The following is a 230686-nucleotide window of genomic DNA, read 5'->3' as shown; positions in this document are numbered from 1 at the left end:
AATCTGTATTATCTACACGTAAACTTACATCTGTCTCTAATTGTGAACGAAGACGCTCTTCAATTTTACGAGAAGTAATGAATTTACCTTCACGACCTGCAAATGGGCTGTTATTTACAAGGAATGTCATTTGTAATGTTGGCTCATCAATACGTAATAATGGTAAAGCCTCTTCATGCTCAACCGGACATACCGTTTCACCTACGTTAATGTCTTCCATACCTGAAACAGCTACTAAATCTCCAGCTTTTGCTTCTTCAATTTCTTGACGTTTTAATCCAATGTAACCAAATAATTTAGTTACACGGAATTGTTTTACACTTCCGTCAACTTTCATTAATGCAACTTGTTGTCCTACTTTCATTGTACCGCGGAATATGCGTCCAACCCCAATACGACCAACATAGTCATTGTAATCAAGAAGTGCTACTTGGAATTGAAGTGGCTCTTCGCTGTTATCAATTGGTGCTGGAATATGTTCAATGATTGTGTCAAACAATGATTTCATATTCTCTTCTTGATTTGCTGGATTTGAATCTAAGCTTGCTGTTCCGTTCATTGCTGATGCAAATACAACTGGGAACTCTAATTGATCTTCGTTTGCACCAAGTTCGATGAATAAGTCAACTACTTCATCAACTACTTCATCAGGGCGAGCGAAGTCACGGTCAATTTTGTTTACAACAACGATTGGAGTTAAGTTTTGCTCAAGAGCTTTCTTTAAAACAAATCGTGTTTGTGGCATACAACCTTCATATGCATCAACTACAAGTAGAACACCATCAACCATTTTCATGATACGTTCTACTTCTCCACCGAAGTCAGCGTGACCAGGTGTATCTAAAATGTTAATTCTTTTATCTTCATAGTGAATCGCAGTATTCTTCGCTAAAATTGTAATACCACGTTCTCTTTCTAGATCATTTGAGTCCATTGCGCGTTCTTCAATATGTTCATTCGCACGGAACGTCCCCGCTTGACGTAATAACTGGTCAACAAGTGTTGTTTTACCATGGTCAACGTGGGCAATAATTGCTATATTTCGTAAATCTTGTCGTTTTTTCAACATGTCCAACTCCTAATGTCTTTTTAATCCTTCTCTATTATAAGAGCGAAGGGGATACAATGGCAATCAAAATAAAATCAAGAATGAAAATATAGTTGTATTCTTACTTTTGTGAAAGTAAAATAAGATTGGAGGGTGAAGAAATGGAACACATTCAATATCGCTTTTTATTAACAGCAATTATCGGTGTTATCTTCTTAATTGGTATCGGAATTATGATTGCTGAAAATAGTCCCATCGGCATTATTATTTGCATTATCGGCACATTTGTTACAGTTGGATACGGTTTTGTAACAAAAAGAAAAATGCGTAAATCGCAATAACATTAAAAAGTAAGAAGCTTCTTTATGCCTCTTACTTTTTTTCATTATTGCGATACAAATGGTAATAATTCTTCGTATACTCCTGGTTTTGCAACTAACACACTGCTTTTCTCTACAATAGAAAGAGGCGTTCCCAAGAACGTTGTCACTTTACCGCCAACTTCCTCTACAATAATCTGTCCCCCGCCAAAGTCCCATGGCGATAAGCGCGGTGTTACATATGCGTCTAATCTTCCCGTGGCAACATATACCATTTCTAACGCTGCACAACCATATGACCTCGTACCTCTCGCCTTCTTAACGAGCATCATCATTTTTTCCATATTAAGCAATGGATTATCAGTAAGCCATATCGCATTCAAAGCTATAACTCCATGCTCTACCGTTCCTTTTTCCAACATGGGAATAGCTAAATCATTGCAAAAAGCCCCTTCTCCCTTTACCGCATGATATAGTTCGTCATGAACTGGATCATAAATAAGACCAATCTTTCCGATACCGTTCTCATAAATCCCGATTGAGATTGCGAAATTTCTTTTTTGATGAACAAAGTTCATCGTGCCATCAATTGGATCAATTAACCAAACAACCCCATTAGAAGAGGTAATCTCATCTCCATAGCCTTCTTCTCCTAAAATATTATGAGCCGGGAATGTTTCTTTAATTTTCCCAATTAAAAACTGCTCCGTTTCTCGGTCCATATTTGTTACTAGATCAGCTGCATTTGACTTTGTTTCTATAATAAGTGTTTTTTTCAGTGACGCCATTAATTGTTCTCCGGCTTCTCGAATCCACTGTTTCGCGTGTGTATCGATGTCTTTCCATACTTCTTGCATGTTTAAACACTCCGATCTATACTGTTCACAGAAAAAACGAACCCTTTATAAGGTTCGCACCAACTAATTATTTATACATATACTATTATTACGCTTCTAAACGGATCATTTCAAGTCTTAACACTTCTAATTTTTGTACGCACTCTTCTTTTTTCTGTTTGTCGTTATCCATCATCGCATCATATAAAGTTGCTAATTCATAATCTAGCTCCAAACGTAGCACCGGAATTCTCTTTTCAGCATCTGTTCTCTTTAACGCATTAATCACCTGTCTCATTTTTTTGCCTCCTCCCAATATTCGTCTGCCCTCGGACTAGAATTGATTCAATTTTCTGATTTTTTGTTTTATACTATACTATGTTGGATAAATCATCTATGCAACAAAATTATATTTTTTTATTTAAATTTTTTTGTGATGTTTTTTTTATGAATAGTACAAGCTATGCTAAAATTAAAACAAAATAGGAGTTGGAGGAACAATCATGACACTACAAACATTCACATCAACTGATTTTGAAGTCTTTACTGTTGATGGTCTTGAAGAACGAATGAGCGCAATTAAAACGAATATTCATCCTAAGCTAGAAGCTTTAGGGGAACAATTTGCAGAATATTTATCACAACAAACTGATGAAAACTTTTTCTACCATGTAGCAAAACATGCACGCCGCAAAGTCAATCCACCAAACGATACTTGGGTTGCTTTTTCAACAAATAAACGTGGATATAAAATGTTACCACACTTTCAAATTGGTTTATGGGGTACTCACGCCTTCATATACTTTGGTTTAATCTATGAGTGTCCACAAAAAGTGGAGACGGCTCACGCCTTCTTAGAACATTTAAATGATTTAAAAACAAATATTCCAAATGACTTCGTTTGGTCCATTGACCATACTAAACCAGGTGTAAAACTACATAAAACGCTTGAAACGGAAGACTTACAAAAGATGATTGAACGTTTAGCTACTGTGAAAAAAGCAGAGTTATTAGTCGGTATTCATATATCACCAGAGGAGTTTTCAGCAATGACCAATGAACAATTCCTTGCTAAGATTGAATCTACGATGCAACCACTCCTTCCTTTATATGCACTTTGTAATCGATAGTAGAAAACGGACAATTTATATTGTCCGTTTTTAGTTGTTATCACATTATAGCACTTCATATTTTATTTTTCAAAATATTTTCACATTTTAACGATCTTTTTTTCTGCTACTTCCTTTGCTTTTTGAATCGTACGATATATAGAATATCCACTTACTTCTTGAAATTCTTTATCAATTTTTTTCTCCGCTGCCTTCGATGGCACAATCTCTTTAAAACGACGATATAATTCCATCAAATCTTCTCTCAAAACTCCTTTTTCGTATACCTTTTCAATCGCTTCATAAAACTTTACAACTGCTACCATTTCTTCATTTGACCAATTGTAATCAAGTGGATATTGATATTCCATTTTTACACCTCATTCAGTATTCTTTCTTTTTCCATTATGCTACCTTTAAGACAACCTTTTATTCTTCACTATAGCCACTCTGCATTATACACCATTTATCCATTTCAATGGAATTGTCTTCCTCTTTGCAGTATTTAAAATATAACTATTAAACATACTCACCTTGAAAATGCGATTTTTCTATACATCTATAATTATTGGTGATATAATGCTTTTGTTTTATAGAGAATAAAGTGAGACTACCATCCCCAAAAAGGCTTTTGCGAATGGCAGAAAAACAAGTCAAGTTCTAAAAGTTTGCCATCTTAATTTGCTTTTAGAATGAGATGAAATCATATAAAACAAACTCTAATAAATATTACGAAGAAGAAGGGGTGTATAGATTGTCCCAATACGAAACACCATTGTTTACCGCTTTAGTTGAGCACAGTAAGCGAAATCCAGTTCAATTCCATATTCCTGGTCATAAAAAAGGGCAGGGCATGGATCCTACATTTCGCGAGTTTATTGGGCATAATGCATTAGCAATTGATTTAATTAATATTGCGCCGCTCGATGATTTACATCATCCAAAGGGTATGATTAAAGACGCACAGGATTTAGCAGCCGCTGCTTTCGGTGCAGATCATACGTTCTTTTCTATTCAAGGTACAAGTGGTGCAATTATGACAATGGTGATGAGCGTTTGCGGCCCTGGGGATAAAATCCTTGTGCCACGGAATGTGCATAAATCAGTAATGTCCGCTATTATTTTCTCAGGTGCAAAACCAATTTTCATGCATCCTGAGATTGATCCGAAGCTCGGTATTTCACATGGGATCACAATTCAATCTGTCAAAAAGGCTCTTGAAGAGCACTCAGATGCGAAAGGCTTACTTGTTATAAATCCAACATATTTTGGGTTTGCTGCAGACTTAGAGCAAATTGTAGAATTAGCTCATTCTTACGATATTCCTGTACTTGTTGATGAAGCTCACGGTGTTCATATCCATTTTCATGATGAACTGCCGATATCAGCTATGCAAGCGGGTGCAGATATGGCAGCAACAAGTGTTCACAAATTAGGAGGGTCTTTAACCCAAAGCTCTATCCTTAATGTAAAAGAGGGTCTTGTTAACGTAAAACATGTTCAATCCATTATTAGCATGCTTACGACTACATCAACTTCTTACATTTTGTTAGCATCTCTTGATGTTGCTAGAAAACGTCTTGCTACAGAAGGAACAGCTCTCATAGAACAAACAATACAATTAGCTGAGCATGTTCGTAATGCTATTAATGCTATTGAACATCTTTATTGTCCTGGAAAAGAAATGCTAGGAACAGATGCTACTTTTAACTATGATCCTACAAAAATAATTGTATCTGTAAAAAATTTAGGTATTACAGGCCATCAGGCTGAAGTATGGCTTAGAGAACATTACAACATTGAAGTAGAACTCTCTGATTTATATAACATACTTTGTCTTATCACATTTGGAGATACAGAAAGTGAAACAGATACACTTATTACAGCATTACAGGATTTAGCAGCAACATATAGAAATAGAGCAGACAAAGGTGTTCAAGTACAAGTAGAAATACCTGAAATACCTGTGCTAGCACTTTCTCCTAGAGATGCTTTTTATTCAGAAACAGAAGTCATTCCATTTGAAAACGCAGCAGGTCGTATTATAGCTGATTTTGTTATGGTTTATCCGCCAGGGATTCCAATCTTTACTCCGGGGGAAATTATTACACAAGATAACTTAGAGTATATTCTTAAAAATTTAGAAGCTGGGTTACCTGTACAAGGTCCTGAAGATATGACATTACAAACATTACGTGTTATTAAAGAGTACAAGCCTATCAGTTGATAGGCTTTTCTTTCACCTTTTTTCTCTTTTTTCATACGATACTAAAGAATTTGACATTCCCACCCTAATGGGGCAAGCTGACTAACATCAGTGGGATTCTTGCTACCTAAGGCGAAGTCCATTTCTGGTATCGCTGACGTGCAAGATTGCGGTGTGCCATCACCACTCTCACAACAGATCGTATAGGTTCGTGAGCTACGGTACTATACCATAACCGTACAGATTCGTGTTCAGGTGTTTTAGCGTCTTGTTCTTGACGACACATATCATTTTACCGATAGCTTGAATTCGGCTATCGAACTCCCTATGCTATCTTTTTTCAAAGAACACATTGGCGTTTTAAAGACTTGTACTTGTCTGTAGTTAAAGTCTACCAAAATATAAAGTGAAACTTTAATCAGTGGGATTTTGTTCATCCCCACTGATTATTAGCCTTCACCAATCGGGCGTTTACGGGCAGCAGGGCTCCAGCCGAATTTTGAGGTGGAATTCTTACTGCCCGCAAATAGCGGGATAAATGTTTTTCTATGAAAAAGCGATACTTTCATCCTATGTCTAAAGTCCAATATAGGATTTCCCGTATCGCGAAATCTGTAACGTATAGGTGGGGATACCATTATGATTGTGATAGGCCGTTCTATTGTACACCCTTATATCACAAATGAATATGAGCCATTTGCAGCTGAAAAACAACAGATTTTATCCATAATGGCGGGAAATCAAGAAGTTTATTCCTTCCGAACAGCCGATGAACTCAGCTTTGATCTTAATTTACGAGTTAATATTATTACTTCCGCGCTAGAACTTTTTCAAAGTGGATTTCAGTTTCGTACGTTTCAACAATCTTTTTGCAACCCTCAGTTTTGGGAAAGAACATCACTTGGCGGATTTCAACTACTCCCAAACATAGCCCCTTCCATTGCCATCCAAGATATTTTTAAAAACGGAAAACTATATGGAACTGAATGTGCCACCGCAATGATTATCATTTTTTACAAAGCATTACTATCATTATATGAGGAAAAAACTTTCAACCGTCTATTCGCAAACCTCTTACTTTATACATGGGACTACGATCGCGACTTAAAGCTCATAACAAAAACGAGTGGCGATATCGTTCCAGGTGACCTCGTTTACTTTAAAAACCCACAAGTTAATCCAGCTACGATTGAGTGGCAAGGAGAGAATACAATCTATCTAGGAAACTTCTTTTTTTACGGACATGGCGTAGGCGTAAAAACGAAAGAGGAAATTATTTATTCATTAAATGAACGAAGGATTCCTTATGCTTTTATTTCAGCTTATTTAACCGATTTTATTACTCGTATTGATAGCCGTATGATGAGCCAATATGCCCCTCCTAACACGCCACAAACATCAATAGGATTTATTCCTATTAGAGATGATGCAATTGTTGCAACAGTCGGACATACAACTACAATCTATTAAAAAAACGCCTACATGTGTAGGCGTTTTTTCTTAATTATTAAGCTTTTGTATGTTCTTTATGGTCACATTCGCAATGAGATCCACATTTCCCATAAAGTACTGTTGATTTTTCATCTTCAAAATGTGCGATTGTTCCTTCACAAACTTGGCATACGATTGTTCCCATCTTCATTTCCCCCTGATTTTTAAGAATAATCTACTTATATATGATTAAGCTTTCGCATTGTCTCTACTAGCACAGTCACAATTGGAACCACATTTCCCATAAAGTACTGTCGTTTTCTCATCCTCAAAATGTCCGATTGTTCCTTCGCAAACTTGACATACGATTGTTCCCATTTTTCATTTCCCCCTAAGTTTATGGTCCTAAAAACTTTTAGCTGTCAATTTCCTATCAATTATTGGGCTTTTGTATGTTCTGTGTGATCACATCCGCAAGATCCACATTTCCCGTAAAGTACCGTTACTTTCTCATCCTCGAAGTGTGCAATTGTACCTTCACAATCTTGACATACGATTGTTCCCATTTTTCATTTCCCCCTAAGTTTATAATCCCAAAAACTTTTGTAACCGCTTAACTTTCTGTCTTTATTTTAATATGTTATACTTTTTACGTCAATAGGTTTTTAGTATAACACATTAAATATTTTAAAATTAAATTAGTATGCGATATTAACACAAAAAAACAGCCATATCTCATACGTACGACTGTTTCTTGTTAATTATTCTTCATACTCCGCATGCAAAGAAGTAGACGGAACAAGAAATTTAAAAAACTGAGCTAACTCCTCCGCCTCCTCTTCCGATCCTAACTTAAAAGTTTCCTGTATATATGGAACATTTTCTACATCATCTCTCCCAAGCAAAGTAGATCTCCCTGTTTGCATACAAACAATAAGTGGCTTTCCAAAAAACATATTTGTATAAATAACTCCAAAATCATAACGTGTATCATGCGTCATAAATCCTAAAAATCGTACCTTCACACTTTCATGCTCATCATACAATTTTTCAAACATGAGTTTCCACCTTTCTAAATAACACTTCCTACTCATTAATATATTAAACAAAAAAAGTAATACTCCTTTTAATTGTCAAAAAATTCAGTAGGATGTAGAATGATATTATTCTACTAAGTTAAGGGGGAATTTGTATGCAACACGCCTTTATCACACTTGTACCTAAATCCAATCAACAATCTGTTTCAATAGAAGATGTTAAACACCTTTTTCATAACTATAAAACCGTTACTTCCAAGACTGGTGATCAAATTAATTATGCTTATACAAATACAGCTTTTCCTTATGAAATATTAGATACATCAGCAACAACATTAAAACTCCAATCGAGTCACGATCGATATGATTCTATTTATGTTGGGATTGGAATAGAAAAGGAACAATCTTTTATTCAGGTTTCTTTGCCTACTACAGCAACATTTGGTGATAAAGGAAAAGCAAATGAATTTAGCCGTTTTCTAGCGAAGAAATTAGAAGGAGAGTTACAACTATTTAATGGAAGAACAATGTATTTCTATAAACGTTAATTTAAAAAATAGAGAATATGATTAAAAAAAGTATGCAATTTGAACACGTAAGGAATAATGCCTGCTTTCTTACGTGTAATACAAAACATGCAATCACATATGCCAAATAAAGAAATACGAAAAAGAGAATTACTTTATAATGAAACTTATCACCATTTGATAATGTTAATACAATGGAAAAACCACTCCATAATAGAAAATGATAAAATATAACATGTAATATTCTCATGGAACCTTCTCCTTTGACATGCTCTATTTTATTAATATATGGGATTAAGTTTGAATCAATTACATATTATATAACGGCATATATGCTAACCGTTCATTTAAAGTATTATATATTCATTCGACAAGTACATATAAAGACCTTGCAAGTCATTTTATGAAAATAAAAATAACCCATCTCTTTAAATAAGAGATGGGTTATTTACATTACTTAAATTATTTTACAATGTGAATTGGCATTCCAAGAGCAACTTCAGCTGCTTCCATTGTGATTTCACCTAATGTTGGGTGAGCATGGATTGTTTGAGCGATATCTTCAGCTGTCATTCCAGCTTCGATAGCTAAACCAATCTCAGAAATAATATCAGAAGCACCTGCACCTGCAACTTGTGCACCTACAAGAAGACCATCTTCTTTACGTGTTACAAGTTGTAAGAAACCGTCAGTGCTGTTTAATGATAACGCACGACCGTTTGCAGCGAATGGGAACTTAGATACAGCTACTGTCATTCCTGCTTCTTCAGCTTGTTTCTTAGTGTAACCAACAGATGCTAATTCTGGATCAGTGAAGCATACTGCAGGAATTCCGATGTAATCAATTGCTGATGCATGGCCACTAATTACTTCAACAGCTACTTTACCTTCGTAAGAAGCTTTGTGAGCTAATGGTGGTCCAGGAACGATATCACCGATTGCATAGATGTTTGAAATATTTGTACGGCATTGCTCATCAATTTCGATAATGCCACGGTCAGTCATTTTAATTCCAACTTGCTCAAGACCGATTTCTTGAGTGTTTGGACGACGACCTACAGTTACTAATACGTAATCTGCTTCTACAGTTTGGATTTCACCGTTAACTTCAAAGCTAACTTTTACGCCAGTTTCTGTTTCTTCAACGCCTTTAGCCATAGCTTTTGTATGGATATTTACGTTACCTTTTTTCTGTAGAGCACGTTTAACAACAGAGCTCATAGCTTTTTCGAAACCAGCTAAGATTTCGTCGCCAGCTTCTACTACAGTAACTTCTGTACCGAAGTTAGCATATGCAGTACCTAATTCCATACCGATGTAACCGCCGCCGATTACAACAAGTTTTTTAGGAATTTCAGGTAAGCTTAAAGCGCCTGTAGAGTTGATAACACGTTTAGAGTATTTGAATCCTGGAATTTCGATTGGTGTAGAACCAGTTGCAAGAACAGCATTTTTAAACGTATAAGTTTGTGCTGCATCTTCAGTCATTACGCGTAATGTGTTAGCATCTACGAAGTAAGCTTCACCGCGAATGATTTCAACTTTGTTACCTTTAAGAAGGCCTTCAACACCGCCAGTTAATTTCTTAACTACGCCGTTTTTCCATTCTTGAACTTTTGTAAAGTCAACTTTTACGTTCTCTGCAGTGATACCCATGTCATCAGAATGCATTGCATTCTCATAACGATGACCTGCATTGATTAACGCTTTTGAAGGAATACATCCAACGTTTAAGCATACGCCACCAAGGTTAGATTTTTCAATAATCGCTACCTTTTGACCTAATTGTGCTGCACGAATTGCCGCAACGTATCCACCAGGACCTGCACCAACAACGACTGTATCTAATTCAATTGGGAAATCTCCTACTACCATTGTTATTACGCCTCCATTACTAATAATTGTGGGTCATTCAATAGACGTTTAATTTGGTTTAATGCTTTTTGAGCAGTTGCGCCGTCAATTAAACGATGGTCAAAGCTTAGAGATAATGCTAATACTGGAGCTGCAACGATTTCACCGTTTTTCACAACTGGTTTCTCAGCGATACGGCCGATACCAAGGATTGCTACTTCTGGGTGATTGATAACTGGAGTGAACCATTGTCCACCTGCAGAACCAATGTTTGTAATTGTGCAAGAAGCACCTTTCATTTCAGTTGGAGCTAAACGACCATCACGTGCTTTACCAGCAAGTTCATTGATCTCGTTAGAAATAGTAAAGATAGATTTACGATCTGTATCTTTAACAACTGGTACTAATAGACCTTTGTCTGTATCAGCTGCGATACCGATGTTGAAGTAATGTTTATGAACGATTTCTTGAGAAGCATCGTCTAAAGCAGTATTCAACATTGGGAATTCACGTAATGCAGATGTTAAAGCTTTTACAACGTACGGAAGGTAAGTTAATTTAATACCTTTGTCAGCTGCAACAGCTTTGAACTTCTTACGGTGAGCAACAAGTTCTGTTACATCTACTTCATCCATTAATGTTACGTGAGGAGCTGTATGCTTAGAGTTAACCATTGCTTTCGCAATCGCTTTACGGATACCACTCATTTTCTCACGAGTTTCTGGATATTCACCAGCTGGGATTGGTTGTGCTTTTGGTGCTTCTTCTTTCGCTGCTGCTGCTGGAGTAGCTTCTACTGCTGCTGGAGCCTCAGTTGCTGCTACAGTTTGTCCACCATTTGCAAATGCATCGATGTCAGTTTTCACAACACGGCCGTTCTTACCAGAACCAGCTACTTTATGAATATCTACACCTTTTTCACGAGCATATTTACGAACAGATGGCATAGCGATTACACGCTCATTTACTACTTCTGCAGTTGCTGCTGGAGTAGTTTCCGCTGCTGGAGCTTCTACTGCTGCTTCTTCAGCTTTTGGAGCTTCATCATGATCGTCACCTTTAAATTTAAGGTTTTCGTATCCAGGAGCATCAAATTTAATTAATGTATCTCCTACAATTGCAACTGTTCCTTCTTCTACAAGTACTTCAAGTACTTTACCTTTAACAGGAGAAGGGATTTCTACTACTGCTTTATCATTTTGTACTTCAAGAAGTACATCGTCTTCATTTACTTCATCGCCTGGTTTAATAAACCATTTTACGATTTCACCTTCGTGGATACCTTCACCGATATCTGGTAGTTTAAATTCAAATGCCACGGAATTCAGCCCCCTGATTCATTTCATTATTATGGAATATGTACAAAAGAAACCAGCATGTGCTGATTTCTTTTGCACATGAAAAACTAAAAATTAGAAGTTCATTACTTTGTTAACAGCTTCAACAATATCTTTATGGTTTGGTAACCATACGCTCTCAGCTTGAGAGAATGGGAATACTGTATCAGCAGCTGCAACACGTACAACTGGAGCTTCTAAGTTTAAGATTGCACGGTCGTTAATTTCCGCTACAACGTTAGCTGCAATACCAGCTTGTTTTTGAGCTTCTTGAACTACAACTACGCGGCCTGTTTTTTCAACAGAAGCGATGATTGTTTCGATATCTAATGGTTGAACTGTACGTAAGTCAACAACCTCTAAAGAGATACCTTCTTTTTCAAGTTCTTCAGCAGCTTTTAATGCAGCATGAACCATAGCACCATAAGCGATAACAGATACATCTGTACCTTCACGTTTGATGTCAGCTTTGCCTAAATCAATTGTGTAATCACCTTCTGGTACATCTTGACGGAATGAACGGTACAATTTCATATGCTCTAAGTAGATAACTGGATCGTTGTCACGAATCGCAGAGATTAAAAGACCTTTTGCATCGTATGGAGTAGATGGAATAACAACTTTTAGACCAGGTTGTTGTGCCACTAATCCTTCTAAGCTATCAGCATGTAGTTCAGGAGTATGAACACCACCACCAAATGGAGAACGAATTGTTACTGGAGCAGTCCAACGTCCACCAGAACGGTAACGCATACGAGCTAATTGACCAGAAACTGAATCCATTACTTCATAAATGAAACCGAAGAATTGGATTTCTGGAACTGGACGGAAGCCTTCAAGTGCAAGTCCAACTGCAAGTCCACCAATACCAGACTCTGCAAGTGGAGTATCCATTACACGATCTTCACCGAATTCAGCTTGTAAACCTTCAGTAGCACGGAATACTCCGCCGTTTACACCAACGTCTTCACCAAACACAAGTACGTTAGGATCATTTTTCATTTCAACGCGTAAAGCATCAGTGATTGCTTGAATCATTGTCATTTGAGCCATGGCTTACTTCGACTCCTTTTCTTTGTAAATTTCATATTGTTCAGCTAAGTTGTAAGGCATTTTTTCGTACATGATTTCCATTAAATCAGTAACTTTTTGTTTTGGAGCTTGGTCAGCCTTAGCAATTGCTTGTTTGATATCTTCTTTTGCTTCTTCGATAACTTTCTCTTCAACTTCTTGAGACCATAGGCCTTTGTTTTCTAAGAATGCACGGAAGCGTACGATTGGATCTTTTTGTTCCCATTCGTTTTCGATATCTTTTGTACGGTAACGAGTTGGGTCATCACCAGCCATTGTATGTGGACCATAACGGAATGTTAAAGTCTCGATTAAAGTAGGACCTTCGCCATTTACTGCGCGCTCACGAGCGAAAGCAGTTGCTGCGTATACAGCTAATGGATCCATACCGTCTACTTGAATTCCGTAAATACCTGCTGCTACTGCTTTTTGTGCTACAGTTTTAGCTGCAGATTGCTTTTCTACTGGAGTAGAGATTGCATAACGGTTGTTTTGTACAACGAAGATTGCTGGAGCTTTGAATGCACCCGCAAAGTTCATACCTTCGTAGAAGTCACCTTGTGAAGCACCACCGTCACCAGTGTAAGTAATTGCAACAGATTTTTTACCACGTAATTTCATACCTAACGCAACACCAGCAGTTTGGATGATTTGCGCACCGATAATGATTTGTGGAGCAAGTGCATTTACATTCTCAGGCATTTGGTTACCCATGAAATGTCCACGAGAGAATAAGAATGCTTGGTATAATGGTAGACCGTGCCACACTAATTGTGGAACGTCACGATATCCTGGTAAGATGAAATCTTCTGCTTCAAGTGCGAAATGACTTGCTAATTGAGAAGCCTCTTGTCCAGCAGTTGGTGCGTAGAAACCTAAACGTCCTTGACGGTTTAAAGAAATAGAACGTTGATCTAGTACGCGAGTATACACCATACGGCGCATTAATTCTTTTAATTGATCATCAGATAATTCAGGCATAGCTGCTTCATTCACAACTTCGCCTTTTTCATTTAAAATTTGTAATGTTTCAAATTGAGCTGCGATAGCTTTCATTTGCTCATCAACATTAAATAGGGTCTTTTTTGTTTTAGTACCCATTCCGTTCACCTCTTCCTCTCTTGAACCATATTCTGAAACGCTTTCACTATCTATTAGCTAGACTGAAAGCGCAACAATGTAAACCAACAAATTTGTTTGTCGGTTGAGAATAATTTTGTGTACCTAACAATCTGTACTAATGTTTTTTCAAAAACATATTAATACAATCTTGATCACGTTTTTTAGTTTACAACTATTCTAATTACGATGTCAATTACTTTGAATACGTTTTTTTATAAATAATATGCCGGTTTCCTCTACACAAACGTGTTTTTATTTTTCACATCTGTATTAGTAAGCAATAACCTGCTGTTATATTATTCCCTTTTTAACTTATTTTTTCTCTTAGAATAATATGTAAACGATTTAATTCTCCTTAGTTTTTCTCTCTTCTCAAGAAAATTATACAAACACTTCTTCCTTTTATAGGTAAATACCTATACAATTCTGATCATTCCTCCATACATTATAGTAACCGCAGTATTAGCGGGAAATGATAAAGGAGGTCATCTCATGTACGGATACTCATATTGCTATCCAACAACTTGTTCATATCCTTCCTACGGTTATGGCGGTTCTTGTGGCGGATCTGGAAGCGGCTTCGCCTTAATCGTTGTGTTGTTTATCCTTTTAATTATCGTTGGTGCTGCTTGCATTCGCTAATTAATGTAAAATGAAACAACTATGGAAAGAAACAGACGGCTTTGCCGTCTTTTCTTTTTATTACATAACTTATCTGTAGAAGATTTGTTTCCCAGTAGCTCTTCCTTACTTGCCGATGACTTTTTTTATCTCCTTTGGTAGACTAAAGAAGAAAGGAGAGATTACATATGCTTACAATGAATGAGGTAATTCGTGAAGGAAATCCTATTTTGCGCGACGTCGCAGAAGAGGTCTCCCTACCTGCTAGCGAGGAAGATACAAATACTCTTAAAGAAATGATTGAATTTGTAATAAATAGCCAGGACCCTGAAATGGCTGAAAAATATAATTTACGCCCCGGAATCGGATTAGCGGCTCCGCAAATCGGTATTTCAAAGAAAATGATTGCGGTTCATGTAACTGATACGAACGATACGTTATATAGCTACGCATTATTTAACCCAAAAATCATTAGTCATTCTGTTGAACGTACATATTTACAAAATGGTGAAGGCTGTCTATCTGTAGACCGTGAAGTACCTGGTTATGTCCCTCGTTACACGAGAATTACAGTAAAGGCAACAACGATTAACGGTGAAGACGTAAAACTGCGATTAAAAGGTTTACCAGCAATTGTATTCCAACATGAAATCGACCATTTAAACGGTGTTATGTTCTATGACCATATTAATAAAGACAATCCATTTGTGGCTCCCGATGATTCAAAACCTCTCGAGCGATAATAGTAAAAAGGCGGAAGTTAACCTTCCGCCTTTTTACTATATGAAATGGGTTCCACACTTACTTATAACAAGCCAGCCCACTTTAATCCGTGATAAATACCGTCTTCATTAACATCTTTTGTCACATAATTAGCAAGTTTTTTCAAATCCTCATGACCATTCCCCATCACAATGCCCGTTCCTACTGCTTCAATCATTTCTAAATCATTTAATCCGTCCCCAAATGCATATACTTGTTCACGATTAAATCCTATTTTCTCAATAAACTTCTCAATCCCTTTTGCCTTAGAACCACCATTAGGGATAATATCCATTGAATATGCATGCCAGCGTATAAAATGAAAATCTGGATAATGATGAATAAACTTTTCTTCTTCGTTTACTTCACAAAAAAGAAGCGTTTGATAAATATCGCGTTTCTCATAAAAATCAGGTTCATATGCCGGATGCTCGAATTGTAAGCTTCCAAAACCTTCTTTTACATAATCATGATATTCCACTGACGCTCTCATTTCTTGATGGTCAAGATATACAAGTGGATATCCTTCTTGTTTTGCAAACTGAGTAAACTTATGTAGAGCATCAGGATGTAATGGATTATTAAATAATACCTCATCCTCAAATACAACATACTGCCCGTTAAAACTAACATAATTATGTATATTGAGTTCCTCACGAATATCTTCAAACATAAATGGCGCACGCCCTGTCGCAATCGCTACATGCACACCTTTTTCTTGTAAATCTCTTACTGCATCTCTTGTAGATTGCGGAATTTTCTTATCATGATCTAATAATGTTCCATCAATATCAAAAAAGACAATTTTATCATTCATTTGTCAAAATCCTTTCTGGCACTCTATATTCCTATTTTGATTATCACTTTTCAAATTTCAAAAAAAGTATAACATATTAAACATCTGTGAAGAAAGCGTTCACTTTCTGACCTTATTTATGAAATGTGCATATACTATTAGTGAAAAAATGTGGATACTTGTTCGGATGAATTTTCTTTTCTATTCTTCCTCATACTATATCTATAACTAACGGCTACTAATCGTTACTACAAGATAACTTACACTATACTAAAAAGAACAAGATTCACTATTCACTTCTAATCTTCTTTCTTGTATGAGAGACGGAGTTATCATTAGTAATATGCATGTTTAAAATAAGGAAAGGAAGGAGTAATCATGCTGAAGAAGCTGAAGAAAAAGCTCAAGCGTTATTTAAACGATTTAGTCCGTAAGAAGACAATCGCTTAAATTGTGCCCATTTCGGGCTTTTTCTTCATTCTCATTCGAAAAAACATGAAAATCGTGACTGTTTGCTTTATAATAAGTAACAGATAATGCAAAACATAGACAAGGAGAGGTTTTCCCAATGATTTTTAAAGTATTTTATCAAGAAAAATTAACTGAGGTCCCAGTACGTGAAAATACAAAAGTTTTATATTTAGAGGCTACGTCTCAAAAGGATGTCCGTAAAAAATTAAATAAGTTCGCATATAATATCGAGTTCGTTCAGTCTGTTACTGGTGCTCATCTTGAATATGAAAAACAAAACGCTGATTTAATATTAGCGGAGATCGTATAGTCATATGAAATTCCTAAAAAATGATCAAGCTGCCGTTTTTGCCCTCGGTGGTCTTGGTGAAATCGGTAAAAATACATATGCTGTTCAATTTCAAGATGAAATTATTATAATTGATGCTGGAATTAAATTTCCAGAAGACGAACTCCTCGGGATCGATTATGTAATACCAGATTACACTTATTTTGTGCGAAACGAAGATAAAATTAAAGGGTTATTCATTACACATGGTCACGAAGATCATATTGGTGGAATTCCTTATCTATTACGTCAAGTAAACATTCCAATTTACGGCGGAAAATTAGCAATTGCCCTAATAAAAAACAAATTAGAAGAGCACGGATTACTTCGTAAAGCAAAACTTTATGAAATTCAAGAAGATGATGTTATTAAATTTAAAAAGACATCTGTTTCCTTCTTCCGTACAACTCACAGTATTCCGGATTCATACGGAGTTGTTGTGAAAACACCTCAAGGACAAGTCGTTCATACAGGTGATTTCAAATTTGATTTCACACCAGTAGGTGAGCCAGCAGATTTAACAAAAATGGCCGAGATCGGAAAAGACGGTGTACTTTGTCTCTTATCTGATAGTACAAACAGTGAAGTGCCAAACTTTACGATGTCTGAGCGCCGCGTTGGTGATAGTATTCAAGATATATTCCGCAAAGTAGACGGTCGTATTATATTCGCAACCTTTGCATCGAATATCCATCGCTTACAACAAGTTGTTGAGGCTGCTGTTGAAAACAATCGTAAAGTAGCTGTATTCGGTCGAAGTATGGAAGCGGCTATTGAAATCGGACAAAACCTTGGTTATATCCGGTGTCCAAAGGATACATTCATAGACACAGCTCAGCTAAACCGCCTACCAGCTAATAAAGTTGTTATGTTATGTACAGGTAGTCAAGGGGAGCCGATGGCAGCACTTTCACGTATTGCCAATGGTACACATCGTCAAATTCAAATTATCCCTGGCGATACAGTTGTTTTCTCTTCTTCACCAATCCCAGGCAATACAATTAGTGTAAGTCGTACAATTAACATGTTGTACCGCGCTGGTGCTGATGTAATCCATGGTAAACTCTCTAATATTCATACGAGTGGACACGGTGGACAAGAAGAACAAAAGTTAATGCTACGTCTTATTAAGCCGAAATATTTCATGCCAATTCATGGTGAATATCGTATGCAACGTATGCATATGAAATTAGCGAATGATTGTGGTATTCCAGAAGAAAATTGTTTCATTATGGATAATGGAGATGTTCTTGCTTTACGTTCTGATGAAGCAAGCGTAGCTGGGAAAATCCCATCTGGCTCTGTCTATATCGATGGAAATGGTATTGGAGATATCGGTAATATCGTATTACGTGATCGTCGCATTCTTTCTGAAGAAGGACTTGTTATTGTAGTTGTAAGCATTGATATGAAAGAATTTAAAGTTGCAGCAGGACCTGATATCATCTCGCGTGGTTTCGTTTATATGCGTGAAAGCAGCGATTTAATCAACGATGCTCAAACATTAATTACAACACATTTAGAAAAAGTAATGGAGCGAAAAACAACACAATGGTCTGAAATTAAAAATGAGATTACAGACACATTAGCACCATTCCTATACGAAAAAACGAAACGTCGTCCAATGATTTTACCAATCATTATGGAAATATAAGAAAAAGGACAATGCCTCCTCGGCATTGTCCTTTTCTCTTATCTTAAAAAATGCTTAAAACGATCTACTTCATCGTCATGACCAATTACAATTAATATATCTCCCGCCTGAACGTTTTCTGTAGCTCGAGGAGATACGATAACTTCTTTCCCACGTTTAATTGCTACAATGTTTAAACCAAACTTCGCACGAATATCTAATTCAATTAAAGAGTGCCCATCAATTTTTTTATTTGCGATAATCTCTACAATACTATGCTCATCTGAAAGCTCTAGGTAATCTAACACATTACTTGATGCGATATTATTAGCAATCCTTTTTCCCATATCTCGTTCTGGATGCACAATATGATCTGCCCCTATTTTACTTAACACTTTTTCATGATAGTCATTTTGAGCTTTTACAGTAATATTTTTCACACCTAATTCTTTCAAAATTAACGTTGTTAAAATACTTGAATTCAAATTATCTCCAATAGCAACGACTACATGATCAAAATTACGAATACCAAGACTTTTTAATACCATCTCATCTGTTGAATCTGCAATTACAGCATGCGAAGCTATATTTGCAAACTCATTAATTTTATCCTCATCTGAGTCAATTGCCATTACTTCCATACCTAATTGAGCTAATTCACGGCAAATACTTCCACCAAAACGGCCAAGCCCAATAACAGCAAATTCTTTCTCTTTTTCGCCCACAGGAATTCCTCCAATAACATCAAATACTATGTACTTTTATTGTAACATACTTTAAATTCGCTACAAAAACCTGTATATACTTCTTATTTTTGTTTTTGCATATAAAAATACTGTTGTAAATAAAACGCGATACCGAAAATTAACATACCAAATACAAATATATTTCCAAATGAACTAAATGTTTCAAAAACGAACAATAGCGTTTCTTGTCCGAAAAAAGCAAATAAAAGTTGTGTAAATGCGAATAACAGTGCCAATATGTAATGATGTTGATGGAATAAATAATGTGTTGCGCCTAAAAAAGCTACAAGCGAAACAATGAAGATCCACCAAGTTTCTAAAAACAATTGCCAATTAGTAAATTGATATCCATTTACTAATATCGCAATAATTCCTATAACTGCCATCGTCGGCACACTCCATAATAATGCACGCCCTCTAAAGAAGTGCGCACCTTTTGCATCTCCTTTTTCATTCGCGATGTATGTTAGCACGACAGTACTTATATACAAAACAGAGAGGATTGTTAAAACAATGATAAGCCAAAAATGTAATTGATAATATTCATGTTCTATATTCGTCACAATTGCAGCTAACATACATGGAATAAACATCCCTGTCCAACCATCTATTTTTCTTTCGTTCCAAAACACCGTATTACCAATCCGAATTCCTAATAGCATAAAAATAATGATACCTAGTACAAATAACGTAGTCTTATTCCCTACTAAACTCGTTGAGAAAGCAATTAATCCAATAAATAAAAAAAGAACAAATCCATTCATAATTTCTAGTACAGGTGACAAATATCTTTTCACCCATTTGTATGTTTCTTCATATTCACTATTATTTGCTAAACGATAGGCGTAAAAACTTATCCCAAAATAAACCGCCGCAATAATAACATATGCATATAAGACGAAACATAAAATCGCACTGCTAATTTGCACGTAATTCCCCACCCTTTTTTCTATGTATCACATTGATTTTACACACTTTTCATACTAAAAGTAAACATATATAGGGTAGTTAAATAATTATCTTCCCTATTAGCAATAATTAATAATGAGCAGTGGCTAAAAACCCCCTGCTCATTATTAAGACGTCAAATTTAACTTTACTCATTTGTATGAAGATGTCTAACACTAACAAATACGAAAGATGTTTTCGTCTCTGAACTAAGAAGTCCCCACTCTAAACTATTGCACAATTAGCGAGTAAGTTCACTTTCTATTTCCCTTCCACTTCACATATTGATTTAAAAATACAATTACTTTCTCAATAACCTCTTCGTCTGGCTTTAATTTCGCATGATGTAAACCATATTCTGAATTTACTCCAAGCCAAAACATAAATCCAGGTATCTCTCGAAGCATATAACCAAAGTCTTCACCTGTCATTGCCTCCGTACACGTAATTACGTCCATATTCGTTTGTTCACGTGTAAATTGCATAAACTCTCTCGTTAGCTCCTCATGGTTATACACTTGATGATACATCGCTCCGTAGTCAATAACAGCTTCACATTGAAAAGAAGCTTCTATTCCCGCAACAATTGCCTCAATTCGGCTTTTAACACGTTTCATTGATTCCACTGATAGCGTTCGAATTGTTCCTTCTAAACGAGACTTTTCTGCGATAATGTTTTGAACTGTACCACCTGTAATTTTCCCAATTGTAATTACCGCACTGTCAAGAGGGTTCACATTACGACTAATAACTGTTTGAAGTTGTGTAACGAGATGACTCGCTGCAACAATCATATCATTTGCTGTATGCGGATATGCAGCATGTCCGCCTTTTCCTTTTAAATCAACGTATAGCTCTGATGTATTCGCAAATAATAAACCTTCTTTTGTAGCAATTGTTCCCACAGAGTATTCAGGCGCAATATGAAGTCCAAGAATCATATTAGGCTTCCATTCTTTTAACTCATCGCTTTCTAACATAGGAAGTGCACCACCTGGACCTTCTTCAGCTGGTTGGAATATAAACACAAGATCATCATCTATTCTTTCGCTTACAGCCGCTGTTAGAAGTCCTAAACCGATTGTTGCATGCAAATCATGTCCACATGCATGCATCATTCCTTCATGAACAGAAGAGAATTCATATCCAGTTTCCTCTGTAATTGGTAGACCGTCTATATCTGCACGATAACCTATTATTTTTTCTGGATTTTTTCCATTTACTTTAACAATTACACCTGTTTTCCATGTTTTCACTTCCAAATATTCATTAGGAAGCGTTCCTATATAATCTAAAATATACTGTTGTGTTTTCCACTCTTTAAATCCGATCTCCGGAATTTTATGTAAATCTCTACGAACTTGGACAAATTTGCTTACTGTCATTTTTGCACCTCTATCTATAAAAAGCGTAAGAGCACATTCATGCTCTTACGCTTTTTATTTTTTATTTCTCTGGGTTTAATTGACGAAGCTCTTGTTTAATTTCTGTTTTTGCTTTTGTCTTCTCATCAATTTCTTTAATTACACGTGCCGGAGTTCCCGCAACAACTGTATATGGAGGCACATCTTCTGTTACAACAGCTCCTGCTGCTACAACTGCACCTTTACCTACTGTAACGCCTTCTAGAACAACTACATTTGCACCAATTACAACATCATCTTCAACGATAACTGGTTTTGCAGAAGGTGGCTCAATAACACCAGCAAGTACAGCACCTGCACCTACGTGACAGTTCTTACCAACTGTTGCACGTCCACCAAGCACTGCGTTCATGTCGATCATAGTACCTTCACCAATTACAGCACCGATGTTAATTGTTGCATTCATCATGATAACAGCGTTGTCACCAATTTCTACATGGTCACGAATAATCGCGCCTGGCTCAATACGAGCTTTAATACCTTTTAAATCAAGCATTGGAATTGCAGAATTACGACGGTCATTCTCAACTACATAGTCAACAATGTGCTTGTTATTTTCATCAAGAATTGTCTTAATTTCAGACCATTCTCCGAATAATACACCAGATTTTTTATTTACAAATGCTTGTACTGTTTCAGGGAATGTTACCTCTTTTAAATCCCCTTTTATGTATACCTTTACAGGAGTTTTCTTTTCACTGTTTTGAATAAACGAAATAATTTCGTTAGCGTCCATCATTTTCATTCTTGTTGCCTCCTAAATCCATTTATAATGTTACTCTACCAAACGATAGAGCGAGTAGCAAGACAATAATCTTATTTTTCCATTTGAATTTCTTCTATAATTTCTAAAAATGCTTGTACTTGCTTCAACTGCCTTGCCGAGTCACTCGTCAATAACCATGTTTCTCTCGTTAATTGAACAGGTGTTTTATACATATTTTCCTGCACTTCTTTTAAAACAGTCGAAGGTAAAAGAGCATAACCTATTCCATTTAAAACAAGCTGTTTGCACGTTTCAATTTGGTCAACTACAATCGTTCGCTTAGGTGGATTTGAAAATAATCCATACCACCAATTTTGTATTTGTCCATAGTAGGTCGAATCACTTTTAAATTGAATAAATGGTCTATTTGTCTCTTTTAACATCGAAATATCTTTTATTTCTTTATCGACTAAATATAATTCATCTTCAAATAATTGTTGTTTCTGCCCTTTGTATTCTTGTGATCCTCTCAGTATAGCAACATGAACGTCTCCTTCATAAAATTGCTTTTGCACTTCACTACTCCAGCCAGTAAACAGAGATATCTTCACAGAAGGATACTTATGCACAAATTTTTTCAAAACAGGCGGAAGCCAATATTGCCCAATGACTGATGCAACAGCTATTTTTAACGTACCGTATGTTTCGGTTCTAAAAAGAGCCAGTTCACTTTTAATACCCTCTTCCCGTTGTAACATTTCTTTTGCATAATTTGCAACTTTTTCCCCTTCAGGTGTAATTGTTAATCCTTTTTGTGAACGAATAAAAAATTTCATTCCCCATTGTTTCTCCATAGATTGTAATCGTTGACTAAGCGCAGGTTGGGAAACAAATAAACGTTCCGCCGCTTTTCTCATATTTGATTCCTGAGCTAACACAACCATCATTTGAAAATCATCAATTTGCAACTTTCTCCCTCTTTCCTTAGCTTCCATACACCTAATTTTAATAAGCATTTCATCCTTAATTTAATTGCATACTTTTATACATTAGAACGGTTTGTTAGTTCAAACTTTTCTTATGCTTTATGTCTTTTTAAATATAATACATACACAACTGATATGCACGAAAAAAAGTGACTTCGCCTTTTCTGTGAAGTCACTTTCCCTACCTTATCGATTATGCTGTCTCACTTTTTTATTCAACAATTTTAAAATAGCCCGACGTGTTAAAATACCCTCGAAGTAACCTTCTTCATTGACAGCGCAAATAAAAGGATGATCAATTGTCATTTCTAAAGCTTTTGCAAAAGAATCTTCTAACATAAGAACTGGAATCTCTTCCTTCATCACTTGTTCCACTTTCATATTCTCAAGTCTTTCAAACTCAATGCGCTCTAATCCTAAAATACCATCTAAAATCATAGCAGTACTAATTAACCCATGTAGTTTATACATAGGGTCTAAAACAGGAATCGCCGAATATCCAGATTTCACAAGAACGAGTAAAGCATGTTCTAGACCATTCCCTATTTGTACATGTGCTACTTTATCTGATGAAATCATTAAATCCTTCACAAGAATTTGTTGAAACTCGTCTTTCGGAATACTAATCATGTTACATCCCCCATTTTCCCTTTTTCCTGCTAATATTCTCCGATCCTATTCACATTTTATGATAGCGTTTTCATATTATTATTTTGTCCTGACATTCTTCTAATAAAAATAAAAATACATAACTATTTTAGCATATAACATAAAAAAAGACTACCATTCCGGTAGTGCTTAATACCCTTTATTTTTTAATCGGTAAAACAATCTTGTGATTTTTTTATATTGCGTCACATCTGTCTGTTTTAAACCATTCTCAATGTCTGTAAGCTCCACCGCTAAAATTTCGCTCGCGTAATTTTGCTGAAACAGAATATCCAACAATAAATTTTCTTCTTCTCTTGTTAAAACAAATTCCTTTTCCATATGCTCCTCTCCTTGCACTCGCATCATCACTCTCATTATATAAATTTTTCAGTCTATTTAACAGATGTAATATTCAGTTTTTGTTAGAAATACTTAACGACTGCGAATATATAGACATCATTTCACATTATTTTGTATATCTATTTGCGTAACTAAATGCCGCATAAGCATCTGGTTTAATTTTTGCTGTTAATCCCATTGCTTGAATTTTCATCGTCATATCTAAAATAAATTCTTTTGTTAAACCATCATTCCCGATATCTAAATGAATTTCCATTATGAATCCTGCTCCATCTTGAGCGTATGGGTGCAATAAATCCCATATCGCTTGTATATGATTGGGAGTAAATAGATAGGCGATTTCTTGACTAAACTGTGTTTCTAAATATATTTTCTCTCGCAACGTTGCTGGCTTATTTTTCACTGATTTATGATGCAAACATCCCCATGCTCCTTTTCCAACACGATGAATATGTATCGCCGTAATAAACCTCGTATCCTTTTGATGCGCTTGTGAGTCTGTCCCAATAGATAATCGATATAAATTTCGCGGATCCTTTTCAATGAAACTACAAATACGGTTAAATACCATATCAAAATTCAAATGTCTCTCTGAAACATTATAAAATGTATACTCACCGTCCACATAGTCACGTCCTTTCAATTAGACAGACTTTTCGTATTCTCATTGTATGGGACAAAAACAAAAATTATAACTTACTACCCTTTATTCGTTTCAATATTTCGAATTACATAATTACAAAACCTACATGTATAAATTACATTTTGATTAGACTGGGCGGTTAATACGTGATTAATTTCAGCATGACTGTGACAATTAGGACAAATAACAATCGGTAAGCGTTCCATCCTTTGCACCTCCTATTAATATTTACTATCATTGTAGGAAAAATAAAAAATTCCTATACATATACATTTGTAAAAACTCTTTTATTTAATCGCGACTTAAATTACAACTTCTACTACCTATATAGCCCATTAATTAATATAACTAAAAAAGGTACCGCCATTTGGCAGTACCTTTTTTATATGTATCAAGAAATGATATCGTAAATCTCAATTGCAACCATATCGATGTTATCGAATTGATACACTTGAGGTTTTTCACCTTGTTGATACACTTCTAACTCATACATTTCACTTTTATCGAAAAATTTCACGCTACATTTGCGCTCACCGTTCACTTCAAAATAGCGTTGTGCTACTTCACCGCTTTCAGCTTGTTCTTGTAGACTAACAAGTCGAGTTAAAATTCCTTGGAGTAGAGACATGAAATCTCTCCTTTCTCTGATCTTCCTACCAATAGGTTTTACAGCTATACTCATTCTATCCGTCATAACAGAAAAAACGTTCCACAATCTAGGATAAAGGTTCTTGGCAAGAAACTCAACTAAAATTTGTCGAAATAAGAAGTAAAAAGATGAAAGAGCATCTTTTTACTTCTTTATTGCGCTTTTTATACTGGCAGAATATAATAAACAACAGAAAAAGGGAGGAATTACAATGAAAAAAATTGAGGTTTATACACAACCTGATTGTCCGCCTTGTACCATTGTAAAAGAATTTTTAAAACATAATAACGTTGTATATGAAGAATTTGACATAAAAAAAGACGCTGCTGCACGCAATCGTCTTTTATATGACTATGAATCCTATTCAACTCCAACAGTTGTAATTGACGAAGAAGTTGTGGCAGGTTTTCAAATTGAAAAATTACAACAGCTACTCGGTATAGAATAGGAATAGGCGACACCTATTCCTATTCTCATAATTGTTGTAACCTTTTTATTTCAGTCAACAGTTCCTGACTTTCATGATACCCTGCTAATTTCCATTTTCCATTATCCTTTTGCAATGTCACAATTTGATATTGTCCACTCTTTGTCCGCTCATAGACATATAAATTTTTATGTTCTTCATCATAAGACATTTTTGTTTCTGAATTAAAAGAAAACGGAGCTTCTTTTGCTGGAAGTAAATATTCACCACTTTGTTTTTCATTTCTACTGTTTTCATCTGTAAAAACTTGAAGGAAATTATTTGTAAAATATGGTGATAACGTCTCTATCATCTTATTCATAGGTATTTGCTTCCCGCGGATTGAAAATTGCGTCTCATAACCTTTTTGTATCGTTGTAAACACTTCTTTCCGATCCACTTTCACTTCTTCTTTTCCTAAAACAGTTGTGACACTATAGCCAACTAGAAAGGCAACACATATAAATAGAACAAACCATATTCCATATTTCTTCATTTTTTCACCTTCCTTTTAAAAGAGCTTGTCTTTGTAGTATTCATTGTAACAATGATTATGCAAAGAAAGGGATGATTTCGTTCGTAAAATCTTTACAACGATAGACAGCATTTTCATCATCATTTTCACTATTACCAATTTATGATAAAAACAAACAAAAAAATACACGAATCTCTTCGTGCATTAAAATAAAACATCTTCTTCATATAAATATTCGTACGATAAATCTATAAATAAAAAGTTTTCATCATCAATAGGGAATGAAAATGTTCGTACCATTTCACCAGTTTCGATATCAGCATATAAATCTGAAAGTCTTGCCTTATTCTCAAAACGCATTTTCATTATATTTTCTAGAAAATACGGGCGCCAGCTCCAGTTCTTCATATAATACTCTGGCATAATGATCCATCCACCATCTTTTTTCATAACATTACCCGATTGTTGAAAACCATCTTCATTACAAATAAATATCCGAAAACTATATTGTGATATGCTTTGGCTAAATTGTAATAACCAATCATTTATATCTTCATTCTTTTTTTGTTTTGACAGAACATCACCAATTCGATCACGTAACATCTCTGTTAAATTATAAATTTTTTGCAACTTCTTCTTCTCATGCAGAATAAATTGATGACATTCATTACCAAGTCGCTCTTTTAAAACATTCGTTTCAATAAAATCAGGTAAACATTCTTTCAAATAATTACCTTGATAATATCTACCACCGTTTTTCCAAGCATATTGTAGTTGATAAAAAGCATCAATTTCTTCATATAACAATGTCGCACCAATTCTTCTAGCAAGTAAAGATAAGGAATATAAAATATCTTGATAAGATTGTAAAAGTGCAGTTTGCCTTAAATTTGTTAAATCTACTTTTAAAATATCCGGTGCTAACACGCTAATACGCTCTAAATTACTTGTACCCGTTCCGACTTTATTAATCGAAATTTGAATACCATATGTACGATAATACATGAGTAAATGATTAAATTGTTCTATATCTTCTTTACATTCATGTTCTGTTATTTCCAGAACAATGCGTTGTAAGTTCAAACCTTGTTCTTCATACATCAGCAAAAGTTGAAGTAAACTTTCATCTTCATCATTCATTAATACATTAGCATTCCGATGTATAAATAATAATAATTTTTGATCTGTTTCTAAATACCTATTTAACGCTTTTTCTACGATGATGTTATCCGCTTCAAGTTGGAACTCACTCGGAATAGAATCATCATGGAAGAAAGATGCTAAACTTTGTATGCCCTCTTCTGTTTGAATACGTCCTACAACTTCATATCCAATTACTGTATGCTCATCAGCACTAAAAATAGCTTGATAATAAGGAAGGACTTTATCCAAGTTACTCATTACATCTAATGCATCTATCAACGTGCTTCCCTCCCTTTACTTTTCAAAAATTATAACACGATATTTACGGAAAAATAATAAAAAATCCCTTCAGTTTTCCTGAAGGGATTAGAGGGGTAAAATGCTAAGGGGAATTAGCAATTCTACTATGAAGAAAAAAGAGGTCTTAAATATAACGTATATATCCCCTCTTGTAAACACATTTCTTTTAAGTGTCACAATTTCGTCATATTTTACCACAAAGAAATGAATAAATCATTCGTTTTTTCATCCCTTTTAAAATGGATATTGATGCAAATGCTGGCCACCATCCATTGTCATACAAGTTCCATTTATGTATGCAGCTTCATCTGAACATAAATAATAAGCTAGACCCGCAATTTCTTCTGGTGTACCCATTCTACCAAGTGGAACACTTTGCAATGTACGCTTAGCCATTTCTTCTGAAATCCATAATTTATCGGCACCACCTGTACGTTCAATTGGTCCTGGTGCGATAGCGTTAACTCGTATTCCATATTTACGTCCCCACTCAACAGCAAGAGTTTTTGTCATCGCTAATACACCAGCTTTAGCTGCTGCCGAATGGATAACCCCTGGGCCTGCATCCCATGCATATGTTGCCACCATGTTAATAATATTTCCTTTTATACCTTTTCCAATCCAATATTTCCCAATAGCCTGACTACAATAAAATGTACCATTTAATACAATATTAATTACCGAATTCCAGCCATTCACAGATAAGTCCTCTGCTGGACAAATAAAGTTTCCAGCTGCATTATTTATTAAAATATCAATTCGTCCAAACTTCTCATCAATATGTTCAATCATTTTTTGAATATCATCAGTATTTCGTACATCCATTTGTACAGATAATACTTGCCCTGGAAACTGTTCAATTTCTAACTTTGCTTCTTCTAGCTTTTCTTTTGTACGCCCTGTAATAACAACACGTGCCCCTTCTTTCGCAAAACGAATCGCCATCCCTTTTCCCATTCCACTTGATCCACCTGTTATAATAACTACCTTCTCTTTCACATACATCCCCTCCAAAAAATGAATACACATTCATTTTATCACTTTATTTGATAGAAATCTTTATATTTTTAAATTTTTCTGATATTTTAACGTAAAGAGGTTTCTTTTCGTTCATTTTTTTCGTAATCTATACTACTTCTTTAGTATTTAAAATATATTTTAAAAAAACTGAAGGGAGGTTCGAGTAACCTGTATATGAAGAAAATTACAAGAAGAAATTTTTTGAAATCTGGAATACGCACTTGTCTATATTCATTTATAACCGCAAGTATCGGCTATTATTATGCTAAATATATAGAGCCCTATTTGCTTTCTTTTACGCAACACACACTTAAATCACCGCTCATACCAAAAGGTTTTCATGGTATGAAGATCCTTCAATTTAGCGATTTACATCTAGGATACTATTTCTCTCTCCAACATTTATCTCAAATCGTTTCCAAGATTAATGCTGAAAAGCCAGATATTGTCCTTTTTACTGGTGATCTCATTGATGATTACCAAACATATACCGAGGCTTCTTTTGTTGCATCCATTTTAAAGAATATACAGGCACCCTTCGGTAAATTTTCTATTTATGGTAACCACGACCATGGCGGATATGGAACTGAATACTATGATCACATCATGCGCGAATCTGGATTTGAACTTTTGCAAAATAGCGAAAAGCGAATTCGTTTACTGGATAATAGTGAAATTTCTATTTTCGGACTCGATGATATGCTACTGGGTAAACCAAAAATAGCGGAAACTTTACAACATGCAAAACAAAATATTTATACAATTGTTCTCGTTCACGAACCAGATATCGCGCCACAAATCGCTACATATCCAATCAATCTTCAACTTTCTGGTCATAGCCATGGCGGACAAGTACAAATTCCTTTTTTAGGTGCTATTATTACCCCGTCGCTTGCAAAAGAATATATTGAAGGTTTCTATAACATTCAAGGTTTGACTCTCTATGTCAATCGAGGTATTGGAAGAACACGTGTCCCATTCCGCTTTATGTCAAAACCTGAAATTACACTCTTCATCCTACAACATTCGTAACAATTCGCCTATTTCCTTACATATCCTTCCTTGTACGCGCTCATCCACGCTTGGTCCACCATATGATAAAAATGAGTCCAGTAAAGGAGGTTTGTTCATGTATCCATATTATCAACCGATCCCAGTTCGTTCAGCACCTTTTGGCCCAGCAGGCGACTCACGCTTCTTTCCATTTTTCGGTGTTCCATTTCTAGCTGGAATTGCTGGAGGATTGCTAGGCGGAGCATTAGCTTTCGGGCCTAGACCGTTTTACCCGCCTTATCCACCGCCTTTCCCACCACCAGCACCTTTTCCTTGTTACGGAGGGCCTTGTCAACAACCATACTATTATTAATTTAAACCAACCATTCTTCTAATGTTTTTCTCTCAACGAACCAACTCATCACACGCCTATAATAAAAACTATTCTCTCTACTCATCCTTCCATTTTGAGAATATATGAGTAGAGAAAAAAAGTAAAAACCTCTTAAATTCAATAAGAGGTTTTTACTTTTTTCACACTATTCAGCGTCTGTATTTTGATACGCCATCTTAAATAAATTCACTTGGCTATCAATTTCTTCTATACTACTATTAATTATATAATAATAGTCACCATCTTTATTTTGTTCACGTGTTTTCACATTATCAGCTAAAACCAGCTGTAAAATTGCCTTTATTCTCGCTTTCATTTCAATATCTAAAATTGGGAAGGATATTTCTACTCGTTTTTCCATATTTCGCGTCATCAAATCAGCTGAAGATAAATATATTTTTTCATCTCCATTATGATGGAAATAATAAATACGACTATGTTCTAAATATCTTCCAACAACACTAACTACACGAATATTTTCACTTACATTCGGAATCCCAGGTCTTAAACAACATGTCCCTCTAACGATGAGCTCTACCCTTACCCCAGCTTGTGATGCTTCATACATTTTTTTTATTAACGGTTTATCTGTTAACGAATTCATTTTAGCGATAATATATCCATTTCCATATTGTCTATGATAACGGATTTCCTCATCTATTAACTCCATAAACTGCTCTCTTATATCAAACGGGGCAACGGATAAATGATGAAAATGCGGTTTTTTTGTATAACCACTCAAATAATTAAAGAAATTTGTTGCATCTACACCAAAGTCTTTTCGCGATGTAATATATCCAAAATCGGTATACAACTTCGCTGTTGCATCATTATAATTTCCGGTTCCAAGATGTACAAACCTTTCAATTTTTCCGTTTCTTCTTCTTACAACTAACGTAATTTTACTATGCGTTTTCAAGTGACTCACTCCGTAAATAACGTGACATCCGGCCTGTTCCAATTCTTTAGCCCAATGAACATTATTCTCTTCATCAAACCTTGCCTTTAACTCAACCAATACCGTCACTTGTTTTCCTTTTTCAGCTGCTACCTTCAGCGCCTGAATTATTGGAGAATCTCCACTTACACGATATAATGTTTGTTTGATCGCAAGTACATTCGAGTCATCTGCCGCATCACGGACAAAATCAACGACTGGCTGAAACGACTCAAAGGGATGGTGTAATAAAATATCATGTTCTATCGCTTTTTCAAATACATCTTCCTCATCACCTAAATCTTGAGGAGGTTGAGGAATAAGAGCCGGATATACTAGATGTTCATATAAAGGCGCTAATTTTTTATATAAGGAGAATAAACATGTTAAATCTAACGGTCCATCCATCATGTACACATCTTCATCTTTTACTTCTAACACATCATACAATAACGCTAACACTCTTTCATCAATGTGTTCTTTACCAACTTCTAAACGAACGGCAGCTCCCCACTTACGCTTTTTCAATTCTTTTTCAATTACTTTTAATAAATCGCGTGCACCTTCTTCATGGATCGTTAAATCCGCATTACGTGTAATACGGAAACGAGTAACAGGTGATACGTTATATCCTGTGAATAGTTTATGAGTAAAACCACTAATTACATCTTCTAATAAAATAAATTTATGTTTTTGCCCTTCACTCGGTAAAAATATGAAACGCTCCAGTAATGAAGGCACTTGTACAATTCCTAACTTCGTACGATTTTCTTCCTCAGCCTGTTGCTCATCATATAAAATAGTAGCTAAATTCAAACTTTTATTTAATAACATTGGAAATGGACGATACGCATCAATAGATACAGGGGTTAAAACCGGAAATATTTGTTCATCAAAATACTCCTCGATAAATTCCCTTTGCTCTTTCGTCAAATCATGGAATGTTAAACGCTCAATCCCCTCTAGTTCAAGCGCTGGCAATACATAATTTTTAAACGTTTCATACTGCACAGTCATTAACTCATGCGATTTTATCGCAATCTTATTTAACTGTTTCTTTGGTGTTAAACCTGCTTTATTTTCTGGCTGATTAAATCCCGCACTTACTTGATCTTTCAAACCTGCTACGCGCACCATAAAAAATTCATCTAAATTCGAACTAAAAATACTAATAAACTTTAGTCTTTCTAATAGTGGATTATTTTCATCTTGCGCTTCTTGTAGTACACGTTCATTAAATGCTAGCCAGCTTAATTCACGATTATTATAATACGCTGTATCATTTAAATTTACTAAATTCCCCTTTAGTAATTCCATTCGCTTCACACTTCCCTTTGAAACTTTTTTAATATAATTTAATTACTTTTATTTTATCAAATTACAATATTCCAAAGTGTTAATTTTTTGTAAAGACATCCGTACAACCTAACATTTCAATTCGAATACTAAGTTAATATTCGTTTTTAATACTCTTTCAAGTTGTTTTTTTTGTTTTTCCGCTTGAACTTTTTCCGCCAATGCCGATTCTTCACATAAAATCCTGAATGTTAAACCTTCTTTACTTTCCGTTATATATATTGTTTCAACAAGCGATCTTTGTCGTATATTTAAAGCAGCCGAAAATTGTAATACAGCCCCTAATAATCGAATTTTCTTTTGTTCACTTTTATCAAACCATCCTTCAAACAGTGCCAAATGTTGTTTAAATAACATTTTTGATTTATAAGAAGCTATAAGCGCTAATCTAACTCGATCTTTATGCATCATACCATCAATTGTTTTGTTCGCTAGTAAGTAAAATGTATGTAAGCGGCTCGCTTCTTCATCTATATATTTTCCAATATTAAATACTTTCGCTGCTTGATGGAATATTCCCCAGTCTTTCGCTGACATAGAAATGAGTCCAGCTCCTTCAAGTTGTTTGCAGATTAATGTTCCTTGTTTAATAAGTTGAATGACAAATTCCATGTCTAATTCGTATTCATATGACAATAAATATAAACTCTCTTCTACTACGTTCGGATAATATGAGATCCCCAAATCTTTCGTTAATTCTTCATAGAAAACACCTTCTCTTAATCCTTTTTTACTCAATACAAAAGCCGATGCCTCTATAACGTTAACAAGCATATGAAATACTTCGACCGCTGGGATAATTGTGTCTGCTCGATCTTTTGCTAACCCTTCTAATTTTTGAAGGTCTATGAATGATAATTGTTTTAATTCATCTTTTACATTTTTAATATCGTCTTCTTTCATTTTGTATAAGTGTAATCCAGCTATAGGATAACAAATTAAATTTTGGTGGATTTTCGCCATGTTCCTCGCACTACCCCCAATTGCGATAAGAGGCAATTTTTTATCAATTAACCATGGTAGCGTTCGGAATTGATACCATAAATACCTTCTAATCTCATCTAACTCCTCTGTAGTAGGAATATCATCTTGAATAAATTGTTGCTTTAAAGAAAGTGCTCCAAAAGGAAAGCTATAGTATTCTAAAATTTCTCTATTTCGAAAGTATGTAACTTCTGTACTCCCCCCACCAATATCAACTGTAATTCCTTCTGAAAATGAAGTGGAATTCATAACTGCTAAATAACCGTAACGTGCTTCTTCATATTCTGATAAAACTCTAAGAGTAAAATCTGTTTGCCCTTCAACAAGTTTTTTAATTTCCTCTTGATTCTCAGCCTGTCTAATTGTTGCCGTTGCAACACAAAGTACATGATGCAGCTTATGGAATCGTGTACTTTCTTGAAATTGAAATAATGTTTGTAATAATACTTCTATTCCTTCTTCACTTAATACACCATTTACTAAATAATTTCTTAACCTAGCGACCACTTTCGTATTTTCAATCTCTTTATAAAAACCCCCGCTTTGTTTTTCATAAATAACTAAGCGCATTGTATTAGAACCAATGTCTATAATGGCATATTGTAGTTTTAATATTTCTTTCAAACTTCTCACTCTTTCATTATCAAATTTCTGAAACATATTCTATCACTATTATACAAAATAGTTGTTTTTTATAACAATATTGCTTTAATATTGAAAATATATACAATTACTTTTTGCATATAATAAAAACCCATTTTATTTATGCTATAATAAGGAAAAATTGAAAGGAGATTCAATATGAAACCTTCACAACCCCAATCTCAATTACATAATCAACATTCTATTAATAGACTAGCTCAATCTATTTTCGTTGTGAATCGTCATGCTAAAGCTGCAACTAACCCTAAGTACTTATATTGGTTAAAAAAGACTGCTTTAGAACGCTTAATTACTGAAAAAAAGGCTATCAAAGAAGGATTACATTTTTCTAGAAATCCACGTTTTAGTCAACAACAATCCGATGTTCTTATACGTTTAGGTGATTATTTTTTCCATATCCCTCCTACGAAAGATGATTTTCGCACCCTACCGCATCTTGGTCACCTTGAATCCTCCTATCGAAATCCGAAAACAACCTTATCTTTAACAATAGCAAAAAAAACACTTCAAGATTATATTGGTCCTGAAGCATTAAAACAAGAAAAAAAATTAAGCGAAGCAGTTCCATGGTATAGCCGTACCTATACAAAAAAATAAAACAGTTTGGCCCATATTAGGCCAAACTGTTTTATTTTTTATCTTCCTTAATTTTAATATTCGCTTGTTTATAGAATGCAACTTTTTCTGTATTATATGATTTCGTATATTCATTAAACTTATCTTTCTCTGTCTCAATATCTTTATATGCTTGGTTTACTAACTTTACTTTCTCGCTAATATCTTTTAATTTTGTACCTTTATCTTGTAGCATTGTATATAATTCTTTTTCTTGCTTTAAAGACTTATTATAGCTATCGTACATCTTTTGGAATGAATCATGTCGTTTCTCATAAGTACTCTTTACTTTATCCGCCTGGTCTTTTAATTTATTATCTTCAATTTTCTTCACATGCTTATCAGCTGACTTCACTTCTTCTTGCGCTTTATTTAACGCCTCTTTTTCTTTAATAAGAACTTTTTCTCGCTCAGCTGTATTTTTCACCGCTTGATCAAGCTTATCCTTAACAGCCTGATTATTATCTTTTCCTTCTTGGACAATTTGATTATATAATACTTGCCCCTCTTTCTCTAATGACTCTAATTTTTTCGCATCTTCAAACATTGTTTTTTCTTGCTTGGCAGCATTTTCAAAAGCAACATATAGCTCCTCTTCTGGTTTTGGGCCGAAACAACCAGCTAGTAAAGTCATTGATAATGCAGTTACAATTGCTAATTTATTATATTTCAACATCTTTTCCTCCTATTAATAAGCGACCATCGTGCCAAAAATCCCATGAAAAACATGTAACTTCTTTATCTATTTCACGCTCGCATCTTTTTTACGAAGATCATCAATAATTATTTATACTGCTTGTACAATTTTCGCACTTGAAATTATGTAATGTCTTAAAACATAAAGGTATTTACCTTAATCTTACCTACTGCAAGAAACACTATAATATTTCACCTGATAAAAGATGATCGTTGACCTCTCACGTCTATCATTCCCTTTCTCACTTTCTATCAAATAACCTCTTTGTCCATTTTACATATTGCAAAGGGGACCTCGCAACTCTTACAAAGATTCTTTTAATTTCTTAAAAAGGAAAAGTGTAGAGCATGTTTTCCTCTACACTTTTAAACTGAAAACATTGTGCAAAATGCATTGACACATCCACACACAATTATATGCTGATTTCATATATTTTTAAAGACTTTTGTTACAAAAAAAAGTCTTCTTGTAACAAAAGACAAAAAAATGTTACAAAAAAATCTTTATATCATACTTCTTCAAATCAAAGTTTCATTCATGACTTTGCAAGTTTCTATAATTATACAATTGATTTTGTGCCTTTCTAAACAAATCTTCAAAAGTTTTCCCTTCTATAGGATAACTTGCAGCCCCAAATAATAGTGTGACACTTAATAAATCATTCGCTATTTCATTTTGAATATTTTTGATTAATCGACTTGTTATTGTTGACTTTTCATAGCCATTATCAACAGCTACGATAACATATTTATTTTCATCCCACCTCGTAACTACATCGCCTTTTCGAACTGTCTTTACAATTGTACGTTCTACTCTTTGGACTAGCTCATCTAACTTTTTTTCTTGCACTGTGTCTTTTAATACATCCCATTCTTTTACGGAAAGAATATACACTGTAATATTACGAGAATCTCTTTCTGATAAAGCAGCTACTTTTCCAAAAAAATCAACGACAAAATCGTTATTCGTCATTCCTCCTACTTCAATATTTACACGCGTATTCGTTCTTTTATCGTACCAATGTCCAAAATAATAGCTTAGTATCATTTGCAATATATAAATAATAAAGACGGTTAAAAATGATCGCGAATCTAGCTTAGCAATTACATCCTGAAGTGCAATCCATTCTGTAACCGCAACTGTGTTCCCAAGTAATAATCCACTAATTTTCCCTTTATGTTTCATACTCTCCCCTTTTATACCAATATATGTTTCTATAACAATAATGTTTTTCTATAAAATAAAAAATGTACATATTTAATGTACATTTCTACTTAATCTTGTATACCTTTTCTATTTTATTTCATATATATACTATATATCGTTTTTAGGAAGGAGTGACCTATATGCCTCAAAAAGAAAATCTATTAGATATTATGCGCTTACTAGCTGGCTTTTTGTTATCATTAAAATTACTATTTAACTCTTTCGGAGTAAACTTCATTACAAACGATCAAATTGACGCTATAGTAAATGTTATTTCATTTCTATTCATTCTATATTTTGGATACAAAAATAACTATATTGGAAAAAAGGGAGTGGAACAAAAGAAATTACTCAAGAAGCACAATCTTCATTAAAGAAGGAACCTTTCGCACAGGTTCCTTCTTATCATTTTCTGACAACCACTTCATTTGTTTGTAGCGGTCCATATGATACACCTTTATATTGAAATGTATATGTAGCCTGAAATAATGAATTGGGAGGAGCTTTATCTTTATTTGCTTTTATTTGACAAATTAATTCTACCTTTTCACTCGGTGATAAATTATCGATTCGCCACCTTACAAGCTGAAATAAAAACTCACTTATTCCCTTATCTGCTTTTAAAGAGTTTGGGATATACGCGAAATAATCACGAATCATATGACTTACAACTACTCGCGAAATCATCTCAACGCCTTTATTTTCAACTTCAAGTCGAATAATTAGTATGTCATTAACATCATAGATCATCTCATACGAAAATTTTTCTTTATACATACTACGGATTTGCAATGTGACTGCTACATTGGATGCTTCCGTGTCCTTTTTAGAACCATCAATCCACAAAACCGGCTGTAACGGTATAGAATACCTTCCTTGATCCGAAATTCGTTTCCATATTTTCATAATATATTCACCTCATTCCAGATATATCATCTATACAACTGTATTCTGCCTCTCGACGCAATAAACTACACTTTGAAAAAATATTGAGCTTGTTACAAACCATATTAAATTTTTCTTCTCCTTTTATCCTATTCGACAATATAAAGAAAAAACCATTTTTAATAGGTTGACACAGGTTATACTTTATTAAATATTTTTTTACAATTTCCTTCCTTGACTACATAACAAAATAAATTCTTACTCTCTCTTTTGGTCAATATAATAAAGTGAAACTTTAATCAGTGGGGGTTTTGTCCATCCCCCACTGATTATTAGCCTTCACCAATCGGGCTTTAACGGGCAGTTAAAGCGGGATAAAATAATTTGGCGGTAGAAAACATTTGCCTTTTAGTCAAATTTGACTATAATATAATTTATGATTTCCATCCTTTATATCATGTCAGTGCAATTTTTTATAAAATGAAGAGGAACGATACAAACTGTACATAAAGTTTTTTTATGCATTGCACTAAAAAACTTAAGTTAGTTTAATTTTTATTAAAGGAGGGCTACTTTTGGAAGCACAACTATCAAAAAACGATTCAAGTAAAACAAAATTTGTTGTTGCTGGTTTACTACTTGGTATTCTAATGGCAGCAATGGATAACACAATCGTCGCAACTGCGATGGCAACGATTGTCGGAGACTTAGGAGGGTTCGACAAATTCGTTTGGGTCACATCCGCCTACATGGTAGCAACAATGGCCGGAATGCCTATTTTCGGTAAGCTGTCTGATATGTACGGACGGAAACGCTTTTTTATTGGTGGACTAATTCTTTTCTTATTCGGTTCTGCACTTTGCGGGACAGCATCAAGTATTGAACAACTAAGTATTTATAGAGCCATTCAAGGAATTGGTGGCGGCGCTCTTATGCCTATCGCATTTACAATTATGTATGATATATTCCCGCCTGAAAAACGAGGAAAAATGACCGGACTATTTGGTGCTGTTTTCGGAACATCTAGTGTTTTCGGACCTTTATTAGGTGCTTACATTACAGATTATATAAGTTGGCACTGGGTCTTCTATATTAATATTCCATTAGGACTTATTTCCTTCTTCTTCATTACTAAATACTATAGCGAGTCTCTAGAATATCGAAAACAAAAAATTGACTGGGCTGGTGCTATTACGCTTGTCATTAGTATCGTTTGCTTAATGTTTGCTTTAGAACTTGGTGGTAAAGAATATGCATGGGACTCTAATGTGATTATTGGTTTATTTTCAACTGTTGTTATTCTGCTTATTATTTTCTTCTTCGTAGAAAGAAACGCAACCGAGCCTATTATTTCTTTCCATTTATTTAAAAAACCTTTATTTGCAGCTAGCCAAGGTGTTGCCTTTTTCTATGGCGCAGCTTTTATCATCTGTACAGTTTATATTCCAATCTTCGTTCAAGGTGTTCTCGGTGGTTCAGCCTCAAATGCTGGATTAATTTTGACACCTATGATGGTAGGATCTGTAATCGGAAGTCAAACTGGTGGACAATTAGCTTCACGAACAAGTTATCGTAACATCATGACAGTATCTGGAGTTTTCTTCGTTCTTGGTATTTATTTACTAAGTACTTTAACTATGGAAACACCTCGTACACTCGTAACAATGTTTATGGTGCTTGCTGGACTTGGAGTTGGATTCTCCTTCTCAGTTTTAAGTATGGCATCTATCCACAAACTAGAAATGAGAGATCGCGGTTCTGCTACATCCACGAACTCATTCTTCCGTTCACTTGGAATGACCCTTGGCGTCACGATTTTCGGTACGATTCAAAATCATGTTTTCACTGATAAATTAAAAGCAGTCTTCCCTCCTGAACTAGAAAAAATGGCTCCTAAAGGTGGAGACACAAGCTTTTTATTATCACCAAATGCTACTGAAAAGCTACCTCCTGAAGTACTGAGCGGAATTAAAGAGGCTCTTGCAACATCTATTGCTAATACATTTTTCTGGGCACTTATCCCAGCTACGCTAAGTATAATTTGTATTTTACTTATGGGAAATGAACGTCTTTTAACAGGACCAAAAACAAAGCAAAAACAAAAACAAGTAAGCTAATATAGAAAAACAAAACGGTATATCCCTTTATGAAAGAGGATATACCGTTTATAATATATATAAAGTTTCTATATACAGGAGTTGAGACAGCATGAGCATGAAGTTAGTCATTCTCGGCTTGTTACTCGAAGGAGATAAACATCCCTATGAAGTGCAGCACATAATGAAAGAAAGACAAATGGATTGTTATATTAAATATGCCAAGGGATCGCTATACTACGCCTTCGAGCAATTAGAAAAACAAGGTGCGATTAGCGTTACCAATATTGTTAGAGATACGAATAGACCAGATAAAACAATCTTCCATATAACAGGGGAAGGAAAAGCCCTTTTCCACACCTTATTATTAAAACAATTTGAAGCGAAAAACCAAATATATAAACCTATTTATTCAGCGCTCTCTTTCGCTCACTTTAGCGACGAACAAGCTCTAGCTCCTATTTTGAAAAAAAAGAGAGATGATACAATGCTATATTTACATACAATGCAAACGATATACGATCATAATAAACAACTAGTTCCTCGTGCTCAACTATATATTCTACAAAGCGTCATTGAGCATATTAATGTTGAATTACGTTGGCTAAACACGCTCTTACAAGATGCAACTGCAGGTCGTCTTTCAGAAATAGGTGTAGATAATGATTAAGTTTTTCTAAAAGAGGTGCCTCCTCTTCTAGAAAAACTTAACACTATAATTATTCCTCGCAACTCAAAACACCCTCATTTTAATAATAAATAAACATTAAAAAAACTTAATTTTCCGAATAATATGAAATAAAAAACTTTAGAATTTTCTTATTTTAAAACAGTAGACAAAATTCGAAAAATTGTGTTAGAATTTGTTTCAATATCATATCGCTTGTTAAATTCCTTTCAAAAGGAAAATAGGTACACGGAAATTTCGTTTCGTGTTTAAAAGGGAAGCTTGGTGAAACTCCAACACGGTCCCGCCACTGTAAATGCTGAGATTTCTTTTTGGTACCACTGTGAAAACGGGAAGGTGAAAGAAATTATATAAAGCATAAGTCAGGAGACCTGCCTGTTTTAACAACACTGATAGACTCACGGATGATGATGAGGTGTTAAAAACAAAAAGGAAGGCTTATTTTTCTATGCCTTTATGCTTTTTGTTATAGGTATTTCCGAGTAAACGGAAATGCTTACTTTCAATTAGGGAGGAATTTAAAATGGCAATTCAAACAAGTAACTTAGGTTATCCACGTATCGGACTACAACGAGAGTGGAAAAAAACATTGGAAGCTTTTTGGTCCAATAAAATTGATGAAGAACAATTTTTAACGACAATGAAAGAAATTCGCCTTCAACACGTCAAAGTACAGCAAGAAAAAGGAATTGAATTAATTCCAGTTGGCGATTTTACATATTATGACCACGTTCTGGATACGGCCTACATGTTAGGATTCATCCCGTCACGTTTTTCAGAGTTTACCTCTTACCTTGATGTATATTTTGCAATGGCACGCGGCTCTAAAGATCACGTTGCTTCTGAAATGACAAAATGGTTTAACACAAACTATCATTACATTGTTCCTGAATATGAAGAAGGATTACAAATCTCTTTAAAAGACAATCGCCCTCTTCGTTTATATGAAGAAGCGAAAAAAGAGTTAGGCGTTGATGGAAAACCAGTTATTTTAGGACCTTATACATTCCTAAAACTAGCAAAAGGTTATAACGAAGAGCAATTTCCCACTATTTTAAAAGAGCTAGTTGCACCTTATGTACAATTATTCTCTGAATTGCACGCAGCTGGAGCACAAATTATTCAAGTTGACGAACCAATCTTTGCATCCTTAACAAAAGATGAAATTAATCAAGCGAAAGAACTTTACGAAGCTATTCATAAAGAAGTTCCGAATGCTAATCTTCTTCTACAAACATATTTTGATAGTGTAGAAGAGAACTATGAAGAAATCATTACATTCCCTGTTTCTGGTATTGGATTAGACTTTGTTCATGGCAAAGAAGGTAATGTAAATGCTATTTCAAAATACGGATTCCCAGCTGATAAAATTTTAGCTATCGGTTGTATAGATGGCCGTAACATTTGGAGAGCTGATCTTGATGATGTACTTTCTTTATTTACAACATTACAAAATCAAATCACAGCAAAAGGTTTAATTGTTCAACCTTCTTGTAGCTTATTGCATACTCCAATTGATAAAACGGAAGAAACGCACTTAACAAGTGAATTATTTGATGCACTTGCATTTGCTAATCAAAAATTAGAAGAACTAGTCCTTATCCATTCTGCTCTTACTAAAGGTGTAGAAAGCATAAGGAGCGATTTGACAACATATCGTAATGCACATCATGCAATCCGCTCATCAGCTGCACGTAATCGTGAAGATGTAAAAGTGGCACGTACATCACTTAAAGAAGATGATTTCTCACGTCCTCTTCCATTTGAAAAACGATATGAACTACAGCAAGTAGCTTTACAATTACCGTTGTTACCAACAACAACTATCGGTAGCTTCCCGCAAACATCTGAAGTTCGTCAAACACGTAAACAGTGGCGTAACGGCGATATTACAAATGAACAATATAATCAATTCATTGAACAAGAAACTGCAAAGTGGATTCGTTACCAAGAAGATATTGGTCTTGATGTACTAGTACATGGTGAATTCGAAAGAACTGACATGGTGGAATATTTTGGCGAAAGACTTGCTGGTTTCTCCTTTACTAAAAACGGATGGGTACAATCATACGGTTCCCGCTGCGTAAAACCACCTGTTATTTATGGTGATGTTGCCTTTATAAGTGGAATGACTATTAAAGAAACTGTATATGCACAAAGCTTAACAGAGAAAGTAGTAAAAGGTATGCTCACTGGACCTGTCACTATTTTAAATTGGTCATTCGTTCGAAATGATATTTCAAGAAAAGAAGTTTCATATCAAATTGCATTAGCACTTCGTCATGAAATTGAATTACTTGAATCTTCCGGAATTAGAGTAATCCAAGTCGATGAGCCTGCACTTCGTGAAGGTATGCCGTTAAAAGAAAAAGATTGGGATGCATACATTACATGGGCAGTTCAATCATTCCTTTTAGCAACATCTTCTGTAGAAAATGAAACACAAATTCATACTCATATGTGTTACAGTAACTTCGAAGATATTGTAGATGCAATTCGCGCGTTAGATGCAGATGTTATTTCTATCGAAACATCAAGAAGTCATGGAGAATTTATTAATACATTAAAGCATACAACATATGAAAAAGGAATTGGTCTAGGTGTATATGATATTCATAGCCCACGTGTCCCAAGTAAAGATGAAATGTTCACAATCGTAGAACAATCTTTACAAGTATGTGATCCTAAATATTTCTGGATTAATCCAGACTGTGGTTTAAAAACACGAAGAACTGAGGAAGTTATACCTGCTTTAGAGCACATGGTTCAGGCAGCAAAAGACGCTCGTTCTCTCCTAAAAACAAACGCATAATAAAAAACGTGTTATCCTTCAAAAAGGATAACACGTTTTTTTATTCTACACTCTCAAAATAGAAGTCGTATTGTATTTTATACAATTCATCGTCTGTTGGCTCTTCAAGAGGAGTTGCCTGCAAGACTATCATATATTCCCCGTTCGGAATAGGAATATGCAATTTATTAGAAAGAATACTTGTTATATATACTTCTTCATTCTTCACTGTGAAAGGAACTGATATCGTTCTAACCACTTCTTCTTTCTCAATATGATTTCCGCAAGTAACTTCTACTTCACAAGTATAGTCAGAGATTGCTTCAAAAATAATAGCTCCATCCACCTCAGCATAGCCTCTTTCAAAATCTTCAGGAGTCCAATCTACATAAGGCTGCTGACCATCATAATTCATTATCATTAATTGCGAATATGAAATTGTTAATTCCATAACTACCCCTCTCCTCCACTATGAAATGTATGCCGATTACTATTTCACTTCAAATTTCACACGCGTACCATCTGGATATTTGTCTAGCTTATTCCCTACCCAAGAACCTGCACCGCGGTTATCTGCTGGACTTATATATTCAATATGGGCTCCTTTTCCGCCTTCCTTACACATCGCCATCGGCCATTCATCACGATCATAACCTTTCTTCGTCGGATATGGCGCTAACGATAATTTCCTTCTATCCGCTGCACCATTACGATCAATTGTGCACATTTCTGAATGCCCTTCTTTTATAGCATCCGTTATATGTTTTCCGGTCTCTGGATATCGTTCTTTCGGGAACTCTAGAATTTGATCATACGTAGTTGTTTTTTTAGTACTTGTCTCCTCTGGCACAAGTACTTCATATACCGCTACCAAAAGAGAAAGAATTGCAATAATTGAAATGATAATACCTTTAAATTGCTTCATGTGTACCTCCGTGTGCCTACCAATTTCTTTTCCTCAGTTATTATAACAAACTTCTTCTATGTATGTTTTCAGACATTATTTTAGCTCTTCCTCTCCATTCCGCCAAAAACATTCATTTTTCTTCATCTTTTCACTAATGCTGTAGAAAACTAATAACCTTCCGACATTCTTTTTCAAAGGAAGTCCTCATAAAAGGTTGAAATGATATATACGATACTTTTTGGGGAGGAACTATCATGGAAGCTATTTATAAAACGAAAGATGTTACAAATAAAACAGGTATCCCAAAACATATAGTCCGAAAATATAGCCAACTCTTAGAGGAACACGGTTATATCATTTCAAAAACAGCTGATGCTCGTATTTATAAATTGGATGATTTAAAACTATTGAAATCTATACATGAAAGAGCTGCTACATTACAAGAGGACATTTCAGAAACAATACCTATTATTTTAAAAGAAAAAGAAGCCCCACCTGTACCTGTTATTCAAGATAAACAAGAAGTGCAACCAAAAGAAGATGGGCGTAACTTTGAGGAGTTCATGCTAAAACTTGAAATGCTTGCTCAATTAAATGAAGCAATTATTCATCAAAACTCTACTCTCATTACACAAAATCGTTTAAAAGACGAGAAATTAGATGAACTAATGCAACAAGTTTATGTAAAAGAAGGCTCACAAGAAAAAATGTTACAAGATCTAGTTGTTCACGCCGCTCAAACAGATGCACTCCAAAAAGAAAAGATGGACTTATTAATGAATCATATGTATAAGCGAGAATCCAAACAAGAAGAAAAAATGAATAAACTTGTCAACCAAATTTACAATAAAGACAGCAACCGTGATACACAACTTATGCAAGTTATTCGTGAAATTCAAGAAACAAAAAGATTAGTCGCCGCCTCAAAAGAGCAAAGCTTCTTTCAATCATTTAAAAGTTTATTCGTTCGAACAAAACAAGAAAAAATAAATGAATGAAATTTTGTATCTTTTTCTAATGCACGATAAAATAAAAAGTTACCTTCTATCGGTAACTTTTATTCCTTATATCGTACAGCTGGCAATATAATAATAGCTTCAGTTCCTTTTCCGCTTTCACTTTTATATTCCAATGTGCCATTATGCGCTTGTAAAATACTAAATGTTACCATAAGGCCTAATCCTGTTCCTTTTTCTTTTAAAGAATAATACGGTTGTCCAAGCCTTACTAACTGTTCTTTTGTCATTCCAACACCACTATCTTTAACTCTTATTATTATCAATTCATCTTTTTGAATAGCTGTTACTTTTAAATACCCTTTGTTTCCTTGAATTGCTTCAATACCGTTTTTAACAACATTCATAATAGCTTGCTTCAATTTCGTCTTATCGCCGATAGTATAAAGGCTCTCAGAAATCTCAACTTGCAAATAAACGCCCTGCATAGCTGCAAATGATGACATAAGAGTTGTCATTTCAATTAATTGTGCTGATAAACAAATATGTTCTTTTTTTTCAATTTGAGGCCTTGCTAAATTTAAATAATCTGAAATAATCTGTTCAGCACGATCCAGTTCAGCTAATACGAGACGCATATAATCTTTGTTTTTTACGTCTTCCGTACTCTCTAGCAATTGAATAAACCCTCGTACAACAGTGAGAGGGTTTCGAACTTCATGTGCAACACTTGCAGCTAACTCACTTACAATATTAAGTTTTTCTGATTTTTGCATTTCTGTACGCAATAATGCATTTTCGTTTAAATACTCAGTCAAATAAACTTGAAATACCATTGTCATAACCATAATAAGTGATGCAAATATATACCCACTATATAGATTAGATATGTACGGTGTAAAGCCTGTTTCTAAAAGGACATTCAACATCCCGACTACTAATGAAACAAGAACATAAAATGATGCAATCATAAAAGCTAATATTAGCTTCTTATCTCTTGAAAAAAGAGACCATTTCTTTGACAAAAATAATGGAATTATCGAAAGAAATATAACTTCTACCATAGGCAACCAACTAAGCCCCTTAAAAATCCATTCATATGCAACATAAATAATGGCAGGGATGAGCCCAACAATCCCACCATATAAAAAACCACTAACAATTGGGACTGGATGAAAATTGTATCCGCAAACGGTACCAAAACAAATAGAGTATGTCATGGAGAGAACGAGTGTAACGCTAGATAAAAACATAATAAAGTAGCGATTAGGCTTCGGAAGCATTCCTTGATAACGATTTAAACGAATCGCTTCATATAAAAATAGTGGTAAAATAATGATGGCAATTTGGATCATTAAATCACGAATCAGCTCCATAGCCTCTCATCCCCTATATGTATTTTGATATGATTATATCATTTTATAAGTCTATTTGTTTCAAAATTTTGATTTTTCTTAACATATTTGTTAATTATTTGTTAACAACTAATAATAAATGTTACAAATTTCCGAAATGATTGTAAACCCTGTACCAAATTTCCTTCGTGCAGTATACAATGAATACGGATTACAAAGAAAATAAAAAACACTTCACTAGACGGACAACTATCGCAAAATACAGCATATAATCCATACTATCTATGTTTACAAATAAGTGATCATTACTTTAGTAGGAGGAAGATAAATATGGCGGGTACTACGCTTGTTTTAAAAGAAGAAAATTTGGTTGTGCTAGAAAACGTTGAAAAATCAGTATACGAAGAATTGCAACATAAAGCAGGGGACGAAGACTGTACATGTGCTGTAAATGAATCCGTTGTCCATCTTGGCAAAGTATCTTCCGTACTTTGGAACGAAGATGAAATAGATTGGGAATACGGTTATTAAAAAGTCGCTTGCAGCGGCTTTTTTTGTGTTTATGCTTAAGTGAAACTTTAATTAACTCACACAGCTTATACTCTTATAGACATTTGAATCCTCACATAATTTCTTACTTCCACTGAATTTTAAGATACGATTCTTATCTTTCACAAATAGCGGGGGAAATTTTATAAACAAAGCGTAATAGTTGAAAATATGATAAAATGAACTTAATTTTCAAACGGAAGAAAGGGAGATACAATGGAACAATTCATTAATCCTAGAGTGAAGGACATCCAAATTTCTGGAATCCGTCAGTTCTCTAATATGATTCAAAACTATGATAATCTTATCTCTTTAACAATTGGGCAACCCGATTTCCCTACACCTTCTCTAGTAAAAGAAGCAGCTAAACGGGCCATTACAGAAAATTATACAAGCTATACACATAACGCTGGTTTACTAGAATTACGCGAAGCAGCTTGTAACTTTGTAAAGGATCGCTATGATTTACATTATTCACCTGAAAACGAAACCATTGTTACAATCGGTGCTAGTGAAGCGATTGATGTTACATTCCGAACTATTTTAGAACCAGGAACGGAAGTAATTTTGCCTGCTCCTATTTATCCTGGTTACGAGCCGATTATTCGACTATGCGGTGCAACTCCTATTTTTATAGATGTTCGTGAAACTGGATTTCGTTTAACAGCTGAAGCTCTGCGAAATGCAATTACAGAACGAACACGATGCGTCGTTTTACCGTATCCTTCTAATCCAACTGGTGTTACCTTATCAAAAGAAGAATTAGAAGATATTGTATCTATCTTAAAAGATAAAAATATTTTCGTTCTTTCCGATGAAATTTATAGCGAACTTGTATATGAAGACAAACACACATCTATCGCTCATTTCCCAGAAATGCGTGATAAGACTATTGTCATTAACGGCTTATCAAAATCACATTCTATGACTGGTTGGCGTATCGGACTTTTATTTGCCCCAAGTTATTTAGCAAAACACATTTTAAAAGTGCATCAATACAATGTTACATGCGCTACTTCAATTGCTCAATATGCTGCAATCGAAGCTTTAACAGCTGCTAAAGATGCCCCGAAGATGATGCGCTATCAATACAAAAAACGCCGTGATTACGTATATAATAGACTCATTCAAATGGGTTTAACTGTTGAGAAGCCAACAGGTGCATTTTATTTATTCCCATATGTTGGACATTTAACATCTTCATCATTTGATTTTGCACTTGATCTTGTAAAAGAAGCTGGGCTAGCCGTTGTTCCTGGAACCGCATTTTCCGAATACGGTGAAGGCTACCTTCGCCTTTCCTATGCTTACAGTATCGAAACTTTAAAAGAAGGCTGTGACCGTTTAGAAGCCTTTCTAAAGAAAAAAGCTAAGAGTTAAACTCTTAGCTTTTTGTTGCATAATGATCACAAGTTTGACGCTTCAATAATTTATGTGGAATAATAATGCATTTTGAAGTAGATTCAGAATGCTCCACCTTATCAACTAAAGCTTTTGCCGCTTCATACCCTAATTGATAAATATTCACATCAACTGTCGAAAGTGGTGGACTAGCAATTTCTGATAATAAAGCATTGTTAAAGCTTACAATCGAAACATCTTTCGGTACAACAAATCCTTTTTTAGAAAGCGCACTTAACACGCCAAGTCCAATTAAATCATCCGTTGCCATAATTGCCGTCGGTGGTTGCTTTAGTCCCATTAATTCCTCAACAGCCTGTTGACCACTCTCTCTTGAAAAATCAAAGTGTAAAATATACTCTTTCGGCAATAGAATATCTGCTAGTTTCAAAGCATCACTCATCCCCGCCAAACGATCTCTCGTTACAAGTAAATCTGATCCACCGCCGATGAATGCGATTTGTTTATGGCCTAATGAAATCAAATATTCCGCTACTTCTCTTGCAGCTGTATAATTGTCATTATCTACATATGTAATTTCATCTTTTCGATCATATGGTTTTCCAATTAAAACAAACGGGAAGTTTTGGTCATGCAAGTATTGAATAATCCGATCGTTCTCTCTTGAATATAAAAGAATAATACCACCGATTTGACGCCCTTGTACCATTTTTACAACACCATTAAAAATTTCATCTTCCGTTTCACCAGTCGACATATAAAGCGCATACCCTTCCACATGTGCAAATGAACTAATTCCTCTTATAACTTCTGGGAAAAACGGATTTTGAAAAGCTTTACTTGCAGAACTCGGCATAACAAGACCAAGTGTCTTCGTCGTTTGGTTCGCAAGGTTTCTTGCATTTAAATTTGGATGATACCCTAATTCACTCATTACTTTTCGAACACGGCGCTTCGTCTTTTCACTTATACTTGGATTATCAGCAATTACACGAGAAACAGTTGATGGTGCTACGTTCGCCTTCTTCGCCACATCTTTAATTGTAACTGTCATAAAAATCCCCTCCTTTCACTTCTCTGCCATTTTCATATATTTTATCTTGCACCCGTTGCAAGTCATAGGAGAAGTCATAAACTGTCATTTATTTATTCTATCTTGCAAAACTTATCATATTCTCCCTCTCCATGTATTGTAAGGGATATAGCTCTTTTTTCCTATACTATAATATACTATTTATTTCACTTCTTTTCATATGCGATGTCAAATCTCTTTTCATCTCTCTATAATTTTTTTATAGAGAGATGAAAAGAAAAATGGGACATAATGTCCCATTTCTCATCCTTTCGTACCTCCAGCTGTTAAACCAGAAATGAAGTATTTTTGTAATGATAGGAATAAAATTGAAATTGGTATTGCAATTAATACGGAACCAGCCGCAAACGTTGTAAATTCATTACCAAATTTCTTCGCTACCATTTCATAGAGTCCAACTGCTAAAGTGTAATTTTCCGGCGTGCGTAAAATAATACTTGCTAAAATGAAATCTGTAAATGGACCGATGAAAGTGAATAATGCTACAACCGCTACGATTGGCTTTGCAAGCGGCATAATGATTTGCCAAAAAATACGGAAGTGTCCTGCTCCATCCATGCGGGCTGACTCATCCAACTCTTTCGGAATCGTATCAAAATACCCTTTCATAAGCCAAGTATTCATTGGAATTGCTCCACCTACATAAATTAAAATTAATGCAAGATGTGTATCAATTAATCCTGTTAACTGCGCTAATACATATAGTGCGATTAACGCTGCAAAGTTCGGAATCATTTGTAGAATTAAAAATGTTAATAAACCATTTTTTCTTCCGACAAAACGATATCTCGAAAATGCATAAGCAGTAAAGCTAATTGCTAACACCGAAAAAATCATCGTCATAACACTAACTTTTAACGTATTTTTATACCAAAGTAAGTAATTACTTGAATCAAGATCAAGTAGCTTACGATAATGATCTAACGTAGCATTTTTTGGAATAATGCTAGAACCAGACAAACTATCTCCTGGATTAAACGATGAACCAATAATCCATAGTAATGGATAGAAAATAATCGCACACATTATGAAGATAACCAAATAACTTAATGAAAGACGTAACATCTTTTGTCGTTTAATATTCATTTACATCATATCCTCTTCTTGGAATGATTTTGTTCTCTTAAATTGCCATAACGCAACTGTAATAACGATTAACGATAAAATCATTGTAAGAGCTGCTGCTTTTCCGTACTGCGCTGAAGTCATCGTTAACTTATAAATCCATGAAATTAAAATATCCGTTCCACCTGCATCTTGCCCCGCTACAGCAGGACCTCCGCCGTTAAATAGATAAATGATACTAAAGTTATTAAAGTTAAACGTATATTGTGTAATTAAAATTGGTGCTGTTGCGTATAAAACAAGTGGCAATGTAATTTTGCGGAACTGTTGCCAAGCAGTTGCTCCATCTACTGTAGCCGCTTCATATAATTCTCCTGGAATCGATTGCAATATACCTGTTGTCATTGCAAATACGAATGGGAAACCGAGCCACGTTTGGATCATAATTAAAGCAATCTTCGCCCAAAACGGATCTGTCATCCAAGCAATCTTTTCAATCCCGAATAAAGCTAATACTTGATTATTAATCGCTCCAAATGTTTCATTAAACATACCCGAGAAGACAAGAATAGATACGAATGCTGGAACAGCCCACGGTAAAATGAAGATTGTTCGAATAATTGCCTTACCTTTAATACCAGGCTGATTTACGATAATCGCTAAGAAAATACCAAGTGCAACTTGTAATGTTGTTGCAACAAATGTCCAAATGACAGTCCAAGAAAATACACTTAAAAATGTCTCTCTCCACATTGGTAATGTAAAAATATCAATAAAGTTTTTAAAGCCCACCCAATCTACTAATTTAGCTGGAGGAGAGTGATATAAGTCATAGTTCGTAAATCCAATTAAGATTACAAAAATGATTGGAAATACAACTACAAAGATTAGTAATAGAAATCCTGGTGAAACCATTAAATATGGAAAACCTTGATCTAATAAGTTACGGTATTGCTCTTTTACTGAGTTTAATGGTGTTCCTATATCACGTTTCTTCCCATTTTGGTATGCATCATATAAGTTAAATCCATATATTCCGAGTCCAAACACTATGACGATAAGTGCCAAAATCCCTTCTACTAATAGAAAGACAGAATGGTCACGTGGAACTTCTGTACCGAGCGTTACAATTCCCCATAATCCCATATTTAACAAATCAGCAAATGCTACAATAAATGAACCTGTTAATACTAGAAAAATAAGACCTTTTACAAATTGTTTATTATATATTTGGCCCATGCCTGGAATAATAGATAACATGGTCGCCATTTTCCTATGTTTCGAACCGTTCATATCTTTCATTGGTTCCATAGATGTTTGCATGTTCCTTCCCCCTTTTTTCTTCCTACTTGGAAGGGAGAGAATTCGTGCCTCTCATATTAGAGACACGAACTTCACCTTATTTTTTATTACTGTGGTTTGCTTCAATATTTCCTTTAATTTGTTTCACTGCACTATCAAGCGCGGATTTTGGTGCCTCTTTTTCTGTAACAACTAACTGAAGAGCGTCTCCAGCTGGTTTCCATACTTCTTGCATTTCTGGAATATTCGGCATTGGAATTCCATTTTCTGATTGAGTTGCAACTGCTTTTGCAGCTTCGTTATCTTTAATAATTGGATCTTCCATTACTGATTTTACTGGAGGAATTTCTTTTGTCTTCTCAAATCGAATTTTTGCATTTTCTTCATTTGTTACCCACTCAGTGAATTTTGTAGCTAAATCATTTTGTTTAGAGAAGCTTGTTACATGCCATCCTTTTACCCCAACAAATGTTTTCATCGGTTGACCATTTGGTAATTTAGGCATTGGAGCAACACCATAATCAATTCCGTTCTTTTCCATCGCTTGGAACGCCCACGGTCCGTTCATAATAGATGCTGCTTTTCCTTCATTGAATAATCCATCAGCAGCAGGGCCACCTGACTCACCGATAATACCTTTCGGGAATAACTTTTCTTTGTACCATTTTTGAAGATATTCAGCCCCTTGTACTGCTCCGCTATTATTTAATCCAACATCACTTGCATTTGGCTTTCCGTCTTTCTCACCAAATACATATCCGCCCATACCTGCCATAAACGCGTTAGCAAAGTAGAAGTTATCTCCTAATGTTAAAAATCCGTACTTGCCATCCTTCGTAAAGTCTTTTGAGAAGTTAAATAGCTCGTCCATCGTTTCTGGAGCTTTTTGCATTAATTTTTTATTGTAAATAAAAATTGGTGTTTCAATTGCTTTTGGTAAACCATATAATTTCCCGTTGTATGTTTGTGCCTTTATTGATAAGTCAGTAAATTTACTCTTCACAGCATCATCTGCTTTTACTTCAGAAAGTAAGCCTTCTGTTACTGCATTTCCGATTTGATCGTGTGGCAATGTTACAACATCTGGTCCCGTCCCCGCTGGTCCATCAAGACGTAACTTTTTCACTTGATCTGTCATTTGCATTTCAACAACTTTTACTTTTACTTTATATTTTTCTTCAAAGCTTTTCACTGCTGGTTCTAAACCAACACCTTTTTTATCATCTTCCCAAACGAGAAGATCATAGTCTTTCTTCGCTTTACTTTCCTCTTTTTTTCCTGAATCTTTCGGTCCACATGCAGATAACATGCCAATTGACAATGCTGAAATCGTTAATAGTGATAATGCTTTCTTCATCCCAAAAACCTCCCTAAATTGTCTATGTACCTCTTCAATTGAAAACGTTTGCATTTAATAGTTTAATAGAAGCGCAAACAATATCTAAATCTATGAAAACGTTTGCGCTATTTGTCTATCATTATACATCCTTTTATTCATTTTGCAAATATTAATTTTCGAAATAATCTTATCACACTCTTTATTCATTGACTTTACATAAAATGAATACTACTCTTATAAGCAATATTAAAGTTATGTGGAAGGCAATCGTTTGCAACATAATCTTTATTATTTCGTTTAAGGGAACTATATGTATAGAGATATTAAAGGGGGATTTTCTATATGCTTAAAGAAGCGATCTATCATAGGCCAAAAGATAATTATGCATACGCTTACGACGAAAAAACAATTCACATCCGAATACACACAAAAAGAGATGATGTTCACAGCGCCGCTCTCATCTACGGGGATCCGTACGAATGGCAGGACGGAAAATGGATTACAGCGAGTACACCGATGAAAAAAACCGGATCTACTGAGTTATTTGATTATTGGTCGGTTTCAATCAAACCGAAATTTAAACGCTTACGTTATGGATTCGAATTAAAAAACGACGTAGAAATTTTTATTTATACAGAACGAGGATTTTTTTCTAATATCCCAAATGACGATGTCGGTAACTTTTTCTGCTTTCCATTTGTTCATGCAAAAGACGTTTTCAGGGCACCATCCTGGATTAAAGACACAGTATGGTATCAAATTTTCCCGGAACGATTCGCTAACGGAGATAACACATTAAATCCAGCAAACACCCTCCCTTGGGGAAGTACCGAACCAACTCCAACTAATTTTTTCGGCGGAGATTTTGCTGGTATTATTCAAAACCTTGATTACCTTGTGAAGCTTGGAATTTCCGGAATATATTTCACTCCTATTTTCAAAGCTCATTCGAATCATAAATATGACACAATTGATTACATGGAAATCGATCCACAATTTGGGACGAAAGAAACTTTCAAAGAACTCGTTCAGGCGTGTCATAAACATGGTATAAAAGTAATGCTCGACGCTGTTTTTAATCATAGCGGATACTTCTTTGATAAATTTCAAAACGTGCTGAAACAAGGTGAAAATTCCGCCTATAAAGATTGGTTCCACATTCATGAATTCCCAATTATAACCGAGCCACTTCCTAATTATGATACTTTCGCATTTACACCATATATGCCTAAATTAAATACAGCACACCCAGATGTAAAAGAATATTTACTTGAAGTAGGGCGTTATTGGGTAAGAGAATTCAATATAGACGGTTGGCGCCTTGATGTAGCAAATGAAGTCGATCACAGTTTTTGGAGAGAATTCCGAAGTGAAATAAAAGCATTAAATCCTGAAGTATATATTTTAGGTGAAATTTGGCACGATGCACTCCCATGGCTACAAGGTGACCAATTTGATGCTGTAATGAGCTATCCTGTTACAAACGCTCTACTTTCTTACTTTGCTAACGAATCCATTCATGCAAGTGAATTTATGAAACAAATTACCGATTCTCTACATTCCTACTCTATGAATGTAAATGAAGCGGCATTTCATTTATTAGACAGTCATGACACACCTAGAATTTTAGCAACATGTAACGGGGATAAAAATAAGTTAAAGTTACTCTATGTATTTCACCTTTCTTTCATCGGTTCTCCTTGTATTTATTACGGCGATGAAATCGGGATGGATGGTGGAATGGACCCTGACTGCCGCAAATGTATGATATGGGATGAAAAAGAACAAGATACTCTTTTATTTACACATACACAAACATTAATTTCATTACGGAAACAACATAAAGCATTTGGAGGAAATGGTACTTTTCAATTCATTGAGGCAAATGATGAACATAATTATATTTCTTATACAAAAACATATGAAGATGAAACTATCTTTTTCGTTTTAAATCCTACTAACAGTGAAGTTACAACTTCACTCCCTCTTCATATTACCAGGAAGAAAATAATTAACATTTATACAAACGAAGAATTTTCAGCGGAAGCAAGTGTATTACAAGTTACACTTCCACCGTATGGATTCTCTATTTTAAAATGGTAATAGTAAAAGCCTTATGCCAGGGTGGCATAAGGCTTTTCTTATTTCAATTTAAATACCATTGCTTCATATGGTCGTAATGTAATGTTTTCTATCAATACATTTTCTACATCATAATTGTGTATTAATAACTCTGCTTCACTATAAACAATATCCTCTGGCAATTCAAATACACATTCATCCGCAGTGAAGTTTGCAATCACCAGCAGCTTTTCTTCTCCATATGTTCTTACATAAGCAAAAATAGAAGGGTTATTTTCTAATATTAATTCATATGTTCCATACACAACTATTTCATTGTTTTTACGTAATTCAATCAATTTTTTATAGTAATAAAAAATTGATTCTTCATCTTGAATCGCTTGTTTCACGTTAATCTCTTTGTAGTTAGGATTTACCGCGATCCAAGGCTCACCCGTTGTGAATCCAGCATGTTCTCTATCATCCCACTGCATCGGAGTTCTAGCATTATCTCGGCCCTTTATATATATAGACTGCATCACTTTATCTATATCTTCGCCGCGCTCTATAACTTTTTCTTTATACATATTTAGTGTTTCAATATCTCGATATTCATCAATTGATTCAAATCGAACATTTGTCATTCCGATTTCTTCTCCTTGATAAATATATGGTGTCCCTTTCATCATATGAAGTACTGTCGCTAACATTTTTGCTGATTCAGTATGATAAGCTCCATCATTACCAAAACGAGATACAACGCGAGGCTGGTCATGGTTATTCCAATAAAGGCTATTCCATCCTGTTTGTTCTAATGCTTTTTGCCACTTTGTTAAATTTTGTTTCAAAGTAAGGAGTGAGCATGGTTTTACATCCCATTTCCCGCCTTCTCCGGAATCTAAATCCATATGTTCAAATTGGAATACCATTTGCAGTTCTTTTCTAGCTTCCCCTGTATACAATTTAGCCTCTTCTGTCGTTACACCAGGCATTTCCCCAACCGTCATAATGTCATACTGAGACAATACGTCTTCATTCATTTCATGCAAATACTTATGAATATTCGGACCGTTCATAAAATGTTTATGCCCTGAAACATATCCTTCTTCATCCGTTTCAACAGATGGTAAGCCATCTTCTTTAGAAATAAAATTAATAACATCCATACGGAACCCATCAATTCCTTTTTCTAACCAAAACTTCATCATGTCATAAACATCTTGTCTTACCTTTTCATTATCCCAGTTTAAATCTGGCTGTTTTTTAGAAAACAGATGCAAATAATATTCATCTGTCATTTCATCATATTGCCATGCAGAGCCACTAAATGCTGCTCCCCAGTTATTCGGCTCTTTCCCTTCATTTCCAGGACGCCATATATAATAGTCTCTATATTTATTTTCTTTTGATTTACGTGATTCAATAAACCAATTATGTTCATCTGAAGTATGATTAACAACTAAGTCCATCATAAGTCTCATATTACGTTTATGCATTTCATGTAATAGTTCATCCCAATCTTCCATTGTTCCGAACTCGTTCATAATTTTACAATAATCACTTATATCGTAACCATTATCATCGTTTGGAGATTCATAGACTGGTGATAACCAAATTACATCAATACCTAATTCTTTTAAGTAATCTAGCTTCGTAAGAATACCACGAAGATCCCCTATACCATCACCGTTACTATCCATAAAACTACGAGGATAAATTTGATATACTACACTTTCTTTCCACCATTGTTTTCCCATTATGCTACCCCATTTCATCTATACTATTGATTCGTTTTTCTTTTTTAAGGCGCAAACGTTTTCATTACTGAATGATAACAGATTCTATCCAAATTTAAAATAGCGCTTACAATATTTATTTTCTTTTTCTAATAAAACATGTGGAACTTATTATATATTCATAGGGATAATGAAAACGTTTTATTTTTTTACAGTGTTTTTATTTCTTTTTTGAATCTATTCGTTTATAATAAATTCAAAGAAAACGTTTGCATAAACTTTCTAGGGGGAAATATCATGGCAGAACTTAAATTAGAAAATATTTATAAAATATATGATAATAACGTAACAGCCGTAACAGATTTTAACTTACACATTCAAGATAAAGAATTTATCGTATTCGTTGGTCCTTCTGGATGCGGAAAATCTACAACACTACGAATGGTAGCTGGACTTGAAGATATTTCAAAAGGAGAATTTTCAATTGATGGTAAGCTAATGAACGATGTTCCTCCAAAAGATCGAGATATCGCAATGGTCTTCCAAAACTACGCTCTTTATCCACATATGAGTGTGTATGATAATATGGCATTTGGATTAAAACTTCGAAAAATACCGAAAGATGAAATCGACCGTCGAGTGAAACATGCAGCTCAAATTTTAGGGCTTGAACAATATTTAGATAGAAAACCGAAAGCTTTATCAGGTGGACAACGTCAACGTGTTGCATTAGGTAGAGCAATTGTTCGAGACGCAAAAGTCTTCTTAATGGATGAACCATTATCAAACTTAGACGCTAAACTACGTGTTGCAATGCGATCAGAAATTTCTAAATTACACCACCGCCTTGGCACAACGACAATTTATGTAACACATGATCAAACTGAGGCAATGACAATGGCTTCACGCCTTGTTGTTATGAAAGACGGCAAAATCCAACAAATTGGAACTCCAAAAGAAGTATATGAAACACCTGAAAATATTTTCGTTGGTGGTTTTATCGGTTCACCCGCAATGAATTTCTTCCGTGGAAAATTAACTGAAACCGATTTCGTTATAGACAGTTCACTAAAGTTTAAAGTATCTGAAGGAAAAATGAAGTTATTACGCGAACAAGGCTATGTAAATAAAGAAATTGTTTTAGGTATTCGTCCAGAAGATATTCATGATGAACTATTATTTTTAGAAGCTTCACAAGCTACTACTTTCACAACGAAAATTGAAGTTGCAGAGTTGTTAGGGGCTGAATCCATTTTATATATGAAACTTGGAAATCAAGATTTTGCAGCACGTGTTGATGCAAGACATACTTTTTCACCTGGTGACCAAATTAAACTTGCTTTTGATATGAATAAAGCACATTTCTTTGATAGCCAAACCGAACAACGTATTCGTTAAAAAATAAAGTTCTATAATAGAACATACAAAAAAACCGTCCACATATATACTGGGGGCGGTTTTCCATTATTATACTAGGGCTTCTATTGTATGAAATGATTGTCCTCTCGTGCTAATAATACCAAAAACCGGCAAATCACTAAGCACCACTTCTTCTTGCTGTTTCATAAAAGATGACGTTAATTGTTTTATCTCTATCCAAACGTCATTAATACAAAGTACATTGGAATCGTTCTCTTGTTGGCGAGAAAAAATAGAATCTATTTTATATAGACCAGCATTTTGAAAAAGCATATCAATACGACTATATGCCTCCATAGCAAAACTAATAACACGTTGCCAATCTCCTTGTTTCCCCATATCGTAGGATACAAAAAGTGCTTCTCCGCCTAAATCCGTAATTTCCTCGGCTGTTGCTTGTCCACTTTCTTGATCAATGTCCGTCACAATTACTTTTGCGCCTTGCTTAGCCAACAAAAGAGCTGTACTACGTCCAATACCGATGCCACCACCAGTTACAATGGCAACCTTTCCTGCAAGCTTCATTTTCATTACCCCTTCTATAAGTCTTACCGTCATTCAGTATACTCCTTTATTAGATTAGTCTGCAAGCAGGAAAAGTTCACGCTACAGCTTGTAAGCGATTACTTTTTTGTTTCTTTTTTTTTCTTACTATTATATTGATCGAAGGTTAAACCAATAAAAATAAGAATTCCCCAAAATATTAAGCTACCTCCAGTCATTCCAAATCCCCCTTTGTTATATAACGATATTATTTATACCCATTATATCATTCTCTCAATTTTCATTCTATTCAAAACGAAAATAGGATGTTTGAATTAGCTACAGCTTCTTTAAACATCCTTCAGTAATATGGAAGGTACTATATTGGAGATATCCACCCTATATCAATTCCATTTATCGAATTTTATGAAAAAATAAGAGAATGATGAAATTTTTCACGAAATTAAAAATAAGACTTTTTATATACAAACGATAAAAAGTCTTATTTCATTAGTAGCACGTATACTCTAAATATTAATTATACAAGACTCATCACTTTTGTCTTTGCAATTAAATCATGGAAGCCACCATTATCTTTGCGGAATAACATCATATATACATTGCATATTAATGGAACTCCAAGTAATAATATGCTTGGTAATAATAATACCAAAAATCGTATTATTAATGTTTGTAACGTTAGTTTTTCACTTGTTAACGAGATTATTTTTGTTCTTGTTACCTTTTTACCAAGTGTAGAACCGTTCCAAAGAAAAGGTAACAGAATAAAATTTATAGCCATTAATACGAAAACAAGTGTAAGGTCATATCTATAGTCACCTAAACTTATATTAAAACGATTGAAAATAGCACTATAGTTTCCGGTAATAATAGCTACTACTGCACCGTACGTAACCGAGATTAAAAACATGTCAATAAGGGAAGCACCTATGCGATTCATTACAAGCGCTGGACGATGCATCTTTAACTTCATTTTGTGTCGACTCCTTCATATCCTTCTTTACCCGTCTCATCGTACCACTTCTAAAAAACATTGTAAACTGGCGTTTCGCTTACTTTTCTTGTACAATGTGTTACAACAGCATTGTAAAGGAGGTTCCCATATTGAAAAGATGGATAATCCTATTTGCCGCACTCTTATTAACAGGTTGCACAGGCAATACAAACCATTTAACCTATACAATTAACGATGAATATGAACTCATACATACTTCTGGAGATGCATTTGAACTTTTCCCATCGCAGGATGCTGTATATGCTACACAATACATCCCTGCAAAAATTACAGAAATTGCTTGGGACGATAAATACATTATCACAAAGCAAATTGAGGAAAAATCAGATCCAAATAATCCTGACGCAGCAATTACAAATAAAAAAAGTGAACATTATTGGATTATCGATGTAAAGCATAATAAACGATTTGGTCCTTATAATGAAAAACAATTTAACGAGCAAAAAGATGCTTTTAAAATTACAGTGCCTTTTCAAAGTGTAGATTCATATGTGAAAGAGCTAAAAAAACAGTCAGCATAACTTTTTATGCTGACTGTTTTTGCTTAAATTATTATAAAGACACTTTATTTAGAGAGTGAAATATTAAAAGTTTGCGGTTCTTTAACAGCTTCATTTGTGTCTCCTGCTGCTAAATCATCTGTCGTAAACTTAATATCCTTTACTTTTTCTTTTCCATCATCAAGTATTAAACCGATAATTCCTTCTCGTGTCTCACCAGGCCTATAATCTTCCCTTGAAACACTCTTTGTACCAACGAGCGTATCTTCATCATATAAAAAGTTTTGAGTCGCTACATTAAAATGTTGTTTGTCATTTATAGCAACATCATTCATAGAGAAGAATTGCATGTTCTTATCTCCACTATTCTCTACCTTATATGTAATTTCAACATACCGAATCGTATCGCTAATCTCTGTTCCACTTAACGATGCATATAATTCAGCATCTTCTTGACTCACTTTATCTCCCAATCTACGCTTTACTTCTTCAGGAGTTAATGCAGTATACACTTTCAATGTATTTTTTGCCTCTTTGCTCATTTGTGATAATGAGATAACTTTAACATCTTGTACGTGAATTTTCATTGGGGCTACTTCAAATGTCTGATTCACAGAATGAATCTGTTCTAATTCAAATGTCCCCCACCCTTTTTCTTTCACTTTTTGTCCTACTTTTTTAAGCTCACGCCCACCATACTCTTTTGTTTCTGGAATAGATTCTTTCTTTTTAGGTTCTGCCTTCTTTTCTTCTTGCTGGAAGCAACCACTTAACATAAGAAGAAAACTGCATAAAACAAAAATACTTTTCCATGCTTTCATCATTTAATTTCTCCTAACACTATCATTCATTAATATAAAGTGAAACTTTAATCAGTGGGGGTTTTGTCCATCCCCCACTGATTATTAGTTGAACCAATCGGGCTTTTACGGGCAGTTGATCTCCCACCTAACTTCTTTGCTCCTGCCGAATTTTGAGGTGGGAGTCCTACTGCCCGTTAATGCGGGGTAAATTAGTCCCTTGATTTGTAAACTATAGAAACAATAAGAAGTCCACAAAACGAACTTGTCAGTCCAGATACTATTATACCTCCTATTTGGAAAATATGAAAATAGGGGTCTAATAACGCGTGAACGATAAATATAATGGCCGCCACAACGATAGATGAAGCCCAATATTTCTTTTTTTCCGAAGTTAAACTAGTATCTTGATCAGTTTCCCTCCTATATTTCCATAGTACATATATTAGTAATAGTAGACCAAAACATGTACTCCCATGTTGTAAAAATTTATAAATTGGAATACTATATACTTCTTGCTGTAACAGCGGCATTTCCATAACAAAATAGCCTGTCTTATGAGTAAAAGCATCCCAAACGACATGCGTCACCATACCGAATAAAGCAGAATAGCAAAATACAAAAAAATTCTTCCAAGTATATAGCCCCCACTTCGCATCTACTACATATTTATAGTAACTAGCAAAAGGCTTAGGTAAATGTGTTATAAATGGTCCTTTTAAAATAAAATGATATGCATATGCTAATAAAAAAACGAGTGGTAAATTCAAATAGAAGAAACCAGCCCATGTATGGCCAATAATACCGTATGGCCTAAAATATAAAAAATATTCAAAATCAGGTGCCATACTACCCAATATAAGAGCCGTCACCGAAATATAACTAGAATGTTTCTTAGCAAAAGGGAGAACAGCTGCTGGATGTGCAAATGTAAACGGCATATTAATACTCCTCTTCATATTTCTAATAGAATACCATCTATCATAACGAGAGAATTAATCTTGATGCAATATTTATTTTCACATTGGAATATGATAGTTTACGTGTTATAATCCACATAAAATATTCAGAAAATAAGGAAGTGTTCACGTGTCATTAACACTTGTCTTTTTTCTTGTTTTGTTTATATTGTTTTTAAGTACATACATCGGATTCTTTATATGGAAGCACTACAAAATTATAAAATATATATGGATTTATGAGCGTTCTTATCATTTTTATAGGAAAGAGAATGGCTTTCAGCTGGGAAGGTCTCGGTTTTGGCGCACTTCAATATACAATACTATTAGCAAGTTGTCTTACATTAGTATTTGCTGCTTTTTTAGAATCAAAATCCGTTATGAATTGAGGTTTATATATTGATTGACGTACCTTTTTTAAAAAATGTCACATTAAAAAAAGAAAATATCCCTAGCTTTTCCGCATATCCTTACTGTCTACCCGCTATTCGAACTTTGCAATCACTGGCTTTCCACCCAAATGTAACATTCATTATTGGAGAGAATGGGACAGGTAAATCAACATTACTCGAAGCAATTGCAGTGGCTTTAGGTTTTAATGCAGAAGGTGGAACGAAGAATTTTCGCTTTAGCACTAACGATTCCCATTCATCTTTACATGAATATCTTCGAATTTCAAAAAGTTTCAATACACCAAACGACGGTTTCTTTCTTCGCGCTGAATCATTTTATAACGTTGCTTCTTATATCGATGAAATAGATGCTATAAAATCTTACGGTGGCGTTTCACTTCACGAACAATCACACGGCGAATCATTCTTCTCATTATTTATGAATCGTTTTTCAGGACAAGGTTTATACATTCTAGATGAGCCTGAGGCAGCTTTATCCCCGATGAGACAACTTTCAATGCTCATTCGCATGCACGAACTAGCTGAACAAGGTTCACAATTTGTTATCGCGACGCACTCTCCTATTTTAATGGCTTATCCTGAATCTACTATATACTCTTTAACTCAAGAAGGGATTCACGAATCTACATTAGAAGAAACAGAGCATTACCAAACGACGAAACTTTTCTTTGAAAATCGCGATCGATTATTTCATCACTTATTTGAGTCATAAAAAAGAGGCAGCAATCGCTGCCTCTTTTTTTATAATGCTTCTATAAATAAAGCTACTCCAATACCGCCTCCAACGCATAGAGAGGCAATACCTTTCTCTAATCCACGTCTTTTTAATTCGTGAATTAAACTTACCGTAATACGAGCTCCTGTACAACCAATTGGATGTCCAAGTCCTACACCACTACCGTTTACATTCACTTTCTCACGGTCTAACCCTAACTCTTTCTCTACAGCTAAATATTGTGCAGCGAAAGCTTCATTAATTTCAAGTAAGTCTGCATCTTCTAATGACCACTCTACTTTTTCTAATCCTTTGCGAATTGCTGGTGCTGGTCCAATACCCATAATTTTCGGATCTACACCTGCTACTGAATATCCAACAATTCGAGCTAACGGTTGTAAGCCTTTTTCTTTTGCTTTTTCTTCGCTCATTAATACTAGAACTGCACTTCCGTCATTAAGACCAGATGAATTCCCTGCAGTTACTGACCCGTCTTTACGGAAAGCTGGTTTTAATCCTGCTAATTTTTCAGCTGTAATATCTGCACGTGGATGTTCATCCTTCGCAAATACAACTTCTTTTCTACGTTCTTTTATTGTAATAGGAACAATTTGATCGTCAAAGTATCCAGACTCCATCGCTTGCAGCGCTAATGTATGACTACGAAGCGCAACTTCATCTTGTTCCTCTCTTGTAATTTCATATTGTTCAACTAAATTTTCCGCTGTTTCACCCATCATAATATGGTGAATCGGATCTTCTAAAACTTCCCACACCGTATCACGAATTTCTCCGTGCTGTAGACGTTGTCCCCAGCGGTGTTGTTTCAATGCATAAGGGCTCGAACTCATCGCTTCTACTCCACCTGCAACAACAATATCACTTACACCTAATTGGATTTGCATTGCAGCAGACATAATTGCTTGCATACCTGAAGAACATTGACGTTGAATTGTATAACCAGTAACTGTGTCAGGAAATCCTGCCGCTAATGCAGCTGTTCTTGCCGTATTTGCTTCATCAGTTCTTTGAATACAATGACCTAAAATTACTTCATCAACTTCATGTGGCTCTACTCCGCCTCTTTTTACAGCTTCCTGAAGTACAGGAACAGCTAATTCTACTGGTGTTATATTTTTTAGTGCTCCTCCGAAAGTTCCAATTGGTGAACGAACTGCAGCTGTAATGACAACATTATGCATTTTGTACTTGCCCCTCTCTTATGTACCCTAGTAAGTTTTTAGGTGAAATTCCATAAGTTGTATGTCTAAAATTATCATACTATAAACATACCAAAAAATCAAAATATTTAATATAATAAAAATAGAAGGAATTAACCTTCTATTCTGTCAATGCGTATAAGAATTTTTGTAATATCTTCTCTGTCGTTTCATTCAATTTTGGTAACTTATCTACTGGAAAATATTGAAGCTCTAACCCTTCATGATCGAGCTTTAATTCTCCGCCTACATGATGTGCCTGATACAGATGAATCACATTAAAAATTTCATCTCCATTTGGATAACGGAAATAAACTTCCTTTCCTGAAAGAACACCAAGAAATTGCATTATTTTTGCACTTAGTCCCGTCTCCTCGAATAATTCTCTACGAGCAGTTTCTTCTGTCGTTTCTCCCAGTTCCATTGCCCCGCCAGGCACACCCCAATCATATGTATCTGAACGATATTGAAGCAATACTTCTTGATTATCATTTAATATAATAATTGCTGATCCTACTAAAATAAGTGGTCTCGTACCAACTACTTTGCGTAACTCTTCAATATACCCCAATATGTAAACTCTCCTTTCCTCACCCTTCCTTATCATAACAAAATTCTCTTCCTTTTGTTGCTGTAATTTTCAATAAAAAAGGAAGCTTCCGCTTCCTTTTTTTACCGTTATCCCGCTATTTGCGGGCAGTAAGATCCCTACCTCAAAATTCAGCGAAAGCAAAGAAGTTAGGCGGGGGTCGGGCTGCCCGTAAAAGCCCGATTGGTGAAGGCTAATAATCAGTGGGGGATGGACAAAAACCCCACTGATTAAAGTTTCACTTTATTTCTTAAAGCTTTCGTATTTTACAGCTTCAAAAGCTTCTTCAATTTCTTCATTGCTATAATGGACATACGTAAAACGCCCTAATTCTACTAATCTAGCTATTTCTTGTAACGCTTTATGCTGATCATATGTTTCTTCAATTGTAATATGTACATAAAACTTCATTAATGGATGTTCATATAAAGGTTCTCCCACCTCTACATATACATCTTCAACCCCTTGCACAACTCTTACATAGCTCGCAAATTGATACAGAGCTTCTCTGTCTGAAACGATTTTTAATGTATACATATATTCTCCCCCTTTTCTTTACTATATCAAAAAGCAGACCATACTACGTTATAGAACTATGAAATTTTTTCGACTTGTATTATATATATTCGTGCGATAAACAAGGCGTTTATCCATACATAGAATCTTTCCCCACATATATTATAGAAAGAATTTTTTCATTTGAGGTGTTCCTTATGGATTCATACGTTAATATATGTGTTTGCATTACTCCAGGCGCCGATATTTCTGACGACCGTATTGCAAAAGATTTAGCAGTTGCAGAATCAATTTGGCATCCCATTACATTTCAAATTAAAGAAGTAATTGTACTAAACGAACTTTTCCGTTTTTCTAATCGGGAAATTAGTTATAAAAACTCCATTCAAAGTCAGGAAAAATTATCATCCTTTTTTCAAACTTGTGTTAACGAAGCTCCTGAATGTGACCTTTATATTTGTTATATTGGCAGTGATTATTTCAAGGAAACTGCCGTAATTGCCTGCGCTTACTCCTTAGCGAAACAACAGCAACTTACTGGTTATATCGTTTTAACAAATTCAGCCGCTCCAATGAAAAACATATATACCCTCGCTCACGAAGTTGGGCACATTTTATTTACAAGACGAATTCATGGAAAACTTACGCACGCAGATCCCCATTCTCCAACTGGTTCTGAACACCACCCTTCTCCCTCAAACCTTATGTACCCTATAGTCCCTCGTCCTGATCAGGTTCACATCAATTCATTATTAACAAATGAACAAAAAGCGCTCTCTTTACAAAGTCTCTTATTACAAAGAAAAAAACAGTAACGATCTTGTTACTGTTTAAAACAATATATTCCAATCAACAAACCAAATATCGGCTGCTAGAAATAAAGTGAAACTATAATCAGTGGGGGTTTTGTTCATCCCCCACTGATTATTAGCCTTCACCAATCGGGCGTTTACGGGCAGTTGATCTCCCCCCTAACTTCTTTGCTCCATCCGAATTTTGAGATGGGAGTTTTACTGCCCGTTAATGCGGGATAAAAACATACAACTAAAAGTAAATGTAATCCCTCTAAAAATCCCAATATAATATTTCTTTGGAAATACTTTTTTGCATATCCAAAGCAGCCCTTTTCCTATTAACCCGAAGAACAACATATATGCTGATGTGTCATCTAATACAGTATCAAAATAGTCATCATATATTCTTTTTGTGAAAGCAATATAGTTAACCTTAAAAAAACTACTACTCGATATACATATAAATAACTCTTTCTCTCTTTTTATTCGTATACTTCCCTTTTTTCTAATTTTATATGAATTTTTAAAAGCATATAAATAACAATGAAAAGAATTATTTGTTGCACATACATTCCACTAATGCTCGATAAATCTATCATTACAAATATATATTCTAATGCAATTGGAACTAGTAAATACGACAAAGTAAACCAACCACCAAATTTAATATTTGCAATAGCTGCAAAAAGAACTACTATTCCAACAAGAATGAAGCTTTCTGTAGCAGTAAATTTAATAAATGTTGTACCATAAAAATTATTTAATAATGCAATACTGAAAATTGATAAAAACCATATCGCACCACTTATATACATAATTAAAAATTCAATTCTTTTATGTTTAAAGACTGCTGTTCTCATCCCCCATATTAATACACCAATCCCTACAAAAATCATAATTGGATATCCAATTAATTCAATTAAAGAATAAGACAAGCGATGATCGGCTTCACTAAAGAATACACTCTTCATCATCGTGAATGCTAATAAATTTATAATAAAGTAAAGCAATAATTTATAATTCCCTTTTTTATCAACTTCCATCTCTTTCGCAAGTTGATTTGCATACTCTTTTGGAGCATGACCAAATATATCACTTACACTCTTCCCTCTCTTTTCTCCTTCTATTAAATGAACTTCCGCATCTTCTATAAAAGAAATAATATCAGCTTCTCTAATGCCCTTCGTACGTAAATACCCTTGGGTATCATCTAAAAATTTTTGTGCTTCATTCGATAACACTTTTATCCCTCCCTTAATTAACCGTTTCTCTTCTATTCGTCTTCATCATAATTTCAAGGAAAATTAAAATAAACAAACTTCCGTATAAACATATAATTTGAAATAACATTGGCATAAGATCTTCCGATGTAAATGTTTTAAACACTAACATAATCGAAAGTGGAATAATTAAATATAAGTTTTTAAACCATCCTTCAAAATATATATTTATAGCTACCGTGAGGATAAAGATCCCTCCAGCTAATATATAACTTTGGACTAGAGTCAACGTAAACATCGTTGTAGGATATATCACATCTAAAATCGTAACAGCTCCTAATAAAAACATTGGCGCGATCATGACTAAAGACCACATGGAAAACCACGTTTTTGTAGAACTTGTTACAAAGGTCATTTTACGAAGCAGAAAATTAGGACCCACAACAGCTAAAATCAATGTAAAACTATAGCCAATACACTGAATAAGCGAAATCTGTAAAATCCCATTATTAACTATTAAAATAGAAGCAATAATCCAAAACGAAACGATATTCATTACCGTAAACCCAATTTGCTTCCACGTTTCCTGTCTATCTCTCTCCATCACTTTTACAAGTTCATTTGCATATTCTTTCGGCGAGCTTCCGAAAATTTCTTCTACACTTTTGCCCTCACTCTCACCTTCTATTAAATGCAACTCTGCATCTTCTAAAAAGTTTTCAATATCGCTTTCTTTCACACTCTTTGCAGTTAAAAATAATCTCATATCTAATAAAAAATTTCGCGCTTCATTTGATAACATTATTTTTTTCTCCCCTTCCCTTCAAGTAGACGCTCTACACTACTTTGCATCGCTTCCCAGCGATCCATAAATTCATCCAGTGCTTCCTCGCCTTTTTCTGTTAATGTATAATATTTTCGCTTTGGACCAGATGGAGATTCCTTCATTACACTTGTTATTAATCCTTCCTTTTGCATTCGTATTAATAACGGATAAATACTTCCCTCACTCGCCATTGTGAAACCATACTTCGCTAATCTTTCACTCATTTCATAACCGTATATTTCACCTTCAGAAATAATAGCAAGTAAGCATCCTTCTAAAATCCCTTTCAGCATTTGACTTGTCGACATATTTCAAATCCTCCCACTATCTTGTTTTACAAGATAGATAAGCGTAAGTATCTTGCTTTACAAAATAGTATAGCAAACGCTACTTTGCAAAACAAGATAGCTAGCAATATTTTTCCAAATGTTTGCAGGAATTTTATTATCACCTCTCTAAATAGAGCAATAAGAGAACTTTTATTATGAAGGAGTGTTTTTCATCATGGTTACAAATCGAGTTGTCTTTTTAACAGGTGCTGCGAGCGGTATTGGTTATGAAATGGGAAGTGCTTTTGCCAAAGAGGGTGCTAAAGTTGTGATTAGTGATCGTCTTGAAGAACGTGCGAAAGAAGCTGCTGAACAATTGCAAAAAGAAGGCTATCAAGCCATTGGTTTAAAATGTGACGTTACATCTGAAGAAGAAATTACAGCAGCAATTTCTCAAACAGTTACTCACTTCGGCTCATTAGATGTATTAATTAACAACGCAGGAATGCAACATGTTTCACCGATTGAAGATTTTCCAACTGATAAATTCGAGCTTCTTATTAAAATTATGCAAATCGCTCCATTTATCGCCATCAAACATGCCTTTCCGATTATGAAAAAGCAAAAATATGGTCGTATCATTAATGTTGCTTCGATTAACGGACTTGTTGGATTCGCTGGAAAAGCTGCCTATAATAGTGCGAAACATGGTGTAATTGGATTAACAAAAGTTGCTGCTTTAGAGGGAGCAACTCATGGAATTACTGTAAATGCTCTTTGTCCCGGATATGTCGATACCCCTCTTGTACGAAATCAACTACAAGACTTAGCAACTACGCGAAATGTACCACTTGAAAATGTTTTAGAAGATGTCATTTATCCTCTTGTACCACAGAAACGTTTGCTACAAGTACAAGAAATTGCTGATTATGCTATGTTTTTAGCGAGTGAAAAAGCAAAAGGTATAACTGGTCAAGCCGTCGTTATCGATGGTGGTTATACTGCTCAATAAAGTGGAACTTTAATCAGTGGGGGTTTTGTTCATCCCCCACTGATTATTAGCCTTCACCAATCGGGCTTTTACGGGCAATTAATCTCCGACCTAACTTCTTTGCTCCAACCAAATTTTGAGGTGGGAGTTTTACCGCCCAGCAAATAGCGGGATAAAAAATAAAGTTTGCTCTTCGCGAGCAAACTTTATTTTACTTTCTATCGCGAGGATCTTCCTACTTTAGTAATTGTTTAGGGAGTTTCTCAATTGCAACAATCACTCCGTCTAATTTATTTTCAATCCGATGGAGTAAATATAATGTTACAACAATTGGAAAGCCCACATTACCTATCATCCCGATCCACTCTTCCATCTTTCTCTCCTCCCTTCATTACATAAATAAGAGGAAACGAAGACTTAAGGCATAAAAAAACAAGCTATTTTTTATTAGCTTGTTTTTTAACTACTCAGCCATACATTTCATTTTTCAGCATATAGATTGCTACCATGAAGATACAAATGGTCCTACACCTTGCTACCTTCCTTTGTTTTAAAACGTTGCGCGTGGTAGGAACAGGCACTTACCGCTCCTATACATAGCCAGTCCCTCTCGACCATTTAAAAACATGCTTTTCTACCGTTTTTTTATATAGCGACTGAGCAGTTAGCTTATTTTTTCAAATAATGATGTAATTTCTTGCTTATAATCTCCACGTAAAATACCTTTCTCAGTAATAATCCCCGTAATTAATTCATGCGGTGTTACATCAAATGCAGGGTTAAATACAGGCGTTCCAAGTGGCGCCACTTGTTTCCCAAAAATTTTCGTAACTTCTGTTTCATCTCTTTCTTCAATGACAATTTCAGCACCTGTTTGTTTCGTAGTATCAAATGTAGATAACGGTGCTGCAACGTAAAATGGGATACCGAAATACTTTGCTAATATAGCTAAATTTAATGTTCCTATTTTATTAGCAGTATCACCGTTTTCAACGATTCGATCTGCCCCTACGATAATCGCATTAATTTCTTTCGTTCGAATTGCATGTGCTGCAGTATTATCCGTAATAAGCGTTACATCAATGTCTGCTTGTTTCAATTCCCATGTCGTTAAACGACCACCTTGTAAAACCGGCCTCGTTTCACACGCATACGCATGTAAACGCACACCCTTCTCTTTCCCAATATAAAATGGGGCTAATGCTGTTCCATATCTAGCAGTCGCAATACTTCCAGCGTTACAAATTGTTAAAATTTTATCACCGTCTTTAAAACATGTTAAAGCATGTTCTCCAATACTTCGGCACACCATTTCATCCTCTTGCTGAATATGAAGCGCTTCTTCTTCTAATATTTTTTGGGCTTCTTTTATTGTAGTAATCTCTCGAATAGATTCTCTCATACGATCGATTGCCCAAAATAAATTGACTGCTGTCGGGCGTGATGTTCCTAAATAGTTACAATCTCTATTAAACTTCTTCTGAAACTCATAGATATTTATAGCATCGTATTTCTTTGCCGCAAGCGCCAAACCAAACGCAGCTACAATTCCAATTGCAGGCGCTCCTCGTACTTCTAACATAATGATACTTTTCCATACATCTTCAATATTCGTTAATGTTTTGTATTCAGTGACATGCGGCAACTTTGTTTGATTTAATACTGCAATTACATCGCCTTTCCAACTTACAGATCTCGGAATAGTAATAATTGTACTCATGCTTTTACGCCTCCAACTGTCTGTTGAAATAATGTTCGAAACAGTTGAATATCAGCACACTTGGCTTCATATTTTATTAGTTCTCTACCTAAGGATAACGCTTGTTTTTTAGCTTGAATTCTTTTTTCTTTATTTGCTATCCCATCTAAATCCGCTACATGAGCTAAGCCAATTGTTCTACGAATCAGTTCACATCCGGCAAACCCGACGGCATCAGTAAAGATATTTTGCAAAATAATTGGTAACCATTGTTTTTCTTTCGTATATGCTTCTACACCTTCTCCAATCCATAACTTCGTAAAGTTTTCTACAAAATAACTCCATGTCTTTTCTATATGGAAAAATAGTACACTTCTCTTTTCTTCTTCTCTAGATAAAGCATTTAATAATAGATTTGCAATAAATTGACCGATATCAAATCCAAATGGACCGTACGTTGCAAATTCCGGATCAATCACTTTCGTTTCAGAGGGTGATGAAAAAATACTACCAGTATGTAAATCACCATGAATAAGCGCTTCTTTTCTCGTTAAAAACTTATATTTATATTGCGCTACTTTTAGTTTTAAAGTTTTGTCACTCCAAAGTTCATCAATCACTGACTGTAAATCTGACTCATAATCATTCGTATCGTAATGTCCAAACGGATCTGTAAAAACTAAATCTTCTGTAATTTTACTAAGGTCTGGATTTACAAATGTACCTTCTAGTACCCTTTTCTCTTCTGACTGTAAACCGAAATCTGAAGTATAAAACAAAACATGTGCTAGAAAACGACCGATATGCTGGGATAAAAGTGGATATCCTTCTCCATCTATTAATCCTTTTCTTGTAATTGTTAGTCTTGATAAGTCTTCTATTACTGTAACTGCTAACTCTTCATCATGACTGTACACTACCGGAACATAATCTGGCACATACTTCGCAAAAATTTGTAATGCTTTACTTTCAATCGTCGCTCTTTTTATAGACAGTGGCCAGCTCTCACCGACTACTTTCGCATATGGCAGTGCTTGTTTTATTATAATAGACTTCTCTCCATCATCTAATTTGAACACGTAATTTAAATTTCCATCTCCAATTTCATGACAAACTACATTTGCTTTCTTTTCAAAATAACCGTGTTCTTTCGCATATTGTATAGCTGTTGTTTCAGTTAATGAATAATATCCCATCGTCTTCTCCTCCTTTTCATTCAGAGGTTTTTCTAAAATAGAAAAACCCCTTTCCACAAAGAAAGAGGTTTGAAGTTTATCTTCTCCCCTCTTATCTGCCAGAAAGTTTACTTTCTGCTGGAATTAGCACCGTGCCTTTTGGCGTCATAAACGCCCCATTTCACAATGGTATTACGGTCGGTTGCTGGGCTTCATCGGGCCAAATCCCTCCACCTGCTCTTGATAAGAGTTGCATATTTTTTTGAATTTTTAACTTTATGATGAAGACTATACCAAGAATAAAAATCACTTGTCAACATTTTATTTATATAATTCTGGACGGCGATCTGCAAAAACTGGGATTCCTTTACGTACCTCTTTAATCTTCTCGAATTTAAGCTCTCCAAATAAAATAGATTCCTCTTCATTTGCCTCTACCACAACCTCACCCCACGGATCGACAATTAAAGAATGACCTGCAAACTCATTATTCGGATCCTTTCCCGCCCTATTACATGCTACAACATAACACTGATTTTCAACTGCTCTTGCTTGTAATAGCAAGCGCCAATGTGCTAAACGAACTAATGGCCACTCTGCTACAACGAATAAAACTTTTGCACCTTTAGCTGTATGAACACGCATCCACTCCGGAAAACGAATATCATAACAAATTGTTCCAGCGCACTCTACATCATCTAGCGTAAATTCACCTGTCTCATTACCAGCAACTAAATATTTATGTTCATCCATAAGCTGAAATAAATGTACTTTACTATATTCATTGACTAGCTGACCTTTATTAGTTACAACATACATTGTATTTGTGACACCTTGCTCTGTTTGCTTTGCTATGGAACCACCAACAATATGTACACCGTATTGCTTCGACCATTCTTTTAGCATTTCTTTCGTTTCTAATCCATCCATATCTGCAATTTCAGAAAGCCTTGTTAAATCATATCCCGTTGTCCATAGTTCTGGTAAGACGACAACGTCTGGTTTCTCCTTCATCGCTTCGCTTATTTTATTTTTAGCGCTCTCAATATTTTTTTCTACATCTCCAAAAGCAATATCCATTTGAATACATGCGACTTTCATTTTGTCATCCCCATTCTTATTTTTTTCTTTACAAAATACTGGAAAGATTATATCATTTGTCACTAGAATTGTAACAACTTTCAAAAGAGGTGGAAAGTATGAAATTATTTCAACCTTCTGAGATAGTAACATCATTGCCAACACAATTTTTCGCTTCACTTGTTGCAAAAGTTAACAAAGTCGTTGCAGCTGGTCACGATGTTATTAATCTAGGACAAGGTAATCCAGATCAACCAACACCGCAGCATATCGTAAAAGCTTTACAAGATGCTGCCGAAAAGACCATTCATCATAAATATCCGCCATTTCGCGGACATGAAAGCTTAAAAGAAGCCGTGGCAACATTCTATAAACGTGAATACGGCGTAGAATTAAATCCAAAAACTGAAGTTGCTATTTTGTTTGGCGGAAAAGCTGGATTAGTAGAATTACCACTTTGTTTTACAAACCCTGGCGATACCATTCTCGTTCCAGATCCAGGTTATCCAGATTATTTATCCGGAGTTACTTTAGCAAAAGCGCACTTTGAAACAATGCCGCTTATTGCAGAAAATAATTTTTTACCAGATTATACAAAAATTGATGACTCTATTGCCAAGAAAGCAAAGTTAATGTTTTTAAACTATCCTAATAATCCTACCGGTGCTACAGCATCAAAAGATTTCTTTGATGCAACAATTCATTTTGCTAATAAACATAATATATTAGTTGTTCATGATTTTGCTTACGGTGCTATCGGATTTGATGGTCAAAAGCCTGTTAGTTTCTTGCAAGCAGACGGTGCCAAAGATACAGGAATTGAAATTTACACTTTATCGAAAACTTTCAATATGGCTGGATGGCGTATTGCTTTTGCAGTGGGGAATGAAAGTGTCATCGAAACAATTAACCTATTGCAAGATCATATGTATGTTAGTATTTTTGGTGCAGTTCAAGATGCTGCCCGCGAAGCACTATTAGGCTCGCAGTCTTGTGTGGTAGAACTTGTTAATAGTTATGAATCTCGAAGAAATGCTCTTATTAAAGCTTGTCACTCGATTGGTTGGAATGTAAATATTCCAACCGGATCATTCTTTGCATGGCTTCCTGTACCAGAAGGCTATACATCTGAGCAATTTTCTGATATTTTGCTAGAAAAAGCACATGTCGCTGTTGCCCCTGGTATTGGATTTGGTGAGCACGGCGAAGGGTATGTTCGTGTTGGTCTCTTACATACAGAAGATCGATTACGAGAAGCAATTAATCGAATTGATAAACTAAATTTTTTCAAAAAGTCATTGACAACATAAAAAAAATCTGACAAAATTCAGTTATCTTAAAAATTTAAACATTTCTAAATACTTCTTATCAAGAGCAGGTGGAGGGACGAGCCCGACGAAACCCGGCAACCGATCTACAATTGTAGACACGGTGCTAATTCTCGCAGCGTTACGCTGACAGATAAGGAGCTGGTTGTAAAAAAACCTCTCCTTAGCTGAGAGGTTTTTTTATTTAACTAGGAGGGTATAACAATGAGCGGAATTATAGCGACATATTTAATCCACGATGATTCTCACAACTTAGAAAAGAAAGCGGAACAAATTGCAATTGGTTTAACAATTGGTTCATGGACTCATTTACCACACTTATTACAAGAACAATTAAAACAACATAAAGGCAATGTCATTCATATTGAAAAGTTAGACGAACAAGAACATATTAACTCTTATCTTGGCAAGAAAGTATCACGTGGAATCATTAAAATTCATTATCCATCGCTGAACTTCAGCCCAGACTTACCAGCCATTTTGACAACAACATTTGGAAAACTTTCGTTAGATGGGGAAATTAAACTAATTGATTTAACATTCTCAGACGAATTAAAGAAACAGTTCCCTGGACCGAAATTTGGAATTGAAGGCATCCGAAACCTTTTACAAGTTCAAGATCGCCCTCTTCTAATGAGTATTTTCAAAGGGATGATAGGACGGAATATTGGATATTTAAAAACTCAACTACGCGATCAGGCAATTGGAGGCGTAGATATTGTAAAAGATGATGAAATTTTATTCGAAAACTCATTAACACCACTTACAAAAAGAATTGAATCTGGGAAAGAAGTTTTACAATCTGTATACGAAACTTACGGACATAAAACTTTATACGCAGTAAATTTAACAGGGCGAACTTATGATTTAAAAGAGAACGCGAAACGGGCGGTGGTAGCTGGAGCAGACATTCTTTTATTTAATGTATTTTCTTATGGATTAGATGTACTGCAATCACTTGTAGAAGACGATGAAATTCCAATTCCTATTATGGCACACCCAGCTGTAAGTGGCGCTTATTCGTCATCAAAACTATACGGGTTCTCTTCTCCATTACTACTTGGAAAATTACTACGTTACGCTGGTGCTGATTTCTCTTTATTCCCATCACCATACGGCAACGTTGCATTAGAAAAAGAGGAAGCTCTTCTCATTACAGAAGCATTAACTGAGGAAGACCACTATTTCAAGAAAAGTTTTTCTGTGCCATCTGCCGGAATTCATCCTGGTTTCGTTCCCTTTATTTTACGAGATTTTGGTAAGGATGTTGTTATTAATGCCGGCGGCGGGATTCATGGGCATCCAAATGGAGCTCAAGGTGGTGGCAAGGCTTTCCGTGCTGCAATTGAAGCTACTTTACAAGGTAAATCACTCCATGAAGTGGATGAAATAAATTTACATAGCGCACTACAAATATGGGGAAATCCTTCTCATGAGGTGAAATTATGAGTATTCAAGTATTTTGTGATTTCGATGGTACGATTACAAATAACGATAATATCATGTCCATTATGGAAAAGTTCGCACCACCAGAAGCAGAGGAAATAAAGCAAAAAATTTTATCGCAAGAACTTTCTATTCAAGAAGGTGTTTCTCAATTATTTCGATTAATACCCATTAATCTACACGATGATATTATTCAGTTTTTACAAGAAACTGCTGAAATCCGTACAGGTTTTCCTGAATTCATACAATTTATTAATGAAAATAACATTTCCTTTTACGTTATATCAGGTGGAATGGATTTCTTCGTCTATCCACTCTTACAAGAAATAATCCCTAAAGAACAAATTTATTGTAATGCAACTGACTTCTCAGGAGAATTTGTTGAAGTTAAATGGCCGCACCCTTGTGACGAGCAATGTCAGCATAGTTGCGGTCTCTGTAAATCATCATTAATTCGTAAACTAAGCTCTAAAGATGATTTTCATATTGTGATAGGAGATTCCATTACTGATTTACAAGCAGCAAAACAAGCAGATAAAGTATTCGCCCGTGACTTCCTTATTACAAAATGTGAAGAAAATCATATTGCTTATACATCCTTTAACACATTTCACGATATTCAAGTCGAATTACAACATTTGTTGGAGGTGAAATCATGAAACAACTTTTTCGTCAATGGTATGACTTAAGTGAAATAAAAAAAGAATTAACAACTCGGAATTGGTTTCCAGCAACAAGTGGAAATATTTCTATAAAAGTCAGTCATGATCCACTTACTTTTCTTATTACAGCAAGTGGAAAAGATAAAACAAAAACCACTCCAGATGATTTTCTATTAGTAAATCATCAAGGAGTTCCCGTTTTAGAAACTGAGTTACGCCCTTCAGCAGAAACAATATTGCATACACATATTTATAACAGTACGAATGCTGGGTGCGTACTTCATGTTCATACAACTGATAATAATGTCATCACAAATTTGTATAGCGATAAAGTCACCCTTCAAAATCAAGAGATTATTAAAGCTCTTGATATTTGGGAAGAAGGTGCAACGATTAACATTCCTATTATCGAAAATGATGCTCATATCCCAACGCTTGGAGAGAAATTCCGAAAGCATATACAAGGAGATTCAGGAGCAGTATTAATTCGAAACCATGGCATTACCGTATGGGGCCGTGATAGCTTTGATGCAAAAAAAAGATTAGAAGCTTATGAGTTTTTATTCCAATTTCATATAAAATTATTATCAATTCAAGGAGGCGTTTCTAATGGCGCAAATTCGTATTCATGAGGAAAATACTCGTATTGAAAATGAAGTAGAGGTATCAAACTTTCTACAAGGAGAAGATGTTTTATATGAGAAATGGAATATTTCTAAACTTCCTACTCATTTAAAAGAAAATTACTCCTTAACAGATGAAAACAAAGCTGAAATATTAACGTTGTTTTCAAAAGAAATTGCTGATGTTTCAGAGCGCAGAGGTTATAAAGCATATGATGTGATTTCACTTTCAAATAGCACACCTAACCTTGACGATTTATTAATTAATTTCCAAAAAGAACACCATCATACTGACGATGAAGTTCGCTTTATTGTCAGCGGTCATGGCATCTTCGCTATTGAAGGAAAAGATGGTCGATTCTTTGACGTTGAACTTGAGCCTGGTGATCTTATATCTGTGCCTGAAAATGCAAGACACTATTTCACCTTACAAGATGATCGCCAAGTTGTAGCTATTCGTATTTTTGTTACAACAGAAGGTTGGGTTCCAATTTATTAAGGTAGCTAGTTGAATAAAAGAACTTGGAACCCCTTTTCCAACCTTTTATTCACTCTACATATATACATCCTCCTATGGAACAGGCTTATTTCATAACATTGAAGTAAGCCTGATTTTTTATTTACTAAAATGATTTGTCCCTTTCGTTTGTTCAAATCAAATATATCGAATCACAATTCCACTTTATCAAGTACATTCCGGAATATTTTTTGAACATTTATTGAACTTTTTTTGAATTTTTTCTGAAAATTCTGTTTTACGTATGATATACTACAACTAATAAGAAGGAAAATAATATTGCAAACAGAGGGGGATAATCATGAGTTTACTTATCGCACTTATACTAGGAGTTACATGCGGAGCTATTCCTGTCATTTTAGGAGCTATTATGGAAGAATTAGAAGTTGGTGTTTTAGGTTTTGCTGCATCATGTGTAAGCGCTTTATTTTTCAGTTTATATGGTGCTATTCCTGTTTCTATTCTGTGCGCATTTTATATACTACGCCATGCTCGCGCAAAACAGCTCGGCCCTAATCACATTGCCCAAGTTATTCCATTCCCAATTGAAAGATGCCGTCGCGCTTCCAGCCTATAAAGTGAAACTTTAATCAGTGGGGGTTTTGTTCATCCCCACTGATTATTAGCCTTCACCAATCGGACGTTTACGGGCAGTTGATCTCCCACCTAACTTCTCTGCTCCAGCTGAATTTTGAGGTGGGAGTTTTACTGCCCACAAATAGCGGGATAGATTATCCAACTTAAATATTATGCCTGCCTAAATAAATAAAAAGTCCTCAAATGAGGACTTTTTATTTATTTTCTTCTAGAAATTGAAACAATTCTTGCAAATGAAGTGCATCTTCACCGTAGCTAACGGATACATGACATGTCCCTTCAATCTCAGCATGCATATAAAGGACAATTCCATCCCGATCATATTTCAATGCCAAATAAAACTCCATTTCCTCTAACATCTTTTTCGAGCTTCGGATAACATAATGCCCTTTCTCATCTCTTCCATATTCAAAATCTGGTCCAAAATCGTATTTTTGTTTAAAAGCTTCTTTTTGCTTATCATTAATCTGTACACAAGTTGCTCGCTGCACAGCATCAATCATCTCGTCAAACTTTTGGAGATCCATTCCATTTACCCCCTTATATACTTTTTGTATAATACTTGTGTTCCGCTATTCTCTTTTCCATCTGCGATTAGCTCTTCATACAATTCCTTCGCTAAGGTTAAACCCGGTACTAGTAATTGTAATTTTTCAGCTTCATCTAAAGCAATCTTCATATCTTTCATAAAATGCTTTACATAAAAGCCAGGTTCAAAATCTCCTTTTAACATTCGAGGAGCTAAATTACTTAATGACCAGCTACCTGCTGCTCCTGTCGAAATACTCTCTAATACTTTATCTGCATTAAGTCCAGCCTTTTTCGCATAAGCAACAGCTTCACATACTCCAATCATGTTAGAAGCAATCGCAATTTGATTGCACATCTTTGTATGTTGTCCACTCCCAGCAGGGCCTTGCAACTGAATATTTGTTCCTAGTTTTTCAAATAGAGGTAAGCAAATATCATATATTCTGTTCTCTCCACCGACCATAATTGCTAGTCTTGCTTCTTTAGCCCCAATGTCCCCGCCAGATACTGGTGCATCTAATGTATATATATTCTTGCTTTTCGCAACTTCATTAATACGTTTTGCCAATGTTGGTGTAGATGTTGTAAAGTCAATTGCTATCGTACCTTCATTTGCATGTTCTAAAATTCCATCTACCCCAAAGTACACTTCTTCTACATCATGAGGATAACCAACCATCGTCATAACAACATCAACTTGCTTTACTAACGCTTTCGGTGTATCACACCAAGTCGCACCCTCTTGCACTAAAGAAGCTGCCTTCGCTTTCGTTCTATTATATACATATACTTTATGACCGCCTTGCATTAAATGATGTACCATACTTTTTCCCATTACACCAATACCGATGAAACCTATTGATAAATTTTTACTCTCCATCTTCTCATCCCCTTTGTTCTAATAAATCATTTACCATCTTCCGAAATTCCTTATTAAAATCATCATCCAAACTATTCTTCACATTTGAGAATAAAATAACAAACGTTCCTTTTTCTTTATTGAAATTATTAAACGTATTCCAACCAGATAATACACCATGGTTATGGAAAAAATCAGGATATATGTAAAAGCTAAATGCATATTTCCTCTCTGCTGAAGGTGTAAACATCGCTTGTATACTTTGTTCAGAAAGAAGCTTCCCATTTATAATCGCTTCATCTAATTTTTTCATATCCCCTACTGTCGTATACATCTCACCCGATCCATATAACCAGTCCATTCCTAATTTTTGTGCTGGTACAAGATCTTGGTCTTTCTTCACATAACCCTTCGTGAAGTTTTTATCTCCAGGTACCATATTTCCCATACCCGATTCATGCATCTCTGCTTTTGTAAATATATTCTCCTTTATGTAATCTCCTAAAGGCTTTTTCGATATACTTTCTATAATAAAAGCAAGCACCATATAATTATAATCTGTATACCTCCAACCTGTTCCTGGAGGAAATTCTACATTTTGACGTCCAATCCAATTAATTAACTGTAAACGGGAGGCTGCATTCACATTTCCTTTGGCATGTTCAGGCAAACCAGAGGTATGTGTTAATAAATGATATAACGTGATATTTTTATCTGCTGGAAATGAAGGAATGTATTTATTTACATTATCTTGGATATTTAACTTCCCTTGTTCTTGTAACTGTAGAATGGATGTAGCAACAACTGTTTTCGTAATAGAACCGATACGATATTTTGTTTGAGGCGTATTTTCTATTTTATTTTGAACATCAGCATATCCATATCCTTTATTCAATATAACATGCTCTTTATCTGTCACCAAAACTGTCCCATTAAATTGCTTTCCTACTAAATACTGATCTAACTTTTGAGATATACTAGCATAATCAATTTTTTGTACTTCTTCTATATTATCCTGTACCTCTGACTCAATAGCAGGAGTTACCTTTGTTGTTAATACTGCTTGTTCCTTTGGATCGGGACTATAGAGAAAATAGTATACTCCGCCGCAAACTACAGCAGACAGTGAAGCCGTAACCATTATTTTTTTTATCATATTGTTCCTCCGTAATTACTTCATGTGAACTACCCACCACTTAGTCTCTCTTGCGAGCTTACTTGAAGTGGGAGCTTCTCGGTTAAAATGGTCCCCCATATTCTATTATCAAGTAATAAAAAAAAATCGCAACAATTTGTTGCGAAAAATCACATTTTTTCTTTTCTATATATACATACTTGATTTTTCCCATTTTTTTTCGCTTCATATAACGCAATATCCGCTCTTTGCATTAATTCTTCTTTAGTAATCCCATTCTCATGTAACGCAACTCCAAAACTCGCTGTTAACTTTGAAATTCCAGAGAATTGCTTTGTTTCAATAAAAAATCGTAATGACTCCGCAACTTGAAACGCTTCTTTTTCTACCGTATTTGTCACTAATATTATAAATTCCTCTCCTCCCCACCTTGCGAATATATGTTGATTTTCAACTTTAGATTTCATAAGATCTGCTAGTTGTACTAATGCTAAATCGCCAAAATCATGACCATATGTGTCATTTACTGATTTGAAATTATCTATATCAAACAAAATAAGTGCTATTTTTTCATCGTTACGTACTGCATTGTCCCACTCTAGCTCTAGTATTTGTTGGAACTTCAAACGATTATAAATCTCTGTCAATGAATCTATCATAGCAAGTCTTTCTTGCTCTTGATAGATTTCGTCTAATTCTGTAATCTCTGTACACTTTACAATAAATCTCGATAAATCTTCTGGCAACGGTGTCGCACGTAATAAAAATGTTGATACGATCCCTTCATAATTGGACATCTTAATTCTTCTATCATATGATAATGTATCATCTAACCATGTTATATCATGAGTCGTTGAATAATATCCGTTTTCTCTAATAAAATGTTCAGCAAATACTAGATGTTGCTCACGATAAGCAAACAAATTTTCATATCCGAAAAACTCTAAAAAATTCGTATTACAATCAACAATCTCATCATCTTCTACTATAAATAATAGATCATTTTGAAAATCAAACATCGTCTGAAGTAGTTCTTGTTGCAAACTTACTTGCCGTACTAAAGAAAGTTGATACAGACTCTTATTCACTTCCTCTAACACTACTTGTGGAGTTACTGGCGCTATCACAATATTACGTATCCCTAACGTAAGCACCTCTGTAAACTCGTTTGTTATCTGTTGATCCCAAATGACAATGAATGTACTATGGGGATTATACATATTCTTTATATATTTTATTTGAGAAAAATCTGTTACATACATAATTACAATATGTGATTTAGTCTTATGAAACAATAGTTCTCCTTCTTCAAAACTATTTGCTATAAACATACATTTTGGATGGACGTTTTCTATCGTTTGTTGATGTGTACATCCATCTTCTATATAAAGGACATTCAACTGAAGATCTTGTAATACATTTTGGAAAACAGTATTCTCTAATAAAAAATGTAGTATGTTCATCACTAGTCTTCACTCACTTCATATATCTTGTTCTACTGAATTCCTCACAATCATTTTATAAAAAATAGTTCTCAAAAAATCCGATTATTGAGGAATACATATTAACAAGCTAATTGAGAATGTTATCTTCGCTTATCTACTCTAGAAATTCCTTTTTTAGTGTATGATTATAGGAATTGTATCGTTTGTATGAATGCCCCATCTCGTTACTTAAAACTTGACAATTAAAATAAAATTATTATATTCTTAAATTCAATAACTTACAAAATGTAAGTAGAGTATATTACATTTATTTTATATTAAGTTGATATGTAATTTGGAGGATATATAATGACAAACAATGACTTTTTTAACGTTTTATATGAACGCACATCTACACGTGCATTCAACCCTGAAAAAGAAATTTCATCTACAGAGTTACATGAAATTTTAAAAGCAGCTGCGCAAGCACCTTCTGCTTGGAACTTGCAACACTGGAAATTCCTTGTTTTCCAAGGCGAAGATGTGCAAAAACGATTACACCCAATTGCTTATAACCAACAACAAATTCTTGATGCTTCTGCTGTAGTCGCTATTTTAGGTGATTTAGAAGCTTACAAAAATGTTGAACCTGTTTACGGTCCAATTGTAGAACAAGGATTTATGAAAGAAGAAGCAAAAGAGCGCTTAGCTAAAAACATCGAATCTGCATATACTCGTGAGCAATACCCACGAGATGCTGCCTTTTCAAATGCTGCTTTAGCAGCAATGCAACTTATGCTTGCTGCTAAAGCAACTGGCTGGGATACTTGCGCAATTGGTGGTTTCAACCCACAAGCACTAATGGAAGAATTTAATGTTTCATCTCGTTACGTACCAATTATGCTTATTACAATTGGTGAATCAACTTTAAAAGGTCACCCTGCACCGCGCATGAGCGTAGAACAAGTAAGTGAATGGGCAAAATAATAAAAAACGAAGGTAATTTCATTACCTTCGTTTTTTATATTCTGTCACACATCCGTAATATTAAAATGTATTATTCGACATCTACACATAGATAGATCGTAATTTTCACGCTATCCCCATAAACAAATATGACGTTTCGTGTCGAAATTTGTTAAAGTATCGAAATATAACCGTGTGTTTTTGTTACAATTGTGATACAATGATAACAAATAGATAACAAGAGAGGGATTTTCATTGAGTTCATACGGAAGCTTTATCGCACTTTTAAGTTACATAGTAACTGTACTACTGCTATATTTTATTGGCGATGCTGCAAACATATCAGTGTTACAATTCCCTAAAGAAGAAGCGTTACAATTAGAAGCAGAAAAACATACTGCACGATCCATTGCACCACTACTCTTAGCTCTTCCTGTATATATCATCGTTTTATATAAAAGTAAAAAAGTGTAAAGGCTACCTATTTCATTCATTTCGGTGGTCTTTACATTTTTTTGTGACATTCCCCCTATTTTAAACATCATTCCATACTAAATACCCATCTAGTCATTTAAAATGAGAAAATCCCCTAGAAAAATTTCCATTATCTGTCCAGTCACCGACTGCCGAACTTACATAGATTATAAGTGTGAAGGGGGTGATGAGGATTATGTTTGGATCATTTGGATGCTGTGATAACTTTAGAGAATGTCATCATCGTGAAAGAGAGTGTGACCATCGCGACCATCGCGAGAAAGAGAGAGAAGAAGTTAGACCACACCGACCTGCTGTATGTAACGTACTTGCTACTATTTCAGTTGGAACAGAAATTTCTCTTTTAAGCATTAGAGGCCATCAATCATTCCGCAATGTAATTTTTGAAGGATTCTGTAACGGTGTTGCTCTTTTCTCTGCTTTAGCTCGTAATAATAACGACAAAGATAATAATAATAATAATAAAGACGATAAGAACAATCAAAATACTTTTACTGGCATTTTACGTGTATGCCCAACTGATATTATTGCAGTCGCTATCTAATTCTGTTCTTTATCCTCAATAGCCGCAAAATAAGATTTACTTTTCTCATAGAAAAAACCTGAGACCGATTTCAAATCGACTCAGGTTTTTTTACTATTATATGCTTTTAACTAATTCAACAACTTCTTCAGCAGTTGACATTGTTAATGCTTTTTCTGCTAATGTTTCCATTTCTGCTTTTGACAACTTGCTTAGTTGTGTTCTTGCAGGAAGAATAGATGTTGCACTCATACTGAACTCATCTAAACCTAAGCCTAATAATAATGGGATAGCAAGTGAATCTCCCGCCATCTCACCACACATACCAGCCCATTTGCCTTCTTTATGAGCAGCATCGATAACCATTTTTACAAGACGTAAAATAGATGGGTTATATGGTTGGTATAAGTAAGCTACACGTTCGTTCATACGGTCTGCAGCCATTGTGTATTGGATTAAGTCATTTGTTCCGATAGAGAAGAAATCAACTTCTTTTGCGAACTGATCTGCTAATACCGCTGAAGCTGGAATTTCAACCATCATACCAACTTCAATAGAATCAGAAACAGTTGTACCCGCTTGAACAAGTCTTTCTTTCTCTTCTAATAAGATTGCTTTCGCTTGACGGAACTCATCAAGAGTTGCAATCATTGGGAACATAATTTTTAAATTACCGTATACGCTAGCACGAAGTAATGCACGAAGTTGTGTACGGAACACATCTTGCTCATCAAGACATAAGCGAATTGCACGGTATCCTAAGAATGGGTTCATTTCTTTTGGTAAATGTAAGTATGGAAGTTCTTTATCTCCACCGATGTCAAGTGTACGAACAACGACTGGTTGATCTTCTTTTACACCTTCAAGAACTGCTTTATACGCTTCGAACTGCTCTTCTTCTGTTGGAAGATTGTCACGGCCCATGTATAAGAATTCTGTACGGTATAAACCAACGCCTTCTCCGCCATTATCGATAATACCTTGTACATCATTTGGTGTTCCGATATTAGCAACAAGCTCAACGTGATGTCCATCACTTGTTACAGTTGCTTGGTCTTTTAATTTTGCCCATACAACTTTTTGCTCTTCAAATTTCGCTTTCTTTTCTTCAAAAGAACGAAGAGTTTCTTCAGATGGGTTTACAATTACTTCTCCATCTAAACCGTCAATGATTACGATATCGCCGTTTTGGATTTTCTCCATAACAACTTTCGTACCAACAACAGCTGGAATTTCCATAGAACGAGCCATAATTGCAGAGTGAGATGTACGTCCACCGATATCAGTTGTGAAACCTTTTGCATACTTACGGTTTAACTGAGCTGTATCAGATGGTGTTAAATCTTCAGCAATGATGATTACTTCTTCAGAAATTGTACCAGGGTTTGAGAAGTTAATTCCTAGTAAATGTGCAAGAACACGTTTTGTTACGTCGCGAATATCCGCAGCACGTTCTTTCATGTATTCGTTATCCATGTTTTCAAACATAGAAATAAACATTGATGCAACTTCATCCATTGCAAATTCAGCATTTACTTTTTCGCCATTTACTTTATCTTTTACTGGATTTACTAATTCTGGATCATTTAATACTAATAAATGTGCTTCAAAGATAGCAGCTTTATCAGCACCTAGCTCAGCAAAAGCATGGTCCTTAATAGCTTCTAGTTCAGATTTTGCTTTCTCAAGCGCAGCGTCTAAGCGTGCAATTTCAGCAGCTTCGTCTGTAATTGATTTCTTTTCAATGTTAAATTCAGGATTCTCAAGTCTGAAAGCCTTTGCAATAGCAATCCCACTTGATGCAGCGATCCCTTGAATGTTAAGAGTCATTATTCTCCTAATCCTTCGTTTTTCATAGTTTCTTCGATAGCTGCTAGTGCTTGAGCTGCATCATCACCATTTGCAGTGACCTTAATTTCCGCGCCTTGTTGAATTCCTAAAGACATAACACCCATGATTGATTTCAAGTTAACGTTTTTTCCGTTATACTCTAAGTTAATGTCAGAACCAAATTTGCTTGCAGTGTTTACAAGTAGAGTTGCTGGACGAGCATGAATTCCTGAGTCGCTAGTTACTTTAAAGATTTTTTCCATGATAATTTATCTCCTTCAAATACAGTATTTTTTTAGTTGTATAGACGTGAGTACTACATCATCTATTGTATATAATAGGCGATGTTCGGTCAACCACATCGCCTATTATAATTATAAACATTTTGCGTCAAATTCCTACTGAATGTCAATAATAGCGTTTTCGCCCTTCTTAACATTTCCATCTTTTTTCAATTCGACTTGTTGTCCTTGTTGTAAATTCGTAAAGACGATTGGTGTAATAATAGATGGTGCATTTTCTTTTACAAATGCAAGATCTACTTTTAATAATGGTTGTCCTTGCTTCACTTTATCACCTTGTGCTACAAGCGCTTCAAAGCCTTCACCATTTAATTTTACAGTATCAATACCGAAGTGGATTAAAATTTCTTTTCCGCCTTCAGACTGAATACCAATCGCATGTTTTGTAGGGAACACATTTACAATCTCACCATTAACCGGAGAAACTACTGTTCCTTCTGTTGGCTCAATCGCAAATCCATCTCCCATCATTTTCCCTGAGAATACTTGGTCAGGTACTTCTGTAATCGGTAAGATTTTCCCTTCAATTGGTGAAACGATTGTTTCATTTTCATCAACCTGTTGAGGAGCTTCTTCCACTTTTACAGGCGCTTCTTTTTCAACATGAGGTGTACGACCTGACATAATATCATGAATTTGTGATTTTAATGTGTCAGATTTCGGTCCGAAAATAGCTTGAATGTTATTTCCAACTTCAAGTACACCGGCTGCTCCAAGCTCTTTTAAGCGGTCTTTATTTACATTTTTTTGTTCGTTAACTTGAACGCGTAAACGAGTAATACAAGCATCTAACGAAGCAATGTTTTCTTTACCACCAAGTGCTACTAATACTTCACGTGGAAGTTCTCCTGCTTCTGTTTTCCCTGCGCCTTCATTAGCATTCGCTACTTCACGACCAGGTGTTTTTAAGTTCCATTTACGGATTGCGAAACGGAATCCGAAGTAGTAAATAACTGCTAGTACAAGACCAACAATAATTACCCACCACCATGCCGTACGACCTGGTAGTACACCGAATAATATGAAGTCAATTAAACCACCAGAGAATGTCATACCAATTTTAACACCTAAAATTTGCATTGTCATAAATGATAGACCAGCGAATACTGCATGAATTCCGAATAATACTGGTGCTACGAATAAGAATGAAAATTCAAGCGGTTCTGTAATACCTGTTAAGAAAGATGTTAATGCAGCAGATCCTAAAATACCAGCTGCTAATTTTTTATTTTCCGGACGTGCTTCATGGTACATTGCTAAAGCTGCTGCTGGAAGACCGAACATCATGAACGGATACTTACCAGTTGTAAATGTACCTGCTGTTAATTCTACGCCGTCTTTTAACTGTGCCATAAAGATTTTTTGGTCACCACGGATTAATTCGCCAGCTGCATTTGTATACTGACCGAATTCGAACCAGAACGGTGAATAGAAAATATGATGTAATCCAAATGGAATTAATGAACGTTCGATTAAACCGAATATAAATGCTGCTATCGTTCTATTTGCATCAATCATTTGATGTGAGAACGTATTTAAGCCACCCTGAATGTATGGCCAAATGAAGCACATGATAATACCTACCACTAAAGAGAATGTTGCAGTTGCGATTGGTACGAAACGCTTACCTGCAAAGAAACCTAAGTATGATGGTAATTCAATGTTGAAGTATTTATTATAACAATATGCCGCTACTATCCCGACGATAATACCACCAAACACTCCTGTTTGCAGCGTTGGAATTCCTAATACGTTTGCATATGCTGGATCTGAAAATCCAATTTTTACTGGATCTGTTCCAGTGCTTGTTACTTTCACTAGTTTATCTACTTCTAAGAACACACTCATCGTTTTGTTCATAATTAAGTATCCGACGAACGCTGCTAAACCAGCTACTCCGTCTCCACCAGCTAAACCGATCGCTACCCCAACTGCGAATAATAGCGCAAGGTTAGCGAAAATAATATCGCCAGATTGTTCCATAATTTTTGCAACCATTACGAACCAATCTGCTTTTAAAGCAGGGATAACATTTGTTAGTTGTGGATTTTGAAATGCATTACCAAATCCAAGTAAAATACCTGCTGCCGGTAAAATCGCTACTGGAAGCATAAGCGCTTTTCCGACTTTTTGAAGAACACCAAAGATCTTCTTAAACATGGAAACCCTTCCTCTCTTATCTATATTGATACTTTTCGACAAACGCCAAAAAGGCATGAGGAAAAAAAGATAGAACGATAGCTATACAAAGGGTAGTATGTCCCTTTCTTTAGCTTACATTCCCAACTTTTCTCCACTCATGCCTGATCGAATCAGTAACACGTGTCAAAAATAGGATTACGTATAAGTTCACTATAATTAAAGCAAACGTTTTCGTTATTTACCTTAATGTGTTTGTCGAATTTTGTATAACTTTGCAATAGTTATTATACATAACTATTGTAAGCGATTCAATCATTTTTTTTAACGTTTTCATTTTAGACAAAAATATATGTCTTTTTACACATGTTCTGCTTTCACTAATCGTTGTAAATGCATCGTTAAATAAATACTCTCCGCTTCATAAACAGGAAGTTGTAATTCGTTCTGCATTACTTTGACTAGCTTCCACGCCAAATTGTAACAAACTGGATATTCTAATTTTAATAAATCAGCAAAACTTTGTGCTTCTTCTACTTTTTCTCCTTTTTTCACCCGTTCAATAGCATATTGTAAATGGCGAATAAGGCGTAAATAATGAATGCTTTCTTGGTCTAATGTAATTTGTAGGTTTGTCTCAATTAAAGACACAAGTTGTGCAATAAGACGAGAATTTTGATTAACAGAAGATAAATCAGAGTTTGTAAGCGAGCTATAAATATGGAGTGCGATAAAGCCAATTTCTCCTTCTGGCAATGTAATTTGCAAACGAGAATTTAAAAGTTTCACAACTCCTTCAGCAATTTCATATTCCTCTGGATATAGCATTTTCGTTTCAACTAAAAAAGGATTATCTATTGTAAGTCCTTGTTTCAGCCTTTTAATTGCAAAAGAAATATGATCTGTTAAAGCGATATGAATATGTTCATTTAATGGAGACTCCGCTTTTTCTTGAATGTATAACATAATATCATTCATCAATTCAATTAGCTTTTCACTCACATGCGGCACTAAAAGTTTGTATTGTTCTCGATCACGTTCATTTTTTAAAACAAACATTTTCTCAATTTGTTCTTGCTCCAACACATCTTCAGCCTTTTTTCCAAATCCAATTCCTTTACCGATCACTACTACTTCCTCGTGTTCAGGATGGCTAGCAATGATGACATTATTATTTAAAACTTTTTTAATTTCTAGATAATTACTCATATAACACCACCCTCGTACTTAAATAGCCTACTTTTATGTTACAGAACATTCTTCTTTGTCGTCAATGTAAAACATCTACCATTTGATAAAAATTCATTTTTTAGACATGTTTGTATATGATGCGTATAATGTAAGAGCAACTGTACATAGAAAGGAGATAGCAACATGATTAAAATGTTTGTAAGTGATATTGACGGTACAATGATGCAGCATGGAGGTCTGATTGATGAACAGGATGTTGCGGCACTTCGCAGTCTTGCTGAGCAAAATGTTATTCTTTGCTTCGCTTCTGGACGACTTGATAATGAAATCGCAGACTTAATGAAAGCTGTAAATACAAATTTCCATCGTATTAGTGTAAATGGTGTGTTTGTATACACTAATGAAAATAAGCAACTATTATCCGCAAATTTTGATTCCAGTATTCTTCCTGATTTACTAGCTATGACAAATCAAGACCCTTATTTCCGTTATGTAAGTGATGAGCATAATTACTATATTGAAGAGAAGACACCTTTTATTCATGAACTCGAAAAACAAGTAGCAATGACTTCTGTTGAAGAACCAAATTTATTACAGAAAATCGATGATACAATTTTTCCAAATAAAATTTCTATCGGTGGAACAAAAGAAAACTTACAACTCCTTCAAAAAAAGATCGATGAAAAATTCCATGGAAAAGTTAGTACTTTCATTTCAGCTGAACAATGTTTAGATGTAATGCCACCAAATATTAGTAAAGGTTCTGCTATTTCTGTTTTATTAAAAGAGTTTCAAATACAACCAGAGGAGGTTGCATGCATAGGGGATTCTTACAATGATATTCCAATGTTTTCCTTAACTCCTCATAGTTTTGCTATGTCTCAAGCTGATGATGCGGTAAAAGAGCACGCTCACTATGTAGTAGATGCTGTCAAAGATGCCGTTAACCAAGTACTTGTTTATAATGAAGAAGCAAATAAAAATACGACTCGATCCTTATAAGGATGAGTCGTATTTTTATTTCTTTACATGTTGAAAACATCAAAGTTCACTGTACTTCACAAACTGAAATATATTACTTGTTACGTGCGATGTTCGTAATAAACTTGTAACGATCCCCACGATAAATACATTTCACATACTCTAACGGTAACTCACCTTCTGAATATGACCATTGACGCATTACAAGTACAGGCGCCTTTTTAGGAATATGCAGATGTTCAGCTTCATTATCCGTTGCAATTGAAGCTTCAATTGATTGAGTAGCGCGAACAAGCTTAAAGCCCAGTTTTTTCTCTAAATGTTCATATAAAGATTGTTGTAATATTTCTTCGTTAATATCTTTCACAAGAGTTGGCGACAAATATGTCGTCTCAAATGCAATCGGTTCGTCATCAGCTAAGCGCGTACGCCTCACTTCATAAACCGATTCTCCCTCTTGTATTCTCAGCCGGTCTGCTATTTTAGCAGTAGCTGGAACTAGGCGGAAACTTAATAACTGGCTGCTCGGTTTCATACCACGAGAAATCATATCTTCTGTGAATCCCGTCATTCCTTGCAACTTTTGCTCCACTTTTGGAAGTTGGACGAACGTTCCAATCCCACGTTTCCGGTATAAATAGCCTTGTTCCACTAAGTTATTAATCGCCTGTCTGATTGTCATACGACTCACTTCGAACTTATCACAAAGTTCATTCTCAGATGGAATTTTATCTCCCGGCTTCCATTCGCCGTCCTCAATTAGCTGTTTCACCCACTCTTGAATCTGATAATAGATCGGAAATGGTGAATACTTGTCGATGTTCATCAGCAATCGCCTCACTGCATAAAGATAGAGCTTCTGGATCTGCGATTACGGTTACATTCGGATGACGTTGTAAAACTGTAGCAGGACACGCCTCACTATATTCTCCTTGCAATAATTCCTTAACAGCTTCTGCCTTTTTAGATCCCATAGCAACAAGTAGAATTTGTTTCGCTTTCATAATGCTTCCAATTCCCATTGTAATCGCATGAGTCGGTACATCTTCTTCTCTTTCAAAGAAGCGAAGGTTTGCTTGGCGTGTAGATTCTGTTAATTCTACAATGTTAGTTGGAGAATTAAATGGTGTTCCTGGCTCATTAAATCCGATGTGACCGTTTTCACCGATTCCAAGAATCTGTAAGTCAACTGGGTTAGCTACTAGAATGCCTTCATAACGCTTGCACTCTTCCTCTAAATCACTTGCCATCCCATTCGGTACATAAGTTTGTTTAAATGGAAGATGATCAAACAACTGTTCTTGCATGAAATAGTGATAGCTGTTTTTATCTTCGTGTGGTAAATTTACGTACTCATCTAAGTTTACAGTGGTTGCATGACTTGTATCAAGTTTATTTTTTCGCATTTCTGCATAAATACCTAATGGAGAGCTTCCTGTAGCCATTCCTAAAGTTGGATTTTCTTTTGATTTTACAACCTCTTTAATTAACTTATAACCTGCTTCTGCTAATTCTTCTGGAGTTTTTACAACAAGAATATTCATCTAATTACTTCCCTTCCTTCATATGAATTCCTAAACGAACCGTATCATATACATGTAATTCTTCAGTCATAACAACAAAGTCTGCATCTTTACCTACCGCTAACGCGCCTTTATTATTTAATCCAAATTCTTCTGCTTGGTTAACTGATGTCATTAACACTGCCTCCTCGATTGAACATCCTGTAAATTCAATTACATTTCGGAAAGCTTGATCCATTTTCAAAATACTACCAGCTAACGTTCCATCTTCTAATCGGGCACTGCCATCTTTTACATGTACTGGCTGTCCGCCAAGCTCATATAATCCTTCTTCAAGACCTTTTGCACGCATTGCATCTGTAATGACACTTACTTTTTTCGGTCCTTTTAATTTATATGCTAATTTCACCATATCAGGGTGAATGTGAATACCATCTGTAATTACTTCAACCATTACATCTGGATTTAATAACACATGACCAACAACTCCTGGTTCACGATGATGTAATCCACGCATTTGATTGTATAAATGTGTTGCATGTGTAATTTTTCTATTTTTCAGTTGTGCATCAATTGCATCTGTATGCCCCATTGTGCCAACAACACCTGTTTCAGCAAGATACTGTTCAAACTCTAACGCACCTTCTTCTTCCGGTGCATATGTTACTAATTTAATTAGATTACCGCTTGCTTCCTGCCATTGTTTAAATTGCTCGATACTCGCAGGAACAATATGTTCAAGTGGTTGTGCACCCGCACGTTTTTTTGAAACATATGGTCCTTCTAAGTGAATATATTCGAAATGTGCTCCCTTATCTTTCGCTTCCTTCGCAGCACTTAGCGCCGCTTCAATCGCTTCTGGAGCTTGTGTCATTGTTGTTGGGAAGTAAGTTGTAACTCCTTCTTTTAACATTTCTTTACCAAGAGTTACTAATCCATCGCTATTTGCATCCATCGCATCAATATCGTATCCACCATGAATATGAACATCAATCATACCTGGAATCACAATCTTTCCTGCCGCATCTAACACAGTTTCATTTTCTTGTGATACATATTGAGCCATCAAACCAATTTCTTTAATTGTTTCTGTGTAACGAATAAATCCGTTTTCCACTACTTCTTTACCTGTATAAATTTTGGCATTGATGACAACTTGCGTTTTCATTTTCATCGATCCTTTCCCATGAAATACCTACTTGTTATTATTACCTTATTCGCCTAATTCCATCTTAATATACACACGAGTAGTTGTCTATACATTCTAATGAAATTTCCTCTTCATTCAGCAGAAAAAAGGAAATTTATTTCTTTTTCATTATAATATATGTTATTCATTTTTTCCAAAATGGAAAATACCCTCTTATATAATTAATTACTTAAGTAGTGGCATAAGACCACTCGACCCCATAGTAATATGTTCACCGTCTGTTTCTATTTCTACTGTACGCTTGTTTGTTCCGTATATCATTATACCACGCTGTTTTAATCGTCTTACAACACTTTGATGAGGATGTCCATATGGATTTCTACTCCCGTACGAAAGAATAGCGAATTGTGGGTCTACTTTTTTTAAGAATGTTTCACTCGTTGAAGTATACGAGCCATGATGCCCTACTTTTAATACATCTGCATGTACATCAAATTGCTTTAATATTTCATTTTCTGTCCGTATATCAGCATCACCCATTAATAAAAAGTCCGCTTTACCATATCGAATCTTTAATACAATTGAAGACTCGTTATTCTCGTCTTTCGATTTCCCATTGTTCAATACTTGTATAGAAACATGTGGATCTAGCGGTATGTATTGTCCTTCCTTCACTGAAATGAAAGGAATGCCCCTTTTTTTAATGTTATTTCGATACGTATGATAAGTAAATGAACTATATGTTTTCCCGCTATCTAATACGAGGGAAACTGGCATTTGCTCTACAATTGGAATAAGTCCTCCTATATGGTCCATATCAGGATGAGTACTTACAATCACATCTAAATGATTAATTCTTTTTTCAATTAGTTTTTGAATAATGACCTCTCCCGCTTCATAAGGACCCCCATCTATTAACATCGTTTGACCATTTGGCAATGTAATAAGTGTCGCATCACCTTGTCCAACTTTTAAAAAACTCACTTTCATTTTACCAAAATGTTGCCGCAGCATATGTATAGAAGACGCAGTATGAATAGACATCATATATCTTTTAGCCGATGCGCTGTTTAACGAAAAGCATAATAAAACAGAAACCAACAATAGAATATTCCGTACACCTCTCATAACTCGTCTCCTTTTTTCATTTAGTATGGCACGCTCTGTAATTGATATACAAAAAAAGCTTAGCAAAATGCTAAGCTTTTATTTTGATAATTCCTGTAAAGAACCGAAGAATAAATCTGCTTCATTCATTTGTTCATTTTCTTCCGAAAGAGGTGGTAAATCATCTAACGTTTTCAATCCAAACGTATCTAAAAACTCTTTCGTCGTTCCGTATAAAATAGGACGCCCCGGTCCTTCTGCTCTTCCCATTTCTTTTATAAGTAAGTGTGAAACTAACGTTTGTAATGCCTTATCTGTTTTCACTCCTCGAATCTCTTCCATTTCTGTCCTTGTAATCGGTTGACGGTACGCAACGATTGCCAACGTTTCAAGAGCTGCTTGAGACAGTGAAGCCGTTGTTGGGGTATCTATTAATTTTTGATAGTATGCAGCATGTTCTTTCTTTGTTGCAAAACGATACACTTTTGCATATTGTACAATTTGCAGACCGCGATTCGATCCTTCACATTCTTTTTGCATTTCCTCTATACTGTTTATTACTTCTTCCACTTCAACTTCCAGAACTTTAGCTATCTGTTCCGGATAAATCCCTTCGTCACCTGCAACAAATAAAAGCCCTTCAATAATCGCTTTTTGTTCTTTTCTATCCATTTTACGAACTCCTTCCTCCTATTTTCCATAAAAATACACATAAAAAAACCGAATCACAGTAAATGCGTTCGGTTCAATATTTCTTCTCTCGTTCCAAACGATACATTAAAACCTAACATGAGATAAAATATTTCTACCCCATCTTCACATACCAACTCTATACGGATTTACTAGAGCTTGATACGAAAATTTCATCAAAATTATGCTCTTGTTCAATAATAATTTGTTGATTTTTCATCAGCTCAAGAACCGCTAAAAATGTTACAACCATTATTTCTCGTTCTTCATCAGCAAATAAATCATAAAAGCTATGACGCCCGCCCTTTGTTTCTAACTGTTGTAGAATATCAGTCATTCGCTGTGCAATTGGTATTTCTTGACGAGTAATTCGCGTTGTCACAGGTTTCTTTGCTTTTTTACGACGCATTAGCTTTTGAAATGCCGCTAACATATCATATAACGTAACATCAAGAGGCAAGCTTGTCTCCTCTTCTTGTTGAAATGATGTAAAATCAATTGGCGGACGTGTATATAGCTGTGCTCTTTCTTGTTCTCTTTCTTTTAACTCAGTAGCAACTTGCTTATATTTCTTATATTCAATTAACCTCTCCATCAATTCTTGACGAGGGTCATCTATAAAGTCTTCACCGTTATCAGGTACATCTTCTTCTTGTTTCGGTAACAACATTTTACTTTTAATTTGTAATAACGTTGCAGCCATTACTAAATACTCACTGGCAACATCTAATTGCAGTTCTTTCATCGTATGGACATAAGATAGATATTGCTCTGTAATTTCCGCTACAGGAATATTATATATATCAATTTCGTAACGATGTATTAAGTGTAACAATAGATCTAAAGGCCCTTCAAAAGCCTCTACTTTAAAATTATACTGCACAAAGCATCCCACCACATTTTTTCTATAACAACATAAGTATAGAGCATACTCATGTTCTATCCAACCTTTTTAAGAAATTTAATTAAAAATAGACCTATGCCCATGTCAGAATGCCCACCGCTTCATATGATAACAATGTAGTAAGAACAATGTAGGAGGTCAAAAAACTATGGGTCACGTTGATTGCGGTTTTAGCGGTGGATTCGCATTACTAGTTGTACTGTTCATTTTACTAATCATTGTAGGAGCAGCTTGCTTCTGCTAACATGAAGCAATAAAGCGACTAGGGATATTTCCCTAGTCGCTTATTGTTAATATTTCTATGATACACTGTACATATAACCGTTAGACAGGAGCGAAAAAAATGTATCCTACCGAGTACATACAATTTTTAATTCATTTTCACGGAGATTATGATTATTTTGAATGTCATGAAATATTAGAAGAGTATTGGAAATTAAAACCTAGAGGAGAACGCGACAATTACTTAGTCGGTCTCATTCAAATTGCTGTTTCCTTATACCATCACAGACGATCCAACTGGAATGGTGCAGAGAAGATGTTAAAAAGCGCAATAGCACTTTTAGAAAAGAACAGTACATCTTTACATCAATTAGGAATAGATCATAAACAACTTATGTTCTTATTAAATGAAAGATTACACTCTATCCACAAAAAGGAAATTTTTGCGCCGTTATTTTTACCCTTATTAGACGTATCGTTAGAAAAACAATGCATACAGTTATGTAAGAAACAAAACCTCTCTTGGAAAGATGCGAACGTCATTCCTGATGAATACATCATAAATAAGCACACATTGCGTGATCGAACAGAAGTCCTTTCTGAACGACACGAACAACTACAAAAAAGAAAGCAGAGATAATAAACTACTTATCCCTGCTTTCATGAATGTATATTTTGTTCAAGCTCTTTACACTTTTTGCAAAAACTTGCTGTTTGCTCATTTCCGCAAATTGTAAACTCAAGAAATTTACTCTTAAGCTCTTGAACCATCTTCGTCCCAATCCCCATATGACGGTGAGACGGATTCACGCTCAAATGCTGAATTTCCAATACCTGATCTTCTTTTTTTATAATCCCCATTATCCCAACAAAATCTTCATTTTGTTTCCACAAATACAATTGCCAATCCTCTTTCGCTTCATATTCTTTCATTGTCAATTGTAATGTTTTTACATCTTTTTCAGTTGGCATAAATGAAAGAAGCCCCATTGCAATTTTTTCATAACTTTTTTTAAAACGAATTAACATAACCCTTATCCCTTCTTACAAAAGTTACAAACTATTTATCCCCTCAATCACTCTTTTCATATCACATTCATTCTACAATATTTTTACCAGAGTGAGAAGGGGCTGAAACAACTTGATAATCATACAAAGCGTTAAGAAGAAAGTCAAATATATGTTTCCACGCTATTTCTTTCTATTACACCGCTCAAAAAAGAGACAATACTATATAGGAACTAAAAGGAAAATCCCTTTCTCATCACATTTCACTTATTAACCACTCTTGAACAAAGTAGTTCTACTAAAAGCAATATGTTAAGAGAAATACATTTATTGAAGCATATAATTCGTACTCCATCCTATGTATTTTGTTAAAAGTGTGTTCTCATGAACAATATAATTTAACGTTAGTAGCCTTCCTATTTGTGTCATATACTTTAAAATATATACCAATCCCTGTTTATAGGAAATAAAAAAAGAGAGCAAAATCGCTCTCCTTTTCTCGTAACTTATTCTTCCCAAACTTTAACTTCTTTCATTACATCGCCTTGACGCATGTTTAATACTGTTTCAATACCGCTTGTTGCTTTACCGAATACAGTATGTACGCCATCTAAATGCGGTTGTGGCTCATGAACAACAAAGAATTGGCTACCACCTGTATTACGGCCAGCATGTGCCATAGAAAGTGAGCCAACAAGATGTCTATGAGGATTTCCATCAGTTTCACATGGGATAGAGTAACCTGGGCCACCTGCTCCTGTGCCTGTTGGGTCTCCACCTTGGCTTACGAAGCCAGGAATAACGCGGTGGAATGTCACACCATCATAAAATCCTTGCTCTGCTAATTTTTTAAAGTTTTCTACTGTTTTTGGTGCCTCTTCTGGGAAAAATTCTAAATCGATTTTTTCGCCATTTTCCATTAATATGTATCCTAAAGTTTTCATATGTATATGTCTCCTTTCAACTATCTCAGCACTATATTACCATATTCATGACGAGAAACAAAAAGAATCCGACAATCTGCATACTTCTTTTTTGAAATGTGGAAGAAGCTAGGTGACAAATAAGAAAAATATACTATAATAACTGTGTTGCCCGAAAATTTAAGAAAGAGAAAGGGAGCGATTTTTCGTGAAAACGAAATTACTAGCTCTGCTATTAGCTGTAGCCGTATTTATTATGCCAACAGCTTCATTTGCAGACATCATTGAGGGAGAATCAATTGTTACACTAGGAGAAAACTTATCTGAACAACAGAAACAAGATCTTTTGAAAGAAATGAAAGCACCAAAAGATGCACAAATTATTACTGTATCTAATGCGGAAGAACATAAATTTCTAGAGGGCATCGTTCCAAAAGCGCAAATTGGTACGAGAGCTATTTCCTCTTCTATGATTACATACACAAAACCAGGGTCAGGTCTCATTGTACGCTCAAAAAACATTAATTCGATAACAGATGCAATGTACACAAATGCACTTATTACAGCAGGTGTGAAAGATGCAGAGATTCAAATTACTGCACCATTTAAAGTTTCAGGAACTGCTGCTTTAACAGGTTTAATGAAGGCCTATGAAACAACATCAAACAAAGCCATTCCTGAAGAAGTAAAAAAAGTAGCCAATGAAGAAATGGTACAAACAGCAAAACTTGGTGATAAAATCGGCGAAGAAAAAGCAGTTCAACTTGTTGCAAAAATTAAAGAAGAAATTGCAAAAGAACAGCCAAAAACAACTGAAGATTTACGTACATTAATTAAAAAAATTGCTGATCAACTCGGTATTACATTAACAGATGAACAGCTGGATAGCCTAGTAGCGTTATTTGATAAAATGAAAAATCTTAATATCGATTGGAACCAAGTTGGTAGCCAATTAGAGAAAGCAAAAGACCACGTGTCTGCCTTCTTAGGATCTGAAGAAGGGCAAAGTTTCCTAGATAAAGTAAAAGATTTCTTCTCTAGTATCATTGATTTCGTTAAATCTTTATTCAAGTAAAAAAAGAAGCTCGCCAGTGACGAGCTTCTTTTTTATACAAGTAACGGTAATTTCATAATAGCTTCTTCAACCGAACGGACAACATGATTTGCTTTCTCCTTCACATACGGATGAGCATGATGGAGGGTGAAGGAGTGCGGGGTTACTTCAAACATAGAAATATCATTGAAAGAATCTCCAATACACGCAACTTCATTTGCTTCAATTTGTAAATGTTCCATTAATCGCTTCAGAGCGCTTCCTTTACTTACACCTCTTGGCATAATGTCAACATATCGCTTACCCGATATAAAGACTTCCGCTTCACTATGAAATGTATCTCTCAACTCTTGATCTAATGCTACAATTTTTTCTTCTTCGCCAAAAACAAATAATTTCGCAGGATGTACAGTCTTCCCAAATTCCTCTTCTAACTCTTCGATTTCAGCAATATGCACTCCCATATACTCTTCAAAAGTATGGTGATGTTCATTCTTCCTTTTTGTATATCGCTGCTCATTTGCACAAACAATATCTGCTAGTCCCTTTTTATGTATATATCGATATATTTCCTGGGCAACCCCATCTTCAAAACTCGATTCATGAAATACTTTTCCATCCGGTAGTATCATTGTCGCTCCATTTAAACTAGTTGTGTAATACGGGAACGAAAACCTTTTTACCGCCTCATCAATTCGGTGAGTAAAACGGCCAGAGGCAAAACAAATATTTGTCCCGTTTTCAGCTAGCCAACAAAGCGCTCGTTCATCTTCTTTTTGCATATCATTCATATTGTAAACGAGTGTATCATCTAAATCACTTACAAATAGTTTAATCATGTCCTCTTCCCCTTCCATACACAATATCTACTCTAATTGTACAAAAAAAATGTTTGATTTTTGTTAAAAAAACAATAAATTTTCAATAAAAAATAAGCGGAGCATAATCCCGCTTATTTTTGTCTTCGCACATTTTGAGGTCTTACAATACTTGGACGAACCTTTAAACTAGACATAGTTGGACGAAGTAAAATTTTCGTTAACGCGCCCCAATCAAACGGTAAAAACGGCCATAAATACGGTGTTTGCAAACTTCTTATAGATGTTAAAAACAGAATCAACATCGTCATTCCAATGACAAATCCTATTTCATGAAATATGCCTGTTAAAATAATGACAAACAATTTTCCGACCTTATTTCCAAGTCCAAGTTCATAACTCGGCGTTGCAAATGACCCAATCATAGAAACCGCTACGTATAAAATAACTTCTGGTACAAACAAACCTACATCAATTGCAATTTGACCAATTAATATGGCAGAAATTAATCCTGCTGCCGACGACAATGATGTCGGTGTATGAATGGCGGCCATTCTTAAAAATTCGAGTCCGACTTCCGCCATCAAAATTTGTAATAAAATCGGTAAATGCGTCATCTTATTTGGTCCAATGAAAGCAAGGCTTTCCGGTAAAAGAGTCGGATTAAAAACAAAAACTAGCCAAAATGGCAGTAAGAATAGCGAAAATATAACACCTAAAAAACGTACCCAACGTAAAAATGTACCTACAGCTGGATTTTGTCTAAACTCTTCTGCATGCTGTAAATGGTGGAAATATGTTGTTGGAGTGATCATAGCACTTGGTGATGTGTCAACGAGTACTAACACATGTCCTTCTAATAGATGATTTGCTGCTACATCTGGTCTTTCTGTGTATCGGATAAGCGGGAATGGATTATAACCTTGTTTAACTACAAATTCTTCTACTGTTTTATCCGCCATCGTAATCCCGTCTACATCAATATTATTTAATTCTTGTTTTATAATCTTTACTAAATCTGGATTTGCAACATCTTGAACGTATGTAATACAAATATCCGTTTGCGATCTATCTCCGACTCGAATCATTTCATTTCGAAGACGTGGATCGCGTATCCTTCTACGAATTAATGCTGTATTTACAACGATATTTTCAACAAAACCATCCCTTGCACCGCGTACTACCTTTTCTGTATCTGGTTCTGTCGGTGTCCGGCCCGGGTAACTACGAACATCTATTGCGAACGCTTCCGTTTCGCCTTCCACAAATATAACAATGAGTCCTGATAATACTTGGAGCATTACCTCATCCATCGTTTTCACTTTACTTACTTGTTGATGAATTAAACGATTCTCTAAAAGCTTTACTGTATCTTCTTCTACATCCCTTATTTCATTTGTATCCACCGCTTCTTCTAAAATAGGGATAATATAATTCGTATCACAAAGTCCATTTACAAATAACACACCAATTTCTTTATTTAAAATTTGAAATTTACGAATACCAACATCGTATGTAACACCAAGTCCGACTGTTTGCTTTAAGTAATTTTCATTATCACTTAAAAAAGATGAAATCGGGATACTCACTTTTTTAGGCTTCGTCATAAAACCCACTCCTTTCCAAAATTAATTGAATTGCTTTTCTAGTAATAGGTGATCCTCTCTCCCATTCATCATTTCCGCACATCTTGCCAATATCACCGACCCCCACAATGACAGGAACATTCAGCCCATCTAAACAATAAATCGTATCCCCACTAATCCTGCCAATTTCACCATCTGGGAGTCCAAATTTATCAACGCCGTATTCTGTTAAATTCCCATTCCGATCTACACTTACATCTACACGCGCCCATTCCCAATGATGTGTATTAGATGCTACTGCTAAAATACCGAGTACATCAACTTGTTTATGTGTTGCGACATACTTTAACGCCTTTTCACCAGATCCTTCTCCTATAAATCCGCTGTCATCAAACATGACAAATACAGGGTCATATGGCGTTTGCATAATAAGCTCAACAACTTTCTTCCCTGTCAATTTGGTCGGATTACTTTGCGATGCTGAAATACACCTCCCCCCAAATTCCTTTGTTAACAGCTCAATTGTCCGCTTTGCATATTCATCTCCATCTGTGACCAAAACAACCCTTCGTCTCATTTGATTTATCCTTTCGGTTTACATATAAGTGCAACAAAAAATGAAAATAATATCGCTGCTGAAATCCCCGCAGACGTTAAGCTAAACATACCGATTCCAATTCCTAAATATCCATGTTTTTCTGCCGCATGCATTGCCCCGTGCAATAGTGAGTGTCCAAAACTTGTAATAGGGACTGTTGCCCCAGCACCTGCAAATTTTATAAGCTTATCGTACAATCCGAATCCGTCTAAAATAGCTCCGGCGACTACAAAAGTTGCCATTAAATGTGCCGGTGTTAACTTTGCGAAATCTAGCAACACTTGTCCAATTACACAAATAGCTCCTCCTACAAGAAATGCATATATAAAATCCACAATTCACTCTCCTTTAACGCTTTCAAACACAACACCATGCGCAATCGTTGGAATCGTTTCCTTCTGTTGTATCATCATGGGGCTTAATAGAGCTCCAGTTGCAACGACAAAAATTCTTTGTAAATTCCCTTTTTGCATTTCACGCAATAAATGGCCGTATGTTACAACAGCTGAACAAGCACAACCACTGCCCCCTGCAAACACTTCTTCTTGATTTGAATTGTAAATCATTAATCCACAATCATTGTATACATTCCCCAAATCATACCCTTCCTCAAGTAAAAGTTGTTTCGCAATTGGTGTCCCAACAGCCGATAAATCACCAGTAACAATAAGATCATAATCAGCTGCACTTCTTCTCAAATCTTCAAAATGTTGTTGAATTGTATGAGCAGCAGCTGGTGCCATCGCTGATCCCATATCTAAAGGATTAGCAATTCCTAAATCTTGCACTTTACCAATTGTTGCTGCTGTTATTTTAATTGCACTCTCCTCATTGCTAATTAATATTGACCCTGCTCCGGTAACAGTTGAGTTTGCTGTCCCTGGCTTTTGTCCTCCGTATTCTGTTGGGGAACGAAATTGTCTTTCAGCCGTCGCATTATGACTACTTACTGTAGCTAAAATACGATTCGCAAACCCACCATCTATAAAAGCTGATCCAATCGCCAAAGTTTCCATTGACGTCGCACAAGCGCTGAACATCCCTAAAAAAGGAATACCATACTCACGAGCAACATAATTTGCTGTCACTGTTTGGTTTAATAAATCTCCCGCTAAAAAGAAATCAATTTGCGATTTTTTTATATTCCCTTTTTGCATCGCTTGTTGAATTGAGTCTGACATTAACCTTCGTTCAGCAAGTTCCCAGTTTTCCTCTCCGCAATGTAAGTCAGAATATGAAATATCAAAATCCTTTCCAAGAGGGCCTTCAGCTTCTTTCGGACCGACAGCAGTACCAGTTGCATTCACGAAGATATCATTTTGAAATACCCACGTTTGTTTTCCTGTCAATCTCATACCCACCCCTCCTTTAAGACATTAAAATTTGAAATGTATATCTTATTAACCCGATAATGTATGCACCGACGACTCCAAATACAATGACACTTCCTGCAAGCTTAAACATGTTAGTAGCGATTCCTAGAACAATCCCTTCACTCCTATGCTCTAGTGCGGCACTCGCCATAGAATTCGCAAATCCAGTAACTGGTACTGCTGATCCCGCTCCAGAAAACTGCCCGATTTTATCATATACACCACACCCTGTTAAAATCGCTGATAGTAAAACAAGAGTTGCAACTGTAGGGTTTCCTGCCTCTTTCTCACTAAAGTGAAAGTAATGTATATAAAATTTCATCAATACTTCTCCCGCCGTACAAATGAGTCCACCAACAAGAAATGCCTTCACACAATTTATGAAATAGTTCGGTTTTGGATGGTACTCCTTCACTTTATTTATGTAATCGTCCTTCAATTTTCGCCCGGCCATATATATTGCCTCCTACTTTACGAAATAAATCCAGTGAAACAACGAGCCTATTACTTTCCCAAGTACAAGAGCAACGAGTAAAACAATAATTTTCTCCTCTACCCTTACTCGTTTCGCTAAAATAGGTAAAACGTTTAACACTTCCGTTAACGCCGCAGCGAGCATTCCAATGAATGTGCCACAAAATATCCCTAATATAACAAGCCAATATTGTGACGTTTGAAATGTAATATTTTTCAAACTACACCAAGCCCCTGTTAAAGTACCTGCAATGACCGCCCACTCAAAGTATTGAATATGCTTTCCACTTCTCGTTAATTGAGCTAAACGAGGGATTATACCAAGTACAGCTAAAAACGCGACATATCCGCTACCTACTGCAATCCCTCCAGCTAAGCCAATTAATACAACAAATGCACACTCAATCATCAGCAATCTGTTTCATATTATCCTTGTTTTCATGAACAATTACATATTGATCAAGCGACTGCTGATATTGAAACATCTCAACTTCTAACGGGCTCGGCTCTTCATTAATTCTCTTCTGAAATACATGATTAAAAAATAAGACCATACCTAATCCAAGACCTAATGAATAAGGAATTTGAAATAAAAGTGGTTGCGCCTTAAATTCTCCAGTAATCATGTAATATAACCGTTGGTGTACTTGTTGCATACTTACATCTTCATGGAAATAAATGATTGCAAGGGCCGCTCCAATGAAAAGTAACAACCATACAAGTCCGAAGAAAACCGGATGCACTTTCTTTTTTTCGTATATAATTTCAACAAGAGTTTGTCCAGAACCAAGTAAATTAATTTGTATGTGAGCCGCTTTTTGTTGAATAATCTCAATCACTTTCATAACATCAATTACAACATGTGTTTTATCATGCGCTGTTATTTTGTAGACTATTTCATTTTGTAACAACTCAACTACAAAAGAATCTCCGGCAAGTTGAGCAACATCACTCAGCTTTACTTCATACGTAGGAGACACTTTTAAGCGATTGCGCATTTTAATATAAATCGTTTGTTCCAATTTTCATTCACCCCTTCACTCTTCCTCGTAGTTGTAGTATGGTTATTGGAATTTTTTCTAATACAATTTTTTCATAAAAAAAACATCTGTACCATTTCGGTACAGATGTTTTTAGCTTATGCCTTTTTCTTAAATAAATTTGCAATACTTAATGCAAGTCCTTCCCAAATGACTACCATACCTATAACCATCATCATAATCGCTGATCCACTCATCATGAAACACCTCGGTCCTTCCATTCTTTTTCAAGCTGGGTAGAGTCTGAATGTATTTGTGCATTCCATTTCTTCAGACTAATGACTAGTGCAACTATAAGAAACGCTGCCGCTATCGACCAACCATACGTTACAACAAAAAAAATCGAATAGATAGCTATTCATCTATTCGATCTTTCATCTGTTTTAATATTTTCTTTTCAAGTCTTGAAACTTGTACTTGCGAAATGCCTATGCGCTCCGCTACTTCTGATTGGGTTTGGTCTTTATAATAGCGCAAATACACAATTAGCCTTTCTCGTTCATCCAATTCTCTAATCGCTTCTTTTAAAGCAATTTTATCAAACCATTTCGTTTCCGATTGATCTGCAATTTGATCTAAAATAGTAATTGGATCTCCATCGTTTTCATACACAGTTTCATGTATCGACGAAGGAGCACGACTCGCTTCTTGCGCCAGAACAACTTCTTCCGGCGTTAGTTCAAGAGCCTGTGCTACCTCATTAATCGTTGGAGCCCTTCCAAATTCTTTCGAAAGCTCGTCTCTCATCTTTCGGACTTTGTTTCCTGTTTCTTTTAAAGATCTACTTACTTTCACTGATCCATCGTCACGTAAAAATCGTTGTATTTCACCGATAATCATTGGAACTGCATATGTTGAAAATTTCACGTCGAAAGATAAATCAAATTTATCTACCGATTTTAAGAGCCCAATACATCCAATTTGAAATAAATCGTCTGGTTCGTATCCTCGATTAAGAAATCGCTGTACAACCGACCATACGAGACGCATATTACTTTGAACGATTGTATCTCTCGCTTGTTGATCTCCATCTTGACTTTTTTGAATTAACGCTTTTAGCTCGTGGTCCTTTAACTGAGGTTTCTTCTTCTCATTTCTGACCTCTATGTCCATTGGCTATTCTCCTTAATTGCATAGAGCGTTACTATTTGATAAGTATTTTGTCAAATGGATTGTTGTCCCGAAAGATTCGTTTGAAATAACTTCTACTTCATCCATAAAATTTTCCATGATAGTAAATCCCATTCCGGAACGCTCTAATTCAGGTTTAGTTGTAAAAAGGGGTTGTCTTGCTTCATCTAAGTTAAAGATACCAATCCCTTCATCTCGAATCGTGAGTTTCACCATCGCTTCTTCCAAAATCACTGAAATATAAACAACACCTTCTGCATTTCCTTCATACCCATGAATAATTGCATTTGTAACCGCTTCTGACACAACTGTTTTAATCTCTGTTAGTTCTTCCATCGTCGGGTCTAATTGCGCAATAAAAGCAGCTACCGTAACACGAGCGAATGATTCATTCTGACTTAACGCTGAAAATTGAAGGTTCATTTCATTTCTCATCTACGCCACCCCCAACGTCGCGAGCGCATGCGCTTCACTTTCTTCTAAACGAACAATTTTGAATAGACCTGACATTTCAAATAAACGTTTAACGGGCGGTGAAATTGCACAGACAACCATCTCTCCACCTAATCCCTTTACATGTTTATATCGGCCTAATATAACGCCTAAACCAGAACTATCCATAAATGTTAAGTTCTCTAGGCTCAAAATAATATGATGAACACCATGTGTCTCAATCATATCTGTGACTTTCGTTCGCAACTCTTCAGCAGTATGATGATCTAACTCGCCCTCTAGCCTCACACATAAGACGTCACGTTTTACTTCTAAATGCATGGAAAGACTCACACGATTTCCTCCTTATGCTCAAACTTTACTCATTAACATAAGATTTTCGTGATATAAAATCAGAATCCTTCCTACTGACAAAAGAAGAACTATTTCGTCATAAAGTGAAACCTTTCAGCAATTATTTCAGTAAATACGAACAGAAAAACATCAAAATTTCCGCCGCTATTTTGATGTTGAAAACATCCCAAAACTTCTTTTAAATAACTCCCACCAACTCGCTGCCTCAACATCTTCTTTCGCTACAATTGTTTGTTTTAATAAAACATCTTTATCTCTTTTAATAACAAGTGTACCAAGTGCATCACCTTTTTTAATCGGTGCCTTCACTTTCTTTTCAGCAATCACTTCTTGTTTAACTTTGTCCATATTTTCGCCCTTCTTCATAAGAAGAGACACATTGTCTGACGCAACTAAATCTACTTTTTCTTCCTTACCTTTTCCTACTTGTACAGTCTTAATTTTCTCACCACGTGTATATAATTTCTTTGTCATGTATTGTCCAAATGCATAATCAAGAAGCTTCGTTACTTGATTGTTCCGCTCTTTTGATGTAGGTGCTCCCATTACAACTGAAATAACACGCATACCATTTTTCTCAGCCGATGCCGTTAAACAATATTTCGCTTCTGTCGTGAAGCCCGTTTTCACACCATCTACTCCAGGATAAAAACGTACTAACTTATTCGTATTAACGAGCCAAAACTTCTTATCCGTATCTTCACGTAAATAGTCTTCATATTTACCTGTGTATTTGCGAATAAGTGGATACTTCATCAATTCTCTCGCCATTATAGCCATATCATTTGCTGTGGAATAATGATCTTTCGCTGGAAGACCTGTCGGATTTTGAAAATGTGTATTTTTCAATCCTAGATCTTTCGCTTTTTTGTTCATCATATTTACGAAACCTTCTTCTGAACCAGCGATATGCTCAGCTACTGCAACAGATGCATCATTTCCAGATGCAATTGCAATGCCCTTTAACATTTCATTTACAGTCATCTCTTCCCCAGGTTCTAGAAAAATTTGTGATCCGCCCATTGAAGCTGCGTGTTCACTCGCTCTCACTTTATCTGTCAGTTTTAATTTTCCTTTTTCAACTTGTTCCATAATTAATAGCATTGTCATAATCTTTGTCATACTAGCAGGTGGTAACTTTTCATTCGGATTTTTATCAAACAAAACTTTACCTGTATCTTGCTCAATTACGATCGCTGACGACGCTTGTTCCGCTAACTTCGGCGTGGTTTCTTCTGTTTTTTCCTGCTTCGTTTTCTCAGATTGTGCGAAACTAACTGAAGTACCAGAAAGCAATAACATGAAACAAACAAGTATTCCAAAAACTCGCTTCATGACTAACCCTCCATTCTATATCAAACTTATTTTTTCCAATTTATACATTTTTAATACCATATTTTTCTATTATTTTCAGTTGACAAATAAATTCATTGCCTATATTGTATTAAGTGTATTACACACAGTAGTACACTTAATACTCATTAGGAAGGAGACATTGCTCTTGCATATTCAACTTGATCCAAGAAGCAACACTCCGATATGGGAACAAATTGTTCAAAATATAAAAGAGCTCGTACTAAAAAATATGTTAGCTCCAAGTGATAAGCTTCCTTCTGTACGTGAGCTTGCTTCTTTGCTCGTTATAAATCCAAATACAGTAAGTAAAGCTTATCAAGAATTAGAGCGACAAGGGATTATTGAAACATTACGAGGAAAAGGAACATTTGTAGCCCAATCGATTACCCCAACATTAGACGAAAGGAAAATCGCTATGGTTGAAAAGCAATTTCATCAATTATTACTAGAAGCCTCTTATCTTGGGATTACGAAAGATAAAATTCACGATTGGATAGATTCATACTATAAAGAGATTGGAGGAAATACAGATGTTGAAAGTGACAAACTTGAAGAAAACAATTGATAACCAAACGATTTTAGACGATGTTTCTTTCACATTACAAAAAGGTAGTATCGTCGGATTACTCGGAAGAAACGGTGCGGGGAAAACAACTTTATTACGAACGATGGTCGGCATTTTAGACCCCGATGAAGGAACTGTTACATATGAGGATACAGATGTTCATAAGCATCCTGAAATTAAACAAAAGGTCGTATATGTTCCAGACTCTACTAACATACTGAACGGATATACAGTAAAAGAAATCGTAAAGTTTTATAAAGCGGTTTATACAGCATTTGATGAACAATATTTTTATGAAATATTAGAACGTTTTAATTTACCAAACAAACGTATTCGTAGTTACTCAAAAGGAATGAAAGCACTGCTTGCGATCATTTTAGCTTTCGCTGCAAAAGCAGAATATGTCATTTTAGATGAACCGACAAACGGACTTGATCCTATCGTTAAAAGACAGATTCTACAATTTCTCGTTGAAGAAGTAGCAGAAAAAGAAATTACAATTTTCATCTCCACTCACCATTTAGATGAAGTTGAAAAAATTGCCGATACAATCATTATTTTAAAAGGACATACAGTAGATTCTATTACATCACTAGATGATGCAAAATCACGATTTGCCAAAATACAAGTTGCTTATGAACGTTCATTACCTCAAAAACTAGAAAACTTAAGCAATATTAAAATATTAAACCAAACAGGAAAAGTATATACGATTTTAATCGAAGGAAATGTGGCTACAACATTGGAGAAGTTTTATAAAGAGCAACCAATACTCATTGAAGAATTAACAATGTCACTTGAAGATGTCTTCGTTACGACACTTGAGGAGGATGGGTATGTTTCATAAGGCATTGTGGATGTGGAATTGGAAGCGCGGGAAGTATGCTGTACTACTGTTCTTCTTTAGCACACTTTATATTTTATCTGTCGGATACTATAAAGCAGCCGAGCAACAACTTACTGAATATCACAATTTACAAGAAAAGGGAACGTACTATTATTTCTATTATTTTGGATTTGGGGAAAGTAATAGCTTTTGGTTAACTGTTCTTATCATTGCTTTAGCTTGTTTATTGATGGGATGGGAACGTAGTAGCCAGTCTAATACTTTACTTATGACGATGCCATTTAAAAGAAAAGATGTTTTTTTATCTAAATGGGCTTTTGGTTCATTTTGTATTGTAGGCTCATTACTTATAAATTGGATCCTTATGTATGTTATTTATAGAACGACAATTCATTTTGATTATCAATCATTTGGACCATTTCATCGATACTTTCTTTATGTAATTGTCTCTTATGTTGCAGTATATACAGCTGCATTATGTATCGGTACTTTTACTGGAAGCGTTGTTTCGCAAGTCGTTTTTTGTATTCCGTGGCTTCTAATGGGGCTTACATTTATTCCATTAGTGTACACTTTTACAATAAACCATTTACATGCTACAGATACTAGAAATAACAACTTGTATGAACAACTTCATGAAATCAATCAAAAAACAAATATAGTTGCACCAATATATAATTATACAATTCGTTACCACTATGATCCAAAATCACGTAAGAAAGAAAACGATCCAACCACTTTAAGAGATCCGGCAAATCATACGTATTATTCAGCTAAGTCAGTGCTAGTTCCTATTTTCTATACGATGTTCTATTTACTACTTGGCACATATTTATATACACGATCGCCAAATGAAAACACTCAAAAAATATTTATTTTCCAAAAACATTTACGAATATGGATATGGGGGGCAACCATTTATTTTGCATTACTAGGTGGCTATAAAATAAATCAATTTAATTTCTTACTTAACTACTATATCAGTTTGCTTCTCGCTGGAATCATTACTTATGTTGTACTATCACGTCTAACAAATTATAAAGTTTTTTAAAGGAGGGGGCCTATGTTTCAAAAAGCACTATGGCTAAGAACATATCAACAAAGTAAATATGTTGTGTGGTTGTTTTGGTTCGTTAGCTTCTATACTTTATCATATAAATACTATATGGCTTCTATTCAACAGCTATACTTTCTAAATGACAATAAAAAGTGGAACTATGTATATCACTACCACTTTGATTTAACACTTATAGACCCTGTCATACTGTTAGGTGGTGTACTTATCGTTCTAGCTTGTACATTAATTGGTTGGGAAAGACAAAATAACTCTAGTGACTTGCTATGGTCTATGCCATTTAAACGTTCACACATCTATATAACAAAGTGGTTGTTTGGGATCTGCAACATTGCAGCAATCATCGTATTAAACTGGGGACTATTCGCCATTATGAAAAAAACAACTTTTCATAATAAATATCAAATATTTTCACCATTTCATACTTATTTTCTATACATGTTAATTGTGTTAATCGCTATTTATACGCTTGCATTATGTATAGGAACGATTGCTGGAAATATTCTCTCGCAGGGACTTCTTACTGCAGCTATATTCATGTTTCCATTGTTATTTCCATCCCTTATCTCAGCGGTCATCGCTGTTCACTCGAATACTGACTTTCATGAGGACAATGGCAATATGCATCGTGTTATGGAAAACATACGCATTTCGGGTCCAGCAGAAAATTTTCATATTAGATTTGATTATAATCCACAAAATGCTTATACCGATAATGATGGAGTGCGTCATAATGAACCAAACTTTACAGAAATCCCTTCAGTAAAAACATTGATTGGACCTATTGTAAATATAATTATTTTATTACCACTCGGTATATATTTATATGTTCGTTCAGTCAATGAGCGGAATGGTAGTTTCTTACTATATCCAAAGCTTCAAAAAATATTTATGGTCTGCGCTATTTTCTGTATTGGAATTAGCGGCGGTTTAATAATTGGTGGGACCCATTCGTTGCTTAATTTTTACGTTGGTTTATTCGGAACAAGCATAATTAGCTATTTTCTTCTATCTAAAATATTGAGATTGAAGGTCTCTTGGAATTTCAAATAAAATAACCTCCTCGCCTAGAGGAGGTTATTTCACATTCTCTCTCCTATCCCCATACCTCCTCTCTTCTTTCATCCCAAATCCATCACCGTTTTTCACAATTTGCTCTGTCGGCGCGACTACACTTTCAGCAATTTTCCATTCGCCGCGCTCTTTCATAAATACTTGTAGAAAATAGTTCATGCCATTTAATTGATACGCATTTTCTTTTTTTACATTATAGTGTACCGCAATGTAGTGCACTTGAATATTTTCTTTCCCTGCTTTTGATACGTATTGCGATAATCTTGGAATGTACATTGATGCTTTCTTAAATGGTAAGTGCTTCGCTTTAACAAGCGATGAACTTGTTACATTACGCAGAGTGTCCTGATTACGAACATTATCGCTATGGTGAAATAATACTGCGTTTTGCATAGAACGAACCCATAATTTCGAATACAAGACAGTATTATCGTTTTCAATGTACTTCACTTCTTTTTGCACCACTTGGATAGGGGTATCGGCGTACATGAATGTATGAAAGCAGAAGAAACTTCCAAGTAAAATGGTAAGTGCAGCAATATATTTCATAATCTTTCCTCCGATCTGTTTAATTAAAGTATCGGAGTTTCAAAATATTTTTATTCAAAAGAAAAAGGATAGGAAAGCCCTCGCTTCCTATCCTCATTTATTATAATACGCGGCCAAATAGTTCTAAAACCATTTCTATCTCTTGGTCGCTCCAACCTTTAAATTTCTCTTTATAATATTCTTTACGCACAGCTTCAAGCTTTTCAGTTACTTCTCGTCCGTTTTCAGTAATTTCTAAGTATACGATACGACGGTCCGAATTTGAACGTTTTCTTTCAACAAACCCTTTTCGCACGAGACGATCTGTTACAGCTGTAATATGACTGGAGGTTACGTTTACTTCACTCGCAATTTGCGAAGCCATCTGTGGACTTTTTAAAAATAACGCACGTAATACAGAGAATTCATTATATGGCATATGCTCTGAAAAACGTGTATTAATATCATTTTGTAATAAACGTATCATCTTTCGAAATGATGCAGATAAATCTAAAATCAGTGTTTCTCTATTTTCGTTCACTAGCCTCGTCCCTTTTTTATCATATTTACACATATTATAATCTATAAATACCTATATTGTATATGCTTTCTTCCCTCAACATTCTCATTTATGTAACTTTTTTCATAAGATTTTCTTTTTTGTTCACACATATACATATAAAAAAGGATGGTGAGCATAAATGCAAAGTGGAATGAATCCGTATTTACATAATATCCGTACGACAAATACTGGTAAAGAAGCTACTATTACTGTACAAGGAGAAGGCATTATAAAAGCAAAACCAAATGTTGTCATATTAACACTGGGCATTCGAACGGATAGTAAAAATGTAAAACAAGCGCAAGAAGAAAATGCAGTGCAATCGAAACAATTGCTTGATGCACTCAAACAGCTAGGTATTGCCGATAAAGATATAGAAACCATTTCTTATACGATTACGCCTCAATACGAATATGTAAATGATAAAGCATTACTACAAGGCTACCGTGTGGAGCATTTGTATGAAATTACCGTTTTAAATGTGCAAAAAGCAGGGGAAGTATATGATATAGCCGTATCGAATGGTGCAAACGTAGCAAAAGGATTACGTTTTCGAATATCTCATCCAAATAAATATTATGAGCAAGCTCTCATTCAAGCTCTGCAACAAGCAGTAGACAAAGCTCGTACAATTGCGAGTACCTACAATTTAAATATTAATCCTGTTCCCCTCTCATTCGTTGAAGAATCTGTCCAATTGCCACGGGAGATCGCATCATATGCTACTTTGCATGCGCAAGCAGCTCCGCCCATTCAATCAGGAGAACTAGAAATCATTTCATCTATCCGGGCAATTTTTACGTATTTATAAATAAATTCATTTATAAGTAACCGTTATCATTTTCGTTGTTGTAAAAACATGATGTTCTGATATAATAAAGGACGGTGAGCTCTTACATAAGAGATATCACGGGTGGGAGAGGGATATGAAAAAGAAGGTTTAACATGAAAGGAATACTTGAAAGAACATTTAAATTAGACTTACACCAAACATCACCAAAACAAGAAGTTTTAGCTGGAGTCACGTCATTTTTCACAATTGTTTATATTATGATTGTAAATGCGTCAATCTTATCAGATGCCGGCATTCCTCTTGAGGCAGGAATTTTGGCAACTGTTTTTAGTTCATTTGTCGGATGTCTACTCATGGCATTTTGGGCAAATGCACCTGCTATTCTTGTCCCTGGTATGGGTGTAAATGCATTCTTCACGTACACTGCTGTGCATACGCTCGGTTTAACTTGGCAAGAAGCATTGGCAGCTGTTTTTATCGCCGGTATTATTTTTGCAATTGCTGCTTTTACACCGATTGCTCGCGTGCTTTCGGTATCTATTCCAAAGTCATTAAAGGAAGCGATCACTGTCGGTATCGGGTTGTTTTTAGCTTTCATCGGCTTGCAAAAAGGTGGTTTAGTCGTTTCGCATCCTAATACTGCTGTTGCAATGGGAAAATTAAGTAGTCCTGTCGTTCTTGCCACACTACTTACTCTTATTGTCGCACTTGTACTATTTGCGCGTAACGTACGTGGAAGCTTTTTATGGACGATTGCAATTGGAACTGGTATTGCATGGCTGTTTGGTCTTGTTGATACGAGTCAAATGGGAAATAGTTCGTTTTCATTCGCTAATTATGGCGATGTGTTTGGAGCTATGTCATTTGGGAAACTTTCTTCCTTGCCATTTTGGATTGCAACATTCTCCTTAAGCATGGTGCTTATTTTTGAGAACATGGGACTTTTACATGGTTTATTAGAAGATGATCGTAAATTCCCACGTGCTTACCAAGCAAATGCAATTTCAGCAATGACATGTGGTCTATTTGGCACAAGCCCTACCGTTTCAACAGTAGAGAGTGCCGCAGGTATTACTGCAGGCGGAAAGACAGGTCTGACGTCTATCGTTACAGGGTTGTTATTCTTCGCATCACTGTTTGCGCTTCCGTTTGTCAAAATAATTCCTGACAGTGCCATTGCACCAATCTTAATTATTATTGGCGGGCTGATGATTACAAGCATTCAACAAATTCCTCTGAACGACTTTTCAGAAGGATTTCCAGCGTTTTTAATTATCGTTATGATCCCGCTCACATATAGTATCGCTGATGGCATTGCGTTCGGATTTATTGCTTATCCTATCTTGAAAATTGCACTTGGAAAGCGTAAAGAAGTCGCACCGCCCATGTATATTATTACATGCTTATTCTTAGCCATGTTCGTATTACACGCTATTGGCTAAGAAAAAAACACCGAGGAAATCCTCGGTGTTTTTTTACTTAAACCAACCTTTTTTATAAAACCAAGCCATCATTCCGCCGCCAATTAATGCCATTAAAATTAAGCAAATAAAATAACTATACTTCCCGCCAAGCTCTGGCATATGTGCGAAGTTCATGCCGTATACCCCTGCAATAAATGTTAACGGCATGAAAATAGTTGAGAAAACAGTTAATGTTTTCATAATATTGTTCATATGGTGGGAATTCAACGAAAAGTAACTATCTCGAATATCTGCTGTTAATTCACGGCTCGCTTCAATCATCTCTGTCAGTTTAAGCAAATGATCATGTATATCTTTAAAATAAATTTCATGATCACTTATACCGTAAAAACGTGTTGAATTTAATATACGATACAATAAATCACGCATCGGAATAATCGTACGCCTTAGCTTAGATAAATCTGCACGAATATCAAATACTTCTTCTAGCACACTTCCTGCTGTCTCACCCGTTAAATTATCATCAATTGCATTTAAATGGTCTTCAATGTAATAAACAGGTGCGAAATAATCATCTACAATTTGGTCAATAATTGTATGTGCTACATGCAAAGGGCTCTTCTTAATACGTTTCTTTTCACCGAGCGTTTTCCATACTCTTTCAATCGCATTGTTATGAGAGAAATGGAAAGAGACTATATATCGATCACTAATAAATAAATCGATTTCATGCGGTTCTAATCCGTCTTCTCCGAATGCATGAAGAACTAAAAAGTTATATCCATCATAAAAATCTACCTTTGGTCTCTGTACATACTCTACACAATCTTCAATTGCAAGGGGATGGAACTTGAAGTGATCTTGTAAAATATATGTATACTCCTCTTTCGTTGGCTTATATAAATCAAGCCAATACCATATGATGTTCTCTTTTTTTGTTTCTTCTAGCGAAACATCATATAAAACTTCATTTTTTTTCGTTATTGCACAAATTCTAATCATAATTTCACCCATTACTATTATAAACAAAAAATAGTAAAAAAAGCCAAGGAGAAATCTCCTCAGCTTTTTTTTATCCCGCTATTTGCGGGCAGTAAGACCCCTACCTCAAAATTCAGCGAAAGCAAAGAAGTTAGGTCTGGGTCGGGCTGCCCGTAAATGCCCGATTGGTGAAGGCTAATAATCAGTGGGGATAAAGCCCCCACTGATTAAAGTTTCACTTTATTACTTCGTTACAATACCGTGTACTAAAGTTGGTGCATCTACGTGATCTTTAGCGATTTTCATGTTCTCATAAATTTTCGCTTTTACGTCTTCAACATTTTCGCGGTTTGCGTAAATTGTAACAAGAGAGTCACCTTTTTTCACGCTATCGCCCACTTTTTTGCGAAGCATTAGACCAACTGCTAAATCAATTTCAGACTCTTTCGTTGCACGCCCTGCTCCTAAAAGCATTGCTGCTGTTCCGATTTCATCTGCAACGATTTCCGATACGTAACCGTCTTCTTTCGCTTCCACTTCAATTTTAAATTGTGCTTGTGGCAATTTAGAAGGATCATCAACAACAGATGCATCGCCGCCTTGCGCGGATAAGAACGTTTTAAATGATTCTAGCGCTTTACCATTGTTCATTACTTCAATTAACTTTTCACGTGCATCTTCTAAAGATGAAGCTTGTCCAGCAAGGTACACCATCTGACTTCCAAGTGTTAAACATAACTCTTCTAAATCTTTCGGTCCCTTACCTTGTAATGTATCAATTGCTTCTTGTACTTCTAATGCATTACCGATTGCTTCACCAAGCGGCTGACTCATATCAGAAATAACCGCCATCGTATTACGACCAACGTTATTACCAATGCGTACCATTGCTTCTGCTAAACGCTTTGCATCTTCATCCGTTTTCATAAACGCGCCTGCTCCAGTTTTTACATCAAGAACAATTGCATCTGCACCAGCAGCAATCTTTTTACTCATAATTGAGCTAGCGATAAGAGGAATTGAATTTACTGTTGCAGTTACATCACGAAGCGCATATAACTTTTTATCAGCAGGTGTTAAGTTTCCACTTTGACCAATAACAGCGATTTTATTTTCATTTACAAGACGCATGAATTCATCATTTTCAATTTCCACATGGAATCCTGGTACTGCTTCTAATTTATCAATTGTACCACCCGTATGTCCTAGACCTCGTCCAGACATTTTCGCAACTGGTACACCTAAAGCAGCTACTAATGGACCTAATACCAGTGTCGTTGTATCACCAACTCCACCCGTTGAATGCTTATCTACTTTTACCCCTTCAATGGCTGATAAGTCAATTGTATCACCGCTATTTACCATTGCCATCGTTAAATCTGCACGTTCTTGATCATTCATGTCTTGGAAGAAAATCGCCATTGCAAGTGAACTCATTTGATAATCTGGAATACTACCATTTGTGTATCCTTCAACGATAAAGTTAATTTCTTCTGTCGTTAATGCATGTCCATCACGTTTTTTTGCAATTAGGTCCACCATTCTCATTGTGAAGTCACCCCTTCATTTGTTTTACAATTGCTTTTACTAATGCTAAGAAATTAGCTTTAACACGTTCTGTCGTTTCAATTACTTCATCGTGGTGAAGTGGTTGATCTAAAATACCAGCTGCCATATTTGAAATACAAGAAATACCTAGTACTTTCATACCTGCATGACGAGCTACAATTACTTCCGGTACTGTTGACATACCAACTGCATCTCCGCCAAGTGTACGAAGCATACGAATTTCAGCAGGTGTTTCATATACAGGACCTGTCATTCCAACATATACACCTTCTTGTACTTTAATATTTAAATCTGCTGCAACTTGTTTCGCCATTTCGCGAAGTTCTGGCGTATATGATGTAGACATATCAGGGAAACGTACACCCATTTCAGAATCATTTGGTCCGATTAATGGGTTCGTACCCATGAAGTTAATATGGTCTGAAATTAACATAAGATCGCCTGGTTCAAATGATGTATTTACACCACCAGCTGCGTTCGTTACAACAACTGTTTCTACACCTAGTTCTTTCATAACACGAACTGGGAATGTTACTTTTTGCATATCGTATCCTTCGTAGAAATGGAAACGTCCTTGCATTGCTACTACTGTTACACCTTGAAGTGTACCGAATACAAGTTGACCTGCATGTCCTTCTACAGTTGAAACTGGGAATTCAGGGATTTCACTGTATGGTACTGTTACTGCGTTCTCGATTTCATCTGCTAATACACCTAGTCCAGACCCAAGGATTAGTCCTACTTGTGGTGTCTCTTGAAATTTCTCTTTTAAGTATGAAGCTGATTTTGTAATTAGTTCACGATTCATCTGTTTATCCCCCTATTTCTTTAGCTCGTTTAAGAAGCTTGTTCCATGTTCTGGCATTTTAACATTAAAGTTTTCTGCTACAGTTGCACCAATATCAGCAAATGTTTGACGAAGTGATAACTCTTGTCCGCCTTCTTTCATGCTTGGGCTATATGCTAATAACGGTACATATTCACGTGTATGATCAGTACCAGGATGTACTGGATCATTACCATGGTCTGCTGTAATTAATAATAGATCATCTTCTTTTAGTTTTTCGAATACTTCTGGAAGACGTGCGTCATATTCTTGCAATGCTTCTCCGTACCCTTGTGGGTCACGACGATGACCAAATAAGGCATCAAAGTCAACTAAGTTTAAGAAGCTAATACCTGTAAAATCCATATTTAATGTATCTACAAGCTTGTCCATTCCATCCATATTTGATTTCGTACGAAGTGATTCAGTTACACCTTCTCCATCATAAATGTCAGCAATTTTACCAATAGCAATTACATCATAATCGCTATCTTTAAGTTCATTCATTACTGTGCGACCAAATGGTTTTAACGCATAGTCATGACGATTTGGTGTACGTGTGAAGTTTCCTGGCTCTCCAACGAACGGACGAGCAATAACACGCCCTACCATGTACTTCTCATCTAATGTTAATTCACGTGCGATTTTACAAATTTTATATAGCTCTTCAAGTGGTACTACTTCTTCATGAGCTGCGATCTGTAATACACTATCAGCAGAAGTGTAAACAATTAAAGAACCTGTTTCCATTTGTTCTTGACCAAGCTCAACAAGTACCTCTGTTCCAGAGGCTGGTTTATTACCGATAATTTTACGACCTGTCTTTTCTTCTAATTCATCAAGTAATTCTTTCGGGAATCCTTCAGGAAACACTTGGAATGGTGTATCAATGTAAAGGCCCATGATTTCCCAGTGACCTGTCATTGTATCTTTACCTGTAGATTTCTCTTGCATTTTTGTATAATATCCAAGCGGTTTCTCTACTTTAGAGATTCCTTTCATTTCACGAATATTACCAAGGCCTAATTTCACCATGTTTGGCATGTGTAATCCATTCATGTGTTCAGCGATATGACCAATTGTATCAGAACCTAAATCACCAAACTGCTCAGCATCTGGTGCTTCACCGATTCCCACAGAGTCCATTACGACTAGGAAAATACGTTTATATTTATTCATAACTGCAACCTCCTATATGTTCAGTTCTACTTCTTGTAGTATGTTCAAAACGCTATAAAGTGAAACTGTTATCAATGGGAATTATCTTTCGTCCTCATTATCAAACAGTACTGCTTTAAATCATTCTCTAACTTTTTCGTTTTACTTTCAAACGAATCAAAAAAATTTCTAGTTTTTTCTAAGTCAGATGTCAGACATCTGATATTGATATCATAACATGTTTACGCTTTCTTTTTAATACCTTTTCGTAGAATTCCTCATTTTCTTTACCATTCTATTGTAATCCATTCTGCAAAGAAGTGCTAATCATTTCATAACATATTTCCTAATATAAAAATAAAAAGCAGCTCTAAAGAGCTGCTTTTTATTTTACTTCTACTGTTTCTTCTTTATGTTCATGCAGTTCGCCTTTTCTTACATGCACTTTCACTTTGTAAGCACCGTTCTCTTTGAAAGTATGTTTACTTTCATACTCTCCTTTATTCCCTTCTTTCGCCGGAATAAATTCGTGTTTTTCAACACCATCTTTCCAAATCTCAAGTTGCACTTCAGCACCAGTTAACGCTTCTTCTTTTTGCTTTAAATGGACTTTCATTGTTGATTCAGCATTTGCTTTTATGTCACCGGCCATAAGATGAATCATTGTGTCACTTTTATGATCACCGTGTCCTGCACTATGATCACCACTTTCTTTTTTCGCATCTTCTACTTTCGCATTCCCTACAGCAAATTTGTGTTCTTCCATAACGTGCATATCACGTGCATTTGTATGAGGAATAATATGATATACTCCATCAGTTTCAAATGTTTTCTCTACTGCATAAACACCTTTTCCTTTATGCTTACCATCTAACATCTCGTGTTTCTCATCGCCATCTTTCCAAATCTCAAACTTTACGTCATCAGCATCCGTTACTTTTTCTTTTCCTTGTGTAACAAGTGCTTGTACTTCTGTTTTTTCACCAGGTTTAATTTCTTTCGGATTCGTTTGAACTGCTACTTTTATAGCTTCAAGTTTCTTTTCTTTTTTCGGTTCTTCTTTGTTTGTATTACAGCCAGCCAGTGCTAGCATCGCGATAAATAATGTAATAATAAGTTTTTTCATCTTCATTTCCTCCTTCATACTTTCTTTAGTATAGAGGAAATACATTGTAATATTCTAGTCTTCTGCTGAAAACAATGTACGAAATGTTTGTGAAGTTTCTGTGAAATGGTTCACTCTTCTTAATCTATGAAAAAAGAGCATAGTGACTATGCTCTCGGGTGAAACTGTTTATATACATCTTTTAATCTAGTTTTTGAAACGTGCGTATAAATTTGTGTCGTCGAAATATCTGCATGTCCAAGCATTTCCTGTACAGCACGTAAGTCTGCCCCATTTTCTAATAGATGCGTAGCAAAAGAGTGACGCAACGTATGCGGTGTAAGCTCTTTTGCAATATTCGCTTCTTTCGCTAGCCGTTTTAAAATTTTCCAAAATCCCTGTCTCGATAATCGATTACCATGATGGTTTAAAAAGAGCGCATCTACTGCTTTTTTACCCATCAATTCTCTTCTTCCTTTTTCAATATACTTTTGAATCGCTTCTGTCGCTAAGCTTCCTAGTGGAATAATTCTTTCTTTGTTCCCTTTCCCGATACAGCGAACAAATCCCATCGTTAAGTGCACATCTTCTAAATTTAATGCAATTAATTCTGAAACACGAAGTCCTGTTGCATACAACAACTCTAACATTGCCTTATCACGAATCCCAAAAGCACTTGCCGTTTTCGGTGTTTGAAGCAATGCTTCCACTTCGTCGATTGATAATACTTTTGGTAATTTTCGTTCCCCTTGTGGCGTTTCAATATGTACCGATGGGTCATGCTCCACTGCTCGTTCACGAAGTAAAAATTGATGAAACGAACGAATCGATGCAATATGACGCGCCAATGTTTTTGAAGATTTCCCGTTTTCTTTTAAATGCTGCAAAAAGTTAACAATATGCAAACGTGTCACTTCATGAAACGTCTTCGTTTGTTCTACATTTTGCAAATACTTCACATAGCTTTTTAAATCGCGTTCATAAGATACAACTGTATTTTTCGCTAAACCTTTTTCAACAATCATATAATGAATAAAATCTTTTAATTGATCTTCCAATCTACACTACTCCCCATTTTCATAGAAAAACATCATTCTATTTACGAAAGCATCCTTTTCCGGCTCCTCATTCCCTGATACTTTTTCTACAGTCTCTTCTTTTGGCTTTTCATAACGATGGTAACTTTCATATTCTTCATTTATCCATAGTATAGCGAAATAAAACAAAATCGTACAACTTGTAAATAATAAAAATACTTTCATCCCATCAAAAGTTAATTTTAAAGCTCGGCGCATTGTAAATTCCTCCAAAATATAAGTTATTACAACATATGCCAAGCTTTCACCAATTTATACCTTATTCAAATAAAAAACCTCTTCCTAGTTAAATAGGAAAAGGTTATTTTTCATCCGTTTCATTTTCTTGACAATTTTTACAAATCCCATGGAATGTTAAACGATGATCTTTCACCTTAAAGCTCCAGTCTCGTTCCACTTTATTCTCCACTTCACCAAGTAAATCTTCTTGTATTTCTTGTACAGCACCGCATTGTGTACAGATTAAATGATGATGGAAACGCTGTGCACCTTCTTGGCGTAAGTCATAACGCGAAACACCGTCTCCAAAGTTAATTTTATCGACAACTTTCAACTCAGACAATAACTCTAAAGTTCGATAAACGGTTGCTAATCCGATCTCTGGCGACTTTTCTTTTACAAGGAGGTATACATCTTCTGCGCTTAAATGATCTTCTTCATTTTCTAGCAGCACACGAACTGTTGCTTCACGTTGTGGTGTCAATTTATAGCTCGCTGCATGTAATTGCTTCTTAATTCGTTCAATTCTTTCTTCCATTCGGTACTACTCCCTCCTCGCCACTCTTACACCATTATATCAGAAGAAGGGCTCCTGTCAAAAGAAAAACAATAAAAACAAATTGATAATTATTCTCAAAAAGTATTTATTGTTTGTTAATAGCCTCCACAACTTCTTTCATTAAAACTGGTGATGCATACACTTCGACACTGGAAGCAATAGCTAATACCGCTCCAATCACGAGAAAAAAGCATGTATAGCGAATTAATAACGGTAATAGTGGCTCAGTTATTTTCCGAATAAATTGATGCCTAATCATGCGTAAGGAAAAGCTTGCAGCAATTGTTGTCATTACGAGAAATACAGGAATTATAATTAAATTTTGTGGCAATACAGATACAAATGCTAATAATAGTCCATTCCATCCGTGCTGACTTACTAAAAAACCTACTGTAAATCCAACAACTACCCCTTTTAAAAATAGTAAGATAAAAATGAGCGGCAACCCAATAATTGAAATCCCCAAAATCCAAATAAAGCCGATATATTTTAATTGCGAAAAGTAACTTTCTCGAAACATTTCGCCTGCGACAGCAAATTCTCCTTTAGAAACTTGTCCAAAAAAACGCTGTAAATAAAATGATAAATCTTGCTTTTGGTTTATTTGTAAACTATTCACAAGAATCGCTCCAAATATTACTCCCATCAGTAATAAAACCGCATTAAATATATATAGTGAAGAATTTTCCTGTATGTGAGACATCACACGGTCTTGCCACGTTTTTCGCCACATTTTCCTTCCCTCCGTTCACACTCTTACTAAAAATGTATGAAAGAAAGAAAAAAAGTATGACGAATTAGCATTGAAATTCCGCTCTACTTTGCTAAACTAAAAAGTAGAGAATAGGAGGGATTTCTCTTGAAACCATTATTATTAGATTTTCCAACATTATTTCAAACTGAGCGCTTGCAAGTACGTAAGCCGTTTCCAGGTGATGGAACAGAGGTATATGAAGCAATCCAAGCTTCGCTAGAAGACTTATTACCATGGATGCCAATTACAGCTGAAACAGAAGAACGTGCTGAAGAAATTGTTCGCGAAGCTCACGGACAGTTTTTACTTCGTGAAACACTTGATTTCCACTTATACGATAAAGTATCTGGTACATTCATCGGAGCTATTACGCTCAAGCCTGAAAACTGGGATATTCCAAAGTTTTCACTTCACTTTTGGCTACATAGCGCTTATACAAAGCATGGCTATATGACAGAAGCCATTAAAGGTGCGATTCAATTTGCATTTGATAAACTAGGTGCTAGAAGAATTGAAATTCGTACTGATGCAACAAATATAAACGCATGTAACTTAGCAGAACGTCTAGAATTTATTTTAGAAGGTACAATGGAAAATGATTTCCTAGCACCCGATGGCAGCTTACGCGATGCACGTGTATATGCAAAAATCAACTAAAAACACTCGCCTTAGGCGAGTGTTTATTTTTGTAATTGTAAATATTGTACTGCAAACATCGTCTTAGCATCATGTATACGAAGGTCTTTCATAAGATCAATCGCTTCTTCTAATGACACTTCCATTAATTCCACAAATTCATCTTCATCTAAAGCTGCTTTATTTTCTTTTTGTTTTAATCCTGTCGCTTTATATACATATAAAATCTCATCTGCAAAACCAGGTGATGTATAGAAAGATGTAATAAGCTCCATATTTTCACATACATATCCTGTTTCTTCTTCTAATTCACGAACTGCTGTTACCTCTGGCTTTTCCCCAGGTTCTAACTTCCCAGCAGGAATTTCCACAATTGCCTTTTCGAGAGCTTTACGATACTGCTCAACGAGTACAATTTTCCCCTCATCAGTAATAGCAATAATAGCAACTGCCCCAGGGTGATTTACGATTTCACGTTTACTCATTTCTCCATTTGGTAATACTACATCATCAACACGAACTTTTATAACCCTACCATCAAAAATCGGTTCAGTTTTTACTGTTCTTTCTGCAAGATTACTCATACTACTTCATCTCCCTGTTCTATTTCCTAATCGTTCTTCATACATTTTACCACATTGAAAGGAGCGTGATAGAAATGAAAGTTTACATTTTACCAAATCGCGTCACTTTAGTCGGCAAAGCATGGCAAATTCGTCATAAGCTAAAACAATATGGAAAAGAGTATACAACTGTACAAGAGTGGATTACAGCAAATAAAAAGTAAACGTTTGTCAACCTCCTTCCCCTTTCGTACAATAAAGGTAAGGAGGTTGACCTATGAAAAAACGTCAATTAGGAAACTCAGATTTATATGTTACGGAAATTGGATTTGGCTGTATGTCTCTCGGTGCATCTGAGGCTGAAGCTATGCGTATTATCGATGAGGCAATCGATTTAGGAATTAATTTTTTTGATACAGCGGACTTATACGATTATGGATTAAATGAAGAATTTGTTGGAAAAGCTCTGAAAGGAAAACGCGACCAAATTGTTCTTACAACAAAGGTTGGAAATCGATGGACAGAAGAAAAAAACGGTTGGTCTTGGGATCCTTCTAAAGCTTATATAAAGACCGAAGTAAAAGAGAGTTTACGTAGACTTCAAACAGATTATATTGATTTATATCAACTGCATGGCGGGACGATTGAAGATCCTATAGATGAAACAGTTGAAGCCTTTGAAGAATTAAAAAAAGAAGGGATTATTCGTCATTATGGTATCTCTTCTATACGTCCAAATGTCATTCGTGAGTATGCAAAACGATCAAATATCGTTAGCATATTAATGGAATACAGCCTTTTAAATCGTCGCCCTGAAGAATGGTTCCCGTTTCTTAATGAACAGCAAATTAGCGTTATTGCTCGCGGACCACTTGCAAAAGGGATTTTAACTAACAATAATGCAAGAAAGATAGAAAGAGTAAAAGAAAAAGATTACCTCTCTTATTCTTACGATGAGTTATATTCGACACTCGCGAGTGTAAAAGAAATAATCGGGGAAAGCTCTTTAACAGGAACAGCTATTCAATATTGCTTACATAACGAAACTGTTGCAGCTGTTATACCTGGTGCAAGCTCTATTCAACAATTGCAAGAAAATATACAAGCTAGCCAACAGTTATCTTTAACAAAAGAAGAATATGTACAACTTCAAAAGATTGTTAAGTATGATTCATATGCTTTGCATCGCTAAAATATTGATACCGATAAAAGCAAAAGACTGCCCCCCAACACTAGGCGGCAGTCTTTTTTTATAACGTATCATATTTATCAGGATTCGTTCCTACATGTAAATTACGATTTAACGTATTAATTTGATCCATCTCTTCTTCAGTTAATGAGAAATCAAAAATAGTAAGGTTCTCTTTAATACGAGATGGCGTAACAGATTTAGGAATAGTCACAATCCCACTTTGAATATCCCACCTTAATATAACTTGTGCAGGTGACTTTTCATATTTTTTAGAAATAGCCTGAATAATTGGATGCTGGAATACTTCGCCGCCTCTCATTAAAGGACTCCATGCTTCCATTTGAATTTGCTCACCTTGACAGAAATCACGCAATTCAAATTGCGCTAACATCGGATGAAGTTCCACTTGGTTGACCATCGGCTTCACTTTACAATTTGGTAATAACAGTTCTAAATGATGTTTATGAAAATTAGAAACACCAATCGCGCGCACTTTACCTTCTTCATATAGCTTTTCTAAAGCACGGTACGTATCAACATACTTCCCTCTTATCGGCCAATGGATTAAATATAAATCTACATACTCCATTTCTAATTTCTTTAAACTTTTTTCAAACGCCTCGAGCGTCTCCTCGTACCCTTGATCGTCGTTCCAAACTTTTGTTGTAATAAACAAGTCTTCTCGCGGGATTCCAGATTCACGAACCGCTTCTCCGACACCGCTTTCATTTTCATATACAGTTGCTGTATCAATCGAACGGTATCCAACTTCTAACGCTGTTTTTACTGCTTGTTTAACTTCGTCGCCTTCTTTCGCTTTATAAACGCCTAGACCAATCATCGGCATTTTCACACCATTATGAAGTGTAGTTGTTGGAATATGCACAGTCTTTCTCCCTTTCATTGTTACATTTTTATAAACCACAACTTTATTTCAACAAGATTCATCCAAAAAGTCAAAACATACGTACAGTTTACATAATACTTTTATACACATTTAAAAAAATAAAGTGAACTCAGTCATTCACTTTATTTCCTTTCCATTCTTTCGCTTTTTCATCAACATTACGTATAAATTCATTTTTTCCTTCTGTATACAACGTGCCATCATATGTATATTTTTCAGCTAGTTCTTTCTTTAAAGTCGCATACGCTTCTGCTTCTTCACAATGAGCCATCATATAATCACGAAATGCTAAATGCCTTACTATCTCAGGATTTCCTTTTTCAAATACGTGTAAGTGATACGAGCGTTTTTCCTCAGTCCCATGAATAAAATAACGACGTCTTGAAATACCATTTTCCCCTTTTACGATGTAACCAAGCTCTTTAAAACGTTCATTCCAATGATCTACTCTGTCGATACTCTCTACTTCCATAATCATATCTATAATTGGTTTAGCTGCCAGTCCTGGCACTGACGTACTTCCAATATGATGGACTTTCACCATTTCTGGCATCGCCGATTTTAATCTTTCGGCTTCCATTTGGAATTTCTCACTCCAATGATTTTCATACGGAACGACTACAATTTCCCTCATTCTAACTCCCCTTTTCTTACAAACTCGTCAAAAAAATGATCAGCGGCATTTCACTGACCATCTTTTTATTATTTAAAGTCTTTCCAAGTAAGGCTACTTTCACTTAACAGTTCTTCAAATGATTTATTCTTTTCACGTTCTTTTTGTTCCTTACGCTTTCTTTCTTGTTCTGCTGCCTCTTTTTTCTCTTCTCTCACTTGCAACTCTTTTTTCTTATTCTTTAATTGTTGCATTAACGAATCGTTCAATTGATCACCTAGTGTAAGTGATTCTTTCTCTGGTTGATTCATTTGAGAGTGTCTTTGTGTTTGTCTTTGCTTCTTTTTCTTCATACTATTCACCTTTTACTTTTTTCTCCATTATAGAGGATACACGGCGAAATCGACAATAAAAAAGGTTCCCTACTCTATTATTTATCTTTTGTAAATATGTTAATTTTTCGAAAAAACTAAATTTTTATATGGATATAATCCTAGTAATCTATTAAAATTATGTCGTATGATGTCAGATTATAAAAAAAGGAGAAATTAATTATGTGGAAAAAAATTATTCCTGCTGTTGCTGTTTTAAGTACTATTACTTTTTCAAGCGTATTCGCCGCTCCTCCATCTCAGACTCCTGCCGAACAAAACCGATACATAGACGTACAAATGCTTGGTATTAATGATTTACATGGTCAACTAGATACTGTAAAAAAAATTAACAATAAAGAAGCTGGTGGTGCTGATTACTTAGCTACTTATTTAAAAGAACGCAAAAAACAAAACCCTAATACACTTCTCGTACATGCTGGAGATATCGTCGGAGCTAGCCCACCAGTTTCTGCTTTATTACAAGACGAACCAACAATTGAATTTTTAAATGACTTAAAGTTTGATGTTGGTACAATCGGAAACCATGAATTTGATGAGGGTATCGATGAAATGAAACGCCTCATTTACGGTGGATATCATGAAAAAACAGGGAATTTCAAAGGAGCAAACTTCCCTTATGTCGCTGCAAACTTCTATAATAAATCAACTGGCCGCTTATTTTTACCACCATTTACTGTAAAAATGGTAGATGGAGTTCCTGTAGGATTCATCGGAGTTGTTACAACGGATACACCGAATGTCGTTATGCCAACTATGCTAAAGAATGTACAAATTACTGATGAAGTAGAAGCTATTAATAAATCTACTCAGCAATTAAAGCGTCTCGGTGTTAAATCTATCGTAGTCCTTGCACATGTTGGAGGTACAACTGATGACACTGGTGTAACAAACGGTGACCTTACTCGCATTGCAAATGAAACAGATCCCGAAGTTGATGTTATTTTTGGTGGACATAGTCATACGTACGTAAATGGTACTGTAAATAATAAACTTATCGTGCAAGCGAACTCTTACGGGATGGCTTTCTCTGATGTAGATGTAACGATTGATAGAAAAACAAAAGATATTGTGAAGAAAAAAGCTGAAGTTATTACAACGTACCATGAAGGTGTAGAGCCTGATAAACAAGTAAAACAAAAGTTAGATCAATATAAAGAAAAAATCGCACCTCTTGTAAATGAAGTAGTCGGAAAATCTACAGCACCTATCGACCGTAAACAAAACGATGCTGGTGAATCTACACTTGGAAATTTAGTTGCGGATGCCCAGCGCCAAACTATGCAAACACAAATCGCTCTTATGAATCCTGGTGGAATTCGTAATGATCTAGACGCTGGAGATATTACATGGGGCGAATTATACGGCATTCAGCCTTTCGGAAACCAATTAATTAAAGTAGATCTAACAGGTCAAGATATTCGTGATATATTAAATCAACAATGGCAAAAAGGAGCAACGAGAATGCTTCAAATTTCAGGTATTCAATACACTTGGGATGCAAACAAACCAAATAACGAAAAGGTTACGAATATCCGTTTAACAAATGGTGAAGAATTAGTTCCCTCTAAAACGTATAGCGTAGTTGCAAATGCTTTCCTAGCTTCTGGCGGTGATGGATTCGTATCCTTTAAAAATGGAAAAAATACTGAAACTGGTCCAAACGATTTTGAAGCATTAGTCGATTATGTAAAACAAGTGAAAGAACCAATTCAGCCGATTATTGATGGACGTATTCAAAAAAACAATTAAATACTATTCAAACTAGTGCGTGACACTCGAAAGAAGAAGCTCCTTTTATATGCAAGGAGCTTCTTCTTTTAGAGTCATACGTATTGTCATTCTTCTAGTGCAGTAAAGGATACGCACATAGCCCCTTGTTTCTTCGTAGTATATAGAAAACTATAACTGGAAGATTTGTATGTATTTCTATCAAACAATGACGATACATTGTATCGACGAAACGACAAATCAACAAGTGAAAGAAACATTTCGGAGCGCAGCAGCTGATGAACAAAATCATGCCGTTTGGTTCCTATATTACTTTTCGAAACAAAACAAAAAATGAAATAAAAGAAAGGATACACGCTCTTATATGGAACATAGTATCCTTTCTTTTATTTCTCTGGATACGTTTCATGATTAACATCATACCGTTGCAAAAATTCCTGTAGTGCTTCTTCTACAATTTTAGACTTTTGAATCCCTTTTGATTCCGATATAACATCTAGTCTTGCTAATACTTCTATATTAATCGAAAAGGTTCGTTTCTTTTTCTCTGTGCTCTTACTTATAATTTGAACACTTACTTCTTCTCTTTTTCTTAGCAATTCATAAATGCTTTGTAACTGTTCATAAATTAGTAATTGATAGTCTGTTTTTGCATATTGAAGGGCAGTAGCTTCTTGGATTTGCAAATGACGTGGCTCTTCACCATCACCTATAAAGATACGTTTTTTCTGCTCTCCATCATATTCATATCCAATCACCCTTAATTTCTTTGATAATGTATATGGGCTCATTTCAAGCCGTTTCGCTATAATAGCGATTGATTCGCGTCTATTTAAAGAATCAATAATTTCTCCAATCGTCACATTCTCCCTCCTCTCTTAATCGCCTAAACTTGAAATCAAACCAGTATGTTATGATACAATGATTTTCTAGTAGTATATGCAAAAGAAAGAGCCTGTGCGATTCATACCATTTAAGAAAAGGAGGTTTACATATGCTTTTTCGTAGCCATACCCCTCAGTTTTACAACGAAAAGAAGCAACTAATCCCTAACAGTATCGCTACGATAGAAAGCGTTATGATTAATGACCGGAAACAATCTCTCCTTATACGCGGCCAAAACGTGGACCAGCCTATTTTATTATGCTGTCACGGCGGCCCTGGTATGGCACAAATCGGCTTTATTCGCCATTTTCAAAAAGAGTTAGAAAAGCACTTTATCGTTATTAATTGGGATCAGCGAGGGGCAGGTAAATCCTTTTTATGGCGGGACATCCAAACAAATCTTACGATTGATCAATTTTTTTCAGATGCAAAAAAGGTTATTCAATATCTTCTCAAACGCTTTAATAAGCAAAAACTATTTCTCGCTGGTCATTCTTGGGGAAGTATTATCGGACTACAAATCGCTAATCAATGTCCCGAATATATAGAAGCATACATCGGCATCGGTCAAATCGTACATATGAAGCAAAATGAAGAATTACTATATCAACATTTAATTAGCTCTGCCAAAAAACATGACCATAAAAAGGCATTAGCTTCTCTTTTAAAATTAGGGAAACCACCCTTTTTAGATACGAGACGCCTCATTATTCAAAGAAAGTGGCTTGGTACATTTGGAGGAGCAATCCAAAATGGATCTTCCTTTTCTTTCATACGAAAAGGCTTCTTTTCTCCTGAATATACGCTATTAGATTGGTTCAAATTTCTCGCAGGAAATTTAAAATCCGGAGTTTTATGGGAAGAGATGCTGACAATCGATTTCTTTTCATCTATTTCAAGTTTATCTATTCCTGTTTATTTTTGTTCTGGTCGCTATGATTATCAAACTCCTTATGCACTCGTTCAACAATATTGCGATATCATTCAAGCTCCTATTAAAAAGATGATTTGGTTTCCAAACTCGGCACATTCTCCAGATTTAGAAGAGCCTGAGTTATTCGCTAAATCTTTACAATCAATTAAACAAGAACTATCTTTTCAACATTAATAACAAAAGGCGCTTTTACATTTCATAGAAAACATTTTATAATGATATGTCGCAAGTATATGTCACTACAAACACTTGCTTGCCTTAACAGAATAAAAATTAGGGAGATTACATTTATTATGAACGCTGTACTCATCGCAGTAGCAGTCATGCTACTGCTTAGTTTGTTACGTGTCCAAGTCATTGTCGCCATTATCGTTGGAGCTTTAACAGGCGGACTTATCGGCGGACTCGGTATTTCAGAAACAATCAGTACTTTTACAGCCGGTCTTGGGAACAGTGCTCCTATCGCATTAAGCTACGCAATGCTCGGTGGATTTGCTATTTCCCTTTCAAAAACAGGACTTCCTGATGCAATGATCCAATCAGCTTTAAAATGGATCGGCAACGAACAAGACACGAAAAAACAAGTCTATTCTAAAATACTTATATTATTTATCATTTTAACAATGGCTTGTTTCTCACAAAATATTATCCCTGTTCATATCGCCTTCATCCCAATCTTAATTCCAGCACTTTTAAAAGTATTAAATGAGCTGAGGGTGGATCGTAGGCTTGTAACATGTCTTATTACATTTGGGTTAATTACCCCTTACATGTGGGTTCCAGCAGGGTTCGGAAAAATTTATCATGACGTATTGCAAACAAATGCTGCGCAAAGCGGTCTTACATTTGATGTCGCACTTATTCCAAAAGCGATGACTATTCCAGCAATCGGTATGATTATCGGATTATGTGTAGCGGTTTTCATTACATACCGAAAACCACGTACATATGAAACAGAACAAATTCATTCTGCACAGAATGAAATCGTTCCCTATACGAAAAGAAGCATTACTTTGGGTTTATTATCAATACTCGCTACATTAACTGTGCAATTAGCAACAGAATCAATGATTTTTGGTGCTTTAGCAGGTATTATCGTCTTATCAGTTAGCGGTAGCCTCCCTCTTAAAGAAGCCGATGCTATTTTAACGAGTGGAATGCGTATGATGTCCTTTATCGGATTTGTTATGATTTCTGCCGCTGGATTTGGCGCTGTTCTTCGAAAAACTGGCCATGTTGAATCTCTTGTGCAAACGAGTGCACATATAATCGGAAATAATAAACCGCTTGCTGCATTTCTTATGCTCATTATTGGACTTCTCGTTACGATGGGAATTGGCTCTTCCTTTTCAACCATCCCAATCTTAACAACAATTTTCGTACCATTATGCGTCCAGCTCGGATTTAGTCCCATGGCTACAATCGCAATTATCGGTACAGCTGGTGCACTTGGTGATGCAGGTTCTCCAGCATCTGATAGTACACTTGGACCAACGTCCGGTTTAAATGCTGATGGTCAGCACCATCATATATGGGATACATGTGTCCCAACATTTCTACACTATAATATACCGTTACTTATATTCGGCTTTATTGCCGCAATTACACTATAAAAGGTGCGTTTTAAAAACGCACCTTTTACTTTGTTGTTTCTCTCTCAATGCACCTAAATTCTGTTTCCACTTCTTCTTGTCGCACTTGTTTCTTCTTTATTTTTCCTATTAACTGTTGAAAAGCTATTTCCCCATTTTCTTCGATATAACTTCCAATCGTCGTTAATGATGGACTTATCCATTCACCCTCTACACTCCCGTTAAATCCAATGATTTGTAACTTACCTGGTATATGAATATTAAGAGTTTTCGCCGCCCTGATTAGCTCAATAGCGACCTTATCACTTGAAGCTACAACCCCATCTATGTATGGATGCTTTTGTAACAATTCAAGAAACTGTTGATTCGTATACCCTTGTACAATTTCCTCTCGATAAGAAAGTCCTTCTTTCCAAGCAGTATCTAGAAATCCTGCCACATGCTCTTCCATTTCTTCACTCTCTACTCCCTCACCGATATAAGCAAGAAACTGGCAGCCTTTCTCTTTTAATAAAGAAACAGCTTTCTGTCCACTTTCATAATAGCTCATAAGAGATTGTCGTTCTTCAAGCACAGCGAAAGGAAGTGAGATTTCTCCTATACTTCGAAAAACAGATTTCGTCATTATAACGCCTGCAATGTTATTTTGCTCCAACATATCTATGTATCTATTCTTATTTTCTATATTACAAACTATTACTTGATACCCTTCTTTGTATGCTATTTCCTCAACGAAACGGAGCAAAGTGATGTATGATGGATTATGCAAATTATCTACAAGTAATGCAATCACCGTTGAAGGCTGTTTAAATAAAGGCTTTGCTGTAGCATTCGGTCTATAATGTAATTCTTCAATTGCTTTTTTTACTTGTTTCACCGTATCTTCATGGACATATCCTTTTTCGTTAATGACTCTTGAAACGGTTGCGACTGAAACACCGGCCAATTTTGCAACATCACGTATAGTTGCCACATCGTCACCCCTTAATATGGTAATAGATTACAATTTCAAACTAAACCAAAATATAACATTCGTCAAGGTTATTGTTTTATATTTCTGAAAATTGTTACACAATTTCCACTCTACTCAGAAAATATACTCCAGCTGAATTTCATGTGAAATCGCGATATTACCATAACCAATAAATGGAATTTCTTTCTTTATTTTTCGTGCTTCCTTTACCGCATCAATATACAAGTTCGTCATCATGAAGTTACGTTTTTGATAAAAACGAAGTGCGTTCATATTATCATTCGTCGTAATAAGCCACACTTTTTTACATTCGTTCTCTTTTGCCACTCGCAATACACAATCCACCAGTTTTGTACCAATCCCCTTCCCTTCCTCAAAACTATTTAACGATACAATTTCACACATGTTTTCTATCACCTTATATGTTACAATTCCCACTATTCTGTTATTTCTAAGTGCAATAAAACCAGGTAATTCTTCTAATTGATGTACTCTGCCTCGCGAGACCATCATTGAGCTTCCCCAGTTTTCACACATAAAATCCTGAATTACTTCTTTCATTTCTGGTGTGATTTTTTGTATATGAACCATACACGATTTCTCCCCTTTTCACATCATTGTGATACAATGTTAGTGTATCACATGTAGAGGTATTTGGAGGATGAGGTAAAGTATGAAACGTTTTTTTACAGCATTGTTTACTATACTAGGTGCACTAACTGCGATTGGGATTTTCTTTACAAATAAAGTTATGTACTTGAAGAAAAAAACAGAGGAAGAAGTTTTAGAACGCGAAACGAAAAAGCATTTTCATTTGGACGATTTTAAGGCTATTCAAAAAGAAGAGGTTCACATCCCTTCTCAATTCGGATACGAACTTCACGGATATTACATGCCAGCTGGTCATTCCAATAAATTTATGATTTTTTGCCACGGTGTGACTGTAAATAAAATGAATTCCGTTAAATATGCAAACTTATTTTTAAATAGAGGATATAACGTATTTATTTATGATCATCGCCGTCATGGTAAAACCGGTGGTAAAACAACAAGTTATGGCTATTATGAAAAACATGATTTAAAGTCAGTAGTTGACTGGCTAAAGGATCGTTTCGGAACGAATATTACACTCGGAATTCATGGTGAATCTATGGGCGCTGCAACTCTTCTTCAATATGCAGGATTTGTAGAAGATGGTGCTGATTTTTATATTGCTGATTGTCCTTTCTCTGATTTTTATGGACAGTTACAACATCGTTTGAAAGTTGAGTTTCATTTGCCAAAATGGCCTTTATTACCTTTAGCAAATGCCTTTTTAAAAGTTCGTGATGGCTATACAATTCGTGAAGTTTCACCAATTGATTGTATAAAAAATATTAACAATCCGGTTCTCTTTATTCATAGTAAAGATGATGACTATATTTTATCTGATATGACGAAATCACTTTATGAAGCGAAAGAAAATAATAAACAGCTTTATATTGCAGAACATGGTGCACACGCTTGCTCTTATAATGAAAATAAAGAAGAGTACGAAGATGCCATCGATCAATTTTTAAACACATATGTAAAAGAAACAAAAAACAGGCTTGCATAAGCCTGTTTTTTTACTGCGCTAAAACGTCTGTAACTTGTTCCATATTTTCAGAAATCCACTTTACTGCCTCGTCTAGCGTTGGGAATTCCGTCGTTTGAAAAGTTACCTCATCTTGAAGTAACCAAACATCTTTCGGTTCTTGTCCTACACCTGCGATTGACCAATGAAGTAAACTATATGGATGATTATCATTCAAAAATGATGCCCATGTGCGCTCATTTGCAATATTTTGTAGTGTGTGTAATTTTTTATCCATCTTTCGTCACCTTACTCTAGTCAGTTATAAAAACTATTATAACACTCTCTTCTCTCTCAAACAAAGTGCTCTTTTTATATTGTCAAGTACTCTCCCTAATTATATGATGAGAGTAAGCGTTTGGAAAGGAGGGATAACGTTGGCAAAAGTACAAATTAAAGTGAATGATAATGGCTCTTTTCGCGTTACAGGGGACGTGGAATTAGTTGACTCACAAGGGAATGTATTCCCAGCAAAACCAGCATTTTCTTTATGTCGTTGTGGTTTATCAAAAAACATGCCTTATTGCGATGCTTCGCATAAAGGCAAATTCGAGTCTGTTGTTAGAGCACCAGAGGCAGAATAAATATTTAAAGAACATGCACATTTATTTGTGTATGTTTTTTCTTTTGATCAAAGCCTATACAGCCCTTCCCCTTTCCACATTTCTATTACTTTCGTCCCCATTCAAATCGGCATATATTTTCAAACAATTCTTCACATTCGAACATTTTTTACTATGCTTTTTTCTTTTTTGTGCTATAATGTGAGCAAACAACATCCTTCGGGGTCGGGTGAAATTCCCAACCGGCGGTGATGAAGCGATAGCTTCTAAGTCCGTGACCCGTTTTCAACGCGAAAACGGTGGATCTAGTGAAACTCTAGGGCCGACAGTATAGTCTGGATGGGAGAAGGATATGTTTTCTAGTAATTTTATATAGCGAATACACTTTTATTTCAGTATGCATATTTTTAAAGTTTCATTTTGAATCTTTATATATGTTTTATTTTGTATAGTTATGTTTCTATACTGAAATAAAAAGATACGACTAGCGTTGAAAGAATTTGATATTTTGCTAGGTTTTTTCCTTATGCCAAAATATCAGTCATCGTTAGGTTTCTTTCCTATACTTTCGTATTCGAACTATATTTCTAGAAATCACGTCTCCCAAACCCCAAGGATATAAAATCCTTGGGGTTTTTTGATTTTTTCAGGAGAGGTGAAAAGAATGACAGATCAAGAATATATGAGGATTGCCTTGCAGTTAGCACAAGGAACATCGGGACAAACAAGCCCAAACCCTATGGTTGGTGCCGTTGTTGTTAAAGATGGAAAAATTGTTGGAATGGGTGCCCACATGCGTGCTGGTGAAGAACATGCTGAAGTTCATGCTCTTCACATGGCTGGTGAAAGAGCAAAAGGTGCTACTGTTTATGTAACACTTGAACCGTGTAGCCATTTTGGAAAAACACCGCCTTGCTGTGAATTACTCATTGAAAAGGAAGTTCAGCGTGTTGTAATTGCCACCCTTGATTGCAATCCACTCGTTTCTGGCAATGGAAAAAGGAGATTAGAAGAAGCTGCAATCGAGGTAACTACTGGTGTTCTTGAAGCAGAAGCAACTTTATTAAATCGATACTTTTTTCACTATATGAAAACGAAACGTCCCTTTGTAACAATAAAAACAGCAATGAGCTTAGATGGAAAAACAGCAACTGTAGCGGGGGAAAGTAAGTGGATTACAAGTGAAGAAGCACGCGCTGACGTTCACCAATATCGTCATATACATGATGCTATTCTAGTCGGTGTGAATACAGTTCTAACTGATAATCCACACTTAACAACACGAATTCCAAACGGAGGTAAACATCCTATACGCGTTATTTTAGATACCCACTTACGAACGCCGCCATCTTCTCATGTCATAACAGATGGCTTAACTCCGACATGGATTATTGTCGGTAAGGATGTAAACAAAGAGAAAATAGCGTCTTATGAATCTAACAATATAGCTGTATTCCAAATGAAAACACAGCAAATTGAAATACAAGATGTCCTATCCCTACTCGGAGAGAAACAAATTCTTTCTCTGTTCGTTGAAGGTGGTCAAACAGTACATGCAAACTTCTTAAAAACAAATAGTTTTAATGAAATTGTGACCTATATAAGCCCAAAATTAATTGGTGGAAAAGATGCACCCACTTTATTTGGCGGAGCTGGTTTTTCGAAGTTACAAGATGCACTTTCCTTAACAATTCAAGAGATGAAACAAATCGGTAATGACATAAAAATTGTTGCAACCTTAAAAAGCGAGGTGACGGAATGTTTACAGGAATTGTAGAAGAGTTAGGAACGATATCAAGCATGACTCAAAGTGGTGAAGCAATGAAGCTAACTATTAGCGCAAATCAAATTTTATCGGATGTTAAGCTAGGTGATAGTATCGCGGTTAACGGCATCTGCTTAACAGTAACTACTTTTACGACTACTTCATTCACTGTTGATGCAATGCCTGAAACAATGAATGCAACATCACTTCGTATGCTAAAGCCAAGTGCCAAAGTGAATTTAGAACGGGCAATGGCTGCGAACGGACGATTCGGTGGACATTTCGTCACCGGACATATCGATGGCATCGGTACGATTTTAACTAAAAAACAACATTACAATGCCATCTATTACAAAATAGCAATTTCTGATGAATTACTACGCTATTGTTTGCATAAAGGATCCGTTGCTATTGATGGCACTAGTTTAACAATATTTGATATAGACGAATCTTCAATTACAATTTCACTCATCCCCCACACAGTAAGCGAGTCTATAATCGGAGAAAAAAAAGCCGGGGACATCGTAAACATTGAGTGTGACATGATTGGAAAATATATTGAACGCTTTATTTCAAAGCCCGCAAAAGGAACAGATTCAATGACCGAAAGCTTTTTACAAGAAAACGGATTTCTATAAGGGGGAAGCACAATGTTTCATCGTATTGAAGAAGCTCTAGAAGATTTAAAACAAGGAAAAGTCGTTATCGTATGTGATGATAAAAACCGAGAAAATGAAGGCGATTTTATTGCTTTAGCAGAGTACATTACACCAGAAACGATTAATTTTATGATTACACACGGTCGTGGTCTCGTTTGCGTACCGATTACGGAAGGGTACGCAGAACGTCTACAGTTAGAACCAATGGTTTCTCATAATACGGATTCGCATCATACTGCTTTTACAGTAAGCATCGATCACGTTTCTACAACAACAGGCATTAGTGCTCATGAGCGTGCTACAACAATACAGGAATTATTAAATCCCGCATCTAAAGGAACTGATTTTAACCGCCCTGGACATATCTTTCCATTAATTGCGAAAGAAGGTGGCGTCCTTCGCCGCGCAGGTCATACAGAAGCTGCTGTTGATTTAGCAAAACTTTGCGGAGCTGAGCCAGCCGGCGTCATTTGCGAGATTATAAATGAAGATGGGACGATGGCACGTGTACCTGATTTAATACAGTGTGCAAAACAATTTGATATAAAAATGATTACAATTGAAGATTTAATTGCTTATCGCCGCCATCACGAAACACTTGTGACGAGAGAAGTGGAAATTACATTACCTACAGATTTCGGTACTTTTCATGCAATTGGCTATTCTAACTCATTAGATATGAAAGAACATATCGCGCTCGTAAAAGGTGATGTTTCAACAGGCGAACCTGTACTTGTACGCGTTCATTCAGAATGCTTGACAGGAGATGTATTTGGTTCGTGCCGCTGTGATTGCGGACCACAACTACATGCTGCACTTGCTCAAATTGAGCGTGAAGGAAAAGGTGTTCTTCTCTATATGAGACAAGAAGGACGCGGCATTGGCCTTCTTAATAAGCTTCGCGCTTATAAGTTACAAGAAGAAGGGTTAGATACTGTAGAAGCAAATGAAAAACTTGGGTTCCCAGCTGATCTTCGTGATTACGGTATTGGCGCTCAAATTTTAAAAGATTTAGGCTTACAAAGTTTACGATTATTAACGAATAATCCACGAAAAATTGCTGGCTTACAAGGTTACGATTTAGAAGTAACCGAGCGTGTACCGTTGCAAATGCCAACAAAAGAAGAAAATAAAACGTATTTACAAACGAAAGTAAGCAAATTAGGACATTTACTAAACTTATAATTAAGGGAGAGATACATTATGGTATTCGAAGGTCATTTAGTTGGTACAGGATTAAAAGTTGGGGTTGTTGTTGGACGTTTTAATGAGTTTATTACAAGTAAGTTACTTGGCGGAGCTTTAGATGGATTAAAGCGTCACGGTGTAGAAGAGAATGATATTGATGTTGCATGGGTTCCTGGTGCATTTGAAATTCCTTTAATCGCTAAAAAGATGGCAAATAGCGGAAAATATGATGCTGTTATTACATTAGGTACAGTAATTCGCGGTGCTACAACGCATTACGATTACGTTTGTAATGAAGTAGCAAAAGGTGTTGCGTCTTTATCACTACAAACGGACATTCCAGTTATTTTCGGTGTATTAACAACAGAAACAATTGAACAAGCGATTGAACGTGCAGGTACAAAAGCTGGTAACAAAGGATATGAATCAGCAGTTGCTGCGATCGAAATGGCTCATTTATCAAAACAATGGGCTTAAAAAAAGAGGTTAACATTATCAAGACTTAATTTATAAATAACGTTATAAAATCACTCCTCTAACATGTTATATATGTCTAATATGTTAGAGGAGTTTTTAATTAAATTAATCAAATAAAATTGATTTAATTTTATTTGATTAAACAAGAATAACCCCGTTCTAAATTTAGTACGGGGTTATAAATAAAGTTATTTAATTTTTGATCTAAGATACTTCACTACACTAAAAAATAGCAGCCAATTTTAGCTAGGCAGCGGCCCAGCTAAATTCATCTATTTCTTCTTGAACGTTTATACATATTCATAGTAACCAACCAGCTAATGACGATGATCCCGGCAAAAAGAAGTAGCATATTACTGTACAAATGAGTGGATGGATCAGCATTTATAAGTAGCAATTTTCGATTTAACAAACGTATCGATAATAATCCACCTACAATTGCAATACCCATTCCTTCTGATAGAAAGCTTGTAAAATTAAGCAAACTCATTCCAGCACCAGCTTCCTTTTGTTCCAAACTACTTGAAACAATGGTGGAGATAACAGTTTTCGTAAAAGAAAGCCCCCCAAAAACAAAAATTAATATAATTGTCATGAGCCATGGTGTTGTTTCTATAAAAAGGGCAGCTACTAAAAAGCTGATAGAAAGAAATGCAACTCCAGTTGTTAACACAAATAAAGAGCCTTTCTTATCAACAAGAACTCCACCAATATAACCGAAAACAATAACACTCATTGCACCAGGGAAAATAATCCCACTTCCAATTGCAGCAGTACTTAATTGATACACATCTTTCATCATATAAGGGACCATAGAAAGAAATCCTGCTACAGTTCCGAATATAAGTCCTCCACAAATGATTCCAATCATAAATGGGACATTTCTTCCTAGCGCAGGATCAACAAAAGGATTAGATACTTTCCTAATATGTTTAACAAATATCAGGAAACATATAATGCTAACGATTAGAAAGGAAATTCTATAGGATGTCGTAAACATCATAAAAAATACAATACCTACGGACATGAATATTATTCCTACAGTATCAAAAGAGCCTTTTATTAGGTCTTCCTGTTTCATTAATTTTGCAAGGAATGGAACAGTGATAATCGTCACAAGTGGTAAAAGCAGTAAATAAGACCAATGGATATATTCAGCAATCACTCCACCAATAAATGGCCCTACACCTTCTCCCATTGCTACAATTGACCCAATAAGTCCAAATGCTTTACCCCTATCTTCTTTTGGAATATAACGCGCCACAACAACCATCACAAGTGCTGGAAATGCAGCTGCACCCGCCCCCTGAATAAACCGAGCCAAGATAATTACAGGAAAGAACGAATGTCCAACAAATCCGATCACTGATCCGATGCAGTTCACTATAATCCCAAATAGGAGTAGCTTTTTGATGCCTAGCTGATCCGATAGCTTTCCATATATAGCTGTTCCTATGGAAAAAGTTAATATGAACGCTGTGTTTACCCAGTTTACACTTGCTGGTTCCTTATTAAAATCGCTAGCAATATCAGGTAATGAAACATTCAAAACCATTTCATTTAAAACGCTGAAAAAAGAAAGAACACAAAGCCATAATAAAACTTGATTATGGCGTAAATTTGACTGTGAATGAGATGTATTCACATTTAACCCTCCAATAAATAATGAGGGTAGACGTAGTTTATAGGGTCATTGATACGCTTTCCCTCTTCAAATGTACCCAATTATATTTATTGCACTTCATAAATAACTCCTCCTAAAATATGATTCGTATATTTTATCACATATAGCTTATGATACGAAACTATCTCATAATAGGGCATAATTATGGAATAGAATAACTCGCATTTTTTCAAACAACTTTTTTATTTTTTAAACGACTTTTTTTGTTACTTTACGAATAATACTAAAGAAAGACCGTGAATATTTTGAGCATTTGCTCTAGTATATTGACGGTCTTTCTTTATTTTTTTCCGGAAGTTTTAAGTGTGTATGATAAAATTACATTTTAATATTTCCTTTTTTTATTTTTCCACCTTTTTTCGTACATCTTCTATTAATTCATCCATCGTTTTTCCTTCTGTTTTTATACGAAGAGTTTGTGCTGTTCTCCACACATTTTCTCTCTTTTTCGCTTCTTCTATAATAGAAATTTCCTTCCTTACTTCTTTTAAATCTTTTCCTTCTGTTTCAAGTCCAAAATGTTCAGCTTTCGTTCGAAAATGCTGTTCAATTCTTTGTTGCATTTCTTTTTGTTCAGGATTTTCAGCCGCCTTAACTGGATCAGCACTTATCGCTTTTATTAAAATCAGACAGGTCATAATCGTTAATATGTATTTGTACATGTAAAATCCTCCAACCCGATATAAATTACATTTTTACTATGTACAATTAGGGCTTGGAAAATTCGTCCACAAAATTATTTTTCTCGTCCAAAAGTGACTACTATCAAGCGTTAATGGACTTTTATTACATTTTATTTACAAAAAAAGCAAACCCTTTAAAGAGTTTGCTTTTCATCTATCTTATAGCGCACATTCTTCAATCTCAAATCCTAAATCTTCAATCATACCCCAGTCCGCAGTCGGCTCTTGTCCAGCTGTTGTTAAATAGTCCCCGACAAAGATAGAGTTTGCTGCAAATAAACCAAGTGGCTGTACAGAACGTAAATTAAGTTCTCGACCACCTGAAATACGAATTTCTTTTGTTGGATTTACAAAACGCATCATCGCCAGCACTTTTAAACATTCTACAGGTGTTAATTCTTTTTGTCCTTCAAGCGGAGTACCCTTTACAGCAACAAGGAAATTACATGGAATAGAATCCGCATCTAAACGTTGTAATTCAAATGCAATTTCAGCGCGCTGTTCAATCGTTTCTCCCATTCCGAAAATTGCTCCAGAGCATGGAGAAATACCGGCTTGCTTCGCTTTTTGGACTGTATCAACACGATCGTCATACGTATGCGTTGAACAAATGCTATCATAATTGTTGGCATGCGTATTTAAATTGTGATTATAACGATGCACACCAGCTTCTGCTAACTGACCTGCTTGATCTTCATTTAAAAATCCTAAACAACAGCAAATTTTTAAATCTGTCGTTTCACGAATTTCCTTAACTGCTCCAATAACGTGATTTACTTCTTTATTCGTCGGACGACGACCAGATGCAACAATACAATATGTACCTGCTTTACGACGAATTGCTTCGTGCGCTCCTTCAACAATTTTCTCTTGTGTTAACCATGCATACTTATCAATCGGTGCTTCTGAAATAATAGACTGTGAACAATACCCGCAATCTTCAGGACATAATCCAGATTTCGTATTTATAATCATGTTCAACTTTACTTTTTTACCAAAATGATGATGGCGAATGATGTAAGCTGCATTCATAATTTCTAAAACCTCTGTATCATCAGCTTCTAATATTGCAATTGCATCTTCTTTCGTAATCATTTTCTCTTCTACTACGTCGTATGCAAGTTTTTTCCAATCCCTTTTTGTTTGTACTTGTTTCATTTCATCTCTTCCCCTCTTTTGTTATATACGTAAATAAAGCATGATATGTTGCCATTATCCCTTCTTTTCCCGTGAAGTCTCTTTCGTATATACGAAGCATCGTACGAAAGAGTGAAGGGCTTTGACTGTAAGACTCTTCATTACTATTGGTTGCCCCTACTTTTCGAATAGAATGTAGAAACTCCCTAACTTCTGTAAAGCTTTCTATGTAACACGTTTCAGAAACATGTACATTTCCTAATGGATTTTTGCATATATTCACTAACTGTTCTTTCGAAACAAATCGTTGTCCTATTGAAGTACAATTGTGTATCCCCTTTTCTTTCTTAGCACGCTGAAAAGACGTATGCAATTCTTGAAAAGTCGTATTACCAAACGTGGAAAATAATAATATTCCTTCTTCAGACAAATAGTTAAATAAATTTTTCACTGTCTCTTTTAAATCATTAAGCCATTGAAATGTAGCATTTGAAATGATGACATCATATGGATTTTCTAATTTTAATTGTTCAATATCTTCACATCGAAACATCACATTTCCCAAACTTTTTCTAGTTTTCGCGACTGCAATCATCTCATCAGCAAAATCCACAGCTGTAATATAAGCTTTCGGAAATAAATTTGATAATTGCTCTGTTACATATCCTGTCCCGCATCCAAGTTCTAAAATACGTATCGATGATGTTTCACTATATCGTTCCTTCAATGTAGAAAGTAACGAATGCGCCATCTTTTTTTGTACATTTGCATATTGATCGTAGGATACAGCCGCCCCGTTAAACCGTTTTTGCAGTAACGTTTTGTTGATCATGTCGTATCCCCTCTACAAATTGAATAATTTCATTTGCGCAATATTCGAAATTCGTTACACATAATGCATGCCCAGCACCGCTTACTACTTTTAGATTGGCATTCGTATTATTCGCCATACTATGAGCTGCAGACAATGGACATATTACATCCCGCTCTCCATGAAGGAGTAACAGCGGGGCTTTCATATCTATTACTTCATTTCTCATATCTGTTTCTATTAAATAATCTAAGCCTAATTGTAAAGACTGAATCGAGTCTCCTTTAAACTTCTGCGCAATCTCTTCAAAACTCGTATTCTCCATCAATTCACTTTTTGTAAACATATTTTCATAGAAACGCTTCAAAGTATCTTCTTTTTTTCTCGTTAAATTCTTTTTCATACGTTCTACATGCAAGGAATTCCATCCACTTGTATAGTCACTTGTATTGGTAAATTTAGCGGTACCACCAATTAGTACCATACCTTGGGCCTTAATCTTTTTATAAGCTTGTACTGCCGCTAACGCTCCTAGTGACCATCCAACTAAAATTACATTTTCATCCTGCGCTACATCTATTATTCGCCCCGCAAATTCACTTTGTTCTTTCACGTTACGCCAATCTATACATTGAACAGAATATCCTTTAAAATACGGCAGAACCAAAGTCCAAACACCTTCTTCCATTCCCCATCCTGGAATAAAAATAAGCTTTAGCTCTTTCATACTAAAAACCCCTCTTCTTTACCAATGCGTATAATATGCTGAATAGCCCATTTTAAATCGGCTATTGTATGTTGTGACGTAACTGCAAAACGGACTCGAGAACTACCAACTGGAACAGTCGGCGGACGAATTGTAATGGCTGCGATACCTACCTCTTGTAACCTTTCACTAAACCGTAAAGTATTTTCATTTGACCCAACTACAATCGGTACAATGTGAGTTGAGCTATTCCCAATATCAAAACCAGCTTCTTGTAAATGCGTCCTGAAATATGTACCATTCTCTATAAGTCGCTCTCTTCTTTCGTTATCTTCTTTCACAATTTCAATTGCTTTTCGGATCGCCCCTAATGTTCCTGGTGGTAAAGCTGTAGTAAAAATCAAGCTTCTCATCATATTTTGTAAATACTCTATATAAATGGAATCACCCGTTAAATACGCACCATAACACCCTAAAGCCTTACTAAACGTCCCCATATGTATATCAATTTTTTGAGCAATATCTTTTTCTACATGAGATAATCCGGCTCCACCGATTCCATATATTCCACTTGCATGTGCTTCATCAACTATAATGATTGCCCCGTATTTCTCTTTCAGCTGAACTAAGCCTCTCAAATATGCAATATCTCCATCCATACTAAAAATCGTATCTGTTACGATTAATTTTCTCTTTTCTGGTGACGCTATTTGCAACATCTTTTCTAAATGATCCAAATCATTATGACGATATCTTTTATGCTCTGCTCCGCTTAATATAATTCCATCAACAATACTTGCGTGATTTAATTTACCACTAAAAACCATATCGTGACGACAGGCTAAAGCAGATATAGCACCTACATTTGCTGTATACCCGCTATTTACGATTAATGCTTTTTCAGTACCTTTCCAATCACATATACTTCTCTCAACCTCTTCATACAGTGGATAATTTCCTACAACGAGACGAGAGGCAGTCGCTCCAGTTCCATATTTTTTTGTGCAGACAATAGCAGCTTCTTTCAACCTTTCATCTCCAGCTAACCCTAAATAATTATTTGATGCTAAATTTAGCATCCTTTTCTCATTTCGAATAAGCCATGTCTCTTCCGCTTTCTCTGTTACATGTAAATTACGATACTGCCCTTGCTCTTTTAATTGTTCTATTTTAGAGTGAAGGTGTGTGTGCCACTTTTGATTCATTTTGGGTGGACTCCTCTAATTTTGAGATCATAATATGTTCTTTTGCCGATTCCAATAATTCTTCCCTTGTAAACTCACCTTCAAGGAATGGTAATAAACCTAAAACAGGTACTCCACTTAACTCCTCAATCATTTCTTTGTTTTCTTGCACTCTTTCTTTTTCACATTCTTTACAACCAGACAAAATTACACCTGCTACTGTTAAACCGTGTGCCTTTGCATAAGAAATTGTTAAGACAGTATGATTAACTGTCCCTAGTGTCGGACGCGCTACTACAATAAGAGGGAGCTGTAATTCTTTTGCAAAATCAATCACTAAAGCGTCTTCTGTATATGGGACGGCAAGCCCACCAGCTCCTTCTACCAATAGGCTATTAAACTCTTTTAGTAGTTCATTATAGTGAGCAGTAATTTCTTTTAACATTACCGTCCTTCCAGCTCTTTTCATAGCAAGTCTCGGAGCAAGTGGTTCTTCAATGGAATAAGGACAAATTTTATCTTCTTTTGTCGGTACACCCGATAATGCTTTTAATCTTGCTGCATCACCCTCAGGATTTGATGCAACATGTCCACTTTGCAACGGTTTATATACACCAACATTATGTCCACGCTCTCGAAATATACCTGCCAATGCTCCTGTCACTACCGTTTTGCCAACTTCTGTATCCGTTGCTGTTATAAAGAAACCACTCATTACTCTGCCTCCGTAAGATCCGAGATTGCTTTATATAAAATGCGTAACATCTCATCAATCTCAGCCACCGTAGATGCAAGAGGAGGCATAAATACAATCGTATTACCGAGTGGTCGCAAAATCATGCCCAGCTCTCTTGAACGTTTACATACTTGAACGCCGACTCTTTCTGTCCATTCAAACGATTCTTTCATTTCCTTATTCTTCACAAGTTCAATACCAACCATTAGCCCACACTGACGAATATCTCCTACGTGCTTATATTCATTAAGAGCTTCTAATTGTGCCGCTACATATTCTGCTTTATGCGCAACATCTTCTATTAAATTAGTTTTTTCATATAGTTCTAAATTTGCAATTGCTACGGCACACCCTAACGGATTCCCTGTATAACTATGACCATGGAAAAACGTTTTTTGTTCTTCATAGCCTCCTAAAAAGGCATTATAAATTTCATCTGTCGTTACCGTAATTGCCACCGGTAAATAACCACCTGTTAAACCTTTTCCGGCTGTTAAAATGTCTGGCGTTACATCCTCGTGTTCACATGCAAACATTTTCCCGGTACGCCCAAATCCAGTCGCTACCTCATCTGTAATAAATAATACATTGTATTTTGTACATAAATCGCGAAGCCCTTTTAAGTATCCTTTTGGCATTGTAATCATCCCACCAGCACCTTGCATTAATGGCTCCACAATAATAGCTGCTACTTCTTCATGTTTTTCTTGTAGCATTTCTTCCATTTCTTCTAAATGTTTCTTTACAATTTGTTCCTTATTATCTCCATAAGGAGAACGATATGTATATGGATACGGCATTTTAATTGCCTCAAATAATAGTGAACTATACACTTGGTGAAACAAGTCTATTGCTCCTACTGAAACAGCACCTATCGTATCACCGTGATATGCTTCTTTTAATGTAACAAATCTTTGTTTTTTCGGTTTTCCTTTATGCTGCCAATATTGAAAGGCCATCTTAATTGCAATTTCAACGGCGCTAGAACCAGAGTCTGAATAGAATACTTTCTTCAAACCTTCTGGTACAACTTCAATTATTTTTTCTGCTAATAAAATAGATGGAACGTTAGCAAGTCCTAGCATAGTAGAATGAGCAATTTTATTTAATTGCTCGCGAATTGCCTCATCAAGTTCTGGTACTTGATGCCCATGAACATTTAACCAAATAGATGAAACACCGTCCCAATATTCATTTCCATTTACATCGTATAGCTTTCTTCCCTCTCCACGTTCAATAATGACAGGATCTTCTTCTAAATAATCTTTCATTTGTGTAAATGGGTGCCATACGTAATCTTTATTCTTCTTCGATAATTCTTCATATGTATAAAACGATTTTTCACTCGTGTTACTATTAACAGCCACAATTGTCACCCCTAATGTTAACTTATTTATAAATATAGTTAACATTAAAAACAAATGACTGTCAATTATTTTTAAATCAAATAGTTCTCAAAAAAGAACAACCTATCATACGATAAGTTGTTCTACTTTCCATGTTGTATCTTTCCAATTTCTAAAATAATCTCTTCATCTTTTTTTCCTTCTGTATCAATTCCAAGTTGCTTAGCATGCTCAATTAACAAATCATGGCGCTGCTCAAATCTAGCGGTATCTACTTCTTTTGTAACCTCTTCTTTTGTTTTCCCCTCAGTAGAAACTCCTAGTTTAGTAGCTGCTTTTTCCATCGATTTCTTCTCTTCAGTTTCTTTCACTTTCTTCACTTCTGACTGCTGTATTTGCTTTTGTTTCGACTGCTCTGATTCAGCTGCAAAAGCTGTGTAAATTCCAGCACTTCCGCCAACGACTAGTAAGGTGGTAAAAAGAATTATTTTTTTCTTCACTCTTTCCTCCCCTTTCAAATTCATTATAACGCACATTTTTACAGTATGAAAAACATTTCTCCTTTATTTCCCTAAAAAAATATCGAATGTTTTTATTGACATGTATGATGAATATATGATAAAAATTTAACTAACATCATATGAATCGGCGTTGATAGGATTTAGTAGTATTTCGTTTTCTGATTTCAGAGAGCTGGTGGTCGGTGCGAACCAGTACAGAGCGATTTATGAATTACCCCCTGGAGCTTCTTTTACGAAACGTGAGGAGTAGTAAAAGACGGTTTAGACCGTTATGTCTAAAGAGTGGTGAAATGAAACTGTTTCACAATTTAGGGTGGTACCGCGAATTTTTCGTCCCTGCATATATTGCAGGGGCGTTTTTATTTTATGAGCGCATATCATATGACCCTTTATTTTGTGATACATTCCTTTCACAAGCTAGGGTGGTACCGCGATTTCTTCGTCCCTGCATAATTATATGCAGGGGCGTTTTTTTATCCAATCATTTCCGTATCATATTGAGATGTTGACAATTACCGGTAATTTGTCACAAAATTCTAAATTTTAGAAGGAAATATACAATATTGGCGAATTTTATATAAAAAAGAGCTATTTTAGATTACTTAGGAGGGAAAAACAATGGTTTCAAAAATTGAATCTGTTCTTTTAACATTATTTATCTTTTTCTGTATTGGCTTTAGTGTTATCCAATTAGAAGTTTCACCACACATCCCAATTTTATTTGGTATCGTTCTTTTATTAGCATTTGGATTTATGAAAAAAATCTCTTGGTCTACTATGGAAAAAGGGATGATCAGTAGTATTTCAGCTGGTATTCCATCTATTTTTATTTTCTTACTTGTAGGCGTATTAATTAGTGTTTGGATCGCTGCTGGAACAATTCCAACTTTAATGGTATACGGCTTCCAGATTGTATCTCCTAAAATTTTCGTTCCAACTGTTTTTGTAGTTTGTGCAATTGTTGGAACAAGTATCGGTAGTGCCTTTACAACTGCCGCAACTGTAGGACTTGCCTTTATGGGTATGGGTAGTGCTCTCGGATACGATCCAGCTCTAATCGCTGGTGCAATTATTTCTGGCGCATTCTTTGGAGATAAAATGTCTCCTTTATCTGATACAACAAACTTAGCTCCTGCTGTAACGGGTGTAGATTTATTTGAGCATATTCGCAACATGCTTTGGACAACAGTTCCTGCTTTCATTATTGCTTTTATCGCATTTTTCATTTTAGGAAGCGGTATTAGTGGAGACGTTGACTTCACAAACTTTATTAGCACGTTAGAAAAAAACACAACGATTTCTATCGTTACACTTATTCCAATTTTATTACTGTTCCTATTCGCATTTAAAAAGGTTCCAGCAGTTCCAACATTGCTTGCAGGAATTGTGGTAGGAATTATTATTCTCTTTATTTTTAAACCTAGCACTTCTTTAGCTGATTTAATGAAAATTATGCAAGACGGCTACGTTTCTAAAACTGGTATTAAAGACATTGATAGCTTACTATCTCGCGGTGGTCTACAAAGTATGATGATGTCGATTGCTCTTATTTTCCTAGCTCTTTGTATGGGAGGATTATTACAAGGAATGGGTATTATAGCGCAGCTGATGAATATTATCTCTAGCTTCGTAAAAAATAGCACACGCTTAATTATTTCTACTGCTTCAACTGCAATTGGTGTAAACTTCTTACTTGGTGAGCAGTACTTATCCATCGTTTTAACAGGACAAGCATTCGCTAATAAATACGATGAAGTCGGTTTAGAACGTCGTAATTTATCACGCGTATTAGAAGATGCAGGTACAGTCATTAACCCGCTCGTACCATGGGGTGTAAGTGGCGTATTCTTAACAAACGTCCTTGGCGTTCCAACATTCGATTACCTTCCATACGCAATCTTCTGTTTAGCTTGCCCAGTCTTAACGATTATCGTCGGCTTTACTGGATTTGGCCTTTCATGGAAGAAAGAAAAAGCAGTACCAGTTTCATAATATAATAAAAAGGATTACCTTAATCGGTAATCCTTTTTATATTTCTCCGCTATCTATTCGCTTTCTTTCTTCTAAATAACATAAGTAATCCCGCTCCAACAAACGCCAGACCTGCTCCAATTGTAGAAGCAACACTTGTACCTGTTTTCGGTAAATCACGTTCTTCTTTACCTTCACTTACTTTCGTTGTTTCTTTTTCATTTTGATTATCTGTTGTAGTTTGTCCAGATCCCGCGTTGTTTCCATCTTGTTTTGGTTCATTAACAGTATTACCTTCATCCGTTGGTGGTGTCGTTGGATTTCCTCCGTTATTGCCTTCACCTGTTGGCGGTGCCGTTGGATTCTCTCCATTATTGCCTTCACCTGTTGGTGGTGTCGTTGGATTTTCTCCGTTATTGCCTTCACCTGTTGGCGGTGTTGTTGGATTCTCTCCACCAGTTTCCTTATCATCATTCTTCTTCGTTATATCAATTGCATATTTAGCAAATTCATTTTCAGATGGTCCAACATATGATATTTTTCCATCTTTCTTTATATGCTTTTGTGCATTTGGTGAAGAGTCAAATGTTGTATTTAATTTATCTGCAACAATTGGTTTAAATGTCCAATTTTGATCAGCTGCTGGATCAATAACTGGTGTTTCTTGCATATACTTCACAATGATTTGACGTGTTTCATCTTGCGATTGGTATACAACCTCCCCTTTACTTACACCAGGGAATGTTTGGCTACTTCCACGATAGTTATTTGTAGCAACGATGAATTCTTGAGTGTCGGCTACAGGCTTACCTTCATACGTCATATTTACAATACGATTCGTATTTGCATTTACAACTTTTCCATCTTTATCATATTTCGCCGGTTGCGTCACATCAATTTCGTATTTTAAACCATCCAAAATATCAAAGTTATATGTAGGATATCCGATATTTACTAATGGCTGTTCTTCTGTTTTCTTTGAATCAATTTGATTAAATTGACCAGCAGACATTTCAAGCCATTCTTTCACTTGTGCCCCGTTTACTTTTACAGCATATAATGTATTTGGATATACATATAAATCCGCTACATTTTTAATTGCTAACGTCCCTGCTGGAATATCCGTATAATATGTAGCACCGTTTCGGCCACCTGCTTTAAATGGTGCTCCTGCAGATAATACTGGAATTCCTTTATATTTACTATATTGTCCGTTTTCAGCGAATAGCTTTTCTACATACCATTTTTGTGCATTTGTCACAAGTTGTACAGAAGGATCATCTTGTACTAATGAAAAATAACTATTAATTGGCGCTGTCGTTTTTCCTACAGCTGTATTCACATAATCAATTGTCGCTTGATGATCATCCTTAATTTCATTAACTAATCTTTGATCAGATTGTACTAATGGGTTCCCTTTACTATCAGCAATCGGACGAAGTTGCGGCTTCGATTGCTCTTTTTGTACTTCCCATTTTCCGTTTACCTTTTTCAATTGCATATCAATAATACCTAAGTTACTTCCAAAAACACCAGGCATTACAACAGGAACACCATTAAATACATCCTTCACTTCAGTATGTGAATGTCCCATTAATACTGCATCTACACCAGGAACCTCTGTTAAATAATATGAAGCGTTTTCCATGCCAACATTGTATCCACTCTTATCAACACCGGAATGCGCTAGGGCAACGATAACGTCTGCACCTTCTTCTTTCATTTTCGGTATCATTTTCTTCGCTGTTTGAACAATATCTTTCGCTTTTACTTTTCCTTCTAAATTTGCTTTATCCCAGTTCATAACTTGGGGTGGAACAAATCCCATTACACCAATTTTCACCTTTTGCTTTTGACCAGATTCATCCTCTACTTCTTTTTCAAAAATATGATATGGTTTAAAGTAATTTTGGTCATTCTCTTCATTATTATCTTTATCGTCTTTATAGACGTTTGAGTTAATAACTGGGAATTCTGTTTTACTAATCACTTTGTTTAAATAATCTAAACCGTAGTTAAATTCATGGTTCCCAAGAGAGATGACGTCATACTTCATTAAATTCATTACACGATATAATGGATGTACATAACTAGAATCAACAGGATTCTTCTGATCATTTATTTTATTCGCTACATAATCTCCAAGCGGCGTACCTTGTAATGCATCTCCATCATCAAATAGGACAGAGTTTTTCGCTTCTTCACGTGCTTTATTAACGAGTGTTGCAGTTTGCACGAGACCTACTTTATTATCTGTTTTCGTTTGATAATAATCGTAATTCATTAAGTTAACGTGAATATCTGATGTTTCTAAAATTCGTAAGTTAACTGTACTCTCCCCAGATTGCTCCTCCGCATGAACTGTTGTTGGCAACACTTGCGGTGCTATAACACCAATTGCAAGTGTTGCTCCAGCTAGCATTTTTTTTGACTTTTTCACAAAAAATCCCCCTTATACAATTACCAGAAATAATGAAATGAATCCCTATCTGTCTCTAACCACATACTTTTTTCTTCTATTAGAGACACGATTTTCATTTCATCCTGCGCTAACGAGTAGTCCCCTTAAACGCTCGATTGATGAAGACTAACAATTAACGGGAGATAAAGCTCCCACTAAGCAGCATTTCACCTTATCTGACATTATCATATATAAAACTCTTTCGTATCGTCAATATTTTTTGACATACTTCTACAAATTTTCTGTAAAGTTATTGTGAATTTTTCATAAATATATAATATGCCCTTACATTGCTTATACTGCTGAATATGATACAATTACCAATTACAAGGAGGATGAATTTATGAAAAAAGTCATCTTAACAATTGTTTGTCTCCTCCTTCTAATCATTTCTTGTTCTAATTTTGAAAAGAACGATGAGATAGAACAAAAAGGAACTGAAGGAAAAGCAGAAAAAACATCTGCTCCGAGTTGGATTGATAAGCAAACGAACGACTCCTTTTATCACCTCGTATTAGGTGATTCATTTGCAAAAGGATATGGATCTACACAAGGGGGATTTGCCGAATTAGCTTCTAGACAATTAGAAGGACAAATTCATAAACCAATTACGGTAGAAAACCTCGGTGTAAATGGTCTCACTACAGATCGTCTTGTTAAGAAAGTCCAGTCAGAAGAAGTTCAACAAAAAATTAGGGAAGCAAATATCATTACTATTAGTATTGGAGGAAATAATTTATTCCGCTTAAATCGTGATGTAGGTGTTATAGATGGTATTAAAATGTTAAATAAAGAAAAAGCCCGTTTTGAAACGGATGTAAAAAATATTGTAAAGACCGTTCGAGATCAAAATCCGAATGCTTTACTCATTCTCTCTGAACTCTATAACCCTTTACAACTAGATGACTCCATCGCAAGTTATGCAGATATGTTTTTAGACGGTTGGAATGATTCTATTTATTCTATTTCAAAAGCACATCAACCGTCGATCGTTTTACCAATTCGCAAATTAATTTCGAATGATAAAAAAGAGTTACTATTTGACCAAGTACACCCAAATGATAACGGTTATGCGATTATTGCCAATACATTTACAAAGCAAGTGTTATCCTACAAATATTAAGGCTACCATGAAACAATTCTATTTTTATACCTTGTCTTTTTTGTTACAATGATAGTGGAAGGGGGCCGTTATATGGAATCACGCGAGTGGGAACGTATTGTTGATCATCTTCTTTCGCTAGTGCCTCTTTTTTATCGCAAATTTATGCTTCCTGGAGAGTTTTCTTCTCAAAGACATATGCCGCCATCACATACGCAAGTGTTACTGCTTTTGCATGAAAATGGTACATTAGCAGTTTCAGAAATTGGTAAGCGGCTAGCGATTTCACGGCCTAACATGACCCCTCTATTAAACAAACTTATTCAAGAAGAACTAATAGAGCGTCATTATAGCGAAAAAGATCGACGGGTCATTTTAATTTCCCTAACAACTGAAGGGAAATTGCTAGTAAATCAGTATCAGCAATTCATTTTAGACAAACTAAAAGAAAATTTTCAAACATTATCTGAGGAAGAGCGTGAAAAGCTCATTCATTCTCTTAAAACCATTCAAAATTTAATTTTGAAAACAAACGCATAAAGCTGCTTCTAAATAGAAGCAGCTTTATGATTCGTAATAATTACCATAGTATACATTTGAATATGGCCATGTCATTAAATACGGCTTTTGTTCTTGAACAGGTTGCTGCTGAGGCTGTTGCATTTGCTGTATTTGTTGCTGTGGATACACTCCGAATTGCTGCCTCATATCATTTACAGCATAATAATTTGTATACGGATATACTTGAGGTACGTAATAATAATACATTCATTCTCTCCCCCTTTTTCTTAAACATATTCAAAGGAGAAAATGAATGTGACATTCTTTATATTTGCACGAGTGGTTCTCTCACTTGTTTCTTTCTTTTCTTCAAACGTAACTTACGATTCTTTTCATATAAATAATGCACAACGAAGTATGAAATTACCCCAAACACAATTCCTATTATCGTCATGCCAATTAATACATACACTTCACTCTGTAATAAGCTCTTTAACATCGTAAAAATATGACTCGAAAATAAATCTGATATCGTAAATGGCTTATGATGTATTTTCTTTACATGAAATGGATAAATCATTTTCCCTAATGCATAAGCAAACGGAAATAAGAATACCGGTAGAAACGATATTTTTCCAATAATATTACCAATGACTGCGGCTGGAAAAGATCCCTTTGCTAACCTGACAATTGGATAAAATATTAAATATACGAGCGATGCCGTATAAATCACCAACATTTCTAAACCAAATCCAATAGCAAAACCTAACGACACTTTCTTTGCTCCTTCTGGCGATCGAAGCAACTTAAAATATTGAAACTTTAATATTCTCCACATTCGCTGAAAAAACGAATATGTTTTCTTAGTTGTTTTCAAATTCATCATCTCTTTAACTATATTTTTTTATCTAGTATGTCCTTACATGATATGAAAAATAAAATTAGTTTTCTCTTTTTATTATAAATGATATAGAGATAATTAACTAAATATACATCAGACATTTCAACATAAAAAAACCTCCCTTTTAGGAAGGCTCTTCTATATTTTTAAATAAACTCACTAATAAAGCTTTTTGCGCGTGCAACCTGTTACCAGCTTGCTCAAAAACGATAGACTGTGGCCCATCTATAATCTCTCCAGTTACTTCTTCTTCACGATGAGCAGGCAAACAGTGCAGGAAACGATATGTTTGCTTTGCATGTATAACAAGCTCTTTATTTACTTGGAAAGGCTGGAATAAAGTATATTTCTCTGCTTCTCCTTCTTGGCCCATACTCATCCAAACGTCAGTATAAATAAAATCCGCTCCACTTACCGCTAATTCAGGATTATGCAAAATCTCAATTTCAGCCCCTGTTTCATCTGCAATCGCTAACGCTTTTTTAACAATTTCTTCATTCGGTTCATACCCTATGGGAGTCGCAACAGTCATATTCATTCCGACTTTTGCACTTGCTAGCAATAGTGAATGACATACATTATTTCCATCACCTACGTAAGCTAATTTAATTCCTTTAAACGTATGAACTTCTTCATATATCGTCATTAAATCTGCCAATGCTTGGCAAGGGTGATGATCATCAGTTAAACCGTTAATAACTGGGATACTGGACTCTTTTGCAAGCTCTTCTACATCTGCATGCGAGAATGTACGTATCATAATTCCATCAATATAATGAGATAGTACTTTCGCAGTATCTGAAACCGTTTCTCCTCTGCCAATTTGCATCTCTTTTCCACTTAAAAACATTCCATGTCCTCCGAGCTGTACCATCCCTGCTTCAAAAGAAACGCGAGTACGAGTTGAATGTTTATCAAAAATGAGACCTAATATTTTCCCTTGTAATAAAGGCTCCTGCTTGTTCTTTTTTAAATATATAGCGAACTCAATTAAAGAAATGATTTCTTCTTGCGTCAATTCTTCTAACGTTAAAAGATCTTTCGTATTTAATTTCGGTACTTGTACAGTTGACATGAAATTTCCCCCTTATATTATTGATACATTTTTTGTACAAACCACTTCTTTTATCATATATACTGCCTGTTCTAGCTCTTCATTCGTTACAATAAGTGGTGGTAATAGTCTTATAACATTAGGCCCTGCTTGTAATACTAGAAGTCCTGCTTTTTCTAGTTGTTCTATGACATTTGCAACCTCATGCTTACATTCGATTCCAATCATAAGTCCCTTACCACGAATATTTTGAACACATTCAACGTGTCGTAATTCTTCTTGCAATTTCTTTAATACGTAATCGCCCTTTTCCTGTACCTCTTTAAAAAACGATTGTTCCTTAATGAATTGCAATACTTCTTTCGCTGCAGTCATAGCAATATAATTCCCACCGAAAGTTGAACCGTGTGACCCGGCAGTAAAAGAAGAACCTAGTTCTTTTCGGCCAATCATCGCTCCAACTGGAATACCATTCCCAAGCGCCTTTGCGATGGTAACGATATCAGGAACTATTCCCATTTGCTCATAAGCGAATAGTGTTCCTGTTCTGCCTATTCCAGTTTGTACTTCATCTATAATAAAAAGAGCATTGTACTGATTACATAGTTTTTCAATTTCCTTCAAAAAGGATGGATCAGCTAATATTACTCCTCCTTCTCCTTGAATAACTTCTACCATTACCGCTGCAACTTCTTCATTCATTACTTCCTCTAATGCTCGTATGTCGTTAAATGGTATATGTAAAAAAGACGGAAGTAATGGACCGAATCCTTCTTTTACTTTATCTTGCCCTGTTGCACTCATCGTTCCAAATGTTCTCCCGTGGAAAGATTGCTCACATGTTACTACGAGAGATTTTCCAGTATGCTTACGTGCTAGTTTTAAAGCCGCTTCATTTGCCTCCGCCCCGCTATTACAAAAAAACACATGATCTAATGCTGTATCTTCTGTTAATAATGATGCGACCTCTTCTTGTAAGGAGTTCGTAAATAAGTTAGATATATGCCATATATTTCTAAGTTGCTTTTCTACTGCCTTTACAACCGTAGGATGACAATGTCCTAAGTTACATACTCCAATACCAGAAGTGAAATCTAAATATTGCTCACCACTTTTATCAATAACTTTCGCCCCATTGCCCTTTAGAAATTCAATTTCTCTTCTTCCATATGTTTGAAAAAGATGGCTTGTCATACGATACTCACTCCTTTTGTTACCGTAGTTCCAACACACTCTCCTGTAACCTCAGTAAAATCCTTTGTACCATTTACGATACTAGCCTTTTTCACTCCCATTTTTAACGATGTAAGTGCCGCCTGTACTTTCGGAATCATTCCACCTGTAATGACGCCTTGTTCTATAAAAGTAAGAATTTCATATTCATCCGTTTTCTTTACCAATCTTCCTTCGTGTAATACTCCATCTACGTCCGTTATAAAAATGAGTTCTTTTGCGGATAGTGCATATGCTATTCCAGCTGCAGCGGTATCTGCATTTATGTTATAAACCTCATTACCATTTATCCCAATTGGGGCAATGACAGGAATATAATTCATATCTATCAACCCTTTCAATAGGGCTGTTTCTACATAACTTACTTCTCCTACATATCCTATCGCTTCGCCAACAGGTTGAACTTGAAGTAAATTACCGTCACATCCTGAAAGCCCCACCGCAAGTAAATCATGTTTTTGTAAATTCATTACGAATTTTTTATTCGTACTTCCGCATAGCACCATTTGAACAACATCCATAACCTCTTTCGGCGTTACTCTTAATCCATCTTTCTTTTCTATCTCGATATTAGAGTCTTCTAACTTGGCATCAATTTCTGGGCCACCGCCATGGACAATAACAACCTTATACTTATTTTGCAATTTCTTTATACAATCAAAAAAGACACTATTTAATCGATTCAACATGCTACCGCCACATTTAACTACAATATAATCACTCATCTTCTCTCTCCTTATGTACGATAACAAGCATTTATTTTCACATATTCATAACTTAAGTCGCAGCCCCAAGCTGATCCCGTTTCATCTCCTAAATGTAAACACACATTAATTTTTATTTCATGTTCTTGTAATTTCTTTGTCATTTCCTCTTCAGAAAACATTTGAGGCTCACTATTTTTTAATACGACGATAGATTGAAGAGTGATATCAATTGTATTTGGGTTAATAGTTACTTCACTCTGTCCAATACTACTAATAATTCGTCCCCAATTTGGGTCCTCACCGTATATCGCTGTTTTCACAAGACTGGAACCGACTATTTGTTTTGCAATTTTCTTTGCTTCTTCATTTGTTCTAGCCCCTAACACGTTTACTTCTATTAACTTCGTAGCACCTTCACCATCTTGTGCAATTTTTTTCGCTAAATCTTCACATACCTTTTGTAAAGCAACTACGAAAGTTTCCCAGTCTTCATGTTCCATATTCATCGTTTCCGTTTCTGATAATCCACTTGCCATAGCGATGACCATATCATTTGTAGAAGTATCTCCGTCCACCGTAATTTGATTAAACGTATGATTCGTAATTTGTGATAATGCTGTTTGCAATACTTCATGCTCTATATTGGCGTCTGTTGTAATAAAACTAAGCATCGTTGCCATATTCGGTTTGATCATCCCTGAGCCTTTTGCGACCCCAGCAATGATCACTGCTTCCCCATCAATTATCATCTCATAGCAAGTTTCTTTCGTTATAAGATCTGTCGTTAAAATTGCTTCACAAAAAGAATAAGCTTCACTTACTTCCTTTGTTGGCACAAGAGATTCAATTCCCTTTCGAATGATATCCATCGGTAAAGGTACTCCAATTACACCTGTTGAAGCGACTGCGACGTACTTTTCTTTTACTCCAAAGTGTTCCGCTCCTAATGTTCGCATCTCATAAGCATCTTGCAATCCTTTCATCCCCGTACAAGCATTTGCATTGCCGCTATTTACAACAATTGCTTGTAATTTCCCTTCTGCTGCTATGCTATCCTTCGTTACTTGCAACGGCGCTGCTTGTATTTGATTTGTTGTATACACAGCGGCACATGATGCTGGCACCTCACAAACGATTGCACCCATATCCTTTTTCACCTTTTTCAGACCATTTGCAGTACCGATTGCCAAAAAGCCTTTTGGTGTAACAATTGAACCATTTGCTAATTTTGTAATAGACGATGCTTTAATCATAATTTCCCCCTTATGGATAAAGCGGCATATGCTGTAAACCCGTTGTCTCTTCTAGTCCCGCTAATAAATTTGCATTTTGAACTGCTTGCCCTGCCGCACCTTTCATCATATTGTCTATAACAGAAACGACCGTAACTCTTTCTGTTCTTTCATCGTAAGCTATCCCAATATCACAATAATTTGAGCCCCTTACTTCTTTCGGACTTGGAAATTCTCCTTGCGAGCGAACTCGAACGAAAGCTGAGTATTCATACGTTTCTTCATACAACTTTTGAAGTTGCTCTATTTTCATTTCCTCTTTCACTTTCGCATAAAGTGTAATCATAATCCCTCGTGATATCGGTATTAAATGTGTACTAAACGTGATTGGCTTCGTTTCACGATTCCACTCTGCAAGCATTTGCTCAATCTCAGGAACGTGCTGATGCTGATTAACTTTATAAATGTGTAAGTTATCGTATAGCTCAGGAAAGTGAGTCATTGTTGTTGGCGTTTTGCCCGCTCCAGATACTCCTGATTTCGCATCAATAATAATCGAAGCTTCTTCAATCATGCCGCTACGTACTAACGGCGCTACCGCTAATAATGCAGCTGTAGCAAAACATCCTGGGTTTGCAATTAAATTTGCATTTTGGATCTCAGGCCTTTTCCATTCACTTAATCCATATACCGCTTTCCTAAGAAGTTCTTCCTGTGCAGCTGGCCTTTTATACCACAATTCATATGACGAGGGATCTATCATACGAAAGTCTCCAGATAGGTCAATTACTTTTAAACCTACTGCCAATAATTTTGGTGTTAACTCTGCCGATACTCCCGCCGGGGTTGCTAAAAATACAATTTCAGCTTCCTTCTCTATTTTCTCCGCATCAATTTCTTGTAACGTATGGACAAGAACATTTCGAAAATGCGGGTATACATTTGTTATAAATTCACCAACTTGTGAAAAAGAATGGAGAGATGCTATCGAAAAATATGGATGTTGCTCTAATAACCGAATTAACTCAATACCTCCATATCCAGTTGCTCCAATAATTGCGACTTTCATAAGCTCCTCCTCATATCTATTCTTTAAATTAAGTTTGATTATAATGTTGCATAATTATAAAGTCAATTAAATATTTATAATTTTAAAAAACTTCAAAATATTAACTTTGCTACAAAAACAATATATACAAGTGGATTTTTATGCAAAAATAGTGCATAGTAGTATTTTCATTTCACTTCAAGTACAATAAAACAATACATGTATACATACAGGCGGGGAAAAACATGAATAAAAAATTAATTGAGAAAATGATTATAAAAAGTTTTCGGCAATATCAATGTAATCCTGTTTCAAAAGAGGATCAGGAAATGCTAATTAAACATATTCAAATGATAATTCATTCAAATACTGAAATTGATGTATACGAGGCTGTTGAGGATATCGTTTACGATTATGTGACTGGAAAATAAAAAATAGGAGATTTCCATATGGAAATCTCCTATTTTTTACTTAATGATTTGCCTGCAACGCGTTCAAATAAACCTGGGAATAATGCGTAGAGCTTTGGCCCCATTCCCATCCACTTCGGCAAGTTTACTTCACGTTTTTTCGTTTGCATCGCCTTTACGATTTGTTCTGCTACATATGTTGGTTTTAACATGTAACGTCCCATATTTTTCACATATGTACCTGATTGATCGGCTATTTCAAAAAAGTTCGTTTCTATCGGTCCTGGGTTAATTGCTGTTACATATACATTTGTGTTAGATAACTCCATACGTAAACTATTCGTAAATCCTAATACAGCGTGTTTTGTTGCTGCATAAGCACTCGACTTCGGAGTTGCAATTTTTCCAGCCAATGAAGCAATATTAATAATTTGTCCTTCGTTCCTTTTTACCATATTAGGTAATACCGCTTTCGTACAAGCTACTAATCCAAATACATTTACTTGAAACATATCCTTTACTTCATCCATTGAAGCATCTTCAAACGTTTTAAAAATACCAAACCCAGCATTATTTACCAATATATCAATACGTCCTACTTCTTGTAATACCTTTGAAAAAACAGATTGTACTTTCGTTTCTTCACTTACATCTAATACATAGTAATAGCAAGGCGTATTATAAGTTACTTTAATTTTGTCTGCTAATGCTTGTAGCTTCTCTTCTGTTCGAGCCATTAATACCGGCGTCGCCCCTTGCTCTGCAACCTGCATTGCAACTTGCTCTCCAATACCACTAGAAGCACCTGTAATGACGATTACTTTTTCTTGTAAACGTCCCGTCATTGCTGTCACCTACTTTGCATAATAAATCAATTGTTGTGAAGATTCATCAATCATCACTTGTTGATTATATGCTAAAAAGTCTAATTGTCCAACAGTTTCTGAGATAGTAAGTGGCAATTGCTCTTTATATAATACCGGAAATAGTTTTACACACACTTCAAATGCTGTCATTGGCTTTTCCTTTAATAGTTCAAGCACTTTAAAAGCACGTGTCTCTTGCTTTTGTAATCTTGTTTCAATAAGTTGTTTCACATTCAGAACATCTTCCCCATGCCCTGATAAAATCCGTGAAATATTCATTTCACTTAAACGTTTTAACGTTTGATTGTACTGCAATAAAGGATGCGCTCTTTCTGTTTGCCCTTCATATGGTGGTTCTAATATTGGATTTGAAGAAATATGACTAATGAGAGCATCCCCACCAATTAATATTCCATCAGATTCTCTATATAATGAAATATGAGTGGAAGCATGACCCGGGGTTTCAATCACTGTAAATCCAGGTAACGAATCTATACGATCTCCCTCTCTCACGGTATGTGTTAACGATCTATTACAAGAATATTTAAGCGTCTTCGTCGTCAATAACGCCTCACCATTCAGAAATACTGCTGGAACGCCGAACTGCAAGGCTGTCTCTTTAAAAAATTCATGATACCTCTTTAAAAATTCAGCATTCTGTGTAATCCACGGTTCATTCCAAGGATGTCCGATAATCTTTACTTTTTCAGAAAATGTATTTAAAAGTCCGCAATGATCCGCATGGTGATGCGTAATCACTACCGTTTCAATATCTTCTATCTTATACCCTAATGCACCTAATTGACTTTCTAGTGCTTTCTTTGCTTCTTCTGTATTTGTCCCTGTATCAATTAACGTTAATGTTTCTCCCTCAACTAAAAACACATTCACTGTCTCAACTGCAAATGGAACAGGAATCTCCATTCGATGAATCGCCGTCATGCTTAGCCCCCCTGTCTTTTTCCGGTTCAAAAATGAATACCTCTTCAGTTTACAACTTCCCTATAAATTTGTCATTATTTTCAGATAAAAAGAGGTCTTTTCCATAAAAAAACGAATGTATGTACATTTATAAGTATTTCTAACCAAATTTAAAGGAGGCACATCATGTCTATGCAAAACATTTCCTTTCTCGGTGCAGGCTCTATTGCCGAAGCGATTATTGGTGGCTTATTAAACGCAAATGTCGTTAAGGGAGAACACGTCACTGTAAGTAATCGTTCTAACGAGACAAGATTACAGGAGTTACATAAAAAATACGGTGTCAAAGGTACACATAATAAAAAGGAATTACTTGCTGATGCAAATATTCTTTTTCTAGCTATGAAGCCAAAAGATGTCGCAGAAGCGGTTATTCCTCTTAAAGAATACATAAATAATGACTTGCTTATTATTTCGTTATTAGCAGGTGTTTCTACTCATTCAATTAGAAACCTACTTCAAAAAGACGTTCCGATTATTCGTGCAATGCCAAATACATCTGCAGCCATTTTAAAATCCGCTACCGCTATCTCACCTTCAGAACACACAACGGAGGAACATATTCGCACTGCAACATCTTTATTTGAAACGATTGGTCTCGTCTCTGTTGTAGAAGAAGAAGATATGCATGCTATCACTGCATTATCTGGAAGTGGACCAGCTTATATTTATTACGTGGTAGAGGCACTGGAAGAGGCAGCAAAAAAAATTGGTTTAAAAGAAGATGTTGCAAAATCTCTTATTCTTCAGACGATGATTGGTTCTGCTGAAATGCTAAAAGCAAGCGAAAAACACCCTTCTATTTTGCGAAAAGAAATTACTTCTCCTGGCGGAACAACTGAAGCAGGTATTGAAGTATTAAAGGAGCATAATTTTCAACAAGCATTAATCTCATGTATTACACAAGCAACGAAACGATCACACGATCTTGGAAAAACATTAGAAGAAATAGCAAAAGAAAAATAAAAAACGGAGCTCAACTTTATTTGAGCTCCGTTTTTACTTTAATCATATGCTATGCTTTTAGTTATTACTCTTACCAAAAATCTCTTCTTGCAAACGACGACCTGTCGGTGTTGCTGCAAGGCCACCTTCTGCTGTTTCACGAAGTGCTACTGGCATCGTTTGTCCAATTCTAAACATCGCCTCAATGACTTCATCACATGGAATTGTACTAGTTACACCAGCTAATGATAAATCAGCTGAAATCATGGCATTCGCAGCTCCTGCTGCATTACGTTTTACACAAGGTACTTCTACAAGCCCTGCAACAGGATCACATACTAAACCAAGCATATTCTTTAATGAAATCGCCATCGCTGTAGCTGCTTGATCTTGTGTTCCACCAGCCATCTCAACTGCTGCTGCAGCTGCCATTCCACTTGCTGAACCTACTTCAGCTTGGCAACCTCCTGCCGCGCCAGAAATACAAGCATTATTCGCAACAACCATACCGAAAGCTCCTGCTGTAAATAAAAATTCAATCATTTCTTCGCGTGTCGGCTGTAATTTTTCTTGCAGTGCAAACAGTACACCTGGCACTGTTCCAGCAGATCCTGCTGTTGGTGTTGCACAAATAATTCCCATCGCCGCATTTACTTCATTTGTCGCAACAGCTTTACTCACTGCGTCCAAAATCGTATCTCCAGATAAGCCTTTTCCACTCTGCATATACGCTTGGACTTTCACAGCATCCCCGCCAGTTAAACCAGTCGGTGATTTTACACCACGAATACCGCGTTCTACTGCTTGTTCCATCACGACTAAGTTCTTTTCCATTCCAGCAATTACTTCTTCACGTGAGATATTTCTTGTTTGCATTTCACATTGAATCATAATTTCTGCGATTTTTACATTTTGCTCTTTAGCTTGCGCCACTAGTTCCGCTGCGTTCCGAAACATGGTGTGTCCCCCCTGCAATTAATCCATAATAGTTACTTGACAAATATTTTGTTGCCCATTTATTTCCGCAATTACTTCATCTGCTAATAATTCATCTGTTTCAATGACCATAAGCGCTCTTCTTCCTTTTTCTTTACGAGAAACACTCATTGTACTTATGTTAATCTCATGCTTAGCAAGGATTGAAGCTACAGCTGCGATAGCACCAAAGCGATCGTTATTTACAATAAGTAGTGCTGGACTCGTGCCTGTTAATTGAAGATCGAATCCGTTTAATTCTACAACTTCAATTTTACCGCCACCAATTGAGCAAGCAACAACTTCAATTTCCTCTTCACCTTTATACAGACGAATTTTCGCTGTATTTGGATGCGGAGCATTTGCATCTTCTTCAATGAATTCCACTTCAATCCCGCGTTCTTTTGCAATATCTAACGCACTTGGAATACGTAAATCATCTGTTTCAAATCCTAGTATTCCACCGATTAGCGCTACATCCGTACCGTGACCACGGTATGTTTTTGCAAATGAACCATATAATGAAATGCTAACTCTCTCTGGTTCATGACGAAACAGCTGACGAGCAACTTGCCCCATTCTTGCCGCGCCTGCTGTATGTGAACTTGATGGACCAATCATAACCGGACCAATAATATCAAACACTGAGCGATACTTCATCATAACTCCCCCTAAACCTCTATGAAAAAATTATTTACTATTCTATTAAGCTACCGAATCGGTTGCTGTTCCAGTCGTACCACGAATTTGTTCCGCTGTAAGAATTGGATAGTTTTTGAATAACAGTGAAGCAATATATCCTGAAATAATACCAGTTATAATAATAAATAAGAAACTTAGCATTACCTGCATTTAAAAATAATATAAGATAGTCCACAATAAAGTCTGGTAGCAATCCAAAGTTTAACACAGAACCCCTTACAAGCATAGCATAAACAAGTGAAACTCCCATTGCTTTCATACCTTTTGATATTTTAAAGCTAAAAAGTGAAAAAAGACTTAGTACAAATAATAGTAATATCCTTCCTATTATAATTTCCATGTTGCTCTCTCACGATTTAGTCAACTTCACTTGTTATGACAAATGGCTAAAACGCATGTAGCCTACAATAAATTATAATCTGCCCTCATTATAGCTTGTTTTTAATAAAACGCTTACTTTTAATGAATTTTAAAAGTTCTGAATAAAAATCCGTTTTTGCTACTTGTACCACTCGTATGTCGTCTGACTTATATAACAGTTTTTCTAAATAATCGGTATTATGTATTTTTACCCTATATCTTCACATCATTAAAACTTTCTGTGTCATCCTATATAAAAATAAAATGATAACAGTTTTATTTTTATTTTTTTAAAAATAAAAAAATGGCAACCTATCGTCACCATTTTTTCACAACATTATTATCTTTCTACTGGAAATGATTTTAAATCCGTAGCTATTTCTGTATTAGAAAATAGCTCTCTTGCCTCTTTCAATAATTCCTTATATGTATCTCCTTGATAACGAGAACTAATATGAGTCAATATTAAGCGTTTTGCATTTGCCTGAACTGCAATACTCGCAGCTTGCTTAGATGTGGAATGAAAATAATCATACGCTTGTTGTTCATCTTCTGCCGCAAAAGTTGCTTCATGAACAAGTACGTCAGCATCTTGCGCAAGCTCTCTACTCGCTTCGCAATATCGTGTATCGCCTAAAATTGTAATAACTCTTCCTTTTTGAGGCGGGCCAATAAAATCTTTTCCATCTAACACTGTGCCATTCTCTAATTCAACTACTTCACCATCTTTTAAGCGTTTAAAAACTGGACCAGGTTTCACACCCATTCCCAGTAACTTATCCACTAAAAGAGCTCCCTGTATATCTTTCTCTACAATTCGATATCCGAAACATTCAATTCCATGTGATAACCTTTTTGTTTCTACACAAAATTCATTATCCTCAAACACAATACCTTCTTCCGTAATCTCAACGATTTCAAGTGGATATTTAACATGTGTCGTACTTACTGATAATGCCACTTCAATAAATTGTTTAATTCCTTTTGGTCCATACACTGTTAAAGGTGTAGTCCCTCCTTGAAACGAACGGCTTCCTAATAAACCAGGCAACCCAAAAATATGATCACCATGTAAATGCGTAATAAATATTTTTTCAATGCGGCGTGGACGTACTGATGTATGTAATATTTGATGTTGCGTCGCCTCGCCACAATCAAATAACCAAGTCTGTCCTCGTTCTTCTAGCAATTGCAGAGCAATTGCTGAAACATTCCTTCCTTTCGAAGGAACACCTGCACCAGTTCCTAAAAATACAAATTCCACTTTCTTTCCTCCAGCTCTTTATATAATCTATCTTTCATCTTACGGAATGTTATTTCAAATGGCAAATCGAATTTACATAACCAATCATCTAGACAACTATATAACACGAACATTATAATCAAAAAACTTAGTGTTCGTTCGTGTTTTGTGTTAAAATGATTATACTACATTTTAAGGGAGCGTTTTATTATGAAAGAAGCATTTCGTTTACAAACTGATTTTTCATCTTCATTTGATCGCTGGGTAAGTTCTTTCGTTTCTGATCACCCAGCACAATTAGAATGGACGACTTTAAAAGAATTAATCCATGAATATACAACAACACATACAAATGATTCGTTACCAACATATATTTCTTCAGCTTTAACATATTACGCACAACGTGTTTCAACAGCAAGTAATTCAGAGATTGTTATTTTTGAAAATGCTACAATCTCGTAATCTAAAATAAAAAAAGCACTGATTACAGTGCTTTTTTTATTTTTACTTATTTAACAACCAGTCATCTTCTGTCCAAAAATCTGTATACATACTCCGATCAAATTCATCTAAAATTATCTTTTCACTTGATTTATTAAATAATCCTTTTACTTGTAGCACAATTGAAACAACTATATTGTATCTTTTTTGTAAATATCTTTTCTTTATTTAATATCTATAAGTAAAACAGTTGTTATTGCTTGAAAAACTTTGTGTAATGATATGTTTTACAAGGTATTTGTTAAAAAGTTATAGCTAATATTAAAGAAATATTAATATTAGTAAATCTATATATATTATTTTATTTAGTGTGCTATATTTTTTAAGGGCTTACAAGTCAAAGAATAGGAGGAGTATAAATGAAAAAAATAACGGTTCTAACTTTAACAGCAGGAATAGCCTTATCAAGCTTTGCAGCATCAGCAGCAGCAAAGTCTAATCATGAAGATAGACCCTGGTCAAATGTATATCGTGTTTACAGTCCTAATGATGAAACACCATCTCAACCTAAATATAATAAAACGGCTTATTATATGAGGGTAGACAACATGTCGGGATTAGATGGATATTTCAATGCCTGGGCTGCATTAAAAGATGGTACTGATGTTTCGGATGGTCATTCATACAAAATGCGTGATGGTCAAGAAGAATTCTTATACAATTTAGCAGTTGAGAAATATAATTCTGGTATCAAGGTTAAAATTGATACTCGAAGATGGGCTGAGGGTACAGCAAGCGGTGTTTGGAGCCCGGATAGTATTCGTAAATAATTATATAAAAAAATGAACTTATAAATATAATACTTTATATTCTTGTAAGCCTTTCTTCGTAACATTACATATTTTAAATGTTACGAGGAGTATATTTGAATTTTTAAGAGGTGAAACATGGGTACTTATTTTAATGAAAGAATGACTAATAGGAATTTTTATTTTTCGCTTATGTTAGGAATGGCCTTATCTTGTGTATATATATTATATTATGTAATTCCACTAGCCGATAAAAGGGACGTTATCTTCACTCCGTATACAACTTGGATGGGAATTAATAGTATTGTAACACCTTCCTTTTTATTTTTCTTTATACTTCCAGTGATTGCAAGTTTGCCTAGTTCATCAATCTTTCAGGAAGATAAAAAAAATGGTTCTTTTTTGTTTGTAATTATGAGAAGTAATTATAAAATGTATTTTCTTAAGCTGTTTAGTAAGACCTTTCTTATCGGTGGCATTGTCGTTATTATTCCATTGATTTTAAACATTTTTTTATCATTTATGTTTCTTCCAAATATAACTCCTGACGAAATTTTAAATTCCAATATAGGGATGTATGAGCGAGCAACCTTTTTTATTAGTATATATTTTACTAATCCTTTCATTCATATGTTGTTATATATATTTATCGCGTTTATTTACGGTGGAGCATTTGCTTTGTTTTCTCTTAGTATATCCTTTTATGCAAAGCATACTTTTATAACTTTATTAAGTGCTTTTTTATTACAACTCTTTTTAATGATAATTAATTTATTTTATGCTACGCCTCTTGCTCCCATATATTTCTTATCTGAATCTCATATATATCATGGAGCAAATATTATTGTCTCTATTTTAGTGTTGGTAGGGATTTTTATTTTATCGATAGTTTTGTTTTTAAGGGAGTAAAACGACATGTTATTTTATAACCTTTTGAAAATGTATTTATTAGAGTTGTTTCAAAAACGATGGTTATTTGTGATTAATATTTTATTTCTTATAGTTGGTGTGTCTATTCACCTCATTAGATCATTTTACTTTTTATCTAATGATTCTTTGTTTTCATTTCTTAGTACTTCAAGAGATATGAAAATAGTGTTATTTAGTTATCTTCCATTATTGTTACTTTTTTCTATTCATTTAATTATACGGATAAGAATGTTTATATGTATTTTAGACATAAAACTCGTCAATCATATTGTTTTCATTTAATCATAAAAATTGTAAGTCTAACAATCATCTATTCAAGTATCTATCTGTTAATTGTAGGAATTAATTTTTTTATTGTAAAAGAAAAAATAGTGATTTGGTTGCTCACATCTTCAAGTTGGTTAGTAATTACATATTTTATAGTATCGTTATGGCTAGTAACTGTAGCAATATGTATTTTTGCACAAATACTAGTTTTTTTCATTAAAAATAAAGCTATTTGTATTTTTACTATTTACTTCCTTATTACGATAGATCAGTTTTTAGAAAAAAATATAATTTCTCTTTATTTTGGTCAAAAGGTTTGATTTTTCAAGAAAAAGATTGGTTTCTAATAGATATAATCTTGATGAAATTGGCTTTTATGTTAGGGATTATTAGTATTTCATTTGCTATATTGAATATTTGTTTACACCGGATGGACTTATATAACGGAAGTGATTAATTACGATGAATAATAGTGTTTTTTATAAATTATTAAAAAGGGATTTAATATTAAGCATTCATATTATGAAATTAAGATTGATAATAGTATTTATTGTTTATAGTGCATTGGTGGGGGGAGCGGCATTTTTATTAAAGCAATCAGCCCAGTATAGAGAGCTACCTTCAAATGCTATAACGGTTTTTGATGTTTTATATGAATTACTAAAAGGGATATCTTTTAAAGAAGTTGAAATGGGGCGATTCCAGCTTCCAGTAACATGGCTTATATTACAATTATCTTATTGTTTTATATTAGGTACTTATGTAAGAGCTGATTTTATACAACAGACACCGTATCTTTTAGCAAGGAAAGTGTCTAGGTATCAAGTATTGTTTAGCAAATTTATTAGTACAGGTATACTAACTATTTGTATAACTTTATTATTTTATATTGCCGTGTTCTTCTGGGGAGGTATTTTTTGTTCTTATCAATTTAACTGGGGGATATATACAGAAAATATTAATCCTAAAATTTATAATCATTTAAAAGAAACCATTTTTGTTATAAAAGCTTTACTTTACAACTAATAACATCTTCCTTATTAGTTTGGGTTTATTTAATTGTGTCTACTAAATTTAAAAGTGTTATTTCATATATAGTGATTACAGTGATTATTACCATGACTATATTTATACCGGTTATATGTAATCCGTTCGATAGTATGTTAATTCGTAAAAATTTATTTTACGTTAATAATGAACATTTTCTATATTCTATTTCCTATTTTCTTTTGTGCGCTTTTTTTCTATGGATAAGTGGTTATTGGGTAGGGAAAACATTTGAATTTGTTAATAGAAAGGATGATTCTGATGATATACATTGAAGCTAAGCATGTTTCTAAAGTGCTAAAAGGCAATATTATTTTAAATGATGTTAATTTAGAATTAGAAAAGGGAAAGATTTACGGTTTTAAAGGGAGAAATGGTTCCGGTAAAACAATGCTTTTTAGAGCTCTATTAGGATTGATGAAAATAGATAGTGGTGAAATATTAATAGATAGAAAAATAATTGGTATTGATCATCCGTTTCCTGAAAATACAGGCATTATCATTGAATATCCAGGATTCATTCCAGACTATACAGGATTTAAAAACTTAAAACTATTAGCTTCTATTCAAAATAAAATAACTGATACAACAATTAGTGAAACAATGGAGCTCGTAGGATTAAATCCGGAAGATAAAAGAAAAGTGAAAAAATATTCACTTGGCATGAAACAAAGATTGGGTATAGCGCAAGCAATTATGGAAGATCCTAAGTTATTAATTTTGGATGAGCCTACAAACGCTTTAGATGAAAATGGAATTAGGGATATAACTAAAATCTTATTAGATTTAAAGTCTACAGGTACAACTATATTAGTCGCGAGTCATGATAGCGAAACATTAAATTTAATTGCAGACAGAATATTCCTAGTTGAAAATGGTAAAGTATCACTATCTTCAGCGATGTAGAGGGAGAAAGATATGAATAAAAAACGATATGTTTTTATGGTCATTTGTACATTTTTTATATTAGGCGCATGTTGGAGATATCAGGTAGTAAATAATTTAAATGGATCTTATATTGTAAAATCAGAGAATATTAATCTAGGTCAATCATTTAATACAGATATATTTAAATTTAGCATTAATTCTTTCAAGAAGAAACAAGTAATTGTTGATAACGGAAATAAAGAAGTTCATTATGTTTTTGATATTGAGGCAACAAATAACACGCAAACGGAACAAACAATTTTTACAGATTTGCATATATTAGCACCTTTAAAAGGTGTTAACAAGACGAATGGAATGTTTAATGAAAGTACAAGGAAAACAATAGTTTCATGGGAGAGTTTACAAAATCATAAAGGCCTTGTAACAATGAAAATGAGAGAAAGCTGGGGTGTTGCACTTAGTACACCGGTGAAGTTAGTATATCTAGGCGAAAAAAATGGTAAGAAAATAAAATACATATTAGATTTACCTAATAATTAAAAGCCTAATTTGCTTGTTGATTTCTGGAATGAGATGAAATCAACTTTTCCATTAGATGGTTTGTAATATATAACCTTGCTCTTACTATTAAACAAAGAAAATATTCCTACTGTGGTGCAAATATGAAAAATATACGTTATCAATCTACAAATGCCAATAGAGCCCCGAAAGAGGTTCTATTGGCATTTTAGATTTTAACAAATCCTTTAAGGCAAAAAAGTATAAAAACACTTTTTTGCCTCTCTCATCCATGCTCATTTGTATAATAATCGTTCCATCTACGTTTAAATAAATTTCTCCATGAGAACATAAATCTTCTCGCTCATTAAACAACCACTTCTGATTCTCAGATATTTATTATAAAATTTGGCGGTTTCATTATACATGCACCTCTTACAAAACATTTATTTCCCCATATTATCTATAAACAACATAACGCACTCCATTCCATATATCCATTATAAATCTATTTAATTTTTCAAAAAAACAGATTAAAAAGATATTGACACTACAAATTTACAGTGCTAATATTCAACATGTAATTGAATATGGTCTCTGTTAGGTGAGGCTCCTGTATAGAGAAACGCTGCTGCCCAAAAATGTCGAGAGACGCCAATGGGTCAACAGGAAAGGTCGGAATGAAGGCCTTTCTTAACGTAGCTGGTTTCAGTACCTATGCTATACAGTGCTAAAACTCAACGAGGGAGAGGTGCGTATGTTTTGTCATACACAAAAACTGTTTTTATCTATGTTTACTAACAGTCTTTGTTGTTGACTCTTTTTGACTACGAATTCAGACCTTTACTCGTTTTGAGTAAAGGTCTTTTTTATATCTTTATGCACCTTACTATGAAACAAACATAGCATATTCAGAAACTACTAATTGTACGGAGGTGAGGAACAGTGGCAAGTGATGATTCGGCCCAGATACCCATATGTTTTACGTTAATATTTCACCATGTAGGCAGGAAAGAAACTGTTCCTCCCAATTTTAAATAGTCGAGTAACAGATTGTTTCCTCCTTCATGAAAGAGGAGGAACTACCAATGTTAAATTTACAAAGACAAGAAACAAAGCATGCTTACGATCAAGATAGCATGAAAGCAAATAACGAATTATTAGTGGAAGTTGCAACACAGGATGTAAACTCTGCGTTAAAACTCTTAGAAACAACACAAGATGGACTCTCTAAACAAGAAGCGTCTCGTAGACTTTCTTTATATGGTCCGAACGAAATCGCTCATAATAAAACATTGCCGTGGTACATTCAATTTCTGCTGGCATTTAAAAATCCATTTATTTTTGTTTTATTAGCTCTTGGAGCACTCTCTTTTTTCACAGATGATATACAAGGAACAATTGTCGTATCTGTAATGGTACTGCTAAGTGCAACGATTCGCTTTCTACAAGAATTCCGCTCTCAGAAAGCGGCGGATAAGTTAAAGGCTATGGTTCGAACAACTGCGAGTGTCTTTAGAATAGATGGATTTTTACACGAAACAAAAAACGTAACAAATTTAAATCGAAATTACACAACAGAAATTCCAATTGAAGAACTTGTACCTGGCGATATTATTTCACTTTCAGCTGGTGATATCGTGCCAGCTGATGTGCGTATTTTATCCGCAAAAGATTTATTTGTTAATCAGTCTTCTTTAACCGGGGAAGCACTTCCTGTAGAAAAATACGAAAACTGCTACCATACGGAAAATAAACATATATTACCGAAAAACATGAAAAAAAATTACAATCCGCTCGATATGGAAAACCTTTGCTTTATGGGTACAAATATTGTTAGCGGTAGCGCTAAAGCTGTTGTTATTTCAACTAGTACGGATACGTATTTCGGCTCTTTAGCAAAAAAGGTTATCGGAAAACGCGCAGAAACAAGCTTTGATAAAGGCGTAAACAAAGTAAGTTGGCTCTTAATCACATTCATGCTTATTATGGCACCCATTGTCCTTCTCATTAATGGATTCACAAAAGGAGATTGGCAAGAAGCTTTTTTCTTTGCTATTGCTGTTGCAGTTGGTCTTACACCTGAAATGCTGCCAATGATTGTAACTGCTAATTTAGCTAAAGGTGCCGTTAACATGTCTAAACAAAAAGTAATTGTAAAACAGCTCAACTCTATTCAAAACTTAGGTGCTATGAACATTCTTTGCACAGATAAAACTGGAACTTTAACAGAAGATAAAGTTGTCCTAGTTCGTCATTTAGATCCTAACGGAAATGAATGCGATCGTGTATTACACTTTGCCTATTTAAATAGCTTCTATCAAACGGGATTGAAAAACTTAATAGATAAAGCTGTTATTGAACATACAGAGGAAAACCATAAATTTGATCCATCAGCTTTTCAAAAGCTAGATGAAATTCCATTCGATTTTGCTCGTCGTCGTATGTCTGTCATCGTGAAAGATATTTCAGGTGAACATACAATGGTTTGTAAAGGTGCCGTAGAAGAAATTTTATCAATTTGTAATTACACTGAAGTTGATGGGCAAATTATCCCTCTCACTGAAGAAATAAGAGCAAATGTAAAACATCTTAGCGAAACTTTAAATAGTGAAGGAATGCGTGTCATCGCTGTAGCATACAAGAAAGATAACAAACCTTATCATAAAGCTTATGCAGTACAAGATGAATCCGCTATGATCCTTACTGGATATATCGGCTTTTTAGATCCACCAAAACCATCTGCTGCTTCTGCAATTCAAGCATTGCAAAAACACGGCGTACAAGTGAAAATCTTAACTGGTGATAACGAAATTGTTACAAGAAAGGTTTGTAAAGACGTTGGATTAAATATAGGAGAGCCTGTCCTCGGTTACGAAATCGATTCTTTACCAGATAAAGCATTAGCAAAACTGGCAGAAAAAACAACAGTGTTCGCAAAACTAAATCCAATGCAAAAATCTCGTATTATTCACGTATTACAAGGTAATGGTCATACTGTAGGTTACATGGGCGATGGCATTAACGATGCCGTGGCATTACGTGAAGCTGACGTTGGAATATCTGTTGATACCGCTACCGATATCGCAAAAGAATCTTCCGATATTATTTTACTCGAAAAAAGTTTAACTATATTAGAAGCAGGTATTTTAGAGGGACGTACTACGTTCGGCAATATTTTAAAATATATCAAAATGACGGCGAGCTCTAACTTCGGAAATGTATTTAGTGTATTAATAGCAAGTGCTTTCATTCCATTTTTACCGATGCTTGCAATTCATCTCTTAATTCAAAACTTACTTTATGATATTTCACAGCTTTCAATTCCATGGGATAAAATGGATAAGGAATTTCTAGAGAAGCCTAGAAAATGGGATACTGCAAACTTGCGTAACTTCATTATTTGCATCGGTCCAATTAGCTCTATATTCGATATTATCACATTCGTTGTCATGTGGAATGTGTTCGGTGCAAATACACCTGGAGAACAATCGCTATTCCAATCTGGTTGGTTTGTCGTTGGGTTGCTAACTCAAACATTAATTGTCCACATGATTAGAACACAGAAAATTCCGTTCATTCAAAGCGCAGCATCAATACCAGTTCTTGTATTAACCGCTTGTATTATGGCAATCGGAATTTACATTCCATTCTCACCACTTGGTGCAGCAATTGGTTTACAAGCATTACCACTAAGCTACTTCCCGTGGCTCATAGGAATATTATTAGGTTATGCTTTCTTAACACAATTCCTGAAAAAGCTTTATATTAAAAAATTCCATAGCTGGTTGTAAAAATGAGAATGAGTGGGTATCTCTCACTCATTCTCAAAAAATATAACATGTACTTATATGTATGGAGGTGACCATGATGATATGGTATGACATCGTATTAAGGTTATTTATAGCAATTATTGTAGGAGCTTGCATCGGAATGGAAAGACAATGGAGACATCGAATGGCTGGTTTGCGGACAAATGCTCTCGTGTCACTTGGCGCCTGTATATTTGTTTTATTATCCGTCATGCTTGATCATGATGCTAGTCCATCACGCATCGCCGCTCAAGTTGTTAGTGGTATTGGCTTTTTAGGAGGCGGTGTTATTATTCGTGACGGTTTTAGTATTAGAGGGTTAAATACAGCGGCAACTTTATGGTGTGCAGCTGCTGTTGGTACTCTTACAGGTGCTGGCTTCCTCGTTGCAGCTATGCTAGGTGCAGCCGGCGTCTTACTAGCAAATATACTACTACGCCCAATCGCTCTATTTATGAATAATAAATCAAAAGAAGATTTACCCGAGCAAACAAACTACTTACTTTCTCTTACTTGTTCAGAAGAAAATGAAGCACATATTCGTTTTCTTCTCATGCACATGGTAAGTTCTGAAGGTATCGGTTTAAAAGAATTGTACAGTGAAGACGTTGATTCTAACCAAAAAGTATGTATACAAGCTACATTACATTGCAATACAAATGCAGCTGTCTTAATTGAAAAAATAGTAAGTAGAATGCTTTTAGAATCTGGTGTTACTGCCGCGGGGTGGAAGACAACACTAGACTTAGAAGCAAGTTAAATCATAAAGGTGTCATGAATAAAACAGAAGGTTTAATATTCATGACACCTTCTGTTTTATTTTCAAGTTATTAGCAACTGCTAGGAATAACTAAAAGTAATCCATACTCATTCAATCTTTTTGTTTCAACTTAGTATGGGGCTAAAAAAGAAGGGTTTAAATCTCTAAAACCTTCTACATAAACTTATTTTCTAATTTTTGCTGAAACGACTTTTCTTGCTTACGCAATAATTGACTACCTCTCTGTAAAAGAGGTGTTCCATACTTTTCATTAATTTGATCAATAACAGCAAGTAACGGCTCTTCTTTCGCATCTTCTTCGAATGAAAACAAATCTAACTGTTTCACTGATTCTGTCTTCCACTCTAATTCAGTAGCTGTAACACCTAACAGACGAACAGAATCACCATCCCAGTGTTGCTTCCATAAACGTGATGCTGCTTGGAAAATAACCCGTTCTTCCCATATTGCATTTTTCAATTGTTTACTCCGTGTTACCGTGCGACGATCATGGTATTTAATCATAATTTGAATGTTATAACTAACGAGAGTTCGTTTTTGTAGCCTTTTGCTTACTGATTTCGATAATCTTTCTAACATATCAAGTAATTCTTTTTCTTCGTCCATATCCTTTGAGAAAGTCATCGAATTTCCAACGCTTTTATGTTCTCCCATTTGATTCGGATCAACTTCCCTGTCATCCATACCTTTTGCACGTTTTTGTAAATCAACACCGTGCTTTCCAATTTTAGCGCGAATGATATGCTCGTCTCCTTTTGCTAACTGTTCAATTGTATGTATATGAATGTCTTTTAGTTTTTCAGCTGTTTTCTCTCCGATTCCATGCATCTCTGCAACTGATCGTGGCCAAATAATTTCTGGGATATCACGTTTTCGAAGTACTGTAATTCCAAGAGGTTTTTTCATATCTGAAGCAGTCTTTGCTAGGAAAAGGTTTGGGGCAATCCCAATGCTACATGGAAGCTGTAACTCTGTTAGTAACGCTTGTTGAATCATCTTCGCTATTTCAAGAGGCGAACCGAGCGCATAGCAATCTGTAATATCTAAATACCCTTCATCTATAGAAAACGGTTGTATTTTTTCTGTAAAACGGGAAAGAATTTGAAACATTTGAAATGAAGCTTCTCGATATAATGTAAAATTAGGGTGCCTCACAACTAATTGCGGGCATAATCGCTTCGCTTCCCATAGAGGCATCGTCGTACGTATTCCATATTCTCTCGCCTCATAACTACATGTTATGATAATCCCTTTTCTCTCTTTTTCATTCCCCGCAATCGCTAATGGCTTTCCTTGTAATGTTGGGTCATGAGCAATTTCAACAGATGCGAAAAAACAATTCATATCTACATGTAAAATAACACGTCCATTTTTCGGATACATTTCTCGCATTATACTCACCCCTTCCAAAGAACATTTGTTCTTTCATTATATCAAATTCATGTACAATATAATAATTACTTATTCTTTTTATCCTTATTCTTTTTTCTTATCCTTATTTTTGCTATACTTTATATAAAAAATGGATATTATTGTAAAAGGAGTGATCTATTGTGAAATCAAATAGTAAACTCAACTATACATTTCTCATTATTATATTAGTCCTCTTAATTAATTATTTATTACTTCCTATTTTTGATATAAACGTAGCAGGGCTCCTTCCACGTTTACTAAGTATCGTAACAACCTATATACTGCCATGGATTTTCCTATATTGGCTTATCCGCCTTGTGAAAGCAATTGAATCAAAATAAAAAAAGACGTGTAAACCATAATTGGTTCACACGTCTTTTTTTATTACTTACTTCGCTACTTCTTCGATAATAGCTACAACTAATTCTGCTGTTTTCGCTAATTCTTCAACAGGAATTTTTTCATTTGTTGTATGAATTTCTTCATAACCAACTGCTAAGTTAACTGTTGGGATACCATGTCCTGCGATTACGTTCGCATCACTTCCACCACCACTTTGGTGAAGAGAAGGCGTACGACCAATGTTTTCAGCTGCACGTTTCGCAACTTCTACAACGTGATCGCCAGCAGCAAACTTAAATCCTGGATACATAACGTTTACTTCAACGTCTGCATGACCACCCATTTCTTTTGCAGTTGTTTCAAATGCTTCTTTCATTTTTGCAACTTGTGCTTCCATTTTCTCATTTATTAAAGAACGAGCTTCTGCAAAGATTTGAACATGATCGCAAACGATATTTGTTTGTGTACCACCTTCAAAACGTCCAATATTTGCAGTTGTTTCAGAATCGATACGACCAAGTGGCATCTTTGCGATTGCTTTTGCTGCGATAGTAATTGCAGATACACCTTTTTCTGGTGCTACGCCAGCATGAGCTGTTTTCCCGCGAATAATCGCATTCACTTTCGCTTGTGTTGGCGCTGCAACTACAATTTCACCAACTTTTCCATCACTATCTAATGCATAACCATATTTTGCTGTAATGCGCTCGCGGTCTAACGCTTTTGCGCCAATAAGACCAGATTCTTCTCCAACTGTAATAATAAATTCAATTTTACCATGAGGAATGTTTTTCTCTTTTAAGACACGAATCGCTTCAAACATAGATGCTAATCCAGCTTTGTCATCGGCTCCTAAAATTGTAGTACCATCTGATACGATATATCCATCTTTAATAGAAGGCTTAATTCCATTACCAGGAACTACTGTATCCATATGAGAAGTGAAATAAATTGTATCAACACCGTCTTTTGTTGCTGGTAAAGTACAAATTAAGTTACCTGCACCATGACCAGTCACACCCATCGTGTCATCCTCAAATACTTCTACACCTAAAGCAGTAAATTTCTCTGTTAACACTTTGCAAATTTCTGCTTCAAATTTCGTTTCAGAATCTACTTGTACTAACTCCATAAATTCATTTACTAAACGTTCTTGATTAATCATAAGACTGCGCCTCCTGCACTACCATTATGTATGTAACAACATTAATTATAACAGAATTTCGCAAAAGTTTCGAAATACAAGACAAAAAACAGATGGTTAACACATCTAGATACCCATCTGCCTTCTATTACTCGTTTAACAATACCCAGCGCATATGATCTTCCCAGATGCCATTTACCATTAGCATTTTTCGAGATACACCTTCATATTGAAATCCTATCTTCGTCACTACTTGTATAGATGCTAAATTTCGTGGCATAATTGGTGCTTCTATACGATGTAAATGAAATTCTTCAAAGGTAACTTGAATTGCTTTTCTAAGCGCTTCTGTTGTGTAACCTTTATTCAATTCTTCCTTATCTAATTTATAACCGAGTACACAAGATTGATAAATTCCGCGAACAATTAGATTAAATGAAATACATCCAATAATTTTTGTATCATCACCCTTTTTAAAAATCCAAAGCCTGATAATCTTGCCTTCCGCGAACTCTTTTCTATCCTTTTGTAACTTTTTCTTTTGATAATCTAACGTGAAAAACCCCTCCGGTCTATACTCTTCCCACGCTTTTAAAAATTCACGATTTTTGTCGTAATATTGAAGAACTTTTTCCGCATACGACTCATCAATTTCTCTTAAATGTAAACGATTTGTCTCGTATATTTTCATCATTGTATCTCCATTCTTCAGCTTGCATAACAAAAAATTAATAATCTATCTTTTAACATATTCTCTACGTATGCTCAAATTTCCTGTAATATTTTGCACCCCCTTCCCGAATTTTGTCCTTTCTCTCCCCTTGTCCACAATTTCATTTCTCGTTACAATGAAATTGTACTGATTTGCAAGGAGGTTTAACGATGCATAAAAAAGCTCAAAAAATTATGGTTTATATAATGCTAATTTCTATGCTTGTAACAACATTACTTACTGGCGCAAGTATGTTTTGGTAAAAAGGACGATTCACTCGTCCTTTTTTTACTGCTTACACATACAAAATAGACCATCTCGAAATCGAGATAGTCTATCTTGTAATGAATATTTTATTTTATATATATTACAATTGCTACAATGCTAAAGGAAAAGGCCATTACAAGTGCTATTACAAAACTTGTATATTGTTTCTGCTGAAATGCCCCAATAACAAAAGTAAGATTGAGTAATGCCATAAATACAATCGCTACAACGTAAGAACATATATTAAAAGTTGCCAATATGAATGTAATAACAAATAGAAAACCAACACAAAACTGCATGTAAGAAATTTTTGGATTTAAATACATATGAGCAACCCCTTTACTCAATTATCTTTATATATTCTCATTAACGCATGGTTATGTACACATGTCAAGACAACTTATAATAAAAGAAAAAGCCAACCGTTTCGTTGACCTTTCCAAATACTATGGCCCCTTTTTCCTTCGCCAATTGCTGAAATGTTTTTTTCGATTTCACAATCGATACTTTCGTTCCAATTGGAATACGATCAAACAAATATTCCACATCATGTTTCTTCATTCTTATACATCCTTGCGAAATATATTTTCCAATTGAACTAGGCTGGTTTGTCCCGTGTATCCCATACTTACTTCCATCCGTTCCTCTTGCATTAAATCCCATCCACCTCGATCCAAGTGGATTTTTTGGAGAGCCCCCAGGAATATCCTTCGCAATATAATAGGGATCCTTCGCCTTCAATACAATGTCAAAGGTTCCTTCTGGGGTTAATTCATTTGTTTTCCCTGTCGCTACTGGAAAAACCTTTTGGATCTTCCCATCATCGATGTAAGCTAGTTTATTCGTTGCTTTATTTACAATTATAAAAGGATCTCCAGCACGTGGGTTATCACCAAGAGGCCAGATCGGTGATAGAGAAAGACATAATACTAAAGAAAGAAGATACGGCATATATAGTTCCTACCTTCTAAATAAGTTCTTTTATATTATCCTTTCCCTTAAAACGACTTTTAATGAGTAAATATTGCTCCATCTCATAAACAAGTTGAACAAGTTTTGCACGTATTTCAAATTCTTCTCGCGAGACTGGTAAAGGCATTTCTCTAAATACTTCTCGCATTTCTTGAAGTTGTCTTAACGAAATGACCCCTGTACTTTCAGGTCGAATAGAATTCCCTATATTTTCAATTACGTCTGCAATCATATCAGCTTGTTCATACGTCCAAGATAGTGATGCAGCTAATGGTATCATGCGCTCCAAAATTTCAAATTGTTGCATACGCATATCAAAATACCGATAATAATAGTCATCTTCACGCATAAATTCATTCTCAAGTTTTTTAAATGATAAATCTTTCGCTTCTTTCAGCATCATTTCTGTTTCAATTAATTCGGCCCCACTCCAACTACTATCTCGATTCCGTAAATAAACGACCATTTCAAACAAAATCGTTCTGAAATACTCTTCTATTTTTCCTTGATACTCTTTCAGTTTATTCTCACTGCTTGGCATGTACATGTTTACTAATAAAGCGACACTAATTCCAATCGTTAATATAGCAATTTCATTACCAACTATAGACCATGTAATTTGCTTTAATGAATACAGATGCATAACGATAACCGAACTCGTGACAATCCCTTCTTGAATTTTGCACATAACTGCAGTTGGAATAAAGGTAAGCAGTAATACGCTAATCGCAAGTGGTGTATAACCAATCGTTTCAAAAATACAAAACGCAAATACCATCGATAATACACAAGCTAAAAAACGGTGCAACGATACTTGAACGGATTTTCGTTTCGTATTTTGCACACATAAAATGACTAAAATACCAGCTGAACTATAAAATTCTAATCCTAATAACTGAGCAATAAAAACTGCCGCTCCCGTTCCAAGCGCTGTTTTCACTGTTCTATATCCAATTTTAAACATATCATTACTCCTATATGTATAAATGTATTTAAAAATAGTATAAAAAAAGGATGACGCAATGTCATCCTTTTCTACCTATTATTCACGTACCCTTCACATATTACAATATCTTTTGCAAAAATTCTTTTGCACGGTCACTTTTTGGTGCTGTAAAAAACTCTTCCGGATTACTATCTTCTACGAGCTTTCCACCATCTAAAAAGAGAACACGGTCTGCTACTTCTTTTGCAAATCCCATTTCATGTGTAACGATTGCCATCGTCATTCCTGTCGTAACTAATGATTTCATAACTTCTAACACTTCTTTCACCATTTCTGGATCTAGCGCAGAGGTCGGTTCATCAAATAACATAACTTCCGGTTCCATCGCTAACGCTCTTGCAATTGCTACACGTTGCTTTTGTCCTCCTGAAAGACGATTTGGATATGCATCTTTCTTATCTAATAACCCCACTTTTTCTAGAAGTTTCTCAGCTTTTTTTTCAGCTTCTTGCTTCGTTACTTCTTTTACATTGATAGGAGCATACGTAATATTTTCTAATACAGTCATATGAGGGAATAAGTGAAAATGTTGAAATACCATTCCGACATTTTCACGAACGTGCATAATATTTGTTTTCGGATTCGTTACTTCTTCCGTTCCAATCCAAATGTGACCATCTGTCGGCGCTTCTAATACATTCATACAGCGTAAAAACGTTGACTTTCCAGATCCAGACGGTCCAATAATTGCAACAACCTCTCCTTTCTCAATCGTTGTTGTAATTCCTTTTAATACTTCATTTTTCCCAAATGATTTATGAAGGTTGTCAATTTTAATCACTTTTCTTCATTCTCCCTTCAATGGCTTTCCCGACTAATGTAAGAATAATTACTAATATATAATAAATAAGTCCAACAAAAAGTAATGGCTCAAGATATTTAAATGTTTCACCACCTACAATATAAGCACGGCGCATTAAATCAGTCGCTCCTATTACGGTTACTACAGCCGACTCTTTCGTAAGTGTCGCAAACTCATTCACAAGTGCTGGTAATATATTTTTTAAAGCTTGAGGAAAAATAATATTTCTCATCATTTTACTGTACGGAATACCTAAAGCCATTGCTGCTTCTGTTTGTCCTTTATCGACTGCTTGAATGCCGGCACGAATTACTTCTGACATATATGCACCTGAATTTAAGCTAAATGCAAGTACAGCTGCTAAAAAGGCTGGTATCTCATAACCCATCATTTGCGGAACACCGAAATAAATAATCATTAATTGTAATACTAGCGGTGTGCCACGAAATATTGACGTATAAATATCTGCTGCAATATTTAATACTCGTATTCTAGCAATTTTGCAAAGTGCTAATAACGTTCCTAAAATAAATCCTACCACAGCTGATGCAGCTACAATTTTCAATGTAACTTCTAATCCCTTTAATATATATGGTATTGAAGGCGTAATTGCCGAAAAATCTAGATTCATCCTTTTCATTCCCCTCACAGAAAAGTGAAAGGCAGCTTATTTTCCGCTGCCAAACCATTTCTTCACTAATTTATCCATTTCTCCATTTTCTTGCATTTTCTTAATTACTTTATTAAATTCTTCTGTTTTATCACTATTTTTCGGAAGAGCAATTGCTGCACCTACTTCTTCTGGTGCTTCTTGAATTTCAATTCCTTGTAGTTCTTTCATTTTTTCTAAATATTTTTTTGCAACTGTGTCTTCTATAATTGCAGCGTCAAAACGACCAGCTTTAATTTCTTGTACGATTTCTGGTATACGGTCACGTCCCTCAGCTTTGAAATCAACTTGTTTCTGAAATTCTTTTGCCTTTTCTTCTTGAATTGACCCTGTTTGTACCCCTACTTTTTTCCCTTTTAAATCTTCTAACGATTTAATATTAGAGCCCTTTTTTGAAACGATCATATTTTTAGCAACAAAATAAATATCTGTGAAATCAGCATTATTTTTACGCTCTGCAGTTGGCGTCATACCTGCCATAACGAAATCAACTTTTCCTGAGCTAAGAGATGCTAATAATCCGCCAAAATCCATATCTTTCACTTTTACTTCATACCCAAGTTCTTTTCCGATATATTTTGCAATATCAACATCAAAGCCGATAATTTCATCACTTTTTGAAGCTTCCACGTATTCATACGGTTTATAGTCTGCTGAAGTCCCCATAACGAGTACTTTTTTATTTTCGCCATTCGCCTTTTCTTCCCCATTACTACAAGCACTGAACATACTTACAATTAAAATAAGTGCAAATGATATTGATAATAACTTCTTCATCTTTCTTCCCCTAATAATGTATATTTAAAAGTTTAATAGAATATTTATTCGATGTTTGTATTGTATCAGTACTTTCATTTTTATGCAATATTTAAAATAAAAATAAATACAAAAACAGCATTAAAGCTGTTGTTAATGCATAAAAACATGCATAAAATAACAACTTCTGCATGTTTAATTATTTTAAAAACTAAATAAAAAAGGCGGTACACCCACTTGATCGTGGACATACCGCCTTTTTCTCTTCCTTATAGTTCTTCGCAATTATCTTCGAAATAAGATTGTAGTTTTGCAATTACTTGCATTGGTTCATGACCTTCAATTTCATGACGTTCTACCATCGTTACAATTTTTCCATCTTTCAATAACGCAAATGATGGAGATGAAGGTGGATATCCTTCAAAATATTCACGAGCTCTTGCTGTTGCTTCTTTATCTTGACCCGCAAATACCGTTACAAGGTGGTTAGGGCGTTTATCATAATGTACGGAATGTGCAGCAGCAGGACGAGCAATGCCACCTGCACAACCACATACAGAGTTTACCATTACAAGTGTTGTACCATTTCTTTTAAATGCTTCTTCGACTGCTTCTGGTGTCGTCAATTCTGTATATCCCGCAGAGACAATCTCTTCACGCGCTTGACGGACAACATCATTCATAAAAAAGTTAAAGTTAATCAATCTTTTCCCTCCTCTAATTCTACCTATTTGTATCTTACCAGTTAATGTTTAGAGAATACAAGTAAGTTTACTTGTATTTCAGCATAGAAAAGGTGTTAGAGCCCTGCTCTAACACCTTTTCTTTAATGACCACGATGTTTTTGCTTTGCTTTTTGTACTTTTATAAAACGTTTTCTCTGCTTTTCAGCTTCCCGTTTCTCCTTAGATTGCACTTTCTGTTCTTGTTTATGCAGTTCATAAGATAAACTAATTGCTTCTTGTGCCTTAGTAAAACGTTTTACATTTACTTCTTTTGCCGCTTGTCGTATGATACGCTTTATATTTTTGGGACGCTGTTTTTCTTTAACTTCCACACCGCATTTTGCAAAGTACTGGAAATATGCTAACATCGGACCATTCACAAATATAAGTACTTCCTCGTCTGAAGGTTCCATCCCAAAAATATACCTCGCTCCATACAATTTCTCTTTTTCTTTATGCGTAATAATTCCTACAAAAAATTGACCATCGTGATATACTGTCAAATCCATTGACAGCCCCTCCTTTTAAAAAATTAGAAATACAGGACATCCCGGAGGGGAAGGTTACTGACATGAAATCATGTGTCTGGACTACCGACCAGAACTGTGTTTTTGTATTTCTTCCAATATTATTATATATTTTTTTCCATAATTTTCATATATTCAACGATCATTTTTTTATGCGATCCTACAATATAATCAGGTAGCTCTGTTACCGGGAAGAATTTAAGCTGAACCGCTTCTTCTTTATTCATAACAAAATTCCCTTCGTATTCATCGGTATAATAGGCTGTCGTTACGGATTGAAACTCATCACCGTTTGTTAATTTTGAAAAATAGTTCGCTCCAGAAAATACATTGATTAATCGGAGGTTCTTTACTTCTATTCCTGTCTCTTCATATACTTCACGGTAAGCTGTTTCTTCTGGTGATTCACCAAGCTCCATTAGCCCGCCAGGCAACCCCCATTTTCCGTACGGCTCTGTTCTTTGCTGTAATAATACATATCCACTTTCATTTATAACGAGTACAACAGCACCAACTAAAATTAAAGGGCGATGGCCAACTACTTTTCGTAATTCCTCTACATATCCCATGGAAACACCTCCCATTTTTTCGTTGTCCACACTATTGTATCATATGTATGAAACGACAAAATGCGTATATTTTTCATTTTTTTAACAAAACATTTATTTTATGCGCTTCATCTACTGTAGCTAACATAATGGATTCGATTTCTGCACTCTTCTCTAAACACTCTTTCGCCCACTCTTCTGTTTTTCCTACTAAAGCTAGAACATCTTGCTGAATCCTCCCATCCTTTACTAATACAAAAGAAACTGGAGATCTTCTTCCCGCCACTTTCAGATCAAGCCGCGAAACTGCTTCATATTCTGGATACTGAAATATAGAAACAACACCATTCGCTTCCCACAATGCTAATTTAATCGTTTGAATATCGCTCACATTTCGCATACGAATTTCCGAAAATAAATATTCCACCGTAATTCTCGCTTTTTTCAAATTGCTAAAATCAATGGAACCATTGTGTATAAGAATAATAGGTGCTGGCTCTAAAAAGCGTCTCCATCTATCCCATTTCAACATTAAGACTGAGCTTATAATGTGAAGTACAACGAGTATGAACGTTGTAATCATCGAGCCGAGTAACCCCACTTTTTCATCAGATAATGCGTTAGAAATATTCCCACCAAGCAATAATACTAATACGACATCTAAAAAACGAAGTTGTGCGATGGACCTTTGTCCCATCGCTTTCGCAACTAATATTAAAAATATGTATGCTATGATAGCTCGAATAACCCATTCACTATTAGATAGATGCCGTGCTCCTTCAAAAATATGCATATGCATCACTTTGCACTCCTTACCCGTCTCAAACTGCTATTCTGTCTTAGTTTGCAACGTTTAAGGGCATATATGTAAAAAAGCTAGTTCGTTTTTACACGAACTAGCTTTTTTACTTAACTGAAAACATATATTTTTTATACGTTTTCCGTACCGATAATATGAGTCCCATCATAATCATATTCGAGAATAAGGAACTTCCCCCATATGATAAGAAAGGTAATGCGATACCTTTTACAGGCATTAATCCAACGATCATACCAATATTTTGGAATATTTGAACCGTTAGTATTCCTATAGATCCAGCACATAATAATGTACCAAATAAATTATCAGCAGAATAACCGATAATAATTGTTCGATATAGTAGTAACAGGAACAAGAACACAACTAACGCCGCTACTATAAATCCACCTTCTTCGGCAATTGTAGCGAAAATAAAGTCAGTGTGTTTTTCTGGAATATAGACGTTCCCTTCACCAAATCCTTTCCCTTCCATACCTCCACTACCTACAGCTAAAATCGATTGCTGTGTTTGATAGCCTTGATCTGTATGTTCAAATGGATCTAACCAACCTAAAATTCGTGATTGTTGGTGAGGTTTTAGTAAAGTAACTAAATTATTAAAGAAGAAATCCTCATACCTTACGTAAATAAATATTAACGCAGATACTATGGTCACCGGAATAATTGTACATAACGCTATCAATTTCTTCTGAATACCTGACATAAATAAAATACATGCAATTGCAGCAGCATATAAGAACACCATACCTGTATCCGGTTGGCTATATACAACAGCCGTAGGAGGAATAGCTACTAACATTACCTTTCCTATTAATATTAGGTCTGTTTTAAATGTTCGAACCATATACTGTGCATTATGCTTTACTGCTAAATTTGCTACTAACATAACCAGTGCAATTTTGAAAAACTCCGACGGTTGAATAGATCCAATTACCGGAAACCTAAACCATCTTTTCGCCCCAAGTATTTCAGGTGTAAAGTTTGAAACTGGTAATATCTTCAACAAAATAATCGAAGCAAATGTAGCAATATACAATGGCCAAGATAGTTTTTGTAGCTGATCTGAATCAACACTTGCAACAAGAAGTAACATTACAATCCCAATTATGTAGTTAACACCTTGTTTCAGAGCAAAATTCTCAGCACCATATTGTCCAGTTTGCTGACTGCTATATATAGCCGTTATACTTGTAACACATAATGCACACAAAATTAAAATTAATTTTACATCTAAACTTTTTAAAAACTCGGTACTTCTTTTCATGACATCCTCCTGAAACATTGTTACAGCAAAATAAAAAACCAGGAGTCAACATTCTTCATGTTTTGACGACTGATTACACATTATCTATAAAACACTTATATAGAATAACTCTCTTTTTCATACAATACAATATATTATACTACAGTTTCGTCAGTAAGATTTGCCAAAAAAATTATTCTTTTCTTATTTTATATCTATATACCATATATCAGCAATGTATTTTCGTGAATTTCTAATACATACTCGTTCATTGTAAGATTGCCGGGAAAAGTGTTGTACATATAGTAGGATGCAAATGAAGAAATAAGATGATAAAAAGCTCGCATAAGCGAGCTTTTTATTAATATACAGATGTATTATTTTCTGACGTATTTTCTAGAATTTCTTTTACACGTCCTAAGAACTTACCACAAATTAGGCCATCTAGTACACGGTGGTCAAGTGATAAACATAAGTTAACCATGTCGCGAGCACCGAACATACCGTTATCCATAATTACTGGGCGTTTTACAATTGATTCAACTTGTAAAATAGCCGCTTGTGGGTAATTAATAATACCCATAGATTGAACAGAACCGAATGATCCTGTGTTATTAATTGTAAATGTTCCGCCTTGCATTTCGTCCGCTTTTAACGATTTCGTACGTACTTTTCCTGCAAGCTCTGTAATTTCACGAGCGATACCTTTAATCGTCTTCTCATCCGCGTGTTTAATTACTGGTACAAATAGTTCGTCCTCTGTTGCAACAGCGATAGAAAGGTTAATATCTTTCTTCTGAACGATCTTATCGCCAGCCCACATTGAATTGATTTGAGGATACTCTTTTAACGCTTGCGCTACTGCTTTTACGAAGAAAGCAAAGAACGTTAAATTAAAGCCTTCGCGCTTTTTGAAATCACCTTTAATTGAATTACGGTATGACACAAGGTTTGTCACATCTACTTCAATCATCATCCAAGCATGTGGCGCTTCGTGTTTACTACGTAACATGTTCGCTGCAATTGCTTTACGCACACCTGTTACTGGAATTTCGATATCGCCAGGCATTGTTGGTACAGAAACTGGTTTTGCAGCTTCTACTTTTTGTGCTACTGGCGCTGCTTTTGGTGCTTCTGGACGCGCTTCTACTACTGCTGCTACCGCTTCCTCTTTCTTCGCACCTGCTTGCGGAATATTTCCAGATTCCACTAGCTTTAAAATATCTTTACGAGTGATACGGCCATTTGCTCCCGTACCTTCTACTAAATCTAAATCAACATTATGCTCACCTGCAAGTTTTAAAACAGCTGGTGAAAAACGTGGTTTTCCATCAGTTGGTTGTTTTGCTTTCGGTGCTTTTTCAGGCGTAGCTACTTCTGCCTTTGGTTCTTCTTTTGTTTTTTCCTCAACAGCTGTCGCTGCTACTTCATCTGCGCCTTCTACTTGAATAACACAAACTACTTCACCTACAGCTAACGTCTCACCTTCACCAGCGATTAATTCTTTCACAATACCAGTGAAAGAAGATGGCACTTCAGCATTTACTTTATCAGTCATTACTTCTGCAAGCGGATCATACTTGTTTACGTGATCGCCAACATTAACGAGCCATTTACTAATTGTACCCTCTGTAACGCTCTCCCCGAGCTGAGGCATTGTGATATTTTCTACAGCCATGTATAGTCCCCCCGATTAAAATTCCGCAAGTTCACGCATTGCTTTTTCAACTTTATCTGGATTTACCATAAAGAATTTTTCCATTGTTGGTGCATATGGCATTGCTGGAACATCTGGACCTGCAAGACGTGCGATTGGCGCATCTAAATCAAACAGACAGTTTTCAGCAATAATTGCTGCCACTTCACTTATAATACTTCCTTCTTTATTGTCTTCTGTTACAAGAAGAACTTTACCTGTTTTAGAAGCCGCTTCAATAATTGCTTCTTTATCTAACGGATATACCGTTCTTAAATCAAGAATGTGTGCAGAGATTCCATCTTGTGCTAACTTTTCAGCTGCTTGAAGAGCAAAGTGAACACATAATCCGTAAGTGATAACAGTAATATCATCACCTTCGCGTTTTACATCTGCTTTTCCGATTGGTAATACATAGTCATCTTCTGGCACTTCACCTTTAATTAAGCGATATGCACGCTTATGCTCAAAGAATAATACTGGATCTTCATCACGAATTGCAGCTTTTAATAAGCCTTTTGCATCATATGGTGTAGAAGGGATAACAATTTTTAAACCTGGTTGGTTTGCAAACATCGCTTCTACAGATTGTGAATGATACAATGCACCGTGAACACCCCCGCCGAATGGCGCACGAATTGTAACTGGACAAGTCCAATCGTTGTTAGAACGATAACGAATTTTTGCTGCCTCAGAAACAATTTGGTTTACTGCTGGCATGATGAAATCAGCAAACTGCATTTCAGCGATTGGACGCATACCATACATTGCCGCACCAATTGCTACCCCAGCAATTGCAGATTCTGCAAGCGGTGCATCAAGCGCACGATCTTCACCAAATTGATCATACAAACCGTGTGTCGCTTTAAACACGCCACCTTTTTTACCAACATCTTCTCCTAAAACGAATACTTTCTCATCGCGTTCCATTTCTTCGCGCATTGCTAATGTAATAGCATCAATATAAGACATTACAGCCATGAAACGTTCCCCCCTATTCTGCGTATACGTGCTTCAATGCATCTTCAGGTGCTGCATACGGAGCATTTTCTGCATATTCTGTTGCTTCATTTACGATATGCATAATTTCGTCTAGCATTTGTTTTTCAAATTCCTCAGTTAACACACCAACTTCTTTTAAATAAGCTGCAAATGTTATAATTGAATCTTTTTTCTTCGCTTCTTCTACCTCTTCTTTATCACGATAAACACGATCATCGTCGTCACTAGAATGTGCTGTTAAACGATATGATACTGCTTCAATTAAAGTCGGACCTTCACCACGACGACCGCGGTCTGCTGCTTCTTTTACAGCTTTATATACTGCAAGCGGATCGTTTCCGTCTATTGTATATCCAGGCATGCCGTAACCAATTGCACGATCTGATACGTTTTTACATGCTAATTGTTTTTCAACTGGAATAGATATTGCATATTTGTTATTTTCACACATGAAAATAACAGGTAGTTTGTGTACACCAGCAAAGTTTGCTCCTTCATGGAAGTCACCTTGGTTTGAAGAGCCTTCTCCGAATGTAACGAACGTTACTAAATCTTTCTTCTCCATTTTTCCAGCTAGTGCAATACCAACTGCATGTGGTACTTGCGTTGTTACTGGTGATGATCCTGTAACAATACGATTTTTCTTTTGACCGAAGTGACCAGGCATTTGACGACCACCAGAGTTTGGATCTCCAGCTTTTGCGAAAGCAGACAACATAAGCTCTTTAGCTGTCATACCAAACGCTAGTACAACACCCATATCACGGTAGTATGGTAATGCATAATCTTTCTCTCTATCAAGAGCGAACGCCGCTCCAACTTGTGCAGCCTCTTGTCCTTGACAAGAAATTACGAATGGAATTTTACCTGCACGGTTTAATAACCACATACGTTCGTCAATTTTACGTGCAAGTAACATCGTACGGAACATTTCTAATACTTGCTCATCACTTAAGCCAAGCTCTTCATGGCGCTTTTCTTTTACTTCTGCCATTTTTCATAACCTCCTAAATCCACATTTTTATGCGTGTAACGCTCTTCCATCTACAGCAAGTGCAGCTTCACCAATCGCCTCAGATAATGATGGATGCGGATGAATTGTATGTGCTACTTCCCAAGGTGTTGCATCAAGTACTCTTGCAAGACCAGCTTCAGAAATCATATCTGTTACATGTGGTCCGATCATATGAACACCGAGAATGTCATTTGTTTCTTCATCAACTACAAGTTTTACAAAACCGTCTGATTCTCCGTATACAAGTGCCTTTCCGATTGCACGGAATGAGAACTTACCTACTTTTAACTTATAGCCTTTTTCTTTTGCTTCTTGTTCTGTTAAGCCGACAGAAGCAACTTCTGGACTACTATATACGCATTTTGATACCATAGAATAATCAATTGGTGCAACTTCTTTACCAGCGATATGTTCTACTGCAACAATTCCTTCATGAGAAGCAACGTGAGCAAGTTGCAAGCCACCGATTACATCTCCAATTGCGTAAATATGAGATTCCTTCGTTTGATAAAACTCATTTGTTTGAATGTATCCTTTTTCCACAACAATATCTGTGTTCTCTAAGCCCATATTTTGCGTATTCGCTTGTCTTCCTACAGATACAAGCATTTTTTCTGCTTTAAATGCTTTGTTCTCACCGTTATGTTCAGCTTGAATTGTTACTCCATTATCTTTTACCAATGTTTCTGGTAATACTTTTGCACCAGTTACCACTTTAATACCTTTTTTCTTGAATAGACGTTGCATTTCTTTTGAAACGTCATTATCTTCTAGTGGTAATATGTTTTTCGCATATTCTAATACAGTAACTTCTACACCGAAGTCAGCAAGCATAGATGCCCACTCAATACCAATTACACCGCCACCAACGATAATGATTGAGCTAGGAAGCGTTTCCATTTTTAGGGCATGATCCGAAGACATTACATACTCTCCGTCTAACTCTAATCCTGGTAATGAATTTGGACGAGAACCTGTTGCAACAAGTACATTTTTTGGAATTAACATTTCATTCTCTTCTCCACTTGCAAGTTCAACTGAAATTGTACCTGGCATTGGAGAGAAAATAGATGGGCCAAGAATACGGCCAATACCTTCAAACACATCAATTTTACCTTGTTTCATTAAATGCTGAACGCCTTTATGAAGCTGCGTTACAATCTTCTCTTTACGCTCTTGTACTTTAGCAAAGTTTAGTTCTACATTACTTGCAATAACTCCGAACTCTTCTCCTTTTTTAGCAGTTGCGTATACTTCCGCACTACGTAAAAGAGCTTTACTAGGAATACATCCTTTGTGTAAACAAGTACCACCAAGATTTTCTTTTTCAACAAGTGCAGTTTTTAACCCTAGTTGTGATGCACGAATAGCAGCAACATATCCACCAGTACCGCCGCCAACGATGACTAAATCATATTCTCTTGCCATTATCTCAACCCCTAGCTACTGTTTGTTTTTCTCGTACAATATATTCTTTTGGAGCTTCTTCTTCACGTAATACACGAAGTGCTCCTTCTGCTAACGCTTGTAATTCATCTTCTCCTGGATGTACGATAACATCTGCAATCCAGTGAACACGTTCTTTTATTTCATCGACAAGAATTTTACTGTACGCAAGTCCACCAGTTAATACGATTGCATCGATTTTCCCGTGAAGTACAGCACTAGCTCCGCCAATCTCTTTTGCAACTTGATACGCCATTGCTTTATAAATAAGAGTTGCTTCAGGATCACCTTTTTCAACCATTTGTTCTACTTTAATTGCATCGTTTGTACCGATAAGACTTACAAGTCCACCTTGTCCGACAAGTTTTTTAACCATTTCGTCTCGGTAATACTCACCAGAAAAACACATTTCAACTAATTGTCCTACTGGTACTGTACCAGCACGCTCTGGACTAAATGGTCCTTCTCCGTTTAAGCCATTATTCACATCGATAACTTTTCCTTTTTTATGAGCACCAACTGTAATACCGCCGCCCATATGTGTAACTAATAAATTTAAATCCTCATATTTGTGATTTAATTCATCTGCTACTTTACGAGCAACCGCTTTTTGGTTTAATGCATGGAAAATACTTTTACGTTCCATACCAGCAATACCGCTAATACGAGCAATTGGCTCCATTTCATCTACAACGACAGGATCCACAATGAATGCAGGAATGTTTAATCCAGAAGCAATTTCATATGCTAAAATGCCTCCAAGGTTTGAAGCGTGATGACCGCTAAACCCATTTTTTAAATCTTCTAACATCGCATCGTTTACTGTATACGTACCGCCTTCGATTGGACGAAGTAATCCACCACGCCCACAAACAGCGTTTAATTTTGAAATGTTAATACCATGAGAATGTAGAACTTCTAAAATCGTTTCTTTACGAAACTCATATTGGTCGATAATTCGCTTATATTTTCCAATCTGTTCTACGTCATGACGAATAGTTTCTTCTAGAACGGGTCTTTCATTATCAAAAACACCAATCTTTGTGGATGTACTACCTGGGTTAATAACAAGAATTCGATTTACAGACAATGTTGCTACCTCCACTAATAAATTTAAAAGGAAGTGGAAACCTCATAAGAGGTAACCACACCTTTTGTAAAAGTTATATATGAATGATTAGCGACGGCTAATAATGTCGTGACCGTTGCGTAAGTATGTGCTACGAGAGTTTTTCAAGCTTGCAATGCGCTCTTCAGCTAGACGATCTGCTGCTACATAAGTTGCTATGCCATCGCGTTTTGAAATTTCGATTACTTTTGCAATTGTGTCATAAATAGACTCAACACGTTTTAATGCACGTTCTCTATTGTATCCATATAATTCGTCTGCTACGTTAATTACGCCACCTGCATTAATAACATAGTCTGGTGCGTATACAATACCCATTTCATGAATAAGGTCGCCATGACGATCTTCTTTTAATTGGTTATTTGCAGAACCTGCGATTACTTTTGCTTTAAGTTGTGGAATAGTTTCATCATTAACTGTTGCGCCTAATGCACATGGTGCGTAAATATCACATTCAACACCGTAAATTTCATTTGGCTCAACTGCTGTTGCACCGAATTCTTCTACTGCACGTTGTACAGCTTCTTTATTAATATCTGTAACGATTAATTTTGCTCCTTCAGCGTGTAAATGTTTGCATAGGTGATATGCTACATTACCAACACCTTGAATAGAAATTACTCTTCCTTCTAGGTTATCTGTACCAAATGCTTCTTTTGCAGCTGCTTTCATACCACGGTAAACACCGTATGCAGTTACTGGAGATGGGTTACCAGAAGAACCGAATGATGGTGAAATCCCTGTTACAAAATCAGTTTCCTCATGGATAATATCCATATCATCTACTGTTGTACCAACATCTTCAGCTGTAATGTAACGTCCGTTTAGTCCTTGAATGTAGCGTCCTAATGCACGGAACATCGCTTCGCTTTTATCTTTACGTGGATCACCGATAATTACTGTTTTTGCACCACCTAAGTTTAAACCAGCTGCTGCATTTTTGTATGTCATCCCTTTTGCAAGACGCAATGCATCTTCAATCGCCGCTTCTTCAGAATCATATGTCCACATTCTTGTTCCACCAAGAGCTGGTCCAAGTGTTGTATCATGGATTGCAATGATTGCTTTTAAACCAGATTCTTTATCTTGACAAAATACCACTTGCTCATAATCATATTTTTCTAAGTATTCGAAGATTTCTAATGTCATTGTCGTTTCCCCCTAATTGTTTTACCCTATTTGGTTTATTTTGAAGCAGTCGCAACTGCCAATGCTAATGAATATACTTTTGTTTCTGCTGAATCAGCACGTGATGTTAAAACAATCGGTGCTTTAGCGCCAGCAATCATCGCTCCTACCTTTGCATTTGCAAAATAGACGAGTGATTTATATAGCACATTTCCAGCTTCAATCGTTGGGACGAGTAAAATGTCTGCCTTACCTGCTACATCACTTACTATGCCTTTATGTTCTGCTGCAATTTGTGATACTGCATTATCTAAAGCAAGTGGTCCATCAACGACACAATTTTTAATTTGTCCGCGGCGATTCATTTGAGTTAACATCGCTGCATCAATTGTCGCTTGCATCGCAGGATTAACAACCTCTACCGCTGCAATTGGCGCTACCTTTGGCAAATCAATTCCTATTGCCTGGGCAACTTCTACAGTATTTTGTATAATAGCAGCTTTTTGTGTTACATCAGGTGCAATGTTCATCGCTGCGTCTGTAACAAAAATAAGACGATCGTAATTTGGAACTTCAAACGCTGCAACATGTGAAAGCACGCTGCCCTTACGAAGTCCCCACTCTTTATTTAATACAGCTTTCAAAATATTTGCTGTTGGGATGTTCCCCTTCATTAGCACATCTGCTTCGCCATTGCTTACAGATTTAACAGAAAGTTCTGCAGCCTCAGCACTTGACGCTGCTGCAATCACTTCAATATGTTCTGAAGTTTGTAACCCATGCTCTTGTAGCATCCCTATTATTTTCTCTTGATTTCCATATAGACGAAATTGAGCTAGCTGTAACTTGATTGCTTTCGCTACAGCTTCAATTACTTCATGATCTTCAGCTACTGCTACAGCCACATTTTTTTTAGGCTGTCCTGCTGCTTGATCAATTAAGTGTTCTAACTTCATATTTTGTAATCAACCCTTTCCGTCGTCCCTCGTCTATTCATTAAGCAAATACCGTGCCAACTTTCAAAAGTGGTCTTACCAATAATGAAAACGCATTCAAAATGCAGTAAAATCAATACTTTGGAAAACAACGAAATATTCTGTCTCGTTTTGTCGCTTTTTGTATACCATGCAATAAATTGCACGGTACGCAATTTATTGCATGCTATTTTTTGCACAGTCATACTTTTCTAGCTTATAATATAAGTTTCGAACTGAAATTCCTAACGCTTTTGCAGTCTTCGTTTTGTTCCCATCAAATTTCTCTAAATATTCACGGATAATATTCCCCTCAAATTCTGTCACTAGGTGTTCAAGAGCCTTCTCTTCTAATTCAGGTAATAAATTATTTTGTTTCGTCTCTACTTGTTCTTCTTTATGTAAAGGCGGTAAATGATGTACATCAATATATATTTCGTTATAATTCATAAAGATAATAGCTCGTCCTAAAATATTTTCAAGTTCCCTAACATTCCCTGGCCATTCATATGATTGTAAATACGAAACGGCTGAATCGGTGAGTCCTTCTACATTACGACCATAATCTTGATTAATTTTTTGAATTAACCTTTCTGCAATCGCTGGTATATCTCCTTTACGCTGACGAAGGGAAGGAATTTGAATCGGGATTTTATTTAAACGATAATATAAGTCCTCTCTGAACTCTCCTTCTAGAATGCCCTTTTCTAAATTCACATGTGTTGCTGCAATTACCCGAACATTAATAGGTATCGCTTTCGTTCCCCCTACTTTCACAATTTCTTTTTCTTGTAGCACACGAAGGAGCTTCGCTTGCGTATTTGCAGATAACTCTCCGATTTCATCTAAAAAAACACTTCCATTATTCGCTTCTTCAAAGAATCCTCGTTTCCCGCCTCTTTTCGCTCCAGAAAACGCACCTTCCTCATAACCGAATAATTCACTTTCTAATAAGGTCTCAGAAATAGCAGCACAGTTTACTCGTACAAACTTATTGTATTTTCGATTACTACTGTTATGAATAGCGTGTGCAAATAACTCTTTCCCCGTACCAGATTCCCCTCTAAGCAATACTGTTGCCGGTGTATTCGCTCCAAGTTTTGCTTGTTCAATAGCTGCCGTCGTTTCATCTGAATCACCAACAATATCATCAAATGAATATTTTGCTTCTAACGTTCGAATAATTTGTCTTGCCCTATTCAATTCATTTGTTAACTTTTGAATTTCTGATACATCGCGAATTACCCCGACGCTCCCTTTCAATATTCCATCGACAATAACCGGTGCTACGTTTACAATTACATCTCGCTTTTTTTGCCCGATCTTCATATGTATTCCTCGTACCGCTCGGCGCGTCCGAAGTACTTTCATATGCATACTTTCACCTTCCACAATATCAGTTGTAGCCGGCTTCCCAATAATTTCTTCTTCAGTCAAACCCGTTAACTTCGTATAAGCAGGGTTTATAACTAGTCCTCTTCCTTTCTCATCAACAACCGAAATTGCTTCCTCAGATGAGTTAATAATCGCCTCAAGTAGCGTTTGAATTTCTTTTAAGTCTGTAACTTCTTCCGCTAAATCTACAACTTCTGTAATGTCTTTAAAAATCGCAAATGCCCCTTGAACCTCTCCACCTTCTTTTAATATCGGAATACGCGTTGTAATGATCTTATTTTCATTCTCTAGCGTCAGTTCATGATTCACTTCTATTTGTTTCGTACGTATAATCCGAAGCAACTTACTCGTTGGAATAACTTCTAAAATATATTTCCCTATCGCTTCCTCTTTTTTATATCCAGTAATACGCTCTGCGCTTTTATTAAACAAACGCACTTGTCCCTCTTGGTCTATAACAATCATACCGTCATGCGTAGAATTTAAAATTAAATTCCCTTGTTGCGTTTGTTCCTCTAGCTGTCCGATCAAACCTTCCTTCTCATGCGCTAATCTCGTAACAATTTTCGCAATATCCCCTGGTATAAGAAGAGTATCTTTATGCTTGCTTCCCAATAACACTTTATGTAAATCATAATCACCTGTCATATCAAACATTACATCAATATGCATAGAAAGAAACGGAGTTACACTATCACCAATCGGAACCCCATATTCCTTTGCGATTTGTAATCCTTTCGCAATTGGATTAATATCAATAACCCCTATAATTTGAAATATATTCGAATTTTGCAACAGACTCAGCAGTGTACTCCCACCTTCACCTGCTCCAACAATTAACACATTTTGTTTCATACATTACACTTCCTCTCGAAGTATCTCTGCAAAATTTTTCACATTCTTATCTTACTCGTTCAGCAACCTCTTGACAAACCCCCATTCCATATAACATCATTAAAATACACAAAATAATCTGAAAAGGAGCATTATGTATGCAGCGTTACCTCGCTCTATTATTAGCACTCATCCCCATTTCATTAGCCGTGCTTGGTATTAAACTAATGAGAGATACTGTATTTGGGATTTTGTTCTCCCCAATCCCTATATTATGGTTACAATTTTTAATCGGCGCTCTTTGCTTCGCACTCGGGTTTTATATTTTCGGCGGCTTCGTCTTACACAGAGATCGTAAGAGAAATAAAGTACAAGCACGCTTCAGAAGATAAGACAAAGTTTTCACATATCATAAATAAAAAATGAGACCATTATATTAGGTCTCATTTTTTTATCGGTAATAAAGTTCTTGCCGTTTCAGGATAATCAGTAATAACCGCTGATATATTCATATCAAAATATTTACGCATAAGCGTTTCTTCATTTATCGTGTAGGGACGAACCTCCACACCACTTTCCATCGTTAATTCAGCGATAGCATCTTGAAGATAACGATAATTCGGATGTACTGCAGTAGCACCCATCTTTTTTGCATATGCCCACGGGCTATGCAAACCTTCACGATACAAAATAGCTGTTTGAATATCAGGAGCCATCAAATGACATTTTTTCATACTGTAGTGATTAAACGAAGAAAATATAACACGATCCTCTAGACTAAACTTACGTACAAGTGTTATAGTCTCTTCTTCTAAACCTCTGTATGGGATTTTATTATTTTTCAGTTCAATATTGAGTAGCAATTTCGTTTTTGCGAGCCATTCTAACACCTCTTCTAGAAGAGGTATTTTGCAAAAACCTACTTTGTCACCGAATTTATAACTCGCATCCAACTTACATAAATCCTCATATAAATAATTTCGAACCGCACCTTTTCCATTTGTTGTCCGATCCACCGTTTCATCATGAATAACGACAACTTTTCCATCTTTCGTGAATTGAACATCGAGTTCAATTCCATCTGCCCCGAAAGCCTCCGCCGCTTCAAATGAAATCATTGTATTTTCCGGATACGTTCCCGCTGCACCACGATGTGCAAATATAAGAGTCATCCTCACTCCCCCAATCTTATGCTATACTATACGAAAAAGGAGGTACTTCTATGAGACCATTACAAATTTCTCCAGACACTGCAGTCCGCCTATCAAAAGCGTTAGGTGTTCCACTTGAACAACTTATGCATATGCCACAGCATATTTTAATACAAAAGTTAGTTGAATTAGAAAAACAAAATAAAGACGAAGAATAATATAGTCCTGTTTTGCAGGGCTTTTTATTATCATCTATTATATCATGGATGACTTCCCCGCTAAAATCCTTTAACAGATGTACTACGATGCGATTTAGCCTTTACTTCATCATTTAATAATGAATTATATATCTTCTTTTTTGTTACAAGTCATAAAGAAAGCAGAATATTTATTCACAAGTCACCATTGCCCCCTTAAAGCAAGGTAATAAAAAAACTAGAAGCCCTTCATATTATTTTTTATTGAATGTGCGGAGTATCCCCTGATTCGTATAGTTCTTTCGCTTTTTCCTCCCCGAATGTAGTTAAAATATAATGTTGCTCTTCTACCGCATCCATCGCTCTAGTGGCTTTACAAACATTACCCTCTTGAGCATCCGAGAAAAAATTGTGATCTTCTACAATTTTACTAAAATCTTTTTTCGCCCATCTATCAGCAATTGCTACAAGCTCAGTTCTCTTCGCAAAACTACTCTTATTTATGATTTTTTTTAATTTTTCAGCGTTATTTTGAATCATTGGGATGGATCCCGATTTTCGTTCTGCCACTACTTTTTGATGAGTCATGTGATACATCGCTGTAATGACTTCGCTTTCAGTAGAATTTTCAGTAACATACACATCAACAAAGACTCCATCTACCTCTCTACCTACTATCGTTGGGTCTTCTTTTTTATCTATTTGAGCACTCACTTCTTTATCTACTGGATTATCGGCAAGCTCTAACATTCCAAATGTAACTGCAACAGCAAGAACTCCCATAGCTGCTACTATTCCTAGCCAAGTTAATATTTTGTTTTTCATTTTCCTTCTCCCTCTGTATACCTATTTAATTACCTTAAAAAACTCACTTATATGTAATATTACTAAAAACAGGTTTTATTTTCCATAATATCAAACAACCCTTTTTATCTACCCAAATAATTTTGATAAAATCGATATCACTTCTCCCTCTTTTTCTCAACAAAATAAAAAGACCAACGAATTCTAAAATTCATTGGTCTTTAAATAAAAGTTTATTGGTTTTAAAATTGATATCGAGTATAAATTTCAAGAATTATTAAGCTCTACTAAAACTTAAATCCCTTACTACTTTTCCTCTCAGCTAGCCTTATGTTCAAGTCTTAGCTTATCCGCAACCATTGCGATGAACTCGGAATTCGTAGGTTTTGCTTTTGACATAGATACTGTATAACTAAAAGCTTTAAACGTTGATATGTAGACGTTTCTAACATTTTCTTTTCGTCCAATAAATACGCTAAATTTCACGCCCTTTATTGGTTTAGTTTTTCCTAATTCATTGGTGACATTACGTTACTAATGTGTATAAGAATATGATACATAACCACAGGAACAAACGTCAATAAAATTAAATGACATTCGTGTACTATTATTCATTTCATCAACTATCTGGTACGACTTTATCTCAAAATATAAATCAATGTATAGATGATTGACGATTCTTAATCATTTCTAATGGAACTTGAACACTCCCATAAGATACGCCACAAGTGAAAATATGTCCTATCATACTCATTATAGCTTCATGCTTTTCTTTTTCGGTTCTAAACTTATTATTCAGTATCGTATCTATCATTTCTTCACATTGTTTAGATTTCACCATTGCTTCAGCTTGAATCTGCTCAAAAATTTCTTTTTCATTTCTCTCATAATTGTTTAACATTCTTAGAATTTCTGAAACCTTTGCATCCATGTTACTAACTCCTGTCAGTTATTTTAGAATTTAACTAATCTCAGTTTATAACGCCATTCCAAACATCGACATCTTTATCATCTAAAATTGCCTTGATTTTACCTTTCTCAAAAACTACCAGATATTCATAAGGTAAGGCTAAAACTTGAATAATTGAAGGTCTAATTTTTAATAGCTGATATGCGTAAAATGCTTCTAATTCATCTTCTGTTTCTTCGACAGAACCGATATACCAACCAGAATCACCTTTTTCACAATCACTAGCCCTTTGTAAATAAACCTCATCTAGTTGCAACACGTTCTTTGCAGTCACTATTTTATCGCTAAACTTTATCATTTCACCCTCAATATTTAACTGACGTAAACAATGTACTTGTTCTAATTGCACCTATAAAGCAATTGTTAAATCTTCTGTAGTATCCTTAAAAGGATTTTTTGTATAATCTGGGACAATAATACGATACCCATCTTCACATTTGGATAGAATAAAAAGAGACCAGCCAACTTGTATAGAAAATCCATCAACTAATTTGTTATCTTCTACTTTAGTTAGCAAATATAATAATTTTTCTATTTGAGGGCTTAAATGTTCTTCTGCTGTAGCTATTATATTTTTACCACCTATATTTTTAACTATTGTTTTCAATTGACTGCAACCTCTTTTTTATTGATTTTCTCAAAGCTTTTCTAGCCGTTACTTCACGTTCTAACATTTCAAATATTTCTTTCTCGTTTCCCTCATAATTGTCTAACATTCTTAGAATTTCTGAAACCTTTGCGTCCATGTTACTAACTCCTATCAATGATTTTAGGACTTTTTTTACATGTCCGTTTCTGAATCCCATACCTCTACAAATTCAAAACCTTTTAAATCACTTTCTAAAATTGCATTTCTCAATTCATCTGATACGAAAACAGAAGGAATATGTAATATTTCATTTAAGTAAACTTTAAATATTATTTGGTTCTTAACCATATTAGGTAAGAATGCGTATTTTTTGAAATCTATTACTAAGCCAGAACGTAGTTTCTTTAGTATAGCTTTTTCATAGTCAATAGCATCTATTGCATTTAAAACGTTAATTATATAATACACTTCTCCCGTCACATTATGAATTAGGGGAAGAAATTCTACATTATTACCAAGCATAGACTCTAAGAATTGTTTAGCTTTCTCACTAACCATTGGTGTACCAACTTCTCCCCAAAAATGAGGAAAATCACTTTGATTTCCTTCTTCTACATATTTAATACGTATTTCTCCCCATGAATGAGATGCTTTTACTGCCGAGTCAATTTTTCCTTCAAAGTACTTTTTAGAATCTTCTTCTAAACTCAATAGTTGAAAGGATTGATAACCATCAAATGAACTCTTTAATTCCCAAATTTTCATTTTTACTCTCCTTTGCTATTTTTCTAGTATAAATAAGGTTACTCTTTCTTCGGTTTATTTAATTTTAATTCACCATTTACAATGGCAAAACATACTATGTAACAGCAAATGAAGCCTATGTATATGTGAGGTAGTAGGTAGCAAAAAAGCAGAACCTGATGAAAGCTGAGGTTCTGCTTTTTTATAATGTCTGTCAGCTTTTGAAAGTCAATTTAACTACATATTTGCTTCTGAATCCCATATCTCTACAAATTCAAAGCCTTTTAAATCACTCTCTAAAACTGCATTTCTAAATTCGTCAGACACTAAAACAGTAGAGGAGTGTAATCTTTGATTTAAATAGGTTTTAAATATTATCTGCCCTTCAACTATATTAGGCAAAAATGCGTATTTTTCGAAACCTATTATTAATCCTGTACTTAGTTTTTCAAAAACTGCTTTATTGTAGTCAATTGCATCAATTGTATTTAAAACGTTTATTAGGTAATAAACTTCACCTGTAACATCATGGGTTAGCGGAAGGAACTCAACATTATTACAAATTAGAGGTTCTAATACCTCTTTTGCTTTTCTACTAACCATTGGCGTGCCAAGTTCCCCCCAGAACATAGGACAATCACTATGGTTATCTCCTTCTACACATTCAACAAGAATTTCTCCCCATGAATCAGATAGCTTTATTGCCAAATCAATTTTTTCATCGAAATATTTTTTACGGTCTTCTTTCAAATTTAATAGTTGAAAAGATTTATAGTTATCAAATAAACTTTTTAATTGCCAAATTTTCATACCTTTTACTCCTTTATAATTCAATTAGTAAAACAATTAAGATTATTTAGGTTGATTTAGTTTTAAACTACCGTCCAATAACCTTTCTCTTATATTCTGCAAAGCTGCAACTGCATCTTCTTGATTACCCCCAAAGCGTTTAACTTCGCTTAATACTCTGTATACTTCTCTTATATACTCTGGACTATGATTACCTATATGTAATGCTTCAGTAGTTACATAATCGTTCACTTTATATGGTAAAAATACCCCATTAGCAGCAGAATCATGATGTATTCCAAACTCTTCTAATAGTTCTTGTACCTGTGCCGCCCTTTTATCATTCCAAGGTCCTATGTGATGTGCCGCATTAGGATATGGCGGTGGTTCAATTCCTGCTTCTTTAAGTTCTGCACGTAATTTTTGAGATGCTGTATACGAATCGGGATAATCATTTTTTACATCTACTCTATCAAGAACTTTATCTGCATAATCCTTTATTACTTTTTGAACATCTTTGACCCTACTTCTTCCACCAGTTTTGGAAAACATAAATGTATCACGGGCTTCTTGTAACATTTCAGAAGCTTTTCTCTGTGCACTTCCAAAGCCACTAGCACCTGCGAATGCAAAGCGTTCTGTCAACGGTAATTTATTCGCAACAGAAGAGATTCCTGTAGAAAACTTTGCTAGATTTACACCTTCACCGAGTGTAGTTACTTTCCCTACATTGCTTATCCCTTTATCCCCAATCCATCCTAACCCAAATTCCATAAAAATACTTGTTCCCCACTTTGTACCACTTTCTAAATCACCATGCCAAACATCATTCATAAATGAATCCGAAAAAGTATTACACATAGTATATGCCGTCTCTAGAGGGTGACCTATAGCATACTTGATATTTTCTTTTGTTACTGTATCGTCTAGTGAATTGAATCCTTCTACAATCTCTCCGATAACTTGCCCAGAACCAACGTATATACCGTCCCAAACTTTTCTAAGCATAGATTTTTCAGGGGAGGTATCATCATACATTGCCCCTTCTTCGATATTATCATCTGATAAATTGTCATTTAGAAGATTGCTAGCTTGGCGTGCCCTATCTTCTCCAATCACTTGAATAGCAGTTGTCCATTCCATATTCAACCCTTGTGTACTAAATGTACCACTTGCAGGACTAAAACCTTTTCCACTTTGTACCTCTGCTAAACCTTGTGCGATACTAGCAGCTAGTTGAAGTGCTGTATCATAATTATTACTAGAAGTATAATTAAATTCATATAGATGTTCTAATTTTTCTTGCAGTTTTTTCCTCATGACAGTAAAAAGATTCGCCATAGCGTCTATACCTGGGATTGGCATAGCTTGACTGATGACTTCCATACTTGCTTTCATTCGGTCAATTTCTCGAATTTGTTCTAATATTTCTTGTTCGATTACATCTGTGGAAGCGACTTGTGATTGAAATTGACTTGGAAAAGCATCATTCTGAAGAATTAACTCTTCACACAGATAAATAATTCCTTGTGCTAAAGGACGAAAGGTTTGTACAAAAAATGATTTTGCACTGCTATACGTTTGCCCTTGTAACACAGTATCAATTGCAAAGGTGTCAATCGACTGAATGACTTGTTCCATACCTTGAATGGTAGCGGTACATACAGCGTTCATGCTTTGTGTTTGGTTTTGTACTTCTCCCAAATACATATTTAAACTCATGCATTGACCTCCCTTTTTAATTGTTGCTGTTGATAGGAAAGGACACTTTTCATTTGAACCATAATACCCCTTATTTTCCTAGTATTTCATAAGAAAATTATACCACGCTTAATTATTGCACCGTTCTAAATACTTGGTTTTTTTAATGAAAATTTGATATGCCTCCTTTAAAAAGGAGGTGAATTAACTAGTTTTCTTCGATATAAATAAAAGGAACATATACGGCGGTCCTTTCAAAATATACCCTTCCTTAACTTCTCCTTGGCAGACTCAAGGATTCGCCTCACTTTCTTAGGGTGATTTATACCGTATAAACACCCTTAATCTCTATATGATAAATGTGGGCTTTCTAAATACGTTGTTATTAAATTTGCTTCAGTATTATCACAATACTGTTCTATAATATTGCGAAGATAATTAGCAATTGTTGTTTCACTAATGGTCTTTCCATAATCAGTTCTACGTGTTGGATAATTAATTTGTTCACTAGCTGTATTAGATGTAAATGTGTATTTACCACGTTCCCTTAAATATTTAATATACGTCCGAATATGAAGAAGTTTTACCTTATCAACATCTGTAATCTTTAATTCTCTTTCTAAATATGAAGCAAATAACTTCAATGTTTGGTCATATGACCGAATTGTCTTCCTACTTAGATGCTTTGCATCGCAATGAAGTAAAAAGTTTTCAACATTCATCTGAAAGTTATTCATACAACAAAAAAACCTCCTAGCTATTGGAATCAAAATTTCAATCCAATAAATAGAAGGTTTTTAAATTAACCGCCAATTACCTATGTACTTTATTGCCTACATACGTAATTCGTTGGTTATTAAATTTTGTTATGAAATACGCTTAACACCTTGATACTACAGCGTTTACGAAGCCTTATGTTCAAGTCTCAGCTTATCCGCAACCATTGCGATGAACTCGGAATTCGTAGGTTTTGCTTTTGACATAGATACTGTATAACCAAATAAGGACGAAATAGAATCAATATTCCCACGGCTCCAAGCTACTTCAATTGCGTGACGGATTGCGCGCTCCACACGGCTTGCTGTTGTATTATATTTCTTTGCAATATCTGGATATAATACTTTCGTAATAGATCCTAGTAATTCGATATCATTGTACACCATAGAGATTGCTTCTCGTAAGTACATGTACCCTTTAATATGAGCGGGTACACCAATTTCATGAATGATACTTGTAATACTCGCATCTAAGTTTTTCGGTTTTCCATCGATCGTTGTTGCTGATCGGAAAGATGGTAATGGACGTTTAATAGTAGCACTTTCCTTACCACTAACTTGACGAATATGACTTGTTAAATTCTCCATATCAAATGGTTTTAATATGAAATATGATGCCCCTAAATCAACCGCTTTTTTCGTCACATCTTCTTGTCCGAATGCTGTCAACATAATAACGCTAGGTTGTCTTAACCTTTCAATATGTCGCATTTTCTCTAGCACAGCCAGACCATCTAAATGTGGCATAATAATGTCTAAAACGAGTATATCAGGCTGCTTTTCTTTCAATAAGTTTAAACATTCTTGACCATTGTAAGCAATTCCGATAACTTCCATATCATCTTGGGCAGCAACATAACTCTCTAGCATCGATACCAATTCTTTATTATCATCCACAAGACATACTTTAATTTTCTCCACAGTTTTTCCTCCCTTACCGAATCGATTCTTCCGACATGTGTAAGCTTCTAGGCTACATGAATTGTTCGACAATTGTGTGAAAATTCCCTTTAAAGTTTCTTACTTTCCGATAAAATCACAAAAAAATATGTTTATCGTTCATTTTTTTACTTTCGCAACACATTCCATCATAGAATTACAGCGAAACGTTCAACCCTTTGCTTATATCTTACAACAAAAAACAGCTCTTGCGGAGCTTTTACAAAATTTCAACGAATTTTTCAAAAGAAAAGCGAGCTAATATGTATTAGCTCGCTTTTTTCTCTTGATCATAAATATTAATTCCAGCCTCATGTAACATCCATTCAATATGAACACCGTATCCTGACGTTGGATCATTTACAAATACATGTGTAACCGCACCAATTACTTTCCCATTTTGTACAATCGGACTTCCACTCATTCCTTGTACAATACCACCCGTTTTTGCTAGTAAACGTTTATCTGTCACTTTTATAACCATACCTTTTGTAGCCGGGAACTTTTGTGGTACCGTACTAACAACTTCAATATCAAACGCTTCCACCTTATCTTGATCAATAACTGTTAATATTTTCGCTGGCCCTTCTTTTACTTGATGGGATAATGCGATAGGCATTGCTTTATCCATTATGCCGTTTGTCATATCTGTGTTTAATTTCCCAAAAATACCATACGGGCTATTTATTGTAATATTACCAATCACTTCACGATCCGGTGAAAATCTTGCTAATTTTTCTCCCGGGTTCCCGTGACTTCCTCTTTCAATAGACGTTACTGTCGAACGCATAATTTGTCCATCTTCTACTTGAATTGGCTTTTTTGTATCATTATCGGAAATTACATGACCAAGCGCTCCATATTTCATAGAATCTGGATGTACAAATGTCATCGTTCCGATACCAGCTGCTGAATCACGAATATACAGTCCAATTCGGTAAGAGGATTCACCATTGTCTTTTTGTGGTGTTAGCTTAGCACGAATATATTTTCCATCTCTTAATAAAACAAGATTAAGCGGTTCACCTGTTTCTCCACTATTATGAATAAATGGTGCTACATCACTCATTCTTTCAATTGTTTTACCATTGATTTCAGTAATCATATCTCCAATCTGTACACCAGCTGTTTCACCAGGAGATACTTTACCCTTTTCAGTTTGAATTAAATGATGGCCTACAACAAGTACACCTTTTGTGTTCAATTTTACACCAATCGATTGTCCACCTGGAATAACTTTAAAATCTTTTAATACTTTCACATTTACTTTTTTCACTGGAAAACCAGCAAGTTGAAACACCATATCAGCTTCACCATTTTGGTGAGAATTTACCATAAGTTCTTGTTCATTTGAACTTACAGTAAATACATTACGATTTGTAGATGCAGCCTTAAAAACTGGTAATGATGCTATTTCTGATTGTTGTCCTTCAAAAACAACAAGTTGCTTCGGCGATGAAATAAACGTTCGAAGCGGTTTAAAACATCCAATAAAAACTAGAGAAACAAGGAGACAAAGACCTATTATTTTTCGAAATCTTTCTAATTTCAATTTGTTCACTCTCCTCGCTCCTACCCCACATTCAGCCTCTTGGCTTCACTTTTTAATCTCTCCTTGCAGCGCTTTATTTATAACCGGAAGAATTAAGAAATCGTCATTTGAGAAAAAAAAGCTATCCATTACTGGATAGCCTCTGCTGTCTGTTTGAAATGATGCGCTTGCGTAAGTAACTCTTTCGCATGCTCTGTCGTTAAATCTGTAATTTCAACACCAGAAATCATTCGAGCAATTTCTGTTACTTTTTCATTCGTACTTAACACAGTAACCGATGTAATCGTACGATCATTCGCCACTTGTTTTCTAATAAATAAATGAGAGTCCGCCATTGAAGCTACTTGAGGTAAGTGCGTAATACAAAGTACTTGCGAGTTTACTGATACACGATAAATTTTTTCCGCAATAGCCTGTGCAACCCGACCACTCACACCCGTATCCACTTCATCAAAAATAACAGATGCAACACCTTGATGCTTAGAAAAAATGCTTTTTAAAGCTAAAATAATACGAGATAACTCTCCGCCAGAAGCGACCTTTGAAAGTGGCTTTAACGGTTCACCCGGATTCGTTGAAATATAAAATTCCACATGATCGTAGCCATCCGCCGTAAGTTTTACCGGTGTTCCTTCCACGAGAGGTTCTTCTACATTTCCTACCCTCTTCATAATTCTCACTTCAAATTTCGTTTTTTCCATATATAGTTCTTTTAATTCTTGATGAATAGCGCTTGTAAGATGATCTGCAAGCTCATGACGCATAGTACTTAACAACGTTGCTTCTTTTACAATAACACCTTCTAATTTCGTTAACTGCTTTCTCGTCGTTTCAATATGTACGTCTTTATTTTCAATCGTAAAAATTTCTTGTTCAATTTTATCAGCATACACTAAAATCTCTTCTACAGTATTTCCATACTTTCTCTTTAACATACGGATTTCATTCAAACGTGTTTCAATTTCATCTAGACGTTTCGGATCATATTCCATCATATCTAATTTTTCTCTAAGCTGGTATGCAACTTCTTCTAATAAGTAATAACTATTCGCAATAGAATCATGATTTTCTTGATACGCTTCATCTAAGTGCGTAATACTCTCCATTTGTCCCATTGCATTTCTTACGTGATCCAATCCCTGTCCATCTCCACTTAACGAACGATACGCATCTCCTAATGCTTTATAAATCTTTTCAAAATTGGAGATTTTTAATCGTTCCTCAGTCAATTCATATTCTTCATCCATTTTTAAATCCGCCTTACGAATTTCTTCATGTTGGAATTGAATTAAATCTAGACGATGGGCCATTTGTTGTTCATTTTCACTTAAAGATTTCAGCTGTTTTTTTAACTTCTCATAGTCTGTATATACATTTTGATATATGCCCAATTGTTTAACAATGCGATTTCCATCAAAATGATCAAGCATAAACATATGACGCTCTTCATTCATTAAATCTTGTGTTTCATGCTGTCCATGAATATCAACTAGCGTTTTTCCAATCTCTTTTAATATGCTGAGTGTAACAAGTTTCCCATTTACACGACAGACACTTTTTCCGTTCGCAGCGATGTCACGCTTCAAAATAATCATGCCATCTTCTATTTCTATATCTAACTCTTCTGCTTTTGCGATACATGGATGCTTGTCATCTTCTACATAGAATAATCCTTCTATCTCAGCCTTTTCTGTTCCATATCGAACAAATTCTGCTGAACCACGGCCACCAACAAGCAAACTAATTGCATCAATAATAATGGATTTTCCAGCTCCTGTTTCACCACTTAAAACGGTTAAACCTTTTTGAAAAGAAATATTTAATGCCTCAATAATAGCAAAGTTTCTGATCGATAATTCCGATAACAATGCCCCATTCACCTCGTTATAAACTAATCCCCAATTAAGGGCTTTTCTCAGTATTCTTCATTCAAATAGTTATACTATATGTTTGTATGTATAAATTACTCTTCTAACCCGCTCCATTGTACCAAACATTCGTTTTACGGGTCAATCCACCTATTTTCTAACTTCATTCAAAAAAAATAATGTATTGTATTTGAAAATCCGTATTTTACGCCAATAAAAATATCTTGTTTACTTTCCACTTTACAGAGGAAAGTAAACAAGATTTTTCTGTTACAGCATATTTAAGAAACGATCAGAGACAACACCTGTATCTTCAGGTGTACGGCAAATAATTAAGCAAGTATCATCACCACAAATGGTTCCGACTATCTCATCCCACTCTAAATGATCAATAAGTGCCCCAAGTGAATGAGCGTTACCAGGCAATGTTTTTAACACAAGCATATGTCCTGCCGTGTCTAATTTTACAAATGAATCCACTAGATTTCGTTTTAATTTTTGCAACGGATTAAATCGTTGATCTGCTGGCAAGCTATATTTATAGCGACCATCATGTAATGGCACCTTCACTAAGTGCAGTTCTTTAATATCGCGCGATACTGTTGCTTGCGTTACATTAAACCCCACATTACGTAAAATATCAACTAGTTCATCTTGTGTTTCAATTTCTTTGTTCGCAATAATTTCCCTGATTTTAATATGGCGCTGACCTTTATTCATACATTTGCACCTCACACTATCTCTTACCATAGTTTAAACATTGGTATACTTCATTTATTTATGTTAACGTATAATCCGTTACTTGTACACAATTGTTTTTACAATAATTATACGATTACAACAAAAAGAGGAACAACATATGTTATTCCCCTTTCCCTTTTTGTTTTAGAACATTATGCGCTTCTGTAACAACTTGTTCAATAGAAACCGGAGAATGATTTTCGCCATTCTCACGCTCACCGTGCCACTTTAGATGAATTAAAAATTCAATATTTCCATCCCCACCTGTAATTGGTGAGAATGTTAAACCTTCGACATTATAGCCTTCCTTAAGAGCAAAATCGACAATCATTTCCACGACAGCTTCATGTACTTTTCTATCACGAACAATGCCTTTTTTCCCGACTTGTTCTCGTCCAGCTTCAAACTGAGGTTTAATCAATGCAGCTACATCACCATTTGGCGTAAGCATTGTTTTTAAAACCGGCAATATAAGCCTTAATGATATAAATGAAACATCAATACTTGCAAACTGCGGTAAACCACGCTCTAAATCTGCCGGTGTCACGTAACGGAAGTTCGTTCGTTCCATCACAACAACACGCTCATCTTGACGCAATTTCCACGCAAGTTGATTATATCCTACATCTAATGCATAAGATAACTTCGCCCCATTTTGAAGCGCACAGTCTGTAAAACCACCAGTTGATGAACCAATATCTATCATAACTTTATCTTGTAAATCAAGTTGAAATGCTTCTAATGCCTTTTCAAGCTTATAACCACCACGGCTTACATACGGCATGACTTGCCCTTTCACCGTAATCTCCGTATCTTGTGAGATTTTCTCCCCTGGCTTATCGAGTCTCATTTCATTCGCATATACAAGACCTGCCATAACAGCACGTTTAGCCTTCTCACGCGTTTCTATAAGTCCTCGCTCTACTAATAGTACATCTACTCTTTCTTTTTTTACGCTCATTTGTTACGCCCTTTTTTGTTTTGATGGAATCATTGTATGAATACGGTCTACAACAGCATCTGTTGTTAAACCAATTTCTTCTAACAGTTTTGTTACACTACCATGCTCTATGAAGCGATCAGGAATACCCATTCGTTCAATTAAAGCACTATGGTATCCGTTCTCAGAAGCAAATTCAACTACTCCCGTTCCAAAGCCACCGATTAAACAAGCCTCTTCAATCGTTAAAATCGGTATATTTTTCCCTAAAAGCTCATGTAAATATGCTTCGTCCATCGGCTTAATAAAGCGAGCATTCACTACTTTCACTGATACTCCAGCTTGTTCAAGACGCTCAGCTGCTTCCATTGCCATCGGGATTGTCGTACCAAACGTTAAAATTGCTGCTTGTGTGCCTTCTTTTAACGTTTCCCATGTACCGATTGGAATCGCCTTTAATTCTTCATCCATTTGAACGCCAAGTCCATTTCCGCGTGCATAACGTAAAGCAATCGGTCCATCTTCGTATTGCATCGCTGTATATACTAAATGTTGACCTTCATTTTCATCTTTCGGCATCATAAGCACCATATTCGGCAAGTGACGTAAAAACGCGATGTCAAATACACCTTGATGCGTTTCACCGTCTGCTCCTACTAATCCAGAGCGATCTATTCCAATGAAAACATTTAAATTTTGACGACAAATATCATGAACAACTTGGTCATATGCTCTTTGTAAAAATGTTGAATAAATTGCTAAGAACGGCTTCATCCCTTGTGTTGCCATACCAGCTGCCATTGTTGTAGCATGCTGCTCTGCAATACCTACATCAATCATGCGATCCGGAAATTCTTTTTGGAATTTCTCAAGTTTCGATCCAACAGGCATTGCAGGCGTAATTGCAACGATACGTTCATCCGTTCTCGCTAGCTTAAGCACTGTTTCACTAACAACAGCACTCCATGCTGGTGCAACTTCCTTCGGTTTAACGAAGTCACCTGACTCAATTTTATAAGGTCCTGTTCCATGCCAAGTTCCAATAACGTCACTTTCAGCTGGTTTATAACCTTTTCCTTTTTTCGTAATAACATGAACAAGTACTGGGCCTTTTGTTTTCTTTGCATATTGCAACGTTTCGAATAACTTTTCATAATCATGCCCATCGACCGGACCTAAATATGTAAAGCCTAATTCTTCAAAAAAGACGCCTGATACTAGTAAATATTTTAGACTATCTTTTATTTTCTCTGCTGTCGCAGCAACTTTCCCGCCGACTGCTGGGATTTTCTTCAATATATACTCTAGTTCATCTTTTACCCAATGGTACTTCCCTGCGGTACGTAAACGACCAAGTACATTATGAAGTGCACCGACGTTTGGTGCAATTGACATTTCATTGTCATTCAAAATAACAATCATGTCCGTTTTTTCATGCCCAATGTGGTTCAATGCCTCTAAAGCCATTCCGCCTGTTAATGCACCATCGCCAATGATTGGTATAACGTATTCTTCCGTTTTCTTTAAATCACGTGCTAGAGCCATTCCCATTGCAGCAGATAACGACGTTGAACTATGACCAGTTTCCCAAACATCATGCTCACTCTCGCAGCGTTTCGGAAAACCACATAGACCTTGGTATTGCCTTAATGTGCCGAATTCTTTCGCACGCCCTGTTAAAATTTTATGTACATAGGATTGATGTCCTACGTCCCATAAAAACTTATCTTTCGGACTATCAAATAATTTATGCAGAGCAATTGTGAGTTCTACTACACCTAAATTAGGTGCAATATGTCCACCTGTTTGAGAGAGCTCTTCAATTAAAAACTTACGAATATCCTCACTCAACCCCTCTAGTTCACTGATAGACATATCTTTCAAAAAACTAGGGTTTTGAATTTGCGTTAGATCCACATGGATCACTCACTTTCATTTCATAATCTGTCAACATGTCAAATATTATAAGAAACATTTACACAACACAAGAAATTATCTTTTCTATTCTTTTTATCTTGTCCTGCTTTCAGAAAACACTTCCATTTTTTCACTTATCATATTATACATCATATTTCTTTACGTGATGAAAAAAATAGCCGCTAACACGAAGTGATAACGGCAATGTAATCTACATATATTTTTGCCAATAACAAGAAAAGAAAAACCTTTTCCTACATTTATATCATAAAATGATGAATGACTCAACAAATGGAAACGCTGTTATATTAGTTATTACGTTTTGCGATTAAATCACAAATAGATAGTAAATATTCATCTTGTAATTGTAAGGAGCTAATAGAATCTTTTGCTTTTGCAATTTTCTCCTCTAAAATAGATTTTGCTCTATCTACAGTAAATAACGTCGTATATGTGCTCTTCTCGTTGGAAGCATCACTACCAATCGGTTTTCCAATCTCTTCTTCTGTTCCTTCTACATCCAAAATATCATCTCTAATTTGGAAAGCTAGACCGATATATTTCGCAAATGCAAGTAACTTCTCTTCTTGCTCTTCTGTAGCATCAGAAAGTATCGCGCCTGCAAGTACAGCAAACTCAAGCAGTTTACCTGTCTTATGATTATGAATGTACTCTAATTCATTAATTGTAAGTCGTTTTCCTTCAGCTTCCATATCTGCCACTTGTCCAGCAACCATTCCTTCAGGTCCTGCTGCTTTCGCAAGCTCAAGTACAAGTCTTACTTTTTTTTCAGCAGAGATTTCTTTTTGCTCATATGCCATAATAACTTGAAAAGCATATGTCAACAAACCATCTCCCGCTAAAACTGCCATTGCTTCACCAAATACTTTATGATTTGTAGGCTTTCCTCGTCTTAGATCATCATCATCCATACAAGGTAAATCATCATGAATTAACGAATATGTATGAATCATTTCAAGGGCACAAGCTGCACCCACTCCAAGATTTCTTTCTTTCCCAAACGCTTGTAACGTTGCAAATAAAAGTAACGGGCGGAGACGTTTCCCACCCGCTTCCAAAGAATATGCCATCGCTTCACGAAGCACATTTGGACATTGTAATTCATTTGCATAGCTTACAAGATTTTCTTCTACGAAAGTTTTACTCTCTTTCAAAAAAGCATCAAAAGCTATATGTGTCACTATGCTTCATCTCCTAAAGCAGTAAACGGTTTAAGCTCTCCATCTTCCCCAAGGATAACTGCCATTTGTTCTTGTACATCTTTCAATTTCTCATCACAAAGCTTAGATAATTCCATGCCTTCCTTAAAATAAGAAATTGCTTCCTCTAAAGGTACATCACCTTGTTCAAGCTTAGAAACGAGATGCTCAAGCTGCGAAATTGCTTCTTCAAAGCTTAACTTATTTTCCATTATTCAATTCACGCTCCTCTATGCTTGATACGCTACAATCTAGTATTCCATCTTGTAATTGAACCGAAACAGCATCTCCAAGGCTAACATCTTTCACGCTTTTTAATACTTGTTTCTCTTCATCGTATACAAGCCCATACCCTCTCATCATTACTTTAAGCGGGCTTAATACCTCAAGCTTTTGAGCCGCTCTCACAAATACGAACTCCTTCGTTTGAAGTAATGTTTGCATTTCACGTTGCAACTGCTTTTGCAACGTTTCAATTGCCGTTTTCGTTTGTATAATTTTTTGAGATGGGTGGTGCTTTTCTAAATAAAATGAAAGTTGCTTTAATTGATTTACTTTTTTATCTATATAACGCTCTTTCGCTAAAACAAGTTGTTCAAGAGCCCTGTCTAACTGCTCTTCTTTTTGCTCGTACACTTGCCTTGGATAACGGAACGCATAAGATTTTTGTAACACTTGCAGTTTTTCTTCTTTTTTATGTACTCTCTCTCTCATTGCTCTTTGCAATCTCAGAGTTCTTTGTAATACCTTTTCTTGTAACTCTATAGTATTAGGTACCGCCAGCTCAGCTGCTGCAGTCGGTGTTGGTGCACGTAAATCCGCGACAAAATCTGCGATTGTAAAATCTGTTTCATGGCCTACAGCCGAAATAATCGGAATCTCACTTGTGAAAATTTCTCTTGCAACTACTTCCTCATTAAAGGCCCATAATTCTTCAATAGAGCCTCCACCACGTCCAACAATTAAAACATCAATATCTCCCATTTCATTCGCTGTACGAATCGCTTGTACAATCGAGGGAGCTGCTGACTCCCCTTGTACAAGTACAGGAAACACAATAACATTTCCAATTGGATAACGACGTTTAATTGTTGTTATAATATCGCGAATTGCTGCTCCTGTTGGCGACGTGATTACACCTATTGTTTTAGCATACGGAGGAATTATTTTTTTATAAACTTGAGAAAACAAGCCCTCTTCCTCTAAACGAACTTTTAATTGCTCATAAGCTAAATGCAAGTTTCCAATTCCGTCAGGCTGCATGTCTTGAATATAAATTTGATAAGAACCACTCGCCTCGTAAACAGAAATCTTTCCTTTTACAAGTACTTTCATTCCATTTTCCGGTCTGAATTTAATGTTACGATTATGACCCGCAAACATAACCGCTGCAATTCTTGCATTTTCATCTTTCAATGTAAAATACATATGACCACGACTATGATATTTAAAGTTGGAAATTTCTCCTTTTAACCAAACAGACTGTAAATGCGGATCATACTCTATTTTTGTTTTAATATAGCGTGTTAATGCTGTAACGGTTAAATATTGTTTCTCCATTTCTCTCTCCTCATAGCCGATTCAAATTATTGACAAACAACACCTGCACGCTTTGCAGACTCCACAGTGTTGTGAAGAAGCATTGTAATAGTCATTGGGCCGACTCCTTTTGGCACAGGCGTAATGTAACCTGCAACGTCTAATACATTGTCAAAATCAACATCACCACAAAGTTTGCCTGTTTCTAAACGGTTAACACCAACATCAATTACAACCGCACCCTCTTTAATATAGTCAGCTGTTACCATTTTCGGTCGTCCAACGGCTACGATTAAAATATCAGCTAACTTCGATAATTCTTTTATATTTTGCGTCTTAGAATGACAATATGTGACAGTTGCATTTTCATTTAAAAACAGTTGCCCCACTGGTTTACCAACAATATTACTTCTTCCAATTACAACAACATGCTTTCCAGAAATATCAAGATTCGTTTCTTTTACTAATTCTAAAATGCCATGCGGTGTACATGGAAGGAATGTGTCTTGTCCCGTCATCATACGTCCTACGCTGATTGGGTGAAATCCATCTACATCCTTTTCCGGTGAAATTCTTTCAATGATAGCTTTTTCTTCAATATGTTTTGGTAAAGGTAATTGTACCAATATGCCATTAATGCGGTCGTCTCCATTTAAGCGATCGATTTCAGCAAGCAAACGCTCCTCAGTAATCGTTTCAGGAAGTTCAATTAGCTCTGAATAGATTCCTACTTGCTCACAGCCTTTTTCTTTTCCTTTTACATAAGAACGAGATGCTGGATCTTCTCCAACTAAAATAACTGCTAATCCTGGTACAATCCCTTGCTCTTTTAACTTCACAACTTTTTCTTTTAATTGTGCTCGTTTTTTCTCCGCAACTTCATTTCCTTTGATGATTACTGCTACCATTTTAAGTTTCCCCCTTAAAGAAATTACAGTGTATCTTTTATATTAGATAAAACGCCGTTAATAAAACGACGAGATTCCTCATCCCCAAATGTTTTTGCGATTTCAATTGCTTCGTTAATTGTTACATTGTGCGGAATTTCTTCCATGTATTTCATCTCACACACAGCTACACGTAAAATACTGCGATCAACAATACTAATACGCTCAAGCTTCCACTTTTTTAAATTTTGACGAATTGCTGCGTCAATCTCTTCTTTGTTGTCTACAAATCCTACAACAAGTGATTCTAGAAACTCATTTGTTTCTTCGCCTTCATCTAGCGTATTTTCCACCGCTACTTTCGGTTCTAATTCACCTGTAATATCCATTTGGTATAATGCTTGCATTGCTCTTTCTCTAGCCGTCCTACGTTTCATTGTAACTCTCCTTTATACTTCAAGTCTTTCCTTATGTTTTGTTATATTATTATAATTTATAAGCCGTCAATTCACTTACTCTTGCAGTTTTCATTGATTTTCCAACCTTATAATACAATGATAATAACACAATTTATCGTTTCACACACGGGGTACAAGGCTGAAAAATAATAAAAAGATTAACTTCAAGTTCCATATCTTATCACAATGTACGTTTTTTGGAAAAATGAAACGTACCGTTTTATTTTTCTTTTTTTTTGAAATAGTATAATAATTAGAGGGTTTTAATTTGTGAAGAAATGAAACGATAAAAAAGATGCCTATTTTACTAGGCACCTTTTTCCACTCTTACACTGGTTCGATTTCTGTTTTTTGTGTTTCGAATGTTACGCCAACGATGTGAACGTTCACTTCTTTTGGCTCAAGTCCTGTCATTGTAAAGAGTGCTTGGCGAATATTGTCTTGAATTTTTTGTGCAACAACCGGAATTGCTACACCAAAATACATCACAACATAAAGGTCAACAATAATATCTTCGTTTGCTAATTCAACCTTTACACCTTTACCATGATTTTTCTTACCTAACTTCTCAACAACATCTGTAGCAAAATTACCACGCATTGCCGCTACACCTTCTACTTCAGCAGCTGCAATACCTGCAATTACTTCGATTACTTCTGGTGCAATTTCTACTTTTCCAAGAGTTGTATCTTGACCCATATCTAACATATGTTCAGCCATGAAAAAAACCTCCTTTAATGTATCACTGCGTCACAAGTTCATGCTCTTCCAAAAATTTCGTGTTAAACTCACCTTTTACAAAATCAGGATGCTCTAGCAATTGCAAATGGAACGGGATTGTTGTATGTACGCCTTCAATGACAAACTCACTGAGCGCTCGCTTCATTTTTGCAATTGCCTCTTCACGTGTTTTTCCGTGAACAATTAATTTAGCAACCATCGAATCATAGAAAGGTGGTATTGAATATCCCGGATATACAGCTGAATCGACGCGAATACCAAATCCGCCTGGTGGTAAGTACATTTCTACTTTACCTGGAGATGGCATAAATTTTTTGGCAGGGTTTTCCGCATTAATTCGACATTCCATTGCCCAACCATTAAATTGTACTTCTTCTTGCTGTAACGATAACTTTTCTCCAGAAGCAACAAGAATTTGTTCTTTAATTAAATCCATCCCTGTTACCATTTCAGTAACTGGATGTTCAACTTGGATTCTCGTATTCATCTCCATGAAATAAAAGCTTTTCGTTTTATATTCATAAATAAACTCAACCGTACCAGCACCTGTATAATCAACCGCTACCGCCGCTTTAACTGCTGCGTCACCCATTTGCTTGCGAATATTCTCATCAAGTGCAGGTGATGGACTTTCTTCTAATAGTTTTTGCAGACGGCGCTGAATTGTACAATCACGCTCTCCTAAATGAATGGCATTTCCATGTGTATCTGCCATTATTTGAATCTCAACATGGCGGAAATCTTCAACGTACTTCTCCAAGTATACACCAGGGTTCCCAAAAGCGGTACTGGCTTCTTGCTGTGTAATTTGAATTCCTTTTACAAGCTCTTCTTCATGGCGCGCAACACGAATACCTTTTCCGCCGCCACCTGCAGTCGCTTTAATGATAACTGGATATCCAAGTTGATTAGCAAGCTCGATCGCTTCTTCGGTATTTTTAATAATCCCTTGTGAACCTGGTACAATCGGAACCCCTGCTTCTTTCATTGTATCACGTGCAACGTCTTTTGTGCCCATCTTTGAAATCGCTTCTGGGCTTGGACCGATAAAAATCAAGTTACACTCACGGCATAATTCTGCAAAATCTGCATTCTCTGCTAAAAATCCATATCCCGGATGAATTGCATCACAACCTGTTAATTTCGCAACACTAATAATGTTCGTCAAATTTAAATAGCTTTCTTTTGAAATCGTTGGTCCAACACAATACGCTTCATCTGCAATTTGCACATGAAGTGACTCTTTGTCTGCTTCTGAATAAATTGCAACTGTTTCAATATCCATTTCTTTACAAGCACGAATAATTCGTACAGCAATTTCCCCACGATTGGCTATTAATACTTTTTTTATCATCACAAAGACTCCCTTATTACGCTTTTACAAGAAATAGCGGTTGTCCATACTCAACAAGCTGTCCGTTATTAACAAGAATTTCAACAATTTCGCCCTCTACATCTGCGTCAATTTCGTTAAATAATTTCATAGCTTCAACAATACATACGATAGAATCTTTCGATACTCTGTCCCCAACACTTACATATTGAGGTGTATCAGGCGAAGAAGAGGAATAAAATGTCCCTACCATCGGTGATGTGATTTTATGTAGGTTTTCATCTTGAACAACTTTCTTCTCTTCTTGTTTTTGCACTTCTACTTGCGCTGCCGCTACTGTTGTTTCTACTTCAACAGATGCTGCTGGTTGTACTACCTGTTTCGTTACCGGTGCTTGCGCAGCAACAACTTCATTACCACGTTTTTTCATTTTGATTGCTGTACCGTCTTTTTTGTATTCAAATTCATCAATATTAGAGCTATCAATTAATTTAATTAATTCACGAACTTCTTGAATTTTAAACATGTAAAATCCACTCCCATACTCTTGTTTGTCCCGTTTTTACAGATTGGCATCAAACTGATTTACTGTAAAAATACGATGTATTCTATTAGAAAATTTATTCCTATGACATTTACTAATAGAAATATTTACTATTCCCATCTTACGCTAAATTTTTTAAACATTCCAATTTATATTTCTTTATTATAAATCGAAACTCCTGTAAAAATATTATTCCACCAAAAAATTATTACCTAGTAATAATACCAAGTTTCACACAAAATTGGCAAGACCACTTCCTAAAAAACATTCTTTACTTTTTCAAAACTGTAAAGTGTAAAAGCGTAATTCCCTCAGCATTCTTCATTTTATCTACGGTAAAAAAACATATTTTTACCAAATATTATTTTTTGTTTACGCGCCGTTCATTATTCCTTCATAAAAGAATAGTATGTTCAAAGTGTAGCAAATTTATTGTAGTGAGGTGCGGACATATGATATGGCTCATCCTGTTCTTGCCTGCCGTAGTGATTTGGACATTGGTCCTCTTCATTCACGTCAAATCTGGAAAAACTAATCACCATCATCACGAACCATTAATCTTTTACTCACAGCGTATTTCCCCGTTTCCAATTGAAAATACTAAATACAACTGCAAAGATGAAATAGAAAAAAGCTATCGAAAACGATAGCTTTTTTCTATTATTCTTTTATCTAATTTGAAGCAGCAACACCTATTATAATTTCAATTTATTTTACTGATGGATCAAATTTCACACCTACATCTTTTGGACCACCTTCACTTCTTACAAGCTGAATAATTTTATTCGCTTCTTTTTGTGAATGCTTTGCCGATTTAACTGTTACTTTAATGTCCGTTCCATCAGCTCTTACAAGAGCATCCTTATATCCGCCTTGAGATTTAATCACTGTCTCAAGTAATTGTTGCTTCGTTTCCATCGTAGTGATGGCATCAAGATTATCTTTCGCTTTACTCTTTTCTTCTGCTGAAGATTTTGATGACTTCATTACATTTTGTAACTTTTCTTTCTCTACACTACGCTGATCTTCCATTTGCATACGTAGCGCTGTAAAATTCTCATCGCTTGATTGAACTGTTACGCTAGCCTCTTTTTTACTTGTTTCTTTTTTGTCATTCTCTTTTTTGTCTGTTTCTTTATTTGTAGTTTCCTTGCTTGTATTTTCTTTTGTTGTCTCTTTATTTGTAGTTTCTTTCGTTGTTTCTTTTGTAACTGCTTTATCAACACCTTGCTTTTCTTGTCCCATCTTTTCACCCGTTGCCGGTGCTGCTGTATTCATTTTATCAGGAGTTGTTACGTAATAAACAGATAGTACAACCACTAAACTTAACATCGTTAATAGCCAAACCGTTTGTTTTTTTAACACTTTATTTCCTCCCTATCAATTTTTCGGTGATACTGAAACGCGATGAGCTGGTACATCTAATAATCGCGTCACAGCTTCTTTTACCATTGCTTTTATTTGTATATTATCCACTCCCTTTGCTACGACCAGAACACCTCGTACTTTCGGTTTCTCTGTTCGCAAAACAATTGGAGTTTCTTTATCACCTTCACGTATAATGACTGTCTTTTCATCAAGAGACTCGTCTTCTACTTCCCTTTTCCCGCCTGCTTTATCAGTTTCACCTGTCGTTTGTGAACGTTTTACTGTATTTTTCTCGAGTATTTTTTCTTCAGATGAATCTAAGTTCACTTTAATAGTTACATCTTTTACTCCGGCTATCTCTTCTAAAGAAGCTTTCAATTCTTGTTCATACGCTTTTTCGTATTTTTCTACATTTGACATATTATCATTGTTTTTTTGACCGAAAGTTGGTACATCTTTATCTTGGCTTTGACTTGTCTTTTCGTTAAACACAGGCACTTCTTCTTTTTTAGGTGATAAGTAATTACTAGAAAACATAAGCGCAATCCCAAGTATGAGTAGGACAAGCAAAAACTTAGGTGTTACCTTTTTCCCCTTCTCATTACTTTCTTTTCCATCCCCATTTAATAGGTTTCGAAAAAATGAGAACCTCGAATTTTTATCTTTATTGTCCATTTACGCTACCTGTCCTCCCTTCCATCTGAACTTGGATTTGTTTATCCTCTAGTTGCCACCTGCTTGAAAAGAAATCTTTCATTTCTACATTCGTTTCTTCTATTTTTTTTGGAGGTTCTTTCATATTAATTTCAATGGGCTTTACTGTTTCGATTGCATCATTTTTACTACGTTCTTTTTCTTTCAACGTCACAACAACAGATTGAATATCTTTCGCTGACTTTACTTCTTCTGCATGTTCCACTGCAACTATTTGTATTTCAGAGACTGTCATACCATACTTTTTCTCAAACTCTTTTCCTACGTCTTTTTTCATTTTGGTAGCCATCTCTTCTAAACTATATGCACGTGTTAGAGCTTGTATTTCTTTTTTCTTCGAATCTATCGAATTTTTTACAGATCCGTCTGCTACGTACTTCTCTTCATTGAAATTTGCGATAACTTCATTTACATCTGTTTGTAACAACTTAAATAGAGGCGTTAAAATTAATACGACTAACAATAGACTTACAACGAATTTAACGTACTTTTGCAAATTTGAATTTGGAAGAATAAGATGAAGCATTGTCGCTAAGAGTAAAAAAACGATAATATTTCTAATCCACTCTGTAACAAATTGCATACTCTTCACCTCCTACCGCATCATGAGAGTAATGTTCCCGGCAGCAATAATAATTGTGATACTTAAAAAGAACATAAATGATACGATAGCTAAGCAAGCAAATACGTAAATGATACTTCGTCCAATGATATCTAAACATTGAATAATTGCTCCTCCGCCTACTGGTTGCAATACTGCTGCTGCGAATTTATAAATAAACGCGATACAAAAAATTTGAATCGCTGGGAAAGCGACAATTAAGCATAAAATAACGAGCCCGATAATTCCGACTGTGTTTTTTAATAATCCAGATGCACTAATAACAGTATCCGCCGCCTCAGTAAACATCCTTCCTACTACAGGAATGAAGTTTCCTGTTACAAATTTAGCCGTTTTCACAGCTATACCATCAGCAACGGCTGACGCTGTTCCCTGTACAGATAATACGCCTAAAAAAACCGTCAAAAAGATACCAATAATCCCCACACTAACGTTTTGCAAAAGCTTGGACAATTTCGTAACTTTATATTGATCACTCATCGTGCTTACAATACTTAATATAGTTGCAAGTAATAAAAGTGGTAGAACGATATAGTTCATAAGAAGCCCACTCGTATTCATTAAGAAAATGATGATTGGATGAAAAAATGATACAGAAACAACACCGCCGCCTGTTGCTACGAGTGCAAGTAAAATTGGTAATAACGCTAGTATAAAATCTACCATTGTTTGTATCGTCTCTCTTGCATATGTCATAACGACATAAAAACTATTTAAAGCGAAAATAATAAGTACCATGTATACGACTGCATCAGCGATTTTACTCACGCTACTCTTTGAAAAAGCAGATTGCAACGATTGCAACAATGCACTGAAAATCGTGAGCATAATGAGCGTTCCAAGTAACTTTCCATTTGCAACAAGCTCATGAAATAAATATTTTAGTAGACCTATCATCCACTCTTTTATGGAGAACTCTTTTTCTCCCTTTACAAACTCCATAAAGCTTCCTTTTTGACTCTCTGGTAAATAGCCTCCATACTTTGTAACAAGCCCGTCCCAAAATTGCTTCACATCTTCAATTCCGAGCTTATCCAATTGTTGATCAACGACGTTTGTTTCTATAGGAGAAGCTTGTACAACAATCGGTAAAGAAAAGAAAAGGAAGCAAGCAAATAATAGCTTAGCTCCAAACTTCCTCAACATTCACTCCCCCTTATCCCGTAGGTAAAAAACCGAGAATTGTTTCAATTACAACCGTCAAAATAGGAATTGCCATGACGAGAATTAAGATTTTCCCAGCTAATTCAATTTTCGAAGCGATTGCACCTTGACCAGCATCCTTTGTAATTTGCGCACCAAACTCAGCGATATAAGCAATCCCTATAATTTTCAATAACGTTTCTACATATACGTTGCTAACCTTCGCTTCACTCGCCACTCTCTCAATCATTTGTAAAATAGAATGAATTTGATCGATTAAGAGAAGAAACATCATGCTACCAATGAACACAATAAATAACGATGTAATACTAGACTTATGCTGATTTAAAACAGCAGCTAAAAATGTAGCAACGAGGCCTAATCCGACAATTTGTATAATTTCGATTCGAACCGCCTCCTTTACTGGAAGAGAAAGACACTTTTAATCTTGTCGAATAGAGTATTAATTAAAAATGCAACATGAAACAAAATAACGACAAAACCGACAAGGATAACCCAATTTGCAATATCCTCTCGCTTTAATTCTTTTAGTACAGTATGAATGAAAGCTAAAACAATGCCGATTCCGGCGATTTGAAATATTAATCCAACATCAATGGACATCGCCTTTCTCCCCCCTATAGCAGTAAAATTACGATAAGTAGCCCTGCTAGTACCCCTAAACTCTTTATCATTTTTTCATATTGTAGTTGTAATGCTTTCGCTTCTCCTTCTTCTCTCTCCAAATGTGTAATACATAAGCGAATATGTTTTTGCTGTGATTCACGATCATGTTGTCCAAGTGTTTCACCAAATTGTTGTAAGATTTCATACTCGGTTTGTTTAAACGCCGTTAACGTCCAGTTCTCCTTCAAACTATCAATCCAAGCTTCTCTAACTGTTTGCTCCCCGTCCTCTAGCCGTTTCGAAAAGCTTTGAAATATCCAATTTAACGGCTTCGGCATTTGTTTGACTAAACGCTCTGCAGCCTCAGATAACGGCGTGTGTCCATACATAATTTCAGCTTCTAATGATTGCAATGCTGCCTTCAATAACCTAAGTTGCCGCGGTCTCTCACTGTACCTTTTAGCGTATGAAAATCCGAAAAAAGTGCTAACAGCAACTATTAATACCGCACCAAATATTTTCACCATACGCCTTGAGCCTTTCTATGAGGTAATACTGATTTTCCATATTTATCTTTCACTTGCATAACCGTTCCTGGCCCTCTCGCTTTTGATAATTCCACAAACCTATCAAATACACCAAGTTCCAGCACCGCCTGTAACGATGGACGTTTCACAACATCATCATAAGAAAATCCATGTGCACTTATAAAAAGCTGAACACCTGCATGTACCGCCTCCATAATCGCTTCACTATCTTCTTTACGTCCAATTTCATCTACGATTAATATGTCTGGGCTCATAGAACGAATCATCATCATCATTCCTTCAGCTTTTGGACAAGCGTCTAATACATCTACTCGCACGCCAAAGTCATATTGCGGGATTCCTTTCACACAGCCCGCAATTTCTGATCGTTCATCAACAATCCCCACTTTACATGAAGGAATTTTCGAAGCACTTACACCTTGACTCATACAGCGTGCTACATCTCTTAAAAGTGTTGTTTTCCCCGTTTGCGGTGGGCCGATTACCATCGTGTTTAACCATCGCGATTCATAAAGATATGGCAGAAGCGGCTCAGCAATCCCTATTTTTTGACGGGCAATACGAATATTAAAAGAAGAGACATCCCGAATCATTTTCACTGTACTTTTTTCTGTAATGACTTTTCCAGCTAGGCCAATTCTATGTCCTCCTCGTAGTGTCACATATCCACGTTTCAATTCCTCTTCCATCGTATAAATTGAGAATTGACTTAATTTATTCAATAAATGGATTGCATCTTCCGCTGTAGCGATATAGTCATAGAAAAACACTTCTCCATGTGCAATACACTCTAGTGGCCTTCCAATTCGAACGCGAATTTCCTCTAGAGTATCGTATTGCTTACAACCTTCAACTAACTGTTTCATCGTTTTCGGTAAAACTTCTAATACTTCTTTCATAAGCTTCTCCCCACTATACTCGACTTACTATTTCAACAACGCGATAAAAATGCAGCCAATTCCAAGTGCTAGAAAAAAGAGTTTCAAGAAAGAAATCTCACTTGCTACACTCGCTATGCCAATTGTCATTGTTAAAATTAATACGGTCGGTCCAACAAACGCCAACATACCATTTATAAACAATGCTTTCTTTGCATCATTCACGTAAAGCATAAGCAAAGCGGCGAATATTTCCGCGCTTCCTGAAAACAACCGAAGTAACCCCATAACAAGCACGGATGTTTCCATTGCCGCTAGCCACTGTTTCATTCTCCCACCTTCTCCCATAACAGTTACTACTTCCTTATTCTGAAAAAGAATATATTTGTACAACCATATGCAGAGGTTGTCTATTTCAGAAGTAAAAACATAATTTTTCTCTATCGACTTGATTTAAAACTGAATATTCCAATTAATTTATGGTATATTTAATAGAAAAGGAGCATAGATGATGAAGCAAGTTACTTTATTACCGCTCGATTTACGATATGCAAATGTGATTTTTGAGCTATCAAGCAATCCACATGTAAAAAATGCATTAGGGATAAAAGTAGAATCAGTGGAAGATACAAAGGCGTTCATTCTTTTTGCAATTGGAGAGGAACGAAAAAAACACTCCTTATCAAGAGTGATTGTAAGTGAGGAAAATGAAATAATTGGCCTCACGACACTTAAACATATTAATTACGAAAAAAAGCACTCACATATTGGAAGTTGGCTCGGCTATCAATATTGGGGAAGAGGATATAACGAATCTGCTAAAAAAGAGATCTTTAAAATCGCTTTTTTAGACTTGCAACTTACATACGTATTTGCCGGTGCTAAAACGACTAACATTCGCTCTTTAAAAGCACAAGAGAAACTACCTTACATTTCATTACATGTGGAAAAACAATTTCTAGACGTACATGCTGCTTTAGAAAAAGAAGTAAAATCACCTTGCGTACTGCATGTTGTATCATGCGAAAAATTTTCAAATTGGTTGAAAGTACAAAATGAGGGGGGAAAATATGAAGGGATTGAAAATTAGTTTAACAATTGTAGTAGAATTAGCTATTATTTATCTTTTTTCAAAAATGGTTGGCTGGTCATTTATGGAGAGCTTTTTCCTTGGCAGTCTAGCAATATTTGCAATTACGTGGTTAATTATTATGAGTAACTTTAGAAATAACAATATGGATCATGTAACGAATAAAACTTTTACCGGTATTGAAACTGGTGAAATACGCCCGTTTCAAATTGTTTTGACTCCATATATTATGGGTACCCTTTCACTCGTCACAGTTAGTTTTGTTATAACCGCAATTTACTATCTTCCCTACTTCCTATAAAAAAAGCACTCGTGATAATCACGAGTGCTTTTCTACTATGCACGAGAAACGTATTTACCTTCACCAGTGTTGATGATAAGCATTTCGCCTTCGTTAATGAAGATTGGTACTTGTACAACAAGACCAGTTTCTAATTTAGCTGGTTTTGTTACGTTAGAAGCTGTGTCACCTTTAATACCAGGCTCTGTTTCTGACACTGCTAATTCAACTGTGTTCGGAAGTTCAACACCAAGTACTTCATCTTGGTATGTCATAATAGATACTCCCATGTTTTCTTTTAAGAATTTTAATTCGCGCTCGATTTGGTTTTCGCCAAGTTCGATTTGCTCATAAGTTTCGTTATCCATAAATACGTGAGACTCACCGCTCGCGTATAAGTATTGCATACGACGGTTTTCGATGTGTGCTTTTTCTACTTTTTCACCTGCACGGAATGTTTTCTCTTGAACAGATCCTGTGCGAAGGTTACGTAGTTTAGAGCGAACGAATGCAGCACCTTTACCTGGCTTTACGTGTTGGAAATCCATTACTTGCCAAAGGGCATTGTCCACTGAAATTGTTA

The 230686-nt window shown here is 35.5% G+C and carries 260 protein-coding genes, 3 pseudogenes, 5 riboswitches and 1 other annotated feature (2 of these 269 cut by a window edge); of the genes and pseudogenes, 79 read left to right on the top strand and 184 right to left on the bottom strand.

Annotated features, from left to right (window positions below):
• Window positions 1-1069 carry the 5' portion of a translational GTPase TypA gene (gene typA / locus JFT89_RS28480; protein WP_002066916.1) on the bottom strand. It extends 776 nt beyond the left edge of the window, so the window shows 1069 of its 1845 coding nt (coding positions 1-1069); its start codon is at window positions 1067-1069; the stop codon falls past the left edge of the window.
• A gap of 140 nt (window positions 1070-1209) precedes the next feature.
• Between typA and JFT89_RS28475 the strand changes: the two genes are divergently transcribed.
• On the top strand, window positions 1210-1389 hold the full coding sequence (locus JFT89_RS28475; RefSeq protein WP_000400127.1) for a DUF5325 family protein: 180 nt from the start codon (window positions 1210-1212) through the stop codon (window positions 1387-1389).
• 44 nt (window positions 1390-1433) lie between these two features.
• Here JFT89_RS28475 and JFT89_RS28470 read toward each other — a convergent pair whose 3' ends face one another.
• Both JFT89_RS28470 and JFT89_RS28465 read right to left on the bottom strand, forming a co-directional pair.
• Entirely contained in the window at window positions 1434-2225 is a 792-nt protein-coding gene (locus JFT89_RS28470; protein WP_002033721.1) for an inositol monophosphatase family protein, read from the bottom strand.
• An 88-nt stretch (window positions 2226-2313) separates the two neighbouring features.
• Entirely contained in the window at window positions 2314-2502 is a 189-nt protein-coding gene (locus JFT89_RS28465; protein WP_002121995.1) for a hypothetical protein, read from the bottom strand.
• 205 nt (window positions 2503-2707) lie between these two features.
• Between JFT89_RS28465 and JFT89_RS28460 the strand changes: the two genes are divergently transcribed.
• Entirely contained in the window at window positions 2708-3334 is a 627-nt protein-coding gene (locus tag JFT89_RS28460) for a YktB family protein (RefSeq protein WP_002014864.1), read from the top strand.
• A gap of 80 nt (window positions 3335-3414) precedes the next feature.
• Here the strand turns inward: JFT89_RS28460 and JFT89_RS28455 are convergent, their stop codons facing one another.
• Window positions 3415-3684: a UPF0223 family protein gene (locus tag JFT89_RS28455; protein WP_002066915.1), complete on the bottom strand. Its 270-nt coding sequence runs from the start codon at window positions 3682-3684 to the stop codon at window positions 3415-3417.
• Between the two features lie 383 nt (window positions 3685-4067).
• On the opposite strand from JFT89_RS28455, the gene speA reads away from it, so the two are divergent.
• On the top strand, window positions 4068-5540 hold the full coding sequence (speA, locus tag JFT89_RS28450; protein WP_016096192.1) for an arginine decarboxylase: 1473 nt from the start codon (window positions 4068-4070) through the stop codon (window positions 5538-5540).
• Between the two features lie 618 nt (window positions 5541-6158).
• Window positions 6159-6989, top strand: coding sequence for a protein-glutamine gamma-glutamyltransferase (locus JFT89_RS28445; protein ID WP_002066931.1), 831 nt, complete (start codon window positions 6159-6161; stop codon window positions 6987-6989).
• A 37-nt stretch (window positions 6990-7026) separates the two neighbouring features.
• Here the strand turns inward: JFT89_RS28445 and JFT89_RS28440 are convergent, their stop codons facing one another.
• From JFT89_RS28440 to JFT89_RS28425, 4 genes are all read right to left on the bottom strand, one after another.
• Window positions 7027-7155 (bottom strand): GapA-binding peptide SR1P, encoded by a 129-nt coding sequence (locus tag JFT89_RS28440; RefSeq protein WP_000536785.1) that lies wholly within the window; start codon window positions 7153-7155, stop codon window positions 7027-7029.
• A gap of 44 nt (window positions 7156-7199) precedes the next feature.
• Complete coding sequence (locus tag JFT89_RS28435; protein ID WP_002033839.1) at window positions 7200-7328, bottom strand: GapA-binding peptide SR1P; 129 nt, start codon at window positions 7326-7328, stop codon at window positions 7200-7202.
• 59 nt (window positions 7329-7387) lie between these two features.
• Complete coding sequence (locus JFT89_RS28430) at window positions 7388-7516, bottom strand: GapA-binding peptide SR1P (RefSeq protein WP_000536778.1); 129 nt, start codon at window positions 7514-7516, stop codon at window positions 7388-7390.
• Between the two features lie 195 nt (window positions 7517-7711).
• A complete protein-coding gene (locus tag JFT89_RS28425) occupies window positions 7712-8008 on the bottom strand; it encodes a DUF3055 domain-containing protein (RefSeq protein ID WP_000462037.1) in 297 nt (98 codons plus the stop codon).
• Window positions 8009-8142: 134 nt separating this feature from the next.
• Here JFT89_RS28425 and JFT89_RS28420 point away from each other — a divergent pair, with 134 nt between their 5' ends.
• Window positions 8143-8535 (top strand): DUF1885 family protein, encoded by a 393-nt coding sequence (locus JFT89_RS28420; RefSeq protein WP_002014853.1) that lies wholly within the window; start codon window positions 8143-8145, stop codon window positions 8533-8535.
• Between the two features lies 1 nt (window position 8536).
• On the opposite strand, the gene JFT89_RS28415 is transcribed toward JFT89_RS28420, so the two are convergent.
• The 5 genes from JFT89_RS28415 to pdhA all read right to left on the bottom strand — a co-directional run bounded on the left by JFT89_RS28415 (window position 8537) and on the right by pdhA (window position 13877).
• Window positions 8537-8764: a hypothetical protein gene (locus tag JFT89_RS28415; protein ID WP_002088334.1), complete on the bottom strand. Its 228-nt coding sequence runs from the start codon at window positions 8762-8764 to the stop codon at window positions 8537-8539.
• Between the two features lie 212 nt (window positions 8765-8976).
• On the bottom strand, window positions 8977-10389 hold the full coding sequence (gene lpdA / locus JFT89_RS28410) for a dihydrolipoyl dehydrogenase (RefSeq protein WP_002014851.1): 1413 nt from the start codon (window positions 10387-10389) through the stop codon (window positions 8977-8979).
• A gap of 5 nt (window positions 10390-10394) precedes the next feature.
• Entirely contained in the window at window positions 10395-11687 is a 1293-nt protein-coding gene (gene pdhC / locus JFT89_RS28405; protein WP_002033838.1) for a pyruvate dehydrogenase complex dihydrolipoyllysine-residue acetyltransferase, read from the bottom strand.
• Window positions 11688-11780: 93 nt separating this feature from the next.
• On the bottom strand, window positions 11781-12758 hold the full coding sequence (gene pdhB / locus JFT89_RS28400; RefSeq protein ID WP_000068162.1) for a pyruvate dehydrogenase complex E1 component subunit beta: 978 nt from the start codon (window positions 12756-12758) through the stop codon (window positions 11781-11783).
• 3 nt (window positions 12759-12761) lie between these two features.
• Window positions 12762-13877: a pyruvate dehydrogenase E1 component subunit alpha gene (gene pdhA / locus JFT89_RS28395; RefSeq protein ID WP_000536893.1), complete on the bottom strand. Its 1116-nt coding sequence runs from the start codon at window positions 13875-13877 to the stop codon at window positions 12762-12764.
• A 513-nt stretch (window positions 13878-14390) separates the two neighbouring features.
• On the opposite strand from pdhA, the gene JFT89_RS28390 reads away from it, so the two are divergent.
• Together JFT89_RS28390 and def are read left to right on the top strand one after the other, a co-directional pair.
• A complete protein-coding gene (locus JFT89_RS28390; RefSeq protein WP_002014847.1) occupies window positions 14391-14540 on the top strand; it encodes a YjcZ family sporulation protein in 150 nt (49 codons plus the stop codon).
• Window positions 14541-14707: 167 nt separating this feature from the next.
• Window positions 14708-15262 carry a peptide deformylase gene (gene def, locus JFT89_RS28385; protein ID WP_002014846.1) on the top strand — a complete coding sequence of 185 codons (555 nt, stop codon included), beginning with the start codon at window positions 14708-14710 and terminating at the stop codon, window positions 15260-15262.
• 62 nt (window positions 15263-15324) lie between these two features.
• On the opposite strand, the gene JFT89_RS28380 is transcribed toward def, so the two are convergent.
• On the bottom strand, window positions 15325-16098 hold the full coding sequence (locus tag JFT89_RS28380) for a Cof-type HAD-IIB family hydrolase (RefSeq protein WP_002014845.1): 774 nt from the start codon (window positions 16096-16098) through the stop codon (window positions 15325-15327).
• A gap of 547 nt (window positions 16099-16645) precedes the next feature.
• On the opposite strand from JFT89_RS28380, the gene JFT89_RS28375 reads away from it, so the two are divergent.
• On the top strand, window positions 16646-16858 hold the full coding sequence (locus JFT89_RS28375; protein ID WP_000576436.1) for a DNA-dependent RNA polymerase subunit epsilon: 213 nt from the start codon (window positions 16646-16648) through the stop codon (window positions 16856-16858).
• Between the two features lie 4 nt (window positions 16859-16862).
• Window positions 16863-18530, top strand: coding sequence for a ribonuclease J1 (rnjA, locus tag JFT89_RS28370; protein ID WP_002033834.1), 1668 nt, complete (start codon window positions 16863-16865; stop codon window positions 18528-18530).
• A gap of 38 nt (window positions 18531-18568) precedes the next feature.
• Here rnjA and JFT89_RS28365 read toward each other — a convergent pair whose 3' ends face one another.
• The 10 genes from JFT89_RS28365 to JFT89_RS28320 all read right to left on the bottom strand — a co-directional run bounded on the left by JFT89_RS28365 (window position 18569) and on the right by JFT89_RS28320 (window position 25601).
• Window positions 18569-19234: a potassium channel family protein gene (locus tag JFT89_RS28365; protein WP_000504033.1), complete on the bottom strand. Its 666-nt coding sequence runs from the start codon at window positions 19232-19234 to the stop codon at window positions 18569-18571.
• Between the two features lie 83 nt (window positions 19235-19317).
• On the bottom strand, window positions 19318-20184 hold the full coding sequence (locus JFT89_RS28360; protein ID WP_002014843.1) for a hypothetical protein: 867 nt from the start codon (window positions 20182-20184) through the stop codon (window positions 19318-19320).
• Window positions 20185-20457: 273 nt separating this feature from the next.
• Window positions 20458-21588, bottom strand: coding sequence for an N-acetyldiaminopimelate deacetylase (locus JFT89_RS28355; protein ID WP_002066927.1), 1131 nt, complete (start codon window positions 21586-21588; stop codon window positions 20458-20460).
• A 61-nt stretch (window positions 21589-21649) separates the two neighbouring features.
• The gene (dapD, locus tag JFT89_RS28350; protein WP_002014841.1) at window positions 21650-22372 is read right to left on the bottom strand and encodes a 2,3,4,5-tetrahydropyridine-2,6-dicarboxylate N-acetyltransferase; all 723 of its coding nucleotides are present in this window, start codon (window positions 22370-22372) and stop codon (window positions 21650-21652) included.
• Window positions 22373-22443: 71 nt separating this feature from the next.
• Complete coding sequence (locus JFT89_RS28345; protein ID WP_002014840.1) at window positions 22444-23328, bottom strand: transcriptional regulator CcpC; 885 nt, start codon at window positions 23326-23328, stop codon at window positions 22444-22446.
• Window positions 23329-23505: 177 nt separating this feature from the next.
• On the bottom strand, window positions 23506-23949 hold the full coding sequence (gene cbpB, locus JFT89_RS28340) for a cyclic-di-AMP-binding protein CbpB (RefSeq protein WP_002066926.1): 444 nt from the start codon (window positions 23947-23949) through the stop codon (window positions 23506-23508).
• Window positions 23950-24117: 168 nt separating this feature from the next.
• Entirely contained in the window at window positions 24118-24309 is a 192-nt protein-coding gene (gene abbA, locus JFT89_RS28335; protein WP_002145987.1) for an antirepressor AbbA, read from the bottom strand.
• A gap of 127 nt (window positions 24310-24436) precedes the next feature.
• Window positions 24437-24955: a ribonuclease H-like YkuK family protein gene (locus tag JFT89_RS28330; RefSeq protein ID WP_002088343.1), complete on the bottom strand. Its 519-nt coding sequence runs from the start codon at window positions 24953-24955 to the stop codon at window positions 24437-24439.
• 74 nt (window positions 24956-25029) lie between these two features.
• Window positions 25030-25179 carry a hypothetical protein gene (locus JFT89_RS28325; protein ID WP_002033828.1) on the bottom strand — a complete coding sequence of 50 codons (150 nt, stop codon included), beginning with the start codon at window positions 25177-25179 and terminating at the stop codon, window positions 25030-25032.
• 185 nt (window positions 25180-25364) lie between these two features.
• Window positions 25365-25601, bottom strand: coding sequence for a YkuJ family protein (locus JFT89_RS28320; protein WP_000055151.1), 237 nt, complete (start codon window positions 25599-25601; stop codon window positions 25365-25367).
• A gap of 232 nt (window positions 25602-25833) precedes the next feature.
• Here JFT89_RS28320 and JFT89_RS28315 point away from each other — a divergent pair, with 232 nt between their 5' ends.
• On the top strand, window positions 25834-26070 hold the full coding sequence (locus JFT89_RS28315; RefSeq protein ID WP_002014835.1) for a glutaredoxin domain-containing protein: 237 nt from the start codon (window positions 25834-25836) through the stop codon (window positions 26068-26070).
• A 25-nt stretch (window positions 26071-26095) separates the two neighbouring features.
• On the opposite strand, the gene JFT89_RS28310 is transcribed toward JFT89_RS28315, so the two are convergent.
• From JFT89_RS28310 to fadH, 3 genes are all read right to left on the bottom strand, one after another.
• On the bottom strand, window positions 26096-26584 hold the full coding sequence (locus JFT89_RS28310) for a DUF3993 domain-containing protein (RefSeq protein WP_002014834.1): 489 nt from the start codon (window positions 26582-26584) through the stop codon (window positions 26096-26098).
• A 183-nt stretch (window positions 26585-26767) separates the two neighbouring features.
• Entirely contained in the window at window positions 26768-27985 is a 1218-nt protein-coding gene (locus JFT89_RS28305) for an EAL domain-containing protein (RefSeq protein WP_002066923.1), read from the bottom strand.
• Window positions 27986-28240: 255 nt separating this feature from the next.
• On the bottom strand, window positions 28241-29005 hold the full coding sequence (gene fadH, locus JFT89_RS28300; RefSeq protein ID WP_033707150.1) for a 2,4-dienoyl-CoA reductase: 765 nt from the start codon (window positions 29003-29005) through the stop codon (window positions 28241-28243).
• Between the two features lie 195 nt (window positions 29006-29200).
• On the opposite strand from fadH, the gene JFT89_RS28295 reads away from it, so the two are divergent.
• Together JFT89_RS28295 and JFT89_RS28290 are read left to right on the top strand one after the other, a co-directional pair.
• Entirely contained in the window at window positions 29201-30058 is an 858-nt protein-coding gene (locus JFT89_RS28295; RefSeq protein ID WP_002014831.1) for a metallophosphoesterase, read from the top strand.
• Between the two features lie 97 nt (window positions 30059-30155).
• Window positions 30156-30392: a hypothetical protein gene (locus tag JFT89_RS28290; protein ID WP_002014830.1), complete on the top strand. Its 237-nt coding sequence runs from the start codon at window positions 30156-30158 to the stop codon at window positions 30390-30392.
• Between the two features lie 166 nt (window positions 30393-30558).
• On the opposite strand, the gene JFT89_RS28285 is transcribed toward JFT89_RS28290, so the two are convergent.
• Entirely contained in the window at window positions 30559-32667 is a 2109-nt protein-coding gene (locus JFT89_RS28285; protein WP_002014829.1) for a polyphosphate kinase, read from the bottom strand.
• A gap of 108 nt (window positions 32668-32775) precedes the next feature.
• On the bottom strand, window positions 32776-34350 hold the full coding sequence (locus JFT89_RS28280) for a Ppx/GppA family phosphatase (protein WP_080116920.1): 1575 nt from the start codon (window positions 34348-34350) through the stop codon (window positions 32776-32778).
• 141 nt (window positions 34351-34491) lie between these two features.
• On the opposite strand from JFT89_RS28280, the gene JFT89_RS28275 reads away from it, so the two are divergent.
• Complete coding sequence (locus JFT89_RS28275) at window positions 34492-34950, top strand: YkyB family protein (protein ID WP_002066920.1); 459 nt, start codon at window positions 34492-34494, stop codon at window positions 34948-34950.
• 31 nt (window positions 34951-34981) lie between these two features.
• On the opposite strand, the gene JFT89_RS28270 is transcribed toward JFT89_RS28275, so the two are convergent.
• Both JFT89_RS28270 and JFT89_RS28265 read right to left on the bottom strand, forming a co-directional pair.
• Window positions 34982-35644, bottom strand: coding sequence for a YkyA family protein (locus tag JFT89_RS28270; protein WP_002066948.1), 663 nt, complete (start codon window positions 35642-35644; stop codon window positions 34982-34984).
• 552 nt (window positions 35645-36196) lie between these two features.
• Window positions 36197-36850: a diguanylate cyclase domain-containing protein gene (locus JFT89_RS28265; protein WP_002033822.1), complete on the bottom strand. Its 654-nt coding sequence runs from the start codon at window positions 36848-36850 to the stop codon at window positions 36197-36199.
• Between the two features lie 161 nt (window positions 36851-37011).
• Here JFT89_RS28265 and JFT89_RS28260 point away from each other — a divergent pair, with 161 nt between their 5' ends.
• Complete coding sequence (locus tag JFT89_RS28260; RefSeq protein ID WP_016096190.1) at window positions 37012-37245, top strand: phage holin; 234 nt, start codon at window positions 37012-37014, stop codon at window positions 37243-37245.
• Between the two features lie 31 nt (window positions 37246-37276).
• On the opposite strand, the gene JFT89_RS28255 is transcribed toward JFT89_RS28260, so the two are convergent.
• On the bottom strand, window positions 37277-37777 hold the full coding sequence (locus tag JFT89_RS28255) for a hypothetical protein (protein ID WP_002014823.1): 501 nt from the start codon (window positions 37775-37777) through the stop codon (window positions 37277-37279).
• A 554-nt stretch (window positions 37778-38331) separates the two neighbouring features.
• Here JFT89_RS28255 and JFT89_RS28250 point away from each other — a divergent pair.
• The 3 genes from JFT89_RS28250 to metE all read left to right on the top strand — a co-directional run bounded on the left by JFT89_RS28250 (window position 38332) and on the right by metE (window position 43352).
• On the top strand, window positions 38332-39873 hold the full coding sequence (locus JFT89_RS28250) for an MDR family MFS transporter (protein WP_002014821.1): 1542 nt from the start codon (window positions 38332-38334) through the stop codon (window positions 39871-39873).
• A gap of 91 nt (window positions 39874-39964) precedes the next feature.
• Window positions 39965-40522, top strand: coding sequence for a PadR family transcriptional regulator (locus JFT89_RS28245; protein WP_002165135.1), 558 nt, complete (start codon window positions 39965-39967; stop codon window positions 40520-40522).
• A 223-nt stretch (window positions 40523-40745) separates the two neighbouring features.
• A riboswitch (cobalamin riboswitch) is annotated at window positions 40746-40933 on the top strand.
• 130 nt (window positions 40934-41063) lie between these two features.
• Complete coding sequence (metE, locus tag JFT89_RS28240; protein WP_201040936.1) at window positions 41064-43352, top strand: 5-methyltetrahydropteroyltriglutamate--homocysteine S-methyltransferase; 2289 nt, start codon at window positions 41064-41066, stop codon at window positions 43350-43352.
• Window positions 43353-43392: 40 nt separating this feature from the next.
• Here metE and comJ read toward each other — a convergent pair whose 3' ends face one another.
• Both comJ and nucA read right to left on the bottom strand, forming a co-directional pair.
• The gene (gene comJ, locus JFT89_RS28235) at window positions 43393-43782 is read right to left on the bottom strand and encodes a competence protein ComJ (RefSeq protein ID WP_002145973.1); all 390 of its coding nucleotides are present in this window, start codon (window positions 43780-43782) and stop codon (window positions 43393-43395) included.
• A gap of 39 nt (window positions 43783-43821) precedes the next feature.
• A complete protein-coding gene (nucA, locus tag JFT89_RS28230) occupies window positions 43822-44256 on the bottom strand; it encodes a DNA-entry nuclease (RefSeq protein WP_002014817.1) in 435 nt (144 codons plus the stop codon).
• A gap of 236 nt (window positions 44257-44492) precedes the next feature.
• Here nucA and JFT89_RS28225 point away from each other — a divergent pair, with 236 nt between their 5' ends.
• Window positions 44493-45236 (top strand): DUF3967 domain-containing protein, encoded by a 744-nt coding sequence (locus JFT89_RS28225; protein WP_002014816.1) that lies wholly within the window; start codon window positions 44493-44495, stop codon window positions 45234-45236.
• Window positions 45237-45295: 59 nt separating this feature from the next.
• Here JFT89_RS28225 and JFT89_RS28220 read toward each other — a convergent pair whose 3' ends face one another.
• Window positions 45296-46570, bottom strand: coding sequence for a sensor histidine kinase (locus tag JFT89_RS28220; protein ID WP_002014814.1), 1275 nt, complete (start codon window positions 46568-46570; stop codon window positions 45296-45298).
• 309 nt (window positions 46571-46879) lie between these two features.
• Between JFT89_RS28220 and JFT89_RS28215 the strand changes: the two genes are divergently transcribed.
• Together JFT89_RS28215 and JFT89_RS28210 are read left to right on the top strand one after the other, a co-directional pair.
• Window positions 46880-47080 carry a hypothetical protein gene (locus tag JFT89_RS28215; protein ID WP_000929276.1) on the top strand — a complete coding sequence of 67 codons (201 nt, stop codon included), beginning with the start codon at window positions 46880-46882 and terminating at the stop codon, window positions 47078-47080.
• Between the two features lie 234 nt (window positions 47081-47314).
• Window positions 47315-48478: an aminotransferase A gene (locus tag JFT89_RS28210; protein ID WP_002066944.1), complete on the top strand. Its 1164-nt coding sequence runs from the start codon at window positions 47315-47317 to the stop codon at window positions 48476-48478.
• Between the two features lie 4 nt (window positions 48479-48482).
• Here the strand turns inward: JFT89_RS28210 and malR are convergent, their stop codons facing one another.
• The 4 genes from malR to JFT89_RS28190 all read right to left on the bottom strand — a co-directional run bounded on the left by malR (window position 48483) and on the right by JFT89_RS28190 (window position 53277).
• Window positions 48483-49514, bottom strand: coding sequence for a maltose operon transcriptional repressor MalR (gene malR, locus JFT89_RS28205; protein WP_002014809.1), 1032 nt, complete (start codon window positions 49512-49514; stop codon window positions 48483-48485).
• A 282-nt stretch (window positions 49515-49796) separates the two neighbouring features.
• A complete protein-coding gene (gene malD, locus JFT89_RS28200) occupies window positions 49797-50639 on the bottom strand; it encodes a maltosaccharide ABC transporter permease MalD (RefSeq protein ID WP_002088365.1) in 843 nt (280 codons plus the stop codon).
• Window positions 50640-51941 (bottom strand): maltosaccharide ABC transporter permease MalC, encoded by a 1302-nt coding sequence (malC, locus tag JFT89_RS28195; RefSeq protein ID WP_002088367.1) that lies wholly within the window; start codon window positions 51939-51941, stop codon window positions 50640-50642.
• A 76-nt stretch (window positions 51942-52017) separates the two neighbouring features.
• Window positions 52018-53277: an extracellular solute-binding protein gene (locus JFT89_RS28190; RefSeq protein WP_016096188.1), complete on the bottom strand. Its 1260-nt coding sequence runs from the start codon at window positions 53275-53277 to the stop codon at window positions 52018-52020.
• 324 nt (window positions 53278-53601) lie between these two features.
• Between JFT89_RS28190 and JFT89_RS28185 the strand changes: the two genes are divergently transcribed.
• Window positions 53602-55362 (top strand): alpha-glycosidase, encoded by a 1761-nt coding sequence (locus tag JFT89_RS28185; protein WP_201040934.1) that lies wholly within the window; start codon window positions 53602-53604, stop codon window positions 55360-55362.
• A gap of 38 nt (window positions 55363-55400) precedes the next feature.
• On the opposite strand, the gene JFT89_RS28180 is transcribed toward JFT89_RS28185, so the two are convergent.
• Window positions 55401-57077: a glycoside hydrolase family 13 protein gene (locus tag JFT89_RS28180; protein ID WP_201040933.1), complete on the bottom strand. Its 1677-nt coding sequence runs from the start codon at window positions 57075-57077 to the stop codon at window positions 55401-55403.
• Between the two features lie 276 nt (window positions 57078-57353).
• Between JFT89_RS28180 and JFT89_RS28175 the strand changes: the two genes are divergently transcribed.
• Window positions 57354-58454 (top strand): ABC transporter ATP-binding protein, encoded by a 1101-nt coding sequence (locus JFT89_RS28175; protein ID WP_002066938.1) that lies wholly within the window; start codon window positions 57354-57356, stop codon window positions 58452-58454.
• 69 nt (window positions 58455-58523) lie between these two features.
• Here the strand turns inward: JFT89_RS28175 and JFT89_RS28170 are convergent, their stop codons facing one another.
• The 3 genes from JFT89_RS28170 to JFT89_RS28160 all read right to left on the bottom strand — a co-directional run bounded on the left by JFT89_RS28170 (window position 58524) and on the right by JFT89_RS28160 (window position 59952).
• On the bottom strand, window positions 58524-59033 hold the full coding sequence (locus JFT89_RS28170; RefSeq protein WP_002066937.1) for an SDR family NAD(P)-dependent oxidoreductase: 510 nt from the start codon (window positions 59031-59033) through the stop codon (window positions 58524-58526).
• A 65-nt stretch (window positions 59034-59098) separates the two neighbouring features.
• A complete protein-coding gene (locus JFT89_RS28165; RefSeq protein ID WP_002128904.1) occupies window positions 59099-59197 on the bottom strand; it encodes a hypothetical protein in 99 nt (32 codons plus the stop codon).
• A 299-nt stretch (window positions 59198-59496) separates the two neighbouring features.
• Window positions 59497-59952, bottom strand: a complete 456-nt coding sequence (locus JFT89_RS28160) for an RDD family protein (protein WP_002066934.1) — start codon at window positions 59950-59952, stop codon at window positions 59497-59499.
• Between the two features lie 131 nt (window positions 59953-60083).
• Between JFT89_RS28160 and JFT89_RS28155 the strand changes: the two genes are divergently transcribed.
• Window positions 60084-60515, top strand: coding sequence for a DUF3997 domain-containing protein (locus JFT89_RS28155; protein WP_002033805.1), 432 nt, complete (start codon window positions 60084-60086; stop codon window positions 60513-60515).
• Between the two features lie 44 nt (window positions 60516-60559).
• Here the strand turns inward: JFT89_RS28155 and JFT89_RS28150 are convergent, their stop codons facing one another.
• Entirely contained in the window at window positions 60560-61318 is a 759-nt protein-coding gene (locus tag JFT89_RS28150) for a hypothetical protein (RefSeq protein ID WP_002066932.1), read from the bottom strand.
• A 188-nt stretch (window positions 61319-61506) separates the two neighbouring features.
• Window positions 61507-62235, bottom strand: coding sequence for a DUF4184 family protein (locus JFT89_RS28145; protein ID WP_002111554.1), 729 nt, complete (start codon window positions 62233-62235; stop codon window positions 61507-61509).
• A 148-nt stretch (window positions 62236-62383) separates the two neighbouring features.
• On the opposite strand from JFT89_RS28145, the pseudogene JFT89_RS30690 reads away from it, so the two are divergent.
• Together JFT89_RS30690 and JFT89_RS28140 are read left to right on the top strand one after the other, a co-directional pair.
• Window positions 62384-62642 (top strand): annotated as a pseudogene (locus JFT89_RS30690) (hypothetical protein).
• A gap of 10 nt (window positions 62643-62652) precedes the next feature.
• Window positions 62653-63378 carry an AAA family ATPase gene (locus JFT89_RS28140; RefSeq protein ID WP_016096186.1) on the top strand — a complete coding sequence of 242 codons (726 nt, stop codon included), beginning with the start codon at window positions 62653-62655 and terminating at the stop codon, window positions 63376-63378.
• 29 nt (window positions 63379-63407) lie between these two features.
• Here JFT89_RS28140 and JFT89_RS28135 read toward each other — a convergent pair whose 3' ends face one another.
• The 3 genes from JFT89_RS28135 to JFT89_RS28125 form a co-directional block, all read right to left on the bottom strand.
• Window positions 63408-64583, bottom strand: a complete 1176-nt coding sequence (locus JFT89_RS28135) for an acetyl-CoA C-acetyltransferase (protein WP_002014871.1) — start codon at window positions 64581-64583, stop codon at window positions 63408-63410.
• Between the two features lie 139 nt (window positions 64584-64722).
• Window positions 64723-65172, bottom strand: a complete 450-nt coding sequence (locus JFT89_RS28130; protein ID WP_002066949.1) for an NUDIX hydrolase — start codon at window positions 65170-65172, stop codon at window positions 64723-64725.
• A gap of 261 nt (window positions 65173-65433) precedes the next feature.
• The gene (locus JFT89_RS28125; RefSeq protein ID WP_000288333.1) at window positions 65434-65727 is read right to left on the bottom strand and encodes a DUF3928 family protein; all 294 of its coding nucleotides are present in this window, start codon (window positions 65725-65727) and stop codon (window positions 65434-65436) included.
• Between the two features lie 176 nt (window positions 65728-65903).
• Here JFT89_RS28125 and JFT89_RS28120 point away from each other — a divergent pair, with 176 nt between their 5' ends.
• Window positions 65904-66521 (top strand): hypothetical protein, encoded by a 618-nt coding sequence (locus JFT89_RS28120; protein WP_002165130.1) that lies wholly within the window; start codon window positions 65904-65906, stop codon window positions 66519-66521.
• Between the two features lie 195 nt (window positions 66522-66716).
• On the opposite strand, the gene JFT89_RS28115 is transcribed toward JFT89_RS28120, so the two are convergent.
• From JFT89_RS28115 to JFT89_RS28100, 4 genes are read right to left on the bottom strand one after another with little or no spacing between them, the layout of a single operon-like run.
• Window positions 66717-66962 carry a DNA-binding protein gene (locus JFT89_RS28115; RefSeq protein ID WP_079998972.1) on the bottom strand — a complete coding sequence of 82 codons (246 nt, stop codon included), beginning with the start codon at window positions 66960-66962 and terminating at the stop codon, window positions 66717-66719.
• Between the two features lie 20 nt (window positions 66963-66982).
• Entirely contained in the window at window positions 66983-67741 is a 759-nt protein-coding gene (locus JFT89_RS28110; RefSeq protein ID WP_002014877.1) for a DUF1129 domain-containing protein, read from the bottom strand.
• A 13-nt stretch (window positions 67742-67754) separates the two neighbouring features.
• Entirely contained in the window at window positions 67755-68522 is a 768-nt protein-coding gene (locus JFT89_RS28105) for a DUF1129 domain-containing protein (protein WP_016096185.1), read from the bottom strand.
• Window positions 68522-68854 (bottom strand): PadR family transcriptional regulator, encoded by a 333-nt coding sequence (locus tag JFT89_RS28100; protein ID WP_002014879.1) that lies wholly within the window; start codon window positions 68852-68854, stop codon window positions 68522-68524. The genes JFT89_RS28105 and JFT89_RS28100 overlap by 1 nt, the downstream gene beginning before the upstream one ends.
• 196 nt (window positions 68855-69050) lie before the next feature.
• Between JFT89_RS28100 and JFT89_RS28095 the strand changes: the two genes are divergently transcribed.
• Window positions 69051-69827 (top strand): 3-hydroxybutyrate dehydrogenase, encoded by a 777-nt coding sequence (locus tag JFT89_RS28095; protein WP_002190555.1) that lies wholly within the window; start codon window positions 69051-69053, stop codon window positions 69825-69827.
• A 214-nt stretch (window positions 69828-70041) separates the two neighbouring features.
• Here the strand turns inward: JFT89_RS28095 and JFT89_RS28090 are convergent, their stop codons facing one another.
• The 4 genes from JFT89_RS28090 to JFT89_RS28075 form a co-directional block, all read right to left on the bottom strand.
• A complete protein-coding gene (locus JFT89_RS28090) occupies window positions 70042-70179 on the bottom strand; it encodes a YvrJ family protein (RefSeq protein WP_002066967.1) in 138 nt (45 codons plus the stop codon).
• Window positions 70180-70470: 291 nt separating this feature from the next.
• Window positions 70471-71526 (bottom strand): S-methyl-5-thioribose-1-phosphate isomerase, encoded by a 1056-nt coding sequence (gene mtnA / locus JFT89_RS28085; RefSeq protein WP_016096180.1) that lies wholly within the window; start codon window positions 71524-71526, stop codon window positions 70471-70473.
• On the bottom strand, window positions 71523-72701 hold the full coding sequence (mtnK, locus tag JFT89_RS28080; protein WP_002088407.1) for an S-methyl-5-thioribose kinase: 1179 nt from the start codon (window positions 72699-72701) through the stop codon (window positions 71523-71525). Before mtnK ends, mtnA begins: the two co-directional genes overlap by 4 nt.
• Window positions 72702-72789: 88 nt before the next feature.
• A riboswitch (SAM riboswitch) is annotated at window positions 72790-72930 on the bottom strand.
• A 71-nt stretch (window positions 72931-73001) separates the two neighbouring features.
• The gene (locus tag JFT89_RS28075; protein WP_033707655.1) at window positions 73002-73865 is read right to left on the bottom strand and encodes a carbon-nitrogen family hydrolase; all 864 of its coding nucleotides are present in this window, start codon (window positions 73863-73865) and stop codon (window positions 73002-73004) included.
• Between the two features lie 14 nt (window positions 73866-73879).
• On the opposite strand from JFT89_RS28075, the gene JFT89_RS28070 reads away from it, so the two are divergent.
• From JFT89_RS28070 to JFT89_RS28045, 6 genes are all read left to right on the top strand, one after another.
• The gene (locus tag JFT89_RS28070; protein ID WP_016096178.1) at window positions 73880-75070 is read left to right on the top strand and encodes a pyridoxal phosphate-dependent aminotransferase; all 1191 of its coding nucleotides are present in this window, start codon (window positions 73880-73882) and stop codon (window positions 75068-75070) included.
• 52 nt (window positions 75071-75122) lie between these two features.
• Window positions 75123-75228: riboswitch (SAM riboswitch) on the top strand.
• A gap of 64 nt (window positions 75229-75292) precedes the next feature.
• Window positions 75293-76537, top strand: coding sequence for a 2,3-diketo-5-methylthiopentyl-1-phosphate enolase (mtnW, locus tag JFT89_RS28065; protein WP_016096177.1), 1245 nt, complete (start codon window positions 75293-75295; stop codon window positions 76535-76537).
• The gene (locus JFT89_RS28060) at window positions 76534-77193 is read left to right on the top strand and encodes a 2-hydroxy-3-keto-5-methylthiopentenyl-1-phosphate phosphatase (RefSeq protein ID WP_016096176.1); all 660 of its coding nucleotides are present in this window, start codon (window positions 76534-76536) and stop codon (window positions 77191-77193) included. Before mtnW ends, JFT89_RS28060 begins: the two co-directional genes overlap by 4 nt.
• On the top strand, window positions 77190-77828 hold the full coding sequence (locus tag JFT89_RS28055; protein WP_002111581.1) for a methylthioribulose 1-phosphate dehydratase: 639 nt from the start codon (window positions 77190-77192) through the stop codon (window positions 77826-77828). The genes JFT89_RS28060 and JFT89_RS28055 overlap by 4 nt, the downstream gene beginning before the upstream one ends.
• Window positions 77806-78318, top strand: coding sequence for a 1,2-dihydroxy-3-keto-5-methylthiopentene dioxygenase (locus JFT89_RS28050; protein WP_016096175.1), 513 nt, complete (start codon window positions 77806-77808; stop codon window positions 78316-78318). Before JFT89_RS28055 ends, JFT89_RS28050 begins: the two co-directional genes overlap by 23 nt.
• 319 nt (window positions 78319-78637) lie before the next feature.
• Window positions 78638-78913 (top strand): hypothetical protein, encoded by a 276-nt coding sequence (locus JFT89_RS28045; RefSeq protein ID WP_016096174.1) that lies wholly within the window; start codon window positions 78638-78640, stop codon window positions 78911-78913.
• A gap of 214 nt (window positions 78914-79127) precedes the next feature.
• Here JFT89_RS28045 and JFT89_RS28040 read toward each other — a convergent pair whose 3' ends face one another.
• From JFT89_RS28040 to JFT89_RS28025, 4 genes are all read right to left on the bottom strand, one after another.
• The gene (locus JFT89_RS28040) at window positions 79128-79460 is read right to left on the bottom strand and encodes a DUF3909 family protein (protein ID WP_002066983.1); all 333 of its coding nucleotides are present in this window, start codon (window positions 79458-79460) and stop codon (window positions 79128-79130) included.
• Window positions 79461-79465: 5 nt separating this feature from the next.
• Window positions 79466-80344 (bottom strand): NAD(P)-dependent oxidoreductase, encoded by an 879-nt coding sequence (locus JFT89_RS28035; RefSeq protein WP_016096173.1) that lies wholly within the window; start codon window positions 80342-80344, stop codon window positions 79466-79468.
• Between the two features lie 4 nt (window positions 80345-80348).
• The gene (locus JFT89_RS28030; RefSeq protein WP_002066980.1) at window positions 80349-81479 is read right to left on the bottom strand and encodes a serine hydrolase domain-containing protein; all 1131 of its coding nucleotides are present in this window, start codon (window positions 81477-81479) and stop codon (window positions 80349-80351) included.
• Between the two features lie 149 nt (window positions 81480-81628).
• The gene (locus JFT89_RS28025; RefSeq protein WP_016096172.1) at window positions 81629-82921 is read right to left on the bottom strand and encodes a GGDEF domain-containing protein; all 1293 of its coding nucleotides are present in this window, start codon (window positions 82919-82921) and stop codon (window positions 81629-81631) included.
• A gap of 330 nt (window positions 82922-83251) precedes the next feature.
• On the opposite strand from JFT89_RS28025, the gene JFT89_RS28020 reads away from it, so the two are divergent.
• The 3 genes from JFT89_RS28020 to JFT89_RS28010 all read left to right on the top strand — a co-directional run bounded on the left by JFT89_RS28020 (window position 83252) and on the right by JFT89_RS28010 (window position 84887).
• On the top strand, window positions 83252-83869 hold the full coding sequence (locus JFT89_RS28020; protein WP_002066978.1) for a nitroreductase family protein: 618 nt from the start codon (window positions 83252-83254) through the stop codon (window positions 83867-83869).
• 234 nt (window positions 83870-84103) lie between these two features.
• Entirely contained in the window at window positions 84104-84322 is a 219-nt protein-coding gene (locus JFT89_RS28015; RefSeq protein WP_002088422.1) for a hypothetical protein, read from the top strand.
• Between the two features lie 196 nt (window positions 84323-84518).
• A complete protein-coding gene (locus tag JFT89_RS28010; RefSeq protein WP_002066977.1) occupies window positions 84519-84887 on the top strand; it encodes a DUF3915 domain-containing protein in 369 nt (122 codons plus the stop codon).
• A 96-nt stretch (window positions 84888-84983) separates the two neighbouring features.
• On the opposite strand, the gene ptsP is transcribed toward JFT89_RS28010, so the two are convergent.
• The 4 genes from ptsP to glcT form a co-directional block, all read right to left on the bottom strand.
• Window positions 84984-86696, bottom strand: a complete 1713-nt coding sequence (gene ptsP / locus JFT89_RS28005) for a phosphoenolpyruvate--protein phosphotransferase (RefSeq protein ID WP_002066976.1) — start codon at window positions 86694-86696, stop codon at window positions 84984-84986.
• Entirely contained in the window at window positions 86696-86959 is a 264-nt protein-coding gene (gene ptsH / locus JFT89_RS28000) for a phosphocarrier protein HPr (protein WP_002033915.1), read from the bottom strand. The genes ptsP and ptsH overlap by 1 nt, the downstream gene beginning before the upstream one ends.
• Before the next feature lie 135 nt (window positions 86960-87094).
• Complete coding sequence (gene ptsG / locus JFT89_RS27995; protein WP_002014901.1) at window positions 87095-89158, bottom strand: PTS glucose transporter subunit IIABC; 2064 nt, start codon at window positions 89156-89158, stop codon at window positions 87095-87097.
• Window positions 89159-89497: 339 nt separating this feature from the next.
• Window positions 89498-90346, bottom strand: coding sequence for a glucose PTS transporter transcription antiterminator GlcT (gene glcT, locus JFT89_RS27990; RefSeq protein ID WP_016096168.1), 849 nt, complete (start codon window positions 90344-90346; stop codon window positions 89498-89500).
• A 165-nt stretch (window positions 90347-90511) separates the two neighbouring features.
• Between glcT and JFT89_RS27985 the strand changes: the two genes are divergently transcribed.
• Window positions 90512-91330 (top strand): Cof-type HAD-IIB family hydrolase, encoded by an 819-nt coding sequence (locus JFT89_RS27985; protein ID WP_002066974.1) that lies wholly within the window; start codon window positions 90512-90514, stop codon window positions 91328-91330.
• A 73-nt stretch (window positions 91331-91403) separates the two neighbouring features.
• Here JFT89_RS27985 and phnF read toward each other — a convergent pair whose 3' ends face one another.
• The 6 genes from phnF to JFT89_RS27955 form a co-directional block, all read right to left on the bottom strand.
• On the bottom strand, window positions 91404-92135 hold the full coding sequence (phnF, locus tag JFT89_RS27980) for a phosphonate metabolism transcriptional regulator PhnF (RefSeq protein WP_071746946.1): 732 nt from the start codon (window positions 92133-92135) through the stop codon (window positions 91404-91406).
• Window positions 92065-92853: a glucosamine-6-phosphate deaminase gene (nagB, locus tag JFT89_RS27975; RefSeq protein WP_002066973.1), complete on the bottom strand. Its 789-nt coding sequence runs from the start codon at window positions 92851-92853 to the stop codon at window positions 92065-92067. Before nagB ends, phnF begins: the two co-directional genes overlap by 71 nt.
• A gap of 4 nt (window positions 92854-92857) precedes the next feature.
• Window positions 92858-94000 (bottom strand): N-acetylglucosamine-6-phosphate deacetylase, encoded by a 1143-nt coding sequence (gene nagA / locus JFT89_RS27970; protein ID WP_002165119.1) that lies wholly within the window; start codon window positions 93998-94000, stop codon window positions 92858-92860.
• A gap of 207 nt (window positions 94001-94207) precedes the next feature.
• Window positions 94208-95110, bottom strand: a complete 903-nt coding sequence (locus JFT89_RS27965) for a ComEC/Rec2 family competence protein (protein WP_016096167.1) — start codon at window positions 95108-95110, stop codon at window positions 94208-94210.
• Between the two features lie 78 nt (window positions 95111-95188).
• Window positions 95189-95761 (bottom strand): SMC-Scp complex subunit ScpB, encoded by a 573-nt coding sequence (gene scpB, locus JFT89_RS27960; protein WP_000375161.1) that lies wholly within the window; start codon window positions 95759-95761, stop codon window positions 95189-95191.
• A 157-nt stretch (window positions 95762-95918) separates the two neighbouring features.
• Window positions 95919-96662: a segregation/condensation protein A gene (locus JFT89_RS27955; RefSeq protein WP_002138181.1), complete on the bottom strand. Its 744-nt coding sequence runs from the start codon at window positions 96660-96662 to the stop codon at window positions 95919-95921.
• A 169-nt stretch (window positions 96663-96831) separates the two neighbouring features.
• Here JFT89_RS27955 and JFT89_RS27950 point away from each other — a divergent pair, with 169 nt between their 5' ends.
• Entirely contained in the window at window positions 96832-96927 is a 96-nt protein-coding gene (locus tag JFT89_RS27950; protein ID WP_000510194.1) for a YjcZ family sporulation protein, read from the top strand.
• Window positions 96928-97026: 99 nt separating this feature from the next.
• Window positions 97027-97545 carry a DUF309 domain-containing protein gene (locus tag JFT89_RS27945; RefSeq protein WP_201040932.1) on the top strand — a complete coding sequence of 173 codons (519 nt, stop codon included), beginning with the start codon at window positions 97027-97029 and terminating at the stop codon, window positions 97543-97545.
• A gap of 20 nt (window positions 97546-97565) precedes the next feature.
• Here JFT89_RS27945 and ribT read toward each other — a convergent pair whose 3' ends face one another.
• Together ribT and JFT89_RS27935 are read right to left on the bottom strand one after the other, a co-directional pair.
• A complete protein-coding gene (gene ribT, locus JFT89_RS27940) occupies window positions 97566-97934 on the bottom strand; it encodes a GNAT family N-acetyltransferase RibT (RefSeq protein ID WP_000908403.1) in 369 nt (122 codons plus the stop codon).
• Between the two features lie 485 nt (window positions 97935-98419).
• Window positions 98420-98857, bottom strand: a complete 438-nt coding sequence (locus tag JFT89_RS27935; RefSeq protein WP_000853785.1) for a peptidylprolyl isomerase — start codon at window positions 98855-98857, stop codon at window positions 98420-98422.
• A gap of 187 nt (window positions 98858-99044) precedes the next feature.
• On the opposite strand from JFT89_RS27935, the gene JFT89_RS27930 reads away from it, so the two are divergent.
• A complete protein-coding gene (locus JFT89_RS27930; RefSeq protein ID WP_002088440.1) occupies window positions 99045-99911 on the top strand; it encodes a DUF1002 domain-containing protein in 867 nt (288 codons plus the stop codon).
• A 32-nt stretch (window positions 99912-99943) separates the two neighbouring features.
• On the opposite strand, the gene JFT89_RS27925 is transcribed toward JFT89_RS27930, so the two are convergent.
• The 13 genes from JFT89_RS27925 to dacF form a co-directional block, all read right to left on the bottom strand.
• The gene (locus JFT89_RS27925) at window positions 99944-100747 is read right to left on the bottom strand and encodes a Cof-type HAD-IIB family hydrolase (protein ID WP_002067045.1); all 804 of its coding nucleotides are present in this window, start codon (window positions 100745-100747) and stop codon (window positions 99944-99946) included.
• Window positions 100748-100842: 95 nt separating this feature from the next.
• Window positions 100843-102315, bottom strand: a complete 1473-nt coding sequence (spoVAF, locus tag JFT89_RS27920) for a spore germination protein SpoVAF (protein WP_016096165.1) — start codon at window positions 102313-102315, stop codon at window positions 100843-100845.
• Window positions 102302-102871 carry a stage V sporulation protein SpoVABEA gene (gene spoVAEA, locus JFT89_RS27915; protein ID WP_002088445.1) on the bottom strand — a complete coding sequence of 190 codons (570 nt, stop codon included), beginning with the start codon at window positions 102869-102871 and terminating at the stop codon, window positions 102302-102304. Before spoVAEA ends, spoVAF begins: the two co-directional genes overlap by 14 nt.
• 5 nt (window positions 102872-102876) lie before the next feature.
• The gene (gene spoVAE / locus JFT89_RS27910) at window positions 102877-103227 is read right to left on the bottom strand and encodes a stage V sporulation protein AE (RefSeq protein ID WP_002014916.1); all 351 of its coding nucleotides are present in this window, start codon (window positions 103225-103227) and stop codon (window positions 102877-102879) included.
• A gap of 3 nt (window positions 103228-103230) precedes the next feature.
• Window positions 103231-104247: a stage V sporulation protein AD gene (gene spoVAD / locus JFT89_RS27905; protein ID WP_002165116.1), complete on the bottom strand. Its 1017-nt coding sequence runs from the start codon at window positions 104245-104247 to the stop codon at window positions 103231-103233.
• A gap of 13 nt (window positions 104248-104260) precedes the next feature.
• Window positions 104261-104719: a stage V sporulation protein AC gene (spoVAC, locus tag JFT89_RS27900; RefSeq protein ID WP_002067042.1), complete on the bottom strand. Its 459-nt coding sequence runs from the start codon at window positions 104717-104719 to the stop codon at window positions 104261-104263.
• Window positions 104720-104731: 12 nt separating this feature from the next.
• Complete coding sequence (spoVAB, locus tag JFT89_RS27895; protein WP_016092269.1) at window positions 104732-105148, bottom strand: stage V sporulation protein SpoVAB; 417 nt, start codon at window positions 105146-105148, stop codon at window positions 104732-104734.
• Window positions 105141-105761 (bottom strand): stage V sporulation protein AA, encoded by a 621-nt coding sequence (locus tag JFT89_RS27890; RefSeq protein WP_002067040.1) that lies wholly within the window; start codon window positions 105759-105761, stop codon window positions 105141-105143. The genes spoVAB and JFT89_RS27890 overlap by 8 nt, the downstream gene beginning before the upstream one ends.
• 116 nt (window positions 105762-105877) lie before the next feature.
• The gene (locus tag JFT89_RS27885) at window positions 105878-105976 is read right to left on the bottom strand and encodes a methionine/alanine import family NSS transporter small subunit (RefSeq protein WP_087944550.1); all 99 of its coding nucleotides are present in this window, start codon (window positions 105974-105976) and stop codon (window positions 105878-105880) included.
• Window positions 105977-106133: 157 nt separating this feature from the next.
• A complete protein-coding gene (sigF, locus tag JFT89_RS27880) occupies window positions 106134-106892 on the bottom strand; it encodes an RNA polymerase sporulation sigma factor SigF (RefSeq protein WP_002014922.1) in 759 nt (252 codons plus the stop codon).
• A gap of 12 nt (window positions 106893-106904) precedes the next feature.
• Complete coding sequence (spoIIAB, locus tag JFT89_RS27875) at window positions 106905-107345, bottom strand: anti-sigma F factor (protein ID WP_001243400.1); 441 nt, start codon at window positions 107343-107345, stop codon at window positions 106905-106907.
• Window positions 107346-107696 carry an anti-sigma F factor antagonist gene (spoIIAA, locus tag JFT89_RS27870; RefSeq protein ID WP_002128957.1) on the bottom strand — a complete coding sequence of 117 codons (351 nt, stop codon included), beginning with the start codon at window positions 107694-107696 and terminating at the stop codon, window positions 107346-107348.
• Window positions 107697-107861: 165 nt separating this feature from the next.
• Complete coding sequence (gene dacF / locus JFT89_RS27865) at window positions 107862-109052, bottom strand: serine-type D-Ala-D-Ala carboxypeptidase DacF (RefSeq protein ID WP_002165113.1); 1191 nt, start codon at window positions 109050-109052, stop codon at window positions 107862-107864.
• A gap of 166 nt (window positions 109053-109218) precedes the next feature.
• On the opposite strand from dacF, the gene JFT89_RS27860 reads away from it, so the two are divergent.
• The 4 genes from JFT89_RS27860 to JFT89_RS27845 are packed head-to-tail and all read left to right on the top strand — an operon-like array spanning window position 109219 to window position 112613.
• Complete coding sequence (locus JFT89_RS27860) at window positions 109219-109638, top strand: GntR family transcriptional regulator (protein WP_002033900.1); 420 nt, start codon at window positions 109219-109221, stop codon at window positions 109636-109638.
• The gene (locus tag JFT89_RS27855) at window positions 109604-110485 is read left to right on the top strand and encodes an ABC transporter ATP-binding protein (protein ID WP_201040931.1); all 882 of its coding nucleotides are present in this window, start codon (window positions 109604-109606) and stop codon (window positions 110483-110485) included. Before JFT89_RS27860 ends, JFT89_RS27855 begins: the two co-directional genes overlap by 35 nt.
• A complete protein-coding gene (locus JFT89_RS27850) occupies window positions 110475-111536 on the top strand; it encodes an ABC transporter permease (protein ID WP_201040930.1) in 1062 nt (353 codons plus the stop codon). Before JFT89_RS27855 ends, JFT89_RS27850 begins: the two co-directional genes overlap by 11 nt.
• Window positions 111537-111548: 12 nt before the next feature.
• A complete protein-coding gene (locus JFT89_RS27845; protein ID WP_002014928.1) occupies window positions 111549-112613 on the top strand; it encodes an ABC transporter permease subunit in 1065 nt (354 codons plus the stop codon).
• A 24-nt stretch (window positions 112614-112637) separates the two neighbouring features.
• Here the strand turns inward: JFT89_RS27845 and JFT89_RS27840 are convergent, their stop codons facing one another.
• On the bottom strand, window positions 112638-113183 hold the full coding sequence (locus tag JFT89_RS27840; protein ID WP_201040929.1) for a hypothetical protein: 546 nt from the start codon (window positions 113181-113183) through the stop codon (window positions 112638-112640).
• 100 nt (window positions 113184-113283) lie between these two features.
• Complete coding sequence (locus JFT89_RS27835; RefSeq protein ID WP_002088468.1) at window positions 113284-113703, bottom strand: MarR family winged helix-turn-helix transcriptional regulator; 420 nt, start codon at window positions 113701-113703, stop codon at window positions 113284-113286.
• Between the two features lie 160 nt (window positions 113704-113863).
• Between JFT89_RS27835 and JFT89_RS27830 the strand changes: the two genes are divergently transcribed.
• A complete protein-coding gene (locus JFT89_RS27830) occupies window positions 113864-114535 on the top strand; it encodes an SIMPL domain-containing protein (RefSeq protein WP_002067033.1) in 672 nt (223 codons plus the stop codon).
• Window positions 114536-114669: 134 nt separating this feature from the next.
• Window positions 114670-115959 carry an NCS2 family permease gene (locus tag JFT89_RS27825; protein ID WP_201040928.1) on the top strand — a complete coding sequence of 430 codons (1290 nt, stop codon included), beginning with the start codon at window positions 114670-114672 and terminating at the stop codon, window positions 115957-115959.
• Between the two features lie 33 nt (window positions 115960-115992).
• Here the strand turns inward: JFT89_RS27825 and corA are convergent, their stop codons facing one another.
• The 9 genes from corA to spoIIM form a co-directional block, all read right to left on the bottom strand.
• Window positions 115993-116955 (bottom strand): magnesium/cobalt transporter CorA, encoded by a 963-nt coding sequence (gene corA / locus JFT89_RS27820; RefSeq protein WP_002067031.1) that lies wholly within the window; start codon window positions 116953-116955, stop codon window positions 115993-115995.
• 210 nt (window positions 116956-117165) lie between these two features.
• On the bottom strand, window positions 117166-118470 hold the full coding sequence (locus JFT89_RS27815) for a pyrimidine-nucleoside phosphorylase (protein ID WP_002067030.1): 1305 nt from the start codon (window positions 118468-118470) through the stop codon (window positions 117166-117168).
• A gap of 7 nt (window positions 118471-118477) precedes the next feature.
• Window positions 118478-119299: a purine-nucleoside phosphorylase gene (locus JFT89_RS27810; protein WP_001078443.1), complete on the bottom strand. Its 822-nt coding sequence runs from the start codon at window positions 119297-119299 to the stop codon at window positions 118478-118480.
• A gap of 12 nt (window positions 119300-119311) precedes the next feature.
• Window positions 119312-120496: a phosphopentomutase gene (gene deoB / locus JFT89_RS27805; protein WP_002014935.1), complete on the bottom strand. Its 1185-nt coding sequence runs from the start codon at window positions 120494-120496 to the stop codon at window positions 119312-119314.
• 364 nt (window positions 120497-120860) lie between these two features.
• The gene (locus JFT89_RS27800) at window positions 120861-121601 is read right to left on the bottom strand and encodes a FixH family protein (protein WP_002145897.1); all 741 of its coding nucleotides are present in this window, start codon (window positions 121599-121601) and stop codon (window positions 120861-120863) included.
• A 146-nt stretch (window positions 121602-121747) separates the two neighbouring features.
• The gene (xerD, locus tag JFT89_RS27795; protein WP_002067028.1) at window positions 121748-122638 is read right to left on the bottom strand and encodes a site-specific tyrosine recombinase XerD; all 891 of its coding nucleotides are present in this window, start codon (window positions 122636-122638) and stop codon (window positions 121748-121750) included.
• 6 nt (window positions 122639-122644) lie between these two features.
• Window positions 122645-122875 carry a YqzK family protein gene (locus JFT89_RS27790; RefSeq protein ID WP_002088473.1) on the bottom strand — a complete coding sequence of 77 codons (231 nt, stop codon included), beginning with the start codon at window positions 122873-122875 and terminating at the stop codon, window positions 122645-122647.
• A 103-nt stretch (window positions 122876-122978) separates the two neighbouring features.
• Window positions 122979-123434 carry a ferric iron uptake transcriptional regulator gene (fur, locus tag JFT89_RS27785; protein WP_000392654.1) on the bottom strand — a complete coding sequence of 152 codons (456 nt, stop codon included), beginning with the start codon at window positions 123432-123434 and terminating at the stop codon, window positions 122979-122981.
• Between the two features lie 106 nt (window positions 123435-123540).
• A complete protein-coding gene (gene spoIIM / locus JFT89_RS27780) occupies window positions 123541-124188 on the bottom strand; it encodes a stage II sporulation protein M (RefSeq protein WP_002014939.1) in 648 nt (215 codons plus the stop codon).
• A 126-nt stretch (window positions 124189-124314) separates the two neighbouring features.
• On the opposite strand from spoIIM, the gene JFT89_RS27775 reads away from it, so the two are divergent.
• Window positions 124315-124866: a GNAT family N-acetyltransferase gene (locus JFT89_RS27775; RefSeq protein WP_002033881.1), complete on the top strand. Its 552-nt coding sequence runs from the start codon at window positions 124315-124317 to the stop codon at window positions 124864-124866.
• Window positions 124867-124889: 23 nt separating this feature from the next.
• Here JFT89_RS27775 and JFT89_RS27770 read toward each other — a convergent pair whose 3' ends face one another.
• The gene (locus JFT89_RS27770) at window positions 124890-125429 is read right to left on the bottom strand and encodes an NUDIX domain-containing protein (protein WP_002014941.1); all 540 of its coding nucleotides are present in this window, start codon (window positions 125427-125429) and stop codon (window positions 124890-124892) included.
• Window positions 125430-125503: 74 nt separating this feature from the next.
• Here JFT89_RS27770 and mciZ point away from each other — a divergent pair, with 74 nt between their 5' ends.
• Both mciZ and JFT89_RS27760 read left to right on the top strand, forming a co-directional pair.
• Window positions 125504-125632, top strand: coding sequence for a Z-ring formation inhibitor MciZ (mciZ, locus tag JFT89_RS27765; RefSeq protein ID WP_000870295.1), 129 nt, complete (start codon window positions 125504-125506; stop codon window positions 125630-125632).
• A 53-nt stretch (window positions 125633-125685) separates the two neighbouring features.
• Window positions 125686-126600 carry an aldo/keto reductase gene (locus JFT89_RS27760; RefSeq protein WP_016096157.1) on the top strand — a complete coding sequence of 305 codons (915 nt, stop codon included), beginning with the start codon at window positions 125686-125688 and terminating at the stop codon, window positions 126598-126600.
• A 58-nt stretch (window positions 126601-126658) separates the two neighbouring features.
• On the opposite strand, the gene JFT89_RS27755 is transcribed toward JFT89_RS27760, so the two are convergent.
• The 3 genes from JFT89_RS27755 to JFT89_RS27745 all read right to left on the bottom strand — a co-directional run bounded on the left by JFT89_RS27755 (window position 126659) and on the right by JFT89_RS27745 (window position 128473).
• Window positions 126659-127486 carry an aldo/keto reductase gene (locus tag JFT89_RS27755; protein WP_201040926.1) on the bottom strand — a complete coding sequence of 276 codons (828 nt, stop codon included), beginning with the start codon at window positions 127484-127486 and terminating at the stop codon, window positions 126659-126661.
• Window positions 127487-127616: 130 nt separating this feature from the next.
• On the bottom strand, window positions 127617-128141 hold the full coding sequence (locus JFT89_RS27750) for a GrpB family protein (protein WP_002143048.1): 525 nt from the start codon (window positions 128139-128141) through the stop codon (window positions 127617-127619).
• Between the two features lie 68 nt (window positions 128142-128209).
• Window positions 128210-128473, bottom strand: coding sequence for a YqkE family protein (locus JFT89_RS27745; RefSeq protein WP_002014945.1), 264 nt, complete (start codon window positions 128471-128473; stop codon window positions 128210-128212).
• A gap of 201 nt (window positions 128474-128674) precedes the next feature.
• Between JFT89_RS27745 and JFT89_RS27740 the strand changes: the two genes are divergently transcribed.
• On the top strand, window positions 128675-130264 hold the full coding sequence (locus JFT89_RS27740) for a bifunctional metallophosphatase/5'-nucleotidase (RefSeq protein WP_016096155.1): 1590 nt from the start codon (window positions 128675-128677) through the stop codon (window positions 130262-130264).
• Window positions 130265-130433: 169 nt separating this feature from the next.
• The gene (locus tag JFT89_RS27735; RefSeq protein WP_002033873.1) at window positions 130434-130580 is read left to right on the top strand and encodes a hypothetical protein; all 147 of its coding nucleotides are present in this window, start codon (window positions 130434-130436) and stop codon (window positions 130578-130580) included.
• Between the two features lie 49 nt (window positions 130581-130629).
• Here the strand turns inward: JFT89_RS27735 and JFT89_RS27730 are convergent, their stop codons facing one another.
• Window positions 130630-131106, bottom strand: a complete 477-nt coding sequence (locus tag JFT89_RS27730; protein ID WP_002014948.1) for a ribbon-helix-helix domain-containing protein — start codon at window positions 131104-131106, stop codon at window positions 130630-130632.
• A gap of 131 nt (window positions 131107-131237) precedes the next feature.
• Between JFT89_RS27730 and JFT89_RS27725 the strand changes: the two genes are divergently transcribed.
• Together JFT89_RS27725 and JFT89_RS27720 are read left to right on the top strand one after the other, a co-directional pair.
• On the top strand, window positions 131238-132236 hold the full coding sequence (locus JFT89_RS27725) for an alpha/beta fold hydrolase (protein WP_002143051.1): 999 nt from the start codon (window positions 131238-131240) through the stop codon (window positions 132234-132236).
• 119 nt (window positions 132237-132355) lie between these two features.
• Window positions 132356-133675, top strand: a complete 1320-nt coding sequence (locus JFT89_RS27720) for a Na+/H+ antiporter family protein (protein ID WP_002014950.1) — start codon at window positions 132356-132358, stop codon at window positions 133673-133675.
• Between the two features lie 25 nt (window positions 133676-133700).
• Here the strand turns inward: JFT89_RS27720 and JFT89_RS27715 are convergent, their stop codons facing one another.
• Both JFT89_RS27715 and JFT89_RS27710 read right to left on the bottom strand, forming a co-directional pair.
• Window positions 133701-134627, bottom strand: coding sequence for a LacI family DNA-binding transcriptional regulator (locus JFT89_RS27715; protein WP_002014951.1), 927 nt, complete (start codon window positions 134625-134627; stop codon window positions 133701-133703).
• Between the two features lie 114 nt (window positions 134628-134741).
• On the bottom strand, window positions 134742-135218 hold the full coding sequence (locus JFT89_RS27710) for a GNAT family N-acetyltransferase (protein ID WP_002192591.1): 477 nt from the start codon (window positions 135216-135218) through the stop codon (window positions 134742-134744).
• A gap of 82 nt (window positions 135219-135300) precedes the next feature.
• Here JFT89_RS27710 and JFT89_RS27705 point away from each other — a divergent pair, with 82 nt between their 5' ends.
• The gene (locus JFT89_RS27705) at window positions 135301-136224 is read left to right on the top strand and encodes an alpha/beta hydrolase (protein ID WP_002033868.1); all 924 of its coding nucleotides are present in this window, start codon (window positions 135301-135303) and stop codon (window positions 136222-136224) included.
• A 10-nt stretch (window positions 136225-136234) separates the two neighbouring features.
• Here the strand turns inward: JFT89_RS27705 and JFT89_RS27700 are convergent, their stop codons facing one another.
• Window positions 136235-136480 (bottom strand): DUF2552 family protein, encoded by a 246-nt coding sequence (locus JFT89_RS27700; RefSeq protein ID WP_002014992.1) that lies wholly within the window; start codon window positions 136478-136480, stop codon window positions 136235-136237.
• A 139-nt stretch (window positions 136481-136619) separates the two neighbouring features.
• On the opposite strand from JFT89_RS27700, the gene JFT89_RS27695 reads away from it, so the two are divergent.
• The 5 genes from JFT89_RS27695 to ribH all read left to right on the top strand — a co-directional run bounded on the left by JFT89_RS27695 (window position 136620) and on the right by ribH (window position 140894).
• Entirely contained in the window at window positions 136620-136826 is a 207-nt protein-coding gene (locus JFT89_RS27695; protein WP_001151582.1) for a CDGSH iron-sulfur domain-containing protein, read from the top strand.
• 190 nt (window positions 136827-137016) lie between these two features.
• Window positions 137017-137160, top strand: a riboswitch (FMN riboswitch).
• Window positions 137161-137469: 309 nt separating this feature from the next.
• On the top strand, window positions 137470-138582 hold the full coding sequence (gene ribD / locus JFT89_RS27690) for a bifunctional diaminohydroxyphosphoribosylaminopyrimidine deaminase/5-amino-6-(5-phosphoribosylamino)uracil reductase RibD (protein ID WP_016096154.1): 1113 nt from the start codon (window positions 137470-137472) through the stop codon (window positions 138580-138582).
• Window positions 138564-139208 (top strand): riboflavin synthase, encoded by a 645-nt coding sequence (gene ribE / locus JFT89_RS27685; RefSeq protein WP_016096153.1) that lies wholly within the window; start codon window positions 138564-138566, stop codon window positions 139206-139208. Before ribD ends, ribE begins: the two co-directional genes overlap by 19 nt.
• Window positions 139209-139220: 12 nt before the next feature.
• On the top strand, window positions 139221-140414 hold the full coding sequence (gene ribBA / locus JFT89_RS27680) for a bifunctional 3,4-dihydroxy-2-butanone 4-phosphate synthase/GTP cyclohydrolase II (protein WP_016096152.1): 1194 nt from the start codon (window positions 139221-139223) through the stop codon (window positions 140412-140414).
• Window positions 140415-140432: 18 nt separating this feature from the next.
• Window positions 140433-140894: a 6,7-dimethyl-8-ribityllumazine synthase gene (gene ribH / locus JFT89_RS27675; protein WP_000230892.1), complete on the top strand. Its 462-nt coding sequence runs from the start codon at window positions 140433-140435 to the stop codon at window positions 140892-140894.
• A gap of 268 nt (window positions 140895-141162) precedes the next feature.
• Here the strand turns inward: ribH and tet are convergent, their stop codons facing one another.
• The 10 genes from tet to JFT89_RS27625 form a co-directional block, all read right to left on the bottom strand.
• Complete coding sequence (gene tet, locus JFT89_RS27670; RefSeq protein WP_016096151.1) at window positions 141163-142539, bottom strand: Tet(L)/Tet(K)/Tet(45) family tetracycline efflux MFS transporter; 1377 nt, start codon at window positions 142537-142539, stop codon at window positions 141163-141165.
• A 37-nt stretch (window positions 142540-142576) separates the two neighbouring features.
• The gene (locus JFT89_RS30850; protein ID WP_106081929.1) at window positions 142577-142639 is read right to left on the bottom strand and encodes a tetracycline resistance efflux system leader peptide; all 63 of its coding nucleotides are present in this window, start codon (window positions 142637-142639) and stop codon (window positions 142577-142579) included.
• Between the two features lie 280 nt (window positions 142640-142919).
• Complete coding sequence (locus JFT89_RS27660; RefSeq protein WP_016096150.1) at window positions 142920-143240, bottom strand: hypothetical protein; 321 nt, start codon at window positions 143238-143240, stop codon at window positions 142920-142922.
• A 180-nt stretch (window positions 143241-143420) separates the two neighbouring features.
• Entirely contained in the window at window positions 143421-144419 is a 999-nt protein-coding gene (gene bioB / locus JFT89_RS27655; protein WP_002014986.1) for a biotin synthase, read from the bottom strand.
• A gap of 1 nt (window position 144420) precedes the next feature.
• The gene (gene bioC, locus JFT89_RS27650) at window positions 144421-145230 is read right to left on the bottom strand and encodes a malonyl-ACP O-methyltransferase BioC (protein WP_016096149.1); all 810 of its coding nucleotides are present in this window, start codon (window positions 145228-145230) and stop codon (window positions 144421-144423) included.
• Window positions 145196-145936, bottom strand: coding sequence for an alpha/beta fold hydrolase (locus tag JFT89_RS27645; RefSeq protein WP_016096148.1), 741 nt, complete (start codon window positions 145934-145936; stop codon window positions 145196-145198). Before JFT89_RS27645 ends, bioC begins: the two co-directional genes overlap by 35 nt.
• On the bottom strand, window positions 145933-147120 hold the full coding sequence (gene bioF / locus JFT89_RS27640; protein WP_201040924.1) for an 8-amino-7-oxononanoate synthase: 1188 nt from the start codon (window positions 147118-147120) through the stop codon (window positions 145933-145935). Before bioF ends, JFT89_RS27645 begins: the two co-directional genes overlap by 4 nt.
• Complete coding sequence (gene bioD / locus JFT89_RS27635) at window positions 147086-147814, bottom strand: dethiobiotin synthase (protein WP_016096146.1); 729 nt, start codon at window positions 147812-147814, stop codon at window positions 147086-147088. The genes bioF and bioD overlap by 35 nt, the downstream gene beginning before the upstream one ends.
• Window positions 147814-149247, bottom strand: a complete 1434-nt coding sequence (gene bioA / locus JFT89_RS27630; protein ID WP_016096145.1) for an adenosylmethionine--8-amino-7-oxononanoate transaminase — start codon at window positions 149245-149247, stop codon at window positions 147814-147816. The genes bioD and bioA overlap by 1 nt, the downstream gene beginning before the upstream one ends.
• A 77-nt stretch (window positions 149248-149324) precedes the next feature.
• On the bottom strand, window positions 149325-149681 hold the full coding sequence (locus JFT89_RS27625) for a hypothetical protein (RefSeq protein ID WP_002128995.1): 357 nt from the start codon (window positions 149679-149681) through the stop codon (window positions 149325-149327).
• A gap of 142 nt (window positions 149682-149823) precedes the next feature.
• Window positions 149824-150043 (top strand) — a binding site (T-box leader).
• Window positions 150044-150320: 277 nt separating this feature from the next.
• Between JFT89_RS27625 and nhaC the strand changes: the two genes are divergently transcribed.
• Entirely contained in the window at window positions 150321-151694 is a 1374-nt protein-coding gene (gene nhaC / locus JFT89_RS27620; protein ID WP_002067004.1) for a Na+/H+ antiporter NhaC, read from the top strand.
• Window positions 151695-151743: 49 nt separating this feature from the next.
• On the opposite strand, the gene cpdB is transcribed toward nhaC, so the two are convergent.
• Window positions 151744-154113 carry a bifunctional 2',3'-cyclic-nucleotide 2'-phosphodiesterase/3'-nucleotidase gene (gene cpdB / locus JFT89_RS27615; protein WP_016096144.1) on the bottom strand — a complete coding sequence of 790 codons (2370 nt, stop codon included), beginning with the start codon at window positions 154111-154113 and terminating at the stop codon, window positions 151744-151746.
• 364 nt (window positions 154114-154477) lie between these two features.
• Between cpdB and JFT89_RS27610 the strand changes: the two genes are divergently transcribed.
• Complete coding sequence (locus JFT89_RS27610) at window positions 154478-155257, top strand: GDSL-type esterase/lipase family protein (protein WP_002067002.1); 780 nt, start codon at window positions 154478-154480, stop codon at window positions 155255-155257.
• 72 nt (window positions 155258-155329) lie between these two features.
• Entirely contained in the window at window positions 155330-155776 is a 447-nt protein-coding gene (locus tag JFT89_RS27605) for a MarR family winged helix-turn-helix transcriptional regulator (protein ID WP_002111682.1), read from the top strand.
• A 24-nt stretch (window positions 155777-155800) separates the two neighbouring features.
• Here the strand turns inward: JFT89_RS27605 and JFT89_RS27600 are convergent, their stop codons facing one another.
• The 7 genes from JFT89_RS27600 to argC form a co-directional block, all read right to left on the bottom strand.
• Window positions 155801-156004: a hypothetical protein gene (locus JFT89_RS27600; RefSeq protein WP_002067000.1), complete on the bottom strand. Its 204-nt coding sequence runs from the start codon at window positions 156002-156004 to the stop codon at window positions 155801-155803.
• A 58-nt stretch (window positions 156005-156062) separates the two neighbouring features.
• Window positions 156063-156614, bottom strand: a complete 552-nt coding sequence (locus JFT89_RS27595; protein ID WP_016096143.1) for a DUF2062 domain-containing protein — start codon at window positions 156612-156614, stop codon at window positions 156063-156065.
• A gap of 148 nt (window positions 156615-156762) precedes the next feature.
• Window positions 156763-157713 carry an ornithine carbamoyltransferase gene (gene argF / locus JFT89_RS27590; RefSeq protein ID WP_002111686.1) on the bottom strand — a complete coding sequence of 317 codons (951 nt, stop codon included), beginning with the start codon at window positions 157711-157713 and terminating at the stop codon, window positions 156763-156765.
• Window positions 157714-157725: 12 nt separating this feature from the next.
• A complete protein-coding gene (locus JFT89_RS27585; protein WP_016096142.1) occupies window positions 157726-158886 on the bottom strand; it encodes an acetylornithine transaminase in 1161 nt (386 codons plus the stop codon).
• Window positions 158883-159650, bottom strand: coding sequence for an acetylglutamate kinase (gene argB, locus JFT89_RS27580; protein WP_016096141.1), 768 nt, complete (start codon window positions 159648-159650; stop codon window positions 158883-158885). Before argB ends, JFT89_RS27585 begins: the two co-directional genes overlap by 4 nt.
• Window positions 159651-159661: 11 nt before the next feature.
• The gene (gene argJ / locus JFT89_RS27575; protein WP_016096140.1) at window positions 159662-160885 is read right to left on the bottom strand and encodes a bifunctional glutamate N-acetyltransferase/amino-acid acetyltransferase ArgJ; all 1224 of its coding nucleotides are present in this window, start codon (window positions 160883-160885) and stop codon (window positions 159662-159664) included.
• Between the two features lie 10 nt (window positions 160886-160895).
• Window positions 160896-161933, bottom strand: coding sequence for an N-acetyl-gamma-glutamyl-phosphate reductase (gene argC, locus JFT89_RS27570; protein ID WP_002066994.1), 1038 nt, complete (start codon window positions 161931-161933; stop codon window positions 160896-160898).
• Window positions 161934-162157: 224 nt separating this feature from the next.
• Here argC and JFT89_RS27565 point away from each other — a divergent pair, with 224 nt between their 5' ends.
• A complete protein-coding gene (locus JFT89_RS27565) occupies window positions 162158-162343 on the top strand; it encodes a YqzH family protein (RefSeq protein ID WP_002014960.1) in 186 nt (61 codons plus the stop codon).
• A 29-nt stretch (window positions 162344-162372) separates the two neighbouring features.
• On the opposite strand, the gene JFT89_RS27560 is transcribed toward JFT89_RS27565, so the two are convergent.
• On the bottom strand, window positions 162373-163167 hold the full coding sequence (locus JFT89_RS27560; protein WP_002129013.1) for an SDR family oxidoreductase: 795 nt from the start codon (window positions 163165-163167) through the stop codon (window positions 162373-162375).
• A 9-nt stretch (window positions 163168-163176) separates the two neighbouring features.
• Window positions 163177-164130: an MBL fold metallo-hydrolase gene (locus tag JFT89_RS27555; RefSeq protein WP_002014957.1), complete on the bottom strand. Its 954-nt coding sequence runs from the start codon at window positions 164128-164130 to the stop codon at window positions 163177-163179.
• A gap of 165 nt (window positions 164131-164295) precedes the next feature.
• On the opposite strand from JFT89_RS27555, the gene proI reads away from it, so the two are divergent.
• On the top strand, window positions 164296-165135 hold the full coding sequence (gene proI, locus JFT89_RS27550; RefSeq protein ID WP_002066991.1) for a pyrroline-5-carboxylate reductase ProI: 840 nt from the start codon (window positions 164296-164298) through the stop codon (window positions 165133-165135).
• 57 nt (window positions 165136-165192) lie between these two features.
• Here the strand turns inward: proI and sdaAA are convergent, their stop codons facing one another.
• The 4 genes from sdaAA to rnz form a co-directional block, all read right to left on the bottom strand.
• Entirely contained in the window at window positions 165193-166071 is an 879-nt protein-coding gene (sdaAA, locus tag JFT89_RS27545) for an L-serine ammonia-lyase, iron-sulfur-dependent, subunit alpha (RefSeq protein WP_002033842.1), read from the bottom strand.
• An 18-nt stretch (window positions 166072-166089) separates the two neighbouring features.
• Entirely contained in the window at window positions 166090-166749 is a 660-nt protein-coding gene (gene sdaAB / locus JFT89_RS27540; protein WP_002088527.1) for an L-serine ammonia-lyase, iron-sulfur-dependent subunit beta, read from the bottom strand.
• Between the two features lie 45 nt (window positions 166750-166794).
• Entirely contained in the window at window positions 166795-166932 is a 138-nt protein-coding gene (locus JFT89_RS30420; RefSeq protein ID WP_002066987.1) for a hypothetical protein, read from the bottom strand.
• 559 nt (window positions 166933-167491) lie between these two features.
• Entirely contained in the window at window positions 167492-168415 is a 924-nt protein-coding gene (rnz, locus tag JFT89_RS27530) for a ribonuclease Z (RefSeq protein ID WP_002066986.1), read from the bottom strand.
• A gap of 189 nt (window positions 168416-168604) precedes the next feature.
• Here rnz and JFT89_RS27525 point away from each other — a divergent pair, with 189 nt between their 5' ends.
• The 8 genes from JFT89_RS27525 to JFT89_RS27490 all read left to right on the top strand — a co-directional run bounded on the left by JFT89_RS27525 (window position 168605) and on the right by JFT89_RS27490 (window position 177846).
• A complete protein-coding gene (locus tag JFT89_RS27525; protein ID WP_002066984.1) occupies window positions 168605-168856 on the top strand; it encodes a DUF3932 family protein in 252 nt (83 codons plus the stop codon).
• A gap of 398 nt (window positions 168857-169254) precedes the next feature.
• On the top strand, window positions 169255-169665 hold the full coding sequence (locus JFT89_RS27520; protein WP_002033980.1) for a hypothetical protein: 411 nt from the start codon (window positions 169255-169257) through the stop codon (window positions 169663-169665).
• Window positions 169666-169782: 117 nt separating this feature from the next.
• Window positions 169783-170553: a hypothetical protein gene (locus JFT89_RS27515; protein WP_242488432.1), complete on the top strand. Its 771-nt coding sequence runs from the start codon at window positions 169783-169785 to the stop codon at window positions 170551-170553.
• Window positions 170554-171303: 750 nt separating this feature from the next.
• Entirely contained in the window at window positions 171304-171867 is a 564-nt protein-coding gene (locus tag JFT89_RS27510) for a hypothetical protein (RefSeq protein WP_242488431.1), read from the top strand.
• Between the two features lie 282 nt (window positions 171868-172149).
• Window positions 172150-172794, top strand: coding sequence for an ATP-binding cassette domain-containing protein (locus JFT89_RS27505; RefSeq protein ID WP_016096137.1), 645 nt, complete (start codon window positions 172150-172152; stop codon window positions 172792-172794).
• Window positions 172795-172806: 12 nt separating this feature from the next.
• Window positions 172807-173316, top strand: a complete 510-nt coding sequence (locus JFT89_RS27500; RefSeq protein ID WP_002067050.1) for a hypothetical protein — start codon at window positions 172807-172809, stop codon at window positions 173314-173316.
• A 547-nt stretch (window positions 173317-173863) separates the two neighbouring features.
• A riboswitch (M-box (ykoK) riboswitch) is annotated at window positions 173864-174031 on the top strand.
• Window positions 174032-174362: 331 nt separating this feature from the next.
• Window positions 174363-177068: a magnesium-translocating P-type ATPase gene (mgtA, locus tag JFT89_RS27495; protein WP_201040922.1), complete on the top strand. Its 2706-nt coding sequence runs from the start codon at window positions 174363-174365 to the stop codon at window positions 177066-177068.
• A gap of 76 nt (window positions 177069-177144) precedes the next feature.
• Window positions 177145-177846: an MgtC/SapB family protein gene (locus JFT89_RS27490; RefSeq protein ID WP_016096135.1), complete on the top strand. Its 702-nt coding sequence runs from the start codon at window positions 177145-177147 to the stop codon at window positions 177844-177846.
• Window positions 177847-178020: 174 nt separating this feature from the next.
• On the opposite strand, the gene JFT89_RS27485 is transcribed toward JFT89_RS27490, so the two are convergent.
• Complete coding sequence (locus tag JFT89_RS27485; RefSeq protein WP_002067046.1) at window positions 178021-179259, bottom strand: DNA polymerase IV; 1239 nt, start codon at window positions 179257-179259, stop codon at window positions 178021-178023.
• A 161-nt stretch (window positions 179260-179420) separates the two neighbouring features.
• On the opposite strand from JFT89_RS27485, the gene JFT89_RS27480 reads away from it, so the two are divergent.
• A complete protein-coding gene (locus JFT89_RS27480) occupies window positions 179421-179621 on the top strand; it encodes a hypothetical protein (protein ID WP_002138267.1) in 201 nt (66 codons plus the stop codon).
• Window positions 179622-179668: 47 nt separating this feature from the next.
• Here the strand turns inward: JFT89_RS27480 and JFT89_RS27475 are convergent, their stop codons facing one another.
• Entirely contained in the window at window positions 179669-180787 is a 1119-nt protein-coding gene (locus JFT89_RS27475) for a tripeptidase T (RefSeq protein ID WP_002015107.1), read from the bottom strand.
• A gap of 127 nt (window positions 180788-180914) precedes the next feature.
• Window positions 180915-181460, bottom strand: a complete 546-nt coding sequence (locus JFT89_RS27470) for a GNAT family N-acetyltransferase (RefSeq protein ID WP_002067077.1) — start codon at window positions 181458-181460, stop codon at window positions 180915-180917.
• A 188-nt stretch (window positions 181461-181648) separates the two neighbouring features.
• Here JFT89_RS27470 and prli42 point away from each other — a divergent pair, with 188 nt between their 5' ends.
• Window positions 181649-181741: a stressosome-associated protein Prli42 gene (prli42, locus tag JFT89_RS27465; protein ID WP_000549036.1), complete on the top strand. Its 93-nt coding sequence runs from the start codon at window positions 181649-181651 to the stop codon at window positions 181739-181741.
• Between the two features lie 90 nt (window positions 181742-181831).
• Here the strand turns inward: prli42 and JFT89_RS27460 are convergent, their stop codons facing one another.
• The 19 genes from JFT89_RS27460 to JFT89_RS27370 all read right to left on the bottom strand — a co-directional run bounded on the left by JFT89_RS27460 (window position 181832) and on the right by JFT89_RS27370 (window position 200454).
• Window positions 181832-182071 (bottom strand): DUF3894 domain-containing protein, encoded by a 240-nt coding sequence (locus tag JFT89_RS27460; RefSeq protein ID WP_002088543.1) that lies wholly within the window; start codon window positions 182069-182071, stop codon window positions 181832-181834.
• 64 nt (window positions 182072-182135) lie between these two features.
• Window positions 182136-182696, bottom strand: a complete 561-nt coding sequence (locus JFT89_RS27455) for a L,D-transpeptidase (protein ID WP_002067076.1) — start codon at window positions 182694-182696, stop codon at window positions 182136-182138.
• Between the two features lie 16 nt (window positions 182697-182712).
• Window positions 182713-183681, bottom strand: a complete 969-nt coding sequence (locus tag JFT89_RS27450; protein WP_002067075.1) for an aromatic acid exporter family protein — start codon at window positions 183679-183681, stop codon at window positions 182713-182715.
• A gap of 100 nt (window positions 183682-183781) precedes the next feature.
• A complete protein-coding gene (locus JFT89_RS27445) occupies window positions 183782-184504 on the bottom strand; it encodes an amino acid ABC transporter ATP-binding protein (protein WP_002088545.1) in 723 nt (240 codons plus the stop codon).
• Window positions 184497-185156, bottom strand: a complete 660-nt coding sequence (locus JFT89_RS27440; RefSeq protein ID WP_002067073.1) for an amino acid ABC transporter permease — start codon at window positions 185154-185156, stop codon at window positions 184497-184499. The genes JFT89_RS27445 and JFT89_RS27440 overlap by 8 nt, the downstream gene beginning before the upstream one ends.
• Window positions 185157-185192: 36 nt before the next feature.
• Complete coding sequence (locus JFT89_RS27435; RefSeq protein ID WP_002067072.1) at window positions 185193-185972, bottom strand: transporter substrate-binding domain-containing protein; 780 nt, start codon at window positions 185970-185972, stop codon at window positions 185193-185195.
• A 248-nt stretch (window positions 185973-186220) separates the two neighbouring features.
• Window positions 186221-186634 carry a BrxA/BrxB family bacilliredoxin gene (locus JFT89_RS27430; RefSeq protein WP_002015097.1) on the bottom strand — a complete coding sequence of 138 codons (414 nt, stop codon included), beginning with the start codon at window positions 186632-186634 and terminating at the stop codon, window positions 186221-186223.
• A gap of 143 nt (window positions 186635-186777) precedes the next feature.
• Complete coding sequence (locus tag JFT89_RS27425) at window positions 186778-187185, bottom strand: YjdF family protein (protein ID WP_002067071.1); 408 nt, start codon at window positions 187183-187185, stop codon at window positions 186778-186780.
• Between the two features lie 122 nt (window positions 187186-187307).
• A complete protein-coding gene (locus JFT89_RS27420; RefSeq protein WP_002138271.1) occupies window positions 187308-187772 on the bottom strand; it encodes an NUDIX hydrolase in 465 nt (154 codons plus the stop codon).
• A gap of 73 nt (window positions 187773-187845) precedes the next feature.
• On the bottom strand, window positions 187846-188550 hold the full coding sequence (locus JFT89_RS27415) for a DUF421 domain-containing protein (RefSeq protein ID WP_002067069.1): 705 nt from the start codon (window positions 188548-188550) through the stop codon (window positions 187846-187848).
• Between the two features lie 106 nt (window positions 188551-188656).
• The gene (locus JFT89_RS27410; RefSeq protein ID WP_002138272.1) at window positions 188657-189835 is read right to left on the bottom strand and encodes an FtsW/RodA/SpoVE family cell cycle protein; all 1179 of its coding nucleotides are present in this window, start codon (window positions 189833-189835) and stop codon (window positions 188657-188659) included.
• 340 nt (window positions 189836-190175) lie between these two features.
• Window positions 190176-191492 carry a dihydrolipoamide acetyltransferase family protein gene (locus tag JFT89_RS27405; protein WP_000257676.1) on the bottom strand — a complete coding sequence of 439 codons (1317 nt, stop codon included), beginning with the start codon at window positions 191490-191492 and terminating at the stop codon, window positions 190176-190178.
• A 15-nt stretch (window positions 191493-191507) separates the two neighbouring features.
• A complete protein-coding gene (gene bfmBAB / locus JFT89_RS27400) occupies window positions 191508-192491 on the bottom strand; it encodes a 3-methyl-2-oxobutanoate dehydrogenase subunit beta (RefSeq protein WP_000290070.1) in 984 nt (327 codons plus the stop codon).
• 13 nt (window positions 192492-192504) lie between these two features.
• A complete protein-coding gene (bfmBAA, locus tag JFT89_RS27395) occupies window positions 192505-193506 on the bottom strand; it encodes a 3-methyl-2-oxobutanoate dehydrogenase subunit alpha (protein ID WP_002033961.1) in 1002 nt (333 codons plus the stop codon).
• 27 nt (window positions 193507-193533) lie between these two features.
• Window positions 193534-194955 (bottom strand): dihydrolipoyl dehydrogenase, encoded by a 1422-nt coding sequence (gene lpdA, locus JFT89_RS27390; protein ID WP_002015090.1) that lies wholly within the window; start codon window positions 194953-194955, stop codon window positions 193534-193536.
• Window positions 194956-194959: 4 nt separating this feature from the next.
• Window positions 194960-196063: a butyrate kinase gene (gene buk / locus JFT89_RS27385; RefSeq protein WP_002088555.1), complete on the bottom strand. Its 1104-nt coding sequence runs from the start codon at window positions 196061-196063 to the stop codon at window positions 194960-194962.
• A gap of 87 nt (window positions 196064-196150) precedes the next feature.
• The gene (locus JFT89_RS27380) at window positions 196151-197251 is read right to left on the bottom strand and encodes a leucine dehydrogenase (RefSeq protein ID WP_002015088.1); all 1101 of its coding nucleotides are present in this window, start codon (window positions 197249-197251) and stop codon (window positions 196151-196153) included.
• Window positions 197252-197286: 35 nt separating this feature from the next.
• On the bottom strand, window positions 197287-198186 hold the full coding sequence (yqiS, locus tag JFT89_RS27375) for a phosphate butyryltransferase (protein ID WP_002143097.1): 900 nt from the start codon (window positions 198184-198186) through the stop codon (window positions 197287-197289).
• A 195-nt stretch (window positions 198187-198381) separates the two neighbouring features.
• Window positions 198382-200454 (bottom strand): sigma 54-interacting transcriptional regulator, encoded by a 2073-nt coding sequence (locus tag JFT89_RS27370; protein ID WP_002067066.1) that lies wholly within the window; start codon window positions 200452-200454, stop codon window positions 198382-198384.
• 137 nt (window positions 200455-200591) lie between these two features.
• Here JFT89_RS27370 and JFT89_RS27365 point away from each other — a divergent pair, with 137 nt between their 5' ends.
• Entirely contained in the window at window positions 200592-200825 is a 234-nt protein-coding gene (locus JFT89_RS27365; RefSeq protein ID WP_001190193.1) for a DUF2627 domain-containing protein, read from the top strand.
• A 51-nt stretch (window positions 200826-200876) separates the two neighbouring features.
• On the opposite strand, the gene JFT89_RS27360 is transcribed toward JFT89_RS27365, so the two are convergent.
• Entirely contained in the window at window positions 200877-201605 is a 729-nt protein-coding gene (locus JFT89_RS27360; protein WP_002067064.1) for a glycerophosphodiester phosphodiesterase, read from the bottom strand.
• A gap of 50 nt (window positions 201606-201655) precedes the next feature.
• Here JFT89_RS27360 and JFT89_RS27355 point away from each other — a divergent pair, with 50 nt between their 5' ends.
• A complete protein-coding gene (locus tag JFT89_RS27355; RefSeq protein ID WP_001247671.1) occupies window positions 201656-201802 on the top strand; it encodes a YycC family protein in 147 nt (48 codons plus the stop codon).
• A gap of 240 nt (window positions 201803-202042) precedes the next feature.
• On the opposite strand, the gene JFT89_RS27350 is transcribed toward JFT89_RS27355, so the two are convergent.
• From JFT89_RS27350 to accB, 23 genes and pseudogenes are all read right to left on the bottom strand, one after another.
• Entirely contained in the window at window positions 202043-202606 is a 564-nt protein-coding gene (locus JFT89_RS27350; protein WP_002067063.1) for a PRK06770 family protein, read from the bottom strand.
• A gap of 297 nt (window positions 202607-202903) precedes the next feature.
• Window positions 202904-203002, bottom strand: a pseudogene (locus tag JFT89_RS30040) (sporulation initiation factor Spo0A C-terminal domain-containing protein); the annotation flags it as partial.
• Between the two features lie 238 nt (window positions 203003-203240).
• Window positions 203241-203516, bottom strand: coding sequence for a hypothetical protein (locus JFT89_RS27340; protein WP_002067062.1), 276 nt, complete (start codon window positions 203514-203516; stop codon window positions 203241-203243).
• A gap of 40 nt (window positions 203517-203556) precedes the next feature.
• Window positions 203557-204162 (bottom strand): annotated as a pseudogene (locus JFT89_RS27335) (immunity protein Imm33 domain-containing protein).
• Window positions 204146-204301, bottom strand: coding sequence for a hypothetical protein (locus tag JFT89_RS27330; RefSeq protein WP_016096127.1), 156 nt, complete (start codon window positions 204299-204301; stop codon window positions 204146-204148). The pseudogene JFT89_RS27335 and the gene JFT89_RS27330 overlap by 17 nt, the downstream one beginning before the upstream one ends.
• Before the next feature lie 35 nt (window positions 204302-204336).
• Window positions 204337-204909, bottom strand: a complete 573-nt coding sequence (locus tag JFT89_RS27325; protein WP_002067059.1) for an imm11 family protein — start codon at window positions 204907-204909, stop codon at window positions 204337-204339.
• A gap of 216 nt (window positions 204910-205125) precedes the next feature.
• Entirely contained in the window at window positions 205126-205698 is a 573-nt protein-coding gene (locus JFT89_RS27320) for an imm11 family protein (protein WP_016096126.1), read from the bottom strand.
• Window positions 205699-205740: 42 nt separating this feature from the next.
• On the bottom strand, window positions 205741-207399 hold the full coding sequence (locus JFT89_RS27315; protein WP_016096125.1) for an AHH domain-containing protein: 1659 nt from the start codon (window positions 207397-207399) through the stop codon (window positions 205741-205743).
• A gap of 320 nt (window positions 207400-207719) precedes the next feature.
• Window positions 207720-208115, bottom strand: coding sequence for a site-specific integrase (locus JFT89_RS27310; RefSeq protein ID WP_016096124.1), 396 nt, complete (start codon window positions 208113-208115; stop codon window positions 207720-207722).
• A gap of 165 nt (window positions 208116-208280) precedes the next feature.
• The gene (gene spo0A / locus JFT89_RS27305) at window positions 208281-209075 is read right to left on the bottom strand and encodes a sporulation transcription factor Spo0A (protein ID WP_002015081.1); all 795 of its coding nucleotides are present in this window, start codon (window positions 209073-209075) and stop codon (window positions 208281-208283) included.
• Window positions 209076-209361: 286 nt separating this feature from the next.
• A complete protein-coding gene (gene spoIVB, locus JFT89_RS27300; RefSeq protein WP_002015079.1) occupies window positions 209362-210654 on the bottom strand; it encodes a SpoIVB peptidase in 1293 nt (430 codons plus the stop codon).
• Window positions 210655-210773: 119 nt separating this feature from the next.
• On the bottom strand, window positions 210774-212513 hold the full coding sequence (gene recN / locus JFT89_RS27295) for a DNA repair protein RecN (RefSeq protein WP_201040920.1): 1740 nt from the start codon (window positions 212511-212513) through the stop codon (window positions 210774-210776).
• A gap of 270 nt (window positions 212514-212783) precedes the next feature.
• Window positions 212784-213233: an arginine repressor ArgR gene (gene argR / locus JFT89_RS27290; protein WP_002015076.1), complete on the bottom strand. Its 450-nt coding sequence runs from the start codon at window positions 213231-213233 to the stop codon at window positions 212784-212786.
• Between the two features lie 142 nt (window positions 213234-213375).
• Window positions 213376-214215 (bottom strand): TlyA family RNA methyltransferase, encoded by an 840-nt coding sequence (locus tag JFT89_RS27285; RefSeq protein ID WP_002067084.1) that lies wholly within the window; start codon window positions 214213-214215, stop codon window positions 213376-213378.
• A gap of 3 nt (window positions 214216-214218) precedes the next feature.
• Window positions 214219-216111 carry a 1-deoxy-D-xylulose-5-phosphate synthase gene (gene dxs, locus JFT89_RS27280; protein ID WP_002067083.1) on the bottom strand — a complete coding sequence of 631 codons (1893 nt, stop codon included), beginning with the start codon at window positions 216109-216111 and terminating at the stop codon, window positions 214219-214221.
• Between the two features lie 308 nt (window positions 216112-216419).
• On the bottom strand, window positions 216420-217313 hold the full coding sequence (gene ispA, locus JFT89_RS27275) for a (2E,6E)-farnesyl diphosphate synthase (RefSeq protein WP_002067082.1): 894 nt from the start codon (window positions 217311-217313) through the stop codon (window positions 216420-216422).
• A complete protein-coding gene (gene xseB / locus JFT89_RS27270; RefSeq protein WP_000428422.1) occupies window positions 217313-217543 on the bottom strand; it encodes an exodeoxyribonuclease VII small subunit in 231 nt (76 codons plus the stop codon). Before xseB ends, ispA begins: the two co-directional genes overlap by 1 nt.
• On the bottom strand, window positions 217533-218891 hold the full coding sequence (xseA, locus tag JFT89_RS27265; RefSeq protein ID WP_002015068.1) for an exodeoxyribonuclease VII large subunit: 1359 nt from the start codon (window positions 218889-218891) through the stop codon (window positions 217533-217535). Before xseA ends, xseB begins: the two co-directional genes overlap by 11 nt.
• Window positions 218892-218917: 26 nt before the next feature.
• Complete coding sequence (gene folD, locus JFT89_RS27260; protein ID WP_002067081.1) at window positions 218918-219778, bottom strand: bifunctional methylenetetrahydrofolate dehydrogenase/methenyltetrahydrofolate cyclohydrolase FolD; 861 nt, start codon at window positions 219776-219778, stop codon at window positions 218918-218920.
• A 23-nt stretch (window positions 219779-219801) separates the two neighbouring features.
• The gene (nusB, locus tag JFT89_RS27255; RefSeq protein WP_002067080.1) at window positions 219802-220194 is read right to left on the bottom strand and encodes a N utilization substance protein NusB; all 393 of its coding nucleotides are present in this window, start codon (window positions 220192-220194) and stop codon (window positions 219802-219804) included.
• Between the two features lie 348 nt (window positions 220195-220542).
• The gene (locus JFT89_RS27250) at window positions 220543-220935 is read right to left on the bottom strand and encodes an Asp23/Gls24 family envelope stress response protein (RefSeq protein WP_000807630.1); all 393 of its coding nucleotides are present in this window, start codon (window positions 220933-220935) and stop codon (window positions 220543-220545) included.
• Between the two features lie 22 nt (window positions 220936-220957).
• Complete coding sequence (gene accC, locus JFT89_RS27245) at window positions 220958-222310, bottom strand: acetyl-CoA carboxylase biotin carboxylase subunit (RefSeq protein WP_002067079.1); 1353 nt, start codon at window positions 222308-222310, stop codon at window positions 220958-220960.
• Window positions 222311-222326: 16 nt separating this feature from the next.
• On the bottom strand, window positions 222327-222815 hold the full coding sequence (accB, locus tag JFT89_RS27240; RefSeq protein ID WP_016096122.1) for an acetyl-CoA carboxylase biotin carboxyl carrier protein: 489 nt from the start codon (window positions 222813-222815) through the stop codon (window positions 222327-222329).
• Between the two features lie 470 nt (window positions 222816-223285).
• Between accB and JFT89_RS27235 the strand changes: the two genes are divergently transcribed.
• Entirely contained in the window at window positions 223286-223483 is a 198-nt protein-coding gene (locus JFT89_RS27235) for a hypothetical protein (protein ID WP_012261697.1), read from the top strand.
• Between the two features lie 58 nt (window positions 223484-223541).
• Here the strand turns inward: JFT89_RS27235 and JFT89_RS27230 are convergent, their stop codons facing one another.
• The 9 genes from JFT89_RS27230 to JFT89_RS27190 are packed head-to-tail and all read right to left on the bottom strand — an operon-like array spanning window position 223542 to window position 229063.
• Window positions 223542-224198 carry a SpoIIIAH-like family protein gene (locus JFT89_RS27230; protein ID WP_002067104.1) on the bottom strand — a complete coding sequence of 219 codons (657 nt, stop codon included), beginning with the start codon at window positions 224196-224198 and terminating at the stop codon, window positions 223542-223544.
• Window positions 224199-224213: 15 nt separating this feature from the next.
• The gene (gene spoIIIAG / locus JFT89_RS27225) at window positions 224214-224876 is read right to left on the bottom strand and encodes a stage III sporulation protein AG (protein WP_002067103.1); all 663 of its coding nucleotides are present in this window, start codon (window positions 224874-224876) and stop codon (window positions 224214-224216) included.
• Window positions 224866-225498 (bottom strand): stage III sporulation protein AF, encoded by a 633-nt coding sequence (gene spoIIIAF / locus JFT89_RS27220; RefSeq protein WP_002015059.1) that lies wholly within the window; start codon window positions 225496-225498, stop codon window positions 224866-224868. Before spoIIIAF ends, spoIIIAG begins: the two co-directional genes overlap by 11 nt.
• 12 nt (window positions 225499-225510) lie before the next feature.
• Entirely contained in the window at window positions 225511-226683 is a 1173-nt protein-coding gene (spoIIIAE, locus tag JFT89_RS27215) for a stage III sporulation protein AE (protein ID WP_002067101.1), read from the bottom strand.
• 10 nt (window positions 226684-226693) lie between these two features.
• Window positions 226694-227077, bottom strand: a complete 384-nt coding sequence (gene spoIIIAD / locus JFT89_RS27210; RefSeq protein WP_078172833.1) for a stage III sporulation protein AD — start codon at window positions 227075-227077, stop codon at window positions 226694-226696.
• Between the two features lie 23 nt (window positions 227078-227100).
• Entirely contained in the window at window positions 227101-227304 is a 204-nt protein-coding gene (gene spoIIIAC, locus JFT89_RS27205; RefSeq protein WP_000020914.1) for a stage III sporulation protein AC, read from the bottom strand.
• A 14-nt stretch (window positions 227305-227318) separates the two neighbouring features.
• A complete protein-coding gene (gene spoIIIAB, locus JFT89_RS27200) occupies window positions 227319-227834 on the bottom strand; it encodes a stage III sporulation protein SpoIIIAB (protein ID WP_002088574.1) in 516 nt (171 codons plus the stop codon).
• Window positions 227828-228754 carry a stage III sporulation protein AA gene (gene spoIIIAA / locus JFT89_RS27195; protein ID WP_002067099.1) on the bottom strand — a complete coding sequence of 309 codons (927 nt, stop codon included), beginning with the start codon at window positions 228752-228754 and terminating at the stop codon, window positions 227828-227830. The genes spoIIIAB and spoIIIAA overlap by 7 nt, the downstream gene beginning before the upstream one ends.
• Before the next feature lie 27 nt (window positions 228755-228781).
• Window positions 228782-229063 carry a YqhV family protein gene (locus tag JFT89_RS27190; protein ID WP_000816054.1) on the bottom strand — a complete coding sequence of 94 codons (282 nt, stop codon included), beginning with the start codon at window positions 229061-229063 and terminating at the stop codon, window positions 228782-228784.
• A 178-nt stretch (window positions 229064-229241) separates the two neighbouring features.
• Here JFT89_RS27190 and JFT89_RS27185 point away from each other — a divergent pair, with 178 nt between their 5' ends.
• Window positions 229242-229823 (top strand): GNAT family N-acetyltransferase, encoded by a 582-nt coding sequence (locus JFT89_RS27185; RefSeq protein ID WP_002067098.1) that lies wholly within the window; start codon window positions 229242-229244, stop codon window positions 229821-229823.
• Window positions 229804-230124 (top strand): hypothetical protein, encoded by a 321-nt coding sequence (locus JFT89_RS27180; RefSeq protein WP_002015052.1) that lies wholly within the window; start codon window positions 229804-229806, stop codon window positions 230122-230124. The genes JFT89_RS27185 and JFT89_RS27180 overlap by 20 nt, the downstream gene beginning before the upstream one ends.
• Window positions 230125-230159: 35 nt before the next feature.
• Here JFT89_RS27180 and efp read toward each other — a convergent pair whose 3' ends face one another.
• Window positions 230160-230686, bottom strand: the 3' portion of a protein-coding gene (efp, locus tag JFT89_RS27175; RefSeq protein WP_002015051.1) for an elongation factor P. The gene runs 31 nt beyond the window's last position; only the last 527 of its 558 coding nucleotides appear in the window; the start codon falls outside the window, past its right edge — the gene reads right to left on this strand; the stop codon is at window positions 230160-230162.

It is taken from the genome of Bacillus sp. TH25 (assembly GCF_016650935.1).
Taxonomy (GTDB): Bacteria; Bacillota; Bacilli; order Bacillales; family Bacillaceae_G; genus Bacillus_A; species Bacillus_A mycoides.
This window is presented reverse-complemented; position numbering and strand designations above follow the sequence as displayed.

Coding starts and splice junctions, on each gene's coding strand:
- JFT89_RS28475 (WP_000400127.1), top strand. CDS start 1,210: ATGGAACACATTCAATATCGCTTTTTATTAACAGCAATTATCGGTGTT.
- JFT89_RS28470 (WP_002033721.1), bottom strand. CDS start 2,225: ATGCAAGAAGTATGGAAAGACATCGATACACACGCGAAACAGTGGATT.
- JFT89_RS28465 (WP_002121995.1), bottom strand. CDS start 2,502: ATGAGACAGGTGATTAATGCGTTAAAGAGAACAGATGCTGAAAAGAGA.
- JFT89_RS28460 (WP_002014864.1), top strand. CDS start 2,708: ATGACACTACAAACATTCACATCAACTGATTTTGAAGTCTTTACTGTT.
- JFT89_RS28455 (WP_002066915.1), bottom strand. CDS start 3,684: ATGGAATATCAATATCCACTTGATTACAATTGGTCAAATGAAGAAATG.
- JFT89_RS28445 (WP_002066931.1), top strand. CDS start 6,159: ATGATTGTGATAGGCCGTTCTATTGTACACCCTTATATCACAAATGAA.
- JFT89_RS28440 (WP_000536785.1), bottom strand. CDS start 7,155: ATGGGAACAATCGTATGCCAAGTTTGTGAAGGAACAATCGCACATTTT.
- JFT89_RS28435 (WP_002033839.1), bottom strand. CDS start 7,328: ATGGGAACAATCGTATGTCAAGTTTGCGAAGGAACAATCGGACATTTT.
- JFT89_RS28430 (WP_000536778.1), bottom strand. CDS start 7,516: ATGGGAACAATCGTATGTCAAGATTGTGAAGGTACAATTGCACACTTC.
- JFT89_RS28425 (WP_000462037.1), bottom strand. CDS start 8,008: ATGTTTGAAAAATTGTATGATGAGCATGAAAGTGTGAAGGTACGATTT.
- JFT89_RS28420 (WP_002014853.1), top strand. CDS start 8,143: ATGCAACACGCCTTTATCACACTTGTACCTAAATCCAATCAACAATCT.
- JFT89_RS28415 (WP_002088334.1), bottom strand. CDS start 8,764: ATGAGAATATTACATGTTATATTTTATCATTTTCTATTATGGAGTGGT.
- lpdA (WP_002014851.1), bottom strand. CDS start 10,389: ATGGTAGTAGGAGATTTCCCAATTGAATTAGATACAGTCGTTGTTGGT.
- pdhB (WP_000068162.1), bottom strand. CDS start 12,758: ATGGCTCAAATGACAATGATTCAAGCAATCACTGATGCTTTACGCGTT.
- pdhA (WP_000536893.1), bottom strand. CDS start 13,877: ATGGGTACTAAAACAAAAAAGACCCTATTTAATGTTGATGAGCAAATG.
- JFT89_RS28390 (WP_002014847.1), top strand. CDS start 14,391: ATGTACGGATACTCATATTGCTATCCAACAACTTGTTCATATCCTTCC.
- def (WP_002014846.1), top strand. CDS start 14,708: ATGCTTACAATGAATGAGGTAATTCGTGAAGGAAATCCTATTTTGCGC.
- JFT89_RS28380 (WP_002014845.1), bottom strand. CDS start 16,098: ATGAATGATAAAATTGTCTTTTTTGATATTGATGGAACATTATTAGAT.
- JFT89_RS28375 (WP_000576436.1), top strand. CDS start 16,646: ATGATTTTTAAAGTATTTTATCAAGAAAAATTAACTGAGGTCCCAGTA.
- rnjA (WP_002033834.1), top strand. CDS start 16,863: ATGAAATTCCTAAAAAATGATCAAGCTGCCGTTTTTGCCCTCGGTGGT.
- JFT89_RS28355 (WP_002066927.1), bottom strand. CDS start 21,588: ATGACAGTAAGCAAATTTGTCCAAGTTCGTAGAGATTTACATAAAATT.
- dapD (WP_002014841.1), bottom strand. CDS start 22,372: ATGAAAATGATGGACGCTAACGAAATTATTTCGTTTATTCAAAACAGT.
- JFT89_RS28345 (WP_002014840.1), bottom strand. CDS start 23,328: ATGGAAGCTAAGGAAAGAGGGAGAAAGTTGCAAATTGATGATTTTCAA.
- cbpB (WP_002066926.1), bottom strand. CDS start 23,949: ATGATTAGTATTCCGAAAGACGAGTTTCAACAAATTCTTGTGAAGGAT.
- abbA (WP_002145987.1), bottom strand. CDS start 24,309: ATGGAAAAGGAATTTGTTTTAACAAGAGAAGAAGAAAATTTATTGTTG.
- JFT89_RS28325 (WP_002033828.1), bottom strand. CDS start 25,179: ATGGAACGCTTACCGATTGTTATTTGTCCTAATTGTCACAGTCATGCT.
- JFT89_RS28320 (WP_000055151.1), bottom strand. CDS start 25,601: ATGTCTCTACTCCAAGGAATTTTAACTCGACTTGTTAGTCTACAAGAA.
- JFT89_RS28315 (WP_002014835.1), top strand. CDS start 25,834: ATGAAAAAAATTGAGGTTTATACACAACCTGATTGTCCGCCTTGTACC.
- JFT89_RS28310 (WP_002014834.1), bottom strand. CDS start 26,584: ATGAAGAAATATGGAATATGGTTTGTTCTATTTATATGTGTTGCCTTT.
- JFT89_RS28295 (WP_002014831.1), top strand. CDS start 29,201: ATGAAGAAAATTACAAGAAGAAATTTTTTGAAATCTGGAATACGCACT.
- JFT89_RS28290 (WP_002014830.1), top strand. CDS start 30,156: ATGTATCCATATTATCAACCGATCCCAGTTCGTTCAGCACCTTTTGGC.
- JFT89_RS28285 (WP_002014829.1), bottom strand. CDS start 32,667: ATGGAATTACTAAAGGGGAATTTAGTAAATTTAAATGATACAGCGTAT.
- JFT89_RS28280 (WP_080116920.1), bottom strand. CDS start 34,350: ATGTTTCAGAAATTTGATAATGAAAGAGTGAGAAGTTTGAAAGAAATA.
- JFT89_RS28275 (WP_002066920.1), top strand. CDS start 34,492: ATGAAACCTTCACAACCCCAATCTCAATTACATAATCAACATTCTATT.
- JFT89_RS28270 (WP_002066948.1), bottom strand. CDS start 35,644: ATGTTGAAATATAATAAATTAGCAATTGTAACTGCATTATCAATGACT.
- JFT89_RS28265 (WP_002033822.1), bottom strand. CDS start 36,850: ATGAAACATAAAGGGAAAATTAGTGGATTATTACTTGGGAACACAGTT.
- JFT89_RS28260 (WP_016096190.1), top strand. CDS start 37,012: ATGCCTCAAAAAGAAAATCTATTAGATATTATGCGCTTACTAGCTGGC.
- JFT89_RS28255 (WP_002014823.1), bottom strand. CDS start 37,777: ATGAAAATATGGAAACGAATTTCGGATCAAGGAAGGTATTCTATACCG.
- JFT89_RS28245 (WP_002165135.1), top strand. CDS start 39,965: ATGAGCATGAAGTTAGTCATTCTCGGCTTGTTACTCGAAGGAGATAAA.
- metE (WP_201040936.1), top strand. CDS start 41,064: ATGGCAATTCAAACAAGTAACTTAGGTTATCCACGTATCGGACTACAA.
- comJ (WP_002145973.1), bottom strand. CDS start 43,782: ATGGAATTAACAATTTCATATTCGCAATTAATGATAATGAATTATGAT.
- nucA (WP_002014817.1), bottom strand. CDS start 44,256: ATGAAGCAATTTAAAGGTATTATCATTTCAATTATTGCAATTCTTTCT.
- JFT89_RS28225 (WP_002014816.1), top strand. CDS start 44,493: ATGGAAGCTATTTATAAAACGAAAGATGTTACAAATAAAACAGGTATC.
- JFT89_RS28220 (WP_002014814.1), bottom strand. CDS start 46,570: ATGGAGCTGATTCGTGATTTAATGATCCAAATTGCCATCATTATTTTA.
- JFT89_RS28215 (WP_000929276.1), top strand. CDS start 46,880: ATGGCGGGTACTACGCTTGTTTTAAAAGAAGAAAATTTGGTTGTGCTA.
- JFT89_RS28210 (WP_002066944.1), top strand. CDS start 47,315: ATGGAACAATTCATTAATCCTAGAGTGAAGGACATCCAAATTTCTGGA.
- malR (WP_002014809.1), bottom strand. CDS start 49,514: ATGACAGTTACAATTAAAGATGTGGCGAAGAAGGCGAACGTAGCACCA.
- malD (WP_002088365.1), bottom strand. CDS start 50,639: ATGAATATTAAACGACAAAAGATGTTACGTCTTTCATTAAGTTATTTG.
- malC (WP_002088367.1), bottom strand. CDS start 51,941: ATGCAAACATCTATGGAACCAATGAAAGATATGAACGGTTCGAAACAT.
- JFT89_RS28190 (WP_016096188.1), bottom strand. CDS start 53,277: ATGAAGAAAGCATTATCACTATTAACGATTTCAGCATTGTCAATTGGC.
- JFT89_RS28185 (WP_201040934.1), top strand. CDS start 53,602: ATGCTTAAAGAAGCGATCTATCATAGGCCAAAAGATAATTATGCATAC.
- JFT89_RS28180 (WP_201040933.1), bottom strand. CDS start 57,077: ATGGGAAAACAATGGTGGAAAGAAAGTGTAGTATATCAAATTTATCCT.
- JFT89_RS28175 (WP_002066938.1), top strand. CDS start 57,354: ATGGCAGAACTTAAATTAGAAAATATTTATAAAATATATGATAATAAC.
- JFT89_RS28170 (WP_002066937.1), bottom strand. CDS start 59,033: ATGACGGTAAGACTTATAGAAGGGGTAATGAAAATGAAGCTTGCAGGA.
- JFT89_RS28165 (WP_002128904.1), bottom strand. CDS start 59,197: ATGACTGGAGGTAGCTTAATATTTTGGGGAATTCTTATTTTTATTGGT.
- JFT89_RS28160 (WP_002066934.1), bottom strand. CDS start 59,952: ATGAAGTTAAAGATGCATCGTCCAGCGCTTGTAATGAATCGCATAGGT.
- JFT89_RS28150 (WP_002066932.1), bottom strand. CDS start 61,318: ATGATGAAAGCATGGAAAAGTATTTTTGTTTTATGCAGTTTTCTTCTT.
- JFT89_RS28145 (WP_002111554.1), bottom strand. CDS start 62,235: ATGCCGTTTACATTTGCACATCCAGCAGCTGTTCTCCCTTTTGCTAAG.
- JFT89_RS28135 (WP_002014871.1), bottom strand. CDS start 64,583: ATGCATAATGTTGTCATTACAGCTGCAGTTCGTTCACCAATTGGAACT.
- JFT89_RS28125 (WP_000288333.1), bottom strand. CDS start 65,727: ATGTATACATTAAAAATCGTTTCAGACAGAGAAGCTCTGTATCAATTT.
- JFT89_RS28120 (WP_002165130.1), top strand. CDS start 65,904: ATGGATTCATACGTTAATATATGTGTTTGCATTACTCCAGGCGCCGAT.
- JFT89_RS28105 (WP_016096185.1), bottom strand. CDS start 68,522: ATGTTATCAAATGAAGCGCGAAATTTTTTATTAGATATGAGATTATTT.
- JFT89_RS28100 (WP_002014879.1), bottom strand. CDS start 68,854: ATGTCGACAAGTCAAATGCTGAAAGGGATTTTAGAAGGATGCTTACTT.
- JFT89_RS28095 (WP_002190555.1), top strand. CDS start 69,051: ATGGTTACAAATCGAGTTGTCTTTTTAACAGGTGCTGCGAGCGGTATT.
- JFT89_RS28090 (WP_002066967.1), bottom strand. CDS start 70,179: ATGGAAGAGTGGATCGGGATGATAGGTAATGTGGGCTTTCCAATTGTT.
- mtnA (WP_016096180.1), bottom strand. CDS start 71,526: ATGAGTACAATTATTACTATTCCGAGATCTGTAAGTTGGAAAGGCGAT.
- mtnK (WP_002088407.1), bottom strand. CDS start 72,701: ATGGGATATTATTCATTAACTGAAACAACAGCTATACAATATGCGAAA.
- JFT89_RS28070 (WP_016096178.1), top strand. CDS start 73,880: ATGAAATTATTTCAACCTTCTGAGATAGTAACATCATTGCCAACACAA.
- mtnW (WP_016096177.1), top strand. CDS start 75,293: ATGAGCGGAATTATAGCGACATATTTAATCCACGATGATTCTCACAAC.
- JFT89_RS28060 (WP_016096176.1), top strand. CDS start 76,534: ATGAGTATTCAAGTATTTTGTGATTTCGATGGTACGATTACAAATAAC.
- JFT89_RS28055 (WP_002111581.1), top strand. CDS start 77,190: ATGAAACAACTTTTTCGTCAATGGTATGACTTAAGTGAAATAAAAAAA.
- JFT89_RS28050 (WP_016096175.1), top strand. CDS start 77,806: ATGGCGCAAATTCGTATTCATGAGGAAAATACTCGTATTGAAAATGAA.
- JFT89_RS28045 (WP_016096174.1), top strand. CDS start 78,638: ATGAGTTTACTTATCGCACTTATACTAGGAGTTACATGCGGAGCTATT.
- JFT89_RS28040 (WP_002066983.1), bottom strand. CDS start 79,460: ATGGATCTCCAAAAGTTTGACGAGATGATTGATGCTGTGCAGCGAGCA.
- JFT89_RS28035 (WP_016096173.1), bottom strand. CDS start 80,344: ATGGAGAGTAAAAATTTATCAATAGGTTTCATCGGTATTGGTGTAATG.
- JFT89_RS28030 (WP_002066980.1), bottom strand. CDS start 81,479: ATGATAAAAAAAATAATGGTTACGGCTTCACTGTCTGCTGTAGTTTGC.
- JFT89_RS28025 (WP_016096172.1), bottom strand. CDS start 82,921: ATGAACATACTACATTTTTTATTAGAGAATACTGTTTTCCAAAATGTA.
- JFT89_RS28020 (WP_002066978.1), top strand. CDS start 83,252: ATGACAAACAATGACTTTTTTAACGTTTTATATGAACGCACATCTACA.
- JFT89_RS28010 (WP_002066977.1), top strand. CDS start 84,519: ATGTTTGGATCATTTGGATGCTGTGATAACTTTAGAGAATGTCATCAT.
- ptsP (WP_002066976.1), bottom strand. CDS start 86,696: ATGACTCTTAACATTCAAGGGATCGCTGCATCAAGTGGGATTGCTATT.
- ptsH (WP_002033915.1), bottom strand. CDS start 86,959: ATGGAAAAAATCTTTAAAGTAACTAGCGACTCAGGAATTCATGCTCGT.
- ptsG (WP_002014901.1), bottom strand. CDS start 89,158: ATGTTTAAGAAGATCTTTGGTGTTCTTCAAAAAGTCGGAAAAGCGCTT.
- glcT (WP_016096168.1), bottom strand. CDS start 90,346: ATGAGTAATTATCTAGAAATTAAAAAAGTTTTAAATAATAATGTCATC.
- JFT89_RS27985 (WP_002066974.1), top strand. CDS start 90,512: ATGATTAAAATGTTTGTAAGTGATATTGACGGTACAATGATGCAGCAT.
- phnF (WP_071746946.1), bottom strand. CDS start 92,135: ATGAACATCGACAAGTATTCACCATTTCCGATCTATTATCAGATTCAA.
- nagB (WP_002066973.1), bottom strand. CDS start 92,853: ATGAATATTCTTGTTGTAAAAACTCCAGAAGAATTAGCAGAAGCAGGT.
- nagA (WP_002165119.1), bottom strand. CDS start 94,000: ATGAAAACGCAAGTTGTCATCAATGCCAAAATTTATACAGGTAAAGAA.
- JFT89_RS27965 (WP_016096167.1), bottom strand. CDS start 95,110: ATGAGAGGTGTACGGAATATTCTATTGTTGGTTTCTGTTTTATTATGC.
- scpB (WP_000375161.1), bottom strand. CDS start 95,761: ATGGATAGAAAAGAACAAAAAGCGATTATTGAAGGGCTTTTATTTGTT.
- JFT89_RS27950 (WP_000510194.1), top strand. CDS start 96,832: ATGGGTCACGTTGATTGCGGTTTTAGCGGTGGATTCGCATTACTAGTT.
- JFT89_RS27945 (WP_201040932.1), top strand. CDS start 97,027: ATGTATCCTACCGAGTACATACAATTTTTAATTCATTTTCACGGAGAT.
- ribT (WP_000908403.1), bottom strand. CDS start 97,934: ATGTTAATTCGTTTTAAAAAAAGTTATGAAAAAATTGCAATGGGGCTT.
- JFT89_RS27935 (WP_000853785.1), bottom strand. CDS start 98,857: ATGAAAACTTTAGGATACATATTAATGGAAAATGGCGAAAAAATCGAT.
- JFT89_RS27925 (WP_002067045.1), bottom strand. CDS start 100,747: ATGGAAGGGGAAGAGGACATGATTAAACTATTTGTAAGTGATTTAGAT.
- spoVAF (WP_016096165.1), bottom strand. CDS start 102,315: ATGACGAAGCCTAAAAAAGTGAGTATCCCGATTTCATCTTTTTTAAGT.
- spoVAEA (WP_002088445.1), bottom strand. CDS start 102,871: ATGAGACGAAGGGTTGTTTTGGTCACAGATGGAGATGAATATGCAAAG.
- spoVAD (WP_002165116.1), bottom strand. CDS start 104,247: ATGAGATTGACAGGAAAACAAACGTGGGTATTTCAAAATGATATCTTC.
- spoVAC (WP_002067042.1), bottom strand. CDS start 104,719: ATGGCCGGGCGAAAATTGAAGGACGATTACATAAATAAAGTGAAGGAG.
- spoVAB (WP_016092269.1), bottom strand. CDS start 105,148: ATGATTGAGTGTGCATTTGTTGTATTAATTGGCTTAGCTGGAGGGATT.
- JFT89_RS27885 (WP_087944550.1), bottom strand. CDS start 105,976: ATGAGTGGATCAGCGATTATGATGATGGTTATAGGTATGGTAGTCATT.
- sigF (WP_002014922.1), bottom strand. CDS start 106,892: ATGGACATAGAGGTCAGAAATGAGAAGAAGAAACCTCAGTTAAAGGAC.
- spoIIAB (WP_001243400.1), bottom strand. CDS start 107,345: ATGAGAAATGAAATGAACCTTCAATTTTCAGCGTTAAGTCAGAATGAA.
- dacF (WP_002165113.1), bottom strand. CDS start 109,052: ATGAAGCGAGTTTTTGGAATACTTGTTTGTTTCATGTTATTGCTTTCT.
- JFT89_RS27855 (WP_201040931.1), top strand. CDS start 109,604: ATGTTGAAAGTGACAAACTTGAAGAAAACAATTGATAACCAAACGATT.
- JFT89_RS27850 (WP_201040930.1), top strand. CDS start 110,475: ATGTTTCATAAGGCATTGTGGATGTGGAATTGGAAGCGCGGGAAGTAT.
- JFT89_RS27845 (WP_002014928.1), top strand. CDS start 111,549: ATGTTTCAAAAAGCACTATGGCTAAGAACATATCAACAAAGTAAATAT.
- JFT89_RS27840 (WP_201040929.1), bottom strand. CDS start 113,183: ATGAAATATATTGCTGCACTTACCATTTTACTTGGAAGTTTCTTCTGC.
- JFT89_RS27830 (WP_002067033.1), top strand. CDS start 113,864: ATGCAAAGTGGAATGAATCCGTATTTACATAATATCCGTACGACAAAT.
- JFT89_RS27825 (WP_201040928.1), top strand. CDS start 114,670: ATGAAAGGAATACTTGAAAGAACATTTAAATTAGACTTACACCAAACA.
- corA (WP_002067031.1), bottom strand. CDS start 116,955: ATGGGTGAAATTATGATTAGAATTTGTGCAATAACGAAAAAAAATGAA.
- JFT89_RS27815 (WP_002067030.1), bottom strand. CDS start 118,470: ATGAGAATGGTGGACCTAATTGCAAAAAAACGTGATGGACATGCATTA.
- JFT89_RS27810 (WP_001078443.1), bottom strand. CDS start 119,299: ATGAATCGTGAACTAATTACAAAATCAGCTTCATACTTAAAAGAGAAA.
- deoB (WP_002014935.1), bottom strand. CDS start 120,496: ATGAATAAATATAAACGTATTTTCCTAGTCGTAATGGACTCTGTGGGA.
- JFT89_RS27800 (WP_002145897.1), bottom strand. CDS start 121,601: ATGAAAAAACTTATTATTACATTATTTATCGCGATGCTAGCACTGGCT.
- JFT89_RS27790 (WP_002088473.1), bottom strand. CDS start 122,875: ATGCGCCGAGCTTTAAAATTAACTTTTGATGGGATGAAAGTATTTTTA.
- fur (WP_000392654.1), bottom strand. CDS start 123,434: ATGGAAGAAAGAATTGAACGAATTAAGAAGCAATTACATGCAGCGAGC.
- spoIIM (WP_002014939.1), bottom strand. CDS start 124,188: ATGTGGCGAAAAACGTGGCAAGACCGTGTGATGTCTCACATACAGGAA.
- JFT89_RS27770 (WP_002014941.1), bottom strand. CDS start 125,429: ATGAGTAATCTTGCAGAAAGAACAGTAAAAACTGAACCGATTTTTGAT.
- mciZ (WP_000870295.1), top strand. CDS start 125,504: ATGAAAGTTTACATTTTACCAAATCGCGTCACTTTAGTCGGCAAAGCA.
- JFT89_RS27760 (WP_016096157.1), top strand. CDS start 125,686: ATGAAAAAACGTCAATTAGGAAACTCAGATTTATATGTTACGGAAATT.
- JFT89_RS27750 (WP_002143048.1), bottom strand. CDS start 128,141: ATGAGGGAAATTGTAGTCGTTCCGTATGAAAATCATTGGAGTGAGAAA.
- JFT89_RS27745 (WP_002014945.1), bottom strand. CDS start 128,473: ATGAAGAAAAAGAAGCAAAGACAAACACAAAGACACTCTCAAATGAAT.
- JFT89_RS27740 (WP_016096155.1), top strand. CDS start 128,675: ATGTGGAAAAAAATTATTCCTGCTGTTGCTGTTTTAAGTACTATTACT.
- JFT89_RS27735 (WP_002033873.1), top strand. CDS start 130,434: ATGTATTTCTATCAAACAATGACGATACATTGTATCGACGAAACGACA.
- JFT89_RS27725 (WP_002143051.1), top strand. CDS start 131,238: ATGCTTTTTCGTAGCCATACCCCTCAGTTTTACAACGAAAAGAAGCAA.
- JFT89_RS27720 (WP_002014950.1), top strand. CDS start 132,356: ATGAACGCTGTACTCATCGCAGTAGCAGTCATGCTACTGCTTAGTTTG.
- JFT89_RS27710 (WP_002192591.1), bottom strand. CDS start 135,218: ATGGTTCATATACAAAAAATCACACCAGAAATGAAAGAAGTAATTCAG.
- JFT89_RS27705 (WP_002033868.1), top strand. CDS start 135,301: ATGAAACGTTTTTTTACAGCATTGTTTACTATACTAGGTGCACTAACT.
- JFT89_RS27700 (WP_002014992.1), bottom strand. CDS start 136,480: ATGGATAAAAAATTACACACACTACAAAATATTGCAAATGAGCGCACA.
- ribD (WP_016096154.1), top strand. CDS start 137,470: ATGACAGATCAAGAATATATGAGGATTGCCTTGCAGTTAGCACAAGGA.
- ribE (WP_016096153.1), top strand. CDS start 138,564: ATGTTTACAGGAATTGTAGAAGAGTTAGGAACGATATCAAGCATGACT.
- ribBA (WP_016096152.1), top strand. CDS start 139,221: ATGTTTCATCGTATTGAAGAAGCTCTAGAAGATTTAAAACAAGGAAAA.
- ribH (WP_000230892.1), top strand. CDS start 140,433: ATGGTATTCGAAGGTCATTTAGTTGGTACAGGATTAAAAGTTGGGGTT.
- JFT89_RS27660 (WP_016096150.1), bottom strand. CDS start 143,240: ATGTACAAATACATATTAACGATTATGACCTGTCTGATTTTAATAAAA.
- bioB (WP_002014986.1), bottom strand. CDS start 144,419: ATGAAACAAGTACAAACAAAAAGGGATTGGAAAAAACTTGCATACGAC.
- bioC (WP_016096149.1), bottom strand. CDS start 145,230: ATGATCAACAAAACGTTACTGCAAAAACGGTTTAACGGGGCGGCTGTA.
- JFT89_RS27645 (WP_016096148.1), bottom strand. CDS start 145,936: ATGAAAGAGCTAAAGCTTATTTTTATTCCAGGATGGGGAATGGAAGAA.
- bioF (WP_201040924.1), bottom strand. CDS start 147,120: ATGAATCAAAAGTGGCACACACACCTTCACTCTAAAATAGAACAATTA.
- bioD (WP_016096146.1), bottom strand. CDS start 147,814: ATGAGTGGTTTCTTTATAACAGCAACGGATACAGAAGTTGGCAAAACG.
- bioA (WP_016096145.1), bottom strand. CDS start 149,247: ATGTTAACTATATTTATAAATAAGTTAACATTAGGGGTGACAATTGTG.
- nhaC (WP_002067004.1), top strand. CDS start 150,321: ATGGTTTCAAAAATTGAATCTGTTCTTTTAACATTATTTATCTTTTTC.
- JFT89_RS27610 (WP_002067002.1), top strand. CDS start 154,478: ATGAAAAAAGTCATCTTAACAATTGTTTGTCTCCTCCTTCTAATCATT.
- JFT89_RS27605 (WP_002111682.1), top strand. CDS start 155,330: ATGGAATCACGCGAGTGGGAACGTATTGTTGATCATCTTCTTTCGCTA.
- JFT89_RS27600 (WP_002067000.1), bottom strand. CDS start 156,004: ATGTATTATTATTACGTACCTCAAGTATATCCGTATACAAATTATTAT.
- argF (WP_002111686.1), bottom strand. CDS start 157,713: ATGTCAACTGTACAAGTACCGAAATTAAATACGAAAGATCTTTTAACG.
- JFT89_RS27585 (WP_016096142.1), bottom strand. CDS start 158,886: ATGACAAGCCATCTTTTTCAAACATATGGAAGAAGAGAAATTGAATTT.
- argB (WP_016096141.1), bottom strand. CDS start 159,650: ATGAGTGATTATATTGTAGTTAAATGTGGCGGTAGCATGTTGAATCGA.
- argJ (WP_016096140.1), bottom strand. CDS start 160,885: ATGATTAAAGCATCGTCTATTACAAAATTAGCAAATGGTTCAATTGTT.
- argC (WP_002066994.1), bottom strand. CDS start 161,933: ATGAAAGTCGCAATTATTGGAGCAACTGGATATGGAGGTATTGAGTTA.
- JFT89_RS27565 (WP_002014960.1), top strand. CDS start 162,158: ATGAATAAAAAATTAATTGAGAAAATGATTATAAAAAGTTTTCGGCAA.
- JFT89_RS27560 (WP_002129013.1), bottom strand. CDS start 163,167: ATGACGGGACGTTTACAAGAAAAAGTAATCGTCATTACAGGTGCTTCT.
- JFT89_RS27555 (WP_002014957.1), bottom strand. CDS start 164,130: ATGACGGCGATTCATCGAATGGAGATTCCTGTTCCATTTGCAGTTGAG.
- proI (WP_002066991.1), top strand. CDS start 164,296: ATGTCTATGCAAAACATTTCCTTTCTCGGTGCAGGCTCTATTGCCGAA.
- sdaAA (WP_002033842.1), bottom strand. CDS start 166,071: ATGTTTCGGAACGCAGCGGAACTAGTGGCGCAAGCTAAAGAGCAAAAT.
- sdaAB (WP_002088527.1), bottom strand. CDS start 166,749: ATGAAGTATCGCTCAGTGTTTGATATTATTGGTCCGGTTATGATTGGT.
- JFT89_RS30420 (WP_002066987.1), bottom strand. CDS start 166,932: ATGCTAAGTTTCTTATTTATTATTATAACTGGTATTATTTCAGGATAT.
- JFT89_RS27525 (WP_002066984.1), top strand. CDS start 168,605: ATGAAAGAAGCATTTCGTTTACAAACTGATTTTTCATCTTCATTTGAT.
- JFT89_RS27520 (WP_002033980.1), top strand. CDS start 169,255: ATGAAAAAAATAACGGTTCTAACTTTAACAGCAGGAATAGCCTTATCA.
- JFT89_RS27515 (WP_242488432.1), top strand. CDS start 169,783: ATGGGTACTTATTTTAATGAAAGAATGACTAATAGGAATTTTTATTTT.
- JFT89_RS27510 (WP_242488431.1), top strand. CDS start 171,304: ATGAATAATAGTGTTTTTTATAAATTATTAAAAAGGGATTTAATATTA.
- JFT89_RS27505 (WP_016096137.1), top strand. CDS start 172,150: ATGATATACATTGAAGCTAAGCATGTTTCTAAAGTGCTAAAAGGCAAT.
- JFT89_RS27500 (WP_002067050.1), top strand. CDS start 172,807: ATGAATAAAAAACGATATGTTTTTATGGTCATTTGTACATTTTTTATA.
- mgtA (WP_201040922.1), top strand. CDS start 174,363: ATGTTAAATTTACAAAGACAAGAAACAAAGCATGCTTACGATCAAGAT.
- JFT89_RS27490 (WP_016096135.1), top strand. CDS start 177,145: ATGATATGGTATGACATCGTATTAAGGTTATTTATAGCAATTATTGTA.
- JFT89_RS27485 (WP_002067046.1), bottom strand. CDS start 179,259: ATGCGAGAAATGTATCCGAAAAATGGACGTGTTATTTTACATGTAGAT.
- JFT89_RS27475 (WP_002015107.1), bottom strand. CDS start 180,787: ATGATTAATCAAGAACGTTTAGTAAATGAATTTATGGAGTTAGTACAA.
- JFT89_RS27470 (WP_002067077.1), bottom strand. CDS start 181,460: ATGATGAAAATATACGAGACAAATCGTTTACATTTAAGAGAAATTGAT.
- prli42 (WP_000549036.1), top strand. CDS start 181,649: ATGCATAAAAAAGCTCAAAAAATTATGGTTTATATAATGCTAATTTCT.
- JFT89_RS27460 (WP_002088543.1), bottom strand. CDS start 182,071: ATGTATTTAAATCCAAAAATTTCTTACATGCAGTTTTGTGTTGGTTTT.
- JFT89_RS27455 (WP_002067076.1), bottom strand. CDS start 182,696: ATGCCGTATCTTCTTTCTTTAGTATTATGTCTTTCTCTATCACCGATC.
- JFT89_RS27450 (WP_002067075.1), bottom strand. CDS start 183,681: ATGTTTAAAATTGGATATAGAACAGTGAAAACAGCGCTTGGAACGGGA.
- JFT89_RS27440 (WP_002067073.1), bottom strand. CDS start 185,156: ATGAATCTAGATTTTTCGGCAATTACGCCTTCAATACCATATATATTA.
- JFT89_RS27435 (WP_002067072.1), bottom strand. CDS start 185,972: ATGAAGAAGTTATTATCAATATCATTTGCACTTATTTTAATTGTAAGT.
- JFT89_RS27430 (WP_002015097.1), bottom strand. CDS start 186,634: ATGAATGATGTTGTCCGTCAAGCGCGTGAAGAGATTGTCTCTGCGGGA.
- JFT89_RS27425 (WP_002067071.1), bottom strand. CDS start 187,185: ATGGATTTGACAGTATATCACGATGGTCAATTTTTTGTAGGAATTATT.
- JFT89_RS27420 (WP_002138271.1), bottom strand. CDS start 187,772: ATGGGATATGTAGAGGAATTACGAAAAGTAGTTGGCCATCGCCCTTTA.
- JFT89_RS27415 (WP_002067069.1), bottom strand. CDS start 188,550: ATGCATATGCATATTTTTGAAGGAGCACGGCATCTATCTAATAGTGAA.
- JFT89_RS27410 (WP_002138272.1), bottom strand. CDS start 189,835: ATGAAAAGAAGTACCGAGTTTTTAAAAAGTTTAGATGTAAAATTAATT.
- JFT89_RS27405 (WP_000257676.1), bottom strand. CDS start 191,492: ATGGCTGTAGAAAATATCACAATGCCTCAGCTCGGGGAGAGCGTTACA.
- bfmBAB (WP_000290070.1), bottom strand. CDS start 192,491: ATGGCTGTAATGTCTTATATTGATGCTATTACATTAGCAATGCGCGAA.
- bfmBAA (WP_002033961.1), bottom strand. CDS start 193,506: ATGGCAGAAGTAAAAGAAAAGCGCCATGAAGAGCTTGGCTTAAGTGAT.
- lpdA (WP_002015090.1), bottom strand. CDS start 194,955: ATGGCAAGAGAATATGATTTAGTCATCGTTGGCGGCGGTACTGGTGGA.
- JFT89_RS27380 (WP_002015088.1), bottom strand. CDS start 197,251: ATGACATTAGAAATCTTCGAATACTTAGAAAAATATGATTATGAGCAA.
- yqiS (WP_002143097.1), bottom strand. CDS start 198,186: ATGAAGTTAGAACACTTAATTGATCAAGCAGCAGGACAGCCTAAAAAA.
- JFT89_RS27370 (WP_002067066.1), bottom strand. CDS start 200,454: ATGAAACAAAATGTGTTAATTGTTGGAGCAGGTGAAGGTGGGAGTACA.
- JFT89_RS27365 (WP_001190193.1), top strand. CDS start 200,592: ATGCAGCGTTACCTCGCTCTATTATTAGCACTCATCCCCATTTCATTA.
- JFT89_RS27360 (WP_002067064.1), bottom strand. CDS start 201,605: ATGACTCTTATATTTGCACATCGTGGTGCAGCGGGAACGTATCCGGAA.
- JFT89_RS27355 (WP_001247671.1), top strand. CDS start 201,656: ATGAGACCATTACAAATTTCTCCAGACACTGCAGTCCGCCTATCAAAA.
- JFT89_RS27350 (WP_002067063.1), bottom strand. CDS start 202,606: ATGAAAAACAAAATATTAACTTGGCTAGGAATAGTAGCAGCTATGGGA.
- JFT89_RS27340 (WP_002067062.1), bottom strand. CDS start 203,516: ATGGATGCAAAGGTTTCAGAAATTCTAAGAATGTTAAACAATTATGAG.
- JFT89_RS27330 (WP_016096127.1), bottom strand. CDS start 204,301: ATGGACGCAAAGGTTTCAGAAATTCTAAGAATGTTAGACAATTATGAG.
- JFT89_RS27325 (WP_002067059.1), bottom strand. CDS start 204,909: ATGAAAATTTGGGAATTAAAGAGTTCATTTGATGGTTATCAATCCTTT.
- JFT89_RS27320 (WP_016096126.1), bottom strand. CDS start 205,698: ATGAAAATTTGGCAATTAAAAAGTTTATTTGATAACTATAAATCTTTT.
- JFT89_RS27315 (WP_016096125.1), bottom strand. CDS start 207,399: ATGAGTTTAAATATGTATTTGGGAGAAGTACAAAACCAAACACAAAGC.
- JFT89_RS27310 (WP_016096124.1), bottom strand. CDS start 208,115: ATGAATAACTTTCAGATGAATGTTGAAAACTTTTTACTTCATTGCGAT.
- argR (WP_002015076.1), bottom strand. CDS start 213,233: ATGAATAAAGGTCAGCGCCATATTAAAATCAGGGAAATTATTGCGAAC.
- JFT89_RS27285 (WP_002067084.1), bottom strand. CDS start 214,215: ATGAGCGTAAAAAAAGAAAGAGTAGATGTACTATTAGTAGAGCGAGGA.
- xseB (WP_000428422.1), bottom strand. CDS start 217,543: ATGGAAAATAAGTTAAGCTTTGAAGAAGCAATTTCGCAGCTTGAGCAT.
- xseA (WP_002015068.1), bottom strand. CDS start 218,891: ATGGAGAAACAATATTTAACCGTTACAGCATTAACACGCTATATTAAA.
- folD (WP_002067081.1), bottom strand. CDS start 219,778: ATGGTAGCAGTAATCATCAAAGGAAATGAAGTTGCGGAGAAAAAACGA.
- nusB (WP_002067080.1), bottom strand. CDS start 220,194: ATGAAACGTAGGACGGCTAGAGAAAGAGCAATGCAAGCATTATACCAA.
- JFT89_RS27250 (WP_000807630.1), bottom strand. CDS start 220,935: ATGGCTGAACATATGTTAGATATGGGTCAAGATACAACTCTTGGAAAA.
- accC (WP_002067079.1), bottom strand. CDS start 222,310: ATGATAAAAAAAGTATTAATAGCCAATCGTGGGGAAATTGCTGTACGA.
- accB (WP_016096122.1), bottom strand. CDS start 222,815: ATGTTTAAAATTCAAGAAGTTCGTGAATTAATTAAATTAATTGATAGC.
- JFT89_RS27235 (WP_012261697.1), top strand. CDS start 223,286: ATGATATGGCTCATCCTGTTCTTGCCTGCCGTAGTGATTTGGACATTG.
- spoIIIAG (WP_002067103.1), bottom strand. CDS start 224,876: ATGGACAATAAAGATAAAAATTCGAGGTTCTCATTTTTTCGAAACCTA.
- spoIIIAF (WP_002015059.1), bottom strand. CDS start 225,498: ATGCAATTTGTTACAGAGTGGATTAGAAATATTATCGTTTTTTTACTC.
- spoIIIAE (WP_002067101.1), bottom strand. CDS start 226,683: ATGTTGAGGAAGTTTGGAGCTAAGCTATTATTTGCTTGCTTCCTTTTC.
- spoIIIAC (WP_000020914.1), bottom strand. CDS start 227,304: ATGTCCATTGATGTTGGATTAATATTTCAAATCGCCGGAATCGGCATT.
- spoIIIAB (WP_002088574.1), bottom strand. CDS start 227,834: ATGGTGAAAATATTTGGTGCGGTATTAATAGTTGCTGTTAGCACTTTT.
- spoIIIAA (WP_002067099.1), bottom strand. CDS start 228,754: ATGAAAGAAGTATTAGAAGTTTTACCGAAAACGATGAAACAGTTAGTT.
- JFT89_RS27190 (WP_000816054.1), bottom strand. CDS start 229,063: ATGAAACAGTGGCTAGCGGCAATGGAAACATCCGTGCTTGTTATGGGG.
- JFT89_RS27185 (WP_002067098.1), top strand. CDS start 229,242: ATGATGAAGCAAGTTACTTTATTACCGCTCGATTTACGATATGCAAAT.
- JFT89_RS27180 (WP_002015052.1), top strand. CDS start 229,804: ATGAAGGGATTGAAAATTAGTTTAACAATTGTAGTAGAATTAGCTATT.